221 protein-coding genes (1 of these 221 running past the window's edge) are annotated in these 223,526 nt (G+C 72.6%); 138 read left to right on the top strand and 83 right to left on the bottom strand.

The genetic code is table 11. The annotated features are described in order from the left end of the window. The 4 genes from ACFY60_RS10455 to ACFY60_RS10440 all read right to left on the bottom strand — a co-directional run. Positions 1-441 carry the start of a tape-measure protein gene (locus ACFY60_RS10455; RefSeq protein ID WP_388610735.1) on the bottom strand. It extends 867 nt beyond the left edge of the window, so 441 of the gene's 1,308 nt are visible here — the first part of the coding sequence; its start codon is at positions 439-441; its stop codon lies beyond the left edge, outside the window. Further along, entirely contained in the window at positions 438-1,646 is a 1,209-nt protein-coding gene (locus tag ACFY60_RS10450) for a phage tail protein (protein WP_388610737.1), read from the bottom strand. Before ACFY60_RS10450 ends, ACFY60_RS10455 begins: the two co-directional genes overlap by 4 nt. A gap of 28 nt (positions 1,647-1,674) precedes the next feature. Further along, the gene (locus ACFY60_RS10445) at positions 1,675-2,556 is read right to left on the bottom strand and encodes a hypothetical protein (protein WP_388610739.1); all 882 of its coding nucleotides are present in this window, start codon (positions 2,554-2,556) and stop codon (positions 1,675-1,677) included. Between the two features lie 97 nt (positions 2,557-2,653). Continuing rightward, the gene (locus ACFY60_RS10440; RefSeq protein ID WP_388610741.1) at positions 2,654-2,869 is read right to left on the bottom strand and encodes a hypothetical protein; all 216 of its coding nucleotides are present in this window, start codon (positions 2,867-2,869) and stop codon (positions 2,654-2,656) included. A 301-nt stretch (positions 2,870-3,170) separates the two neighbouring features. Here ACFY60_RS10440 and ACFY60_RS10435 point away from each other — a divergent pair, with 301 nt between their 5' ends. Then, on the top strand, positions 3,171-4,079 hold the full coding sequence (locus tag ACFY60_RS10435; protein ID WP_388610742.1) for a hypothetical protein: 909 nt from the start codon (positions 3,171-3,173) through the stop codon (positions 4,077-4,079). Between the two features lie 51 nt (positions 4,080-4,130). Here the strand turns inward: ACFY60_RS10435 and ACFY60_RS10430 are convergent, their stop codons facing one another. From ACFY60_RS10430 to ACFY60_RS10415, 4 genes are all read right to left on the bottom strand, one after another. Next, positions 4,131-4,430 carry a hypothetical protein gene (locus ACFY60_RS10430; protein WP_388610744.1) on the bottom strand — a complete coding sequence of 100 codons (300 nt, stop codon included), beginning with the start codon at positions 4,428-4,430 and terminating at the stop codon, positions 4,131-4,133. A gap of 116 nt (positions 4,431-4,546) precedes the next feature. After that, complete coding sequence (locus ACFY60_RS10425; RefSeq protein WP_388610746.1) at positions 4,547-4,837, bottom strand: hypothetical protein; 291 nt, start codon at positions 4,835-4,837, stop codon at positions 4,547-4,549. 98 nt (positions 4,838-4,935) lie between these two features. Continuing rightward, a complete protein-coding gene (locus tag ACFY60_RS10420) occupies positions 4,936-5,535 on the bottom strand; it encodes a phage tail protein (protein WP_352059604.1) in 600 nt (199 codons plus the stop codon). Positions 5,536-5,651: 116 nt separating this feature from the next. After that, positions 5,652-6,059, bottom strand: coding sequence for a hypothetical protein (locus ACFY60_RS10415; RefSeq protein ID WP_388610748.1), 408 nt, complete (start codon positions 6,057-6,059; stop codon positions 5,652-5,654). 334 nt (positions 6,060-6,393) lie between these two features. Between ACFY60_RS10415 and ACFY60_RS10410 the strand changes: the two genes are divergently transcribed. Then, entirely contained in the window at positions 6,394-7,287 is an 894-nt protein-coding gene (locus ACFY60_RS10410; protein ID WP_388610750.1) for a hypothetical protein, read from the top strand. Between the two features lie 58 nt (positions 7,288-7,345). On the opposite strand, the gene ACFY60_RS10405 is transcribed toward ACFY60_RS10410, so the two are convergent. The 3 genes from ACFY60_RS10405 to ACFY60_RS10395 are packed head-to-tail and all read right to left on the bottom strand — an operon-like array spanning position 7,346 to position 8,635. Continuing rightward, a complete protein-coding gene (locus ACFY60_RS10405) occupies positions 7,346-7,558 on the bottom strand; it encodes a hypothetical protein (protein WP_309055025.1) in 213 nt (70 codons plus the stop codon). Further along, positions 7,552-8,361 (bottom strand): hypothetical protein, encoded by an 810-nt coding sequence (locus ACFY60_RS10400; RefSeq protein WP_388610752.1) that lies wholly within the window; start codon positions 8,359-8,361, stop codon positions 7,552-7,554. Before ACFY60_RS10400 ends, ACFY60_RS10405 begins: the two co-directional genes overlap by 7 nt. Continuing rightward, entirely contained in the window at positions 8,354-8,635 is a 282-nt protein-coding gene (locus tag ACFY60_RS10395) for a WhiB family transcriptional regulator (protein ID WP_388610753.1), read from the bottom strand. Before ACFY60_RS10395 ends, ACFY60_RS10400 begins: the two co-directional genes overlap by 8 nt. Positions 8,636-8,877: 242 nt before the next feature. Between ACFY60_RS10395 and ACFY60_RS10390 the strand changes: the two genes are divergently transcribed. From ACFY60_RS10390 to tuf, 5 genes are all read left to right on the top strand, one after another. Then, on the top strand, positions 8,878-9,327 hold the full coding sequence (locus tag ACFY60_RS10390; RefSeq protein ID WP_388610755.1) for a helix-turn-helix domain-containing protein: 450 nt from the start codon (positions 8,878-8,880) through the stop codon (positions 9,325-9,327). Positions 9,328-9,859: 532 nt separating this feature from the next. Next, positions 9,860-10,231 carry a 30S ribosomal protein S12 gene (gene rpsL, locus ACFY60_RS10385; RefSeq protein WP_003948652.1) on the top strand — a complete coding sequence of 124 codons (372 nt, stop codon included), beginning with the start codon at positions 9,860-9,862 and terminating at the stop codon, positions 10,229-10,231. A 2-nt stretch (positions 10,232-10,233) separates the two neighbouring features. Then, the gene (gene rpsG / locus ACFY60_RS10380) at positions 10,234-10,704 is read left to right on the top strand and encodes a 30S ribosomal protein S7 (RefSeq protein ID WP_309056232.1); all 471 of its coding nucleotides are present in this window, start codon (positions 10,234-10,236) and stop codon (positions 10,702-10,704) included. A 39-nt stretch (positions 10,705-10,743) separates the two neighbouring features. Next, positions 10,744-12,870, top strand: a complete 2,127-nt coding sequence (gene fusA, locus ACFY60_RS10375; RefSeq protein ID WP_309056231.1) for an elongation factor G — start codon at positions 10,744-10,746, stop codon at positions 12,868-12,870. Between the two features lie 149 nt (positions 12,871-13,019). Further along, positions 13,020-14,213 carry an elongation factor Tu gene (tuf, locus tag ACFY60_RS10370; protein ID WP_345278549.1) on the top strand — a complete coding sequence of 398 codons (1,194 nt, stop codon included), beginning with the start codon at positions 13,020-13,022 and terminating at the stop codon, positions 14,211-14,213. Between the two features lie 103 nt (positions 14,214-14,316). Here the strand turns inward: tuf and ACFY60_RS10365 are convergent, their stop codons facing one another. Further along, a complete protein-coding gene (locus ACFY60_RS10365; RefSeq protein ID WP_388610757.1) occupies positions 14,317-16,317 on the bottom strand; it encodes a PIG-L family deacetylase in 2,001 nt (666 codons plus the stop codon). Positions 16,318-16,530: 213 nt separating this feature from the next. On the opposite strand from ACFY60_RS10365, the gene ACFY60_RS10360 reads away from it, so the two are divergent. The 33 genes from ACFY60_RS10360 to truA all read left to right on the top strand — a co-directional run bounded on the left by ACFY60_RS10360 (position 16,531) and on the right by truA (position 36,074). Then, entirely contained in the window at positions 16,531-16,893 is a 363-nt protein-coding gene (locus ACFY60_RS10360) for a YciI family protein (RefSeq protein WP_388610759.1), read from the top strand. Then, positions 16,890-18,134 (top strand): RNA polymerase sigma factor, encoded by a 1,245-nt coding sequence (locus ACFY60_RS10355; RefSeq protein WP_388610761.1) that lies wholly within the window; start codon positions 16,890-16,892, stop codon positions 18,132-18,134. Before ACFY60_RS10360 ends, ACFY60_RS10355 begins: the two co-directional genes overlap by 4 nt. Positions 18,135-18,579: 445 nt before the next feature. After that, positions 18,580-18,888, top strand: coding sequence for a 30S ribosomal protein S10 (gene rpsJ, locus ACFY60_RS10350; RefSeq protein ID WP_003948644.1), 309 nt, complete (start codon positions 18,580-18,582; stop codon positions 18,886-18,888). A 13-nt stretch (positions 18,889-18,901) separates the two neighbouring features. Continuing rightward, the gene (gene rplC, locus ACFY60_RS10345; protein WP_309056773.1) at positions 18,902-19,546 is read left to right on the top strand and encodes a 50S ribosomal protein L3; all 645 of its coding nucleotides are present in this window, start codon (positions 18,902-18,904) and stop codon (positions 19,544-19,546) included. A 4-nt stretch (positions 19,547-19,550) separates the two neighbouring features. After that, a complete protein-coding gene (gene rplD / locus ACFY60_RS10340) occupies positions 19,551-20,210 on the top strand; it encodes a 50S ribosomal protein L4 (RefSeq protein ID WP_309056774.1) in 660 nt (219 codons plus the stop codon). Then, a complete protein-coding gene (gene rplW, locus ACFY60_RS10335; RefSeq protein ID WP_309056775.1) occupies positions 20,210-20,533 on the top strand; it encodes a 50S ribosomal protein L23 in 324 nt (107 codons plus the stop codon). The genes rplD and rplW overlap by 1 nt, the downstream gene beginning before the upstream one ends. Before the next feature lie 39 nt (positions 20,534-20,572). Next, complete coding sequence (rplB, locus tag ACFY60_RS10330; RefSeq protein WP_137993935.1) at positions 20,573-21,409, top strand: 50S ribosomal protein L2; 837 nt, start codon at positions 20,573-20,575, stop codon at positions 21,407-21,409. Between the two features lie 12 nt (positions 21,410-21,421). Then, complete coding sequence (gene rpsS / locus ACFY60_RS10325) at positions 21,422-21,703, top strand: 30S ribosomal protein S19 (protein ID WP_023547380.1); 282 nt, start codon at positions 21,422-21,424, stop codon at positions 21,701-21,703. A gap of 43 nt (positions 21,704-21,746) precedes the next feature. Further along, positions 21,747-22,094: a 50S ribosomal protein L22 gene (gene rplV, locus ACFY60_RS10320; protein ID WP_009327087.1), complete on the top strand. Its 348-nt coding sequence runs from the start codon at positions 21,747-21,749 to the stop codon at positions 22,092-22,094. Continuing rightward, entirely contained in the window at positions 22,094-22,924 is an 831-nt protein-coding gene (rpsC, locus tag ACFY60_RS10315) for a 30S ribosomal protein S3 (protein ID WP_019888753.1), read from the top strand. Before rplV ends, rpsC begins: the two co-directional genes overlap by 1 nt. A 5-nt stretch (positions 22,925-22,929) precedes the next feature. Then, positions 22,930-23,349, top strand: a complete 420-nt coding sequence (gene rplP / locus ACFY60_RS10310; protein ID WP_015035580.1) for a 50S ribosomal protein L16 — start codon at positions 22,930-22,932, stop codon at positions 23,347-23,349. Further along, positions 23,349-23,573, top strand: a complete 225-nt coding sequence (gene rpmC / locus ACFY60_RS10305) for a 50S ribosomal protein L29 (protein ID WP_128985131.1) — start codon at positions 23,349-23,351, stop codon at positions 23,571-23,573. The genes rplP and rpmC overlap by 1 nt, the downstream gene beginning before the upstream one ends. Further along, complete coding sequence (gene rpsQ, locus ACFY60_RS10300) at positions 23,573-23,878, top strand: 30S ribosomal protein S17 (protein WP_388610765.1); 306 nt, start codon at positions 23,573-23,575, stop codon at positions 23,876-23,878. The genes rpmC and rpsQ overlap by 1 nt, the downstream gene beginning before the upstream one ends. Before the next feature lie 107 nt (positions 23,879-23,985). Beyond that, positions 23,986-24,354 carry a 50S ribosomal protein L14 gene (gene rplN, locus ACFY60_RS10295; RefSeq protein ID WP_003956455.1) on the top strand — a complete coding sequence of 123 codons (369 nt, stop codon included), beginning with the start codon at positions 23,986-23,988 and terminating at the stop codon, positions 24,352-24,354. Between the two features lie 2 nt (positions 24,355-24,356). Then, entirely contained in the window at positions 24,357-24,668 is a 312-nt protein-coding gene (gene rplX, locus ACFY60_RS10290) for a 50S ribosomal protein L24 (RefSeq protein WP_128985129.1), read from the top strand. After that, positions 24,665-25,222 carry a 50S ribosomal protein L5 gene (rplE, locus tag ACFY60_RS10285; RefSeq protein WP_345279013.1) on the top strand — a complete coding sequence of 186 codons (558 nt, stop codon included), beginning with the start codon at positions 24,665-24,667 and terminating at the stop codon, positions 25,220-25,222. The genes rplX and rplE overlap by 4 nt, the downstream gene beginning before the upstream one ends. 5 nt (positions 25,223-25,227) lie before the next feature. Next, complete coding sequence (locus tag ACFY60_RS10280; protein WP_003956452.1) at positions 25,228-25,413, top strand: type Z 30S ribosomal protein S14; 186 nt, start codon at positions 25,228-25,230, stop codon at positions 25,411-25,413. Between the two features lie 206 nt (positions 25,414-25,619). Then, positions 25,620-26,018: a 30S ribosomal protein S8 gene (gene rpsH, locus ACFY60_RS10275; RefSeq protein ID WP_006347222.1), complete on the top strand. Its 399-nt coding sequence runs from the start codon at positions 25,620-25,622 to the stop codon at positions 26,016-26,018. 21 nt (positions 26,019-26,039) lie between these two features. After that, the gene (gene rplF / locus ACFY60_RS10270) at positions 26,040-26,579 is read left to right on the top strand and encodes a 50S ribosomal protein L6 (protein WP_031076678.1); all 540 of its coding nucleotides are present in this window, start codon (positions 26,040-26,042) and stop codon (positions 26,577-26,579) included. Between the two features lie 3 nt (positions 26,580-26,582). Then, positions 26,583-26,966: a 50S ribosomal protein L18 gene (gene rplR, locus ACFY60_RS10265; RefSeq protein WP_352059610.1), complete on the top strand. Its 384-nt coding sequence runs from the start codon at positions 26,583-26,585 to the stop codon at positions 26,964-26,966. 69 nt (positions 26,967-27,035) lie between these two features. Further along, positions 27,036-27,641 (top strand): 30S ribosomal protein S5, encoded by a 606-nt coding sequence (gene rpsE, locus ACFY60_RS10260; protein WP_030201551.1) that lies wholly within the window; start codon positions 27,036-27,038, stop codon positions 27,639-27,641. Continuing rightward, positions 27,641-27,823, top strand: coding sequence for a 50S ribosomal protein L30 (gene rpmD / locus ACFY60_RS10255; protein ID WP_388610768.1), 183 nt, complete (start codon positions 27,641-27,643; stop codon positions 27,821-27,823). Before rpsE ends, rpmD begins: the two co-directional genes overlap by 1 nt. A 1-nt stretch (position 27,824) precedes the next feature. Continuing rightward, positions 27,825-28,280, top strand: a complete 456-nt coding sequence (gene rplO, locus ACFY60_RS10250; protein ID WP_352059611.1) for a 50S ribosomal protein L15 — start codon at positions 27,825-27,827, stop codon at positions 28,278-28,280. Positions 28,281-28,779: 499 nt separating this feature from the next. After that, entirely contained in the window at positions 28,780-30,099 is a 1,320-nt protein-coding gene (gene secY, locus ACFY60_RS10245; RefSeq protein WP_345278541.1) for a preprotein translocase subunit SecY, read from the top strand. After that, a complete protein-coding gene (locus ACFY60_RS10240) occupies positions 30,099-30,746 on the top strand; it encodes an adenylate kinase (RefSeq protein WP_388610771.1) in 648 nt (215 codons plus the stop codon). The genes secY and ACFY60_RS10240 overlap by 1 nt, the downstream gene beginning before the upstream one ends. Positions 30,747-30,842: 96 nt before the next feature. Continuing rightward, entirely contained in the window at positions 30,843-31,694 is an 852-nt protein-coding gene (map, locus tag ACFY60_RS10235; RefSeq protein WP_388610773.1) for a type I methionyl aminopeptidase, read from the top strand. A 172-nt stretch (positions 31,695-31,866) separates the two neighbouring features. Next, positions 31,867-32,088 carry a translation initiation factor IF-1 gene (gene infA / locus ACFY60_RS10230; RefSeq protein ID WP_003956442.1) on the top strand — a complete coding sequence of 74 codons (222 nt, stop codon included), beginning with the start codon at positions 31,867-31,869 and terminating at the stop codon, positions 32,086-32,088. A 62-nt stretch (positions 32,089-32,150) separates the two neighbouring features. Next, positions 32,151-32,264: a 50S ribosomal protein L36 gene (rpmJ, locus tag ACFY60_RS10225; protein WP_003956441.1), complete on the top strand. Its 114-nt coding sequence runs from the start codon at positions 32,151-32,153 to the stop codon at positions 32,262-32,264. A 187-nt stretch (positions 32,265-32,451) separates the two neighbouring features. Further along, a complete protein-coding gene (gene rpsM, locus ACFY60_RS10220) occupies positions 32,452-32,832 on the top strand; it encodes a 30S ribosomal protein S13 (protein WP_015035595.1) in 381 nt (126 codons plus the stop codon). A gap of 62 nt (positions 32,833-32,894) precedes the next feature. After that, the gene (gene rpsK / locus ACFY60_RS10215; RefSeq protein WP_003956432.1) at positions 32,895-33,299 is read left to right on the top strand and encodes a 30S ribosomal protein S11; all 405 of its coding nucleotides are present in this window, start codon (positions 32,895-32,897) and stop codon (positions 33,297-33,299) included. 156 nt (positions 33,300-33,455) lie between these two features. Next, positions 33,456-34,478, top strand: coding sequence for a DNA-directed RNA polymerase subunit alpha (locus tag ACFY60_RS10210; protein WP_003966937.1), 1,023 nt, complete (start codon positions 33,456-33,458; stop codon positions 34,476-34,478). Positions 34,479-34,637: 159 nt separating this feature from the next. Beyond that, complete coding sequence (gene rplQ / locus ACFY60_RS10205) at positions 34,638-35,135, top strand: 50S ribosomal protein L17 (RefSeq protein ID WP_309053760.1); 498 nt, start codon at positions 34,638-34,640, stop codon at positions 35,133-35,135. 81 nt (positions 35,136-35,216) lie between these two features. Next, positions 35,217-36,074, top strand: a complete 858-nt coding sequence (truA, locus tag ACFY60_RS10200) for a tRNA pseudouridine(38-40) synthase TruA (RefSeq protein ID WP_388610775.1) — start codon at positions 35,217-35,219, stop codon at positions 36,072-36,074. Here truA and ACFY60_RS10195 read toward each other — a convergent pair. Then, positions 36,045-37,022, bottom strand: coding sequence for a hypothetical protein (locus ACFY60_RS10195; protein WP_388610777.1), 978 nt, complete (start codon positions 37,020-37,022; stop codon positions 36,045-36,047). The genes truA and ACFY60_RS10195 overlap by 30 nt on opposite strands. Positions 37,023-37,078: 56 nt before the next feature. Here ACFY60_RS10195 and ACFY60_RS10190 point away from each other — a divergent pair, with 56 nt between their 5' ends. The 4 genes from ACFY60_RS10190 (at position 37,079) to glmM (ending at position 41,419) form a co-directional block, all read left to right on the top strand. Continuing rightward, entirely contained in the window at positions 37,079-38,701 is a 1,623-nt protein-coding gene (locus tag ACFY60_RS10190) for an ATP-binding cassette domain-containing protein (RefSeq protein WP_309053763.1), read from the top strand. Positions 38,702-38,935: 234 nt separating this feature from the next. Further along, positions 38,936-39,379, top strand: coding sequence for a 50S ribosomal protein L13 (rplM, locus tag ACFY60_RS10185; RefSeq protein ID WP_031076703.1), 444 nt, complete (start codon positions 38,936-38,938; stop codon positions 39,377-39,379). 42 nt (positions 39,380-39,421) lie between these two features. Then, entirely contained in the window at positions 39,422-39,934 is a 513-nt protein-coding gene (rpsI, locus tag ACFY60_RS10180; protein WP_030687788.1) for a 30S ribosomal protein S9, read from the top strand. 126 nt (positions 39,935-40,060) lie between these two features. Further along, the gene (gene glmM, locus ACFY60_RS10175) at positions 40,061-41,419 is read left to right on the top strand and encodes a phosphoglucosamine mutase (protein ID WP_388610779.1); all 1,359 of its coding nucleotides are present in this window, start codon (positions 40,061-40,063) and stop codon (positions 41,417-41,419) included. A 77-nt stretch (positions 41,420-41,496) separates the two neighbouring features. Here the strand turns inward: glmM and ACFY60_RS10170 are convergent, their stop codons facing one another. Both ACFY60_RS10170 and coaA read right to left on the bottom strand, forming a co-directional pair. Next, on the bottom strand, positions 41,497-42,477 hold the full coding sequence (locus ACFY60_RS10170; RefSeq protein ID WP_388610781.1) for a DUF389 domain-containing protein: 981 nt from the start codon (positions 42,475-42,477) through the stop codon (positions 41,497-41,499). A gap of 18 nt (positions 42,478-42,495) precedes the next feature. Further along, the gene (gene coaA / locus ACFY60_RS10165; protein WP_388610783.1) at positions 42,496-43,494 is read right to left on the bottom strand and encodes a type I pantothenate kinase; all 999 of its coding nucleotides are present in this window, start codon (positions 43,492-43,494) and stop codon (positions 42,496-42,498) included. 170 nt (positions 43,495-43,664) lie between these two features. Here coaA and ACFY60_RS10160 point away from each other — a divergent pair, with 170 nt between their 5' ends. The 4 genes from ACFY60_RS10160 (at position 43,665) to ACFY60_RS10145 (ending at position 48,250) form a co-directional block, all read left to right on the top strand. After that, the gene (locus tag ACFY60_RS10160) at positions 43,665-44,399 is read left to right on the top strand and encodes a hypothetical protein (RefSeq protein WP_388610785.1); all 735 of its coding nucleotides are present in this window, start codon (positions 43,665-43,667) and stop codon (positions 44,397-44,399) included. A 39-nt stretch (positions 44,400-44,438) separates the two neighbouring features. Next, the gene (gene glmS, locus ACFY60_RS10155; RefSeq protein WP_388610787.1) at positions 44,439-46,286 is read left to right on the top strand and encodes a glutamine--fructose-6-phosphate transaminase (isomerizing); all 1,848 of its coding nucleotides are present in this window, start codon (positions 44,439-44,441) and stop codon (positions 46,284-46,286) included. 13 nt (positions 46,287-46,299) lie between these two features. Continuing rightward, positions 46,300-46,668, top strand: coding sequence for a holo-ACP synthase (locus tag ACFY60_RS10150; protein WP_345278529.1), 369 nt, complete (start codon positions 46,300-46,302; stop codon positions 46,666-46,668). Between the two features lie 127 nt (positions 46,669-46,795). Then, positions 46,796-48,250 carry an NAD(P)H-hydrate dehydratase gene (locus ACFY60_RS10145; RefSeq protein WP_388610788.1) on the top strand — a complete coding sequence of 485 codons (1,455 nt, stop codon included), beginning with the start codon at positions 46,796-46,798 and terminating at the stop codon, positions 48,248-48,250. A 41-nt stretch (positions 48,251-48,291) separates the two neighbouring features. On the opposite strand, the gene ACFY60_RS10140 is transcribed toward ACFY60_RS10145, so the two are convergent. Beyond that, complete coding sequence (locus ACFY60_RS10140) at positions 48,292-48,627, bottom strand: YnfA family protein (RefSeq protein WP_309053859.1); 336 nt, start codon at positions 48,625-48,627, stop codon at positions 48,292-48,294. A gap of 341 nt (positions 48,628-48,968) precedes the next feature. Between ACFY60_RS10140 and alr the strand changes: the two genes are divergently transcribed. The 4 genes from alr to ACFY60_RS10120 all read left to right on the top strand — a co-directional run bounded on the left by alr (position 48,969) and on the right by ACFY60_RS10120 (position 52,373). Then, positions 48,969-50,117, top strand: coding sequence for an alanine racemase (gene alr, locus ACFY60_RS10135; protein ID WP_388610790.1), 1,149 nt, complete (start codon positions 48,969-48,971; stop codon positions 50,115-50,117). A 13-nt stretch (positions 50,118-50,130) separates the two neighbouring features. Beyond that, entirely contained in the window at positions 50,131-51,348 is a 1,218-nt protein-coding gene (locus tag ACFY60_RS10130) for an alpha/beta fold hydrolase (RefSeq protein WP_388610792.1), read from the top strand. Positions 51,349-51,505: 157 nt separating this feature from the next. Beyond that, positions 51,506-52,006, top strand: coding sequence for a tRNA (adenosine(37)-N6)-threonylcarbamoyltransferase complex ATPase subunit type 1 TsaE (gene tsaE, locus ACFY60_RS10125; RefSeq protein ID WP_388610794.1), 501 nt, complete (start codon positions 51,506-51,508; stop codon positions 52,004-52,006). A 127-nt stretch (positions 52,007-52,133) separates the two neighbouring features. After that, positions 52,134-52,373, top strand: a complete 240-nt coding sequence (locus tag ACFY60_RS10120) for a hypothetical protein (RefSeq protein WP_388610796.1) — start codon at positions 52,134-52,136, stop codon at positions 52,371-52,373. A 32-nt stretch (positions 52,374-52,405) separates the two neighbouring features. On the opposite strand, the gene ACFY60_RS10115 is transcribed toward ACFY60_RS10120, so the two are convergent. Next, positions 52,406-52,948: a hypothetical protein gene (locus ACFY60_RS10115; protein ID WP_388611039.1), complete on the bottom strand. Its 543-nt coding sequence runs from the start codon at positions 52,946-52,948 to the stop codon at positions 52,406-52,408. A 128-nt stretch (positions 52,949-53,076) separates the two neighbouring features. Here ACFY60_RS10115 and tsaB point away from each other — a divergent pair, with 128 nt between their 5' ends. From tsaB to ACFY60_RS10080, 7 genes are all read left to right on the top strand, one after another. Continuing rightward, on the top strand, positions 53,077-53,733 hold the full coding sequence (gene tsaB / locus ACFY60_RS10110) for a tRNA (adenosine(37)-N6)-threonylcarbamoyltransferase complex dimerization subunit type 1 TsaB (protein WP_388610798.1): 657 nt from the start codon (positions 53,077-53,079) through the stop codon (positions 53,731-53,733). 29 nt (positions 53,734-53,762) lie between these two features. Continuing rightward, positions 53,763-54,233: a ribosomal protein S18-alanine N-acetyltransferase gene (gene rimI, locus ACFY60_RS10105; protein WP_388611041.1), complete on the top strand. Its 471-nt coding sequence runs from the start codon at positions 53,763-53,765 to the stop codon at positions 54,231-54,233. Continuing rightward, complete coding sequence (gene tsaD, locus ACFY60_RS10100; protein WP_309056676.1) at positions 54,223-55,323, top strand: tRNA (adenosine(37)-N6)-threonylcarbamoyltransferase complex transferase subunit TsaD; 1,101 nt, start codon at positions 54,223-54,225, stop codon at positions 55,321-55,323. Before rimI ends, tsaD begins: the two co-directional genes overlap by 11 nt. Continuing rightward, positions 55,320-55,574, top strand: a complete 255-nt coding sequence (locus ACFY60_RS10095) for a hypothetical protein (protein ID WP_388610800.1) — start codon at positions 55,320-55,322, stop codon at positions 55,572-55,574. Before tsaD ends, ACFY60_RS10095 begins: the two co-directional genes overlap by 4 nt. Positions 55,575-55,706: 132 nt before the next feature. After that, the gene (locus tag ACFY60_RS10090; protein WP_388610802.1) at positions 55,707-56,072 is read left to right on the top strand and encodes a YciI family protein; all 366 of its coding nucleotides are present in this window, start codon (positions 55,707-55,709) and stop codon (positions 56,070-56,072) included. 58 nt (positions 56,073-56,130) lie between these two features. Then, positions 56,131-57,435, top strand: coding sequence for an RNA polymerase sigma factor (locus tag ACFY60_RS10085; RefSeq protein ID WP_388610804.1), 1,305 nt, complete (start codon positions 56,131-56,133; stop codon positions 57,433-57,435). Between the two features lie 10 nt (positions 57,436-57,445). Beyond that, the gene (locus tag ACFY60_RS10080) at positions 57,446-58,168 is read left to right on the top strand and encodes a hypothetical protein (protein ID WP_388610805.1); all 723 of its coding nucleotides are present in this window, start codon (positions 57,446-57,448) and stop codon (positions 58,166-58,168) included. Here ACFY60_RS10080 and ACFY60_RS10075 read toward each other — a convergent pair. Beyond that, positions 58,104-59,288 carry a methyltransferase domain-containing protein gene (locus ACFY60_RS10075; protein WP_388610807.1) on the bottom strand — a complete coding sequence of 395 codons (1,185 nt, stop codon included), beginning with the start codon at positions 59,286-59,288 and terminating at the stop codon, positions 58,104-58,106. The two genes, ACFY60_RS10080 and ACFY60_RS10075, sit on opposite strands and share 65 nt — an antisense overlap. Before the next feature lie 148 nt (positions 59,289-59,436). On the opposite strand from ACFY60_RS10075, the gene ACFY60_RS10070 reads away from it, so the two are divergent. From ACFY60_RS10070 to groL, 4 genes are all read left to right on the top strand, one after another. Then, positions 59,437-60,375: a polysaccharide deacetylase family protein gene (locus ACFY60_RS10070; RefSeq protein ID WP_388610808.1), complete on the top strand. Its 939-nt coding sequence runs from the start codon at positions 59,437-59,439 to the stop codon at positions 60,373-60,375. Beyond that, positions 60,372-60,569 carry a hypothetical protein gene (locus ACFY60_RS10065; protein WP_388610810.1) on the top strand — a complete coding sequence of 66 codons (198 nt, stop codon included), beginning with the start codon at positions 60,372-60,374 and terminating at the stop codon, positions 60,567-60,569. The genes ACFY60_RS10070 and ACFY60_RS10065 overlap by 4 nt, the downstream gene beginning before the upstream one ends. 158 nt (positions 60,570-60,727) lie before the next feature. Then, a complete protein-coding gene (groES, locus tag ACFY60_RS10060; RefSeq protein WP_309053476.1) occupies positions 60,728-61,036 on the top strand; it encodes a co-chaperone GroES in 309 nt (102 codons plus the stop codon). A 118-nt stretch (positions 61,037-61,154) separates the two neighbouring features. Beyond that, a complete protein-coding gene (gene groL, locus ACFY60_RS10055; RefSeq protein WP_388610812.1) occupies positions 61,155-62,783 on the top strand; it encodes a chaperonin GroEL in 1,629 nt (542 codons plus the stop codon). Between the two features lie 100 nt (positions 62,784-62,883). Here groL and ACFY60_RS10050 read toward each other — a convergent pair whose 3' ends face one another. From ACFY60_RS10050 to ACFY60_RS10025, 6 genes are all read right to left on the bottom strand, one after another. Continuing rightward, positions 62,884-63,582: an ester cyclase gene (locus ACFY60_RS10050; protein ID WP_388610813.1), complete on the bottom strand. Its 699-nt coding sequence runs from the start codon at positions 63,580-63,582 to the stop codon at positions 62,884-62,886. A gap of 63 nt (positions 63,583-63,645) precedes the next feature. Then, positions 63,646-64,665, bottom strand: coding sequence for a hydroxyacid dehydrogenase (locus tag ACFY60_RS10045; RefSeq protein ID WP_388610815.1), 1,020 nt, complete (start codon positions 64,663-64,665; stop codon positions 63,646-63,648). Positions 64,666-64,682: 17 nt separating this feature from the next. After that, positions 64,683-65,537 carry a carbohydrate ABC transporter permease gene (locus ACFY60_RS10040; protein ID WP_388610817.1) on the bottom strand — a complete coding sequence of 285 codons (855 nt, stop codon included), beginning with the start codon at positions 65,535-65,537 and terminating at the stop codon, positions 64,683-64,685. Further along, on the bottom strand, positions 65,534-66,427 hold the full coding sequence (locus ACFY60_RS10035; protein ID WP_388610819.1) for a carbohydrate ABC transporter permease: 894 nt from the start codon (positions 66,425-66,427) through the stop codon (positions 65,534-65,536). Before ACFY60_RS10035 ends, ACFY60_RS10040 begins: the two co-directional genes overlap by 4 nt. Before the next feature lie 4 nt (positions 66,428-66,431). Further along, positions 66,432-67,745 carry an ABC transporter substrate-binding protein gene (locus ACFY60_RS10030; RefSeq protein ID WP_388610820.1) on the bottom strand — a complete coding sequence of 438 codons (1,314 nt, stop codon included), beginning with the start codon at positions 67,743-67,745 and terminating at the stop codon, positions 66,432-66,434. Between the two features lie 108 nt (positions 67,746-67,853). Then, positions 67,854-68,954 carry a substrate-binding domain-containing protein gene (locus tag ACFY60_RS10025; RefSeq protein WP_388610822.1) on the bottom strand — a complete coding sequence of 367 codons (1,101 nt, stop codon included), beginning with the start codon at positions 68,952-68,954 and terminating at the stop codon, positions 67,854-67,856. A gap of 168 nt (positions 68,955-69,122) precedes the next feature. Between ACFY60_RS10025 and ACFY60_RS10020 the strand changes: the two genes are divergently transcribed. Next, complete coding sequence (locus tag ACFY60_RS10020) at positions 69,123-71,015, top strand: DUF2264 domain-containing protein (protein WP_388610824.1); 1,893 nt, start codon at positions 69,123-69,125, stop codon at positions 71,013-71,015. Positions 71,016-71,089: 74 nt separating this feature from the next. Here the strand turns inward: ACFY60_RS10020 and ACFY60_RS10015 are convergent, their stop codons facing one another. After that, a complete protein-coding gene (locus ACFY60_RS10015; protein ID WP_388610826.1) occupies positions 71,090-71,863 on the bottom strand; it encodes an SDR family NAD(P)-dependent oxidoreductase in 774 nt (257 codons plus the stop codon). Positions 71,864-71,890: 27 nt separating this feature from the next. Beyond that, entirely contained in the window at positions 71,891-72,607 is a 717-nt protein-coding gene (locus ACFY60_RS10010) for an MOSC domain-containing protein (protein ID WP_388610828.1), read from the bottom strand. Positions 72,608-72,698: 91 nt separating this feature from the next. Between ACFY60_RS10010 and ACFY60_RS10005 the strand changes: the two genes are divergently transcribed. Then, the gene (locus ACFY60_RS10005; RefSeq protein WP_388610830.1) at positions 72,699-73,592 is read left to right on the top strand and encodes a LysR family transcriptional regulator; all 894 of its coding nucleotides are present in this window, start codon (positions 72,699-72,701) and stop codon (positions 73,590-73,592) included. Between the two features lie 247 nt (positions 73,593-73,839). Here ACFY60_RS10005 and ACFY60_RS10000 read toward each other — a convergent pair whose 3' ends face one another. Continuing rightward, on the bottom strand, positions 73,840-74,229 hold the full coding sequence (locus ACFY60_RS10000; RefSeq protein ID WP_388610832.1) for a WhiB family transcriptional regulator: 390 nt from the start codon (positions 74,227-74,229) through the stop codon (positions 73,840-73,842). 442 nt (positions 74,230-74,671) lie between these two features. Here ACFY60_RS10000 and ACFY60_RS09995 point away from each other — a divergent pair, with 442 nt between their 5' ends. The 4 genes from ACFY60_RS09995 (at position 74,672) to ACFY60_RS09980 (ending at position 79,059) form a co-directional block, all read left to right on the top strand. Further along, positions 74,672-75,283, top strand: coding sequence for a response regulator transcription factor (locus ACFY60_RS09995; protein ID WP_003948568.1), 612 nt, complete (start codon positions 74,672-74,674; stop codon positions 75,281-75,283). Between the two features lie 243 nt (positions 75,284-75,526). Next, positions 75,527-76,129, top strand: coding sequence for a sigma-70 family RNA polymerase sigma factor (locus ACFY60_RS09990; protein ID WP_309056054.1), 603 nt, complete (start codon positions 75,527-75,529; stop codon positions 76,127-76,129). 198 nt (positions 76,130-76,327) lie between these two features. Next, positions 76,328-77,827: an IMP dehydrogenase gene (gene guaB, locus ACFY60_RS09985; RefSeq protein ID WP_388610834.1), complete on the top strand. Its 1,500-nt coding sequence runs from the start codon at positions 76,328-76,330 to the stop codon at positions 77,825-77,827. Positions 77,828-77,934: 107 nt separating this feature from the next. Then, the gene (locus tag ACFY60_RS09980) at positions 77,935-79,059 is read left to right on the top strand and encodes a GuaB3 family IMP dehydrogenase-related protein (RefSeq protein ID WP_309054002.1); all 1,125 of its coding nucleotides are present in this window, start codon (positions 77,935-77,937) and stop codon (positions 79,057-79,059) included. Between the two features lie 59 nt (positions 79,060-79,118). Here ACFY60_RS09980 and ACFY60_RS09975 read toward each other — a convergent pair whose 3' ends face one another. Then, the gene (locus ACFY60_RS09975; RefSeq protein ID WP_388610836.1) at positions 79,119-80,360 is read right to left on the bottom strand and encodes a nucleotide sugar dehydrogenase; all 1,242 of its coding nucleotides are present in this window, start codon (positions 80,358-80,360) and stop codon (positions 79,119-79,121) included. Positions 80,361-80,658: 298 nt separating this feature from the next. Between ACFY60_RS09975 and ACFY60_RS09970 the strand changes: the two genes are divergently transcribed. The 6 genes from ACFY60_RS09970 to ACFY60_RS09945 all read left to right on the top strand — a co-directional run bounded on the left by ACFY60_RS09970 (position 80,659) and on the right by ACFY60_RS09945 (position 94,299). Continuing rightward, positions 80,659-82,365 (top strand): glycerol-3-phosphate dehydrogenase/oxidase, encoded by a 1,707-nt coding sequence (locus ACFY60_RS09970; RefSeq protein ID WP_388610838.1) that lies wholly within the window; start codon positions 80,659-80,661, stop codon positions 82,363-82,365. A gap of 267 nt (positions 82,366-82,632) precedes the next feature. Beyond that, positions 82,633-85,200: a serine/threonine-protein kinase gene (locus ACFY60_RS09965; RefSeq protein WP_388610840.1), complete on the top strand. Its 2,568-nt coding sequence runs from the start codon at positions 82,633-82,635 to the stop codon at positions 85,198-85,200. 69 nt (positions 85,201-85,269) lie between these two features. Then, on the top strand, positions 85,270-88,491 hold the full coding sequence (locus tag ACFY60_RS09960) for a protein kinase (RefSeq protein ID WP_388610842.1): 3,222 nt from the start codon (positions 85,270-85,272) through the stop codon (positions 88,489-88,491). Positions 88,492-88,723: 232 nt separating this feature from the next. Continuing rightward, positions 88,724-90,526 carry a protein kinase gene (locus tag ACFY60_RS09955; protein ID WP_388610843.1) on the top strand — a complete coding sequence of 601 codons (1,803 nt, stop codon included), beginning with the start codon at positions 88,724-88,726 and terminating at the stop codon, positions 90,524-90,526. Positions 90,527-90,689: 163 nt separating this feature from the next. Then, entirely contained in the window at positions 90,690-92,372 is a 1,683-nt protein-coding gene (locus ACFY60_RS09950) for a succinic semialdehyde dehydrogenase (RefSeq protein ID WP_388610845.1), read from the top strand. Between the two features lie 106 nt (positions 92,373-92,478). Beyond that, the gene (locus ACFY60_RS09945) at positions 92,479-94,299 is read left to right on the top strand and encodes a GMC oxidoreductase (protein ID WP_388610847.1); all 1,821 of its coding nucleotides are present in this window, start codon (positions 92,479-92,481) and stop codon (positions 94,297-94,299) included. A gap of 650 nt (positions 94,300-94,949) precedes the next feature. Here the strand turns inward: ACFY60_RS09945 and ACFY60_RS09940 are convergent. Beyond that, the gene (locus ACFY60_RS09940) at positions 94,950-95,285 is read right to left on the bottom strand and encodes a chorismate mutase (RefSeq protein WP_388610849.1); all 336 of its coding nucleotides are present in this window, start codon (positions 95,283-95,285) and stop codon (positions 94,950-94,952) included. A 326-nt stretch (positions 95,286-95,611) separates the two neighbouring features. Between ACFY60_RS09940 and guaA the strand changes: the two genes are divergently transcribed. The 3 genes from guaA to ACFY60_RS09925 all read left to right on the top strand — a co-directional run bounded on the left by guaA (position 95,612) and on the right by ACFY60_RS09925 (position 99,678). Continuing rightward, positions 95,612-97,213, top strand: a complete 1,602-nt coding sequence (gene guaA / locus ACFY60_RS09935; protein ID WP_309053568.1) for a glutamine-hydrolyzing GMP synthase — start codon at positions 95,612-95,614, stop codon at positions 97,211-97,213. A 366-nt stretch (positions 97,214-97,579) separates the two neighbouring features. Beyond that, a complete protein-coding gene (locus tag ACFY60_RS09930; RefSeq protein ID WP_388610851.1) occupies positions 97,580-98,824 on the top strand; it encodes a hypothetical protein in 1,245 nt (414 codons plus the stop codon). Positions 98,825-99,171: 347 nt separating this feature from the next. After that, complete coding sequence (locus tag ACFY60_RS09925) at positions 99,172-99,678, top strand: DoxX family protein (RefSeq protein WP_388611043.1); 507 nt, start codon at positions 99,172-99,174, stop codon at positions 99,676-99,678. A 156-nt stretch (positions 99,679-99,834) separates the two neighbouring features. On the opposite strand, the gene ACFY60_RS09920 is transcribed toward ACFY60_RS09925, so the two are convergent. Next, positions 99,835-101,178, bottom strand: a complete 1,344-nt coding sequence (locus tag ACFY60_RS09920; protein WP_388610853.1) for a PspC domain-containing protein — start codon at positions 101,176-101,178, stop codon at positions 99,835-99,837. 156 nt (positions 101,179-101,334) lie between these two features. Here ACFY60_RS09920 and ACFY60_RS09915 point away from each other — a divergent pair, with 156 nt between their 5' ends. Both ACFY60_RS09915 and ACFY60_RS09910 read left to right on the top strand, forming a co-directional pair. Beyond that, the gene (locus ACFY60_RS09915; RefSeq protein ID WP_388610855.1) at positions 101,335-102,603 is read left to right on the top strand and encodes a PspC domain-containing protein; all 1,269 of its coding nucleotides are present in this window, start codon (positions 101,335-101,337) and stop codon (positions 102,601-102,603) included. Next, the gene (locus tag ACFY60_RS09910) at positions 102,600-103,310 is read left to right on the top strand and encodes a LuxR C-terminal-related transcriptional regulator (protein WP_388610857.1); all 711 of its coding nucleotides are present in this window, start codon (positions 102,600-102,602) and stop codon (positions 103,308-103,310) included. Before ACFY60_RS09915 ends, ACFY60_RS09910 begins: the two co-directional genes overlap by 4 nt. A gap of 382 nt (positions 103,311-103,692) precedes the next feature. Here ACFY60_RS09910 and ACFY60_RS09905 read toward each other — a convergent pair whose 3' ends face one another. Next, a complete protein-coding gene (locus ACFY60_RS09905) occupies positions 103,693-104,835 on the bottom strand; it encodes an NlpC/P60 family protein (RefSeq protein ID WP_388610858.1) in 1,143 nt (380 codons plus the stop codon). A gap of 345 nt (positions 104,836-105,180) precedes the next feature. On the opposite strand from ACFY60_RS09905, the gene ACFY60_RS09900 reads away from it, so the two are divergent. Continuing rightward, entirely contained in the window at positions 105,181-105,534 is a 354-nt protein-coding gene (locus ACFY60_RS09900; protein ID WP_388610860.1) for a hypothetical protein, read from the top strand. A 125-nt stretch (positions 105,535-105,659) separates the two neighbouring features. Further along, positions 105,660-108,113 (top strand): DNA helicase PcrA, encoded by a 2,454-nt coding sequence (gene pcrA / locus ACFY60_RS09895; RefSeq protein ID WP_388610862.1) that lies wholly within the window; start codon positions 105,660-105,662, stop codon positions 108,111-108,113. Positions 108,114-108,228: 115 nt separating this feature from the next. On the opposite strand, the gene ACFY60_RS09890 is transcribed toward pcrA, so the two are convergent. Together ACFY60_RS09890 and ACFY60_RS09885 are read right to left on the bottom strand one after the other, a co-directional pair. Continuing rightward, positions 108,229-109,791 (bottom strand): peptidoglycan DD-metalloendopeptidase family protein, encoded by a 1,563-nt coding sequence (locus tag ACFY60_RS09890; protein ID WP_388610863.1) that lies wholly within the window; start codon positions 109,789-109,791, stop codon positions 108,229-108,231. 439 nt (positions 109,792-110,230) lie between these two features. After that, positions 110,231-111,067 (bottom strand): esterase/lipase family protein, encoded by an 837-nt coding sequence (locus ACFY60_RS09885; protein WP_388610864.1) that lies wholly within the window; start codon positions 111,065-111,067, stop codon positions 110,231-110,233. 305 nt (positions 111,068-111,372) lie between these two features. Between ACFY60_RS09885 and ACFY60_RS09880 the strand changes: the two genes are divergently transcribed. Beyond that, a complete protein-coding gene (locus ACFY60_RS09880) occupies positions 111,373-111,780 on the top strand; it encodes a cobalamin B12-binding domain-containing protein (RefSeq protein ID WP_309052690.1) in 408 nt (135 codons plus the stop codon). Positions 111,781-112,052: 272 nt separating this feature from the next. On the opposite strand, the gene ACFY60_RS09875 is transcribed toward ACFY60_RS09880, so the two are convergent. Both ACFY60_RS09875 and ACFY60_RS09870 read right to left on the bottom strand, forming a co-directional pair. Continuing rightward, a complete protein-coding gene (locus ACFY60_RS09875) occupies positions 112,053-113,804 on the bottom strand; it encodes a DUF5691 domain-containing protein (protein WP_388610866.1) in 1,752 nt (583 codons plus the stop codon). Positions 113,805-113,841: 37 nt separating this feature from the next. Then, on the bottom strand, positions 113,842-115,188 hold the full coding sequence (locus ACFY60_RS09870; protein ID WP_388610868.1) for an SWIM zinc finger family protein: 1,347 nt from the start codon (positions 115,186-115,188) through the stop codon (positions 113,842-113,844). A 152-nt stretch (positions 115,189-115,340) separates the two neighbouring features. Here ACFY60_RS09870 and ACFY60_RS09865 point away from each other — a divergent pair, with 152 nt between their 5' ends. From ACFY60_RS09865 to sucD, 5 genes are all read left to right on the top strand, one after another. Then, the gene (locus tag ACFY60_RS09865) at positions 115,341-116,498 is read left to right on the top strand and encodes an AAA family ATPase (protein WP_388610869.1); all 1,158 of its coding nucleotides are present in this window, start codon (positions 115,341-115,343) and stop codon (positions 116,496-116,498) included. After that, entirely contained in the window at positions 116,495-118,813 is a 2,319-nt protein-coding gene (locus ACFY60_RS09860) for a DUF5682 family protein (protein ID WP_388610871.1), read from the top strand. Before ACFY60_RS09865 ends, ACFY60_RS09860 begins: the two co-directional genes overlap by 4 nt. Beyond that, a complete protein-coding gene (locus ACFY60_RS09855) occupies positions 118,810-119,967 on the top strand; it encodes a VWA domain-containing protein (RefSeq protein WP_388610873.1) in 1,158 nt (385 codons plus the stop codon). The genes ACFY60_RS09860 and ACFY60_RS09855 overlap by 4 nt, the downstream gene beginning before the upstream one ends. 530 nt (positions 119,968-120,497) lie before the next feature. Further along, positions 120,498-121,676, top strand: a complete 1,179-nt coding sequence (gene sucC / locus ACFY60_RS09850) for an ADP-forming succinate--CoA ligase subunit beta (RefSeq protein ID WP_309050365.1) — start codon at positions 120,498-120,500, stop codon at positions 121,674-121,676. Positions 121,677-121,697: 21 nt separating this feature from the next. Next, positions 121,698-122,582 (top strand): succinate--CoA ligase subunit alpha, encoded by an 885-nt coding sequence (sucD, locus tag ACFY60_RS09845; RefSeq protein WP_309050366.1) that lies wholly within the window; start codon positions 121,698-121,700, stop codon positions 122,580-122,582. 112 nt (positions 122,583-122,694) lie between these two features. On the opposite strand, the gene ACFY60_RS09840 is transcribed toward sucD, so the two are convergent. Then, complete coding sequence (locus tag ACFY60_RS09840; protein ID WP_388610876.1) at positions 122,695-124,041, bottom strand: sigma factor-like helix-turn-helix DNA-binding protein; 1,347 nt, start codon at positions 124,039-124,041, stop codon at positions 122,695-122,697. Positions 124,042-124,161: 120 nt separating this feature from the next. On the opposite strand from ACFY60_RS09840, the gene ACFY60_RS09835 reads away from it, so the two are divergent. Then, positions 124,162-125,619, top strand: a complete 1,458-nt coding sequence (locus tag ACFY60_RS09835; protein WP_388610877.1) for a DUF6350 family protein — start codon at positions 124,162-124,164, stop codon at positions 125,617-125,619. A gap of 189 nt (positions 125,620-125,808) precedes the next feature. Here ACFY60_RS09835 and ACFY60_RS09830 read toward each other — a convergent pair whose 3' ends face one another. Then, positions 125,809-126,546 (bottom strand): hypothetical protein, encoded by a 738-nt coding sequence (locus ACFY60_RS09830; protein WP_388610879.1) that lies wholly within the window; start codon positions 126,544-126,546, stop codon positions 125,809-125,811. A 241-nt stretch (positions 126,547-126,787) separates the two neighbouring features. On the opposite strand from ACFY60_RS09830, the gene purN reads away from it, so the two are divergent. From purN to ACFY60_RS09815, 3 genes are all read left to right on the top strand, one after another. Next, positions 126,788-127,417, top strand: coding sequence for a phosphoribosylglycinamide formyltransferase (purN, locus tag ACFY60_RS09825; RefSeq protein ID WP_309050370.1), 630 nt, complete (start codon positions 126,788-126,790; stop codon positions 127,415-127,417). After that, the gene (purH, locus tag ACFY60_RS09820) at positions 127,392-128,978 is read left to right on the top strand and encodes a bifunctional phosphoribosylaminoimidazolecarboxamide formyltransferase/IMP cyclohydrolase (protein WP_388610881.1); all 1,587 of its coding nucleotides are present in this window, start codon (positions 127,392-127,394) and stop codon (positions 128,976-128,978) included. Before purN ends, purH begins: the two co-directional genes overlap by 26 nt. A gap of 111 nt (positions 128,979-129,089) precedes the next feature. After that, the gene (locus ACFY60_RS09815; protein WP_388610883.1) at positions 129,090-130,562 is read left to right on the top strand and encodes a DUF2079 domain-containing protein; all 1,473 of its coding nucleotides are present in this window, start codon (positions 129,090-129,092) and stop codon (positions 130,560-130,562) included. 97 nt (positions 130,563-130,659) lie between these two features. Here the strand turns inward: ACFY60_RS09815 and ACFY60_RS09810 are convergent, their stop codons facing one another. Then, positions 130,660-131,262, bottom strand: coding sequence for a hypothetical protein (locus ACFY60_RS09810; protein ID WP_388610885.1), 603 nt, complete (start codon positions 131,260-131,262; stop codon positions 130,660-130,662). A gap of 262 nt (positions 131,263-131,524) precedes the next feature. Here ACFY60_RS09810 and ACFY60_RS09805 point away from each other — a divergent pair, with 262 nt between their 5' ends. From ACFY60_RS09805 to ACFY60_RS09775, 7 genes are all read left to right on the top strand, one after another. Continuing rightward, on the top strand, positions 131,525-132,385 hold the full coding sequence (locus tag ACFY60_RS09805; RefSeq protein ID WP_388610887.1) for a bifunctional methylenetetrahydrofolate dehydrogenase/methenyltetrahydrofolate cyclohydrolase: 861 nt from the start codon (positions 131,525-131,527) through the stop codon (positions 132,383-132,385). A gap of 67 nt (positions 132,386-132,452) precedes the next feature. Then, on the top strand, positions 132,453-132,926 hold the full coding sequence (locus tag ACFY60_RS09800; RefSeq protein WP_388610889.1) for a DUF3017 domain-containing protein: 474 nt from the start codon (positions 132,453-132,455) through the stop codon (positions 132,924-132,926). 235 nt (positions 132,927-133,161) lie between these two features. Next, positions 133,162-134,310: a DUF2690 domain-containing protein gene (locus ACFY60_RS09795; RefSeq protein ID WP_388610890.1), complete on the top strand. Its 1,149-nt coding sequence runs from the start codon at positions 133,162-133,164 to the stop codon at positions 134,308-134,310. Positions 134,311-134,518: 208 nt separating this feature from the next. Continuing rightward, on the top strand, positions 134,519-135,508 hold the full coding sequence (locus tag ACFY60_RS09790) for a malate dehydrogenase (RefSeq protein ID WP_388610892.1): 990 nt from the start codon (positions 134,519-134,521) through the stop codon (positions 135,506-135,508). A 147-nt stretch (positions 135,509-135,655) separates the two neighbouring features. Further along, a complete protein-coding gene (locus tag ACFY60_RS09785) occupies positions 135,656-137,479 on the top strand; it encodes a hypothetical protein (RefSeq protein WP_388610893.1) in 1,824 nt (607 codons plus the stop codon). After that, the gene (locus ACFY60_RS09780; RefSeq protein WP_388610895.1) at positions 137,472-137,855 is read left to right on the top strand and encodes a hypothetical protein; all 384 of its coding nucleotides are present in this window, start codon (positions 137,472-137,474) and stop codon (positions 137,853-137,855) included. Before ACFY60_RS09785 ends, ACFY60_RS09780 begins: the two co-directional genes overlap by 8 nt. A 7-nt stretch (positions 137,856-137,862) precedes the next feature. Further along, positions 137,863-138,804: a serine/arginine repetitive matrix protein 2 gene (locus ACFY60_RS09775; RefSeq protein ID WP_388610897.1), complete on the top strand. Its 942-nt coding sequence runs from the start codon at positions 137,863-137,865 to the stop codon at positions 138,802-138,804. Positions 138,805-138,822: 18 nt separating this feature from the next. Here the strand turns inward: ACFY60_RS09775 and ACFY60_RS09770 are convergent, their stop codons facing one another. Both ACFY60_RS09770 and ACFY60_RS09765 read right to left on the bottom strand, forming a co-directional pair. Further along, on the bottom strand, positions 138,823-139,617 hold the full coding sequence (locus ACFY60_RS09770; RefSeq protein WP_388610898.1) for an isocitrate lyase/phosphoenolpyruvate mutase family protein: 795 nt from the start codon (positions 139,615-139,617) through the stop codon (positions 138,823-138,825). Further along, positions 139,614-140,144, bottom strand: coding sequence for a carboxymuconolactone decarboxylase family protein (locus ACFY60_RS09765; protein ID WP_388610900.1), 531 nt, complete (start codon positions 140,142-140,144; stop codon positions 139,614-139,616). The genes ACFY60_RS09770 and ACFY60_RS09765 overlap by 4 nt, the downstream gene beginning before the upstream one ends. Before the next feature lie 47 nt (positions 140,145-140,191). Between ACFY60_RS09765 and ACFY60_RS09760 the strand changes: the two genes are divergently transcribed. Continuing rightward, complete coding sequence (locus tag ACFY60_RS09760) at positions 140,192-141,658, top strand: PLP-dependent aminotransferase family protein (protein ID WP_388610902.1); 1,467 nt, start codon at positions 140,192-140,194, stop codon at positions 141,656-141,658. A 116-nt stretch (positions 141,659-141,774) separates the two neighbouring features. Here the strand turns inward: ACFY60_RS09760 and ACFY60_RS09755 are convergent, their stop codons facing one another. The 3 genes from ACFY60_RS09755 to ACFY60_RS09745 form a co-directional block, all read right to left on the bottom strand. After that, positions 141,775-142,956 carry a methyltransferase domain-containing protein gene (locus ACFY60_RS09755; RefSeq protein ID WP_388610903.1) on the bottom strand — a complete coding sequence of 394 codons (1,182 nt, stop codon included), beginning with the start codon at positions 142,954-142,956 and terminating at the stop codon, positions 141,775-141,777. 4 nt (positions 142,957-142,960) lie between these two features. After that, complete coding sequence (locus ACFY60_RS09750) at positions 142,961-143,083, bottom strand: hypothetical protein (protein ID WP_388610905.1); 123 nt, start codon at positions 143,081-143,083, stop codon at positions 142,961-142,963. Positions 143,084-143,296: 213 nt separating this feature from the next. Beyond that, positions 143,297-143,488 (bottom strand): hypothetical protein, encoded by a 192-nt coding sequence (locus ACFY60_RS09745; protein ID WP_388610907.1) that lies wholly within the window; start codon positions 143,486-143,488, stop codon positions 143,297-143,299. Between the two features lie 211 nt (positions 143,489-143,699). On the opposite strand from ACFY60_RS09745, the gene ACFY60_RS09740 reads away from it, so the two are divergent. The 3 genes from ACFY60_RS09740 (at position 143,700) to ACFY60_RS09730 (ending at position 146,433) form a co-directional block, all read left to right on the top strand. Beyond that, positions 143,700-144,806, top strand: a complete 1,107-nt coding sequence (locus tag ACFY60_RS09740; RefSeq protein WP_388610908.1) for a helix-turn-helix domain-containing protein — start codon at positions 143,700-143,702, stop codon at positions 144,804-144,806. A 140-nt stretch (positions 144,807-144,946) separates the two neighbouring features. Then, positions 144,947-145,234, top strand: coding sequence for a hypothetical protein (locus ACFY60_RS09735; protein WP_388610910.1), 288 nt, complete (start codon positions 144,947-144,949; stop codon positions 145,232-145,234). A gap of 14 nt (positions 145,235-145,248) precedes the next feature. Continuing rightward, positions 145,249-146,433 carry a glutathionylspermidine synthase family protein gene (locus tag ACFY60_RS09730; protein WP_309051269.1) on the top strand — a complete coding sequence of 395 codons (1,185 nt, stop codon included), beginning with the start codon at positions 145,249-145,251 and terminating at the stop codon, positions 146,431-146,433. 81 nt (positions 146,434-146,514) lie between these two features. Here ACFY60_RS09730 and rocD read toward each other — a convergent pair whose 3' ends face one another. Further along, entirely contained in the window at positions 146,515-147,726 is a 1,212-nt protein-coding gene (gene rocD / locus ACFY60_RS09725) for an ornithine--oxo-acid transaminase (protein WP_388610912.1), read from the bottom strand. A gap of 273 nt (positions 147,727-147,999) precedes the next feature. Here rocD and trpS point away from each other — a divergent pair, with 273 nt between their 5' ends. Both trpS and ACFY60_RS09715 read left to right on the top strand, forming a co-directional pair. Next, the gene (gene trpS / locus ACFY60_RS09720) at positions 148,000-149,013 is read left to right on the top strand and encodes a tryptophan--tRNA ligase (RefSeq protein ID WP_388610914.1); all 1,014 of its coding nucleotides are present in this window, start codon (positions 148,000-148,002) and stop codon (positions 149,011-149,013) included. A gap of 94 nt (positions 149,014-149,107) precedes the next feature. After that, the gene (locus ACFY60_RS09715; RefSeq protein WP_388610916.1) at positions 149,108-149,701 is read left to right on the top strand and encodes a 2'-5' RNA ligase family protein; all 594 of its coding nucleotides are present in this window, start codon (positions 149,108-149,110) and stop codon (positions 149,699-149,701) included. Positions 149,702-149,711: 10 nt separating this feature from the next. Here ACFY60_RS09715 and ACFY60_RS09710 read toward each other — a convergent pair whose 3' ends face one another. Then, entirely contained in the window at positions 149,712-150,458 is a 747-nt protein-coding gene (locus tag ACFY60_RS09710; protein WP_388610917.1) for an SDR family NAD(P)-dependent oxidoreductase, read from the bottom strand. A gap of 9 nt (positions 150,459-150,467) precedes the next feature. Next, the gene (locus ACFY60_RS09705; protein WP_388610919.1) at positions 150,468-151,865 is read right to left on the bottom strand and encodes an FAD-dependent oxidoreductase; all 1,398 of its coding nucleotides are present in this window, start codon (positions 151,863-151,865) and stop codon (positions 150,468-150,470) included. 188 nt (positions 151,866-152,053) lie between these two features. Here ACFY60_RS09705 and ACFY60_RS09700 point away from each other — a divergent pair, with 188 nt between their 5' ends. Then, entirely contained in the window at positions 152,054-152,992 is a 939-nt protein-coding gene (locus ACFY60_RS09700) for a YihY/virulence factor BrkB family protein (RefSeq protein WP_388610921.1), read from the top strand. Here ACFY60_RS09700 and ACFY60_RS09695 read toward each other — a convergent pair. Beyond that, entirely contained in the window at positions 152,910-154,187 is a 1,278-nt protein-coding gene (locus ACFY60_RS09695; RefSeq protein WP_388610922.1) for a D-alanyl-D-alanine carboxypeptidase family protein, read from the bottom strand. The genes ACFY60_RS09700 and ACFY60_RS09695 overlap by 83 nt on opposite strands. 238 nt (positions 154,188-154,425) lie before the next feature. Here ACFY60_RS09695 and ACFY60_RS09690 point away from each other — a divergent pair, with 238 nt between their 5' ends. From ACFY60_RS09690 to ACFY60_RS09675, 4 genes are all read left to right on the top strand, one after another. Then, entirely contained in the window at positions 154,426-156,237 is a 1,812-nt protein-coding gene (locus ACFY60_RS09690) for a recombinase family protein (protein WP_388610924.1), read from the top strand. Between the two features lie 82 nt (positions 156,238-156,319). Beyond that, positions 156,320-156,586, top strand: a complete 267-nt coding sequence (locus tag ACFY60_RS09685; RefSeq protein ID WP_388610926.1) for an SCO4848 family membrane protein — start codon at positions 156,320-156,322, stop codon at positions 156,584-156,586. Positions 156,587-156,613: 27 nt separating this feature from the next. Beyond that, positions 156,614-157,888, top strand: a complete 1,275-nt coding sequence (locus tag ACFY60_RS09680; RefSeq protein WP_388610928.1) for a metallophosphoesterase — start codon at positions 156,614-156,616, stop codon at positions 157,886-157,888. Between the two features lie 216 nt (positions 157,889-158,104). After that, positions 158,105-159,658 (top strand): ABC transporter substrate-binding protein, encoded by a 1,554-nt coding sequence (locus ACFY60_RS09675; RefSeq protein WP_388610930.1) that lies wholly within the window; start codon positions 158,105-158,107, stop codon positions 159,656-159,658. A gap of 34 nt (positions 159,659-159,692) precedes the next feature. Here the strand turns inward: ACFY60_RS09675 and ACFY60_RS09670 are convergent, their stop codons facing one another. The 3 genes from ACFY60_RS09670 to ACFY60_RS09660 are packed head-to-tail and all read right to left on the bottom strand — an operon-like array spanning position 159,693 to position 161,404. Continuing rightward, complete coding sequence (locus ACFY60_RS09670) at positions 159,693-160,445, bottom strand: TetR/AcrR family transcriptional regulator (RefSeq protein WP_388610932.1); 753 nt, start codon at positions 160,443-160,445, stop codon at positions 159,693-159,695. Between the two features lie 10 nt (positions 160,446-160,455). Next, a complete protein-coding gene (locus ACFY60_RS09665; RefSeq protein WP_388610934.1) occupies positions 160,456-160,947 on the bottom strand; it encodes a thiol-disulfide oxidoreductase DCC family protein in 492 nt (163 codons plus the stop codon). Positions 160,948-160,960: 13 nt separating this feature from the next. Next, complete coding sequence (locus tag ACFY60_RS09660) at positions 160,961-161,404, bottom strand: hypothetical protein (protein WP_309051984.1); 444 nt, start codon at positions 161,402-161,404, stop codon at positions 160,961-160,963. A gap of 146 nt (positions 161,405-161,550) precedes the next feature. On the opposite strand from ACFY60_RS09660, the gene ACFY60_RS09655 reads away from it, so the two are divergent. After that, the gene (locus tag ACFY60_RS09655) at positions 161,551-162,336 is read left to right on the top strand and encodes an alpha/beta fold hydrolase (RefSeq protein WP_388610935.1); all 786 of its coding nucleotides are present in this window, start codon (positions 161,551-161,553) and stop codon (positions 162,334-162,336) included. 25 nt (positions 162,337-162,361) lie between these two features. Here ACFY60_RS09655 and ACFY60_RS09650 read toward each other — a convergent pair whose 3' ends face one another. Both ACFY60_RS09650 and ACFY60_RS09645 read right to left on the bottom strand, forming a co-directional pair. Beyond that, a complete protein-coding gene (locus ACFY60_RS09650) occupies positions 162,362-163,108 on the bottom strand; it encodes a dienelactone hydrolase family protein (RefSeq protein WP_388610937.1) in 747 nt (248 codons plus the stop codon). A 268-nt stretch (positions 163,109-163,376) separates the two neighbouring features. Next, positions 163,377-164,597, bottom strand: coding sequence for an MFS transporter (locus tag ACFY60_RS09645; protein WP_388610938.1), 1,221 nt, complete (start codon positions 164,595-164,597; stop codon positions 163,377-163,379). Positions 164,598-164,711: 114 nt separating this feature from the next. Here ACFY60_RS09645 and ACFY60_RS09640 point away from each other — a divergent pair, with 114 nt between their 5' ends. Continuing rightward, the gene (locus tag ACFY60_RS09640; RefSeq protein ID WP_388610940.1) at positions 164,712-165,266 is read left to right on the top strand and encodes a MarR family winged helix-turn-helix transcriptional regulator; all 555 of its coding nucleotides are present in this window, start codon (positions 164,712-164,714) and stop codon (positions 165,264-165,266) included. Positions 165,267-165,305: 39 nt separating this feature from the next. On the opposite strand, the gene ACFY60_RS09635 is transcribed toward ACFY60_RS09640, so the two are convergent. The 6 genes from ACFY60_RS09635 to ACFY60_RS09610 all read right to left on the bottom strand — a co-directional run bounded on the left by ACFY60_RS09635 (position 165,306) and on the right by ACFY60_RS09610 (position 170,123). Beyond that, positions 165,306-165,833: a hypothetical protein gene (locus ACFY60_RS09635; protein WP_388610941.1), complete on the bottom strand. Its 528-nt coding sequence runs from the start codon at positions 165,831-165,833 to the stop codon at positions 165,306-165,308. A 106-nt stretch (positions 165,834-165,939) separates the two neighbouring features. Next, entirely contained in the window at positions 165,940-166,698 is a 759-nt protein-coding gene (locus ACFY60_RS09630; protein ID WP_309051978.1) for a succinate dehydrogenase iron-sulfur subunit, read from the bottom strand. Next, positions 166,698-168,452, bottom strand: a complete 1,755-nt coding sequence (sdhA, locus tag ACFY60_RS09625; protein WP_388610943.1) for a succinate dehydrogenase flavoprotein subunit — start codon at positions 168,450-168,452, stop codon at positions 166,698-166,700. The genes ACFY60_RS09630 and sdhA overlap by 1 nt, the downstream gene beginning before the upstream one ends. A gap of 25 nt (positions 168,453-168,477) precedes the next feature. Further along, the gene (locus ACFY60_RS09620) at positions 168,478-168,954 is read right to left on the bottom strand and encodes a succinate dehydrogenase hydrophobic membrane anchor subunit (protein ID WP_309052056.1); all 477 of its coding nucleotides are present in this window, start codon (positions 168,952-168,954) and stop codon (positions 168,478-168,480) included. A gap of 8 nt (positions 168,955-168,962) precedes the next feature. Then, positions 168,963-169,343, bottom strand: a complete 381-nt coding sequence (gene sdhC / locus ACFY60_RS09615) for a succinate dehydrogenase, cytochrome b556 subunit (protein ID WP_309052057.1) — start codon at positions 169,341-169,343, stop codon at positions 168,963-168,965. Between the two features lie 192 nt (positions 169,344-169,535). Next, a complete protein-coding gene (locus tag ACFY60_RS09610; protein ID WP_388611045.1) occupies positions 169,536-170,123 on the bottom strand; it encodes a 2-oxo-4-hydroxy-4-carboxy-5-ureidoimidazoline decarboxylase in 588 nt (195 codons plus the stop codon). A gap of 385 nt (positions 170,124-170,508) precedes the next feature. Here ACFY60_RS09610 and ACFY60_RS09605 point away from each other — a divergent pair, with 385 nt between their 5' ends. Together ACFY60_RS09605 and ACFY60_RS09600 are read left to right on the top strand one after the other, a co-directional pair. Then, positions 170,509-172,170, top strand: a complete 1,662-nt coding sequence (locus tag ACFY60_RS09605; protein WP_388610945.1) for a family 20 glycosylhydrolase — start codon at positions 170,509-170,511, stop codon at positions 172,168-172,170. A gap of 218 nt (positions 172,171-172,388) precedes the next feature. Further along, the gene (locus ACFY60_RS09600; RefSeq protein ID WP_388610947.1) at positions 172,389-172,976 is read left to right on the top strand and encodes a hypothetical protein; all 588 of its coding nucleotides are present in this window, start codon (positions 172,389-172,391) and stop codon (positions 172,974-172,976) included. A gap of 60 nt (positions 172,977-173,036) precedes the next feature. On the opposite strand, the gene ACFY60_RS09595 is transcribed toward ACFY60_RS09600, so the two are convergent. Continuing rightward, positions 173,037-173,783, bottom strand: a complete 747-nt coding sequence (locus ACFY60_RS09595) for a Clp protease N-terminal domain-containing protein (RefSeq protein ID WP_388610949.1) — start codon at positions 173,781-173,783, stop codon at positions 173,037-173,039. 431 nt (positions 173,784-174,214) lie between these two features. Between ACFY60_RS09595 and ACFY60_RS09590 the strand changes: the two genes are divergently transcribed. Together ACFY60_RS09590 and ACFY60_RS09585 are read left to right on the top strand one after the other, a co-directional pair. Continuing rightward, entirely contained in the window at positions 174,215-174,901 is a 687-nt protein-coding gene (locus ACFY60_RS09590; protein WP_388610950.1) for an RNA polymerase sigma factor, read from the top strand. Further along, complete coding sequence (locus ACFY60_RS09585) at positions 174,901-176,067, top strand: hypothetical protein (protein WP_388610952.1); 1,167 nt, start codon at positions 174,901-174,903, stop codon at positions 176,065-176,067. The genes ACFY60_RS09590 and ACFY60_RS09585 overlap by 1 nt, the downstream gene beginning before the upstream one ends. A 199-nt stretch (positions 176,068-176,266) precedes the next feature. On the opposite strand, the gene ACFY60_RS09580 is transcribed toward ACFY60_RS09585, so the two are convergent. Further along, a complete protein-coding gene (locus tag ACFY60_RS09580; protein ID WP_388610954.1) occupies positions 176,267-177,109 on the bottom strand; it encodes a L,D-transpeptidase family protein in 843 nt (280 codons plus the stop codon). 226 nt (positions 177,110-177,335) lie between these two features. Here ACFY60_RS09580 and ACFY60_RS09575 point away from each other — a divergent pair, with 226 nt between their 5' ends. From ACFY60_RS09575 to ACFY60_RS09565, 3 genes are read left to right on the top strand one after another with little or no spacing between them, the layout of a single operon-like run. Further along, positions 177,336-178,925, top strand: coding sequence for a methylmalonyl-CoA mutase (locus tag ACFY60_RS09575; RefSeq protein ID WP_388610956.1), 1,590 nt, complete (start codon positions 177,336-177,338; stop codon positions 178,923-178,925). A gap of 47 nt (positions 178,926-178,972) precedes the next feature. Next, the gene (leuE, locus tag ACFY60_RS09570) at positions 178,973-179,632 is read left to right on the top strand and encodes a leucine efflux protein LeuE (protein WP_388610958.1); all 660 of its coding nucleotides are present in this window, start codon (positions 178,973-178,975) and stop codon (positions 179,630-179,632) included. Positions 179,633-179,689: 57 nt separating this feature from the next. Beyond that, positions 179,690-180,511, top strand: a complete 822-nt coding sequence (locus tag ACFY60_RS09565; protein WP_388610959.1) for a MerR family transcriptional regulator — start codon at positions 179,690-179,692, stop codon at positions 180,509-180,511. A 62-nt stretch (positions 180,512-180,573) separates the two neighbouring features. Here ACFY60_RS09565 and ACFY60_RS09560 read toward each other — a convergent pair whose 3' ends face one another. Together ACFY60_RS09560 and ACFY60_RS09555 are read right to left on the bottom strand one after the other, a co-directional pair. Continuing rightward, entirely contained in the window at positions 180,574-181,890 is a 1,317-nt protein-coding gene (locus ACFY60_RS09560; protein WP_388611047.1) for a polysialyltransferase family glycosyltransferase, read from the bottom strand. Positions 181,891-181,991: 101 nt separating this feature from the next. Then, entirely contained in the window at positions 181,992-183,035 is a 1,044-nt protein-coding gene (locus tag ACFY60_RS09555; protein WP_388610961.1) for a glycosyltransferase family 2 protein, read from the bottom strand. A 220-nt stretch (positions 183,036-183,255) separates the two neighbouring features. On the opposite strand from ACFY60_RS09555, the gene ACFY60_RS09550 reads away from it, so the two are divergent. The 5 genes from ACFY60_RS09550 (at position 183,256) to ACFY60_RS09530 (ending at position 189,153) form a co-directional block, all read left to right on the top strand. Beyond that, on the top strand, positions 183,256-184,554 hold the full coding sequence (locus tag ACFY60_RS09550) for a DUF6716 putative glycosyltransferase (RefSeq protein WP_388610963.1): 1,299 nt from the start codon (positions 183,256-183,258) through the stop codon (positions 184,552-184,554). Next, complete coding sequence (locus ACFY60_RS09545; RefSeq protein ID WP_388610964.1) at positions 184,554-185,765, top strand: cytidylyltransferase domain-containing protein; 1,212 nt, start codon at positions 184,554-184,556, stop codon at positions 185,763-185,765. The genes ACFY60_RS09550 and ACFY60_RS09545 overlap by 1 nt, the downstream gene beginning before the upstream one ends. A gap of 9 nt (positions 185,766-185,774) precedes the next feature. Beyond that, on the top strand, positions 185,775-186,668 hold the full coding sequence (locus tag ACFY60_RS09540) for an N-acetylneuraminate synthase family protein (RefSeq protein ID WP_388610966.1): 894 nt from the start codon (positions 185,775-185,777) through the stop codon (positions 186,666-186,668). Beyond that, the gene (locus tag ACFY60_RS09535; RefSeq protein WP_388610968.1) at positions 186,665-187,822 is read left to right on the top strand and encodes a hypothetical protein; all 1,158 of its coding nucleotides are present in this window, start codon (positions 186,665-186,667) and stop codon (positions 187,820-187,822) included. The genes ACFY60_RS09540 and ACFY60_RS09535 overlap by 4 nt, the downstream gene beginning before the upstream one ends. Before the next feature lie 116 nt (positions 187,823-187,938). Further along, positions 187,939-189,153, top strand: coding sequence for an amidohydrolase (locus ACFY60_RS09530; protein ID WP_388610970.1), 1,215 nt, complete (start codon positions 187,939-187,941; stop codon positions 189,151-189,153). 421 nt (positions 189,154-189,574) lie between these two features. Here ACFY60_RS09530 and ACFY60_RS09525 read toward each other — a convergent pair whose 3' ends face one another. Continuing rightward, positions 189,575-189,916, bottom strand: a complete 342-nt coding sequence (locus ACFY60_RS09525) for a hypothetical protein (protein ID WP_388610971.1) — start codon at positions 189,914-189,916, stop codon at positions 189,575-189,577. Positions 189,917-189,981: 65 nt separating this feature from the next. Beyond that, the gene (locus ACFY60_RS09520; protein ID WP_388610973.1) at positions 189,982-190,302 is read right to left on the bottom strand and encodes a hypothetical protein; all 321 of its coding nucleotides are present in this window, start codon (positions 190,300-190,302) and stop codon (positions 189,982-189,984) included. Positions 190,303-190,617: 315 nt separating this feature from the next. Between ACFY60_RS09520 and ACFY60_RS09515 the strand changes: the two genes are divergently transcribed. The 6 genes from ACFY60_RS09515 to ACFY60_RS09490 all read left to right on the top strand — a co-directional run bounded on the left by ACFY60_RS09515 (position 190,618) and on the right by ACFY60_RS09490 (position 197,602). Then, positions 190,618-191,655, top strand: a complete 1,038-nt coding sequence (locus tag ACFY60_RS09515) for a BMP family protein (RefSeq protein WP_388610975.1) — start codon at positions 190,618-190,620, stop codon at positions 191,653-191,655. Between the two features lie 194 nt (positions 191,656-191,849). Next, positions 191,850-193,460 carry an ABC transporter ATP-binding protein gene (locus ACFY60_RS09510; protein WP_388611048.1) on the top strand — a complete coding sequence of 537 codons (1,611 nt, stop codon included), beginning with the start codon at positions 191,850-191,852 and terminating at the stop codon, positions 193,458-193,460. Beyond that, complete coding sequence (locus ACFY60_RS09505; protein ID WP_388610976.1) at positions 193,457-194,569, top strand: ABC transporter permease; 1,113 nt, start codon at positions 193,457-193,459, stop codon at positions 194,567-194,569. The genes ACFY60_RS09510 and ACFY60_RS09505 overlap by 4 nt, the downstream gene beginning before the upstream one ends. After that, the gene (locus ACFY60_RS09500) at positions 194,566-195,855 is read left to right on the top strand and encodes an ABC transporter permease (protein ID WP_388610978.1); all 1,290 of its coding nucleotides are present in this window, start codon (positions 194,566-194,568) and stop codon (positions 195,853-195,855) included. Before ACFY60_RS09505 ends, ACFY60_RS09500 begins: the two co-directional genes overlap by 4 nt. Further along, positions 195,852-196,244, top strand: coding sequence for a cytidine deaminase (locus tag ACFY60_RS09495; RefSeq protein WP_388610979.1), 393 nt, complete (start codon positions 195,852-195,854; stop codon positions 196,242-196,244). Before ACFY60_RS09500 ends, ACFY60_RS09495 begins: the two co-directional genes overlap by 4 nt. An 80-nt stretch (positions 196,245-196,324) precedes the next feature. Further along, positions 196,325-197,602, top strand: coding sequence for a thymidine phosphorylase (locus ACFY60_RS09490; protein WP_388610981.1), 1,278 nt, complete (start codon positions 196,325-196,327; stop codon positions 197,600-197,602). Positions 197,603-197,686: 84 nt separating this feature from the next. On the opposite strand, the gene ACFY60_RS09485 is transcribed toward ACFY60_RS09490, so the two are convergent. Next, entirely contained in the window at positions 197,687-198,379 is a 693-nt protein-coding gene (locus tag ACFY60_RS09485) for an HAD family hydrolase (RefSeq protein WP_388610983.1), read from the bottom strand. Positions 198,380-198,440: 61 nt separating this feature from the next. Between ACFY60_RS09485 and ACFY60_RS09480 the strand changes: the two genes are divergently transcribed. After that, entirely contained in the window at positions 198,441-198,728 is a 288-nt protein-coding gene (locus ACFY60_RS09480) for an STAS domain-containing protein (protein WP_389457810.1), read from the top strand. A gap of 227 nt (positions 198,729-198,955) precedes the next feature. Here the strand turns inward: ACFY60_RS09480 and ACFY60_RS09475 are convergent, their stop codons facing one another. From ACFY60_RS09475 to ACFY60_RS09465, 3 genes are all read right to left on the bottom strand, one after another. After that, positions 198,956-199,924 (bottom strand): sigma-70 family RNA polymerase sigma factor, encoded by a 969-nt coding sequence (locus tag ACFY60_RS09475; RefSeq protein WP_388610986.1) that lies wholly within the window; start codon positions 199,922-199,924, stop codon positions 198,956-198,958. 84 nt (positions 199,925-200,008) lie between these two features. Further along, on the bottom strand, positions 200,009-200,713 hold the full coding sequence (locus ACFY60_RS09470) for a L,D-transpeptidase (protein ID WP_388611050.1): 705 nt from the start codon (positions 200,711-200,713) through the stop codon (positions 200,009-200,011). 81 nt (positions 200,714-200,794) lie between these two features. After that, positions 200,795-202,054: an MFS transporter gene (locus tag ACFY60_RS09465; RefSeq protein ID WP_388610987.1), complete on the bottom strand. Its 1,260-nt coding sequence runs from the start codon at positions 202,052-202,054 to the stop codon at positions 200,795-200,797. 62 nt (positions 202,055-202,116) lie between these two features. Here ACFY60_RS09465 and ACFY60_RS09460 point away from each other — a divergent pair, with 62 nt between their 5' ends. Further along, positions 202,117-203,094: a LysR family transcriptional regulator gene (locus ACFY60_RS09460; RefSeq protein ID WP_388610988.1), complete on the top strand. Its 978-nt coding sequence runs from the start codon at positions 202,117-202,119 to the stop codon at positions 203,092-203,094. Positions 203,095-203,104: 10 nt separating this feature from the next. Here the strand turns inward: ACFY60_RS09460 and ACFY60_RS09455 are convergent, their stop codons facing one another. Further along, positions 203,105-203,875 (bottom strand): alpha/beta hydrolase, encoded by a 771-nt coding sequence (locus ACFY60_RS09455; protein WP_388610989.1) that lies wholly within the window; start codon positions 203,873-203,875, stop codon positions 203,105-203,107. A 233-nt stretch (positions 203,876-204,108) separates the two neighbouring features. Here ACFY60_RS09455 and ACFY60_RS09450 point away from each other — a divergent pair, with 233 nt between their 5' ends. Together ACFY60_RS09450 and ACFY60_RS09445 are read left to right on the top strand one after the other, a co-directional pair. Further along, positions 204,109-205,263, top strand: coding sequence for an adenosine deaminase (locus ACFY60_RS09450; RefSeq protein ID WP_388610990.1), 1,155 nt, complete (start codon positions 204,109-204,111; stop codon positions 205,261-205,263). A gap of 187 nt (positions 205,264-205,450) precedes the next feature. Continuing rightward, positions 205,451-205,804: a hypothetical protein gene (locus ACFY60_RS09445; RefSeq protein ID WP_388610991.1), complete on the top strand. Its 354-nt coding sequence runs from the start codon at positions 205,451-205,453 to the stop codon at positions 205,802-205,804. A gap of 76 nt (positions 205,805-205,880) precedes the next feature. On the opposite strand, the gene ACFY60_RS09440 is transcribed toward ACFY60_RS09445, so the two are convergent. The 5 genes from ACFY60_RS09440 to afsQ1 all read right to left on the bottom strand — a co-directional run bounded on the left by ACFY60_RS09440 (position 205,881) and on the right by afsQ1 (position 209,746). Beyond that, positions 205,881-206,081: a PspC domain-containing protein gene (locus ACFY60_RS09440; RefSeq protein ID WP_388610992.1), complete on the bottom strand. Its 201-nt coding sequence runs from the start codon at positions 206,079-206,081 to the stop codon at positions 205,881-205,883. A gap of 90 nt (positions 206,082-206,171) precedes the next feature. Beyond that, the gene (locus ACFY60_RS09435) at positions 206,172-206,762 is read right to left on the bottom strand and encodes a VanZ family protein (protein WP_388610993.1); all 591 of its coding nucleotides are present in this window, start codon (positions 206,760-206,762) and stop codon (positions 206,172-206,174) included. Between the two features lie 124 nt (positions 206,763-206,886). Then, complete coding sequence (locus ACFY60_RS09430) at positions 206,887-207,549, bottom strand: hypothetical protein (RefSeq protein ID WP_388610995.1); 663 nt, start codon at positions 207,547-207,549, stop codon at positions 206,887-206,889. After that, positions 207,546-209,171: an ATP-binding protein gene (locus ACFY60_RS09425; protein WP_388610996.1), complete on the bottom strand. Its 1,626-nt coding sequence runs from the start codon at positions 209,169-209,171 to the stop codon at positions 207,546-207,548. Before ACFY60_RS09425 ends, ACFY60_RS09430 begins: the two co-directional genes overlap by 4 nt. Then, a complete protein-coding gene (gene afsQ1, locus ACFY60_RS09420) occupies positions 209,069-209,746 on the bottom strand; it encodes a two-component system response regulator AfsQ1 (RefSeq protein ID WP_388610998.1) in 678 nt (225 codons plus the stop codon). Before afsQ1 ends, ACFY60_RS09425 begins: the two co-directional genes overlap by 103 nt. Positions 209,747-209,915: 169 nt before the next feature. Here afsQ1 and ACFY60_RS09415 point away from each other — a divergent pair, with 169 nt between their 5' ends. Continuing rightward, positions 209,916-210,638 carry a SigE family RNA polymerase sigma factor gene (locus ACFY60_RS09415; RefSeq protein ID WP_388611000.1) on the top strand — a complete coding sequence of 241 codons (723 nt, stop codon included), beginning with the start codon at positions 209,916-209,918 and terminating at the stop codon, positions 210,636-210,638. 106 nt (positions 210,639-210,744) lie between these two features. Here the strand turns inward: ACFY60_RS09415 and ACFY60_RS09410 are convergent, their stop codons facing one another. From ACFY60_RS09410 to deoC, 4 genes are all read right to left on the bottom strand, one after another. Next, positions 210,745-211,374: a uridine kinase gene (locus ACFY60_RS09410; RefSeq protein WP_388611002.1), complete on the bottom strand. Its 630-nt coding sequence runs from the start codon at positions 211,372-211,374 to the stop codon at positions 210,745-210,747. Between the two features lie 202 nt (positions 211,375-211,576). After that, positions 211,577-212,473 carry an aldehyde dehydrogenase family protein gene (locus ACFY60_RS09405; RefSeq protein WP_309053488.1) on the bottom strand — a complete coding sequence of 299 codons (897 nt, stop codon included), beginning with the start codon at positions 212,471-212,473 and terminating at the stop codon, positions 211,577-211,579. Further along, the gene (locus ACFY60_RS09400; protein ID WP_388611003.1) at positions 212,466-213,902 is read right to left on the bottom strand and encodes an aldehyde dehydrogenase family protein; all 1,437 of its coding nucleotides are present in this window, start codon (positions 213,900-213,902) and stop codon (positions 212,466-212,468) included. The genes ACFY60_RS09405 and ACFY60_RS09400 overlap by 8 nt, the downstream gene beginning before the upstream one ends. A gap of 5 nt (positions 213,903-213,907) precedes the next feature. Then, positions 213,908-214,867, bottom strand: a complete 960-nt coding sequence (gene deoC / locus ACFY60_RS09395) for a deoxyribose-phosphate aldolase (protein ID WP_388611005.1) — start codon at positions 214,865-214,867, stop codon at positions 213,908-213,910. Between the two features lie 213 nt (positions 214,868-215,080). Between deoC and ACFY60_RS09390 the strand changes: the two genes are divergently transcribed. Then, positions 215,081-215,743 (top strand): PH domain-containing protein, encoded by a 663-nt coding sequence (locus ACFY60_RS09390; protein ID WP_388611007.1) that lies wholly within the window; start codon positions 215,081-215,083, stop codon positions 215,741-215,743. A 94-nt stretch (positions 215,744-215,837) separates the two neighbouring features. On the opposite strand, the gene ACFY60_RS09385 is transcribed toward ACFY60_RS09390, so the two are convergent. The 3 genes from ACFY60_RS09385 to ACFY60_RS09375 all read right to left on the bottom strand — a co-directional run bounded on the left by ACFY60_RS09385 (position 215,838) and on the right by ACFY60_RS09375 (position 219,338). Then, on the bottom strand, positions 215,838-217,490 hold the full coding sequence (locus ACFY60_RS09385) for a phospho-sugar mutase (protein ID WP_388611009.1): 1,653 nt from the start codon (positions 217,488-217,490) through the stop codon (positions 215,838-215,840). Positions 217,491-217,848: 358 nt separating this feature from the next. Next, a complete protein-coding gene (locus ACFY60_RS09380) occupies positions 217,849-218,652 on the bottom strand; it encodes a purine-nucleoside phosphorylase (protein ID WP_388611010.1) in 804 nt (267 codons plus the stop codon). A 248-nt stretch (positions 218,653-218,900) separates the two neighbouring features. Next, positions 218,901-219,338 carry a gamma-glutamylcyclotransferase gene (locus tag ACFY60_RS09375; protein ID WP_309053753.1) on the bottom strand — a complete coding sequence of 146 codons (438 nt, stop codon included), beginning with the start codon at positions 219,336-219,338 and terminating at the stop codon, positions 218,901-218,903. A 198-nt stretch (positions 219,339-219,536) separates the two neighbouring features. On the opposite strand from ACFY60_RS09375, the gene ACFY60_RS09370 reads away from it, so the two are divergent. Continuing rightward, positions 219,537-220,976, top strand: coding sequence for an NAD(P)H-quinone dehydrogenase (locus tag ACFY60_RS09370; RefSeq protein ID WP_388611012.1), 1,440 nt, complete (start codon positions 219,537-219,539; stop codon positions 220,974-220,976). Positions 220,977-221,201: 225 nt separating this feature from the next. Beyond that, entirely contained in the window at positions 221,202-222,128 is a 927-nt protein-coding gene (locus ACFY60_RS09365; RefSeq protein WP_375165189.1) for a DeoR/GlpR family DNA-binding transcription regulator, read from the top strand. Positions 222,129-222,245: 117 nt separating this feature from the next. On the opposite strand, the gene ACFY60_RS09360 is transcribed toward ACFY60_RS09365, so the two are convergent. Both ACFY60_RS09360 and ACFY60_RS09355 read right to left on the bottom strand, forming a co-directional pair. After that, positions 222,246-222,791 (bottom strand): TetR/AcrR family transcriptional regulator, encoded by a 546-nt coding sequence (locus tag ACFY60_RS09360; RefSeq protein WP_388611014.1) that lies wholly within the window; start codon positions 222,789-222,791, stop codon positions 222,246-222,248. A 91-nt stretch (positions 222,792-222,882) separates the two neighbouring features. Further along, on the bottom strand, positions 222,883-223,526 hold a 644-nt coding region (locus ACFY60_RS09355; protein WP_389457796.1), incomplete at its 5' end, for a biotin/lipoyl-containing protein.

Here is a 223,526-nt window from a genome sequence, read left to right as displayed (position 1 = left end):
GCCTGTCATGGCGACCGAGGCGACGGTCATGACGGTGCCGAAGGTGCCCATCATCCGGCTGATGACGTCGGTGACGGGCAGCAGCGGCAGCAGGATCCCGGCGACGACCCCGGCCCCGGTCCCGATCTTGCGGGCCGCGGTCCTGGCCTTGCCGGCGGCGGTGCCGATCCGCTTGATCCCCGCGGGGGCGGTGGACCGGCGGATTTTGGTGACGGCGGTGGCGGCGCCGGAGGCGTTTTGGCCGAGGGTACGGAGGGTGGAGCCGGCGGTACGGGCGGCGGTGGCGAAGGTGCCGACACCGCCGGCGGCCCGCTGGGCGTCCTGGGTGAAGCGGCGCAGTGAGCCGCCCGCGTCGGTGAGCCCCCGTTTCAGGGAGTTCATCGTCGGGGCCACCCCCCGGAAGGGGTTCGGTATGCCGGGCCCCAGGGCTATGGCACTCATGCGCGTGCTCCACGCGCCTTCACGAGGTACATGAGCGCGGCGGCGGTGGTGTGCGGGTCGCTGTTGCGGGCCGCGTGGTAGTGCTCGATGTGCAGCCCGCCGCCCGCGCCGGCGACCGCCTGGCCCTGGGCCGCGCGGGCCCGGCGGGCGGTGAGGGCGAGCAGCCGGTCCAGCTTGGAGAGCGGGAGGACGGCCTCGGCCTCGCCGGCCTCGGCGAGGATCGCCGGGACACCGCCGGTGCGGGGCATGACGACACCACCGGTGGCGAGCATGGGGATGGTCGGCAGGTTGACGCCGAAGGTCTTGCCGCCGACGATCGGGACCCAGCCCGGGACGCTGACCTTGACGCGGTTGAGGGCGCCGATCATCCGGTTGATCAGGGAGATGACCGCGTTGATCGGCGTCTTCACGCCGCTCTTGATGCCGTCGAACGCCCGGGACGCGATGTCCTTGAGGCCGTTCCAGATGGACGACATCTTCTCTTTGACGGCGCTGAACGCCTTCGGGATCGCGCTCTTGATCCAGTTGACCACCGGAGTGATGACGCGCTTGATGCCGTTCCAGACGGTGCTGATGACGGTTTTGATCGCCTTCATGACCGTGGTGATGACCGTCTTCCAGACCTTCACATAGGTCTTGATGACGGTCGCCACGGCCTTGACGACGGTGGAGACGGCCTTCTTGATGCCGTTCCAGACCGTCTTGATCAGCGATCCGGCCTTCTTCATGATCGGGCCGACGGCCTTCATGACCGAGCTGATCACGCTCTTGATGGCGCTGAAGGCCTTCTTCAGGACCGTCTGCATCGTCTTCGAGCGAAGCGCCATGTCGACGATCGCCTCGATGAGCGGCATGAAGAGTTCGAGCAGGCGGACCAGGAAGTTGCCCTTCATGGACCTGTTGAGCTTGTCCTGGCCCTTGGCGGCCTTGCCGGCCCCGGACTCGTACCTGGCGAGCTTGCCGCCGGCCGTCTGAGCGGTGTTGCCGGCCTTCTTCATGGCGCGCTCGGCCTGGTCCGAGGCGGTCTTCAGGTTCTTGAGCTGGGTGCTGGACCCCTGGGCGCCGCTCTTGAGGTTCTTCAGCTGCCCGTTGGCCGCGCGCCCGGCGTCGCCGACCTTCTTGACGGACGTACCGGCTCCGGATGCCTGCGTCTTGAGGGTGCGCAGGGAATCGGACGCCTTCTTCATGGAACTGACGAGAGACATGTTCTACCTCCTTTCGGGGTGGGAGGGGTCAGGTGGCGGCGATGACGCGCTCGGCGGACTGGGCGGCCGCCTTGAGGTTCTCGAACGCCAGCTTCACGGCGTCACCCGCCTTCGCGAGCCGCTCGGCCTCGGTCGCCGCGCTGGCCAGGCCACGGGCCTTGGGCAGCTTCCGCGGGTTGAAGTTCTCCTGCGAGACGGCGAGTTTGCCCACCGCCGTGGCGAGCTTGTCGACGTCGTCGGGCTTGACCTTCTCCACCGCGTCGGCCACCTTGCCGACGCCGGTGGCCGCCTTGGTCATCGCGCGCTCGGACGGGAGCTCGCGGAAATTGGTGACGAAGTCCGGCGCCAGCGCGTTGAACTTTTCGATCTTCGGGTTCAGCAGCCGGAGCTGTTTGCGCAGACCGTCGAAGTTGGCGTCCGCGGGGATGTCGGCGAGGCCGCCCGGGGGGACGCCGTTCCGCTCGTTCTGGATGTCCGTGAAGTCCCGTCGGCCGAAGCTGCCGTCCGGACGGGGACCGAACGTCTGGTTGTTGTTCCTGCCGGCATGCCATTTCTGAAGCTGGAAGACCAGGAACGCGCCGAGCGCGGTGAGGAGGATGGGGACGATGATGCTGCCGAGGGCGACGAGTGAAGCCCCGAGGGCGGCCACGAGCCCTTCCTCCTGGAACTTCTTGATCATCTCGGCCACGGAGCCGAGACCGAGCTCCTCCATGACCTTCTCCCAGGGAGCCTTGACGACTTCCTCGGCGACCTTCTCCTGTTGGGCCTTGAGCTCCTCGATCAGCTTGTTGACGGGCGCCAGCTGCTCCTTCATCCACGTCGTGGTGGGGAGCAGGCCCTCGTCGGACTTCGTCAGGTACTTCCGTAGATCGGTTATCTGGACCGAGAGGTCGTCGGTTTTCTCTGCCATGGTTCTGCTCCGCTTCCGGCCCGTACGGGCCAAGCGCCGAAAAGCCCCCGCCGGGATGACCTCGGCAGGGGCTCGTTCGTCTGGGGCAGCGCGGCGGCTACGCGTCCTCGTCCCGGCGGGCGCCGCTCCGCCCCGTCGTCGCGAGGGCGTCGTTCCAGCCGGCGGCGTACGCGAGGGTCTCGTAGCGGGAGACCTCGGCGTACAGCGTGCCGAGCAACGCTCTCTTGTCGAGGGCGACGGGTCCGTCGAGGAGCTGGCGGAGGCGGTCCTGGAGCGGGATGTGCGGTCGCGATGCCCCTGCCTGCTGAGTCATGGACGCCTGCCTTCCGTTGCTTGCCCGTGCGTGTGTGGCGGCGCCGCGGAGTGAGGAGCGGGGGCACCACGTTCGAACTACTGTGCGAACAGAGTGTGGAACACCTGTTCGGTGTTTGTCGAGCGGGAAAGGTCTGACGGCGTGTCTTCTGGCCGGTTCTCCGAAGGTGTTGGCGTCCGATCGGACCTTCTGTTCGACGGGGTACCCTGGACGGCGCGTTCCCTTGGCCTGACACAGTCAGGGGGCGAGGGGCGCGAGGGGCGCGTGGGGACCCCAGGGGGCTGGAAGGCAGCATCGACGCATGGACACGGAGCCGGGAGCGAACCGGCGGGAGCGAGTCATCGACTGGCTGGCGTCCCACCCCGACCTGCCCCACCTCTTCGCACGCCTCTCCGAGCTCGTGCACGTCCATGGGTACGATCCCGAGGACCTCGTCGTCCTGCCGCGGTCCGAGATCGACCGACGCGAGACCACCGCCTTCACCTCCGGCTGGGCCGAGGCCGTGTCCGACGAACTCCCCCGTATCCGCAGGGAGTACGAGAAGCGCGTCGCCGACGCCTACGCACAGGGCCAGGGTGACGCGCGTGGAATCCGCCGGCCGCCGCGCCGGAGTGCCGACGGCGGACAGGACGGCGCCCGGATCATCGCGCTGCCCTACGCCCGGCTCCTCGAACCGCCGGCCGCCGTCGTCGAGGCCGAGGAGCGCGTACGCAGGGAACGCGAGATGTTCGAACGGAGGGGCGAGCGGAACGAGTCGCCCGAGCCCTCCGAGCCGCCCCGGCCGCCCGATCGAACGGAACCGGCAGATTGGCCGGAAAAAGCCGGTCCGGCCGATCAAGAGGGTGGAGCGGACCGCGCCGAGCGCCCCGACCGGAGGGCCGACCGGCCCGAGCCCGAGCCCGAGCACGCCACCGGGCCCGAACACGACGCCGAACCGGACGTCCTGCTGACGGCTCAAGAGAGCCGGACCCGCAGGAACGTTCAGCCGGTTCGCAGGGTCGCCCGCCGCAAGGGTGGCCGCCCGATCGTCCCGCCGCTCGCCGGGGTGCCCGGACAGACGGGTTCCACCGGCGAGCGTCGTGCTTCCGAGCCGGGTGACCCGGAGGGGCGGGGCGGCAAGGGGCGGCGGTTGTCGGACCGGGCCAGGGCCCTGGAGGAGGACCTGGCCGCCCAGCGAGCACAGGAAGCGCCCCCGGAGCCCGCTCCCTGACGGGAACGGCCTCCGGGGGCCGTGGGGGAGGAAGCTCCTGGCCGGGCGGCGTCAGCCGAAGAACCGGGCGAGCTGATGAGGAGAGACCTCGGGGGCCTCGCCCGGCGGCGCGCCACCGTCCTGACCTTCGGTCTCCTCGTCCTCGGCGTCGATGCCCGGACGGGGCACCGGTTTCGGAGGATCGGGCTGGTCGCCGTCCTCCGCGCCGTTGACGCACTGGAACATCCAGTTGGCGACGGCCAGGTGGTCCACCGTCGCGGCGAGGAGGTGATCCGTGATCGACCACTCGGCCGACTCCCCGTGGAGCTCGCGGTGGAGCGCGCTCTCCCGCGGCAGGGCCTTGATCAGCACCAGGAGCCGGCGGCTGGAGAGCTCACCGCGGTGCCAGTCGAGGATGTCGGTGGCGTAATAGCGGAGGAGATCCGCCTCAAGGGCCTCGGCGTGTTCGTCGACGAACTCGACGAGGCTCAGTCTTCCCCCAGGCCGAGCCCGGTCTCCTTGCCGTAGGCCTCCAGGATGGCGGCGATGTCCTGCATCGTGACGTCGTGCTGTTCGAAACGGTTGAACTGCTCCTCACCCATCAGGAGTGCGAGCAGGCCGTCCACGTCGTTGTCGTCGAGCTTGCGCAGCGCCTTCGCGGTGCCGCGGCTCAGCTCGGTGGGAAGGGTGTAGGTCTCGCCGTCCAGCTCGAAGGACCACTTGCGGCCGTGGGCCTCCTGGCGCTGGGCGCGGGCTGCGTTGACGTCGAAACGGGCCATGGTGATGCGTACTCCTTGGTCGCGTGGTTCGCGTGGATGAATGAGGAGAGGGGGTGGGGCGGGACGGCGGGGTGCCGTCCCGCCCCGGTGGAGCCGGATCAGACGGCCGCGCCGTACTGGCTGTCCTTCATGAGGAAGGTGGCCAGCGGCTTGCCCGTGCCGGCGGACATGGCGGAGAAGGTGATGCCCAGGGTGGACGCCGCCTTCCGGGCCAGCTTGATGTCGTCCGAGGCGGTGACCTGGCCGCGCGGGATCACGAAGCGGTACGTGACCGCGGTGCCGCCGGCCTTGGTGTCGGTGAACTCCAGGCCGAGGGCGCGCACGTCCGCGAACGGACGCTCGGCGATCTCGTACTTGAAGACCTCCGTCGACGTGGCCGGCTCGGGCGCGACCTTGCCGCCGCCCATGAAGAACGGGAGCGTGTCCTCGTTGAACTGGAGCATGGCGAACTTCAGCGAGAGGTCACGGGCCGAGTAGATGTAGTGGACCGGGGAGACCGACTGCCAGGCGTCGATGGCCTCCAGCTTGTCCTTCTTGGAGAAGGTGACACCGTCACCGGTGGTGTAACCGAGGTCGGTCCAGTCCTTCCAGTCGGTCGCGGAGTCGGTGCCGAAGCTCGGGACGGCGGTGTCGGCCTTGGCGACGAAGAGCTTGCCGACGCCGGCGACGCGGATCTCGGCCGAGTTGTTTCCTGCCATGGTGGTTTTCTCCTTGGTGAGAGGGTGGGGGAGAGCACCGCACCGGGCGTCCTGCCCGGGTACGGCAAAGGCCCCGCCGAACGGCGAGGCCTGGTCTGTGGGGAGCGTCCGACGAGCTAGAAGACGCTCACGGAGAGGCGGATCACGCACAGGTAGCGGTTGGCGCCCCGGTAGACGTAGTCGGGCAGCCAGCGCGGCCCGTCCTGCTCCTCGACGTCGCTGATGAAGTTCACGCCGACCTTCTTGCCGATCGTGGCGAGCAGCGCGCGGCGGGCGCCGTTGGCGAGGACGTGGGCCGCGTTCTTGGTCGGCCCGTACACCTCGAACTCGATCAGCGGCATGTCGACGTGCTGGTCACCGATCCAGGCGCCGCCGCGGCGGTTCACCAGGACGGCGCTCTGCGTGCCGTCGAAGCCGGCCGGCGCCTGGACCGCGATGGTCGCGCCGGCCAGGGCCGGGTCGGCCTTGAGGACGTCGACGACCAGCTTCTCGACGTCCGGGAAAGCACTCGGGGGAGTGGTCATGACGGTTCTCCTCGGGAGGGGGAGGGCGGACGGGGTGGGGCGTGGTGCGCGGTGGTGCGAAGGGCCGCTCGCGCCCGTCCCCCGCGCCCGGTGGGCGGGGCGGGGAGGTGCGGTGCGGCGGCGCCGTCCGGGGCGCTCCGGCGGGAAGGGGGAGGGGCGCGGACGCGCTCCCGGACGGCGGGCGGCGGAGCCGCGGCCCGTCTCGCGGGCGCAGCTCCGCCGCTGCACCAACTGTGACAGAGAGCGTGCGCGCACGCAACTAGTTCGGTGAGGGTCCGTGAAATCGCACGTCAGCGGCCCGATAGGTTGCCGTCACCCGACCGAGGGAGACCCCATGACCGCCGATCCGCCCCCTTACGGCCCCGCGCCCGTTCCCGCCGCACGGCCCGCACCCGTCGGCTCCCACCGCCCCCGTCTCCTCTACGTCACCGACCTCGCCTACCCCGCCCGCGGCCGCCGCTACGGCGACGAGGACGTGGACCTCACCGCCCGCCTGCGCCGCGCCGGCTTCGACCTGGCCCTCTGCCACCCGCTCGACGCCGCCGCCCTCATGGACTCCTTCGACGCGGTCGTCGTCCGCAACAGCGGCCCCGTCCTCCACCACCAGCGGGAGTACGAGGCCTTCCGCGAGCGCGCCGCCGCCCTCGGCACCCGCGTCTACAACCCGCTCCACGGCCGCGGCGACATGGCGGGCAAGCAGTACCTCCTGGACCTCACCGCCTCCGGCCACCCCGTCATCCCCACCGTCGACCGCCCCGAGGACCTGCACCTGCTCCCCGCCGCCGGGCAGTACGTGGTCAAGCCGAAGGCCGGCGCCGACTCCCTGGGGCTGCGCTTCGTCCCGTACGAGGAGCTCCCCGCCCTCGCCGCCGCCGGGGACCTTCTCGTCCAGCCGCGCGTCGACTTCCGGCACGAGGTGTCCTTCTACTTCGTCGACGACCACTTCCAGTACGCGCTGTACGCCCCGGACCCCGAGCAGCGCTGGGTCCTGGAGCCGTACGAGCCCACCGCGGCCGACCTCGCCTTCGCCCGCCGCTTCATCGACTGGAACACCCTCCGCCACGGCGTCCAGCGGGTCGACGCCTGCCGGACCCGCGAGGGCGAGCTGCTCCTGGTCGAGCTGGAGGACCTCAACCCCTACCTCTCCCTCGACCGCGTCACCGAGCCGGTCCGCGCCCGCTTCGCCGAGACCCTGGCCCGCTCGCTCCACGCCTTCCTCCGGGCATGACGAAGCGCCCCGCACCTCCCGGAGGGGGAGGTGCGGGGCGCTTCGGCGGCGAGAGGGGTCAGGCGGTACGGCTCCGGCGGCGGGCCGCCCGCTCCGCCGCGAACACGTCCTCCAGGCGGAACAGCTGCGCCCGGCCGGCCTTGCCCGCGGCCCGCAGGTGGCCCAGCTGCACCCACTTGCGGATCGTCGCGGGGGCGACCCCCGCCTCCTCGGCGGCGAGCGGGCCCGGGATCAGTGCGGGGAGGGCGGGCAGGTGGGGCGAGCTCAGCATGAGGTCTCCTTCGTGTCGTCCATCGCCGCCGCGATCTCCTCGGGGCGGGCGCCCGAGGCCTCGGCGAGCTCCTGCCACCGGTCCTCCGGCCACAGGTGCCGGTACGCCGGGTCGTCCTGGCAGCCGCAGGCCGCGTCCGTGCACACGCACGCCGGGTTGACGCACAGCACCGCCCGCCGGTCCGGGAAGGCCCGCAGCGAGACCGAGTCGCACCAGGGGCAGCGGCCCCGGACCCGGACGATCGTCTCCGAGTCGCCGAGCGTACGGGCGCACCGGCGGGCCATCCGCCGGATCTCGTCCCGGACGTGCCGGGCGAGCACCGGGTGGGCGGCGATGTCGTCGAGCAGCCCCACGATCCGGCGCAGCCGCTCGATCACCCCGGCCCGGCGCGGGCGGGGCAGGGTGAGGCGCGCGCAGACCGCCTCCTCCAGCTCCACCACGCCGTCGGTGATGTCGCGGATGGCGTCCGAGACGTGCAGGCGGACGGGGGCGGCGCCGTGGCCGGGGACGACGAGCCCGTGCCGCTGTTCCAGGAGCAGCGCCTCGCGCCGCTCCTCGCGGATCAGCTCGTCGCGTCCGGGGTGCGGGGCGTGCCGCGGGGCGCCGCCGGGGCCCGGGCGGCCGGGCGCGAGCTCCTCGGCGAGCTCGGGGAACTGACGTACGAGCGAGGCGGTCCAGAGCGTGATGTCCCGCAGGACACCCTCGGCGGCGGACCCGTCCGGCGCGCCGGAGGCGGCACCGGAAGCCGCGCCGGGACGGGTGCCGGCGGCCGGGGAGGCGGCGGGGTCGGGGCGGTCAGCCACGGCGGCCTCCCCCCGGGAGGGCGAGCGCGACCGCCTTCGCCACGCGGTGCGCGTCCGCCGGGCGCCCGTTGCGCCAGAGGCGGCCGGCGCAGACGCCGTCGAAGTAGCTCTCGGCCGGGGCGACCGCGGCCTCGCACTCACGGCGGACCGGGCAGCCGGCGCAGGCGTGCAGGGCGGGGGCCGCCTCCTTGGCGCGGCGGGCGAAGACGACGGACGGGGAGAGGCCGGCGCACGCGGCGGAGGCCTGCCAGGGGGTTGGGTCGGGCTGGAACAAGACGGTTCTCCACGGTCCGAGGCCCACCGGAGCGTCCAGCGGGCCGGGTCGGCCTTCGGTCTCGGGGGCCGACGAGTGCGGCGGCGAGCCAGCGTGACATGTTGCGTGCGAGCTCGCAACTAGGTTTGTGGAGCGGTCTTCATCGAATTGCCACGATTGCGCGCACGAAAGCACTAATTCCGTGCGCGCAAGCACGCTAAAGTGAGGGGCCCGGAGGGTGGGGAGTGAGGGAGCGGTAGAACATGAGCACTCAAGGGCTCGACGAATTCGCAGGCTGGGTCGAAGGCCTGATGAGACAGCGCGGCTACGACATCGACAGCCCGCGCGGCGGCGGCAAGTCCCGGATCGCGGACGAGGCGGGGGTGCACCGCGCCGCCGTGACCCGGCTGCTGCAGCGCCAGAGCATGCCCGACCTGGAGACCATGCGGCGCATCGCGCCGCTGCTCGGCGTCTCCGTGCGCGACATGCTGATCCGGTCCGGACGCGTGACGCCCGAGGAGCTGCCGCTCGCCGCGGATCTCCTGCCGCCGAACGACTGGCAGCCGACCATGGAGGACTTCGCCCGCTGGCTGGGGGTGCCCGACGAGCGCCTCGGCGTCTTCGTCAAGGTCGTCAACCAGTTCCTGGAACCCGACGCCGAGGACGCGGAGGAGACCGCCGCCACGGAGGCGCGGCGCACCGCACGCGACTGACACCGGCCCGGACCGGCGCCCTCGGGGTCGGTCCGCCCGGACCACCCCCGGGGCCGTCCTCCGCCTCCCGCGTCCCACCCGCCGGACCGGCGTCGCGCGCCGCCGGCGGTCGATCCCGCGCATACGCGACCAGGTCCGTTGGAGCGGCCCGGCGTGGCGCCGGGCCGCTCGGACCAGTGGGTCGGCCGGTGCGCCGGAAAGGGCGCCGGGGGACTCCTCCGTACGTGTGAGGGCGGGCGTGGCGGTACGGCCGGGGGAGCGGCCGTCGGCGGGGTGGGCCCGCGGGCGGCCGGGCCTGGTGCATTTGTTTTGACCGGAGTCCGTGCGATAGGTACGCTCATGCCTTGTGCCTGGGGTGTGCCTGGGCTCGTGTGCGTGTCCTCAGCCGCACGGCGAGTCCGATACAGGGCCACCGCGATCCGCGCCTTTTCCGCCCCTGGCGGAGGTTCGCGTGATACGACACACCCGACCGCGTGGGTCGGTGACTGTTCCAGGTTAGTTTTACTTACGGCACACAGAAACCGGAGAAGTAGTGCCTACGATCCAGCAGCTGGTCCGGAAGGGCCGGCAGGACAAGGTCGAGAAGAACAAGACGCCCGCACTCGAGGGTTCCCCTCAGCGCCGCGGCGTCTGCACGCGTGTGTTCACGACCACCCCGAAGAAGCCGAACTCGGCGCTGCGGAAGGTCGCGCGTGTGCGTCTGACCTCCGGCATCGAGGTCACGGCCTACATCCCGGGTGAGGGACACAACCTGCAGGAGCACTCGATCGTGCTCGTGCGTGGTGGCCGTGTGAAGGACCTGCCGGGTGTTCGCTACAAGATCATCCGCGGCTCCCTTGACACCCAGGGCGTCAAGAACCGCAAGCAGGCCCGCAGCCGCTACGGCGCCAAGAAGGAGAAGTAAGAATGCCTCGTAAGGGCCCCGCCCCGAAGCGCCCGGTCATCATCGACCCGGTCTACAGCTCTCCTCTTGTCACCTCCCTGATCAACAAGATCCTGCTGGACGGCAAGCGCTCCACCGCCGAGCGCATCGTCTACGGCGCCATGGAGGGCCTCCGCGAGAAGACCGGCCAGGACCCGGTCATCACGCTGAAGCGCGCTCTTGAGAACGTCAAGCCGGCTCTCGAGGTCAAGTCCCGCCGTGTCGGTGGTGCCACCTACCAGGTGCCGATCGAGGTCAAGCCCGGTCGCGCCTCCACGCTCGCGCTGCGCTGGCTCGTCGGGTACTCCCGCGCCCGCCGCGAGAAGACCATGACCGAGCGCCTCATGAACGAGCTGCTGGACGCCTCGAACGGCCTCGGCGCTTCGGTCAAGAAGCGTGAGGACACGCACAAGATGGCCGAGTCCAACAAGGCCTTCGCGCACTACCGCTGGTAGTCGCAACCCACATCGAGACCGAGAGAAGACTGAAGCCTTATGGCTACCACTTCGCTTGACCTGGCCAAGGTGCGCAACATCGGCATCATGGCCCACATCGACGCGGGCAAGACGACCACCACCGAGCGGATCCTGTTCTACACCGGCGTTTCGTACAAGATCGGTGAGGTCCACGACGGCGCTGCCACGATGGACTGGATGGAGCAGGAGCAGGAGCGTGGCATCACGATCACGTCCGCTGCCACCACCTGCCACTGGCCGCTCGAGAACGTCGACCACACGATCAACATCATCGACACGCCGGGCCACGTCGACTTCACCGTCGAGGTGGAGCGTTCGCTGCGCGTGCTCGACGGTGCGGTCACCGTGTTCGACGGTGTGGCCGGTGTCGAGCCCCAGTCCGAGACCGTGTGGCGTCAGGCGGACCGTTACGGCGTTCCGCGCATCTGCTTCGTCAACAAGCTCGACCGGACCGGTGCCGAGTTCTTCCGCTGCGTCGACATGATCGTGGACCGCCTCGGCGCGACCCCGATCGTCATGCAGCTCCCCATCGGCGCCGAGGCCGACTTCCAGGGCGTCGTCGACCTCGTCCGCATGAAGGCTCTTGTCTGGTCCGCCGAGGCCACCAAGGGCGAGATGTACGACGTCGTCGACATCCCGGCCTCGCACACCGAGCTGGCCGAGGAGTGGCGCGGCAAGCTCGTCGAGGCCGTCGCCGAGAACGACGAAGAGGTCATGGAGCTCTTCCTCGAGGGCCAGGAGCCCACCGAGGAGCAGCTCTACGCCGCGATCCGCCGTATCACCATCGCCTCCGGCAAGGGCGGCGAGACCACGGTCACCCCCGTGTTCTGTGGCACCGCGTTCAAGAACAAGGGCGTCCAGCCCCTGCTCGACGCGGTCGTGCGCTACCTCCCCTCCCCTCTGGACGTCGAGGCCATCGAGGGCCACGACGTGAAGGACCCGGAGGAGGTCGTCCGCCGCAAGCCGTCCGACGAGGAGCCGCTGGCCGCTCTCGCGTTCAAGATCGCGAGCGACCCGCACCTCGGCAAGCTCACCTTCATCCGGGTCTACTCGGGTCGCCTGGACGCCGGCACCGCGGTGCTGAACTCCGTCAAGGGCAAGAAGGAGCGCATCGGCAAGATCTACCGCATGCACGCGAACAAGCGTGAGGAGATCGACTCGGTGGGCGCCGGCGACATCGTCGCCGTCATGGGCCTGAAGCAGACCACCACCGGTGAGACGCTGTGCGACGAGAAGGCCCCGGTCATCCTGGAGTCCATGGACTTCCCGGCCCCGGTCATCCAGGTCGCGATCGAGCCCAAGTCCAAGGGTGACCAGGAGAAGCTGGGTGTCGCCATCCAGCGTCTCGCGGAGGAGGACCCCTCCTTCCAGGTGCACTCGGACGAGGAGACCGGCCAGACCATCATCGGTGGTATGGGCGAGCTCCACCTCGACGTCCTCGTCGACCGCATGCGCCGCGAGTTCAAGGTCGAGGCGAACGTCGGCAAGCCGCAGGTCGCCTACCGCGAGACGATCCGCAAGGCCGTCGAGCGCGTGGACTTCACGCACAAGAAGCAGACCGGTGGTACGGGTCAGTTCGCCAAGGTCCAGATCGGCATCGAGCCGATCACCGAGGGCGACGCCTCGTACGAGTTCGTCAACAAGGTCACCGGTGGCCGCATCCCCAAGGAGTACATCCCCTCGGTGGACGCGGGTGCGCAGGAGGCCATGCAGTTCGGCATCCTCGCCGGTTACGAGATGACCGGTGTGCGTGTGATCCTGCACGACGGTGCCTACCACGAGGTCGACTCCTCTGAGCTCGCCTTCAAGATCGCCGGCTCGCAGGCCTTCAAGGAGGCCGCGCGCAAGGCTTCTCCCGTCATCCTTGAGCCGATGATGGCCGTCGAGGTCGTCACGCCCGAGGACTACATGGGTGAAGTCATCGGTGACATCAACTCCCGCCGTGGCCAGATCCAGGCCATGGAGGAGCGCAGCGGCGCTCGCGTCGTCAAGGGCCTCGTGCCGCTTTCGGAGATGTTCGGCTACGTCGGAGACCTCCGCAGCAAGACCTCGGGTCGCGCAAGCTACTCGATGCAGTTCGACTCCTACGCCGAGGTTCCGCGGAACGTCGCCGAGGAGATCATCGCGAAGGCCAAGGGCGAGTAACTCTCCCGAGTTCACGCTTTAGGCTTGACCCAGTCGCCGGGGCTCGACCCCCGTAACCCGAGGAATCGGGCCCCGGTCACTGGTATTCCAGCAAAGATCACCTGGCGCCGATGAAGCAAGGCGTTCAGAACCACTCCAGGAGGACCCCCGTGGCGAAGGCGAAGTTCGAGCGGACTAAGCCGCACGTCAACATCGGCACCATCGGTCACATCGACCACGGTAAGACGACCCTCACGGCCGCCATTACCAAGGTGCTGCACGACGCGTACCCGGACCTGAACGAGGCCTCGGCCTTCGACCAGATCGACAAGGCTCCCGAGGAGCGCCAGCGCGGTATCACCATCTCCATCGCGCACGTCGAGTACCAGACCGAGTCGCGTCACTACGCCCACGTCGACTGCCCCGGTCACGCGGACTACATCAAGAACATGATCACGGGTGCGGCGCAGATGGACGGCGCCATCCTCGTGGTCGCCGCCACCGACGGCCCGATGCCGCAGACCAAGGAGCACGTGCTCCTGGCCCGCCAGGTCGGCGTTCCCTACATCGTCGTCGCCCTGAACAAGGCCGACATGGTGGACGACGAGGAGATCCTGGAGCTCGTCGAGCTCGAGGTCCGTGAGCTCCTCACCGAGTACGAGTTCCCGGGCGACGACCTGCCGGTCGTCCGCGTCTCGGCGCTCAAGGCGCTCGAGGGCGACAAGGAGTGGGGCGAGAAGCTCCTCGGCCTCATGAAGGCCGTGGACGAGGCCATCCCGCAGCCCGAGCGTGACGTCGACAAGCCGTTCCTGATGCCGATCGAGGACGTCTTCACGATCACCGGTCGTGGCACCGTCGTCACCGGTCGTATCGAGCGTGGTGTCCTCAAGGTCAACGAGACCGTCGACATCATCGGCATCAAGACCGAGAAGACCACCACCACGGTCACCGGCATCGAGATGTTCCGCAAGCTGCTCGACGAGGGCCAGGCCGGTGAGAACGTCGGTCTGCTCCTCCGTGGCATCAAGCGCGAGGACGTCGAGCGCGGCCAGGTCATCATCAAGCCCGGTTCGGTCACGCCGCACACCGAGTTCGAGGCCCAGGCCTACATCCTGTCGAAGGACGAGGGTGGCCGTCACACCCCGTTCTTCAACAACTACCGCCCGCAGTTCTACTTCCGTACCACGGACGTGACCGGCGTCGTGACCCTCCCCGAGGGCACCGAGATGGTCATGCCGGGCGACAACACCTCCATGACCGTCGAGCTGATCCAGCCCGTCGCCATGGAGGAGGGCCTCAAGTTCGCCATCCGTGAGGGTGGCCGGACCGTCGGCGCCGGCCAGGTCACCAAGATCAACAAGTAATTGTCGATCTGACCTGGTAGCTCCCCGGAGCTGCTGAGCAGTGGAGAAGGCCCCGCACCGAAAGGTGCGGGGCCTTCTCGCATGTCCCGGTACGCGGCGGACCTCACGGCCCCCAGGGGGTCCAGGACCAGGGGCGGCCGTCCGCGCCCAGGCCCACCACCGTCAGCCCCCGCGCCCCGGCGTGCGCCGTCGCCGCCAGGGCCGCCGCCCGCTCCGTACGCACCCGGAACCGGTCCCCGGCCCGTACGGCCGTCCGGCCCTGGAGGTCCGTGCCCAGCAGCACCGTGCCGAGCGCCGGGGAGCGCACCGCCGCCACCGGCCCGTACCCGTCCAGGCCCACGTCACCGCCCGGCCCGAGCAGCGTCCCCGACGCCGGCGGCCGGTGGTACAGCTCGCCGGCCGCACTCGCCACCGTCGCCCCGGACAGCGGCAGCCGGCCCGCCGCCTCCCGGCCGTCCACCCAGTGACGTACCGACTCCCGCCCCGCCGCGTACACATGCGTCCGGCCCGCCGCGTCCACCGACACCGCGAAACCGTCCTGCACCTCCGCCCCGCCCGGCAGCACCCGCCACGGCCCCCAGGTGCCGCCGGGCTCCCGCACCCGCGTCGAGACGCCCTTGTCCGCGTTCCGTACGAAGAGGTGGACCCTTCCGTCCGGGGCCGCCACCGCCACCGGGGCGCCGATCCGCCGGCCCCGGTCGTCACCCCGCTCCGGATTGCCGAGCCCCCGCCACGCGAGGAACGGACCGCCCGGCGACCGCTGCTCCAGGAGCACCACCTCACGCCGGTTCGGCCGGCCCCGGCCCTCCAGGGCGGCGAACCGCACCGCGAACAGCAGCAGCCGGCCGTCGCCGAGCACCGCCGCGCCCGGGGCCGGAGCCAGTGGCCCGCCGCCCAGGTCCTCCGGGCCGCTCCACACGCCGGGCGCCGACTCCCGCCACCGGACCGCGCGCAGCCCCAGGACCCCGTACGCCTCCAGCCGCCCGCCCGGTCCCTCGGTGACCACCGGCCCGCGCAGCGGCCAGCGGTGGTGGGTGGAGCGCACCCAGCCCTTCCGGTTGGTCAGCGGACGGTCGCCGCCCACCCCGTAGTCGCCGCAGCCCGACGGGTTCCCGCACTGCCAGGACGGGTCCCCGCCGTACGGGACGAGCCGCGCGGCCTTCTCCGTGAGCACCGCGGGCGGCAGGTTCTTCGGCCAGTGCCGGTTGTAGTAGCCGCGGAACGCCATCACCGCGAACGCCGGGACCGGCTCCCCGTCCCGTACCGCCTCCGCCACCCACCGGCACAGCGCCGCCCAGGTGAAGCAGGCCACCGCCGTGTGGTCCCCGTGGTCCGAGTAGCCCGGCTGTTCGCTGTCGCGCCGCCGGGTCGCCTCGTCGCTGTGCTGCGTGTCCGGATCCGGGTCCAGGGTGTGCACCACCGTCGGCCGGTGGCGCCGCAGCAGGTCCACGAGCACACCGGTCAGCTGCTCGTGGTCGTACGTGTCCACGCGGGTGACCGGCGAGCCCGCCGACAGGTGCGTCCGCAGTTCCAGCGCCCGGTCCTCCCAGAGCGCGGGCACCGCCATGTACCGGCGGGCGGTGTGCATCGGCAGGTTCAGGAAGACCAGCTCCACCCGGCGCCCGCCGTGCGTCAGGACGTCCACCTCGGCCCGCCGCCCGCCGGTGAGCGGCAGCGCCCGGCGCCGCCAGGGCGTGAACCGGGGCAGGCCGAGCGCTTCCGCGTACGCCTGCCGCAGCCCCTGGTGCCGGGCCGAGGAGTACGCGGCCCGGTCCGGCGGGGTCTCCGGCATGCCCGCGATCCGGTTCCGGCCGGTGTGCTCGCCCGCCGTCACGTACACCGAGACCAGCGGCACGCCCGCGTCGAGCAGCCGCTGCGAGTCCGGGTTCATGAAGTACAGGTCGTCGTCGGGATGTGCGGCGAACTGCATGAGCAGTGCCCGTCCCGGCCCGTTCCGGCCGACCGGCTTTCCCGGGGCCGGATCGGCCGTCGGCACGGTCCTGCGCGGCTGGGGGACGGAGCACCCGGCGAGCGTCGCCGCGGTCCCCGCGCCGGCCGCCAGGGCGGCGGCCAGAACCGTCCGCCGGCGGGCTGATATGTGCACTCCACGACCCTTCGCTCGTCCGTTCCCCTGCAAGACGGCTGCGCGGGGAAGGGGGTTGTGCGCCCGGCGCCGTTGCGCGCAGGATCACAGGCCGGGAAGAAGATCGGAAAAAATATCCGGGAACCCGCGAGCGGATGTCGAGACGCCCGGACCGGCTCCGACCGAAGGGTGACAGCGCGCCACAGGGGCGGGCGGAGCGGGGAGGATCCCACCATGAAGTACGTCGCGATGATCTACGGCAACCAGGCCAAGTGGGACGCGTTCCCCGCCGAGGCCTGGCCCGAGGCGATCGCCCGGCAGGAGGCCTTCAACCGGAAGTACCGGGAGAGCGGCGAACTGATCGGCGCCTACGGGCTCGCCGACGCGGCGGCCGCGCGGCTCGTCCGCCGCGAGGGCGGGGCCCCGGTCGTCACCGACGGCCCCTACCTGGAGACCAAGGAGTACCTGGCCAGCTTCTACCTGCTGGACTGCGACAGCCTGGAGCGGGCGCAGCAGATCGCCGCCGACATGCCCTTCGCGGACGTCGACCCGGTCGAGCTGTGGCCCGTCCTGCACGAGTCGCCGGCGGACGTGTGACCGGGGGCCCGGTCCGCGTCGAGGACCTGCTGCGCGAGCTGGCGCCGCAGGTCCTCGGCCGGCTCGTCCGCCGGTACGGCACCTTCGACACCTGCGAGGACGCCGTCCAGGAGGCCCTGGTCGCCGCCGCCCTGCAGTGGCCCGCCGACGGGGTGCCGGACAACCCGCGCGGCTGGCTCGTGACCGTGGCCTCCCGCAAGCTCGTCGACCAGGTACGGAGCGAGGCGGCCCGGCGCCGCCGCGAGGACGCCCTGGCGCTGGCCACCCCCGCCGCCGAACTCCTCGCGCCCGCGGCCGACGACGATCCGGTCGCGGACCGGGACGACTCCCTGGCCCTGCTGTTCCTCTGCTGCCACCGGGACCTGACGCCGCCCAGCCGGATCGCGCTCACCCTGCGCGCGGTCGGCGGCCTCACGACGGCGCAGATCGCGGCCGCGTTCCTGGTGCCCGAGTCGACCATGGCGCAGCGGATCAGCCGCGCCAAGCAGGCGATCAGGGCCGCGGGGAGCCCGTTCGCGCTGCCGGAGGGCGAGGACCGCACGCAGCGGCTCGCCGAGGTCCGGCACGTGCTGTACCTCATCTTCAACGAGGGCTACACGAGCAGCGGAGGCGAGGAGCTGACCGCGCCCGGGCTGTCCACGGAGGCGATCCGGCTCACCCGGCTGCTGCACCGGCTGGTGCCCGAGGACACCGAGACGGCGGGTCTGCTGGCCCTCATGCTCCTCACCGACGCGCGCCGGCCGGCCCGGACGGGCCCGCACGGCGAACTGGTGCCGCTCGCGGAACAGGACCGCGGGGCGTGGGACGCGGGACTCGTCGCCGAGGGGGTGGAGCTGATCAGCCGGACGCTGCCCCGGGGCCGGGTCGGCCCGTACCAGCTCCAGGCGGCGATCGCGGCCGTCCACGACGAGGCGCCCACCGCCGGGGAGACGGACTGGCCCCAGATCCTCGCCCTGTACGACCTCCTGGAGCGGACCGGGCAGGGCCCCGTGGTCACGCTCAACCGGGCGGTCGCGGTCGCCATGGTGCACGGCCCCGAAGGGGGCCTCGCCGTCCTGGACACCCTCGCCGCGGACAAGCGCCTGGCCCACCACCACCGCCTGCTCGCCACCCGGGCCCACCTGCTGGAGCTCCTCGGGGACCGGGCGGCCGCCGCCACCGCCTACCGCGAGGCCGCCCGGCACACCCTCAGCGCCCCGGAACGCCGCCACCTCACGGCGAGGGCGCGGCGACTGGCGTGAGGCGGAAGCGGGGCGGGACCGGCGCCCGTGCCCCGCTCGCGCCACCCTGCGTGTAGCCGTACGTGACGTGGGGTACAGTCTTGGGCCCCGATTGGCGGCGGGACGGCCGTGTGTGGCAGACTGTCGGGGTTGCTCGGTTGAGTGCCGATGCTGCGCGCCTCCCGCCGGGAGGACCGGAAGCGAGTCCCACAGTACTCGTCGTCCCTTCTCAGGGACGGACGTACGGGAATCTTCCGGGAAGCGTCAGCGGGGCGCCGACCAGGCACCCGGTGGGTGTTCCGCCCCCGGCTTCGCGGGTTTTTGGGCCCGTACCCCCTTGGTTGGGAGATCCCTAGGGATTTCTTCGTAGAGGGAGTGCGACACGCCCGACCGCGTGGGTCGGAGGAGGGGTCTTGAGATCCCCCGGGTTCCAGAGCGTTACGAGACAAAGGACTACTGAGTAGCCATGGCGGGACAGAAGATCCGCATCCGGCTCAAGGCCTACGACCACGAGGTCATCGACTCCTCGGCGAAGAAGATCGTCGAGACGGTGACGCGCACTGGTGCGTCGGTCGCGGGCCCGGTGCCGCTGCCCACTGAGAAGAACGTGTACTGCGTCATCAAGTCGCCGCACAAGTACAAGGACTCGCGCGAGCACTTCGAGATGCGCACGCACAAGCGCCTCATCGACATCCTCGACCCCACGCCGAAGACCGTCGACTCGCTCATGCGTCTCGACCTGCCGGCTGGCGTCGACATCGAGATCAAGCTCTGAGGTGACGCGCGAGATGGCTAAGAACATCAAGGGCATCCTGGGCGAGAAGCTCGGCATGACGCAGGTCTGGGACGAGAACAACCGGGTCGTCCCGGTGACCGTCGTCAAGGCCGGCCCGAATGTCGTGACCCAGGTGCGTACGAACGACACCGACGGCTACGAGTCGGTCCAGATCGCCTTCGGCGAGATCGACCCGCGCAAGGTGAACAAGCCCCTCAAGGGCCACTTCGCCAAGGCGGACGTCACCCCGCGCCGTCACCTCGTCGAGATCCGTACCGCTGACGCCAGCGAGTACACCCTCGGCCAGGAGATCACCGCCGAGGTCTTCGAGGCGGGCATCAAGGTCGACGTGACCGGCAAGAGCAAGGGCAAGGGCTTCGCCGGTGCCATGAAGCGGCACAACTTCCGCGGTGGCAAGGCCTCCCACGGTGCCCACCGCGTGCACCGCAAGCCCGGTTCGATCGGTGGCTGCGCCACCCCGGGCCGCGTCTTCAAGGGCATGCGCATGGCCGGCCGCATGGGCAACGAGCGCGTGACCACCCAGAACCTGACCGTTCACGCCGTTGACGCGGAGAAGGGCCTGCTGCTCATCAAGGGCGCGGTTCCTGGTCCGAACGGCGGCCTCGTCCTGGTCCGCACCGCGGCCAAGGGGGCCTGAGGATATGAGCACCATTGACATTCTGTCGCCCTCCGGCGACAAGACCGGGACCGTCGAGCTCCCGGCCGAGATCTTCGAGGCCAAGGTCAGCATCCCGCTGATCCACCAGGTCGTCGTCGCGCAGCTGGCCGCCGCCCGTCAGGGCACGCACAAGGTCAAGACGCGTGGCGAGGTCCGCGGTGGTGGCAAGAAGCCGTACCGCCAGAAGGGCACCGGCCGCGCCCGTCAGGGTTCGACCCGCGCCCCGCAGTTCGCCGGTGGTGGCGTCGTGCACGGTCCCGTGCCGCGTGACTACTCGCAGCGGACCCCCAAGAAGATGAAGGCCGCCGCCCTCCGCGGTGCCCTCTCCGACCGGGCGAACCACTCCCGCATCCACGTCGTCTCCGGCGTGGTCGAGGGTGGCGTCTCCACCAAGGCCGCCAAGACGCTGTTCGGCAAGATCTCGGAGCGCAAGAACCTGCTCCTGGTCGCCGAGCGCTCCGACGAGGCCGCGTGGCTGTCCGCCCGCAACCTGCCCCAGGTCCACATCCTGGAGCCGGGCCAGCTGAACACGTACGACGTGATGCGATCCGACGACGTGGTCTTCACCCAGGCCGCCCTCGAGTCCTTCGTGTCTGGCGCCCCGAAGTCGCAGGCTGCTGACACCGAAGGGAGCGAGGCCTGATGTCCGAGGCCACGATCACCAGCAAGACCTTCACGGACCCGCGTGACGTCCTCGTCAAGCCGGTTGTCTCCGAGAAGAGCTACGCGCTGCTCGACGAGAACAAGTACACGTTCATCGTCGCGCCCGGCGCCAACAAGACCCAGATCAAGCAGGCCGTCGAGGCGGTCTTCTCGGTCAAGGTCACCTCGGTCAACACGATCAACCGTCAGGGCAAGCGCAAGCGCACCCGCACCGGTTTCGGCAAGCGCGCCAACACCAAGCGCGCCATCGTGACCCTTGCCGAGGGCAACCGTATCGACATCTTCGGCGGCCCGACCGCCTGACGGCGGTCGAGTCGTCCGGAATCGGACGAGGACTGAGAAATGGGAATCCGCAAGTACAAGCCGACTACGCCGGGCCGCCGTGGCTCCTCCGTAGCCGACTTCGTCGAGATCACGCGGTCCACGCCGGAGAAGTCGCTGGTCCGCCCCCTGCACAGCAAGGGCGGCCGTAACAACACCGGTCGTGTGACCGTCCGTCACCAGGGCGGTGGCCACAAGCGCGCCTACCGCGTGATCGACTTCCGTCGTCACGACAAGGACGGCGTGCCGGCCAAGGTCGCTCACATCGAGTACGACCCGAACCGCACCGCGCGCATCGCTCTGCTGCACTACGCGGACGGCGAGAAGCGCTACATCATCGCCCCGCGTGGCCTCGCGCAGGGTGACCGGGTGGAGAACGGCCCTGGCGCCGACATCAAGCCCGGCAACAACCTGGCCCTCCGCAACATCCCGGTCGGTACCACGATCCACGCGATCGAGCTCCGTCCCGGCGGTGGCGCCAAGTTCGCCCGCTCCGCGGGTGCCTCCGTGCAGCTGCTGGCGAAGGAGGGCACCATGGCCCACCTCCGCATGCCCTCCGGTGAGATCCGTCTCGTCGACGCCCGCTGCCGCGCCACCATCGGCGAGGTCGGCAACGCCGAGCAGTCGAACATCAACTGGGGCAAGGCCGGCCGCAAGCGCTGGCTGGGCGTTCGCCCGACCGTTCGCGGTGTGGCGATGAACCCGGTCGACCACCCGCACGGTGGTGGTGAGGGCAAGACCTCCGGTGGTCGCCACCCGGTCTCCCCGTGGGGTCAGAAGGAGGGTCGTACTCGTTCGCCGAAGAAGGCTTCGAACAAGTACATCGTCCGCCGCCGCAAGACGAACAAGAAGCGCTAGGAGCGGGTTTAGATGCCGCGCAGTCTCAAGAAGGGACCCTTCGTCGACGACCACCTCATCAAGAAGGTGGACGCTCAGAACGAAGCCGGAACCAAGAACGTCATCAAGACCTGGTCCCGTCGCTCCATGATCGTGCCGGCCATGCTGGGCCACACGCTCGCGGTGCACAACGGCAAGACCCACATCCCGGTGTTCGTCACCGAGTCGATGGTCGGCCACAAGCTCGGCGAGTTCTCGCCGACGCGCACCTTCCGGGGCCACGTCAAGGAAGACCGGAAGTCGAAGCGCCGCTAGTAGCGGATCGCATTCAGACACGTAAGTAACTGAAGGGACAACCATGGAAGCCAGGGCCCAGGCGCGGTACATCCGCGTCACGCCCATGAAGGCCCGCCGCGTGGTGGACCTCATCCGTGGCATGGACGCCACGGAGGCCCAGGCGGTCCTGCGATTCGCTCCGCAGGCCGCCTCCGTGCCGGTCGGCAAGGTGCTCGACAGCGCCATTGCCAACGCCGCGCACAACTACGACCACACGGACGCCTCTTCGCTGTTCATCAGCGAGGCGTACGTCGACGAGGGCCCGACCCTGAAGCGGTTCCGGCCGCGTGCCCAGGGCCGTGCCTACCGGATCCGCAAGCGGACCAGCCACATCACCGTGGTCGTCAGCAGCAAGGAAGGAACCCGGTAATGGGCCAGAAGGTTAACCCGCATGGGTTCCGGCTCGGCATCACCACGGACTTCAAGTCCCGCTGGTACGCCGACAAGCTGTACAAGGACTACGTCAAGGAAGACGTCGCCATCCGTCGGATGATGACGTCCGGCATGGAGCGCGCCGGCATCTCCAAGGTGGAGATCGAGCGCACCCGTGACCGCGTCCGCGTGGACATCCACACCGCCCGTCCGGGCATCGTGATCGGCCGCCGTGGCGCCGAGGCCGACCGCATCCGCGGTGACCTCGAGAAGCTCACGGGCAAGCAGGTCCAGCTGAACATCCTCGAGGTCAAGAACCCCGAGGTCGACGCTCAGCTCGTGGCCCAGGCCGTGGCCGAGCAGCTGTCCTCCCGCGTCTCCTTCCGTCGGGCCATGCGCAAGAGCATGCAGTCCGCCATGAAGGCCGGCGCCAAGGGCATCAAGATCCAGTGCGGTGGCCGTCTCGGCGGCGCCGAGATGTCCCGCTCGGAGTTCTACCGCGAGGGCCGTGTGCCGCTGCACACGCTCCGCGCGAACGTCGAGTACGGCTTCTTCGAGGCCAAGACGACCTTCGGCCGCATCGGCGTGAAGGTCTGGATCTACAAGGGCGACGTCAAGAACATCGCCGAGGTCCGCGCCGAGAACGCCGCTGCCCGCGCCGGCAACCGCCCGGCCCGTGGTGGCGCTGACCGCCCGGCCGGCCGTGGTGGCCGCGGTGGCGAGCGTGGCGGTCGCGGTCGCAAGCCGCAGCAGGCTGCTGCTGCCGAGGCCCCCAAGGCCGAGGCCGCCGCCGCCGCTCCGGCTGAGAGCACCGGAACGGAGGCCTGACCGAAATGCTGATCCCCCGTAGGGTCAAGCACCGCAAGCAGCACCACCCGAAGCGCAGCGGTATGTCCAAGGGTGGTACGCAGGTTGCGTTCGGCGAGTACGGCATTCAGGCCCTCACTCCGGCGTACGTGACCAACCGCCAGATCGAGGCGGCTCGTATCGCGATGACCCGCCACATCAAGCGTGGCGGCAAGGTCTGGATCAACATCTACCCGGACCGCCCGCTCACGAAGAAGCCTGCCGAGACCCGCATGGGTTCCGGTAAGGGTTCGCCGGAGTGGTGGATCGCGAACGTCAAGCCCGGTCGGGTGATGTTCGAGCTGTCGTACCCGAACGAGAAGATCGCGCGCGAGGCCCTGACCCGTGCGGCCCACAAGCTGCCGATGAAGTGCAAGATCGTTAAGCGCGAGGCAGGTGAGCTGTGATGTCGGCCGGTACCAAGGCGTCCGAGCTGCGCGAGCTGGGCAACGAGGAGCTTGTTGCCAAGCTTCGCGAGGCCAAGGAAGAGCTGTTCAACCTCCGCTTCCAGGCGGCGACCGGGCAGCTCGAGAACCACGGTCGGCTCAAGTCCGTCCGTAAGGACATCGCCCGGATCTACACCCTGATGCGCGAGCGCGAGCTGGGCATCGAGACGGTGGAGAACGCCTGATGAGCGAGAACAACGTGACTGAGACTGACAACAACAGCGGCTCCGCCGCGGGCTCGCGCAACGCCCGCAAGGTCCGTGAGGGCCTCGTCGTCAGCGACAAGATGGACAAGACCGTCGTCGTCGCTGTCGAGGACCGCGTCAAGCACGCGCTGTACGGCAAGGTCATCCGCCGTACGAACAAGCTCAAGGCTCACGACGAGCAGAACCAGGCCGGCATCGGCGACCGCGTCCTCCTCATGGAGACCCGGAAGCTGTCTGCCACGAAGCACTGGCGCGTCGTCGAGATCCTCGAGAAGGCCAAGTAATCCCTCCTAGGGGGATTCCCTAGGAATCGTTCCGCCAGGCTCGGCAGGGGCACGACCTCCCCGGAGGCTGCCCCTGCCGGGAACCGGCAGACAATCAGGAGATAGACGTGATCCAGCAGGAGTCGCGACTTCGCGTCGCCGACAACACTGGTGCCAAGGAGATCCTTTGCATCCGTGTTCTCGGTGGCTCGGGTCGCCGCTACGCGGGCATCGGTGACGTCATTGTCGCCACCGTCAAGGACGCGATCCCCGGTGGCAACGTGAAGAAGGGTGACGTCGTCAAGGCGGTCATCGTTCGCACCGTCAAGGAGCGCCGCCGCCAGGACGGCTCGTACATCCGCTTCGACGAGAACGCCGCCGTCATTCTGAAGAACGACGGCGACCCTCGCGGCACCCGTATCTTCGGCCCCGTCGGCCGTGAGCTGCGCGAGAAGAAGTTCATGAAGATCATCTCGCTCGCGCCGGAGGTGCTGTAAGCATGAAGATCAAGAAGGGCGACCTGGTCCAGGTCATCACCGGTAAGGACAAGGGCAAGCAGGGCAAGGTCATCGCGGCCTTCCCCGCCGAGTCCCGCGTCCTCGTCGAGGGTGTCAACCGGGTCAAGAAGCACACCAAGGCCGGCCCGAACCAGGCCGGCGGCATCGTGACGACCGAGGCTCCGGTCCACGTCTCCAACGTCCAGCTGGTCGTGGAGAAGGACGGCAAGAAGGTCGTCACGCGTGTCGGTTACCGCTTCGACGACGAGGGCAACAAGATCCGCGTTGCCAAGCGGACGGGTGAGGACATCTGATGGCTACCACCACTCCGCGTCTCAAGACGAAGTACCGCGAGGAGATCGCGGGCAAGCTGCGTGAGGAGTTCTCGTACGAGAACGTCATGCAGATCCCCGGCCTCGTGAAGATCGTGGTCAACATGGGTGTCGGCGACGCCGCCCGTGACTCGAAGCTGATCGAGGGCGCCATCCGCGACCTCACCACGATCACCGGTCAGAAGCCGGCCGTCACCAAGGCCCGCAAGTCCATCGCGCAGTTCAAGCTGCGCGAGGGTCAGCCGATCGGTGCGCACGTCACCCTCCGTGGCGACCGCATGTGGGAGTTCCTGGACCGCACCCTGTCGCTCGCGCTTCCGCGCATCCGCGACTTCCGTGGTCTGTCCCCCAAGCAGTTCGACGGCCGGGGCAACTACACCTTCGGTCTCACGGAGCAGGTCATGTTCCACGAGATCGACCAGGACAAGATCGACCGTGTCCGGGGTATGGACATCACCGTGGTCACCACGGCGACCAATGACGACGAGGGCCGTGCCCTTCTGCGTCACCTCGGCTTCCCGTTCAAGGAGGCGTAAGCGAGATGGCGAAGAAGGCTCTCATCGCGAAGGCTGCCCGCAAGCCCAAGTTCGGTGTGCGTGCGTACACCCGCTGCCAGCGCTGCGGACGTCCCCACTCCGTGTACCGCAAGTTCGGCCTGTGCCGCGTGTGCCTTCGTGAGATGGCTCACCGTGGCGAGCTGCCGGGCGTGACCAAGAGCTCCTGGTAATCCCCTACTTGGGATAACCGGAGTCTCTCGGTAAGGATTGGGTCGGCGGAGGCCCACCCCCTGATGGCTTAGGCTAGTGGGGTTGGGCGTCCGCCGCCCGTACGACTTACTACGCCGTAGGTCCCCGCGCCGCACCCGTCCCGCCCCTGTGTGGGGAGAGGGATGGCGCACTGGAAACCCCGGCGAGAGAGGCCGAAGGCCAATTCATGACCATGACTGATCCGATCGCAGACATGCTCACGCGTCTGCGTAACGCGAACTCGGCGTACCACGACTCCGTGACGATGCCGCACAGCAAGATCAAGTCTCACATCGCGGAAATCCTCCAGCAGGAGGGCTTCATCACGGGCTGGAAGGTCGAGGACGCCGAGGTCGGCAAGAACCTCGTTCTCGAGCTCAAGTTCGGTCCGAACCGTGAGCGCTCCATCGCGGGCATCAAGCGGATCTCGAAGCCGGGCCTCCGGGTTTACGCGAAGTCCACCAACCTGCCGAAGGTCCTCGGCGGCCTGGGCGTGGCGATCATCTCCACGTCCCACGGTCTCCTGACCGGCCAGCAGGCGCAGAAGAAGGGCGTGGGTGGGGAAGTCCTCGCCTACGTCTGGTAGTCGGGAACGGAGGAAAAGCCAATGTCGCGTATCGGCAAGCTCCCCATCACGGTTCCCGCCGGCGTGGACGTCACCATCGAGGGCCGCACGGTCACGGTCAAGGGTTCCAAGGGCACCCTGACCCACACCGTCGCCGCGCCGATCGAGATCGTGAAGGGTGAGGACGGCGTTCTCAACGTCACCCGCCCCAACGACGAGCGTCAGAACAAGGCCCTGCACGGCCTGTCCCGCACGCTGGTGGCCAACATGATCACCGGTGTGACCCAGGGGTACACGAAGGCGCTCGAGATCAGCGGTGTCGGTTACCGCGTCGCCGCGAAGGGCTCCAACCTGGAGTTCCAGCTCGGTTACAGCCACCCGATCCTGGTGGAGGCCCCCGAGGGCATCTCCTTCAAGGTCGAGTCGCCGACCAAGTTCTCGGTCGAGGGCATCGACAAGCAGAAGGTCGGCGAGGTCGCCGCGAACATCCGCAAGCTTCGTAAGCCCGACCCGTACAAGGCCAAGGGCGTGAAGTACGCGGGCGAGGTCATCCGCCGCAAGGTCGGAAAGGCTGGTAAGTAAGCCATGGCATACGGCGTGAAGATTGCCAAGGGCAAGGCCTACAAGGGCGCTGCTCTGAAGCGTCGCCACATCCGCATCCGCAAGAAGGTCTCGGGAACGGCGGAGCGTCCGCGCCTCGTCGTCACCCGGTCCAACCGCGGCATCACCGCTCAGGTCATCGACGACCTCAAGGGTCACACCCTGGCGTCGGCGTCCACCCTGGACGCGTCCATCCGCGGCGGCGAAGGCGACAAGTCGGCGAAGGCGAAGCAGGTCGGCCAGCTCGTGGCCGAGCGTGCCAAGGCCGCCGGCGTCGAGGCTGTCGTGTTCGACCGTGGCGGCAACCAGTACGCCGGGCGCATCGCCGCCCTGGCGGACGCCGCCCGCGAAGCCGGCCTGAAGTTCTAAGCCGCCCGTCGCGGTAGCGACTGTGTCGCTACCGCGTAGCTCAGCGGAAAACGAAGAGAGGTAATTCCAATGGCTGGACCCCAGCGCCGCGGAAGCGGTGCCGGTGGCGGCGAGCGGCGGGACCGGAAGGGCCGTGACGGCGGCGCAGCTGCCGCCGAGAAGACCGCTTACGTTGAGCGCGTTGTCGCGATCAACCGTGTCGCCAAGGTTGTGAAGGGTGGTCGTCGCTTCAGCTTCACCGCGCTGGTCGTGGTGGGCGACGGTGACGGCACCGTGGGTGTCGGTTACGGCAAGGCGAAGGAGGTGCCGGCCGCCATCGCCAAGGGTGTGGAGGAGGCCAAGAAGCACTTCTTCAAGGTCCCCCGTATCCAGGGCACCATCCCGCACCCCATCCAGGGTGAGAAGGCCGCGGGCGTCGTCCTGCTGAAGCCTGCTTCCCCCGGTACCGGTGTGATCGCCGGTGGCCCGGTGCGCGCCGTCCTGGAGTGCGCCGGCGTTCACGACATCCTGTCGAAGTCGCTCGGCTCCGACAACGCGATCAACATCGTGCACGCGACCGTGGAGGCCCTCAAGGGTCTGCAGCGTCCCGAGGAGATCGCGGCCCGCCGTGGTCTGCCGCTCGAGGACGTCGCCCCCGCGGCTCTGCTCCGTGCGCGTGCTGGGGCGGGTGCGTAATGGCCCGCCTCCAGATCACGCAGACGAAGTCGTACATCGGCAGCAAGCAGAACCACCGCGACACCCTGCGTTCCCTTGGTCTCAAGGGCATCAACACGCAGGTCGTCAAGGAGGACCGCCCCGAGTTCCGCGGCATGGTGCACACCGTCCGCCACCTCGTGACGGTCGAGGAGGTCGACTGACATGGCGGAGAACAACCCGCTGAAGGTCCACAACCTCCGTCCCGCCCCGGGCGCCAAGACCGCCAAGACCCGTGTGGGTCGTGGTGAGGCGTCGAAGGGTAAGACGGCCGGTCGTGGTACGAAGGGCACGAAGGCCCGCTACCAGGTTCCGGAGCGCTTCGAGGGTGGGCAGATGCCCCTCCACATGCGTCTCCCGAAGCTGAAGGGCTTCAAGAACCCCTTCCGCACCGAGTACCAGGTCGTGAACCTGGACAAGCTGGCTTCGCTCTACCCGCAGGGTGGCGAGGTCACGGTGGCCGACCTGGTCGCCAAGGGTGCCGTGCGCAAGAACCAGCTCGTCAAGGTCCTGGGCCAGGGCGAGGTCTCCGTGGCGCTGCAGGTGACGGTCGACGCCGTCTCCGGCTCCGCCAAGGAGAAGATCACCGCCGCCGGCGGCACGGTCACCGAGCTCGTCTGAGACGACTCGAGGGCCTGAGCAGAACAAAAGCCTGGCCGCTACTCCCTCGGAGTGGCGGCCAGGCTTTTCTGCGTTCCCGGGCGCTGCCGGGACCAGGCCGGCCGAGGAGATGAGCCCGGCCTTGAGGCCGGCTCTCCGTCCCGAGCGGGAGAGCACCCGGGGGCGCGTGCTGCGAAGGCGCAGGCCGAGGCGCCTCGATCTCCACGACGGCGGCTCCTGCGACGGGCGGCCCGTGCGGTGGAATCGGTGGCCGGAGCCACGGCCGACGGCGCCGGCGGGAGAGCCGCGGCACAGCGGAAGCCGCGGCCGTCGCCCCGCGTGCGGCTCTGCGACCTGATGGAGACATTTCCGCTGGACTCAGCAGCCGGGTATGGTATCCGCTGTTAGCGTTCCGGGCAGTCTGTGGTAGGTGCACAGAACTGCCTTCTTGTGTACCTGCTCATCATCCATAACTGACCGTTGCCCTCACGCGCGCTACGCGGGGGTCGCAGGAGGCACCGTGCTCACCGCGTTCGCCCGGGCGTTCAAGACGCCCGACCTGCGCAAGAAGCTGCTCTTCACGCTCGGCATCATCGTCCTGTACCGCCTCGGGGCCCACATCCCGGTGCCCGGCGTCAGCTACGAGGCCGTCCAGCAGTGCGTCAAGCAGGCCAGCGAGGGCGACAGCAGCCTGTTCGGCCTGATGCAGATGTTCAGCGGCGGCGCGCTGCTGCAGATCACCATCTTCGCGCTCGGCATCATGCCGTACATCACGGCGAGCATCATCTTGCAGCTGCTGACCGTCGTCATCCCGCGACTCGAAGCCCTCAAGAAGGAGGGACAGTCCGGTACCGCCAAGATCACGCAGTACACCCGGTACCTGACGATCGCCCTCGCGGTGCTTCAGGGCACCGGCCTCGTCGCCACCGCCAAGAGCGGTGCGCTGTTCAGCGGCTGCGCCGTGGCCGACCAGGTCGTGCCGAATCCGTCGATCTTCACGATCACGACCATGGTCATCACCATGACCGCCGGTACCGCACTCGTCATGTGGCTCGGTGAGCTGATCACCGACCGTGGCGTCGGCAACGGCATGTCGATCCTGATGTTCATCTCGATCGCCGCCGGCTTCCCCGGGGCCCTGTGGGCCATCAAGGAGAGCGGCGACATGGCCAACGGCTGGATCGAGTTCGGCATCGTGATCCTCGTGGGCTTCGTGATGGTGGCCCTCGTGGTCTTCGTCGAGCAGGCCCAGCGGCGCATCCCGGTCCAGTACGCGAAGCGCATGATCGGCCGGCGCTCCTACGGCGGTACGTCCACGTACATCCCGCTGAAGGTGAACCAGGCCGGTGTGATTCCTGTCATCTTCGCGTCGTCGCTGCTCTACATCCCGGCCCTGATCGCGCAGTTCTCCAACTCCACCGCGGGCTGGAAGACCTGGATCGAAGCCCACTTCGTCAAGGGTGACCACCCCTACTACATCGCCACGTACTTCCTCCTGATCGTGTTCTTCGCCTTCTTCTACGTGGCGATCTCGTTCAACCCCGAAGAAGTCGCCGACAACATGAAGAAGTATGGTGGCTTCATCCCGGGTATCCGGGCTGGTCGACCTACTGCCGAGTACCTGAGCTACGTGCTCAACCGGATCACTTGGCCGGGCTCGCTGTACTTGGGTCTGATCGCTCTTGTGCCGACGATGGCGTTGGCAGGCTTCGGTGGCGCCAATGCCAACTTCCCCTTCGGTGGGACGAGCATCCTCATCATCGTGGGTGTGGGGCTGGAGACCGTGAAGCAGATCGAGAGCCAGCTCCAGCAGCGCAATTACGAAGGGTTCCTCCGCTGATGCGAATCGTCCTCGTCGGACCGCCCGGTGCGGGCAAGGGCACGCAGGCTGCGTACCTCGCCAAGAACCTGGGCATCCCGCACATCTCTACGGGCGACCTGTTCCGTGCCAACATCTCGCAGGGCACGCCGCTGGGCGTAGAGGCGCAGTCGTACATGAAGGCCGGCCAGCTCGTGCCGGACTCCGTGACGATCGGGATGGCCGAGGACCGCATGCGCCAGGCGGACGCCGCGGGCGGCTTCCTGCTCGACGGGTTCCCGCGGAACGTGGCCCAGGCCGAGGCCCTGGACGCGTTCCTCAAGGACACCGGCATCGCGCTGGACGCGGTCCTGGACCTCGAGGTCCCCGAGGACGAGGTCGTGAAGCGGATCGCGGGTCGCCGCATCTGCCGCAAGGACTCCGCGCACGTCTTCCACGTGACGTACAACGCTCCGAAGAGCGAGGGCGTCTGCGACGTCTGCGGCGGCGAGCTGTACCAGCGCGACGACGACACGGAGGAGACCGTCCGCAAGCGCCTGTCGGTCTACCACACGGAGACCGAGCCGATCATCGACTACTACCGGGCGCAGGACCTGGTCGAGACGATCTCGGCGCTCGGCAAGGTGGACGAGGTCACCACCAAGGCGATGGCCGCGCTCGAGAAGTAACCCTGGTTCGTTCGATACGGCCGCGGTGCCCGGGAGGGCACCGCGGCCGTATCGTTGTTTCCGACCCCGTACGCGCAAGGAAAGGCCCCCGCCACGATGGTGCAGATCAAGACCCCCGAGCAGATCGCGAAGATGCGCGAGGCGGGGCTGGTCGTCGCGGCCATCCACGCGGCGACGCGCGAGGCGGCGGTGCCGGGCGCCACCACCCGGGACCTGGACGAGGTCGCGCGGAAGGTGATCGCCGACCACGGGGCGAAGTCGAACTTCCTCGGGTACGGCGGGTTCCCCGCGACGATCTGCACCTCGGTGAACGAGGTCGTCGTCCACGGCATCCCGGACGAGAAGACCGTCCTGAAGGACGGCGACATCATCTCCATCGACTGCGGCGCGATCGTCGACGGCTGGCACGGCGACGCCGCGTACACGGCCTTCGTCGGCACCGGCCACGCGCCGGAGCTGATCGAGCTGTCGCGGGTGACCGAGGAGTCGATGTGGGCCGGCATCGCGGCCATGAAGCTCGGCAATCGCCTGGTCGACATCTCGAAGGCGATCGAGACGTACATCAAGCGCCAGCCGCGCCCGGCGGTCGGTGACCACAGCCTGGGCCGCTACGGGATCATCGAGGACTACGGCGGCCACGGCATCGGCACCGAGATGCACATGGACCCGCACCTGCTGAACTACGTCTCGCGCAAGCGCGGCAAGGGCCCGAAGCTGGTCCCCGGCTTCTGCCTGGCGATCGAGCCGATGGTCTCCCTGGGCACCCCGCGCACGGAGGTCCTGGAGGACGACTGGACGGTCATCACGACCGACGGCACCTGGTCCTCGCACTGGGAGCACAGCGTCGCCCTCACCGAGGAGGGGCCGCTGGTCCTCACCGCGGTCGACGGCGGCAAGGCGAAGCTGGCCGAGCTGGGCGTGACGGCGGCACCGGACCCGCTCGGCTAGACGCCTCAGGTCCGGCGTGGCTCCTTGCGTAAGGATCTTCCGGGGTGGGCAAACTTCCCGGATTCGTCTTTTCCGAAGCGCTGACGTAGACTGATGCGTCGGCTCTCGTGTACCCGTGTGTCCGCACCGGGGATCGGGAGTCGATCAAGGTAGCCGATTCGAAAGGCGAAGCGTGGCCAAGAAGCAAGGTGCCATCGAGATCGAGGGCACCGTGATCGAGTCCCTGCCGAACGCGATGTTCAAGGTGGAGCTCCAGAACGGTCACAAGGTCCTCGCGCACATCTCCGGCAAGATGCGCATGCACTACATCCGTATCCTGCCGGACGACCGGGTCGTCGTGGAGCTGTCTCCCTACGACCTGACGCGTGGCCGGATCGTCTACCGCTACAAGTAGATCTTGCCCGCACCCCGCCTCCGGCGCGGGTGGTGGCACTGACCCGGAGAACCTCACATCCCATGAAGGTCAAGCCGAGCGTCAAGAAGATCTGCGACAAGTGCAAGGTGATCCGCCGTCACGGCCGGGTCATGGTCATCTGCGACAACCTGCGCCACAAGCAGCGCCAGGGCTGACGCACGCCGACCGACCTGCCTTCCGCAGTTCTTCGCGCGACGCGAGCAAACGTACATACGCAGAGCCCGTCCGGCCGTGAACCACGGCTGACGGCACCTCCGGCGGGGGCCGGGGACCCGACCTGTACCTCATACGGCAGTCGGGAGCGGTTCTGCGGCAGACCCCCGAGAACACAGGAGCCATTGAATGGCACGCGTTTCCGGTGTTGACATCCCGCGCGAAAAGCGTGTGGTGGTCGCACTCACCTACGTCTTCGGTATCGGGCGCACCCGGTCCGAGGAGATCCTCGCCGCCACCGGCGTGAACCCGTCCACCCGTGTCCGCGACCTTGCCGAGGAAGACCTCGTCAAGATCCGCGAGTACGTGGACGCCAACCTCCAGACCGAGGGTGACCTCCGCCGTGAGATCGCGGCCGACATCCGCCGCAAGGTCGAGATCGGCTGCTACCAGGGTCTGCGCCACCGTCGTGGCCTGCCCGTCCGCGGTCAGCGCACCAGCACGAACGCTCGTACCCGCAAGGGCCCGCGTCGCGCCATCGCCGGTAAGAAGAAGCCGGGCAAGAAGTAGTCCTCAGCGGACTTGACCACGGTCTTCGCTGTAGGACCGACCACCTCCCGTAGGAGTTATAGATGCCCCCCAAGGGTCGTCAGGGCGCTGCCAAGAAGGTGCGCCGCAAGGAAAAGAAGAACGTCGCTCACGGCCACGCGCACATCAAGAGCACGTTCAACAACACGATCGTCTCCATCACGGACCCCTCGGGCAACGTGATCTCCTGGGCCTCCGCCGGCCACGTCGGCTTCAAGGGCTCGCGCAAGTCCACCCCCTTCGCCGCGCAGATGGCCGCCGAGTCGGCCGCCCGCCGCGCGCAGGAGCACGGCATGCGCAAGGTCGACGTCTTCGTCAAGGGTCCCGGCTCCGGCCGTGAGACCGCGATCCGCTCCCTCCAGGCCACCGGCCTCGAGGTCGGCTCGATCCAGGACGTCACCCCCACGCCGCACAACGGCTGCCGTCCCCCCAAGCGCCGCCGCGTCTGACGCGCCGCCTGCTTGACCTGGGGTTCCGGGCGGTGCGCCCCCTTTCGGGGCGTGCCGCCCGTACCCTTGCAGTACGCAGTACCGCAGCGCCGCGGCCGTACCTGCCGCACCCCGTCGGGCGTCAAATAGTGGGCGTCCACGACTGAAGGAACACACATGCTTATCGCTCAGCGTCCGTCGCTGACCGAAGAGGTCGTCGACGAGTTCCGCTCCCGGTTCGTGATCGAGCCGCTGGAGCCGGGCTTCGGTTACACCCTCGGCAACAGCCTCCGCCGTACCCTCCTCTCCTCGATCCCGGGTGCCGCTGTCACCAGCATCCGCATCGACGGTGTCCTGCACGAGTTCACCACCGTGCCGGGCGTCAAGGAGGACGTCACCGACCTCATCCTCAACATCAAGCAGCTGGTCGTCTCCTCGGAGCACGACGAGCCGGTCGTGATGTACCTGCGCAAGCAGGGCCCCGGTCTGGTGACCGCCGCCGACATCGCGCCCCCGGCCGGTGTCGAGGTGCACAACCCGGACCTCGTCCTCGCCACGCTCAACGGCAAGGGCAAGCTGGAGATGGAGCTGACCGTCGAGCGCGGCCGCGGCTACGTCTCCGCCGTCCAGAACAAGCAGGTGGGCCAGGAGATCGGCCGTATCCCGGTCGACTCGATCTACTCGCCCGTCCTCAAGGTCACCTACAAGGTCGAGGCGACCCGAGTCGAGCAGCGCACCGACTTCGACAAGCTCATCGTCGACGTCGAGACCAAGCAGGCCATGCGCCCGCGCGACGCCATGGCGTCCGCCGGCAAGACCCTGGTCGAGCTGTTCGGTCTCGCCCGCGAGCTGAACATCGACGCCGAGGGCATCGACATGGGTCCGTCCCCGACGGACGCCGCCCTCGCCGCCGACCTGGCGCTGCCGATCGAGGAGCTCGAGCTCACGGTCCGCTCCTACAACTGCCTCAAGCGTGAGGGCATCCACTCCGTGGGTGAGCTCGTGGCGCGCTCCGAGGCCGACCTGCTCGACATCCGCAACTTTGGTGCGAAGTCGATCGACGAGGTCAAGGCGAAGCTGGCCGGCATGGGCCTGGCCCTCAAGGACAGCCCGCCCGGATTCGACCCGACCGCCGCCGCCGACGCCTTCGGTGCCGACGACGACGCGGACGCCGGGTTCGTCGAGACCGAGCAGTACTGAGCTCGGACCGACGGTCCAGATGTGACTGCCGACCGGTTCCGGCCGGTCGTGCGGTTCCCCCGCGCCCCTGAGGGGCGCGGGTCTCCGACGGGCGACCGCCCGCTCGGATACTGACTCCGGTACCTGACACGGCCGGGGCAGACACCAAGGAGAAACACCATGCCGCGTCCCGCCAAGGGTGCCCGTCTCGGCGGCTCCGCCGCGCACGAGAAGCTGCTCCTCGCCAACCTGGCGAAGTCGCTCTTCGAGCACGGCCGCATCACGACGACCGAGGCCAAGGCCCGCCGCCTGCGTCCGGTCGCCGAGCGCCTGATCACCAAGGCGAAGAAGGGCGACATCCACAACCGTCGCCTGGTGCTGCAGACGATCACCGACAAGGGCATCGTCCACACCCTCTTCACCGAGATCGCGCCGCGCTACGCGGAGCGTCCGGGTGGCTACACCCGCATCACCAAGATCGGCAACCGTCGTGGCGACAACGCCCCGATGGCCGTGATCGAGCTGGTCGAGGGCGAGATCGCCAAGAAGGCCACCGTCGCCGAGGCCGAGGCCGCCACCAAGCGCGCCGTCAAGGAGGCCGACGAGGCCCCCAAGGCCGAGGAGACCAAGGCCGACGACGCCGCCGAGGCGCCGGCCGAGGAGTCGAAGGACGCCTGAGCGTCCTGAGAGCCTTCGCGAGCGGGCCCGTACCCCTGAGGGGTGCGGGCCCGCTCCCGTGCGTCTGAGAGGATTTACGGCGTGAGTGATGACGTGCAGCCCGGGTTCGTACGGGTACGGCTGGACCTTTCGTACGACGGCCGGGAGTTCTCCGGCTGGGCCAAGCAGGCCCGCGGGCAGCGGACCGTACAGGGCGAGATCGAGGACGCCCTGCGGACGGTGACCCGGGCCAGGGAGACGTACGAGCTGACCGTCGCCGGCCGGACCGACGCGGGGGTGCACGCCCGCGGGCAGGTCGCCCACGTCGACCTCCCCGCCGAGCTGTGGGAGGAGCACCGGGAGAAGCTGCTGCGGCGGCTCGCCGGACGCCTCTCGCACGATGTGCGGATCTGGTCCGTGGCCGAGGCCCCGGAGGGCTTCAACGCCCGGTTCTCCGCGATCTGGCGCCGCTACGCCTACCGCGTCACCGACAACCCCGGCGGCGTCGACCCGCTGCTGCGCGGGCACGTCCTGTGGCACGACTGGGCGCTCGACATGGACGCCATGAACGAGGCCGCCACGGCCCTCGTCGGTGAGCACGACTTCGCCGCGTACTGCAAGAAGCGCGAGGGCGCCACCACCATCCGCACCCTCCAGGAACTGCGCTGGGAGCGGCGTCCCGACGGCATCCTCGAAGCGACCGTGAAGGCCGACGCCTTCTGCCACAACATGGTCCGCTCGCTCGTCGGCGCGCTCCTCTTCGTCGGCGACGGGCACCGGCCGGTGGAATGGCCGGGCAAGGTGCTGGCCGCCGGTGTGCGGGACTCGGCCGTGCACGTCGTCCGGCCGCACGGACTCACCCTCGAAGAGGTCGGCTACCCGGCGGACGACCAGCTCGCCGCCCGGAACAAGGAGGCCCGCAACAAGCGGTCACTCCCCGGGAGCGTTGGCTGCTGCTGAGGCCTGCGCCCGGCCGCGGGCGTAGATCTGGTTGAAGGCGAAGGTGCCCAGGTCGATGCTGACCCGGTAGATCGGCTGGTCGGCCGGGGTGACCTTCTTGCCGTTCGTGAAGCCGGCCTGGGTGAAGTACGCGTAGCGGCCCACCGAGTTCGAGCGGCGCAGGCAGACCGTGGCGCGGCAGAACTCCTTCACGCCCGCGCCCGCCAGCGGGGCGATGCCGCCCTTGGCCTGCTTCACCTTGAGGGCCGCGGCCTCCGAGGGGAGGACGGCCACGCCGACGGTCACCGCCACGCCGTCCTGGACGTAGGTGGCGCGCAGGACGCGCAGGCAGCCGTTGTCCTTGAGGGATGCGGCGAGCGCGCCCTGGGCGACCGTCGCGCAGTTCGTCGTGGAGGCGGTCGCGCCCTTGGTGTAGGGCCGGCCGTTCATGGTGAGCTTCTTGCCCGGGAAGAGGCCCTCGGCGCTGAGCGGGGCCGTGTCCTTCTTCGGGTCGGTGATGTAGTCCTTCGGGTTCGGCGGGGGCGGCGGCGCCACCGAGGAGAAGGTCGGCTCCGGCGTGGGCGAGCCGGTGGGGGGCACGGAGACGGTCGGGACGCCGCCGTTCTTGGCCTCGTCGTTCTTCTTGTTCGTGGTGACGACGGCGGTCGCGACGATCGCGCCGACGGCCAGCGTGGCCACGATCCCGCCGCCGATCATCAGCCGCCGCCTGCGCCGGCCGCGGGCGGCCGAGGCCTCGGCGAGCGCGCTCCAGTCGGGGGCGTCACCGCCCTGCGCGCCCGGGAAGGGGTTCGGCGGCTGCTGCTCCCAGGGCGGCCGCTGGTGCCCGTAGCCGCCCTGCTGCCCGTACCCCTGCGCCGGCGGCTGCCCGTACCCCTGCTGACCCGGTTGCGGCGGCTGCTGACCCGGCTGCTGCGGCTCGTGCGGCCACTGCGGTCCCCCAAAGCTCATGCCGCGCATCCTAAACCGGTTGGGGAAGGCGGCGGCGGGCGGCGACAATGCACCTCATGGGACATGTCGAGGCCGCGCATCTTGAGTACTACCTTCCGGACGGGAGGGTGCTGCTCGGGGACGCCTCCTTCCGCGTCGGCGAGGGCGCCGTCGTCGCCCTCGTCGGGGCCAACGGCGCCGGCAAGACGACCCTGCTCCGGATGATCTCCGGGGAGCTGAAGCCGCACGGCGGCACCGTCACCGTCAGCGGCGGGCTCGGCGTGATGCCGCAGTTCGTCGGCTCCGTGCGGGACGAGTCCACCGTCCGTGACCTGCTGGTCTCCGTGGCCGACCCGCGCATCCGGGAGGCCGCGAAGGCCGTGGACGAGGCCGAGCACCTGATCATGACCGTCGACGACGAGGCCGCCCAGATGCGGTACGCGCAGGCGCTCAGCGACTGGGCCGAGGTCCAGGGGTACGAGGCCGAGACCCACTGGGACGTCTGCACCATGGCGGCGCTCGGCGTGCCGTACGAGAAGGCGCAGTTCCGGCAGGTACGGACGCTCAGCGGCGGTGAGCAGAAGCGGCTGGTCCTGGAGTCGCTGCTGCGCGGCCCCGACGAGGTGCTGCTCCTGGACGAGCCGGACAACTACCTGGACGTCCCCGGCAAGCGGTGGCTGGAGGAGCGGCTGCGGGAGACCCGCAAGACCGTGCTGTTCATCTCGCACGACCGGGAACTGCTGTCCCGGGCCGCGCAGAAGATCGTCGCCGTCGAGCCCGGCCCGGCCGGTTCGGACGTGTGGGTGCACGGCGGCGGCTTCGACACCTTCCACGAGGCGCGCCGCGAGCGGTTCGCGCGCTTCGAGGAGCTGAAGCGGCGCTGGGAGGAGAAGCACGCCCAGCTGAAGAAGCTGGTCGTCACCCTGCGGCAGGCGGCCGCCGTCAGCCACGAGATGGCCTCCCGGTACGCGGCGGCGCAGACCCGGCTGCGGAAGTTCGAGGAGGCCGGCCCGCCGCCGGAGCCGCCGCGCGAGCAGGACATCCGGATGCGGCTGCGCGGCGGCCGGACCGGAGTACGGGCCGTGACCTGCGAGAACCTTGAGCTGACCGGGCTGATGAAGCCGTTCTCGCTGGAGGTCTTCTACGGGGAGCGGGTCGCCGTCCTCGGCTCGAACGGCTCGGGCAAGTCGCACTTCCTGCGGCTGCTCGCGGGCGACCCGACGGTGGCGCACACGGGCACGTGGAAGCTCGGCGCCCGGGTGGTGCCGGGGCACTTCGCGCAGACCCACGCCCACCCGGAGCTGGAGGGCCGCTCCCTGGTCGACATCCTGTGGACGGAGCACGCCAAGGACCGGGGCGGGGCGATGTCCGTGCTGCGCCGGTACGAGCTGGAGCGGCAGGGCGACCAGCCCTTCGACAAGCTCTCCGGCGGGCAGCAGGCCCGGTTCCAGATCCTGCTCCTGGAGCTCGCCGGCACCACGGCGCTGCTCCTGGACGAGCCGACGGACAACCTGGACCTGGAGTCGGCCGAGGCCCTCCAGGACGGCCTGGAGGCGTACGAGGGCACGGTCCTCGCGGTCACCCACGACCGCTGGTTCGCGCGCTCCTTCGACCGCTATCTGGTCTTCGGCTCCGACGGGGTCGTCCGGGAGACGAGCGAGCCGGTGTGGGACGAGCGGCGGGTGGAGCGGGCGCGGTGACGGTGCCGGGCGCCGGCCCGGGGCATTTTGACCCGCCGGGGGTGGCGCGGGTACCGTAGCGGTTTGTTATGCGTATCGGCTTCGTCGTTCTCACGCGAAGGGGCCCTACGCAGGTTCCCTGGAGCAGTTACCAGTGGCTCGCATACGGGCGGTGTCCCGGCAGTGTGGGCCCCAGCTGCATGATCGCTTCAGGTGTGTCTGGACTCCATCCACTGAAGAAGCGAAGGCTACGAAGTGCGTACGTACAGCCCCAAGCCTGGCGATGTGACTCGCCAGTGGCACATCATCGACGCGCAGGACGTCGTCCTGGGCCGTCTGGCGACGACGGCTGCGAACCTCCTGCGAGGCAAGCACAAGCCCGTCTACGCGCCGCACATGGACATGGGCGACTTCGTCATCATCATCAACGCTGACAAGGTCCACCTGTCCGGCAACAAGAAGACCCAGAAGATGGCCTACCGCCACTCCGGCTACCCGGGCGGTCTGCGCTCCGTCCGTTACGACGAGCTGCTGGACAAGAACCCCGAGAAGGCCGTCGAGAAGGCCATCAAGGGCATGATCCCCAAGAACTCCCTGGGCCGTCAGATGCTCTCGAAGCTGAAGGTCTACGCGGGTGAGAACCACCCGCACGCTGCTCAGCAGCCGGTCCCGTTCGAGATCACCCAGGTCGCGCAGTAGTTCCGGCCACCCCCTAAGAACGAAAGAAATCTGAGGAGCATCGTGGCCGAGACCACCCCCGAGACCCCCGTCGACGAGTTCGAGGGCGTCGAGGAGTACACCACCGAGACCGAGAACGTCGAGGGTGACTACACCTCCGAGTCCCTCGCGTCCCGCTTCGGCGACCCGCAGCCGGCCGCCGGCCTGGGCCGTCGCAAGAACGCCATCGCCCGCGTCCGGATCGTTCCGGGCACCGGCAAGTGGAAGATCAACGGTCGCACCCTTGAGGACTACTTCCCCAACAAGGTGCACCAGCAGGAAGTCAACGAGCCCTTCAAGGTGCTCGAGCTCGACAACCGCTACGACGTGATCGCCCGCATCGCGGGTGGCGGCGTCTCCGGCCAGGCCGGCGCCCTGCGCCTCGGCGTGGCCCGCGCCCTCAACGAGGCGGACGTCGAGAACAACCGCCCGGCGCTGAAGAAGGCCGGCTTCCTCTCCCGTGACGACCGTGCGGTCGAGCGGAAGAAGGCCGGTCTCAAGAAGGCCCGTAAGGCTCCGCAGTACAGCAAGCGTTAATCGCCTGCTCGGTCTGCTCGTAAGGTACGCCCCGGCGGCACATTCTGTGCCGCCGGGGCGCGCCCCTTTCAGGGGCCAGTTCCGGGCGTCGCTGGGGACGTCCGTGGATCGCAATGGAGGACAGCTGTGGGACGACTCTTCGGCACGGACGGCGTGCGCGGTGTCGCCAACGCCGATCTGACGGCGGAGCTGGCGCTCGGCCTGTCGGTCGCCGCCGCGCACGTGCTCGCCGAGGCGGGGACCTTCGAGGGCCATCGGCCGACCGCCGTGGTCGGACGGGACCCGCGCGCGTCGGGAGAGTTCCTGGAGGCGGCCGTCGTGGCCGGCCTCGCCAGTGCCGGAGTCGACGTGCTGCGCGTCGGCGTGCTGCCCACCCCGGCCGTGGCGTACCTGACCGGCGTCCTCGGCGCCGACCTCGGCGTGATGCTGTCCGCCTCCCACAACGCCATGCCCGACAACGGCATCAAGTTCTTCGCCCGCGGCGGCCACAAGCTCGCCGACGAGCTGGAGGACCGCATCGAGGCCGTGTACGAGGAGCACCGCACCGGCGCCCCCTGGGACCGTCCGACCGGTGCCGGCGTCGGCCGCGTCCGCGACTACGACGAGGGCTTCGACAAGTACGTCGCCCACCTGATCGGCGTCCTGCCCAACCGCCTCGACGGCCTGAAGATCGTCCTGGACGAGGCCCACGGCGCCGCCTCCCGCGTCTCGCCCGAGGCCTTCTCCCGGGCCGGCGCCGAGGTGATCACCATCGGCGCCGAGCCGGACGGCCTCAACATCAACGACGGCTGCGGCTCCACGCACCTGGAGATGCTCAAGGCCGCCGTCGTCGAGCACGGCGCGGACCTCGGCATCGCCCACGACGGCGACGCCGACCGCTGCCTCGCGGTCGACCACACGGGCGCCGAGGTCGACGGTGACCAGATCCTCGCCGTCCTCGCCCTCGCCATGCGCGAGGCGGGCACCCTGCGCGGCGAGACCGTCGTCGCCACCGTCATGTCGAACCTGGGCTTCAAGCTCGCCATGGAGCGCGAGGGCCTGACCCTCGTCCAGACCGCGGTCGGCGACCGCTACGTCCTGGAGTCCATGAAGGAGAACGGCTTCGCGCTCGGCGGCGAGCAGTCCGGGCACGTCATCGTGCTCGACCACGCCACCACCGGCGACGGCACCCTCACCGGCCTGATGCTCGCCGCCCGGGTCGCCGCCACCGGCAAGTCCCTCGCCGAGCTGGCCGCCGTCATGGAGCGGCTCCCGCAGATCCTCATCAACGTCAAGGACGTCGACAAGTCCCGGGTCGCCACCTCCGGCGAGCTGGCCGCCGCCGTCACCGAGGCCGAGCGCGAGCTGGGCTCCACCGGTCGCGTCCTGCTGCGCTCCTCCGGTACGGAGCCGCTCGTCCGCGTCATGGTCGAGGCCGCCGACATCGAGCAGGCCCGGTCCGTCGCGCAGCGCCTGGCGGACGTCGTGAAGTCGGCGCTCGGCTAGGACGACGGGCCCGTACACGGGAGGGCCCCGCCGCACTCAGGTGCGGCGGGGCCCTCGCGCGTACGGCGCCGGGGCCGTCAGGAGCGGGGCTTCGGGCGGACGGACGCCGCGCCGGGCCTCGCGCGGCGGGTCCACCGGCCGCGCTGCGTCCGCCACAGGAGCTTCTGCGTGTACAGGGTCAGCGTCCCGGCCAGCATGATGCCGAGGAGGTTGAGCAGCAGCTGCTCCACCGAGCCCCACATCTGGCCGAGCTCTCCGTAGCCGAGGGCCACCGCCGCGTTCGCCGCCGCGGGAACGGTCGTCACCGAGATCGCCACCCCCACCAGGGCACCCGACTTCGCCGAGGTCAGCGACAGCGTGCCGGCCGCACCCGCGAGGACCGCCACCACGAAGGAGAACGGGTCCGGCTGCCAGATGAAACTGGTGTTGGGCCGGGTCCCGTCCAGCTGCTCCCGGGTGAACAGGCCGGCCGCGTCCATGCCCAGGCTGAACAGGGTCGTCACGGCGATCGCCGCCGCGAAACCGGCCAGGAGCGCGATCAGCGAGCGCGCCGCGAGCCTCGGAGCGCGCCGTACCACCGCCGTACAGACCCCGGCCAGCGGGCCGAACTCGGGGCCGACCGCCATCGCGCCCACGATCAGGATCGCGTTGTCGAGGACGACACCGCAGGCGGCGATCATCGTCGCCAGGATCATGAAAGCGGCGTAGGTGACGGAGAGCGTCGACTCCTCGTGGGTCGCGCCGGTGAGCTGTTCCCAGATCACCGCGTCGGCGGACTCGCCGGGGGCCTCCTCCTCGGCCGCGTCGGCCCGCTTCGACAGCGACAGGCCGACGTCGTCGACGGAGATCGACCCGTCCTCGTCGATCCGCAGCCCGCGCAGTCCGGCGAGGAGCTCGTCGCACGCCTCACGGGCCACGTCGCACGTCACCACGTCCCCGGAGGGATCCCGCGCGGCGCCCGGCAGCACCACCAGATGGGTGGTGCCGACGGTCGACTCGATCAGTTTGACGGCGTCCGGCGTCCGGCCGGGCGGCACGATCATCCGCAGATGCAGCATGCGCCGAGCTTACGGACGTCAGAGCTTGCGCAGGCTCAGACGCTGCACCTTGTGGTCCGCCCCCTTGCGGACGACGAGGGTCGCCCGGCCGCGGGTCGGGGCCACGTTCTCCAGGAGGTTGACCTTGTTGATGGTCCGCCACATCGTGCGCGCGTAGTCCAGGGCCTCCTCCTCGGAGACCTGGGTGTAGCGCTGGAAGTACGAGTCCGGGTTCTGGAAGGCCGTCTCCCGCAGCTTGCGGAAACGATTCAGGTACCAGCTCTCGATGTCCTCGGCCCGCGCGTCCACGTACACCGAGAAGTCGAAGTAGTCGGCCAGGCCCACCCGGGTCCTGCCGTCCTTGCCGGGCAGCGCCGGCTGGAGGACGTTCAGCCCCTCCACGATCAGGATGTCCGGGCGGCGCACCACCAGCCGCTCGCCTGGCACGATGTCGTAGATCAGGTGCGAGTAGACCGGGGCGGTGACCTCCTCCTTGCCCGCCTTGACGTCCGCCACGAACCGGGTGAGCGCCCGCCGGTCGTACGACTCGGGGAAACCCTTCCGGGACATCAGGCCGCGCGCCTGGAGCTCCGCCATCGGGTACAGGAAGCCGTCGGTGGTGATCCGCTCCACCCGCGGGTGCTCCGGCCAGCGGGCCAGCAGGGCCTGCAGCAGCCGGGCGACGGTCGACTTGCCGACCGCGACGGACCCGGCGACCCCTATGACGAACGGGGTGCCGCGCTGCTCCGCGTTCTCCCCGAGAAACGTGTTGAGCGCCCCCCGCAGCCCGCTCGTGGCCTGCACGTACAGGTTCAGCAGCCGGGAGAGCGGCAGATAGATGTCGCGCACCTCGTCCAGGTCGATGACGTCCCCGAGCCCGCGCAGCCGCTCGACCTCCTCGGCGGTGAGCGGCAGTGGTGTCTTGTCCCGCAGGGCACTCCACTCGGCCCGGGTGAGGTCGACGTAGGGGGTCGGCTCGGAGGACCGGCGGGGGGAGGCGCCGTTGCCGTGGGGGCTTCGTGGCGGCGAAGTGATCACCCCGCCATTGTCCCGGCTCCCGCCGGACCGTGGGTGGTGGGGTCGGTCACGTGGCGGAAGGGATTGCCCCGGGCCCCGGCGGGGGCGATCATGTGGGGCCGCGTGCGCCGGAGCCGTACGCGGGGGAGCCGTCGTCCGGCGGCGTGGAGAGAAGCAGAGAGTCACCGCACATGCGTACGCCCGTCAGAGCCGTCACCGCCGTCTCCCTCGCCCTCCTCGTCACCGCGTGCGGTGGCGGCCAGGGGGGCGGTGATCAGGCGAAGGGACGCTCCGGCGAGAGCACTGCCGGCGTCTCGGCCACGCCGTCCGCGCCCCCGCGGAAGGCCCTGACCCTGGCCGAGCTGGAGGAGGCGATCGTCGGCCAGGGGGACCTCAAGGGATACGCGGTGGAGGAGAGGAAGGGACCCGGGATCGGTTCGCCTTCCGTGACGGTCGACAAGGAGGCGTGCAAGCCCCTCGCCGACGCGCTGTACTCCATTCCGCACCACCTCGCCTTCGCCACCGCGGAGACGACGATGGCGGAGACACCGAAGGCGGGTGGCGTCACGGCTCCGGGAAACGCCGCCACCGATCTGTCGCTCTCCTCGTACGAGGCGGACGGAGCGCAGGAGGCACTGGCGGCGGTGAAGACCTCGGCATCGGCGTGCCGAAAGGGTTTCACCTTCACGGTCGTCGACGAGACGACGAGGGTGCGCTCGGTCGCGCCCCTGCCGGTGGCCGTCGGCGACGAGGCACTGGCCTGGAAGATCGCGTTCCACACGGGCGGTGCCCCCCACCACGCCACGGTCGCCGTCTTCCGCAAGGGCGGCACGGTGGCGGTCGCCTCCACCGCGAGCGGTGCCCCCGGCGGCATCGCGGCTCCGCCGAAGGCCCTGCTCGACGCGCAGGCCGCCAAGCTGTCCTGAGTCCACGATGGTGGGCGGCATCCGCCGTAGGCTGCCGCCATGTGCGGAATCGTGGGATACGTCGGCGGTCAGTCGGCGCTTGATGTAGTGGTCGCGGGCCTCAAGCGGCTCGAATACCGGGGCTACGACTCGGCCGGTGTCGCCGTGCTCTCCGACGGCGGGCTCGCCGCGGCGAAGAAGGCCGGGAAGCTCGTCAACCTGGAGAAGGAGCTGGTCGACCGGCCGCTGCCCGGCGGGTCCGTGGGGATCGGGCACACCCGCTGGGCCACGCACGGCGGGCCGACCGACGCCAACGCGCATCCGCACCTCGACAACGCGGGGCGGGTGGCCGTCGTGCACAACGGGATCATCGAGAACTTCGCCGCCCTGCGCGAGGAGCTGGCCGAGCGCGGGCACGACCTGCTGTCCGAGACGGACACCGAGGTCGTCGCGCACCTCCTCGCCGAGGAGTTCTCCTCCGTCGGCGACCTGGCCGAGTCGATGCGGCTGGTGTGCCGGCGGCTCGACGGCGCCTTCACCCTGGTCGCCGTCCACGCCGACCAGCCCGACGTGGTCGTCGGCGCCCGCCGCAACTCGCCCCTGGTCGTCGGGGTCGGCGAGGGCGAGAACTTCCTCGCCTCCGACGTGTCGGCCTTCATCGCCCACACCCGCTCCGCCATCGAACTCGGCCAGGACCAGGTCGTGGAGCTGACCCGCGAGGGCGTCACCGTCACGGACTTCGACGGCGCCCCCGCCGACGTCCGCGCCTACCACGTCGACTGGGACGCCTCCGCCGCCGAGAAGGGCGGCTACGCCTCCTTCATGCTCAAGGAGATCGCCGAGCAGCCCAAGGCCGTCGCCGACACCCTCCTCGGCCGGATCGACGCGGCCGGCCGGCTCACCCTGGACGAGGTACGCATCCCGGCGGCCGTCCTGCGGGAGGCCGACAAGGTCGTCGTCATCGCCTGCGGCACGGCCTTCCACGCCGGGCTCATCGCCAAGTACGCCATCGAGCACTGGACGCGCATCCCCTGCGAGGTCGAACTCGCCAGCGAGTTCCGCTACCGGGACCCCATCCTCGACCGGCGCACCCTGGTCATCGCCATCTCCCAGTCCGGCGAGACCATGGACACGCTCATGGCGCTGCGGCACGCCCGCGAGCAGGGCGCCAAGGTCCTCGCCATCTGCAACACCAACGGGTCCACGATCCCGCGCGAGTCGGACGCCGTCCTCTACACCCACGCCGGGCCCGAGGTCGCCGTCGCCTCCACCAAGGCCTTCCTCACCCAGCTCGTCGCCTGCTACCTCCTCGCCCTCTACCTGGGCCAGGTGCGCGGCACCAAGTGGGGGGACGAGATCCAGGCCGTCGTCCGGGAGCTCGCGCGCATCGGTGACGAGGTCGAGCGGGTCCTGGAGACCATGGAGCCCGTCCGGGCCCTGGCCCGTTCGCTCGCGCACAAGGACACCGTCCTGTTCCTCGGCCGGCACGTCGGCTACCCGGTGGCCCTGGAGGGCGCGCTGAAGTTGAAGGAACTCGCGTACATGCACGCCGAGGGCTTCGCCGCGGGCGAGCTGAAGCACGGGCCGATCGCGCTCATCGAGGACGACCTGCCGGTCGTCGTCGTGGTGCCCTCGCCGCGCGGCCGGTCCGTCCTCCACGACAAGATCGTCTCCAACATCCAGGAGATCCGGGCGCGCGGCGCGCGGACCATCGTCATCGCCGAGGAGGGCGACGAGAGCGTCGCCCCCTACGCCGACCACCTCATCCGCGTCCCGGCCACCCCCACGCTGCTCCAGCCGCTCGTCGCCACGGTGCCGCTCCAGGTCTTCGCCTGCGAGCTGGCCACCGCCCGCGGCAACGAGGTGGACCAGCCGCGGAACCTGGCCAAGTCCGTGACGGTGGAGTGAGGAACGACAACGCATGATCATCGGGGTGGGGATCGACGTGGCCGAGATCGACCGGTTCGCCGCGTCGGTCGAGCGCACACCGGGGCTGCTCCAGCGCCTCTTCGTCGAGCGGGAACTGCTGCTGCCGAGCGGCGACCGGCGGGGCATCGCCTCGCTGGCCGTCCGGTTCGCGGCGAAGGAGGCCGTGGCGAAGGCGCTCGGGGCGCCCGCCGGGCTGCACTGGACGGACGCCGAGGTGTACGTCGAGGACACCGGGCAGCCGCGCCTGCGGGTCCGGGGCACGGTCGCGGCACGGGCGGCCGAGCTGGGCGTGAAGCACTGGCACGTGTCGCTCAGCCATGACGCGGGGGTCGCGTCGGCGGTGGTGATCGCGGAGGGGTGAGGGGGCCGGACCGGTCCGCGCCCGTGCGGCGCCGGGCCGCACGGGGCTTCCCGCCGGTGCGGTCCGCCCCCGGGCCGCACGGGCCCGATCCGGGTGAGCCGGGAGGCCCTGGGGCAGACTGCTGACCATGCGAACCGCTTACCGTGTGGAGACCGTCCGGGCCGCAGAGGCCGACCTCATGGCGCGGCTGCCCGAAGGGGCGCTCATGCAGCGGGCCGCCGCAGGACTCGCCGCCGCCTGCTGCTCGCTGCTGGGCAAGGGGCGGGTGTACGGGGCCCGGGTCGTGCTCCTCGTCGGCAGCGGCGACAACGGCGGCGACGCCCTGTACGCCGGGGCCCGGCTCGCCCGGCGCGGGGCGGGCGTGAGCGCCGTCCTGCTCGGCACGCGGGCCCACGAGGGCGGCCTCGCGGCGCTCCGGGCGGCCGGGGGTCGCGTGATCGGGGGCCCCGAGGACGACCCGTACGCGGTGCTCGCCGCCGCCGACCTCGTCCTCGACGGCATCACCGGCATCGGCGGGCGGGGCGGGCTCCGCCCCGGCGCCGTCCCCCTCGCGCGGGCCGCGCGCGGCTCCGGCGCCGTCGTCGTCGCCGTCGACCTGCCCAGCGGCGTCGACGCCGACACGGGCGAGGTCGCGGGGGAGGCGCTGCGGGCCGACGCGACGGTCACCTTCGGTACGTACAAGCCCGGTCTGCTCGTCGACCCGGCCCGCGAGTACGCCGGGGCCGTACGGCTCGTCGGCATCGGCCTCGACCTGCCGTCGGTCCCCGACCTGGAGGCGCTCCAGCACCGGGACGTGGCCCGGCTGCTGCCCCGGCCGGGAGCCGAGAGCGACAAGTACCGGCGCGGTGTCGTCGGCGTCGTCGCCGGCTCCGCCCGCTACCCCGGCGCGGCGGTCCTCGCCGTCTCCGGAGCGCTGCGGGGCGGGGCGGGCGCGGTGCGGTACGTGGGGCCCGCGGGCGACGCGGTGATCGCCGCGCACCCGGAGACCCTGGTGCACGCGGGGCCCCCGGAGAAGGCCGGACGGGTGCAGGCCTGGGTCGTCGGACCCGGGCTCGGTGACGGGCCCGGCGCGGGCGCCGCCGTCGCGGAGGTGCTCGACTCCAGCGTGCCGGTGCTCGTGGACGCCGACGGGCTGCGCGGCCTGGACCCCGCCGCCGTACGGGCCCGCCGGGCGCCGACCGTCCTCACCCCGCACGCCGGCGAGGCCGCCGCCCTGCTCGGCGTCCCGCGCGCGTCCGTGGAGGCGGGCCGGCTGGCGGCGGTACGGGAACTGGCGGGCCGCTTCGGCGCGACGGTCCTGCTCAAGGGCTCGACGACCCTGGTGTGCGGGCCGGGCGCCAAGCCCGTACGGGTGAACCCGACCGGTACCTCCTGGCTGGCCACCGCCGGCAGCGGCGACGTCCTCTCCGGCCTCGCCGGCTCCCTCTTGGCGGCGGGGCTCGAACCCCGGGACGCGGCCTCCTGCGCCGCCTACCTGCACGGCCTGGCCGCCCGTCACGCGACGGGCCCGGGGGCGCCGCTGACGGCGGCGGACGTGGCGGCGGCCCTGCCGGCGGCGTGGCGGGACGTGACCGCGCCGTAGAAGGGGGCGCGGGCGGCCGGGCGGTCCCCCGCCCGGACGTGTCAGTGGCCGCGCGGCGCGTACATGATCACGGCCATGCCGGCGAGGCACACCAGCGCGCCGATGACGTCGAAGCGGTCCGGGCGGTAGCCGTCGGCCACCATGCCCCAGGCGATCGACCCGGCGACGAAGACACCGCCGTACGCGGCCAGGATGCGGCCGAAGTCGCCGTCGGACTGCAGGGTGGCGACCACCCCGTACAGGCCCAGCGCCACGACGCCCGCACCGATCCAGACCCAGCCCCGGTGCTCGCGGACGCCCTGCCACACCAGCCAGGCCCCTCCGATCTCGAAGAGGGCGGCGACGGCGAAGAGGGCGACGGAACGGGCGACGGTCACGGTGCGGGGTCCTTCGGCGGGGCGGGTTCGGAAGGGAGAGGGGCGCGCGACCGCCGGGCGGTCCGCGTCGCGCGCATCCCGACCGTAGCCGGTGGTGCGCGGCCCGGGGCGGGACCGCTCCGGAAGGGCGGCGGAGGTCACGTATCCCACCGTCAACTTCCGTGATCGACAAGCCCGTTCGGGCCACCGGGGAAAGTGGCCCGGTGCCGGGCGCCCGCCGGAGCCCCGCAGGTCCGCCGGGGGTGCGGGGGCCGGACGGCCGGGGACCGCGCGCGGGAGCGTGATCGGGGCGACAGACGGGGTACGCGGCCGGGGAGCCGGCACCTGAGAGACTGGGCGCGATGACTGAGACACCGCCGCCCCGACGAGCCCGCGCCGAGATCGACCTCGGCGCGCTGCGTGCGAACGTCCGCACGCTGCGCGCCCGCGTCGCCCCCCACGTCCGGATCATGGGCGTGGTCAAGGCCGACGCGTACGGACACGGCGCCGTCCGCTGCGCCCGCGCCGCCCTGGAGGCCGGTGCGGACTGGCTCGGGACGGCCACCCCGCACGAGGCCCTTGCGCTGCGGGCCGCCGGCATCACCGACGTGCCGGTCATGTGCTGGCTCTGGACGCCCGGCGACCCGTGGGACGAGGGGATCGAGGCGGGCCTGGACATGTCGGTCAGCGGCCTGTGGGCGCTGGAGGAGGTCCGCGCCGCCGCCCGCCGCACCGGCCGTACGGCCAGGGTGCAGCTGAAGGCCGACACCGGTCTCGGCCGCAACGGCTGCCAGCCCGCCGACTGGCCCCAGCTCGTCGGCGAGGCCCTGCGCGCGCAGGAGGAGGGCCTGGTCCGGGTCACCGGCCTCTGGTCGCACTTCGCCTGCGCCGACGAGCCCGGGCACCCGTCCGTCGCCGCGCAGCTCGACACCTTCCGTTCGATGCTCGACCACGCCGAGAAGGCGGGCGTGGAGCCCGAGGTCCGGCACATCGCCAACTCGCCGGCCACCCTCACCCTCCCCGAGACCCACTTCGACCTGGTCCGGCCGGGCATCGCGCTGTACGGCGTCTCGCCGAGCCCCGAGCTCGGCACCTCCGCCGAACTGGGCCTGCGGCCCGTCATGACGCTCAAGGCGAGCGTCGCCCTGGTGAAGCAGGTGCCCGCCGGGCACGGCGTGTCGTACGGGCACCACTACGTCACCGGCGGCGAGACCACCCTCGGCCTGATCCCGCTCGGGTACGCCGACGGCGTCCCCCGGCACGCCTCGGGCCGTGGCCCGGTCCTGGTCGGGGACCGGGTGCGCACCGTCGCCGGGCGGGTCGCCATGGACCAGTTCGTGGTCGACCTGGCCGGCGACACGCCCGCCCCGGGCACGGAAGCGGTGCTGTTCGGGCCGGGCGACCGGGGCGAACCGACCGCCGAGGACTGGGCGGTGGCCGCCGACACCATCGCGTACGAGATCGTCACCCGGATCGGCGCGCGCGTGCCGCGCGTCTACGTGGGGGAGTAGGGGAGGGGCCGGCGTGGGCGAGGCAGGCAACTGGCGGCGTGCCGGGTTCGCCGGCGCCGCGATCGGTGTCATCGCGGCGGGCGCGGCGGCCGGGGTGGCCGTCGAGCGGCTCACCGTCGGCCGTTCCGTACGGCAGAAGGCGCGGCTCGCCCTCGACGCCACCGGCCCCTACGGGACCCTGCGGGGCACCCCGGGGCGGGCCCACGCCGACGACTCCACGGCGCTCTACTACGAGGTCGACGAGGTCACGGCGACCGGCGGGCCCGGCGGGACGGCGGACGCGGCCGCCCGGCGCCGCCGCCTCTTCGGGCGGAAGCGGCCCGCCCCCGTCACCGTCGTCTTCAGCCACGGCTACTGCCTCAACCAGGACTCCTGGCACTTCCAGCGGGCGGCGCTGCGCGGCCTGGTCCGGGCCGTGTACTGGGACCAGCGCAGCCACGGCCGCTCGGAGCGCGGCGTCGACCAGTCCGGGCCGGACCCCGTGCCCGTCTCCATCGACCGGCTCGGCCGGGACCTGAAGGCCGTCATCGACGCCGCCGCCCCACAGGGCCCGCTCGTCCTGGTCGGCCACTCGATGGGCGGGATGACGGTGATGGCGCTCGCCGACCAGTACCCCGAGCTGATCCGCGACCGGGTCGTGGGCGTCGCCCTGATCGGTACGTCGGCGGGGAAGCTGGCCGAGGTGACGTACGGGCTGCCGCAGGCGGGGGTGCGGGCCGTGCGGCGGGTACTGCCCGGGGTGCTGCGGGCGCTGGTCGCGCAGGCGGACCTGGTGGAGCGGGGCCGCCGGGTCACCGCCGACCTCTTCGCCGGTGCGTTCAAGCGGTACTCGTTCGCGTCCAGGGACGTCGATCCGGCCGTGGCCCGCTTCGCCGAGCGCATGATCGAGTCCACTCCCATCGACGTGGTCGCGGAGTTCTACCCGGCCTTCGCGGAGCACGACAAGACGGGGGCGCTCGCCACGTTCCTCGACCTGCCGGTGCTGGCGCTCGCCGGGGACGAGGACCTGGTGACACCGGCCTCCCACACGGAGGCCATCGCCGCGCTGCTGCCCGACGCCGAGATGGTGGTCGTGCCCGACGCCGGGCACCTGGTCATGCTGGAGCACCCGGAGGTCGTGAACGACCGTCTCGCGGACCTGCTCGTACGGGCCGGGTCCCTCACCGGGCCGGTGGCGGACCCGGTGGACCCGGTGACGGGCGCCGGGAGCCGGACCGGTCACGACGGCTGAGCCACGGCCGGACGACGGCCGGGCGGAGTGACCCGGCCCGGGCGCGGCAGGGCCCGGGCCGCCGCGAACGGGCCCGTACCGCCGCTCCCGGCCGACCCCGTCCGCCGTCGTGGCCGCCGTGACGAGGCCGCCGGCCGCAGCCGTTAAGTTGGCGGGTATGGAAGCAGCACACCCGCCCGTCTCCGGGGCCACCCTCGCCGTCGACTCTCCCGAGCGGATGCAGGAGCTGGGCCGCCGGCTCGCGAAACTCCTCCGCCCCGGTGACCTCGTCATGCTCACCGGCGAGCTGGGGGCCGGGAAGACCACGATGACCCGCGGCCTCGGCGAGGGCCTGGGCGTCCGGGGCGCCGTCACCTCGCCGACCTTCGTCATCGCCCGCGTCCACCCGTCCCTGGTCGGCGGGCCCGCCCTCGTGCACGTCGACGCCTACCGGCTCGGCGGCGGGCTCGACGAGATGGAGGACCTGGACCTGGACGTCTCGCTCCCGGAGTCCGTGGTGGTCGTCGAATGGGGTGACGGCAAGGTCGAGGAGTTGACCGACGACCGGCTGCACGTCCTCATCCACCGCGTCACCGGCGACACCGACGACGACCGGCGGACCGTCGTGCTGCGCGGCATCGGGGACCGCTGGGCGGAGGAGGACCTCGCCCTCTTCTGACACTCTTCCCGGCCATGCCTTCCGTAGATTCCGACAACCTGTCGGGAAGATGTTGCGCCGGTCGTACGTGCCGTGGTGACATGGGGGTACGAGCTGGTTAGGTCTACCTAACCTACGGGAGGCATGCATGGCGACGCGAGCGCGCGTGGAACACACCCGGGACCACGTCTCGATGAGCGACCTGCTGGCGTCCTGCGCCGCCGCGAGCGCCCTGTCCACCCCGCCCGAGCGCCCCGCGCCGGCCGGGGACGCGGACGGGCACGGCGAGTACGCGCACGGGCGGGAGCCGCTGGCGGACGGCCAGGAGTACGCCGACGAGCACACCGACCACGGGCGCAGACGCCGGGTGCGCGGCACCGCCGCCTAGGAGGAAAGGCCCCCGTGGGCCCCCGAGCGGGCCTACGGGACGACGACGATCTTCGCGCCGATCACCGCGAAGGCCCACAGCGCGTCGCCGTCCTCGCGCTTCATCCGGACACCGCCGGTCCGCTTCGACGGGTCGGGTGACGGCGTCGAGCCGTCCACCGCCGCGCTGAAGCCGACCGACACGTCCTCCACGGTCGCGAACCGCACCACGTGCTCGATCTGCACCCCGTCGGAGCCCCGCACCGAACCGGAACGCGAGGTCACCGCGTACGCCCCGGGCGGCGGGCTGACCGTGCTCGGCATCACCGAGAAGGTGCGCAGGGCCTTGTTCCTGGCGTCCACCAGCCACACCCGGCGGTCGCGGAGCGCGTACACCACCCGCTCGCCCGTGCCCGAGTTCGCCGGTACGGCCAGCGGGTTCCGGGCCGGCTGCTTCGGGCGGTCGGCCGCCGGGGCGGACGGGGCGGCACTGCTCGGCGCCGGCGGCTTCACCGACAGGTCGGCGGGAACGTTCGCCGAGGCCTGGTAGGCGAGGAAGGCGACCGCGGCGACGGCAGCCGCGGTGAGCCCGGCCACGAATCCCGAGCTGCTCCTTGCCACCGTGCCCACCTCTCCGTACGTACGTTTCGAAGGGTGACGGTAGCAGCAGGGCGGCCGGGGGGCGGGGCGCCGTGCCCGGCGTCCGGGAGCCGTAGGCTGTTCGCGTGCTGTTGCTCGCCATGGATACCGCCACCCCCGCCGTCACCGTCGCCCTCCACGACGGCGCGACCGTCGTCGCGCAGTCGGGTCAGGTCGACGCCCGCCGCCACGGGGAGCTGTTGCTGCCCGCCGTCGACCGGGTCCTGGACGAGGCCGGACTGAAGCTCGACGCGGTCACCGGGATCGTGGTCGGCGTCGGCCCCGGCCCGTACACCGGGCTGCGCGTCGGGCTCGTCACCGCCGCCACCTTCTCCTCCGTGCTCGGGGTGCCCGTGCACGGCCTGTGCACCCTGGACGGCCTCGCGTACGCCTCCGGGATCGAGGAGCCCTTCGCGGTCGCCACGGACGCCCGCCGCAAGGAGGTGTACTGGGCGCGGTACGAGAACTTCCGTACCCGTGTCACCGACGCCTCCGTCGACCGGCCGGCCGACATCGCGGAGTCCCTCGCCGGGCTCCCCGTCGTCGGCGCGGGCGCCCGCCTCTACCCCGAGGCCTTCCCCGACGCGCGCGACCCCGAGCACCAGTCGGCCGCCGCGCTGGCCGCGCTCGCCGCGGAGAAGCTGGCCGCCGGCGGTGACGGGTTCCTCGACCCGCTGCCGATGTACCTCCGCCGCCCCGACGCGCAGGTGCCGAAGAACTACAAGGTGGTCACCCCCAAGTGAGCACCCCCGCCCAGGCCGTGCTGCGCGAGATGCGCTGGTGGGACATCGAGCCGGTGCTGGCGCTGGAAGCCGAGCTGTTCCCCGAGGACGCCTGGTCGGAGGGGATGTTCTGGTCCGAGCTCGCGCACGCCCGCGGGCCCGGCGCCACCCGCCGGTACGTGGTCGCCGAGGACCAGGACGGCCGGATCGTCGGCTACGCGGGGCTGGCCGCGGCCGGCGGCCTCGGGGACGTGCAGACCATCGCCGTCGCCCGCGACCAGTGGGGTACGGGACTCGGCGCCCGGCTCCTCACCGACCTGCTCCAGCACGCCACCGCCTTCGAGTGCGACGAGGTCCTCCTCGAGGTGCGCGTGGACAACACAAGGGCCCAGAAGCTGTACGAGCGCTTCGGCTTCGAGCCCATCGGCTTCCGGCGCGGCTACTACCAGCCCGGAAACGTGGACGCGCTCGTGATGCGACTGACCGTTCAAGGAACAGAGACTGATTCTGATGGCTGCTGACGAACCGCTCGTACTCGGCATCGAGACCTCCTGCGACGAGACCGGTGTCGGCATCGTGCGCGGGACGACCCTCCTCGCCGACGCCGTCGCGTCGAGCGTCGACACCCACGCCCGCTTCGGCGGCGTCGTCCCCGAGATCGCCTCCCGCGCGCACCTGGAGGCGATGGTCCCGACGATCGAGCGCGCGCTGAAGACGGCGGGGATCTCCGCCCGGGACCTCGACGGCATCGCCGTCACCGCCGGCCCGGGCCTGGCGGGCGCGCTGCTCGTCGGCGTCTCCGCCGCCAAGGCGTACGCCTACGCCCTCGGCAAGCCGCTCTACGGCGTCAACCACCTGGCCTCGCACATCTGCGTCGACCAGCTGGAGCACGGCAAGCTGCCCGAGCCGACGATGGCCCTGCTGGTCTCCGGCGGGCACTCCTCGCTGCTGCTGTCCTCCGACATCACCTCCGACGTGCGGCCGATGGGCGCCACGATCGACGACGCCGCGGGTGAGGCCTTCGACAAGATCGCCCGCGTCCTCGACCTCGGCTTCCCGGGCGGGCCGGTCATCGACCGGCTCGCGAAGGAGGGCGACCCGGCGGCCATCGCGTTCCCGCGCGGTCTGACGGGCGCCAAGGACCCGGCGTACGACTTCTCCTTCTCCGGTCTCAAGACCGCCGTGGCCCGCTGGATCGAGGCCAAGCGGGCGGCCGGCGAGGAGGTGCCGGTGCGGGACGTGGCCGCGTCCTTCCAGGAGGCCGTGGTGGACGTGCTCACCCGCAAGGCCGTCCGGGCCTGCAAGGACGAGGGCGTCGACCACCTCATGATCGGCGGCGGCGTCGCCGCGAACTCGCGCCTGCGGGCCCTGGCCGAGGAGCGCTGCGAGCGGGCCGGCATCCGGCTCCGCGTGCCCCGGCCCGGCCTGTGCACCGACAACGGGGCCATGGTCGCCGCCCTCGGCGCGGAGATGGTCGCCCGCAACCGGGCCGCCTCCGACCTCGAACTGTCGGCGGACTCCTCGCTGCCGGTGACCGACCCGCACGTGCCGGGCCACTCCCACTCCCACGATCACGTGCACGAGGTCAGCAAGGAGAACCTCTACTCATGAGGGTCGCCCTGATGTGGGAGGCGCGGGCCGCACAGGGCCGGGGGGCCGAGCTCCTGGAGTGGGCGCGGTCGCAGGTCCTGGCGTACGACCCGGAGCGCCGGGAGACCTTCCGCGCCCCCCAGGACCGGGTCCTCGTCCTCACCTGGTGGGAGGCCGACACCCTCGACGCCGAGCTGCCGGAGCTGCCGGAACCGGACCCGGACCTCATCACCCGTCCGGTCCACCGCTGGCGCTTCGAGGCGGTCGAATAGGCGAACCGGCGCCCGTCTCCGCGCGGCTCCCGGAAAAACTTCCGGCGGGGTGTCGATGCGGGCCGGGCCCGTTCGACGTAGGAGTGGACGGCGGGGAGAGGCCCCGCCACCGCACCACCCCGAGGAGTCGTCATGCCCCGCTTCCTGTCCCTCGTCCGCATCGAGGAGAACACCATCGACATGGAGAGCGCCGACCCCGGCTTCGAGCAGCGGATGGGCGCGCTGTTCGAGGAGATCACCAAGGCCGGCGTCATGCTGGACACGGCCGGCCTCCGGCCCACCGCCGAGTCCACCCGCCTCACCTGGTCGGACGGGAAGGTGTCGTACACCGACGGCCCCTTCACCGAGACCAAGGAGGTCATCGGCGGTTACGCGATGATGCAGTGCAAGGACATGGCCGAGGCGCTCGAGTGGGGGAAGCGCTTCCTCGCGGTGCACCCGCCGCAGTGGAAGGTCGGCCTGGAGGTGCGCGAGGTGGAGGAGCAGCCCGAGGGCTGAACCGCCGCGGGGCGCCCGGGGCCCCGGTCCCGGCCCGTTGTCGGTGGGCCGTGCTGTCATGGAGGACGTGACGGAACACGCGGCGCGGCCCCCGGCCCGCCCCTCGGTGCGGGACACCCTCGACACGGTCTTCCGCCTGGAGTCGGCGCGGATCGTCGCCACGGCGGCCCGCGTCCTCGGGGACCTCGGCCTCGCCGAGGAGATCGCCCAGGACGTGCTCCTCGCCGCCCTGGAGCAGTGGCCCGCGACCGGCGTCCCGGACCGGCCGGGCGCCTGGCTGACCGCCGCCGCCAGGAACCGGGCCGTGGACCTGGTGCGGCGGCGCGAGACGTACGCGCGCAAGCTCGCCGAGGTGGGCCGGACGCTCGGCACGGAGACGTACGACCCCGAGCCGTCCGGCCCCGGCGACATCGACGACGACGTCCTGCGGCTCGTCTTCACCGCCTGCCACCCGGTGCTCCCCGCCGCCGCCCGCGCGGCGCTCACCCTCCGGCTCGTCGGCGGACTCCGCACGGACGAGATCGCCCGGGCCTTCCTGGTGCCGGAGGCGACGGTGGCCCAGCGGATCGTGCGGGCGAAGCGGACCCTGGCGAAGGCGGGCGTACGGTTCGAGGTGCCGTACGGCGAGGAGCGGGCCGCGCGGCTCGGCCCGGTCCTGGAGGTCGTCTACCTGATCTTCAACGAGGGGTACGCGGCCACCGCGGGCGACGACCTGCTGCGGCCGGGCCTGTGCGAGGACGCGCTGCGGCTCGCCCGGGGCCTGGCCGTGCTCATGCCCGGCGAGAGCGAGGTCCACGGGCTCGCCGCCCTGCTGGAGCTCCAGTCCTCCCGCGCCCCGGCCAGGACCGGGCCGGGCGGGCGGCCGGTCCTCCTCGCCGACCAGGACCGGCGGCGCTGGAACCGGCTGCTGGTGCGGCGCGGCTTCGAGGCGCTCGCGCGGGCCGGCGACGGCCGCTCCTACGGTCCGTACGCCCTCCAGGCCGCCATCGCCGCCTGCCACGCGCGGGCGGGCTCGTACGAGGAGACGGACTGGCGGACGATCGCCGGGCTCTACGGGCGGCTCGCCGCCCTGGCGCCCTCTCCGGTCGTGGAACTCAACCGGGCGGTCGCCGTCTCGATGACCGAGGGCCCCGCCGCGGCGCTGACGCTGGTCGACGCCCTCGCCGCCGAACCGGCCCTGGCGGGCTACCACCTGCTGCCGAGCGTGCGCGGGGACCTGCTGGCCCGGCTCGGCCGGCACGCGGAGGCCCGGGAGGCGTTCGAGCGGGCCGCCTCCCTCACCCGTAACGAGAGCGAGCGCTCCCTGCTGCGCGCCCGGGCCGCCGCCCTCCCCGTCCCCGGGGCTCCGGGGGGCGCGCACTAAGGTTTTTGGCATGTCCCCGCGTGTTCCGCTGCCGCCGCCACCCCCGCCCGCCGAGATCCGCAGCTGGCCCGACCGGGAGGCGCGGCTCGTCGACCGGGCGCTGGCCATGGACGAGCTCGGCCGGCGGCTGCTCGGCGGAGGGCGGCTCGCGCTGTTCCTGCTCTGGTTCGTGCTGCTCGAGTTCGGCTGGTCCCTCGTCGGGCTCCTGCTCATCGCCCTGGGCCACGACCAGGACGTCCTCACGATCATGATCATGCTGTTCGCCGCGGTCCTCGGCCTCGGCGTCATGGGCCCGGCCCTGTGGATGACCGTGCGCGGTGTGCGCCAGGACCGGACGGTCCGGGTCCGCCTCGCCCAGTGGGCGGCCCTCGACCGCCACGGGCCCACGGACGCCCGGCTGCGCGCCCCGGTCCTGAGCCTGGCCTGGCTGCTGCTCTCCTGCGCGCTGTGCGCGGGCGGCCTGTGGGTGGCCTTCGCCGTCCCGGCCGGGGCCACCCGGGAGGACGGCGGCTACGGCCTCATCGCCTACGGGATGGGCGCCTCCCTGATCCTGTGGATCACCGGCCTCATCGGCCTGACGAAGATCGTGGGCCACTACCGCATGGCGAACCGCCTCACCGGCCCGAACCGCTTCACCGGCCCGAACCACGTGACCGCCAGCAGCCGCGTCAGCGGCCCGGGCCGCCCGCGGGCCGGCCGATCAGCATCGTCGGAGCCCCCGCGACCCGAGTGAGCAGCACGGTGGCCGCGTTCGGGCCCTTGGGCTTCACCTTCCGCCGGATCTCCTCCGGTTCGACCGCCGAGCCGCGCTTCTTCACGGTCAGCGTGCCGACCTCCCGCTCCCGCAGCAGGGCCTTCAACTTCTTCAGGTTGAAGGGGAGTGCGTCGGTGATCTCGTACGCGGCGGCGTACGGGGTCGGGACGAGCGCGTCGGCCGTCACGTAGGCGATGGTCGCGTCGATCAGCCCGCCGCCCACCTCCGCCGCCACCTCGGCGACGAGGTGGGCGCGGATGACGGCGCCGTCGGGCTCGTACAGGTAGCGGCCGACGGGCCGGACCTCCGGGTCGGGCAGGCCCCGGCCGGTGAGGCTCACCCCGGAGGGCAGCAGCGTGGCGCGGCGGGCACCCGGTTCCGTGCCGAACCAGAGCACGGCCTCCTTCACGTCCCCGCCGTCCGAGATCCACTCCGCCTCGGCCTCCTCGGGCACCGTCTCGTGCGGGATGCCGGGCGCGATCTTCAGCGCCGCGTGCGGGGCCGTGCGGGCCGCCCGGACCGCCCAGGAGAGCGGCGGGGAGTACGCCTCGGGGTCGAAGATCCGGCCCCGGCCGCCGCGCCGCGCCGGGTCGACGAAGACCGCGTCGTACCCGGTGGTGTCGATCTCGGTGACATCGGCGCAGCGCACCTCGATCAGGTCCGCGAGGCCGAGCGCCTCGGCGTTGGCGCGGGCGGTCGCGGCGGTGACGGGATCGCGGTCGACGGCGAGGACGGAGATCCCGGCGCGGGCGAGGGCGATCGCGTCGCCGCCGATCCCGGAGCAGAGGTCGGCGACGCTGCCGACGCCGAGGGCCCGCAGCCGGGCGGCCCGGTGGGCGCCGACGGAGGCGCGGGTGGACTGCTCGACGCCGTTGGCCGTGAAGTACATCCGGTACGCGTCATCGGCGCCGAACTTCGCCACCGCCCGCTGCCGCAGCCGGGCCTGCCCGAGGGCCGCCGTGACCAGGTCGGCGGGGTGGTCGCGGCGCAGCCGGGAGGCGACGGCGAGTTCCCGGGCGGGGTCGTAGTCGCGCAGGGCGGCGAGGAGCGTCCGCCCTTCGGGGGTGAGCAGGGCGGTGAGGGCGGCGAGGTCGTTCACCCGCCCATTGTGGTGCCTCGCGTGTCGTGCGTCGGGTGTGGGCCGCCCGGGGGACCGTGGGGGAGGTACGGCGGTGTCGCGGCCGGGAGGGGCCCGCGCGCTGACAGGATGCGGCGCGATACACCTCGTACGACAAAAGGAAAAGATGATGGCAAAGGGTGGGTCGTCCTCCCGTCGGGTCTTCGCCGCGCTCCTCGTCGCCGCCCTCACCTCCACGGCCGCCTGCTCCGACTCCGGGGCCGGGCCGGAAGCCGGCGCCGGCGGTGCGCCCGCTCCCGCCGCCGGACAGGAGGCGGCGGCGAAGGCACGGCCCCTGACCGCCTCCGCCGCGCTCAACGAGCACCTCAGGAAGGTCCGCGAACAGCGCGCGGCCCGCGTCCTCGCCGCCCGGAAGTGGGGGCTGAAGCAGACCCCGCTCGAAGCCCCCGCCCCGCCCGCGAAGAAGCCGGTGATCACCACCCGCAAGGGCTTCGAGACCGACGGAACCGGCCTGCCGCCCGTCTTCACCACCGTGCCCACCAAGGAGAAGATCGTCTTCCTGACGATCGACGACGGCGCGGAGAAGGACCCCGAGCTGATCCGGATGATGACCGAGCTCGACATCCCCTACAGCGCCTTCCTCAGCGACTACGTCGTCAAGGACGACTACGGCTACTTCGCGAAGATGCAGCGCTCGCAGGCGCGCGGGGTCGCCCTGCACAACCACACCCTCAACCACCGCTACATGCCGGCCCTCTCCTACGAGCGGCAGAAGCGCGAGATCTGCGGCATGCAGGACGTCATCGAGAAGCGGTACGGCACCCGGCCCCCGCTGTTCCGCCCGCCGTACGGCAACTACAACGAGGACACCCTGCGCGCCGCCAAGGCCTGCGGGGTCAGGGCCGTGCCGCTCTGGGCCTCCGAGGCCTTCCCCGACCGCATGGAGTGGCGCGAGTGGGACCGCGACCTGCACCCCGGCGACATCGTGCTCACCCACTTCCGGGGGAAGGGCGACTGGAAGGGCAGCATGCCGGACATGATCCGCAGGGTGATGAACGTGATCACGGCGAAGGGGTACGCGGTCGCCAAGCTGGAGGACTACGTATGACCCGGGCCCGCTCCCGCCTCACGGGCCTCTCGCTCGCCGCCCTCCTCGGCCTCACGGGCTGTGCCCCGGCGGTCGACCCGATCGAGCGGCTGGGGCGGAAAGCGGCGCAGCGGGTGGCGGCGGCGGAGCCGGCGGCGGGTGTTCCGGACCCCCGCGCGATGCGCCACATGGCGTGGAATTGGCACTCCGCTTGACCGAGTGCTAATCGCGGTCATAGTCTCGCCTCTGGCACTCCCCACCGGAGAGTGCCAAAGAAGCGACGGGCAGGTCCGGCACCCGCGACGACGGATCCACCTGGTCGCCACACTCAGACAGTTAACCCCGCGAGATCTCCGAAGGGGGAGGTCGGATCGTGACGACCGTCAGCTCCAAGGTTGCCATCAAGCCGCTCGAGGACCGCATCGTGGTCCAGCCGCTCGACGCCGAGCAGACCACGGCCTCTGGCCTGGTCATCCCGGACACCGCGAAGGAGAAGCCCCAGGAGGGTGCCGTCCTCGCCGTGGGCCCGGGCCGTTTCGAGAACGGCGAGCGCCTTCCGCTCGACGTGAAGGTCGGCGACGTCGTGCTCTACAGCAAGTACGGCGGCACCGAGGTCAAGTACAACGGTGACGAGTACCTCGTCCTCTCGGCCCGCGACGTGCTCGCGATCATCGAGAAGTAAGCCGAAGTACCTTCCGAGGCACCTGAAAAAGATGCTGTGAGCTGCGCCCCGAGGCCCCGTTCCGGGGCCCGGGGCGCCGCTCGTTCCACCCGATTTCCGAGAGGGCTGAATCGCTCCCATGGCGAAGATCCTGAAGTTCGACGAGGACGCCCGTCGCGCCCTTGAGCGCGGCGTCAACAAGCTTGCCGACACGGTGAAGGTGACGATCGGCCCGAAGGGTCGCAACGTCGTCATCGACAAGAAGTTCGGCGCCCCCACCATCACCAACGACGGTGTCACGATCGCCCGCGAGGTCGAGATCGAGGACCCGTACGAGAACCTCGGCGCCCAGCTGGTGAAGGAGGTGGCGACCAAGACCAACGACATCGCGGGTGACGGCACCACCACCGCCACCGTCCTCGCCCAGGCGCTCGTCCGCGAGGGCCTGCGCAACGTCGCCGCCGGCGCCTCCCCGGCCGCCCTGAAGAAGGGCATCGACGCCGCCGTCAAGGCCGTCTCCGACGAGCTCCTCGCGACCGCCCGTCCGATCGACGACAAGTCGGACATCGCCGCCGTCGCCGCGCTCTCCGCGCAGGACCAGCAGGTCGGCGAGCTCATCGCCGAGGCGATGGACAAGGTCGGCAAGGACGGTGTCATCACCGTCGAGGAGTCCAACACCTTCGGCCTGGAGCTCGACTTCACCGAGGGCATGGCCTTCGACAAGGGCTACCTGTCCCCGTACATGGTGACCGACCAGGAGCGCATGGAGGCCGTCCTCGACGACCCCTACATCCTGATCAACCAGGGCAAGATCTCGTCCATCCAGGACCTGCTGCCGCTGCTGGAGAAGGTCATCCAGGCCGGCTCCTCCAAGCCGCTGCTGATCATCGCCGAGGACGTCGAGGGCGAGGCGCTCTCCACCCTCGTCGTCAACAAGATCCGTGGCACCTTCAACGCCGTCGCCGTCAAGGCGCCCGGCTTCGGTGACCGCCGCAAGGCGATGCTCCAGGACATGGCCACCCTCACCGGTGCCACCGTCATCGCCGAGGAGGTCGGCCTCAAGCTCGACCAGGCCGGCCTGGACGTGCTCGGCACCGCCCGCCGCGTGACCGTCACCAAGGACGACACCACCATCGTCGACGGTGGCGGCAAGTCCGAGGACGTCGCGGGCCGCGTCGCCCAGATCAAGGCCGAGATCGAGACCACGGACTCCGACTGGGACCGCGAGAAGCTCCAGGAGCGCCTCGCGAAGCTGGCCGGCGGCGTGTGCGTGATCAAGGTCGGCGCCGCCACCGAGGTGGAGCTGAAGGAGAAGAAGCACCGTCTGGAGGACGCCATCTCCGCGACCCGCGCCGCGGTCGAGGAGGGCATCGTCTCCGGTGGTGGCTCCGCTCTGGTCCACGCCGTCAAGGTCCTCGAGGGCAACCTCGGCAAGGAGGGTGACGAGGCCACCGGTGTCGCCGTCGTCCGCCGCGCCGCCGTCGAGCCGCTGCGCTGGATCGCCGAGAACGCCGGCCTCGAGGGCTACGTCATCACCTCGAAGGTGTCGGAGCTCGACAAGGGCCAGGGCTTCAACGCCGCGACCGGCGAGTACGGCGACCTGATCAAGGCCGGCGTCATCGACCCGGTCAAGGTGACGCGCTCCGCCCTGGAGAACGCCGCCTCGATCGCCTCCCTGCTTCTCACCACCGAGACCCTCGTGGTGGAGAAGAAGGAGGAGGAGTCGGCGGACGCGGGCCACGGCCACGGTCACGGCCACTCCCACTGAGGCACCTGACTGATCACTGAGGCCCGGGGCCCCCGAGAGGGGGCACCGGGCCCCGGTGTTTCCACGCCGCGCGCCGACGGCCGGGGGCGTACGGGGCGGCTCAGGCCTCCACCGCGCCGATCCGGCCCATCAGGCCCAGCAGGTCGTACTGCCACCAGCCCTCGACGATCTTCCCGTCCTCCCGGAAGCGGTGGATCAGGGTCCCCGTCATGGACACCTCGATGCCGGTGGGCTGGAGCCCCATGAAGTCGCCCGTGTGGGTCCCCTGCCAGGTCCAGCGGCTGCAGACCCGGTCGCCCTCCGCGATCTGGTCCTCCACGGTGAAGGCGAAGTCGAAGCCCTCGCGCCACATCGCCACCTCGCGGCGGACCGCGTCCATCCCGATGGCGTCCTGCGCGTTCGTCGGATCGTGGTCGTGATACCCCTCCGCGAGCACCTCGTCCAGGAGCGCCAGCTCCGGCTCGGTGGCGATCATCTCCAGGAGCCGCCGCGCGGCGGCCTTGTAGAGGGCCTCGTCCCGCACGACGTCCAGGTCGGTGAAGGTCGGCATCTCGTCGCAGAGCGCCACCATCTCGCGGAAGATCCGGTCCGTCTCGGGCAGCTGCGAGTTGTGCATCGCCACCTCGTACGAGGGGAACTCCACGATCTCCACGACGTGCGAGGCGTCGGACCGGTCCGTCCCGACGATGCTGTGGGTGGCGGTGCGTTTGCCCCGGGTCCGCTCGACCCACTGGTCCATGAGCCGGTTCAGATCCTCGACCCGACTGGTCTTGCAGTCGATTATCTGTACGAATGTCATGACGCCTCCCGACCGGGGTGGGGGTCCTCTCCAGTCTAGGACCGGAGGGCCCCGGCGACGCGTCTACGCCGAGCGCCCCAGGTCCGCGGCCCGTACCTCCTCCGCGAACGGTTCCCCCCTGCCGTAACGCGCCACCTCTTCCAGGGCCTGGTCGGCCATCCGGTGCAGTTCGTTGCCGAGCGAGCCCGCCACGTGGGGGGTGAGGAGGACGTTCGGGAGGGTGTAGAGCGGGGAGCCGGGGGGCGGCGGCTCCGGGTCGGTGACGTCGAGGACCGCGTCGAGGCGGCCCGCGACGAGGTGGGGGAGGAGCGTCGGTTCGTCGATGAGGGAGCCGCGCGAGGTGTTGATCAGGGTGGTGCCGTCGCGCATCGCGGCGAGCTGCGCGGCGCCGATCAGCCGGTACGTGGACGGCAGTTGGGGCGCGTGGACCGAGACGACGCTGCTGCGGGCGCAGAGTTCGTCCAGGCCGGTGAGCTCCACCCCGGGCGGAGGGGCCGTCACGTACGGGTCGTGGAGCAGGATCTCGAAGTCGAAGGGGCGCAGCAGTTCGATGACCCGGCGGCCGATGCGGGAGGCGCCGACGATGCCGACCGTGCGGCGGTGGTTGCCCCAGTCGGCGGACTCGGTCGGCCAGGCGTGGTCGGCGCGGAGTTCGGCGTACCGGCGGGCGGAGCGCAGGACCCGCTTCCCGGCGAAGAGGATCGCGGCGAGGGTGTACTCGGCGACCGGCAGCGCGTTGGCGGCGGCGGCCGAGGTGACGCGCAGGCCCCGGTCCCAGCAGGCGTCGGTGACGTGGTGCTTGACGGACCCGGCCGCGTGCACGACGGCCCGCAGGCGCGGCGCGCGGGAGAGCACCTCGGCGGTGAGCGGCGTGGCGCCCCAGCAGGTGAGGAGGAGTTCCGCCTCGGCGAGGGCCGCGGCGGCGCGCGCGTCCGGGGCGGTCAGGTCGTGGGCGACGAGGTGCGGGTCGGTGCGGGCCAGGGCCGCGAGGCGGGCGCGGTGGTCCTCGGTGAACAGGCGGGAGTCGACGCCCGGGCCCATCGCGAGCAGCAGGGCGGGGCGGTTGTCAGTGGTCGGGTGCATGCTGGGACCTGGGCTCCTCACTTGACGCTGCCGGCGGTCAGACCCGCCTTCCAGTGGCGCTGGAGGGAGACGAAGGCGATGACGAGGGGGACCACGGCGAGCAGGGATCCGGTGACGACGAGGGGGTAGTGGCCGGGTTCGGCGTGGGCGTTGCTGTTCCACGCGTACAGGCCGAGGCTCAGCGGGAAGAGCTTCTGGTCCGAGAGCATCACCAGGGGGAGGAAGAAGTTGTTCCAGATGGCGGTGAACTGGAAGAGGAAGACCGTCACGAAGCCGGGCATGACCATGCGCAGACCGATGGACCAGAAGGCGCGCAGTTCGCCGGCGCCGTCGATACGGGCGGCCTCCAGGGCCTCGTCGGGGATGTAACCGGCGCAGAAGACCCGGGAGAGGTAGACGCCGAACGGGTTGACGAGGGCGGGGAGGAGCACCGCCGCGTAGGTGTTGACGATGCCGACCTCGCTGGCGAGCAGGTACATCGGCAGGGCGAGCGCGGTGGTGGGCACGAGCACGCCCATGAGGACGAGCCCGAACAGCTTCTCCTTGCCGCGGAAGTCGTGGACGTGGAAGGCGTATCCCGCGGCGATGCTGATGAGGGCGCAGGCGAGGGCGCCGGCGCCCGCGTAGAGCAGGCTGTTGGCGTACCAGTGGAAGTAGATGCCGTCGTGGTGGGCGGCGAGGCGGGAGAGGTTGCCGCCGAGGTCGAAGCCCTCGAAGGAGAAGGCGTCCCCTGCGAGGAGCCCGCCGGCGTCCTTGGTGGCGGCGGTCACCAGCCACACCAGGGGGAAGAGGGTGTAGACGACGGCCAGGAGGAGGGCGCCGTTGACGGCCGCCCGCGACAGCCAGACGGACGGGGTACGGGGGCCGTTCATGCCGTCCGGCCTCCCTTCCTGCGCCCGGTCAGCCGCGTCACCGCGAAGGAGAGCAGCGCCGCCGTCAGGGCGAGGAGCACGGAGGCCGCCGCGGCGAGTCCGTAGTCGTTGCGGTCGAAGGCCGCGGTGTAGGCGTACATGTTCGGCGTCCAGGTGGAGGTGACGGCGGAGCCGGTGCCCTTGTTGAGGATCAGCGGCTCGGTGAACAGCTGGAGGGAGCCGATGACCGTGAAGAGGCCGACCATCGCGAGCGAGGCCTTGATGAGCGGGACCTTGACGGAGAGGGCGACGCGCCAGGAGCCGGCCCCGTCGACGGTGGCCGCCTCGATGACGGACCGGTCGATGGCCTGGAGGGCCGCGTAGAAGATGACCATGTTGTAGCCGAGCCACTCCCACAGGGCGATGTTGACGACGGAGGGCAGGGCTCCTTCGGGGGAGAAGAAGTCGAAGCCGATCCCGCCGGCCTCCATCGCCTTCACGACCGGGCTGAGCTGGGGCGTGTAGAGGTAGACCCAGATGAGGGCGGCGATGATGCCGGGCACGGCGTGCGGCAGGAACAGGGCGAGCTGGAAGAAGCGGCGGGCGCGGGCGAGCGCCGAGTCGAGGAGGAGCGCGAGCGCCAGGGCCCCGGCGAGCAGCAGGGGGATGTAGAGCAGGCAGTAGCCGATGAGGACGAGGAAGCCTTCGCGGAAGGCCGGGTCACCCAGCGCCGCGCGGTAGTTGCCGAGACCGGTGAAGACGGTCTCGGCGCCGCCGAAGCCCAGCCCGGACTGCCTCTCGGTGAAGAGGCTGAGCCAGACCGCGTAGCCGATCGGCAGCACCGTCACCGCGGTGAACAGGAGGAAGAAGGGGGCGAGCAGGATCGCGGCGGCGCGGGTGCGGGCCCGCATCCGGTCAGCCCTCGACCTTCAGGCCGCGCCGGGTGAGTTCGGCGACGGTGGCGTCGTGGCCGGCCTTGACGGCGTCGGCGAGGGTCGGGCCGCCGGGGGCGACGCGGCCGAAGACGTCCTTGATGGCGGTGTTGGTGGTGCCGGTGGTGGGACCCCACGCCCAGTGCGGGTTGATGGAGGCGCCGGAGGCCTCGAAGAGGGCGTAGATGTCCTGGCCGCCGAAGAAGCCGGCGTCGAAGGCCTTCCTGGCGACCGGACGCAGGGCGGTGGCGGCGGGGAAGGCGCTGGAGGTGCCGGAGGAGATGCGGGCCGTGACGCCTTCCTCGGTGGTGGACATCCACTCGGCGAAGGCGACCGCGGCCGCCTTCCGCTCGCTGTCCTTGGTCACGGCGAAGGTGGAGCCGCCGAGCATGCCGCTGGCGGGCCGGCCGTCCCAGCTGGGCAGGGGGGCGACGGCCCACTTGCCGCTCTGCTCGGGCAGGGTGCCCTTGAGGACGCCCGCGCCCCAGGACGCGCCGAGGTAGCCGAAGGTGGTGCCGTTCTTGAGGGAGCCGGTCCACTCGGGGCTGAAGGAGGCGTTCTTGTGGACGAGGCCGTCGTCGACGAGGCCCTGCCAGTAGGCGGTGACCCTGGTGGTCGCCGGATCCGTGGTGTCGATCTTCCAGGTGTCGTTCTCGGCCTTGAACCACTGGGCGCCGGCCTGCCAGGCCATGGCCTCGAACGTGGTCGGGTCGTCGGGGAAGAAGGTGGCGATCCGGGCCTCGGGGTCGGCCTTCCTGACCTGCTCGGCGGCCTTCCGGAACGCGTCCCAGGTGGTGGGGACGGGGATCTTGTACCGGTCGAAGAGGTCCTTGCGGTAGTAGAAGGCCTGCGGTGCGGCGTCGAAGGGGACCGCCCAGGTCCTGCCGCCGAGGGTGGTCAGTTCGACGGCCTGGGGCAGCAGCTCGGCGCGGTCGGCCTCGGTGAACTCGTCGCCGATGTCCTGCAGGGCGCCGGAGCTCACGAACTCCGGGAGCGAGGGGTACTCGATGGAGACCAGGTCGGGGGCGTTGCCCGCCTTCACGGCGTTGGAGATCTTGGCGTAACCGCCGGCGGTGCCGGAGGGGATCTCCTCGAACCTCACCTGGATGTCGGTGTGGGAGGCGTTGAAGGCGGCCACCGCCTCCCGGGTGCCCTTGGCCCAGCCCCAGAAGGTCAGGGTCACGGGCCCGTTCGGTTTGTCCGCGGTGTCCGCACCGCCGCCGCAGGCCGTGAGGACGGCCAGGGCGGTGGCGGTGCCTGCGACGAGGCGGGTCGTTCTGCTCCAGCTGAGGCTCACGGCACGGCTCCTGATCGGCGGCGTGGACGGGGTTGGCCGTGATCCTGTGACCGTTCCTGAACGAAGTCAAGAGCGAAAGATTGATTGATCGAAAAAAGATCAGAACGATCAGGTTCCGGTGCTCCCGCACGAATCCCGGACGCGCAGCGCCGGCAGCAGGCTCACGTGGCGGCGCGCCGCGTCCTTGCCCGGGGCCTCGGTGAGCCGCTCCACCAGCAGCTGAGCCGCGAGCCGGCCGACCTGCCGCTTGGGCGGGGCGACCGCCGTGAGCGGGGTGTCCGCGAGGGCCGCGACCTCGTCGTCGTACGCGATCAGGGCCAGGTCCCGGGGCACCCGCACCCCCAGCTCCCCGAGCCGCCGGACGATCTCGATGGCGTCCACGTCGTTGTGCACCAGCGCCGCGCTCGCCAGGCCCGAACCGACCGCCTCGTGCAGCGCCCGCACCGCCCGTTCGAAGCCCTCCGGATCCGCCTGCGCGGGTACGGAGTCGATGACCGGCCGCGGCTCCGCCAGGCCCAGCGTGCCGAGCGCCTGCGCGTACCCGGCCCGCACCGCGAGGGCGGTGGGCGAGTCGCGGCGGGCCACCAGCAGGGGCGTGCCACGGCCGAGCCCGAGCAGGTGCCGCAGCGCGAGCAGCACCCCGTGCGCGTGGTCCGAGGCCACCCGGTCCAGGCCGTCGAGCGGGCTTCCCGGCTCGGCCCGCCGCTCCAGGAGCACCGCCGGTACGGGCAGGCCGGCCAGCCAGTCCCCGTAGGCGGGCCGGTCCTCGGGGCCGCGCCAGCCCGGCGCCACGAGGACACCCTCGGCGCCCGCCGCGAGCAGACCCTCGGTGCGCGCCCGGTCCTCCTCCGGCCGGTAGTCCGAGACGCGCAGCACCAGCCGGGCGCCGGCCCGCGCCGCCGCCTCGTGCGCCCCCCGGATCACCTCGGCGAAGTAGTACGTGGCGGAGGGCGCGAGCAGGCCCAGGACCAGGCCCTCGCCGCGCGGGCCCTCCTCCGCGCCGGGCGCCGCGCCCGGCGCGGAGGAGGGCCAGGAGACCTGGCCGTGCACCCGGTCGAGCAGGCCCTTCGCGGCGAGCGCCTCGACGTCCCGGCGGGCGGTGACGGGGGAAACGCCGAGCAGGGCGGCCAGGTCGGAGACGCGGGCGGTGCCGCGTTCGCGCACCAGGGCCAGCAGTCGGTCGTGTCGTTCGGCGGCACTCTCGCGCACGTGCGGTTCCCCCTCGCGGTGGTGGTGGTTCCCCGACTGTAGAGCACGATGATCGAACGGCAGGAATTTCGATCATTCGCTCCAGTTCTCTTGACGTTCGATCGGAGCGTCTTCAGGATGCCGGGCGACGCGGACGTCACCCCAGGGAGCCGAGCCTCAGGGAGCAGCATGCCCACCCCGCCCGAGCACCGTGAGCTCAGCCCGTACACCGGATGGACCCGTGCCCACTGGGAGACGGCCGCCGACCGGCTGCTGCTCGCCGTCCGGCCGTACGCCTCGCCCCGCAAGGCCCTCATCGGTCTGCCGGGCCCGCGCCCCAGCCGCTCCGGCGTCCGCTCCGACGGCCTGGAGGGCTACGCCCGCACGTTCCTCCTCGCCGCGCTCCGCGTCGCCGGCTCCCGTGGCCACGACCCCCACGGCCACCTCGACCGGTACGCCGAAGGCCTCGCCGCCGGAACCGCCGCACCCGGCACCGGCGGTCCCGACTCCTGGCCGCTCCTGGCCGGCACCCCCCAGGCCGTCGTGGAATCCGCCTCCGTCGCCCTCGCCCTGCGCCTCACCCGCCCCTGGCTCTGGGACCGGCTCGACGACGCCACCCGCCACCGCACCGCCGACTGGCTGCTCCCCGCCCTCGGCCCGTCCCCCGTCGACAACAACTGGTGGCTGTTCGGCCTCACCGTCGCCGGCTTCCTCCAGGACACCGGCATCGCCACCGACCGCGCCGCCGCGTGCGTCGACCGCTCCCTGGCCCGCATCGAGGACTGGTGGCGCGGCGACGGCTGGTACAGCGACGGCGACAACCGCGCCTTCGACCACTACAACGCCTGGGCCCTGCACCTCTACCCGGTCCTCCACGCGCACCTCGCGGGCGACCGTGCCCTTCTCGACCGGTACGGGCCCCGGCTGCGCGCCCACCTCGACGCCTACGTCCACCTCTTCGACGCCTGCGGCGCCCCCCTCCCGTACGGGCGTTCCCTGACCTACCGCTTCGCCGCGGCCGCCGCCCCCTGGCTCGGCACCCTCACCGGACACACCCCGCTCAGCCCCGGCGCCACCCGCCGGCTCGCCTCCGGAGCCCTGCGGTACTTCCACGAGCGCGGCGCCGCCGACGCGCGCGGCCTGCTCACGCTCGGCTGGCACGGCCCCCACCCGCCGCTGGTCCAGGACTACTCCGGCCCCGGCTCCCCCTACTGGGCGGCCAAGGGTTTCCTCGGACTGTTGCTCCCCCCGGACCATCCCGCCTGGACCGACCCCGAGGAAGCCCTGCCCGCCGAACGGGCCGACACGGTCCGCCCCCTCGCCCCCGCCGGGCTCCTCGTCCAGACCACCGCCGCCGACGGTCTCGTACGCCTCCACAACCACGGCAGCAACCACGTCCACGCCGTCCCGGGCGGCGAGGACGACCCCGGCTACGCCCGCCACGCCTACTCCACCCGTACGGGTCCCACCACCGCGCCCGCCCCCGCCGACAACCACTTCGCGCTGCTCGCGGACGGGAGGCCGACCACCCGTGGCCCCGCCACCCCCGCCGGTACCGGCCCCCGCTGGGCCGCCTCCTCGCACGTCCCGCTGCCGGGCGTGACCGTCCGCTCCGCGACCCTCGCCCACGGCCGCGCCGAGGTCCGCGCCCACCTCGTCCTCGGCGCCCCGGAAGGGACACCCGTACGGCAGACCGGCTGGGCCACCACCCCCGGCGGCCCCCGCGCCCAGCTCCACCCCGTCCACGGCTTCCCCGCCGGAAGCACGGCCACCGAACTCCCCACCGGGGAAACCCTTCAGGGTCCCGGCAGCCACACCCTCGCCCTGCACGGCACCACGAGCGGCCCCGCGAGCCTCTTCGTCGCCCTCGCCTCCCTCACCGCCACCCCCGACCCGGCCCCCGTCACGAGCCTCGCGCGCGTCCGGGTCACCGGCCACACGCTGCACGTGACCTGGCCCGACGCCACCACCGACCGACTGGACCTGGGCGCCCTCGGCGCGGCCACGGAGGCCCCGCGTGCCGCGCCGCCCGCCGCCGCCCCCACCCGCATCGCAGCCCATGAGGGCCCGCACACCGGGTGAGCGCCACCCGGCAGGCGACCCCGGCACCGGCGTGGGCCCGGCACCGGGCCGACCCCCCCGGCGCACGTACCGGCCTACCTCGGCCCGTACTTGCGCCCCGCCCGGGAGGAGACCCCGCCCAGCAGGCCGCGCGGTGCCAGCTTCACCACGCCCATGAGGGCCTTGTAGCGCGGGTCGGGGATCGAGAGCGTCTTCCCGCGCTCCAGGTCCGTGAGCGCCGCCGCCACCAGACGGTCGGCGTCCAGCCACATCCAGCCCGGGATGTTGTCCGTCCCCATCCCGGCCCGCTGGTGGAACTCCGTCCGCACGAAGCCGGGGCAGAGCGCCATCAGCCGCACCCCGCTCCCCGCGAGATCCCGGGCCGCGCCCTGGGTGAACTGCACGACCCACGCCTTGGACGCCCCGTAGGTGCCGCGCGGCACGAAGGCGGCGACCGAGGCCACGTTCACCACCCCGCCCCTGCGGCGCTCCTTCATCGAGGCCGAGGCGGCCGAGGTGAGGCGCAGCACCGCCTCGCAGTGGACCCGCAGCATCTTCAGCTCGTCGGCCATGGACACTTCGAGGAAGCGGCCCTTGTTGCCGAAGCCCGCGTTGTTCACCAGCAGGTCGACCGGCTGCCTGCGGTCGGAGAGCCGGGCCTCGACGGCCGCGATCCCCTCCTCCTCCGACAGGTCCGCCGCCAGGACCTCGGCCTCCACGCCGTGCCGGTCGTGCAGTTCGGTCGCCTGCTCGCGCAGCCGCTTCACGTCCCGGGCCACGAGCACGACGTCGTGGCCGTCCGCCGCCAGCCTGCGTGCGAAGGCGGCCCCGATGCCCGCGGTGGCGCCCGTAATCAGTGCAGTCGTCATGACGGAACCGTAGTGCCCGGCCCGCCGTCAGGCGCCCTCGCCCTCGGTCCCCTCCCCGGCGGCTCCGGCCCCTTCGGACGCGTACTTCTCCGCGTACTGCCGGGCCACGCCGAGGAGTCCGGACTCCATCCAGGGGGCGGCGGCCAGGGTGGCGGGCAGCAGGCTCCGCTCGGTGGTCACGGCCCGGTGCAGGAACGCGACCGTCACCTCGTGGGCGGGCCGGTGCACCACCGTCACGGGGTCCCCGGCCCGGATCTCGCCCGGCTCGATCACCCGCAGCAGCGCGCCGGGCCCCGCGTCCGACTGCGTGAACCGCTTCACCCAGCCCTTCTCCTGGAGGAAGCCGGCGAAGGTACGGCACGGGATGCGGCCGCCGGTGACCTCCAGGACCACCTGGTCACCGATCCGCCAGCGCTCTCCGACCAGGGCGCCGTTCACGTCGACGCCCCTCAGCGTGAGGTTCTCGCCGAAGGAGCCGTTGTCCAGCTCGCGGCCGAGCTCCCGCTCCCACCGGTCCAGGTCCTCACGGGCGAAGGCGTACACCGCCCGGTCGGCGCCCCCGTGGAACCGCAGGTCGCAGACGTCGTCCCCGGCGACCCCGCTCGCGCCCGCCCCGTCCGGGCCGGGCGACTGGATCCGTACGGGCCCTTCCACGGGCCGCTTGTCGATGCCCGTCCTCCCCGAAGGGGCGTCGGTGTAGTCGACGGTCTTCGCCCGGCCCGCGTTCACACTCAGCAAGAACATGACAGCACCCTAAGCGGCCCGGCCCCCGGCCCTTCTCAAAGTTTCTTGTGGAGAATCGGAGATCATCCCAAGCGTCACTTATGCTTGAGGCATGATCGAGGCCCGTCACCTCCGCGTCCTGCGCGCCGTCGCCGCGACCGGCTCCTTCTCCGCCGCGGCCCGTGAACTGGGGTGCACCCAGCCGGCCGTCAGCCAGCAGATGAAGGCCCTGGAGGCCTCGGCGGGAACGCCGCTGCTGGTCCGCACCGGCCGGGAGATGCGTCTCACCCAGGCCGGTCAGGTCCTCGTCCGCCACGCCTCCGGCATCCTCGCGGGACTGACCGCCGCCGAGGAGGAGGTCGCCGCCATCGCCGGTCTCCGCGCCGGCCGCGTCCGCCTCGTCTCCTTCCCCAGCGGCAGCTCCACGCTCGTCCCCACGGCGCTCGCCGCCCTCCGCGCGGAGCACCCCGGCACGCGCGTCTCGCTGGTCGAGGCCGAGCCGCCCCGCTCCGTCGAGATGCTGCGCGAGGGCGACTGCGACGTGGCCCTCGCCTTCCGTTACGGCCCCGGGCCTGCCGAATGGGACGACCTGGTGGTCCGCCCGCTCCTCACCGACCGGCTCGTGGGCCTGGTCCCCGAAGGACACCGGCTCGCCGGCGCCGGCGCGGTGGGCATCGGTGAACTGGCCGAGGAGTCGTGGATCGCGGGCTGCCCGCGCTGCCGCCGCCAGCTCGTGGACGTCTGCGAGCGCGCCGGCTTCACCCCCCGGATCGACTTCGCCACCGACGACTACCCGGCCGTGGTCGGCCTGGTCGGCGCGGGTCTGGGCGTCGCGGTCCTCCCGGAGCTCGCCATCGAGTCCGTACGGCCCAAGGGGGCGCGGACCGTCACGGTGGAGCCGGCCGTGGAGCGGGAGATCGTGGCGCTGACCCTGCCCGACCTCGCCCAGGTCCCGGCGGTCGCGGCCACCCTGGAACAGCTCACCCGCGCCGCCACGCGCGCGTAGGCACGGACGGGCGCGGGCGCGTCCCGGCGGGTGTACGGGGCAGGCGCGCGCGTCGTGCGGCGGGTGCGGGGACGCCGGGACGGCGCGGGGCACGGTGGCTCGCGCGCGTCGCCGAGGCGGTCCGGTGGGGCGTCCGGGTCCTGGGCGGGCCTCGGCGCGCTGCCACCCTGTACGACACGGTCCGGCCCTGCCCGGGCCGACCGGTTGCGGTCCCCCACGGGACCGGTTCCTCTGCTGAAACGTTCCTTCAGTTGTGACCGGTGTGGCCGGTGTGGCCGGTGTGCCCGGCGGTCGGCCGGCCCATGGCCGGCGAGGCCGTGGCGGACGCCGTGGTCGCGGAGCCCGCCGTCATCAGGCGGTTGCGCGCGCGTCCCATGAGCTCCTCGCGCTCGTCCTCGGTGAGGCCGCCCCACACGCCGTAGGGCTCCCGCACGGCGAGTGCGTGGGCCGCGCACTCCGCGCGCACCGGGCACCGCATGCAGACCTCTTTCGCCGAGTTCTCACGCGCACTCCGTGCCGCGCCGCGCTCTCCCTCGGGATGGAAGAACAAGGAGCTGTCGACCCCGCGGCAGGCCGCGAGGAGCTGCCAGTCCCACAGATCGGCGTTGGGTCCGGGAAGGCGGGAGAAATCTGCCATAGCGCTAGTCCCCTTGAAACCGTGTCGAACGGATAGACGGGCGGGTGAAGGCTCTGGAGGGGCTCCCCTCGGGCCCCGACGGGTCGGGCACTACAACTACTGTCTAAGTAGATGTAAATATGACTCATTGCGAATCTAGCCACAGACACCGCGAAAAGGGAAGAAAACCCGCTAAATGGTGCAAAGGCTGAGGTGTCAGGTCGAAAGTTTCGCGACACTCGCCTCCGCGTACGTGGCGCGCACGGCCCCTCACGTAGAGTGCCGAAGGCTGCTGTCCGACCCGTAACTCTTTCGAGTGACCGTCGTTGAGAGTGCGGAGGCGGTTGAAGGAAAAAGCGATCGGGCAGACGTCCGGGAGCGTCAACCGCACAGGTGACGATACGTACCAGCCCTGGAGGCTCAAGGTGACGCGCAACAGCTGCGAGAGCCGCGGAGGTCAGTCATGACGTCCGTTCTCGTCTGCGACGACTCCCCGCTTGCCCGAGAGGCGCTTCGCCGCGCGGTCGCGACCGTGCCCGGCGTCGAGCGCGTGACCACCGCGGCCAACGGCGAGGAAGTCCTCCGCCGCTGGGGCGCGGACCGCTCGGACCTCATCCTGATGGACGTGCGCATGCCCGGCCTCGGCGGTGTGGAAACCGTGCGCCGGCTTCTCTCCGCCGACCCCGGCGCCCGGATCATCATGCTCACCGTCGCGGAGGACCTCGACGGCGTCGCGCTCGCGGTGGCCGCGGGTGCCCGTGGCTACCTGCACAAGGACGCCTCGCGCGCCGAACTGCGGGCCACGGTCACGCAGGCCCTCGCCGACCCGACCTGGCGGCTCGCCCCGCGCCGCCTCCGCTCGGCCGAGATGGGCGCCGCGCCCACCCTCACCGCGCGCGAGATCCAGGTCCTCGAAGGCATGAGCCACGGCCGGTCCAACGCGGAGATCGGGCGCGAGCTCTTCCTCTCCGAGGACACGGTCAAGACCCACGCGCGCCGTCTCTTCAAGAAGCTGGGCGCCTCCGACCGGGCCCACGCCGTCGCGCTCGGCTTCCGTTGGGGTCTGGTCCGCTGAGCCGCAGGTCACCGGCCGCCTTACCGTCCGTACCCCGTCCGTCGTGGGGCGGACGGGGCGGGCTTGTGTCACTTCCCGGCCGAATGCCGCATCCTTGAGGGTGTGGAGTTCCTCGGGGACGAGTCGATCGAGCGGAAGGGGAGGGCGCCAGAGATGACTTCCGGCGCACCTGCTCATAACGCTTCGGTGCACAACTACGGACGCGGCGCCGCGAACGACGAGGCGTCAAGGCACCATGGAGCGATGCGCGACGACGAGACCATGGGATCCCCCATGCCTGCCGGGCAGGGGGAGATCGGTGCGCTCGTCTCGCGCGCGGTCGAGGGGGACGCGCAGGCCACCCACGACCTCCTCGCGCGCGTGCACCCGCTCGCGTTGCGCTACTGCCGCACCCGGTTGAACCGGCTGCCCGGTGACGCCCGCCACTTCGTGGAGGACCTCGCGCAGGAGGTCTGCGTCGCCGTCCTCATGGCCCTGCCCCGCTACAAGGACACCGGCAGGCCCTTCGAGGCCTTCGTCTTCGCCATCGCCGGACACAAGGTCGCGGACCTGCAGCGGGCCGCCATGCGGCACCCGGGTTCCACGGCCGTCCCCTCCGACGAGATGCCCGAGCGGCCCGACGACTCGCTCGGGCCCGAGGAGCGCGCCCTGCTCAGCGACGACGCCGAGTGGGCCAAGAAACTGCTCGCCAACCTGCCCGAGAACCAGCGCGAGCTGCTGGTGCTCCGGGTGGCCGTCGGCCTGACGGCCGAGGAGACCGGGCAGATGCTCGGCATGTCCCCGGGGGCGGTGCGCGTCGCCCAGCACCGGGCGCTCAGCCGGCTGCGCGCGCTGGCCGAGCAGTAGCCCCGTACCGCTGTCGGCCGTCGCCGGTCCGCGGCGGGCGGGTGGTGGCCGGACGGTAAGGGTCGTCGGACACCGGTGTCCCTCACGTACACGTAGAAACGTCCAAAGCTTCCCGCGGATCTTGATCGTGGAATGAGACACGGCCACGGCCCGTTAGCATGGACATCCGCACCGATCAAGGCCATTGGGGAAGGTGTCATGACCAACGTCGACGGAGTGCCCGAGAAATTCGCGACACTCGGGCTGACTTACGACGATGTACTGCTGCTGCCGGGTGCATCCGAGGTGCTCCCCAACGCGGTCGACACCTCGTCCCGCATCTCCCGGAACGTGCGGGTCAACATCCCGCTGCTCTCCGCGGCGATGGACAAGGTGACCGAATCCCGCATGGCGATCGCCATGGCCCGCCTGGGCGGCGTCGGCGTGCTGCACCGGAACCTCTCCATCGAGGACCAGGTCAACCAGGTCGACCTGGTCAAGCGCTCCGAGTCCGGCATGGTGACCGACCCGATCACCGTGCACCCGGAGGCGACCCTCGCCGAGGCGGACGCGCTCTGCGCCAAGTTCCGCATCAGCGGTGTCCCCGTCACGGACCCGGCCGGCAAGCTGCTGGGCATCGTGACCAACCGCGACATGGCCTTCGAGACCGACCGCGGCCGCCAGGTGCGCGAGGTCATGACCCCGATGCCGCTGGTCACCGGCAAGGTCGGCATCTCCGGCGTGGACGCCATGGAGCTGCTCCGCCGCCACAAGATCGAGAAGCTGCCCCTCGTCGACGACAAGGGCATCCTCAAGGGCCTCATCACCGTCAAGGACTTCGTCAAGGCGGAGAAGTACCCGAACGCCGCCAAGGACGCCGAGGGCCGCCTGCTCGTCGGTGCCGCCGTCGGCGCCAGCCCCGAGGCCCTCGAGCGCGCCCAGGCGCTCGCCGCCGCCGGCGCGGACTTCCTGATCGTCGACACCTCCCACGGGCACAACAGCAACGCCCTGAGCTGGATGGCGAAGATCAAGTCGAGCGTGAACGTCGACGTGATCGGCGGCAACGTCGCCACCCGCGACGGCGCGCAGGCGATGATCGACGCCGGTGTCGACGGCATCAAGGTGGGTGTGGGCCCCGGCTCCATCTGCACCACCCGCGTGGTCGCCGGCATCGGCGTCCCGCAGGTCACCGCCATCTACGAGGCGTCCCTCGCGGCCCGCGCCGCGGGCGTCCCGCTGATCGGCGACGGCGGCCTGCAGTACTCCGGTGACATCGGCAAGGCGCTGGCCGCCGGCGCCGACACGGTGATGCTCGGCAGCCTCCTGGCGGGCTGCGAGGAGTCCCCGGGCGAGCTCCTCTTCATCAACGGCAAGCAGTTCAAGTCGTACCGCGGCATGGGTTCGCTCGGCGCCATGCAGTCGCGCGGCCAGGGCCGCTCGTACTCGAAGGACCGCTACTTCCAGGCCGAGGTCTCCTCCGACGACAAGCTCGTGCCCGAGGGCGTCGAGGGCCAGGTGCCCTACCGCGGCCCCCTGGCCAACGTGCTGCACCAGCTCGTCGGCGGTCTGCGCCAGACCATGGGCTACGTCGGCGCGGCCACCATCGCCGAGATGGAGTCGAAGGGCCGTTTCGTCCGGATCACGTCGGCGGGCCTCAAGGAGAGCCACCCGCACGACATCCAGATGACGGTCGAGGCGCCGAACTACAGCAGGAAGTAACACTCCGCGACGCCCGGGGGGCGGTTCCGGCATGTGGCCGGAGCCGCCCCTTCCGCGTGCTTCAGGGATACTGGTAGGCGCAGACTCAGAGGGAAAGGCCACACAACGTGACTGAGATCGAGATCGGGCGCGGCAAGCGCGGCCGCAGGGCGTACGCGTTCGACGACATCGCCGTCGTACCGAGCCGGCGCACCCGGGACCCGAAGGAGGTCTCGATCGCCTGGCAGATCGACGCCTACCGTTTCGAGCTGCCCTTCCTGGCCGCCCCCATGGACTCGGTCGTCTCGCCGCAGACCGCCATCCGCATCGGCGAGCTGGGCGGCCTGGGCGTGCTGAACCTCGAGGGCCTGTGGACCCGGTACGAGGACCCGCAGCCGCTGCTCGACGAGATCGCGGAGCTGGACGAGGCCACCGCGACCCGCCGTCTGCAGGAGATCTACGCCGCCCCGATCAAGGAGGAACTGATCGGGCAGCGCATCAAGGAGGTGCGCGACTCGGGTGTGGTCACCGCCGCCGCGCTCTCCCCGCAGCGCACCGCCCAGTTCTCCAAGGCCGTCGTCGACGCCGGTGTGGACATCTTCGTCATCCGGGGCACCACCGTCTCCGCCGAGCACGTCTCCGGCGCCGCCGAGCCGCTGAACCTGAAGCAGTTCATCTACGAGCTCGACGTCCCGGTCATCGTCGGCGGCTGCGCCACCTACACGGCGGCCCTGCACCTGATGCGCACCGGCGCGGCGGGCGTCCTCGTCGGCTTCGGCGGCGGCGCGGCGCACACCACCCGCAACGTCCTCGGCATCCAGGTCCCGATGGCCACCGCCGTCGCCGACGTGGCCGCGGCCCGCCGCGACTACATGGACGAGTCCGGCGGCCGGTACGTGCACGTCATCGCGGACGGCGGCGTCGGCTGGTCCGGCGACCTGCCGAAGGCCATCGCGTGCGGCGCCGACGCGGTGATGATCGGCTCGCCGCTCGCCCGCGCCACGGACGCGCCCGGCAAGGGCCACCACTGGGGCATGGAGGCCGTCCACGAGGACGTGCCGCGCGGCAAGCTGGTCGACCTGGGCATCGTGGGCACCACCGAGGAGATCCTCGCGGGCCCGTCGCACACCCCGGACGGTTCGATGAACTTCTTCGGCGCCCTGCGCCGCGCGATGGCCACCACGGGCTACAGCGAGCTCAAGGAGTTCCAGCGCGTCGAGGTGACGGTCGCGGACGCCCAGCACAAGCGCTGACCGTACTGCTGTGACGGAGGGGCCCCGCACCGGGTGGTGCGGGGCCCCTCCCGTCGTTCTCAGAGGCGGTGTGCGGCCCCCGCCGGGGTGGCGCCGCGGGTGTCGAGGAGCAGCTGGGCCTTCACGGAGAGGCCTTGGAGGTCGTACGTGCGGTGGTGCTGGAGCAGGATCGTCAGGTCCGCGTGGGCGGCCGCCTCGTAGAGGGAGTCGGCGCGGGGCACCGGCAGATCGCGGACGCGCCAGTGGGGGACGTGCGGGTCGTGGTAGCTGACGGCCGCCCCCAGGTCCATCAGACGGCGGGCGATCTCGTCGGCGGGGGAGCCCTGCCGGTCGGCGAGATCGGGTTTGTACGTGATCCCGAGCAGAAGGACCCGGGCGCCGCGGGCCGACTTGCCGTGCTCGTTCAGGAGGGTGGTGGCGCGCCGGACGACGTACTGCGGCATGCGCTCGTTGACCTCGGCGGCGAGTTCCACGAGGCGCAGGGGGCGGTGGTCGCCGAGGCGTTCCACGGGGACGCCGTGGCCGCCGACGCCGGGGCCCGGGCGGAAGGCCTGGAAGCCGAAGGGTTTCGTCTCGGCGCAGCGGATGACGTCCCAGAGGTCGACGCCGAGGTCGTGGCAGAGGACCGCCATCTCGTTGACGAGGGCGATGTTGACGTGCCGGAAGTTGGTCTCCAGGAGCTTGACCGTCTCGGCCTCGCGCGGGCCACGCGCGCGTACCACCTTGTCGGTGAGGCGCCCGTAGAAGGCGGCGGCGGACTCGGTGCAGGCCGGGGTGAGGCCGCCGATGACCTTCGGGGTGCCGGCGAATCCGTGCGTACGGCTGCCGGGGTCGAGCCGGCCCGGTGAGTACGCGAGGTGGAAGTCACGGCCGGCGCGCAGCCCGGAACCCGCTTCGAGGAGGTCGCGCAGCAGGCCCTCGGTGGTGCCCGGCGGGACGGGTGATTCGAGCAGGACGGTGGTGTGGGGGCGCAGCCGGGCGGCGAGGGCGCGGGCGGCGTCCTCGACGGCGCTCAGGTCGAGGCCGCCGTCGGGGCCGGGGGGAGTGGGGGCGCAGAGCACGGCGGTGCGGACCCGGCCGAGTTCCGCGGGGTTGGTGGTGGGCCGGAAGCGCCCGGCGAGCATCCGGCGGATCTCGGGCGTGGAGAGGGAGCCGTCGACCGGGGGGCGGCCGGCGGCGAGTTCGGTGGCGGGGCGCGGATCGGTGTCGTAGCCGATGGTGTCGATGCCTGCGGCGACGGCGGCCCGGGCGAGGGGGAGTCCGTGGTGGCCGAGGCCGATGACGGCGAGATCAGCGGGCATGGGGGGTGGGCCGTCCTTCCCTGTAGCCGGAGGGGACGCGGTCCGCAAGCCCGGTGGACAGAACGGGGCGAACGCACTGTCAGACTAGGCGTAAATATGACCGATATGCGGCATTGTGGGGCCGCAGGTCGCCGAATGTTATCCACAGGCCGGGGGAGGGGCGGTGGCTGAAGTCACCGGGCCGGTCCAGAATCGAGCTGTGAGCCGGGCCACACGGGTCCGGTGCCGCCGCCGGTCCGCGTGAGCACGCGGCCGGCGGGTACGCGGGACCGACGGGGGACGACGGGAGGCAGCAGACGTGAGGACAGCGACACTGGGGCCCGCGGAGCGCGCCGAGGCGCTCGCGGCCATGGCCGAGCGCGAGCTGGACGTGCTGGTCGTCGGCGCCGGAGTGGTCGGTGCCGGGACGGCGCTGGACGCCGCCACCAGAGGCCTCTCCACCGGCCTCGTCGAGGCCCGTGACTGGGCCTCCGGTACCTCCAGCCGGTCCAGCAAGCTCATCCACGGCGGTCTGCGCTACCTGGAGATGCTGGACTTCGCCCTCGTCCGGGAGGCACTCAAGGAGCGCGGCCTGCTCCTGGAGCGGCTCGCCCCGCACCTGGTGAAACCCGTGCCCTTCCTCTACCCCCTCCAGCACAAGGGCTGGGAGCGGCTCTACGCGGGCTCCGGCGTCGCCCTGTACGACGCGATGTCCGTCTCCTCGGGCCACGGACGCGGCCTGCCCGTCCACCGGCACCTCTCCCGGCGCCACGCCCTGCGGGTCGCCCCCTGTCTGCGGAAGGACGCCCTGGTGGGCGCCCTCCAGTACTACGACGCCCAGATGGACGACGCCCGCTTCGTCACCACCCTCGTGCGTACCGCCGCCTCCTACGGGGCCCGGGTCGCGAGCCGGGCCCGGGTCGTCGGCTTCCTCCGCGAGGGCGAGCGCGTCGTCGGCGCGCGCGTCCAGGACGTCGAGGCGGGCGGCGAGTACGAGATCCGGGCCAAACAGATCGTCAACGCCACCGGAGTCTGGACCGACGACACCCAGGCCCTCATCGGCGAGCGGGGGCAGTTCCACGTCCGCGCCTCCAAGGGCATCCATCTGGTCGTGCCCAAGGACCGCATCCACTCGACCACCGGCCTCATCCTCCGCACGGAGAAGTCCGTGCTGTTCGTGATCCCCTGGGGCCGCCACTGGATCGTCGGCACCACCGACACCGACTGGGACCTGGACAAGGCCCACCCGGCGGCCTCCAGTGCCGACATCGACTACCTCCTCGACCATGTGAACAGCGTCCTCGCGACCCCGCTCACCCGGGACGACGTCGAGGGCGTCTACGCGGGGCTGCGGCCGCTGCTCGCCGGTGAGTCCGACGCCACCAGCAAACTCTCCCGCGAACACACCGTCGCCCACCCGGTGCCCGGCCTCGTCGTGGTGGCCGGCGGCAAGTACACGACCTACCGGATCATGGCCAAGGACGCCGTGGACGAGGCGATCCACGGCCTCGACCAGCGCGTCGCCCCCTGCGTCACCGAGGACACCCCGCTGATCGGCGCCGAGGGATACCGGGCCCTGTGGAACGCCCGGGCCCGGATCGCCGCCCGGCACGGCCTCCACGTCGTCCGGATCGAGCATCTCCTCAACCGCTTCGGGTCCCTGACGGAGGAACTGCTCGCCCTCGTCGACCGCGACCCGAGCCTCGGCGAACCCCTGGCGGGCGCCGAGGACTATCTGCGCGCCGAGATCGTGTACGCCGCCTCCCACGAGGGGGCCCGTCACCTCGACGACGTCCTCACCCGCCGGACCCGCATCTCGATCGAGACCTTCGACCGGGGCACGCGCAGCGCGCGGGAGTGCGCCACCCTCATGGCGCCCGTCCTGGGCTGGGACGACCACCAGGTCGAGAAGGAGGTCGAGCACTACGAGAAGCGGGTGGAGGCCGAGCGCGAGTCGCAGCGGCAGCCCGACGACCAGACGGCGGACGCCGCGCGGCTGGGGGCGCCCGACATCGTGCCGATCTGACGGGGCAAAGGGACAGGGTGCGGGAAGGGGGTACGGACGGGGTGTACGGCGGACGTGCGAACGGAGCCGGCGGGCGGCGGGGGTCTGCGACGGATGTGATTCCGGGGGAACCTGAGGGCCGTGCTCCGGCGTCGTCATCCCGGAGTACGGACCCGGGGACGTCACCCCTCCCGAGGTGAGGGACAATGGCCTCTCTTCCAGGGCGGGTTACCGCATCGCGCGGGAAGCGGCAGACGCGGCGGAGATCAGGGATCGCAGAGGGGACGCATGTCGGAGGCGGAGCAGTCGCGGGACACGGCGAAGGACCCCCGGCGGGACGCCGCCGCGGGGGCCGCGACCGACGGCGACCGGGGCACGGTGCCGGCCGCCCGCGAGGCGGAACGGGACGCGGGGGCCGGCCGGTCGGCGGAGTCCGCCGACATGGCGGAACCAGACGCTCCGGCCGGGTCCGGCGGTGCGTCGACCCCGGTGGAGGAAAAGCGGTCTGACGACCCGAAGGATGACGTGACGTCCGACGCCGGTTCCCCGCGCGCGGACGCGAGGACGAAGACCCTTCCCACCGGCGGGATCGACGGCGACGGTCCCGGTACGGGCGGTGCCTCCGGGACCGGCACCGCGGCCCCGGGCGCGGACGCGAGGACGAAGACCCTCCCCACCGGCGGGATCGACGGCGACGGGCCCGGCACGGGAACCGGCACCGGTACGGGTCATGGCTCCGGGACCGGCGCGGCGACGCCGGACACGGGTACGGAGGCGTCGGCCGGCGGCTCCGGCACGGCGTCGGGCACCGGTGCGGCGACCGCCGCCACGGGGCGGCTGCGGGGGACCGAGCCGTCCACCGGGTCGGCCGGTTTCGGCGCCGGGGACGGCGACGGGACCAGGGCGGGTCTCGGCAGCGACCGGTTCCGCAAGACGCCCGCCTCCGGCACCGCCGCGACCGGCGAGGGCCGCCTGCTCGCGGGCCGCTACCGCCTCGGCGTCGTCCTCGGGCGCGGCGGCATGGGCACCGTGTGGCGCGCGGTGGACGAGACCCTCGGCCGCACCGTGGCCGTCAAGGAGCTCCGCTTCCCCAACAGCATCGACGAGGACGAGAAGCGACGCCTCATCACCCGGACCCTGCGCGAGGCGAAGGCCATCGCCCGGATCCGTAACAACGGCGCCGTGACCGTCTACGACGTCGTCGACGAGGACGACCGCCCCTGGATCGTCATGGAGCTGATCGAGGGCAAGTCCCTCGCCGACGCCGTGCGCGAGGACGGCACGCTCAGCCCCCGCCGCGCCGCCGAGGTCGGTCTCGCCATCCTCGACGTCCTGCGTTCCGCGCACCGCGAGGGCATCCTGCACCGCGACGTGAAGCCCTCCAACGTGCTGATCGCCGACGACGGCCGGGTCGTCCTCACCGACTTCGGCATCGCCCAGGTCGAGGGCGATCCCTCCATCACCTCCACCGGCATGCTCGTCGGCGCCCCCTCGTACATCTCGCCCGAGCGCGCCCGCGGCCACAAGCCCGGCCCCGCCGCCGACCTGTGGTCGCTGGGCGGACTGCTGTACGCGGCGGTGGAGGGCAGCCCGCCGTACGACAAGGGTTCCGCCATCGCCACCCTCACCGCGGTGATGACCGAGCCCGTCGACCCGCCCAAGAACGCCGGCCCCGAGCTGGAGAAGGTCATCTACGGCCTGCTCGCCAAGGACCCGGCGCAGCGGCTCGACGACGCCGGTGCCCGCGTCCTGCTGAAGGCCGTCCTCGACGCGCCCGCCACTCCGGTGCCCGCGCCCGCGCCGGACGTCACCATGGCCATCCCGGTGCTGCCGCGGCCCCAGCGCGCGCCGAAGGCCCCCGTGGCTGCCCGCGAGAAGCCCGCCGACGCGGCCACCGACCGGGTGCGCGGCGCGCTGAAGTCCGTACGGAACGCGGCCGCCGCGACGAAGGCCGAGCCGGCCGCGGCGTCCCGGCCCGACCACTTCCGGGGCGGTGGCAGGACGGCTCCGGCGCGCGCGCCGCTGACCGATGTCGTACCGCGCCGCACCCTGGTGATCATCGCGGCGGTCGCCGTCCTCGCCGTGCTCGGCACGATCCTGGCCCTCACGTTCGGCGGCGGGGACAAGGAGCCGACCGGCCAGGACACGGCCGGCGGCACCGCGTCCGCCGGAGCCACGGCGGGCGGCGACGGCGGAGGACTGGGCGCCGACGGCGGCAGCGGGCAGACCTCGAGCGACCCCGGCCAGCAGGGCGGCACCGAGCCCGGCGACACCGGCACCTCGGGTCCGGCCGACGCGACCGGCTCCACCGGCCCGACGGGACAGACCCAGGGACAGACCGGCGGCCGGACCGGGGTGACCCCCTCGGGCAAGCCCGGCGGCGGCACCGGCGCCGCCCTGCCCGCCGGCTACACCCTCGTCACCAACGACCGCTTCCACTTCACCATGGCCCTGCCCGCCTCCTTCCGCCTCCGGCCGATCAAGGGGTACAGCGACGGCGGGGTCTTCAGCGAGAGCGGCGGTTTCCCGCGCATCCAGGTCGACTTCAACGCCAGCCCGAAGGACGACGCGAAGGCCGCCTGGGCGGCGGCCGTCTCCGGCGTCGCGGCCAGCAGCAACGGCTACCGCCACCTCGGCCTCGACACCGTCTCCTACAAGGGCTACCCGACCGTCGCCGACTGGAAGTTCGAGCGCACGCAGCAGGGCGTGCGCGTCCGCGTCCTCAACCGCGGCTTCAAGGTGGACGCCCGGCACGGCTACGCCCTCATGATCAGCTGCAAGGCGGACGAATGGGACGGGCCCGAGTGCCGGACCCTGCGGGAGACGGCGTTCGCCACGTTCACCCCCAAGGACTGAGCGGGGCCCCGTATCGTGAGAGGCCGGATCCGGGGAGCGCGAGGGAACCGCGGGTTCACGGGGGACAGCGTGCGCGCGTGGGGAGGCGTCGTGGACGAGTACGCGGGAAGGGTGCTCGCGGACCGCTACCGCCTGCCCTCACCGGCCCGGGCGGCCGGCGGCGAGGACACCGGCACCGACTCCTCCGAGCCGGCCGAGACCCGGGCGTTCGACACCTACAGCGGCCAGGAAGTGCTGATTCGTCAGGTGCCGCTGCCCGAGTTCGTCGACGCCGAAGTCCTCGACGGCGCGCCCGGCCCCGACACCGCCACCCCCTACGGGCGGCCCGGCCGGGCCACCCGCCGCCCCGCCGAACCGGTCGTGCGCCGGGCGATCGAGGCCGCTCAGGCCGCCGCCCAGATCCCCGATCACCCGCTGCTCGACCAGGTCTTCGACGTGTTCGCGGAGGCCGGCTCACTCTGGATAGTGAGCGAACTCGTGGGTGCCACCCCGCTGGCGGCGCTCCTCGCCGAGCGGCCCCTGAGCCCCTACCGCGCCGCGGAGATAGGCGCCGACGTCCTCACCGCCCTGCGCGCCCTCCACGCGCACGGCTGGGTCCATCGCAACATCACCCCTCGCACCGTCCTGGTGTGCGAGGACGGCCGCGTCGTCCTCACCGGCCTCGCCGTCGGCGCGGCGGAGGAGGCCCTCTGCGGGTACGCCCCCGTCCCGGAGCCCGACCACGGCTCGGGCCCCGACGACTTCGCCGCGCCCCCCTCCTACCGCCCGGCTCCGGCCCACGCCGACGAGGAGCCGCACGAGGCGGAGATCTACGAGGTTCCCGAGGGCGACGAGGACCAGGAGGACGCCGGGGGCGACGACGGCTACGCGTACGCCGGGGACCACGCCGAGTACGACGACTACGACGACCACGTCGAGTACGAGGACCACACCCCGTACGAGGACCACGCCGACGGGCAGGCCCGCGACGGGTACGAGGGCGACGGCGGGTACGAAGGCGACGACCGGGCGCGCGGGTACGGCGGGGAGCGCGCCTCCGACGCGTACGGCCTGCCGCCCGGCGGATCCCCGGACGAGTCCGGGAGCAGCGGTACGCACCCGGGGGCACGGGACCACGCCGGGTACGGCGACCCCGGTGTCCACGGCGGCCCGGCTTCCGGGGAGCACCCGGGGTCCGATGACGAAGGGCCGTACGCGGGGACGGACGAGCCCGGCGCCGGGGAGGAGACGGGCCACGGCCCCGCCCTGTACGGCAGCGCCCCCTACGGGACCGACCCGTACGGGCGGGGGACACCCCCGCGCCCGGAGCCCCGCCCCGCCCCGCCGTCCGCGCAGGCGGCGCCCACGGCCGACGCCCGGGCCGCCCGCGCCGGAGCCATCGCCGCCTACCGGGCGGGCGCCCGCGCCGCCGCGCGGCTCGGCGGGACGGGAGCCCTGCCGGTCCAGCGCCCCGCCCCCGTGGAACCGCCCGCCGCCCCCGAGTCCCCCGCGCTCCCCGCCCCGCCCGGTCCTCCCGTGCCGCCCCCGGGCGGACCGGCGCCCCAGTGGTGGGCCCGTACGGCCGCCGACGACGCGGAGGACGACGAGGACGAGGACGGTACGGACGAGGGCCGCGGCCCCCAGGCCGGTCCGCCCCGCCTGTTGCTGAAGGGCAACTGGAGCGACGGCCCGCACGCCGCGCGGGACGGGTCCGGCCCGATCCCCGCCGGTGGCGGCGGGCCCGCCGGTCCAGGCCGCGCACCGGTGCCGCCCGCATCGGGCCGCCCCGCCCTGCCCTCCCTCCCGTCCGGCTTCACCCCCGCCGCCCCCGACCCCGCCGCCGGCCGCGAGGACGTCACCGCCCCGGTTCCGGCCGGCGCTCCGGACCCGGAGCTCTACCGGGGCCCCACCACGCGGCTCGCCGCCGAACGCGCCCGGCAGACCCGGATCGCCGTCGTCGGCGCCGTCACCGAGCGCTGGGCCCCCGAGCAGGCCGGGCCGGTGTACGACAACTGGCGCCTCGCCCCGCCCATCGGCCCCGCCACCGACCTCTGGGCCCTCGGCGCGCTGCTCTACCGGGCCGTCCAGGGGCACGCCCCCTACCCGGAGGACAACGCGGCCGAACTGGTCCAGATGGTCTGCTCCGAGCCGCCCGCCTTCGCCGAGGAGTCCGGACCGCTGCGCCCGATCGTGGAGTCCCTGCTGCGCCAGGACCCCACCGAGCGCCCGGACGTCGAGGAGCTGCGCGGCTGGCTGCGCTCCCTCGTCCGGTCGGCTCCGGAACCGGAGGCGGGCGTCGGCGTCGTACCCCTGCCGTCCTTCGACGAGACCCGGCTGCCGATCGTCCGCCGGCGCGGTGAGCTGGTGCGCCGGCGGTGGCGTGGCAGGGCAGGGGCGGGGGCGGGCCGCGCCCGTCACAAGCGCGGCCCCGACCGCGCCCCGGGCGCTCACGGCGAACGGCCCACGGACCGGGGCCCCGCTCCGCGCCCGGCCGCGCGCGAGTACGTGGAGGTCCCGGCCCACGAGCTGTTCGCGGAGGAGCTGCCGCAGCGCGCCCCCCGCGGTGCCGGGGCGGCTCCCCGCGCGGACCGGGGGCGCTCCCCCCGCGCGCTCGGCCTGACGCTGCTGCTCCTCGTCCTGCTGCTGCTCGCCGGGGCCGTCGCGTACGCGGTCCTCGCACTGCCCGGAAAGGGCGAGGCGCCCGCCGGGTCGGCGTCCCCCACGGGATCCCCTACGGGGCCGGCGACGAGCGGGCCGTCCTCGGCCCCGCCCCCGTCCGGCACCGCGCCGTCGGACCCGGGCCGCCCCACCACGAGCGCCGCCCCGCCGCCCGCCGCCGACCCCTCGGCCCCCGCCCTGGCCGCCGGGTACGTACTGCGGCAGGACCCGGAAGGGTTCCGGGTCGGGGTGCCCCGGGACTGGCGGCGCAGTCCCGTCAACGACGCCGGGCAGGTCCGCTACACGGGCGGTGACTTCACGATGATCGTGGTCCCCGGCCGGGACTCCGTGCGCGACCACGGTTCGGACCCGCTGGAATACCAGAACGTCAGGGAGCGCGAGCTGGAGCCGTGGCGGGCCTCCAGCTGGTCGGGCGCGGAGCAGACCCGCCGGGTCGACATCGGCAGGACCGCGACGGCGACCGGCAGTTACTGGTGGCTGGACAGCACCGGCCGTGAGGTGTTCGTCCGCAACCTCGCCCTCGTCGACGGGGGCAGGTACTACGTCGTCCAGGTCATCGGCCCCTACGGGGAACGGGACAAGGTCACCGAGATCCACGACGAGGCCGTGAAGGGCTTCCGCGCCAGCCGGTGACGCGCAGGCTTCCCGTCACCGCCGAGGCCGCCGCGCCGGCATCCCGGGGCCCTGCCACCGGCCCCCCCCCGCCCCCGGCACCGCCTCCGCCACCGGCCCCGCCCGTCACCGGCGCGGAACCGTCGCTCCCTCAGGGGCCCCTGGTCACAGTGCTGTTCCTTTGCCAGCCCCGAGGTTCCGCCCCGTGTACCTCCCTCCGTAACCTGGCATCCGAAGGAACGGGCGGGGGCAAGTGGAACATTCTCAGAGCACAGGGGCGGGGCTGCTGCTCCACGGTCGGTACCGGCTGGCCGAGTCCATAGGACGCGGCGGCATGGGCAAGGTCTGGCGCGCGCACGACGAGGTGCTGCACCGGGTGGTGGCGGTCAAGGAGCTGACGGCCGGCCGGTTCGTGGCCGAGGCCGACCGGCTCGTCCTGCACGCGCGTACGCAGAAGGAGGCGCGGGCCGCCGCCCGCATCACCCACCCCGGCGTGGTGACCGTCCACGACGTGCTCGAACACGACGACCGGCCGTGGATCGTCATGCAGTACGTCGACGGCCCGTCCCTCGCCGACGCCACCAAGGAGTCCGGGGCGATCGAGCCCCGCGAGGCGGCCCGGATCGGACTCCACGTCCTCGGCGCCCTGCGCGCCGCGCACGCCGCGGGCGTGCTGCACCGGGACGTCAAGCCGGGCAACGTCCTGCTGGCCAGGGACGGGCGCGTCCTGATCACCGACTTCGGCATCGCGGCGATCGAGGGGGACTCCTCGATCACCCGCACCGGTGAACTCGTCGGTTCCATCGACTACCTGGCGCCCGAGCGGGTACGGGGCGGCGATCCCGGACCCGCCTCCGACCTGTGGTCCCTGGGGGCCACCCTGTACGCCGCGGTGGAGGGCGCCTCGCCCTTCCGCCGCACCTCGCCCATCAGCACCATGCAGGCCGTCGTGACGGAGGAGCCGCCGCACCCGGAGAACGCCGGGCCCCTCGCCCCCGTCATCGTCGCGCTGCTCCGCAAGGACCCGGAGCAGCGCCCGCGCGCCGACGAGGCCGAACGGATGCTGCTCGACGCCATGGAGGGCCGGACGCCGCGGACCGCCCAGGCGTACGTGCCGACCCAGCGGGTGCGGCGCGCCGACCTCGCCCCGGTCACCGGCCCCGGCCCGTCGTCCGCGGACCCGGACGGCGACGCCCCGGGCCGGGACCCCGGCCGCGGCGGTTCCGGGGCGGGGACCGGCGCCGAAGGCCGTACGACGGCCCCTCCGACCACCGGGCCCTCCACCACCGCCCGCCTGCCGCAGGTGCCGGGAATGCACGGCACGGGTCCGCGCCCCGCGGACACGGGCGGGCCTGTGGCCGGGCGCCCTCCCACCACCCCGGCCGTCCGCGGCCCCGGTCTCCCGCGGTCCGGCGACCCCTCCTCGGCCCGTGGCCGGTGGCGTACCGCCGCCCTGGCCGCCCTGCTCGCGGGGCTCGTCGCGGGCGGCGCGGTCTTCGCCGCCATGCAGTACGCGGGCCGCGACCAGGGAGCGGGGCCCCACCCCACCGCGACCGGCACGGCCCCCGCCACCAGCCCGGCGGGCGCCGTCCCGGCCGGCTGGCACCGCGTCGAGGACCCGGCGGGTTTCGGCCTCCTCGTACCGGACGGCTGGAAGCGGCAGAAGGACGGCGACAACATCGACTACACGCCCGACAACGGCCGCCACCGCATCCGGATCAGCGTCGACCGCGACCCCGACTTCGAGAACCCGTACCTGCACGCCCTCGACCTGGAGGACACCGTGCGGACGCGGCTGCCGGGGTACGCGCGCGTGAAGCTGCACCAGAACACCTACCGCGACCAGGTCCACTCGGCCCTGTGGGAGTTCACCTGGACCGAGAAGAAGACCTTCCCCGGCCCCCGGCACGCCATCGACCAGATCTACTACGGCGACGACGGTACGGAGTATGCCGTGTACATGTCGTCACCGGAGTCGAGCTGGGCCACCACCCGCGAGCAGTTCGACATCGTGCTCCAGCACTGGCGCGCGCCGGGTTCCCGACCGGCCTCCTGAGGCAGCCGCCGGAGTCGCGAAAATCTCCGTGTGGGGCCGTCGGCGGCCGTAAGCCCCTGATCAGGGCTTATGTGCCAGTGATCGCTGGCGCGATGTGTGCGCGGGGTGAAAACGCGTTACCGACGGGTACCCAAAGCCCCCGGGGCGGCTTACTCTCGCCCTCATGACGGACTCGCAGGCCCCCGCCGCCCTCCCGGTTCCCGCCGAAGACGCCGACGCCGCCACCGTGGCGCGGCCGGCCCGCCCCGCGGCCCCCGCCGGCGCGACCAACCCGGTCGCCCCCGCGCCCGCCGGCGCCCGGACGGCCGCCGACGTCGTGACGCCCGAGGTGGTCGCCCGCCTCGTCCGCGGCGTCGTCGGCTCGGGCCGCACGGCCAACCACACCCCCTTCACCGGGGAGAAACTGACGGACCTGCCCGAGTCCACCCCCGAGGACGTGGCCGAGGCCTTCCGCAGGGCCCGCGCCGCCCAGTCCGTCTGGGCCGCGACCCCGGTCCGCGCCCGCGCGGCCGTCCTCCTGCGCTTCCACGACCTCGTCCTCCAGCGGCAGGGCGAGATCCTCGACCTCATCCAGCTGGAGACCGGCAAGGCGCGCCTGCACGCCCACGAGGAGGTCCAGGCCGTCGCCGTCGCCGCCCGCCACTACGGACGCAGGGCCTCCGCCTACCTGCGCCCCCGGCGTCACACCGGTGTCGTACCGACCCTCACCAAGGTCACCGAGCTGCGCCAGCCGCGCGGGGTCGTCGGCCAGATCGCGCCCTGGAACTACCCGCTGGAGCTCTCCGTCGGCGACGCGCTCCCCGCCTTCGTCTCCGGCAACGCCGTCGTCATGAAGCCCGACACCGAGACCGCGCTCACCGCCCTGTGGGCCCGCGACCTGCTGATCGAGGCCGGTCTGCCCGCCGAGGTCTTCCAGGTCGTCCTCGGCGAGGGTCCGGTCGTCGGCCCCGAGGTCGTCCGGCACGCCGACTACGTCTCCTTCACCGGCTCCACCCGCACCGGCCGCGAGGTCGCCCAGGGTGCCGCCGCCCGGCTCGTCGGCGTCTCCCTCGAACTCGGCGGCAAGAACGCCATGCTCGTCCTCGAGGACGCCGACGTCGAGAAGGCCGCCGCCGGAGCCGTCCGCGCCTGCTTCTCCTCCGCCGGCCAGCTCTGCATCTCCATCGAGCGGCTGTACGTGCACGAGTCCGTCGCCGACGAGTTCGTGGCCCGCTTCGCCGCCCGTACGAAGGCGATGCGGCTCGGCAACTCCCTCGCGTACGGGGCCGACATGGGCTCCCTCGTCGGCGAGCGGCAGCTGGAGACGGTCAGCCGCCACGTCGAGGAGGCCGTCGCCAAGGGCGCCACGCTCGTCGCCGGCGGCGTCGCCCGCCCCGACATCGGCCCCCTCTTCTACGAGCCGACCATCCTCGACGGCGTCGAGGCCCCGATGGCCGTCTGCGCCGAGGAGACCTTCGGCCCCGTGGTCTCGATCTACCGCTTCCGCGACGAGGACGAGGCCGTCGAGCTCGCCAACGCCACGCCCTACGGGCTCAACTCCTCCGTCTGGACGAAGGACTCGCGCCGCGGCCACGCCGTCGCCGCCCGCCTGCGCACCGGCACCGTCAACATCAACGAGGGATACGCCCCCGCCTACGGCAGCGTGCAGTCCCCGATGGGCGGCATGAAGGACTCCGGCCTCGGCCGCCGCCACGGCTCGGAGGGCATCCTCAAGTACACCGAGGCCCAGACCGTCGCCCAGCAGCGGCTGCTCCCGCTCGCGCCGTCCTTCGGGATGGACGACGAGAAGTACGCCGCGTTCATGACCGCGTCGCTGAAGGCGATGAAGGCCCTGCGCCTGCGCTGAGCCCGGCCGCCCGCGCCCGTACGCCCGTCCCGGGGCCGACCGCCGGCTCCGGCGTCGCGCGCTCCGCTCGTCTGTCCGTTCCGCACCTTTTCGTACGAGGAGAGTCATGACCGCGGTTCCCCCTGCCCGAAATCAGGACGAGGACGGCTCGTACGACTACGACGTCATCGTCGTCGGCTCCGGCTTCGGCGGCTCGGTCACGGCCCTGCGGCTGACCGAGAAGGGTTACCGGGTCGGCGTCCTGGAAGCCGGCCGCCGCTTCGCGCGGCACGAACTGCCCAAGAACTCCTGGGACCTGAAGAACTTCCTGTGGGCACCCGCGCTCGGCCTCTACGGCATCCAGCGCATCCACCTGCTCGGCAACGTGATGGTCCTCGCGGGCGCCGGGGTCGGCGGCGGCTCGCTCAACTACGCCAACACGCTCTACGAACCGCTCGCGCCGTTCTTCGACGACCCGCAGTGGAAGGACATCACCGACTGGCGCTCCGAACTGGCCCCGTACTACGACCAGGCCAAGCGGATGCTGGGCGTCCGGCTCAACCCGACGACGACCCCCTCCGACGTGCACCTGAAGGCCGCCGCCCAGGCCATGGGCATCGGCGACACCTTCCACATGGCACCGGTCGGCGTCTTCTTCGGCGACGGCAAGGACGCGGTGAGCGGGGACGGCACGAGTGCGGCGACGGCGAAGCCGGGCGGGGAGGTGCCCGACCCGTTCTTCGGCGGCGCGGGCCCCTCGCGCCGCGCCTGCATCGAGTGCGGCGAGTGCATGACCGGCTGCCGCCACGGTGCCAAGAACACCCTCAACGAGAACTACCTCCACCTCGCCGAACGGGCCGGTGCCGAGGTCCACCCCATGACCTCCGTGGTCGCCGTCACCGAGGACTCGCGGGGCGGCTTCGCCGTCCGGACACTGCCCACCGACGACCGGAAGAAGGGCCGGGGACGGACCTTCACCGCCCGCCGGGTGGTCATCGCGGCCGGCACGTACGGCACCCAGACCCTCCTGCACCGGATGAAGGACACCGGTCTGCTGCCCCGCATCTCGGACCGGCTCGGCGAACTGACCCGTACCAACTCCGAGGGCCTGGTCGGCGCCCAGACCACGGACCGCCGCTACCGGAAGAAGCACGGCAAGGAGCGGGCCGACTTCACCCGCGGGGTCGCCATCACCTCCTCGGTCCACCCCGACGCCCACACCCACATCGAACCCGTGCGGTACGGCAGGGGCTCCAACTCCATGGGCAGCCTCACCGTCCTCCAGGTGCCCTACGGCGCCCACCGGGTGCGGAACTGGTTCCTCAACCTCCTCAAGCACCCCACCCAGGCCGCCCGCTCCCTCTCCAACCGGCGCTGGTCGGAGCGGACCATCATCGGCCTCGTCATGCAGTCCCTGGACAACTCGCTGACCACCTACCGCAAGCCCGACGGCATCGGGAAGGGGCTGCTCACCGCCCGCCAGGGGCACGGGGCGCCGAACCCCACCCAGATCCGGGCCGCGACCCAGGCCGCCACCCTCCTCGCCGAGGAGATCAACGGCTTCCCCGGCTCCAACATCGGCGAACTCATGGGGACCCCGCTCACCGCGCACTTCCTGGGCGGCTGCCCCATCGGCGCCGACGCCGGCTCCGGGGTCATCGACCCGTACCACCGGCTCTACGGCCACCCCGGCATCTCGGTGGTCGACGGGGCGGCCGTCTCCGCCAACCTGGGAGTCAACCCCTCCCTGACCATCACCGCGCAGGCCGAGCGGGCGATGTCCTTCTGGCCGAACAAGGGCGAGGAGGACCCGCGTCCGCCGCAGGGACAGGGGTACGTGCGGCTGGCACCGGTCGAGCCGAAGTCCCCCGCCGTCCCGGCCGAGGCCTTCGGCGCCCTGCGGCTGCCGTTCCTCGGCATCCCGGCGGTCCCCCCGAAGAAGCCCTGAGACGAAGGGGCGGGACACGACGAAGGGGCGCTGCACCCCCCTCCGAGTGCAGCGCCCCTCCAGCTTTGGTGTTGCTGCATAGATGACCCGCGATCGGAGCGATTGGTTGTAGCGGTTGCGCGGGATCTTCATGTGACGCGCGTCACGTTCCGGGGCGTGCCTGGTTCCGGGCACCGGCGAGGGCCCCGCGCCGCGATTCCGGTCGCGGTACGGGGCCCTCGGGATCGGCACCGGTGTCAGGGCAGCGGCGGTGCCGAGCAGGGCGGCGCCGGGGGCTGCGCCGCGGTGGGGGAGGGGAGCGGGGTGCGCGGTCGACGGACCGCGCCTTCCGTGAGGGGCGAGCTGCGAGTGGTGCTGGCGGTCGCGGGGGCGGGCGACCGGCGGATCCGGTTGCGGCCGGCCCCGGGCGTCCCCGGGACCGACCGCTCTTTCTGGGTGACCGGGCTGCTGTCCCCTGCCGTCCGGTCACGCGCGCTGGGGCGAGGTCCCACGACGTACCGGAGGTACGTCACACGCCCCAGCGAAGCCACGCGTGGTTTCTACGGGCCCGCCCCTGGCTGGCACGGACACCCGGACCAACGAAGCCGGCTCCGCGCCGGTCACGCGCCGTACGGGTGAGAGCGGGCCCGAACTCAGATCCGGGACCTCCCTCAGATGCGCCCCCGGCACAGCTCCAGCATCGTCATGGCCAGCGCCGTACCCGGCTTGCCCAGCGCGTCCCGGTAGTGGCCGAGGACCTCCATCTCGCGCGCCAGATTCACCCTGCGGCCGCCGGAGGAGATCCGCGCCTCCTGGATCACGGCCGAGACGGCCATCCGCTCCTGGATGAGGCCGATGATCCGGTCGTCGAGGGCGTCGATGCGTTCGCGGGCGTCACCGATCAGCGCCGCCGCCTCGTCGGTGCGGGCACCGGTCCTCTCGGCCGGGGTGACGGCGGAAGCGGGCGTGACGGCGGGGGCGGGGGCGGCGGCGGTCGCGGCGTTCATGGTGGGGCTCCTCACGGAATCGGGCCGGGAGCCCCGGGGCGGCACGGCCCGGGAACGGCGAAGCGCCCCGGGCCTTGTCGGCCCGGGGCGCCTCGGAAGTCGCTTGTCAGTTGCTCAAGCAGCACGACCATGGCATCCGGACCGGCCGGTGCCATAGGTAAAGACGAAGGTCGAGAGCTTGCGCATGCGCCCAGTATGGACCGCCGCCCGGCCGCCGGGCCAACCCCGGTTCGGATGGTGAGACGAAAAGATTCACGGCCGCGCCGGTAGAATCGACAAATAGCCCCCTCTCGGGGAACCCCTCCTACCGCCGGAAGGCCGCCGTAGTGTCATCAGCGCCCCCCGCTGCCGCGCCCGACGTCACCAACCCGGACGTAGTCCTCGTTGTCGACTTCGGCGCCCAGTACGCCCAGCTCATCGCCCGCCGTGTCCGTGAGGCCCGGGTCTACAGCGAGATCGTCCCGTCCACCATGCCGGTGGCCGAGATGCTGGCCAAGAACCCGAAGGCGATCATCCTCTCCGGCGGCCCGTCCTCCGTGTACGCGGAGGGCGCCCCCCGCCTCGACCGCGCGATCTTCGAGGCGGGCGTCCCCGTCTTCGGCATGTGCTACGGCTTCCAGCTGATGGCGACCACCCTCGGTGGCACCGTCGACAACACCGGAGCCCGCGAGTACGGCCGTACCCCGCTGCACGTCACCAAGGCCGGCTCCACCCTCTTCGAGGGCACCCCGGTCGAGCAGTCCGTGTGGATGTCGCACGGCGACGCCTGCTCCGCCGCCCCCGAGGGCTTCTCCGTCACCGCCTCCACCGACGTGGTGCCGGTCGCCGCCTTCGAGAACGACGAGAAGAAGCTGTACGGCGTCCAGTACCACCCCGAGGTGCTGCACTCCACGCACGGCCAGCAGATCCTGGAGCACTTCCTCTACCGCGGCGCCGGCATCGAGCCCACCTGGACGACCGGCAACGTCATCGAGGAGCAGGTCGCGGCCATCCGCGCCCAGGTCGGCACCAAGCGCGCCATCTGCGGTCTCTCCGGCGGCGTCGACTCCGCCGTGGCCGCCGCCCTGGTGCAGAAGGCCATCGGCTCCCAGCTCACCTGCGTGTACGTCGACCACGGTCTGATGCGCAAGGGCGAGACCGAGCAGGTCGAGAAGGACTTCGTGGCCGCCACCGGCGTCCAGCTGAAGGTCGTCGACGCCCAGGAGCGCTTCCTCACCGCCCTCGCCGGCGTCTCCGACCCGGAGACCAAGCGCAAGATCATCGGCCGTGAGTTCATCCGCGTCTTCGAGCAGGCGCAGGCCGAGATCGTCGCCGAGGGCGCCGCCGACGGCGAGGAGGTCGCCTTCCTCGTCCAGGGCACGCTCTACCCGGACATCGTCGAGTCCGGCGGCGGCACCGGCACGGCCAACATCAAGTCCCACCACAACGTCGGCGGCCTCCCCGAGGACCTGGAGTTCGAGCTCGTCGAGCCGCTGCGCCAGCTGTTCAAGGACGAGGTCCGGATGGTCGGCCAGGAGCTCGGCCTGCCCGAGGAGATCGTCCAGCGCCAGCCCTTCCCCGGCCCCGGCCTCGGCATCCGCATCGTCGGCGAGGTCACCAAGGAGCGCCTGGACCTGCTGCGCGAGGCCGACGCCATCGCCCGCGAGGAGCTGACCGCGGCCGGTCTCGACCGCGAGATCTGGCAGTGCCCGGTCGTGCTGCTCGCCGACGTCCGCTCCGTGGGCGTCCAGGGTGACGGCCGCACCTACGGCCACCCGATCGTCCTCCGTCCCGTGTCCTCCGAGGACGCCATGACGGCCGACTGGTCGCGCCTGCCGTACGAGGTGCTCGCCCGGATCTCCACCCGGATCACCAACGAGGTCGCCGACGTCAACCGCGTCGTCCTCGACGTGACCAGCAAGCCCCCGGGCACCATCGAGTGGGAGTGACCTCTCCCGCCCGCCGCTGAAGCCGTCGTCCCCGCGCGCCCGCCGCCCGGGGACGGCGGCTTCTCCGCGTCCGGCCCGACGCTCGGGGGCGGCGGCCCGGGGCTCGTCCGGGGCCTCGTCCGGACGGGGGATCACCCGCACGGAGGCCGAACTCCTGTCGTCACACCATCGCTTCACCTTTCTGTACGTCAATGGGATGGAGCGGCAATCACCCTCCGGTGGGGCGCACGCGGCAGCGCCGGGAGCCTCGGGTGCGACACAATTCCGGGGAATCAGCGGCCGGTTGACCGATCGGGGCCACCTCGGACCCCCGGCACGTGCCGCGAGGTGAGCCCGGGCGGAAAACGGGCTCGGGAAGTGAGCACCGTGGCGGTTCAAGAAACGGGACAGTACGGCGTCCGGTCCGGCGCGCACCCGGCGGCCTGCGCCGGCTGCGCACACTGCGGGCGAGCCGGCCACCGCGACGCCGTGGCCGCCTTCCTCGCACGCCGCGACGAACTCGCCGCCGGCCACGGCGTGCCCGCCGCCGTCGCCCACTCCCCGGTCGCCGCCCGTCAGTGGGTCTCCGACGAGCTGGCCCAGTCCGCCCGGGCCGTCACCGACCGGGGCCGCGAGGCCGGCGCGGCCTGGCTCGCCCGGGTCCGCCTCGGCAGCCTCGCCACGGCCTGGGGCGCCGTGCTCGTCCTGCTCCTCGGCCAGGCCCTCACCGCCGCCGGAACCGGCTGGACCACCGCCCGCACCGCCGGCCTCTGCACCGCCCTCATCCTGGCCGCCCTGCTCAGTGGTGCCGCGCACCTCCACCGGGTCCGCGGCGGACTGCTCGCACCGCTCGTCGGCGAGGACAACCGGCTCTCCACCACGCGGGGCGTCGCCGCCACCTGGCTCCTGTTCCTCGTCTACACCCTCCTCTTCCTGGCCCTCCGTTCCCCCGGAGCCTCCGCCTTCGCCCCTGCCCGGGGCGCGGCTCTGCTCACCGTCTTCGCCCTCGTCGCGGCCCTCACCGTCGCCTCCCGTGTCGTCGTCTCCGCCCGGATCGCGGCGCGGCGCCTCCAGAAGGTGCCCGCCGACCGCCCGAGCGCCGCCGATCTCGTCTGCGACGACAGCGGCCGCGCCAGCCTCGCCGACATCCAGTACCTCCTCGTCTCCGGCACCGTCCTCGTCCTCGCGGGTGCCCGTCTCGCCGCGGCACCGACCGGCCTCCCCGAGCTGCCCTGGGCGCTCGTGCTCCTCCTCGCCGTCTCCGCCGCCTGGCATCTCGCCGCCACCGGCACCGAGGGCGTCCGCCCCGCCATCCACGCCGTTGTCCGGTCCCGGGAGGCCGGCGACCTGGACGCCCCGATCCGCACGGGCGACGACATCGAGATCCGCGGCTGCGGCTTCGTCCCGCCGGGCGCCGCCACCCCGGAACCCCTCACCCGGCTCGTCGTCCGCATCGGCGCCGTCCACGCCCATGTCCCCCTGGTCCCGGTCCCGGGTGGCTTCGCCAACCCCACGGACACCGCGCTCACCGTCCCGCTCCCGGCCGACGTCGAGCCCGGACGGGTGGAGGTGTCGGTCGTGACGGCGGCGGGCATCGAGACCAACCGGGTCACCATCGACGTCCTCGACTGAACCCGCCACCACGCCCGTCCGTCCGACTGCCTGATCGCGTGCCGCGTGCCGCGTGCGCGACGGGGGACCGGAGCCGTGGGGCGCGGGGCCTCCCGTGTGCTCTCCCGGCCCGGTTGCGGAGAGAATCGTTCCGCGAGGAGCCGTTCGGCTATGTGGAGAGGTGACCGGCGATGACAGGACAGGCCGACCGGCAGAACGACGGAGCGGGCGGCGGGAAGCCCCCCGGGGCTCCGGCCACGAGCCCCGGCTCGGCAGGTGGTCCCCCGACCGGCTCGGTGGGTGGTTCCCCGACCGGCTCGGCAGGTGGTCCCCCGACCGGCTCGGTGGGTGGTTCCGCGTCCGGCTCGGTGGGTGGTTCCGCGTCCGGCTCGACTCGCCGGGACACGCTCGCCCGGTGGAAGGCAACCGCCTCCCGCTACGCCCTCCTTCCCCTCCGCATCTTCCTCGGCGTCACCTTCGTGTACGCGGGTCTCGACAAGCTGACCGACGCCTCCTTCCTCGCCGACACCGGCACCGGATCCATCGGCGAGACCATGCGCGGGGTCCGCGACAGCTCCGCCGTGCCCGCCCTGGTCGACCTCGCCCTCCACAGTCCTGCCGGCTTCGGACACGCCCTCGCCCTCGGCGAGCTCGCCGTCGGGATCGGGACCCTCCTCGGACTCTTCGCCCGGATGGCGGCGCTCGGCGGCGCGCTGATCTCACTGAGCCTGTGGCTGACCGTGAGCTGGCAGGTGGCTCCCTACTACCTGGGCAACGACCTCGCCTATCTGATGGCCTGGCTGCCGTTGCTGCTGGCCGGCGCCCCGGTGCTCTCGCTCGACCGGCTCCTCGCCGTACGGCGTCGTATTCGATAGGCCACCCACGTCACCAGGCCGGCCAGTCCCAGGCCGCCGCAGAGCACCGGCACCACCCCGTACCAGGGCGTGGCCCAGGCCTCCACGGCGTCACCCCCGTAGACCACGGCGAGGGTGAGGGCCGTCAGGCCGAGGACGAGCCTGCCCGGGCGGAACTCATGAAGCAGCACGGATGACCTCCACCTGTCCCAGTCCGACCTCCAGTGAGAGGTCCAGCGTGCCCGCCGGGGCGGTCCCGGCCGGCGGCGCGAGCGTCCGGGTCTCGTCCCGGTCCGGTGCGATGTCGATGTCGTCGGGCGGCTGCCCGGGCAGTTGCAGGTCACCGAGCCCCACCTCGGCGCGGAGCTTCACCACCACGTCCTTCGGGACGACCACCTCGACCTTCCCGGCGCCGACGTTCACCCGGGTCCCGACGGTGGTGCCCGCCGGTACCGCGAGGCGCGAGAGGTCGAGTGTGCCGACCCCGGTACCCACCTCGTAGTCCGCGCGCACCGCGCTCACCGTGGCGGGCTGCCACGTCTCCCGCACCCATTCGGTCGTGATCCGCTGCGGCAGGGCCACCGCCACGGCGAGGAGCAGGGCCGTGGACACGGTCTGGAAGACGGTGCCGAAACCGGTCCGGCCGAGGAAGCTGCTGACGACGAGGCCCAGGCCGAACACCGCGAGAGCGGCGACCAGACCCGTCTGCAGGCTCCGTCCCAGCGGCTCGGTCTCCCACGTCAGGGCCGTGCCCAGCACGGCGGCGAGGCAGGCGAACAGGTGGATCAGGCCACCGATGGAGTACGGGGTGCGGCGTATGGAACGGGCCGGACGCTCGGCCGCGGAGCCGTCCGGGCCCCACTGCCCTCCCGGCTTCGGCACTTCGCCGTTCACCCGGCCTTCCGCGTCCACGACGCCGTGCGGGCCCCAGAGGTAACCGATGGCGATCCTGCCCGTCGAACCGTCTTTCACGATGGGGTCCTTCCACCAGGACGGGAACTCGACCAGCGGGGGCGCCTTCGTCTCCGGCGGGGCCTCGGCGACGGCCATGGCCGCCGCCACGTCCCTCCGCAGCTCGGCCTCCCCGCTCGCCGTCCTGCGCCGCTGCGACCACACCGCCGCCCCGCACACCGCCAGGGTGAGGGTCATGGCGAAGCCCAGGATCGAACCGCTGCGCAGCATCGACAGGAAGACCCCGCAGCCCACCAGCGCCAGGAGCACCGCCGCCAGCGACGCCCCGGACACACGGCCGGTCAGGAGTCTGCGGCCCTCGTTCTCCTCGTCTCCCGCGAGCGGGAGGAGGAGCCACGCGAAGCCGTAGAAGATCAGCCCGATGCCGCCGGTCACCGACAGCACACCGACCACCACACGGAAGATCACCGGGTCGAGGTCGAAGTGCCGGCCGAGACCGCCGCAGACCCCGCCCACGACCTTGCTCGCACGCGAGCGCCGAAGCGGCGGGGCGGACGGGGCCTCCGCCGTCGGCGGGGCCTCGTGAAGCGGAGGCGTCGAACTCGTCATGCGTCCATGGTGACCGCCCGTGACCTGCCGCGGCACCGGGGACGACCCTGGCCCGACCCTGATATTCGGGACCCCCGCTCCCCTGAGGCCGTACCAGGGACGAACTCAGGGCCGCCCCTGATGTCCGCGGGGGACCCCACGTGTGACGATCGGGTCATGTCCGCAGCCGCTCGTGTCACCGAGACCGACGAACCGCCCGCGCGCAGGCTCTACAGGAGCGCCGACGGGCGATGGCTCGGCGGTGTCGCGCGCGGCCTCGCCGGGCATCTGGGGCTGCCCGTCGCGTGGGTCCGGGCCGTCTTCACGGTGCTGCTGCTCACCGACGGCCTCGGCGTCCTGCTGTACGCGGTCTTCTGGATCGTCGTCCCGCTCGGCGTCGGCGGCCGGGCAGCCCCGCGCCCCGTCTTCGAGACGATGCCCGACGGCAGACGCCGGCTCCGCAAACCGGACCGGGGGCAGGTCTTCGCCCTGGTCGCGCTCGCCCTCGGCGCGGCCGTGTTCATCGGCAACATCAACCTCGACAAGGAGACCGGACGCTACGTCTGGCCGACGCTCCTCATCGGGGTCGGTGTGGTCCTCGTCTGGCGCCAGGCGGACAACGCCCGCCGCGCCAGCTGGACCGACCCCGGACGCCGCAGACGCGCCCTCCAGCTCACCCGGGGCCTGGTCGGTGTGGCTCTGGTGGGCACGGGACTCGCCGTGTTCGTCGTGGTGCGCGGCTCCGTCGCCCAGCTCGGCACGGCCCTCACCGCCGCGGTCGCCGTCCTCACCGGCATAGCCCTGCTGGCCGGCCCGTGGCTGGTCCGCATGTCCCAGGACCTCTCCGAGGAGCGCACCATGCGCATCCGCGCCCAGGAGCGGGCCGAGGTCGCCGCCCACGTCCACGACTCCGTCCTGCACACCCTCACCCTGATCCAGCGCAACGCCGAGGACCCGGGAGAGGTCCGCAGGCTCGCCCGCGCTCAGGAGCGGGAGCTGCGGAACTGGCTCTACCGACCGGAGGGCACCGGTAAGGACAAGGACGAGGAGCCCGAGACCCTCGCCGAGGCGGTGAAGCGGGCCGCCGCCGAGGTCGAGGACAAGCACGGCGTCCCGCTGGAGGTGGTGGTCGTCGGCGACTGCCCGCTCGACGAGAAACTGACCGCACAGATACAGGCCGCGCGCGAGGCGATGGTCAACGCCGCCAAGTACGGTGGCGAGGGAGGCGCGGTCCAGGTCTACGCCGAGGTGGAGGGCCGGAAGGTCTTCGTGTCCGTCAAGGACAGGGGGCCGGGCTTCGACCTCGACGCCGTTCCCGAGGACCGGATGGGCGTACGAGAATCGATCGTCGGCCGGATGCAGCGCAACGGGGGCTCGGCCCGGCTCAGATCCGCGCCGGACGGCGGCACGGAAGTGGAGCTTGAGATGGAGAGGGCGGACGGATGAGCGACGGGACCGGGACAGCGACCGGGGCGGGGGCGGCGGGCGCGGACCGCCGGGTGCGGGTGGTCCTCGTCGACGACCACCGCATGTTCCGCACCGGCGTGCAGGCGGAGATCGGGCGGACCGAGATCACCGGCGTCGAGGTGGTCGGCGAGGCGGCCGACGTCGACCAGGCGGTCACCGTGATCACGGCGACCCGGCCCGAGGTCGTCCTGCTCGACGTCCATCTGCCGGGCGGGGGAGGCGTCGAGGTGCTGCGCCGCTGCGCCGGGCTGATGGCAGCGGCGGAGGACCCGGTGCGGTTCCTCGCCCTGTCCGTCTCGGACGCGGCCGAGGACGTGATCGGCGTCATCCGGGGCGGGGCCCGGGGCTACGTCACCAAGACGATCACCGGCACCGACCTGGTCGACTCGATCTTCCGGGTACAGGAGGGCGACGCGGTCTTCTCGCCGCGGCTCGCCGGCTTCGTCCTCGACGCCTTCGCCTCGACCGACGCGCCGCCCGTCGACGAGGACATGGACCGGCTCACCCAGCGCGAGCGGGAGGTGCTGCGCCTCATCGCCCGGGGCTACGCCTACAAGGAGATCGCCAAGCAGCTGTACATCTCGGTGAAGACGGTCGAGTCGCACGTGTCGGCGGTGCTGCGCAAGCTCCAGCTCTCCAATCGGCACGAGCTCACCCGTTGGGCGACGGCCCGCCGCCTGGTCTGACCCTCCCGGCCGCGCCGTACCACGGCCCACGGTCCGGGTGTGGCGGCGCCGGGTCCCCACCCTGCGCCCCGGGCCCGGCCGCCCGGAGGGGCCCCGGCGGTCGGCACCTGCCGGGCCCGCCCACCGCCAGGGCCCCGGCGCGCAGGGCGCCCCCCGGGCCCGACCCCTGGGCCCGGCCGCGCCGAGGCCCCCGGTCGCCCGCACCTGCCCTGGCCGCACCTCCCCGCCCGGCACCTGCCCCGGCCGTGTCCGGCCCCACCGATCGCGGCCCCCCCGACCGCCGAACGTCCGACCGCCCTCCCCGACCCCCCTCCCCGGCCACTGCCCTCACTCCTGAGCCGACCTCGGCAGTGCCCCCGCGCCGGCCCCGGCAGCCGGGGGCTCAGCCGACGCGGGTGGCTCCCGCGAAGGGCATCTCGTCGATCGGGGCCACCCGGATCGGGGCGCCCGGGCGGGGTGCGTGGATCATCTGGCCGCCCCCGATGTACAGCCCCACGTGGCTGATGCCCGAGTAGAAGAAGACCAGGTCACCGGGGGCGAGCTGGGAGCGGGGGACGCGCCGGCCGGCGTTGATCTGGGTGTAGGTGGTGCGGGGCAGTGCCACACCGGCGGCGCGCCAGGCCGCCTGGGTCAGCCCGGAGCAGTCGTACCCCGAGGGGCCCGTCGCCCCCCACACGTACGGCTTGCCGAGCTGGGCGCGGGCGAACGAGATGGCCTGCGCGGCCCGGTGGGTGGGCGCGGTCACGGAACCGCGGTCGCCCCCGGAGGAACGATCCGCCCGCTCCCGGGACGCGCTGTCGGACGCTCCTTCGGACGACGACGGGAACGCACCGGCGGCCGGGCCGCCGGAGACGGCCGACCGGGACACGGCCGAGTGGTCGCGGGCCGCCTGTGCGGCGTCGTAACGGGCGCGTTCCTCCGCGGTCAGGCGGGCGAGCAGGTGCCGAGCCTCCGTGAGCTTCTCCAGGACCGCCGCCTTCTGCCGCCGCAGGTCCTCCTCGTGCCCGCGCAGAGCCGCGAGCCGGTCCACCGACTCGGCCCGCAGCTGCCGGAGTGCGCCCAGCTCACGGCGCACCGAGGCGATGGCGGCCGCCTGACGGGCGCCGGCCTTCTCCGCGAGGGCGGCCCGCTCCAGGTACTGCTCCGGATCGGAGGTGAGCGCGAGCTGGACGGCGGGATCGAGCCCGCCGGACCGGTACTGGGCGGCGGCGATCTTCCCGAGTCCGGCCCGGGCCGTGTTCAGCCGCTCCGTCCTGCGGGCGGCCTCGTCACGCAGCCGGTCGAAGGCCGCGCGCGCCGCGTCCGCCTTCTCCTTCGCCCCGTTGTACCGCTCGGTCGCGACCTCGGCCTCCTGGTGGAGCCGGTCGACCTTCGCCTTGACCTGGGCCGCGGAGGGCCGGGGGTCGGCGTGTCCCGATCCTTCGAGGAGGGCAGTGGTCGCCGCCGACGCGAGGGCGAGCGTGGCGGCGGTGCGGACCGCCTGGCCACCGAAGGGGGACGAGCGGGGTTTTCGGTGCGCTGCCACGAGGGCGGGTCACATCCTCTTCCTGACCGGGGACGGTGCCCACCGGGCCGGCGGCGGCCCGCACAGGGGAGACGGACCGCCGCCGGTTCTTTCGGCGGGGGCGACCGACAGCCGCCGGGTGACCGGCGGTGGTGGGGAGCCGGCCACCTGCCGCAGGACGCTAGAGGGGCCGGTTGCGTCCAGGCGGGGAGTTGACGTCAATTGACGGGACTTGGCCTTCCTCGACCGATCATTTTCGCTTCGGGCAGTGCAGTGTGCTCCCTTACAGCACGTCACCGACCGAAGCGCCGGAGACGGTGGACCCGCCCGCCGAGCGGTGCTACGACCCCGGCTAGGCTCCGCCCCATGGACGTCCTCATCAATGTCTTCGTCGCCCTGCACATCATCGGTATCGCCTCCCTCCTGGGCGGATTCCTCACCCAGATGAAGGCGATGGGAGCAGGTACGGCCCGCTTCACCCCCGCCATGCTGCACGGCGCGCTCACCATGCTGATCACCGGCATCGCGCTCGTCGGCCTCAACCAGGCCGACGACCAGACCGTGAACAACGTCAAGATCGGCATCAAGCTGGCCGTCCTCGTCGTCATCCTGGCCCTCGTCTACGTCAAGCGGGACGAGGAGCGTGTCGACAAGGGACTCTTCGGCGCCGTCGGTGGCCTGACCGTGGTGAACATCTTCATCGCGACCCTCTGGGTCTGACGCGTCCGGCGCCGCTCCGCCGGCCGGTGCGCCCGTCCCGTGTGACACGTCTCGCGCCGCCGAAAGCACCGGCCTTGCCGAAGCCGGGACCGGATGTCGGTGGAGCGTCCTAGACTCGTGAGGCGATGAGCAGCCTCTTTGACGACAGCTTCCTGGCCGGCCTCCAGAACCACTCCTCCGAGGAGGCCCCGCCCCCGCCCGAGGACGACGACCACGGCGCCCCGGCCGCGGAGGAGGTCCCGCACGACCTCTTCGGGGAGCACTTCGACACGCCCCCGCCCCGGGACGCGCACTACCGCGACGGCGCCTCCCGGCCCGTCGTGGACGCAGCCGCGCTCCTGGAAGGGCTGAACGAGCAGCAGCGCGCCGCCGTCGTCCACACCGGCTCCCCCCTGCTCATCGTCGCGGGCGCCGGCTCCGGCAAGACGCGGGTGCTCACCCACCGCATCGCCCATCTCCTGGCCACCTGGCACGTCCACCCCGGCCAGATACTGGCGATCACCTTCACCAACAAGGCCGCCGGCGAGATGAAGGAGCGCGTCGAGCAGCTCGTCGGCCCCCGGGCCAACGCGATGTGGGTCATGACCTTCCACAGCGCCTGCGTCCGCATCCTGCGCCGCGAGTCGAAGAAGCTCGGCTTCACCTCCTCCTTCTCGATCTACGACGCGGCCGACTCCAAGCGGCTGATGTCCCTGGTCTGCCGCGACCTGGACCTCGATCCGAAGAAGTTCCCGCCGAAGTCCTTCAGCGCCAAGATCTCGAACCTCAAGAACGAGCTGATCGACGAGGAGGCCTTCGCCGACCAGGCCGCCGACGGCTTCGAGAAGACGCTCGCCGAGGCCTACCGGATGTACCAGTCCCGGCTGCGCGAGGCCAACGCCCTCGACTTCGACGACATCATCATGACGACGGTCCACCTGCTCCAGGCGTTCCCGGACGTCGCCGAGCACTACCGCCGCCGTTTCCGGCACGTCCTCGTCGACGAGTACCAGGACACCAACCACGCCCAGTACACGCTGGTGCGCGAGCTGGTCGGCACGGGCTACGAGGACCTCGGCCCGGCCGAGCTCTGTGTCGTCGGTGACGCCGACCAGTCGATCTACGCCTTCCGCGGCGCCACCATCCGCAACATCCTCCAGTTCGAGGAGGACTACCCGGACGCGACGACGATCCTCCTGGAGCAGAACTACCGCTCCACGCAGACGATCCTCTCCGCCGCCAACGCCGTCATCGAGCGCAACGAGTCCCGCCGCCCCAAGAACCTCTGGACGAACGCGGGGGCGGGCGCGCGGATCACCGGGTACGTCGCGGACACCGAGCACGACGAGGCACAGTTCGTCGCCGACGAGATCGACCGGCTCACCGACGCCGGTGAGGCCAAGGCCGGTGACGTCGCCGTCTTCTACCGGACCAACGCCCAGTCCCGCGTCTTCGAAGAGATCTTCATCCGCGTCGGTCTGCCCTACAAGGTCGTCGGCGGTGTGCGCTTCTACGAGCGCAAGGAGGTCCGGGACGTCCTCGCGTACCTGCGCGTCCTCGCCAACCCCGAGGACACCGTCCCGCTCCGCCGCATCCTCAACGTGCCGAAGCGGGGGATCGGTGAGCGCGCCGAAGCCATGATCGACGCCCTCTCCCTCCGCGAGAAGACCACCTTCCCGCAGGCGCTCAAGCGGGTCGACGAGGCGTACGGCATGGCCGCGCGCTCCGCGAACGCCGTCAAGCGCTTCAACGCGCTGATGGACGAGCTGCGCACCATCGCCGAGTCCGGCGCGGGCCCCGCCGTCGTCCTGGAGGCCGTCCTGGAGCGGACCGGCTACCTGGCCGAGCTCCAGGCCTCCACCGACCCGCAGGACGAGACCCGCATCGAGAACCTTCAGGAGCTGGCCTCCGTGGCCCTGGAGTTCGAGCAGGAGCGCGGCGAGGGCGAGGGCACGGGCACGCTGGCCGAGTTCCTGGAGCAGGTCGCGCTCGTCGCGGACTCCGACCAGATCCCCGACGAGGACGGGGAGGGCTCGGGCGTCATCACCCTGATGACCCTGCACACCGCCAAGGGCCTGGAGTTCCCGGTGGTCTTCCTCACCGGCATGGAGGACGGCGTCTTCCCGCACATGCGCGCCCTGGGCCAGACGAAGGAGCTGGAGGAGGAGCGGCGCCTCGCCTACGTGGGCATCACGCGCGCGCGGGAGCGGCTCTACCTCACCCGTTCCTCGATGCGCAGCGCCTGGGGCCAGCCGTCGTACAACCCGGCCTCGCGCTTCCTGGAGGAGATCCCGCCCGCGTACCTGGAGTGGAAGCGGACCGGGCCGATGGTGAAGCCCGCCGGTCCGACCTCGGGCATCACCTCGTCCCTCTCCTCCTCGCGCTCCCGCTCGGGCCCGTCGGGCTTCGCGACGAGCCGGGCCGGTGACAAGCCGGTGGTCGCGCTCAAGGTCGGTGACCGGGTCACGCACGACCAGTTCGGTCTGGGCACGGTGATGGCGGTGGGCGGCGCCGGTCCGAACGCCGAGGCCACGATCGACTTCGGCGGCGAGAAGCCGAAGCGACTGCTGCTGCGGTACGCCCCGGTCGAGAAGTTGTAGCGCGGGCGCCGGTCGCGCGGCCGGGGCGGGACGCGGCTCCGCACGGCGAAGGCCCCGGCGAAAGCCGGGGCCTGGTCGCACGCCGTACGGCGCTGCCGTACGGAGGCGGGTCGGATCAGCTCGTCGGGTCGAGGCCGTGGCTGCGGAGCCAGGCCAGCGGGTCGATCGCCGAGCCGCCGCCGGGCCGGACCTCGAAGTGGAGGTGGGGGCCGGTGGAGTTGCCCGAGTTGCCGGAGTACGCGATGACGTCACCGGCCTTGACCTCGCCGGAGCGGATCTTGGTGCTGCTGAGGTGGCAGTACCAGGTCTCCGTGCCGTCCTTCGCCGTCACGATCGCCATGTTGCCGTAGGCGCTGTTCCACTGGGTGCGGACGGTGCCGTCGGTCGCGGCCATCACCTTCGTGCCGTACTGGACGGGGAAGTCGATGCCGGTGTGGACGGACATCCAGTTGACGCCGGACTGGCCGTAGCGCGCGCTGAGCTGGTGCAGCTTCACCGGCAGCATGAACTTGGGGCGCATCGCCTCGCGGAGGGCCGCCTCCTCCGCGCGCTTCTTCCGCTCCGCCTCCTGGCGGACGCGGAGGTCGATCCGCTCCTGGGTGCGGCTGGCGCGGTCGCCGAAGTCACGGGCGCCGTTGTCGAGCGCGACGAGCTGGGTGTCGAAGCGGTTGTTGGCGGCGTTCTGCTGCACGGCCGCCGGGTCGGCCGCGGCGAGGGTGGTCGTGTCGTCCTTCTTGGCCGCCGTGTTCTGCGGCGTGGTGAGCCCGCTGACGGAGGCGGCGGCGATGCCGGCGACGCCCATGACACAGGCGGAGGGAACGGCGACGGTCAGCAGGGCGGAGCGCTTGGCGGGGGTACGGCGCCGGCCGCGGCCGCCGGAGGTGCGGCGCGCGGAGCGGCCGGCCGCAGCGGGCTCGTCGGTGCGGACCTCGACGGCCGGCCGGTGGACGGTGTCCGGGTCGTGGTCCGTGTCGCCCTCGTACGCGTACTCCGGAAGGTCCCCGTCGCCTGCGGTGTCACCGTCGTCCGCGGCAGCCGCCGGCTCGGGCACGAAGGCGAACTCGGCGGTGTGGTCGGCGGCCGGCGCGTCGGCCGTGGAGTGGGTCGCGGTGCCGGCGTCGGTGTCGCCGTGTTCCGGGTCGGCGTCGTACAGCGCCTCGGGGGTGTACTGCTGGGGGACGAGCGGCTCGGCGTCGGCCGGGGCCTGGTTCCAGGCGGTCGCGTCGTAGGCGCCGGTGTCGGTCGCGAAGACGGGCGCGGCCCACTGGCCGGTCGCGTCGTACGCCTCGTAGCCGTAGGTGCCCTGGGGGGCGTACGCGCCGGAGTGGACGGTCTCGTACGCGCCGGTCGCCTGCGCGTCGGTCCAGGCGGAGGCGTCCCACTGGCCGGTGGTGTCGTACGTGGTGGCGGCGTCGTACGGGGCGGTGCCGGGGTAGGCGGTGCTCCACCGGCCGGTGGTGTCCCACTGCCCGGTCGTGTCGCCGTACGTCTCGTACGCACCCGTGGCGTCGGACGTGGCGTGGGCGGGGGTGCCGGTGTCGTACTGCCCCAGATCCCATGAGCCGCTGTGGTCGGCCTGACCACCGGGATAAGCGCCGAACAGCGGGTCGATGGCGAAACTGCCGGTGGAGTGGGCGTCACCTTCGACGTACCCGGCGTAGGGGTGCTGGTCGTTCACCAACTTCTCTCTCGCCTCGGCAGCAGAACCAGTCCGGGGCGGGCCCGACGAGGGGTGTCCCGGGGGGAAGCAGTGGGCGCGACTGTACCCGGCGGTATGCGGGGCGGACAATCTTCGGCGGGGTTTGAGGCCGCAGGAAACGGGCAATCGGCCGTGTTTCGCCAGCTCATGGAGAGAGCTTTGGCCTTGTGTTCGAGAAACGTTCGAGGCGCCGTGTCGCCGCAGGGTCATCCTCCGCCCACCGGGCACTCGCCGAGCCTCCTCGAAGGAAGCGCCGACCGGTCCACGGGCAGTCACGAGCCGGTCGGCGGACAGTCACCGACGGAGCACGCGTACGGCTCCCCGGGCGGTCTCCGCAGGGCGGTCGTCGCAGGTCCGGAGCGTTCGTGGGCGGGGCCCCGCCCGTGCCTCGGGCCGTTGCACGTGGCCGGCGCGGCGGTCAGGCAACGGACGCGGTCCCCGTGCCGTCGTCCCGCGCGCCCGGCGCGGCGGGTCCGTCGGCGTCCAGGGCCTCCAGGACCCCGGCGGCCACCGTGGGGTGGACCGGCAGCGCGAGATGGCCGATTCCGCTCACGCGCACGTCGTGCACCACGAGGTCGGCGTGCCGCAGCCGGGCCGTCTCCACCGGCACCATCACCCGGTCCAGGTCGCTCCAGAAGCTCACGAACCGCGTCCGGCAGCCGGGCGCCGGCTCCGCGAGCTCCCGCAACACCTCGGAACCGGGCCGCATCTGCCGTACCAGCGGATGCGCGTCGGCGAGCGGTGCCACGGTGGTGCCCGCGTGGGGCGTGCCGAGCGTGACCAGGGTCCTGACCCGTGCGTCACCGCCCAGGCGCTGGACGTAGTAGCGGGCGATCAGCCCGCCGAGGCTGTGCCCGACCACATCCACCTCGTCGTGGCCGGTCCGCTCCCGGATCGCCTCCACCCGGCGGCCCAGGACTTCCGCCGCGGTGCGCAGATCGCAGGTGAGCGGCGAGTAGTTGAGCGACTCGACGCAGTCACGACCACCCCGCAGCAGGGCGCGCCGGAGCAGGACGAAGACCGAGCGGTTGTCGACGAAGCCGTGGAGCAGCACCACCGGCCGCCGGCCCGAGGCGCGCACCCGGCGCACCTCGCCGTCCGGGCGGGGATCCCCGGCGGCGTCGGTGTCCGGGGCCCGGTCGGCGGAGAGCCGCTCGGCCACGATGCCCGAGGGGTACAGGACGAGATGCCCGGTGAGGATGGCGAGCTCGAGAGCGGTGGCTTTCATCAGGGCGGTGACCTTGGTGAACTCCATCGCCGGCCTCCCTCCCGAACGGCGCGAGGGGCCGGGCCGTACGGCGGTGCGCCGTACCTCCGCGCCGCGTGGACGGCGACGCGGAGGCACGGCGACACGCTGCGGCTCCCTTGCGGCCGGCCCCCGCTTGTGGCTGTGGGGCCCAGGAGGAGGGCCCGGAAGCGGGGAACGGCGCAGAGCGAACATGTCCCACGTGTGATTTCCCCCTCGCTGCCCACCGTGAAACGGCCGCTTGCGGGATGCTGTCGATAACGTTCGTTCACCTCCCCGGCAATCAGGCGCGGGGGTCGCATGTGGAGGCAGTGATGGGTGTGACCGGTCCGATCCGCGTGGTGGTAGCCAAGCCGGGTCTCGACGGCCACGATCGCGGGGCCAAGGTGATCGCGCGGGCGCTGCGCGACGCCGGTATGGAGGTCATCTACACGGGCCTCCACCAGACGCCCGAGCAGATCGTCGACACCGCGATCCAGGAGGACGCCGACGCGATCGGCCTCTCGATCCTCTCGGGCGCGCACAACACGCTGTTCGTGAAGGTCCTCGAACTTCTCAAGGAGCGCGACGCGGAGGACATCAAGGTCTTCGGCGGCGGCATCATCCCCGACGCCGACATCGCGCCGCTCAAGGAGAAGGGCGTGGCGGAGATCTTCACGCCGGGCGCCACCACGGCGTCCATCGTCGACTGGGTCAACGCCAACGTGCGCGTGGCGGTCTGACGCGCCGACGGACCCGAAGGGCTCTCCCGTGCCGGGAGGGCCCTTCACGCATACGGCCCGGCGTTCTCCGGGTAGTGCGGCGGACGGGGACGGCCCGAACCGGGCGGGATCCCGGCCCGTGACCTGGCATTTCCGCCCCACGGGCCGGTGGTGATCGCCTTCGGGCCGCCCCGGTCCCGTCCAGGTGCGCTCCGTCACGACGACATCGACTTCGGACGACTTCGGCTTCGGCACCGACGGCACCCCCGCGGCCCTCCGACCCGAGAGCCGGGTCATGCCGCGCCCGGGTCACCCTGCGTCCGGGTGTCCGTGCGCTCCTGGCCCAGGAGTTCGGCCCGCATCGCCGCCCGCAGCCGGAGGGTGGCCACCAGACGCTGGAACGCCTCCGACCAGTAACCGCCCGCCCCGGGCGAGAGGTCGTCGGACTCGGCGGGCAGCGCGGTCAGTGCCTCCAGCCGGCGCGCCGCGTCCGGCGCGAGACACCGCTCCGCCAGCCCCATCACTCCGCTGAAGCTCCACGGGTAACTCCCCGCCTCCCGGGCGCTGTCGAGCGCGTCGACCACCGCTCGGCCCAGCGGCTCCGCCCACGGCACGGCACAGACACCCAGCAGCTGGAACGCCTCCGACAGGCCGTGGGCCGCGACGAACGCGGCCACCCACTCCGCCCGCTCGGCCGCCGGCAGCGTCGCCAGGAGCTGTGCCCGCTCGGCCAGCGACGCGATGCCGGGACCCGTCGCCGGCGGGGCCGCCGGAGGGCCGAGGAGCGCGCGCGACCAGGCGGCGTCCCGCTGGCGCACGGCCGCCCTGCACCAGGCGGCGTGCAGTTCGGGCTGCCAGTCGTCGGCGACGGGCAGCGCCACGATCTCCTCGGGGGACCGCCCGCCGAACCGGGCCCGCCAGGTGTCCAGCGGGGCGGCTTCGACGAGCTGCCCCAGCCACCAGGACCGCTCGCCCCGCCCGGACGGCGGATGCGGTACGACCCCGTCCCTGCGCATGCCCTCGTCGCACTCGTGCGGGGCCTCCACCACGACCGTCGGCGCGTCGGCCGTCCGGTCGAGGACGACACAGCTCGCCGCCCGGCCGGCCATCCGGCCCGCGAGTGCCGAACGGGGCAGGGCCGACAGCAGCTCGGCGGCGGTGGCCCGCACGTTACGGCTCCGGTCGGCGAGGGCGGCCTCCAGGAACTCCTCGTCCGCGTCGGACAGTCCCGCCCGCAGCGAGTCCAGGAACATCAGGCGGTCCTCCGCCCGCTCGGTGGCCCAGGTGGAGGCGAGGAGCGCGCGCCCGGCCGCCGCGTCGGCCGCCCGTACGGCTCCGAGGAGGGCGACCCGCTCCGCGAACAGGCCCTCCTCCCACAGGGCCAGGACGGCCTCCCGGTCCGCCGGGTCCGGCAGGCTCCCGCCCGCCCCCGCGCCCCGGAGGGCGAACCGCCAGTCCGGGTTGAGGCGCGCCAGCCACAGTCCGCGGGGCCCGGCGAGGGCGAGCGCCTGCGGCCGCAGGTCGGTCCGCGCCCGCGCCGCGTCCAGCAGCGCCGGCAGGGCGGCCGGCGGTGCCTTGTAGCCGCGTTCCACGGCCAGAGCCAGCCACTGCGGGAGCAGTTCGGCGAGGTCGGGGGCAGTGCCGCGGCGCCCCCCGGCGGGCGAGGGCGCCACCCGGCCCGCGAGCAACTGCTCCAGCCGGCGGCGGGCCGCCCCGGGCAGGGCCGGGCGCCCGTCCTCCGGAGCGGCTTGCGGACGCGGAGCGGCCGGCCCGGGCAACAGCCCCGCCCTGCGCCGCACGGTGTGCAGCGCGGCGGTGTCGAGCAGCGCGGCGGCGTCGGACCCGGCCCCCGACGGTGCCCCCGCCGCCGCACCGCCCGCACGTCCCGGGGACCGCCGGTCCGTCCCCAGCAGCGCGGAGGCGACCAGCGCCTCCCACACCTCCGCCTCGGAGGGACGGGGCGAGCCACCGGGCTGGGACCGGGACCCGTAAGGGGCCGTCCCCGCCGGCTCCGCCGTCACGGTCGTCGGTGCGGTCGTGTCCATCGGGCTCCTCCGGGCGGTCGGGGATCGGTGCGGGGGGTCATACGAGCGGGACCGTTTCGTGAGGGGACTCCGGGGACCAGGCGGCCAGGGGGGAGAAGCCCCGGTGGCCGCATTCGCCGAAGACGGTCACGGGGGCTCCGCCGGACAGGGCGACGAGGCGCCACAGGCCGGCGCGGAAACGGGCGGCGGCGGTCAGGGGGAGGGCCTCGCGGCCGTCGGCGTCGGCCAGCTGCCAGCCGTACTCCGCCTGCGCCGGCACCACCTGGCCGAGGGTCACAGGCCAGGACTCGAGCCACGGGTCCTCGGCCAGCATCCGGCCGTACGTGTCGAGGGCCCGGCCCACCGGCACGCCGGGCGGCGCCGCGGCCGGCACGTCCACCGGTTCGAACCGCTCGCCCGGCTCGGCCCGCAGTCCGCCCGAACCCGCGTACGGGGTGAGCTCCCCGGCCAGCACCCCGCCCACCGGGAACGCCAGGCGCGGCGCCCGCCCGGCCGCGCCGTACGACAGCAGCAGCGCCGTCCGGCCGGTCCCCGTGCCGTACAGCCAGATGCGACGGGTGGTCAGCCGGCCGTCGGCCGTGTCGTACTGGGCGAGGACGAGCCACCGGTCCCGCACCGGAACTCCGTCGGCGGGCGCGGTGAGGCCCACCCGGGTCCGTACCGTCGCCGCGAGCGGGGCGGGCAGCCGGTCCGACGACAGCCAGGCCCGGTCGAGAAGATGGGTCAGGGCGCACTCCTCCAGGAGCCGCACCGGCCAGCCGGGTCCGGAGCCCGGTATCGCGGCCAGCTCGCGGACCCGGCCCGCCAGGCCCGGCGCCTGGGCGTCGACCATCCGTGCCGCGGTCTCCTCCCACAGGCCGTACCCCGCCTGCCCGGCCGCCGCGAGACCACCCCGCAGCAGGTCCGCGAGGCGCCGCTCCAACTCCTCGGCGCCCGCGGTGATCCGGGCCGCCCTGCGCTCCGCGCGCCGGCGTGCCGCGCCGGGGTCGGCCGGGCCGTCCGGCGCGTCCCCCGCGGCCCGCCGGGCGGCCGGCTCGGCACGGTCGCGCCGCCCCGCGAGCCACTCCCCGGCCCAGTCGGGCGCCGCCCCCTCCGGCACCGCGGCCCCGTCCGAAGCCGCGAGCAGCAGCAGGCCCAGCGCGTGCTTGCACGGGAACTTGCGGCTCGGACAACTGCACCGGTAGGCGGGCCCCGTGCCGTCCACGACCGTCCGGTAGGGCGTCCTGCCGCTGCCCGCGCACAGACCCCACACCGCCCCCTCGCCGCGGCCCGTCCCGGACCACGACGCGGCCGTGGCCAGCTTGCTCCCCGCCCGGCGTGAGGCCTCGTCAGGAGCCAGCGCCAGCACCTGCCCGGCCGTCCCGAGCACCCCCATGGCATTCATGTCACCGACCGTAGAGGCCGCCACTGACAACGCCCCCGCGCCGCACCCCCGCACATCTGGAAAACCGGCTCTGACCTGCGGAGACGGTGGATTGTCAGTGGCATGGTGCACCGTGGATCGCACAGCAGGTCGAACGATCTGGAGGGGGACCCATGACCGTGCCCGAAACCATCCCGCAGCCCCTGAGCGGCGCCGCGCAGGACACCGCTCCGGCCGCCCCGGGGCCCGTCACGGAAGCCCTGCGGCCCCACGCGGAACACGCCTTCGCCCACGAACTCACCGCGCTCGCCGCCGCCGACGACCGGCCCCGGCCCGCCCGCTGGCGCCTCTCGCCCTGGGCCGTCGCCACCTACCTCCTCGGCGGCACGCTCCCCGACGGCACCGTGATCACCCCCAAGTACGTGGGACCGCGCCGCATCGTCGAGGTCGCCGTCACCACCCTCGCCACCGACCGGGCGCTCCTCCTGCTCGGCGTCCCCGGCACCGCCAAGACGTGGGTCTCCGAGCACCTCGCCGCCGCCGTCAGCGGCGACTCCACCCTCCTCGTCCAAGGCACCGCCGGCACCCCCGAGGAGGCCATCCGTTACGGCTGGAACTACGCCCGGCTCCTCGCCGAGGGCCCCAGCCGCGCCGCCCTCGTGGCCGGCCCGGTCATGCGCGCCATGGCCCAGGGCATGACGGCCCGCGTGGAGGAGCTCACCCGCATCCCCGCGGACGTCCAGGACACCCTCATCACGATCCTGTCCGAGAAGACGCTGCCCGTTCCCGAACTCGGCGAGGAGGTCCAGGCCGTCCCCGGGTTCAACCTGATCGCCACCGCCAACGACCGCGACCGGGGAGTCAACGAACTCTCCAGCGCGCTGCGCCGCCGCTTCAACACGGTGGTGCTGCCGCTGCCCGCCACCGCCGACGCCGAGGTCGACATCGTCACGCGGCGCGTCGCACAGCTCGGCCGCTCCCTGAAGCTCCCCGCCGTCCCGGAGGGCGTGGAGGAGATCCGCCGGGTCGTCACGGTCTTCCGCGAACTGCGCGACGGCGTCACCACCGACGGGCGCACCAGGCTCAAGTCCCCCTCGGGCACCCTCTCCACCGCCGAGGCCATCTCCGTCGTCACCGGCGGCCTCGCCCTCGCCGCCCACTTCGGCGACGGCGTGCTGCGCCCCGGTGACGTCGCCGCCGGCATCCTCGGCGCGGTGGTCCGTGACCCCGCCGCCGACCAGGTCATCTGGCAGGAGTACCTGGAGACGGTGGTCAGGGAACGGGACGGCTGGAAGGACTTCTACCGCGCCTGCCGTGAGGTGAGCGCATGACGCCCTCCACCCTCGCCGCACCCGCCGGCCCCCCGCCCACCGCCACGGCCACGGGCGAACGGGACGGCCGACCGCTGCTGCTCGGCGTGCGGCACCACGGACCCGGCTCCGCCCGGGGCGTACGGGCCGCGCTCGACGCCGCCCGGCCCGAGGCCGTCCTCATCGAGGGGCCCGCCGAGGCGGACGCGCTCGTCGCCCTCGCCGCCGACCCCGCGATGCGGCCCCCTGTCGCCCTGCTCGCCCACGCCGTCGACGACCCGGGGCGCGCCGCCTTCTGGCCGCTGGCCGCGTTCTCGCCCGAGTGGGTCGCGATCCGCTGGGCGCTCGACCGGGGGGCCGAGGTCCGGTTCATCGACCTGCCCGCCGCCCACACCCTCGCCGCCTCCGACCCCACCTGGCGCGACGACGAGGAGTCCGCCGACGGCGGCGTCCGCGTCGACCCGCTCGCCGAACTCGCCCGCGCCGCCGGACACGAGGACGCCGAGCGCTGGTGGGAGGACACCGTGGAACTCCGGGGCGGCGGCGACCCGCTCGCCCCCTTCGCGGCGCTCGCCGAGGCCATGGGCGCGGTCCGCGAGGCGCACGGCGACGGCGGCCACCCCCGCGACCCGGTCCGCGAGGCCCACATGCGGCTGCGGCTGCGCGAGGCCCGCAAGGAGTTCGGGGAGGCCGTCGCCGTCGTCTGCGGCGCCTGGCACGTCCCCGCCCTCGCCCGGCGGACCACCGCCACCGCCGACCGGGCCCTGCTCAAGGGCCTGCCCAAGGTGAAGACCGAGCTGACCTGGGTCCCCTGGACCCACCGCAGGCTCGCCCGCCGCTCCGGTTACGGCGCCGGCATCGAGGCGCCCGGCTGGTACGGGCACCTCTTCGCCGCCCCCGACCGCCCGGTCGAACGGTGGATGACCAAGGTCGCCGGCCTCCTCAGGGCCGAGGACCACCCCGTCTCCACCGCCCACGTCATCGAGGCCGTCCGCCTCGCCGAGACCCTCGCGGCCCTGCGCGGCCGGCCGCTCCCCGGGCTCGAGGAGACCACCGACGCCGTCCGCGCCGTCCTCTGCGAGGGCTCCGACGTGCCCCTCGCCCTCGTCCGTGACCGGCTCGTCGTCGGCGACGACCTCGGCGAGGTCCCGGCCGCCGCCCCCGCCGTCCCCCTCCAGCGCGACCTCACCCGCCACCAGCGCGGCCTGCGCCTCAAACCGGAGGCGCAGGAACGCATCCTCGAACTCGACCTGCGCAAGGACACCGACGCCGCCCGCAGCCGCCTGCTGCACCGGCTGCGGCTCCTCGGCGTCGACTGGGGCGAACCGGCCGCCGGCCGGGCCGGCACCGGCACCTTCCGGGAGACCTGGCACCTGCGCTGGGAACCGGAACTCCACGTCAAGGTCGCGGAGGCGGGTGTCTGGGGCACCACCGTCGAAGCCGCCGCCTCCGCCAAGGCCCGCTCCCGGGCCCTCGCCGCCACCGCCCTCGCCGACGTCACCGCCCTCGCCGAGCACTGCCTCCTCGCCGGACTGACCCGGGCGCTGCCCGTCGTGATCCGGGCGCTCGCCGACCGGGCGGCGCTCGACACCGACGTCGCCCACCTCGCCGACGCCCTCCCCGCCCTCGCCCGCTCCCTGCGCTACGGAGACGTCCGCGCCACCGACACCGGCGCCCTCGCCGGGGTGGCCACCGGCCTCGCCGAGCGGATCTGCGTCGGCCTGCCACCGGCCTGCGCCGGGCTCGACGGAGACGCCGCCACCGCCATGCGCGAGCGGATCGACGCCGTCCACCGGGCGGTCGGCCTGCTGCCCGACGCCGCCGGCACGGCCGCCCGCTGGACCGCCGCACTCCACCGCCTCACCGGACGCGACCGGGTGCCCGGCCTCCTGCGCGGACGCGCCGCCCGCCTCCTCCTCGACGAGGGCGGCATCGCCGAGGAGGAGGCGGCCCTCCTCATGAGCCGCGCCCTCTCACCCGGTGTCCCGCCCGCCGACGCCGCCGCCTGGATCGAGGGCTTCGCCGGCGGCGCCTCCGGAGGCGGACTGCTCCTCGTCCACGACGAACGGCTCCTGGGCCTTGTGGACGCCTGGCTCACCGGCGTACCGGCGGAGGCGTTCACCGCCGTCCTGCCACTGCTGCGCCGCACCTTCTCGGCGTACGAGCCGGGCGTCCGCCGCAGCCTGGGGGAACTGGCCGCCCGCGGCCCCCGGGCCGGCGGGAGCGGCCGGTCCTCGCCGGTCACCCCCGGCTACGCCGACACCACCGACCCGGGACGGGCGGACGGCGTGCTGCCCCTCCTCCACCTCATCCTCGGCAGGGAGGCCCGCCCATGACCCCGACCACCGCCGACGAGCGGCTCCGGCGCTGGCGCCTCGTCCTCGGTGGCGGCGACGCCGACGGCACCGGCCACGGCCTCACCGGCACGGACGCCGCCATGGACGGTGCCCTCACCGCCCTCTACGGCCGCCCGGCCGCGGGTGACCGGGCCACCGGCCGCGACCGTTCCGGAGGACTCGGCGCCTCCGCGCCCTCCGTCGCCCGCTGGCTCGGCGACATCCGCGCGTACTTCCCCGCCCCCGTCGTCCAGGTCATGCAGCGCGACGCCATCGACCGGCTCGGCCTGGCCGCCCTCCTCCTGGAACCCGAGATGCTGGCCGTCGTCGAGCCCGACGTCCACCTCGTCGGCACCCTCCTCTCGCTCAGCAAGGCCCTGCCCGAGACGACCCGGGAGACCGCCCGGGCCGTCGTCCGCACGGTCGTGGAGGACCTGGAGAAACGGCTCGCGGCCCGCACCCGCGCCACCCTCACCGGCGCCCTCGACCGCTCCACCCGGGTCAGCCGCCCCCGCCACCGGGACATCGACTGGGACCGCACCCTCCGCGCCAACCTCAAGCACTACCTGCCCGAGTACGGCACGGTCGTCCCCGAGCGGCTCGTCGGCCACGGGCGCGCCTCCCGGGCGGTGAAGAAGGAGGTGGTGCTCTGCATCGACCAGTCCGGTTCCATGGCCGCCTCCGTCGTGTACGCCTCCGTGTTCGGCGCGGTCCTCGCCTCCCTCCGCTCGCTCGCCACCCGGCTCGTCGTCTTCGACACCGCCGTCGCCGACCTCACGGAGCAGCTCGACGACCCGGTCGACGTCCTCTTCGGCACCCGCCTCGGCGGCGGCACCGACATCAACCGGGCACTCGCCTACTGCCAGTCCCGCATCACCCGTCCGGCCGAGACCGTCCTCGTCCTCATCAGTGATCTGTACGAGGGAGGCATCCGCGACGAGATGCTCAAGCGGGTCGCCGCGATGAAGGCCTCCGGGGTGGAGCTCGTGGCCCTGCTCGCGCTCTCCGACGAGGGCGCACCGGCGTACGACCGGGAGCACGCGGCGGCGCTCGCGGCCCTGGGCGTTCCCGCCTTCGCCTGCACCCCCGACCTGTTCCCCGACGTCATGGCCGCCGCCCTGGAGAAGCGCCCCCTGCCGATACCCGCGCCCTGACGGCGCCGCCCGGGCCCGCCGGAGCCGCGCCCCGCCGTCGGGGGCACCGGAGCCGGGCCACCGGAACCCGGCCCCGTCGGGCCGGGCCCACGGGCCCCCGGACTTCCGGAACCCCGGGGGTCGACCCGCTCCGCTCCGGTGCGGAATCCGTCGCCGCCGCGCCACCCGCACGGACGCCCGCCACCCCACTGAGGCCCATATCACAGCCGTACCCCACAGGGCCTCACCCCGCCGCCGGGCGGGTCGTGAGCCCCGTACAGCCCAGGCCCCGCCTGCCACCGGCACCTCCCGGCCCACCCCGGCCACCCCTACGGACAGCCCCTCCGCCCCTACGATCTGTGACCCGTATCACCGCTCCGTTGTGATCTGCGATTTAGGGACCCACGTCCCACGGGGATAACCTGCGAGACGGACATGCCGCGTCCACGGACTCCGTGCACGCCTCCCTTGTGACAGCGCAGTCACGTTGCCCTTCGCGGCACGCCCACGCAGACAACGAACCGCGATCATCAGAAAAGGGACGGACGCGCGTGGACCTGTTCGAGTACCAGGCGAGGGACCTCTTCGCCAAGCACGGTGTACCGGTGCTGGCCGGTGAAGTCATCGACACGCCTGAGGCGGCGCGCGAGGCCACCGAGCGTCTTGGCGGCAAGTCGGTCGTCAAGGCGCAGGTGAAGGTCGGCGGCCGCGGCAAGGCCGGTGGCGTCAAGCTGGCCGCCACCCCGGACGAGGCCGTCGCCCGCGCGACGGACATCCTCGGGATGGACATCAAGGGCCACACGGTCCACAAGGTGATGATCGCGGAGACCGCTCCGGAAATCCTCGAGGAGTACTACGTCTCGTACCTCCTCGACCGCACCAACCGCACCTTCCTGGCCATGGCCTCGGTCGCCGGTGGCATGGACATCGAGGAGGTCGCCGCGACGACCCCCGAGAAGCTCGCCAAGGTCCCGGTGGACGCCAACAACGGCGTCGACATCGAGAAGGCCCGCGAGATCGTCGCCCAGGCCAAGTTCCCGGCCGACGTCGCCGAGAAGGTCGCCGAGGTCCTCGTGACCCTCTGGAAGACCTTCGTCGCCGAGGACGCGCTCCTCGTCGAGGTCAACCCGCTGGCCAAGGTCGCCTCCGGCGACATCATCGCCCTCGACGGCAAGGTGTCCCTGGACGCCAACGCCGACTTCCGCCAGCCGGAGCACGAGGCGCTCGAGGACAAGGCCGCAGCCAACCCGCTCGAGGCTGCCGCCAAGGCCAAGGGCCTCAACTACGTCAAGCTCGACGGCGAGGTCGGCATCATCGGCAACGGCGCCGGCCTGGTCATGTCGACCCTGGACGTCGTCGCGTACGCCGGTGAGAACCACGGCGGCGTGAAGCCGGCCAACTTCCTCGACATCGGTGGCGGCGCCTCCGCCGAGGTCATGGCGAACGGCCTGGAGATCATCCTGGGCGACCCGGACGTCAAGTCCGTCTTCGTCAACGTCTTCGGTGGCATCACCGCCTGTGACGAGGTCGCCAACGGCATCGTCCAGGCCCTGGAGCTCCTCGCCTCCAAGGGCGAGGAGGTCACCAAGCCGCTGGTCGTGCGCCTCGACGGCAACAACGCGGAGCTGGGTCGCAAGATCCTGTCCGACGCCAACCACCCGCTCGTGCAGCGCGTGGACACCATGGACGGCGCGGCCGACAAGGCCGCCGAGCTCGCGGCTGCGAAGTAAGGGACAGGGGAAACCACAGCCATGGCTATCTTCCTCAACAAGGACAGCAAGGTCATCGTCCAGGGCATGACCGGTGCCACGGGCATGAAGCACACCAAGCTCATGCTCGGTGACGGGACCAACATCGTCGGCGGCGTGAACCCGCGCAAGGCCGGCACCAAGGTCGACTTCGACGGCACGGAGGTCCCGGTCTTCGGGTCCGTCGCCGAGGCCATGAAGGAGACCGGCGCCAACGTGTCCGTCCTCTTCGTGCCGCCGGCCTTCGCCAAGGCCGCCGTCGTCGAGGCGATCGACGCCGAGATCCCGCTCGCCGTCGTCATCACCGAGGGCATCGCGGTCCACGACTCCGCCGCGTTCTACGCGTACGCCGTGGAGAAGGGCAACAAGACCCGGATCATCGGCCCGAACTGCCCCGGTCTCATCACCCCGGGCCAGTCCAACGCCGGCATCATCCCGGGCGACATCACGAAGCCGGGCCGCATCGGCCTGGTCTCGAAGTCCGGCACGCTGACGTACCAGATGATGTACGAGCTCCGTGACATCGGCTTCTCGTCCGCCGTCGGCATCGGTGGCGACCCGGTCATCGGCACCACGCACATCGACGCCCTGGCGGCCTTCGAGGCCGACCCGGACACCGACCTGATCGTCATGATCGGTGAGATCGGCGGCGACGCCGAGGAGCGTGCGGCCGACTTCATCAAGGCCAACGTCACCAAGCCGGTCGTCGGCTACGTCGCGGGCTTCACCGCGCCCGAGGGCAAGACCATGGGCCACGCCGGCGCCATCGTCTCCGGCTCCTCCGGCACCGCCCAGGCGAAGAAGGAGGCCCTGGAGGCCGCGGGCGTCAAGGTCGGCAAGACCCCGACCGAGACGGCCAAGCTGGCGCGCGCGATTCTCGCCGGCTGAGCTTCCACCGCCGCACAGTGAGAGGGCCCCGCGCCCACCCGGAGACGGGTGGGGGCGGGGCCCTCTCGCACGTGGGGCGCGAGGCCACTCGGCCCACGGGACGAACCGTGGTCTACCCGGCGTACGGGACGAGCCGCTCGGGACCCGGATGCGGCTGGGACCTGAGCATGTCGCGCAGCACGACGTCCTCCGCGTCCAGCTGCTGCGGGCCGCCCCGCAGCGGCACCCCTCCGACGGACTGGCCGGGCGCGTTGACGGGGATGTACCGGGTCGGCGCGGTCGCCGCGGTGACGGCCGTGACGCCGATGAGCACCGCCGTCATCCCGATCACCGCCCGCGTCCAGCGCCGGATCCGCCGTTCGCCGCCCGTGCGGACCGCGCGGGCCGCCGGGAGGGTCGCCGTCGGCGCCTCCGCGACCAGGGTGCCCAGGCGTTCCTGCAGCGCCTCCGGTTCGGCCAGCTCCGGCACCCGGTCGGCGATGACGGCGCGGGCGTGCAGCAGCCGGTTGGCGGCGGCCGGGGTGCTCGCCTCGGTCTCGGCCGCCGTGTCCGGCAGGTCGAGGCCGAGCCCGTCGTAGAGCAGGACGGTCCGGCGGTACGGCGGCGGCAGCTCCAGCAGCGCCGCGAGCAGGGCCCGCCGCCTCGCCTCGGTCGGCGGGGCGTCGGGGTGCTTGTGGGCGCGGCGCAGCCGGTGCCAGGGGGAGAGCGCGTACTCGTGGGCCGCCGCCCGCACCCAGCCGACCGGGTCGGCGTCGACGGCCACCTCGGGCCACCGCTCCCAGGCCTGGCGGAAGGCGTGCTCGACGGCCTCGCGGGACAGTTCCCGCCGCCCGGTGAGCAGATAGGCCTGGTGGACGAGGCCGGGCGCGGCGTAGGCGTACAGCGCGTCGAAGGCCTCCTCGGGTGTGAGGGCGGGGGCCGTCGCCGGTGCGGACCGCGGTGCTCCGTCCGGTCCGGGGACCTCGGGTACGGGCTCGGTGGCGCGCTCGCCGGGTTCCGCCGGGGCGGCGGTGCGTTTCAGGCGCTCCTGCTCCTGGGGCCGCCAGGCGCCGGGCCGGCGGGCCGGTCCCTGGGCGATGGCGGGGGAGGGCGAGGGGGCCTTCGGCGGCTTGGCGGCCCGCTTGGCGGTGGCCCGGGGCCGGACGCCGGCGGCGGGCGTGGGTGTGCTCGGGGGCGGGGCGCCGTCGGCGGACGTCTCCGCGACGGACGCGCCGTCGGCCGGGAGGTCGGCCGGGAGGTCCGCGTGCTCCGCCGTGGCGAGCAGTTTCGCGTACGCCTCGCGCTTGCGGCCCCGCGGTGCGGAACGCCCGGTCTCCCACGCCTTCACCGTGGCCTTGGTGACGCCCACGGCTTCGGCGACCTGCTCCTCGCTCAGTGCGAGGGCCTCACGGAGCCGGCGCCGCTCCTTGGGGGTCGGAAGACTGACGGCGGATGCGGACTCGGTGGTGCTCCGGCTCATCGGCGTCGACCTCCCGCAGAGCTCCTCTGGGCGGAAAAGTACATAAACGTATATTGAGCGACACAACCGATGTTTGCCTGTTACGCCGCAAAAGCGCGTGTCGTTGGCAGCATGGCCCCCGTGACCCACGTGACCGAGCACCCCCTGGTCCAGGGCGGCCGTTCCACCGCGTTCGCCACCGCCTGCGTCCGTGGCGCCGTCGCCGCGGGCCTCGGCCTCGGCGCCCTCGCCGTCCTCGTGATCGCGGCCTGGATCAGCTCCCCCTTCCCCGACAGCGGAGCCGGCGGCGCGTTCCACGTCGCCGCCGGTCTGTGGCTGCTCGCCCACGGCGTCGAGCTGATCCGTACGGACACGCTGTCCGGCCTGCCCGCCCCTCTCGGCACCGTTCCGCTGCTCCTCGTCGCCCTTCCCGCCTGGCTGGTCCACCGGACCGCTCGCGACACCCTGGACCCGGCCGACCCGACCCGGCCCCGCCCCACCCCCGGCGGCGCGGTGGGCGCCGTCAGCGGCGGCTACCTCCTCGTCGGCGCCGCCGTCGTGGTCTACAGCGCCAGCGGGCCGCTGCCGGCCGACCTGGTCGCGGCCGGACTGTGGCTGCCGGCCGTCGTCGTGGCCGCGGCGGGCGCGGGTGCCTGGACGGCGCTCGGCCGCCCCCTGCCCGGGCGGCGTGAGGCGGCGGACGCCCTGCGGGCCGCCGGGCTCGGGCTCACCACCCTCCTCGGCGGCGGGGCGGTGCTCGTGGGCGTGTCCCTGGTCTGGCACGCGGGCGCGGCCCGCGCCGCGTACCTCGCCCTCGCGGGCGAGTGGTCGGGCCGGGCGGCGGTGCTGCTGCTCGTCCTGGCGCTGCTGCCGAACGCGGCGGTGTGGGGTGCGGCGTACGGGCTCGGGCCCGGCTTCGCGCTCGGCACGGGCGCCCTCGCCACGCCCCTCGGGCTCGCCGGGGACCCCGCCCTGCCGCCCTTCCCGCTCCTCGCGGCCCTGCCGGCGGACGCGCGCGGGACGTGGCCGCACTGGTCCGCCGCCGCGGTGCCGTTCGCCGCGGCGGCGGTCCAGGGCTGGTACGCCGGCCGGGCCGGGCGGGAGCGGGCGGCCCGCGAGACCGTCCTGACGGCCCTCGGCGCGGCCTGGGTCACGGGCACGGCGCTGACCGTCCTCGCCGCCGCCTCCGGGGGCCCGATCGGCTCCGGCCGCCTCGCCGACTTCGGCCCCGTGGGGTGGCAGACGGGAGCGGCGGCGGTGCTGTGGGGCGCGGTCGTCGGGGTGCCGGTGGCGTGCGGGGTACGGGCCTGGGGGCGGCGGGGCCTGCGGGATGCGGGGCCGGGGCCGGTCGTGCCCGCCCCGCCGGCCGTACCGGCCGTACCCGTGGTGGCACCGGTCGCCGGGGTGTCCACGGGCTTCGAGGACCTCGACGAGCTGGACGGCGCACTGGGTGGGCCGGACGACGCGGGCTACGAGCCGTACGACTTCCTGCCGGCGGCCTGGGAATCCCCGGCACCCGACCCCGCCCCTGCCCCCGGCCTGGGCGAAGGACCCGGACCTGGCGCGGGTCCGGCGCCGGGGGACGGGACGCCGGCGTAGCGGACGGGGCGCGGTCCCGGTGGGACGGGGGCTCCGGGGGGACGGGCGCCGTCCCGGGGGTGTGGTGCCCACCCGTTCCGCCCTTGGCGGACGTATGCCCACCGACGGCGCCGGGCGTGGCGGCGTCCCGGCGGGCGTCTCCGCCCCCGGGCGTCGTGTCGCGGGGCGGCCCGGGCCCGCCCCGCGGGGTTACTCGCGGACGCCGAAGCCGTCGCGGAGGGGCTTCGGGAGGTGGTTGTTGCAGGAGAGCCGGCCCGCGTGGGTCAGGGCGTCGTCGCGGCACTCGTAGAAGTCGCGGTAGACGAGCTGCATGGTGAAGCCGACCGCGACGATCATCAGGGCGACGCTCGCGGCCACCAGGCCGCTGATCGCCGCCGTGCGCAGGGAGCGGAGCGGCGTCGCGGGGGCGGCCGGTCCCGAGGGCGGGGACGGGGGCTGTGACGTCGGCGACACCTCCGCCTCCGGCGCCGCGGGCGCCGCGGGCTTCGCCGGCTTCGCGCGCAGCGCGCTGACCGCCCAGTAGACCCCGAGCGCGCCGAGCAGCAGCGCCAGTTCCCGGATGTCGAAGATCGCGAAGAAGAAGGCCCACATGCCCGCGAGAACCGCGTACCGCGCACGCCGCTGGGCCGGGTCCGTGGGGTCCCAGCGCAGGGCCGGCCGCCCCGGCTCCTGGCCCTGCCCACCGCCGCCCTGGCGGTCCGGCCTCCGGCCGAAGCCGTCCGTCGAACGGCCCGGCTGACGCGGGCTCCAGCGCCCGTCGGCCGAGCCCTGGGGGCCCTGCGGGCCCTGCGCGTCCGACGACCCCGAGGCCCCGGACGCGTCGTCGCCCGAGCCCTCCGGTCGCCGCGGCTGCCACGGCTGATCCGGCCGGCCCTCGGGCGGCGGCGCGAACGGGTTGTTGTCGTTCGTGGACTGGCGATCCGGCATGTGCTGGACGTCTTCCCTCTGTCGTCGTGACCGTCGTCGTGACCGCGGCCGCACCCGCGGTCGGCCCGCCTGACTGCTGGCGTGGACCCTGACGCTACCGCCCTGCTCCGCCCCCGTCCCGTGGGGGCCGTCCGGTGTGCCGGTATCGTTGCTGACGGTCGAGCCATTCGTAGGGTTCCCCGTATCGAGGGGCACGATTCGTTCGTACGACCGCACAAACACCACGGAAAGAGTGTCTCCTGTGGCTGCCGCCCGTCTCGTCGTCCTGGTCTCCGGCTCCGGCACGAACCTCCAGGCCCTGCTCGACGCCATCGCCGCCGACCCCGAGGGGTACGGCGCGGAGGTCGTCGCCGTGGGCGCCGACCGCGACTCCATCGCCGGTCTGGAGCGGGCCGAGCGCGCCGGGCTGCCCACCTTCGTCTGCCGGGTGAGGGACCACGCGACCCGCGAGGAGTGGGACCACGCCCTGGCCGAGGCCACCGCCGCGTACGAGCCGGACCTCGTCGTCTCGGCCGGCTTCATGAAGATCGTCGGCAAGGAGTTCCTCGCCCGCTTCGGCGGCCGGTTCGTCAACACGCACCCGGCCCTGCTCCCCAGTTTTCCCGGTGCCCACGGGGTGCGTGACGCCCTCGCCTACGGGGCGAAGGTCACCGGATGCACCGTCCACTTCGTCGACGACGGTGTCGACACCGGCCCGATCATCGCCCAGGGCGTGGTCGAGGTGCGGGACGAGGACGATGAAGCCGCTCTCCACGAGCGCATCAAGGAAGTCGAGCGCTCGCTGCTCGTCGACGTCGTGGGGCGTCTCGCCCGGCACGGCTACCGCATTGAGGGACGAAAGGTTCATGTCGGTGAACACGGACACCGTTAAGCCCATCCGCCGCGCGCTGGTCAGCGTCTACGACAAGACGGGGCTGGAGGAGCTGGCCCGGGGCCTGCACGAGGCCGGTGTCGAGCTCGTCTCCACGGGTTCCACCGCCGGGAGGATCGCCGCCGCCGGCGTCCCGGTCACCAAGGTCGAGGAGCTCACCGGTTTCCCCGAGTGCCTCGACGGCCGCGTCAAGACCCTCCACCCGCGCGTGCACGCCGGCATCCTCGCCGACCTGCGCCTGGAGTCGCACCGCGAGCAGCTCGCCGAGCTCGGCGTCGAGCCCTTCGACCTGGTCGTCGTGAACCTCTACCCGTTCCGTGAGACGGTCGCCTCCGGCGCCACCCCGGACGAGTGCGTGGAGCAGATCGACATCGGCGGCCCGTCGATGGTCCGCGCCGCCGCCAAGAACCACCCGTCGGTGGCCATCGTCACCAGCCCCGAGCGGTACGGCGACGTCCTCGCCGCCGTCCGGACGGGCGGCTTCGACCTGACCGCCCGCAAGCGGCTCGCCGCCGAGGCCTTCCAGCACACGGCCGCCTACGACGTCGCCGTCGCCTCCTGGTTCGCCGACACGGAGTCCAACGGCGGTTACACCGAGGGCGCCGCCGACGACTCGGGCTTCCCCGACTTCCTGGGCGCCACCTTCGTCCGGAAGAACGTCCTGCGCTACGGCGAGAACCCGCACCAGGGCGCCGCGCTCTACGTCGACGGCACGGGCGGCCTCGCCGAGGCCGAGCAGCTGCACGGCAAGGAGATGTCGTACAACAACTTCACGGACACCGACGCCGCGCGCCGGGCCGCGTACGACCACGCCGAGCCCTGTGTCGCGATCATCAAGCACGCGAACCCGTGCGGCATCGCGATCGGCGCCGACGTCGCCGAGGCCCACCGCAAGGCCCACGCCTGCGACCCGCTGTCCGCCTTCGGCGGCGTCATCGCCGTCAACCGTCCCGTCTCGGTCGAGATGGCCGAGCAGGTGGCCGAGATCTTCACCGAGGTCATCGTCGCCCCCGGCTACGAGGACGGCGCCGTCGAGATCCTCGCCAAGAAGAAGAACATCCGCGTGCTGCGGGCCGAGGGCGCCCCGGCCAACCCGGTCGAGGTCAAGCCGATCGACGGCGGCGCGCTCCTCCAGGTGACCGACCGCCTCCAGGCCGAGGGCGACGACCCGGCCCACTGGACCCTCGCCACCGGAGACGCGCTCTCCGCCGACGAGCTGGCCGAGCTCGCCTTCGCCTGGAAGGCCTGCCGCGCGGTGAAGTCCAACGCGATCCTGCTCGCCAAGGACGGCGCCTCGGTCGGCGTCGGCATGGGGCAGGTCAACCGCGTCGACTCGGCGAAGCTCGCGGTCGAGCGGGCGGGTGAGGAGCGGGCGCGCGGCTCGTACGCCGCCTCCGACGCCTTCTTCCCCTTCCCCGACGGCCTGGAGATCCTCACCGCCGCCGGTGTGAAGGCGGTCGTGCAGCCCGGCGGCTCGGTCCGTGACGAGCTGGTCGTCGAGGCCGCGAAGAAGGCCGGGGTGACCATGTACTTCACCGGCGCCCGCCACTTCTTCCACTGAGCGCCCACCGGCCGCGGGCCGGACGACCGCGCGCCGGCCGTGGGGCCCTCCCGACCCGGGAGGGCCCCACCGGGCCGGAACGGCCCGGCAGGCGGATTCTGGTCTAATGGGATGCTCTTTCGTCGGCCGCCGGTACTGGGGGACGTGGTGTTGGACGTACTGAACAGGCCCGCTGCGGACACCGCCGACGCGCGCCCCCCGGACGCGGAGCCGTCCCCGGCGCCGCTCCGCCCGTACCTGATCGTCGCCGCCGTGCTCTGCGGCCTGTACTTCCTCTACTCCTGGGTGCAGTACAGCCACTTCCGCACCCCCTCCTGGGACCTCGGCATCTTCGGGCAGTCCGTCCGCGCCTACGCCGAGTTCCGCGCCCCGGTCGTCGACATCAAGGGCCCCGGCTTCCACATACTCGGCGACCACTTCAGTCCGGTGACGGCGCTCCTCGCGCCGCTGTACTGGGTCTGGCCCTCGCCGGTCTCGCTCCTCTTCGCGCAGGCCGCGCTGTTCGCCGCCTCCGCCGTCGTCGTGGGCCGCACCGCGCAGCAGGTCCTCGGCAGCCGGACCGCCGGCCTCGCCCTCACCGTCGCCTACGGGCTCTCCTGGGGCCTGCAGGAGGCGGTCAAGTCCGACTTCCACGAGATCGCCTTCGCGGTCCCGATGCTGGCCCTCACCTGCCGCGCCCTCATCCTGGGGCGGTGGACCGCGGCCGTCGCCTGGTCGCTGCCCCTCGTCCTCGTCAAGGAGGACATGGGCCTGACCGTCTCCATGGTCGGCGTCGTCCTCTTCGTGAAGGGCCACAAGCGGCTCGGGGCGGCCGTGGCGGCCTTCGGCGCGGCGGCCTTCGCGCTGACCGTCCTCGTCCTGATCCCGGCGGCGAGCCGGGCCGGACAGTACGACTACTGGGCGAAGATCGAGAAGACCGGGCAGGGCACGGAGACCTCCTTCGGGCAGGTCGTCGTGGACGCGCTGACCTCCGGCGAGCGCTGGGAGATGCTCGTCTTCCTGCTCGGGATCACCGGTTTCCTCGCCCTGCGCTCCCCGCTGATCCTGCTCGTCCTGCCCACCCTCGGCTGGCGCTTCCTCTCCCAGGACGCCAACCACTGGGGCATGCACTGGCACTACAGCGCCATCCTCATGCCGATCGTCTTCCTGGCCCTCGTGGACGCCGCCCGCGCGGTCCGCACCTCGCCGCGCGCCTGGCTCGTCTCGTACGGGAAGGTCGTCGTCCCGGTGGCCACGGCGGCCGCGCTCGTGCTGGCCGCGGACCTGCCGCTGCGGGAGCTGCTGCGCTCCGAGACGTACCGTACGGACGCCCGGGTCGCCCAGGCGCGGGCCGCGGTGGCGGCGGTGCCGGAAGGGGCGAGCGTGGAGGCCGACGTCCCCCTCCTCGCCCACCTCACGGCGGACCACCGCGTCTACTGGGTGGGTACGTCCAAGGGCGCCACGCCCGACTACCTCGCCCTGGACCTGCGGGGCTGGTCACAGCCGGTCTCCGACCCGGTGGCACTGGCTTCGCAACTGCATCCGGAGGCGCGGTACGCGGTCGTGCACCGCTCGGAGGGCTTCGTGGTGCTCAGGCGGGGCTGACCGGCCGCCCCGCGACGGAAACGACAGGGGGCCGGGTCCCCCGCGTACCCGAGGTACGCGGGGGACCCGGCCCCGCCGCTGTCCGGATCGGTACGGATCAGTACTGGTGCCGGTTGCGGTTGAAGTAGGCCGAGGCGTCGGACTTCGCGAAGAAGACGATGACCAGGATGCCCAGGACCAGGCCGACCAGCGCGAAGACGTTGCCGCCGAACAGGTTGACGACACAGCCGAGGGTCACGAGGGAGCCGTAGACGATCGCGGCGATGCGCAGACCGTTGCCGCCCTTGGCCGTCTTCGCCGCCATGACGATCGCCCAGATGCCGAAGGCCAGGCCGATGATGCCGAAGACGACGAACACGCCCGTGACGGCGGCGGCCGCGCCGTCCGTGTTGTTGAACTCGGACGAGGTGTCCGCGAGCCGGTCGGCGAACCAGCCGCCGAACGCCATGATGGCGATGCTGCCGAGTATCTGGATGACGCCGAGGATCCACAGCATCACGCGCGCGGCCTTGACGGTGCCCGGCATCTCCATCACCGCGCCCGGGTAACCGCCGCCGTACGGCGCGGCCGGCGGGGCGGCCGGGTAGCCGTAACCCTGCTGGGGCGGGACGCCCTGGGGGGTCTGCTGGGGGTAGCCGTAGCCGGGCTGCTGTCCCTGCGGCGGCTGGCCGTAGGGGTTGTTCGGTTCGCCGAAGCTCATCGCGGGGTTCCTCCGTGAGGTTTTCTTGCGGGGACGTACGCGGCCCGCGCGGAGGACATTCACGGCAATATGAGCGGTTTCCCCCCGGCACTTTCCGCGGCACTGCGCGGATCATCGTCGTCGTAACGTCGCTTTTTTGTCCAGTCGACAGGCGGCGGAGTTGTGCAAGTGCAACGGAAGCGCAACCTGCCGCGGCGGGGCCAGGGCGCCGGGCGGTGGGCGAATTGGAAGTGGGCGGGGTTCATCCGGGAGGATGGGCCCCATGAGCGCCCAGATTCTCGATGGCAAGGCCACCGCAGCCGCGATCAAGTCCGATCTGACCGTCCGTGTGGCGGCCCTGAAGGAGAAGGGCATCACGCCCGGTCTCGGCACGGTCCTGGTCGGCGACGACCCGGCCAGCCAGAAGTACGTGGCCGGAAAGCACCGTGACTGCGCGCAGGTCGGCCTGGCCTCGATCCAGCGGCAGCTGCCCGCCACCGCCACCCAGGAGGAGATCGAGGCGGTCGTACGGGAGCTCAACGAGGACCCCGCCTGCACCGGTTACATCGTCCAGCTCCCCCTCCCCAAGGGCATCGACGAGAACCGCATCCTGGAGCTGATGGACCCGGCCAAGGACGCGGACGGTCTGCACCCGACCAACCTCGGCCGGCTCGTCCTCAACGAGCCCGCGCCGCTGCCCTGCACGCCGAACGGTGTCATCACCCTGCTGCGGGCCCACGGCGTCGAGATCAACGGCGCGGAGGTCGTGGTCGTCGGCCGCGGCGTCACCATCGGGCGCCCGATGCCGCTGCTCCTCACCCGCCGCTCCGAGAACGCCACGGTGACCCAGTGCCACACCGGCACCCGGGACCTCGCGGCGCACCTGCGCAACGCGGACATCATCGTCGCGGCGGCGGGCGTGCCGCACCTGATCAAGCCCGAGGACGTGAAGCCGGGCGCGGCCGTCCTCGACGTCGGCGTCTCCCGCAACGCCGAGGGCAGGATCATGGGCGACGTGCACCCCGGTGTCGCCGAGGTGGCCGGCTGGATCTCCCCGAACCCGGGCGGCGTGGGCCCGATGACCCGCGCGCAGCTCCTCGTCAACGTCGTCGAGGCCGCCGAGCGCGCGGCCGCGGCGCTCTGACGTGACCTCCGGGACCCCGGGATCCCCCGGGACCCCGGACGGGCCGCCGGAGGGAACGGCGGACCCGGTGAAGGGCTCCCCGGCGCCCGCCGCCCCCGCGGGATCCTCCGGTCCTGCCGCCACCGGCGGCTCCCGGGGCGGCTTCACGCGGCCGAAGCCGACCGTCGTCACCGAGGGCACCTCGCGGCCGGAGGGCGGCGGACGGGCGGCCTCGGGCGACGCGCCGGCGCCGGCCCGGCAGTGGCCGCTGCTCACCGTCCTCGGCCTGACGGCGCTCGGGCTTCTCGTGGTGGGGACCGACCCCTTCCCGCACTCCTTCCGGGTGGGAGCGATCCTCGTGGGAGGCGCGCTCCTCACCGGCGCCGGGCTGCGCAGGGCGCTGCCCTCGGTCGGGATGCTGGCCGTCCGGTCGCGCTTCACCGACATGTTCACGTACGGGGTGCTCGGCACCCTGATCGTGCTGCTCGCGCTGATGGTGCAGCCGGAGCCCTGGCTGCGGATCCCGTTCCTGGAGGACGTCCTCCATCTGACGGTGACGTAGAGCGCCGTACGCGGACCGTGCCCGCCCTCTCCCCCGTGGGAGGGCGGGCACGGCTGTGATCAAGGGTCATGTACTCGCCAAGCGGCTTCAAGCTCCGTCGGCGCGCTGTGGCACGGAAGTGACCATTCCGCTATTTTCCGAGCCGCCGGGACCGCCGGGCGGCTCCTCCGTACCGGCCGCGCCGCGCCCCCGGACCTGCCATCCTGCGGGGAGGCAGGCGACGAGGGGAGCACCCATGCCCGGCTGGAAGCCGCTTCCGGAGGAACTGGCCCCGGAGATCCGCGCGTTCACGGAGCGGATGCGGCGGCTGATCGACCGCAGCGGCCTCGGGGTCCTCGCCGTCGCCGAACGGACCGGCCACGACCGGGCCACCTGGGAGGCGTACCTCCGCGCCGACCGCCCGGTGCCCCGGAGCGCCGTCCTGGCCCTCGCCGACGTGACCGGCGCGGACGCGGGCTCCCTCGCGGCGGACGCCGAACACGCCGAGCGCGCCTGGCGGCGCGCGGGAACCGGCACCGCCCCGGGCCCCGGCCCGCACGCGGAGAACGACGGGGGTACGCGCCAGGCGGCGGGAGACCACGGGGGTACGCGCCCGGCGGCGGCCCCCGTTGCGTACCCGCCGGGACCCCCGGCCCCGGCGGCACCTGACGGAGCCCCGGCCTTCCGTGACGGCGACGGCGGCGCCGACCTCGGCGGGGACGGCCAGGACCGCACCCTGCGGATCCGCCGCGTCGACGGTGACCTCCCGCTCGCCCCGGCCCCCGGCAGCGGCGGCGGCACCGCCCGCCCGGCCGGCGGCCCGCCCCGTACCCCCGTCACCGGCGCCGTGCCCCCGCCCCGGGACCGGCCCCCCGCCCGTACCCCCCTCACCCGCTCCCGCGCAGTGCTCCTCCACGCCGCCGCGATCGTCGGCGCGGGACTCGTCGTCACCGCCGCGCTGCTCCTCGTCGACCTCGGCGGCGGGGGCACCGACGACGGACGGGCGGCCCCCGCGCCGCCCACCCGCGCCACCACCCCGCCCCCCACCGCCGTCACCCCGCTCCCCGCCGGAGCCACCTGCGCGGGACCGAGCTGCTCCGGGCAGGACCCGGAGGCCCTGGGCTGCGGCGGCCCCCTCGCCACCACCGTCGCGCGCACCACGGTCGGCGGCGCTCAGGTCGAGGTCCGGCACAGCCCCGCCTGCCGGGCCGCCTGGGCCCGCATCAGCGGCGCCGCGCCGGGGGACACCGTCACCGTCGAGGCCGCCGGCGTCACCCGGCGCGCCACGCTCCCGGCGGGCACCGACACCGACGCCTACACCCCGATGGTTCCGGTCGCCGCGGGCGGGGAGGCCCGCGCCTGCGCCGCGCTCGCCGACGGGCGTGCCGGCTGCACCCCCGGCTGACGGCCCGGCCCGGCCCGGGGCCTGACGCGCCGACACCACGCGGAAGGGTGGCAGTGAGCCGCACCACAAGGGGGTGGGGGTTCGGGAGGGCCCGGGTCGGATAGCCTGACCGCTGGATATCTCTTCACATCGAGACACCGATCGATCAGAGAGCCGTCCGACACCAGGGGCAGGGACCCCCACCGCCAGCTGTCTTACGGAGATCGCCATGACCCGCACTCCCGTGAATGTCACCGTGACCGGCGCGGCCGGCCAGATCGGCTACGCGCTGCTGTTCCGCATCGCCTCCGGCCACCTGCTCGGCGCGGACGTGCCGGTCAAGCTGCGCCTCCTCGAGATCCCGCAGGGCGTGAAGGCCGCCGAGGGCACCGCCATGGAGCTCGACGACTGCGCGTTCCCGCTGCTCAAGGGCATCGACATCTTCGACGACCCGAACCAGGGCTTCGAGGGCGCCAACATCGCGCTGCTCGTCGGCGCCCGCCCCCGTACCAAGGGCATGGAGCGCGGCGACCTGCTCTCCGCCAACGGCGGCATCTTCAAGCCGCAGGGCAAGGCCATCAACGACCACGCCGCGGACGACATCAAGGTCCTCGTCGTCGGCAACCCGGCCAACACCAACGCCCTGATCGCCCAGGCCGCCGCCCCGGACGTCCCGGCCGAGCGCTTCACCGCCATGACGCGCCTGGACCACAACCGCGCGATCTCGCAGCTGGCCGCCAAGACCGGCGCCTCCGTCGAGGACATCAAGCGCCTCACCATCTGGGGCAACCACTCCGCCACCCAGTACCCGGACATCTTCCACGCGGAGATCGCCGGCAAGAACGCCGCCGAGGTCGTGGGCGACCAGGCGTGGGTGGCCGACACCTTCATCCCGACCGTCGCCAAGCGCGGCGCCGCGATCATCGAGGCCCGGGGCGCGTCCTCCGCCGCCTCCGCCGCCAACGCCGCCATCGACCACGTCCACACGTGGGTCAACGGCACCGCCGAGGGCGACTGGACCTCCATGGGCATCCCGTCGGACGGCTCCTACGGTGTCCCCGAGGGCCTCATCTCCTCCTTCCCCGTCACCTGCAAGGACGGCAGGTACGAGATCGTCCAGGGCCTGGAGATCAACGACTTCTCCCGCGAGCGCATCGACGCCTCCGTCGCCGAGCTGGCCGAGGAGCGCGACGCCGTGCGCGAGCTGGGTCTCCTCTGACCCTCACGCTCTTCCCGGCACCCCCGGCCATCCGGCCGGGGGTGCTTTTTTTCGGGCCGACACCGGGCACCGGCCTCCCCTATGCTGTCCCCTCCGGTCCGGCCAACACCGGCCGGGAACCAGACCGTTCACGACATCGGGGGAGTCTTGACGCAGGCCTCCGTTCCCCATCAGCCGCCCGGTCCGCCCGGGCCCTCCGCACCACCGCCCGCACCGCCCCCCGGGCCCGGCACCGCCCCGCCCGCCGCCGACGCGCGGCGGTCGCCCTCCACCAGCGAGGCGACCCGGCTGCTCTGCGCCGGCACCTACCTCGACGACGGCTTCCGGGACGCCGTCATCGACCAGCTGTACGTCCACGAGGAGCGCTTCGCCGCGCCCTCCCTCGGCTACGACGCGAGCCGCGTCCTCGCCCACGCCCTGCGCGCCCGGCGCGTCGAACTCGCGTGGGCCGCCGGCATCCTCGCCCTCTGGATCGTCGCCTTCCCGCTCACCAAGGGCCTGGTGCTGCTCCTCGTCCTGCCCCTCCTGCTCCTCGGCCTCGCCCGCTGGATCCGCGGCCGGGCCGCCCAGGCGCCCGTCGTCCGCGCCCTCCCCGCCCTCGTCCTGCGCTGGTACGCGCGGCTGGCGCTCGCCCAGTCCGCCGTCCTCCTCCTCGTCCTCGCCCTCACCGGCGACGAGGGCCGCTACGAGTTCTTCGACGCGACCGAGGAACTCTGGGAATTCCTCGGCTCCCTCGGCCTCGGACTCGGCGCCGCCTTCGGCGCGGCCCCCGCGGAGCTGTGGAGCATCGGCAGGCTGGAGGTGTGGATCACCCTCGCCCTGCCGTTCCTCGTCGCCTGGGCGGTGGCCACCCAGCGCGGCCAGTTCGCCCGCGCGCTCACCGAGGAGCTCTCCCGGGACCGGTTCGCCGACCTGCGCTCCGACCCGGCCGAGCAGGCCGAGGGAGCCCGCTTCCGCCGCCTGCGGGACCGGATCCGCGTCGAACAGCACGCCCCCCTCGTCCTGTACGACACCGAGTGGCCGTTCCGCGGCGCCGGCCAGGCGTACGAGCCGTGGTCGCTCTCCATCGAACTGCGCCCCCGCGAGGACCTCGGCGACACGCCGCCCGAACCACTCGACAACAGCGCGGTGCTGCGCCACGTCGTCCCGTACGTCGCCGCCCTGCGCGAACCGTCCCCGCACGGCTCGCCGGTGGCCCGGGCGGCCTCCCGGGACCGGCTGCGCGACCTGGAGATCGACGAGGTCGTCTTCCTGCCCGCCGACGGGCTGCCGGACCGGGCCACCGCCCCGTACACCGCCGCCGCCTTCGAGGCGCACCGCGCGGGCGCCGTCGAGGAGGGCGGCGAGGCGCGCCGCCACTTCCTGCGCGTCCGCGTCGGCGGCTGGGGCGAAGAGGTCGTCACGACCGTCTTCGTCCGCGTCCACACCCAGGGCGGCATGCTGATGCTGGAGGTCGCCCCGCACGTCCTGCGGCCGGTGAAGTCCCTCTACCGGGACGCCGACCGGATCGCCCACCGTTACCGGCACAACCACCGATTCGGCAGGGCCGTCTGGGCGCTCGGGCAGACCCCGCGCTCGGCCGGGCAGGCGCTCGTCACCCTCGGCCGCGCGCTCGGACACCTGTGGCGGGTCGCCACGGCCGGGCACGCGCAGGCGCTGCCCGAGGGCCCGTACGCCTCGGTGCGCGAGCTCGGCTCGGACGACCGGGCCTCCCTCTTCCAGGAGATGGACGTCAGCCGCTACCTGAAGAGCATCCAGGACCGGGTGGCGAACGGCGTGACCGCCGCACTGCGCGAGGCGGGGTACGAGACGGCCGAGTTCGAGCAGAAGATCATCCAGGTCGCGGAGGGCGGCACCTTCATCGAGAACACGAGGGGGAACGTGACCATCGGCGACCGCAACACCGTCACCAACAAGACCTTCACCACCACGACCACCCACACGACGAGGACCGGAGGCGACCGTGGCTGACCAGGACAGGCCCGCGGCCGGCGGCATCAACATCAGCAACGCCCACGGCAACGTCAGCGTCGGCGACAACAACCAGGTCTCCTACACCGTGCACGGAGCGGAGGCCGCCGCCCCCCGCGACCCGCTCCAGGAGGAGCTGCTCACGGCGATCCGCGCGCTCCGCGCCGACCTCGGCCGTCTCGTCGCCACCGACGGGACCACCGCCCTCGACGCCGAACTGGCGGACGCCGAGGACGAGATCGAGGGCACCGGCGCCGCCGGCCGGCCACGGCTCGCCCGGCTCCGCCTCGCCCTGACCGACGCCGGGGCCGTGACCGGCATCCTCGCCTCCGGCGTGGCCGTCGGCCAGGCGGTCGGCGCCCTGCTCGGCGGGTGAGCCCGCCATGACGGCCCGCTGGAACGACGAGACACAGCGCTGGGAGAACCCCGGCGACGCGCCGGGGCGGTCCACGGAACCGGCGTGGAACCCCGCGCCCCTTCCCGTGCTTCCGCCGCCGCCCCCGCCCGGCCCGGGACCGGTGGCCGGCCCCGTACCCCCGCCCGACACCCCGGAGGGGCCCCCGGGCTCGCCCGTGTTCGATCCGGTGAGCGGGCGGTGGGAGCACGCCGCGGCGCCCGCGTGGACGGCCTCGCGGCTGCTCGGGCGGGTGCCCCGGCGCGCGGTGGCCGTGGCCGGAGCCGTCGCCGCGGTCCTGGTGGCGGGCGTCGTCGGGAGCCGGCTGTTCCTCGGCGGTGACGGCGCGGAACCCGTGGCCGGCGAGCCGCCGGCCTCCGTCTCCGCACCGGTGACGGCCGAGCCGGAACCGTCCACGGACCCGCCCCTGGAGCCGTCCTCGGCCCCCGCGCCGACGACGGCCCCGACCGGGACCGCGCCCCCGGCCGGCTACCGGACCGTCGACGACACCGTCGGCTTCACGATCGCGGTCCCCGAGGGCTGGGACCGCACCGAGTCCGATCAGGGCGTCTTCTACAACGCCCCCGACGGACGCAGCCTCCTGCAGGTCTTCGTGATCCGGGAGCCCGGCCTGACGCCGTACGAGGCCCTGAGCGGGGTGTCCGCCGACGGCCGCGCCAACAAGCCGGGCTACGAGGAGATCGGGCTCCGCGGGGTCGGCGGCGAACCGGACGCCCCGGCGGACGCCGCCGAGCTGGTGTACGCCTACGACCGCGAGGACGGCACCCGCCGCAAGGTCGTCGACCGGGCCTTCACGGCCCCGGACGGCACCCACTACGCGGTCCTGGCCGCGGGACCCGACACCGACTGGCCCCGGCAGCGCGAGCACCTGCGCGTCGCCCTGGAGTTCTTCCGGCCCGGCACGTCCTGACCCGGCGCCGGGGCTTCCTCAGCCCGTGAGGTGCCCCGCCCGGAGTTCCGCCGCCAGGTCCGCGAGACCGCCGACCGCGCGGCGCAGCAGGGCGCCGCCGAAGGTGACGCGGTCGGCGCCGAGGCGGCCGAGTTCGGCGAAGGGCGGGCCGCCCGGGACGGCCAGGGCGTTGAGGGACAGGTTCCCGACGGTGCCGCGCAGGGCCGGCAGGTCGGCGGGCGGGGCCCCGATGGGGTACACGCCGTCGGCGCCCGCCGCCGCGTAGAGGTGGGCACGGACGAGGGCTTCCCCGGCCGGGTCCGGGCCTCCCCGGAGGTAGGCGTCGACCCGCGCGTTGAGGAACAGGTCCGGGCCCGCCGCGTCCCGCACCCGTGCCAGCCACTCCGCGTGCGCCCCCGCGTCCTTGAGGCCGCCGGTCGCCCGGTCGGTGTCCTCCAGGTTGACGCCGACGGCACCGGACTCCCGTACCCGCTCGACCAGTTCGGCCGCCGGGAGGCCGTACCCGCCCTCCAGGTCCGCCGTGACGGGTACGGAGACGGAGCGGACGATCCGGGCCACGGCCGCGAACATCTCACCGGGTGGCGTCGCCCCGTCCTCGTACCCGAGGGAGGCGGCGATCCCGGCGCTCGGCGTGGCCAGGGCCGGGAAGCCCGCCGCCTCGAAGGCGCGGGCGCTCGCCGCGTCCCACGGGCCCGGCAGGACGAGGGGGTCGTGCGCGCGCCGGCCCCGGTGCAGGTCCCGCAGGCGCCGCGCCCGCTCCGCCGCTCCGGCCCCGGCTCCGGTTCCCGCCCCGGCGGCGGTCGCCGGCGTCATGAGGCGGCGCGCGGGGTGTAGTGGCCGGCGACCATGCGGGTGGTGACGCCGATCCGGTTCCAGGCGTTGATGGCGATGATGCCGGCGAGGAGCCGCGCCAGCTCCGTCTCCTCGAAGTGCCGCGCCGCCTCCTCGTACACCGCGTCCGGCACGAACCCCTCGGTGAGGACGGTGACGGCCTCGGTCAGGGCGAGGGCGGCGAGTTCCCGCTCGGTGTAGAAGTGCCGGGACTCCTCCCAGGCGGAGAGCTGGACGATCCGCTCGACGGTCTCGCCCTGCGCGAGCGCGTCCTTGCTGTGCATGTCGACGCAGAAGGCGCAGCGGTTGATCTGCGAGGCCCGGATCTTGACCAGGTGGTGGAGGGTGGGGTCGAGGTCCTTCGCGGCCGCCGCCTCCAGGCGGAGCATCGCCCGGTAGAAGTCCGGGACGAGCTCGGCGAAGGCCATCCGGGGCGTGTGTTCGTGGACGTGCCCGGTCGCCGTGGTCGGGCCGCCGGGCCGCTGCCGTGTGTCCGTCGTGGTCGTCATGCCCTTCACCGTACGGGCGGGATGGCGCAGGGGTATGGTCCATTTCCATGGCGAACGACCGGGCCACTTTCGGGGCCGACCTCCACCTCGAACTGCGCGGCACCCGGCTGCGGGCCGGCCTCATGGACGCGCTGCGGGAGGCGGTCCGCAGCGGTCGCCTGGAGGCGGGCACCCGGCTGCCGTCCTCCCGGTCCCTCGCCGCCGATCTCGGCATCGCCCGGAACACCGTCGCCGACGCGTACGCCGAACTGGTCGCCGAGGGCTGGCTCACCGCCCGGCAGGGCTCCGGCACCCGCGTCGCCCCCCGCACCGCGCCCCGCCCCCCGGCCCCGCCCTCCACCGCCCCGGCCGCCCGGCCGGCGCGGCACCCCGCCCGCCCCGACCGGCCCCTGCACAACCTCAAGGCCGGCACCCCCGACCTCGCCTCCTTCCCCCGCTCCGAGTGGCTCAAGGCCTACCGGCGCGCCCTGACCGCCGCCCCCAACGAGGCCTTCGGGTACGGGGATCCGCGCGGGCGCGCCGAGCTGCGCACCGTCCTCGCCGAGTACCTCGCCCGCGCCCGGGGCGTGCACGCCCGCCCCGAACGGATCGTGATCTGCGCCGGGTTCGTCCACGGGCTGACCCTCATCGGCCAGGTGCTGCGGGCCGGGGGCGTACGGGCGGCGGCGGTGGAGTCGTACGGGCTCGGGCTCCACGCCGACCTCCTCGCGCGCGCCGGCCTCGCGACCCCAGCGCTGCCCCACGACGCGCGCGGCACGCGCGTGGAGTCGCTGACGGACGACCCGGCCTTCCGCGCGGCCGGCGCCGTCCTGATGACGGCCGCCCACCAGTTCCCGCTGGGCGGGGCGCTGCCGCCCGACCGGCGGGCCGCCGTCGTCGACTGGGCGCGCGCCACGGGCGGCGTCGTCCTGGAGGACGACTACGACGGCGAGTTCCGCTACGACCGCCAGCCCGTGGGCGCCCTCCAGCAGCTCGACCCCGAACGGGTCGTCTACCTGGGCACCGCCAGCAAGTCCCTGGCGCCGGGGCTGCGGCTGGCGTGGATGGTGCTGCCCGAGCGGCTCCTCGACGCCGTGGTGGCCGAGAAGGGAGCGGTGGACTGGGTGTCCAGCGCGACCGACCAGCTCGCCTTCGCGGAGTTCCTGCGCTCGGGGGCGTACGACCGGCACGTGCGGGCCATGCGGCTGCGCTACCGGCGGCGCCGGGACCAGCTCGTGGAGGCGGTCGCGGCCCACGCGCCGCACACCCGGGTCGGGGGCATCGCGGCCGGCCTGCACGCCGTCCTCGCCCTGCCGCCGGGCACCGAACAGGAGGTGCTGCGCGCCGCCGCCTGGCAGGGGCTGGCCGTCCAGGGGCTCAGCCACTTCCGCCACCCGGACGCCCGGGGCCCCCGCCGGGACGCTCTGGTGATCGGTTACGGCACTCCGCCGGACAGCGCGTGGTCGGGGGCGCTCGATGCGCTGATGCGGGCGCTGCCGGAGGCACGACACGAACGAGCCCCGCTCGGCGAGTGACCGAACGGGGCTTCCGGGGGTGACGGTGAGGCGGCCGGAGAGGCGGGGTCCGGCGCATCACGGGCGGCTCGTCCCCTGCGCCACGGGCCAGCGCACGGGCGGGGCGGTCCTACCGATCAGTACCGCGTGGGAACGGGCTGCTCAGGGTGGTCCAGCCACGGGACCTCACCCGTGACGGTGACGGTCAGGCCGAACCGCTCGGGGCCCGGACGGTCGTGCGGCAGCCACCATGCGTGCGCCGCTTCCACCTGGTCCCACAGTCGGCGTGGTCCGTGCTGCCACACCGTGAACCGGTCGTCCGACTTCCCGTCCCAGTCCACGGCGGCCCACGACGTGGCGTCCGTGGTCGCGACCCACAGCCGGGACGCGACCCCTTCCACGCCGGGGTTGTCGTGCCACGTCCACCACACGTCACGGAGCTGTAGCCCCATGGCGAACTGCGCGGCCAGGTCGTCACCGGCCACCCGCCACGGCGGAAGGGCGGTGCTCGACTCGTCCGGCTGGTGGTCGTCGCGCACCACGTCCCGGAAGATCCGCAGGTCTGTGCGCTGGTTCCGCATGAGCATGAACGCGGAATGCGGCGAGAACGGGCCCGACGCGGTTCCGTTGTCGTCCACGGTCATGCGCAGCAGTCCGTAGCAGACCCACGGGCTCTCCCACGGTGTGAGGATGACACCCCCGGGCTTCACCTGGTCGACCCACGGGCGCGGGACGGACCGAACGGAGCACGTCGCCACGAGCCGGTCGTACGGCCCGTGCTCCGCGTACCCCTCGGCACCGTCCCCGGTGATCACGTCCGTGGGCATGTCCTTCTTACGGAACCGTTCCCGCGCTTCGGACGCCAGCGCGGGGTCGACTTCCACGGTCGTCACGTTCCCCGGGCCGGCGACCTGGGCCAGCAGACCCGCGTTCCACCCGGTTCCGGTGCCGATCTCCAGGACCCTGTGTCCGTCGCGCACGTCGAGCATGTGCAGCATCCGGAACACGATGCCCGGGGCGCTCGCGGACGAAGACGCCCACCGTTCCCCGCCCCCGGGGTCCTCGCCGTCGTTGATCTGCGTCACCACGGAGTCGTTCGCGTAGACCGCCCGCAGCCACGTTTCCGGGGCGCCGGCGCGGTCGCACGGCTCCAGCCCGTCACCCAGGTAGATGCGCTCGGGGACGAACGCGGAGCGGGGCACGGCCCATGCCGCGCGCTCCCATTCGGACGCCATGGGCGAGCCCATCTCGTCGTTCACCGCGCCGAGCAGATCGCGGAGGGCGATGCGCTCGGACGCGGCGAGGTCCGTTGTCGTCACGGCACTAGTCCTTCTTGTGCTTCGGCGGGTCCTTCGGCTTGGCAGTGTCGGACGACGGCTTGGACGTGCCCGGGTCCTTGCCCCCGGAGTGCTGCCCGCTGCCGCCCGTGCCCGTTCCCCATCCCATGCTGTTCTCCTCTTGTCGGTCGTGGACTTCCGCGGAACCCGCCCGGCGGTCTTCCGTCCCCACGGAGGGACCACCGGGCGGGCGTGCTGCCCCCGGACGCCTCGGCGTAGGTCGGACACGGTGCGCCCGGGGTGTTCAGTTCGGAGACCCGGCGGGACGCCGGTCTCTCTTAGTCGCGTCCCGCCACCAGGACGGGCAGCGGAGCCGAGCCGGTCACCGTTTCGCCGCCGATACCCGCGTGGTCAGGACGCGGATACGGGCGTGCTCCTCCTCGGTCGGTCGGCGCAGCTCGTCCGGCGCAGCCGTCCACGTGGTACCACCACCGGGGGGCGCGAGGTGGACCAGCTCGCCGTCCCATGCGGCCACCCTGCCGAGCCGGGGCCCCGCACGGGTGTCATGCGCCATGAACGTTCCGAGTTCGGGGACCGTCGCCGGCCCCGGGCTCGGGCGAGCGTGGTGTTCGGGCACGACCGCTCCTCTCCGTATCGCGCTCATTACCAACAGTCACATCGTCCTGGGAGGGATGCCGGACAGGTAGGGGCATGGCTAGGGGCAAGTGCGCGCCAACCGACCAGCTTTGACGCCCTGGTGGCAGAACTGTGGGCAAGATGGGGCCATGAGCGTTGGGGCCTTGATCAGAGATCTGCGGAAGGCCCGAGGGTGGTCGCAAGGACGACTCGCGGATGAGCTGAACGAGACGTTCGGAACGAACATCGATCGGGAGTACGTGAGCCGCTGGGAGCGTTCGAAGGTGGAGCCGGGCAAGTTCTACCTTCGGTGTCTGTCCGCCGTCCTTGACGTGCCCCTAGCTGTCCTTGAGAGCGAAATGAAGCGTCGTACGTTTCTGTCCGATGTCGCCGCCACGGCCATAGCCCCCATCGTCGCGTCAGACTTGTTGGCCGCCGGCTTCGGTGCCCGATTGCGCGGTGGGCCGACAGTCGAGGACTGGGAGGGCAAGCTGGCGACCTACGGCACCGAGTACATGAGTACGGGTGCGGCTGACATCCAGCGCCGAGTGTCGGGCGAACTGGTCGTCGTGCAACAGCAGCTCGAACGACCGCAGCTCTGGTCCGTGGGCTCTCGGTTGATGACGCTCTATGCGAAGACGTTTCCGGGCGCGGACGGAAGCCGGGCGGTGAACTGGTACAGGCTTGCGGCCGAAGCGGCTGACCGATCCGGTGACGATCGGACGCGCGTGTGGGTACGCGGCCGCGCCGCCATTGCACTGGGGTACGAGGGGGCGTCCCTTGGCGTGGCGGACCTCTTCGCCGATCAGGCCATGGCGATCAGTGACAAGCCGTCGCTCGGGCTCTTGAACGCTGTGATGGGCAAGGCACATGCGGCGGTGTTGCGCGGAGACCACGCGACCGCCCGGCGTCTCATGGATGAGGGACGGCGCATCTTCGACGCCGCGGGTTCGCATGAGCAGACTTCGGACTACGCCGTTCCGTGGTGGCGCATGAACGTTTTCGTCTCCCTTCTCGCGGCTCGTCTGGGAGACGAAGGTACAGCCGTGGAAGCGCAAGAAGCGGCCCGCCGAGAGCTTCCCGAGTCGCTGCCCCGGTTCGCCACGCACCTGGAGATGCACCGGAGGCTGATGCTCGCTCGGTCGGGCGATCGGACCGGCGGTGTCGCGTATGCCCGCGCGGCACTCGATGCCCTACCGCCCGACAAGCACTCGCTCACTCTGCGGCTTCTGATGGCAGAAGTGGAAGCCGCGTAGAACGCCAAACGCCCGACCCCACCCGCCCGGACCGAACCATGCCGTTCGGGACGGAGCGACTCCGTGGCGTGCGGCCGGAAAGCACCGGCCTACACTGTGCGGTCGCGACGGTCGCGACCGCGAAGGGGAGGGCGACGGACATGCGGAGGCTGAGGTCGAGCACGGTGGTGCTCGGCGGGATGGGTGTGCTCGCGGCGACGATCACCGCGTGCGGTTCCGAACCGGACCGGCGGTGCGTGGACCCGCTGACGCGCGAGGAACTGCCCTCGTACGAGTGCCGGAGCGGCAAGGACGGCGACGGCAGCACCGCCCGCGGCCAGTACTACTACGGCGGCTCCGTCCGCGACCGCACCGTGAGCGGGGGCAGCTTCGACAAGAAGGCCGTCGACACCGGCGGTTTCGGCTGCTCGGGCTCCGGCGGCGGCTGAGGAGGGCCCGGCCCATGGAACGGCACACCATCGACCCCCGGCCCGACTGGCAGCGGATCGTGGAGGAGCAGGGGGTCGTCTACCCCCTGACCCGCTACCCGGACGGTTCGCTGCGCCCCTACTGGGACGAGAGCGCCTACTACAGCTTCTCCCTGCCCGAGGTGGAGGCGCTGGAGGAGGTCGTCGAGGAACTGCACGCGCTCTGCCTGGAGGCGGCGGCGCACATCGTCGAGAAGGACCGTTTCGCCGAGCTCGGCATCACCGATCCCCGGGTCGCGTCCCGCGTCGCCGAGTCCTGGCGCCGCCGGTCCGAACTGCCGTCCCTGTACGGCCGGTTCGACCTGCGCTACGACGGCAGGGGCGGCCCGGCGAAAATGCTGGAGTACAACGCCGACACCCCCACCTCCCTGGTGGAGGCGGCCAGCCCGCAGTGGTTCTGGATGGAGGAGCGGTTCCCCGGCGCCGACCAGTGGAACTCGCTCCACGAGCGGCTCGTCGACGCCTGGAAGCGGCAGGCGCACCTGCTGCCGCCCGGCCCCGTGCACTTCGCCCACTCCGACGGCGACGAGCTCGGCGAGGACCTGATGACGGTCGCGTACCTGCGCGAGACCGCCCAGCAGGCCGGGCTCGCCACCGAGGCGCTCTCCGTCGAGCGGATCGGCTGGGACCGGCTCTCCCGCCGCTTCGTGGACGACCGGCTGCGGTTCATCCGCAGCTGCTTCAAGCTCTACCCGTGGGAGTGGCTGACCACCGACCGCTTCGGCCCGTACGTCCTCGACACCCTCGACAACGGCGGCGGCACCGGCACCACCTGCTGGATCGAGCCCGCGTGGAAGATGCTCCTCTCCAACAAGGCGCTCCTCGCGATCCTGTGGGAGCTCAACCCGGGCCACCCGAACCTGCTGGCCGCCTACCTCGACGGTCCGCGCGAGCTCGCCGCGACCACCGGCTGGGCCGCCAAGCCGCTCCTCGGCCGTGAGGGCGCGGGCGTCACCCTGCACGAGGCCGGCGCCGAGCCCGTCGTACGCGACGAGCCGTGCTGCTACCAGGAGCTGGCCCCGCTGCCCGACTTCGACGGCAACCGGGTGGTGCTCGGCGCGTGGGTGGTCGAGAACGAGGCGGCGGGACTCGGCATCCGCGAGTCGGCGGGGCTCGTCACCGACGAGTACGCCCGCTTCCTGCCGCACGTCATCCTCTGACGGGGGGCGGACGGAAACCGGCCGCTCCCCGCCCAGGCCGTTCGCGAACGGTCAGAAGCGGTCAGGAGCGGCCGGGTACGGTCACGAACCGCCGGCCAGCACCGCGCGCAGCTGCTCCAGGCCCCAGTCCAGGTCCTCCTTCGAGATCACCAGCGGGGGCGCGAGACGGATCGTCGAACCGTGCGTGTCCTTCACGAGCACGCCCCGCTCCCTCAGCCGCTCGGAGATCTCCCGGCCCGTGCCCCGGGACGGCACGACGTCCACCCCGGCCCACAGACCCCGCCCGCGCACCGCCTGGACGGCGCCACCGCCCACGAGCAGCCCCAGCTCCGCGTGGAGGTGCTCGCCCAGCTCGGCCGCCCGCTCCTGGTACTCGCCCGTCCGCAGCAGGGCGATCACCTCCAGGGCCACCGCGCAGGCCAGCGGGTTCCCGCCGAAGGTCGACCCGTGCTCACCCGGCCGGAACACGCCCAGCACCGAACGGTCCGCGACCACCGCCGACACCGGCACCACACCGCCGCCCAGCGCCTTCCCCAGGATGTACACGTCCGGCACCACGCCCTCGTGCTCGCAGGCGAACGTCCTCCCGGTGCGGCCCAGACCCGACTGGATCTCGTCCGCCATGAACAGCACGTTCCGCCGCGCGGTCAGCTCGCGCACCCCGCGCAGATAGCCCGCCGGCGGCACCAGCACCCCGGCCTCGCCCTGGATCGGCTCCAGGAGCACCGCCACCGTGTTCTCGGTGACCGCCGCCTCCAGCGCCGTCAGGTCCCCGTACGGCACGATCTCGAAGCCCGGCGTGTACGGGCCGAAGTGGTCCCGTGCCTCGTGGTCCGTCGAGAAGCTGACGATCGTCGTCGTCCGGCCGTGGAAGTTGTTCGCCGCCACGACGATCTTCGCGTGCCCGTCCGGCACGCCCTTCACCTCGTACCCCCACTTGCGCGCGGTCTTCACGGCCGTCTCGACCGCCTCCGCGCCCGTGTTCATCGGCAGCACCGCCTCCTTGCCGCACAGCTCGGCCAGGCTCGCGCAGAACTCCGCGAACCGGTCGTGGTGGAAGGCCCGCGAGGTGAGCGTCACCCGGTCCAGCTGCGCCTTCGCCGCCCCGATCAGCCGGGGGTTGCCGTGCCCGAAGTTCAGCGCCGAGTAACCGGCGAGCATGTCGAGGTAGCGGCGGCCCTCGACATCGGTCATCCAGGCGCCGTCCGCCGAGGCGACGACGACCGGAAGGGGGTGGTAGTTGTGAGCGCTGTGCGCCTCCGCGGAAGCGATCGCGTTCTGCGTCCTCGACACGGGATCTCCGTTCGTCCTGCGGCACGGGGAATGGTGTGGCCCCCTTCATATCGTCGGTCGCGCGCCGGACGAAGAAACCTCCGGTGACGGCGCGCCCGCTCCCCGGCGAACACGCGTCGCCGCCGGCGCACGGGCGTACGGCGCCGAGGGAGCCGTACGCGCCCGTTCCCGGACTGTGTTCCTCGTCTCATCCCGCGCCGTCGCCGCCGGGATGACAGGCCGCACCGCACCGGCCGAACGGGACCGGGTCCCACACCTGAGAGAATGATGTGCATGGCCTCTGACAGTCCCCGTGTGCTCTCCGGAATCCAGCCCACCGCAGGCTCGTTCCACCTCGGCAACTACCTCGGCGCCGTCCGCCAGTGGGTCGCCCTCCAGGAGACCCACGACGCCTTCTACATGGTCGTCGACCTCCACGCGATCACGGTTCCGCAGGACCCCGCCGAGCTCCGCGCCAACACCCGGCTCGCCGTCGCCCAGCTCCTCGCCGCCGGCCTCGACCCGGAGCGCTGCACCCTCTTCGTCCAGAGCCACGTCCCCGAGCACGCCCAGCTCGGCTGGGTCATGAACTGCCTCACCGGCTTCGGCGAGGCCTCCCGCATGACCCAGTTCAAGGACAAGTCCGCCAAGCAGGGCGCCGACCGCGCCACCGTCGGCCTCTTCACCTACCCGATCCTCCAGGTCGCGGACATCCTCCTCTACCAGGCCCACCAGGTCCCGGTCGGCGAGGACCAGCGCCAGCACATCGAGCTCACCCGCGACCTCGCCGAGCGCTTCAACGGCCGCTTCGGCGAGACCTTCACGATCCCGCGGCCGTACATCCTCAAGGAGACGGCGAAGATCTACGACCTCCAGGACCCGGCGGTCAAGATGAGCAAGTCGGCCTCCACGCCCAAGGGCCTCATCAACCTCCTGGACGACCCGAAGGTCACCGCGAAGAAGGTCAAGAGCGCCGTCACCGACACCGACACGGTCATCCGCTTCGACCCGGAGAACAAGGCCGGCGTCTCCAACCTCCTCGGCATCATGTCCACCCTCACCGGGACGTCGATCGCCGACCTGGAGAAGAGCTACGAGGGCAAGATGTACGGCGCGCTGAAGACCGACCTCGCCGAGGTGATGGTGGACTTCGTCACGCCCTTCCGGTCCCGCACCCAGGAATACCTGGACGACCCCGAGACGCTGGACTCGGTCCTGGCCAAGGGCGCGGAGAAGGCGCGCGCCGTCGCCGCGGAGACGCTGGCCCAGGCCTACGACCGGCTGGGCTTCCTGCCCGCCAAGCACTGAGTCCGGGGACCCTGGCCACAAGGGTGGTGGAGGCCGCACACTGGCGGCGGCACCACCACCGCACACGACGCGACGGATGACGGAGGAGAACGACGTGGGGACCGTAACGCTCGGCGTTTCGATCGCGGTCCCGGAGCCCTACGGCAGCCTGCTCCAGGAGCGGCGCGCGGGCTTCGGGGATCCCGCCGCGCACGCCATCCCCACCCACGTCACGCTCGTCCCGCCCACGGAGGTCACGCAGGACCGGCTGCCGGAGATCGGGGCGCACCTCGCGGGCGTCGCCGCCGGCTGCCGGCCGTTCACCGTGCGCCTCGGGGGCACCGGCACCTTCCGCCCGCTCTCCCCGGTCGTCTTCGTCCGGCTCGTCGAGGGCGCCGGCGCCTGCGACCAGCTCCAGCAGCTGATCCGGGACGAGACCGGGCCGCTCGTCCGCGAGCTCCAGTTCCCGTACCACCCGCACGTCACCGTCGCCCACGGCATCTCCGAGGCGGGGATGGACCGGGCGTACGAGGAGCTCGCCGGGTACGAGGCCGCCTGGACCTGCCGTTCCTTCGCCCTGTACGAGCAGGGCACGGACGGCGTGTGGCGCAAGCTGCACGACTACGAGTTCGGCAACGGCCGCCCCGCCCCCGCCGTCCCGGCCCAGGGCGGCAGCCCGCTCGACTCCCCGGCGCCCACCCACACCTAGGCCGCGCCCCTCACACCGGCAGGCGCCGGAACAGCGGCCGCGGCACGTGCCGCAGCGCCGAGCCCACCATCCGCAGCGCCCCCGGCACCCACACCGTCTCCGAGCGCCGCCGCAGACCCAGCTCGATCGCCCCCGCGACCGCCTCCGGCGTGGTCGCGAACGGCTCCGCCGGCCGCCCGCCCCGCCGCACGGGCCCCGGCCGCACCACCATCACGTGCACCCCCGTCCCGTACAGCGCGTCCCCCAGCCCCTGCGCGAACACGTCGAGCCCCGCCTTCGACGAGCCGTAGATGAAATCGGCCCGGCGCGCCCGTTCCGCCGCCACCGAGGACAGCACCACCAGCGAACCGTGCCCCTGCGCCTGCAGCGCGCCCGCGCACACCAGGCCGGCCGACACGGCGCCCGTGTAGTTCGTCTGCGCCACCCGCACCGCGGCCCCCGGATCGGACTCGTCCCGCGCCTGGTCACCGAGGACCCCGAAGGCCAGCAGCACCAGGTCCACGTCCCCCGCCGCGAAGACCGCCCCCAGCCGCTCCTCGTGCGAGGCGGTGTCGAGCGCGTCGAACGGCACGGTCCGCACCTCCGCGCCCAGCGGCCGCAGCGAAGCGGCCGCCGCCGACAGCGCGGGCGAGGGGCGGCCCGCGAGCAGGACCGTACGGGTCCTGCGGGCGATCAGCCGCCGGGCCGTCGCGAGCCCGATCGCGGACGTGCCGCCGAGCACGAGCAGGGACTGCGGAGCGCCGAAGGCGTCCTTCACGGTGAACTCCTAGAGGGCGAGACGGCGGGACAGGTCGGAGCGGAGGACGGACCCGGGATCGAGCGTGGCGCGCAGGGCGCGGAAGTCGGCGAGCCGCGGGTACATGGCCGCCACCGCCTCCGGCCGTACCCGCGAGTCGGCGGCGAGCTGCACCCGGCCGCCCGCGCCGAGGACCTCCTCGTCGAGCGCGTCGAGGAAGGCCGCGAGCCCCGGGAGGCCGGTCGGCAGGTCCAGCCCCAGCGACCAGCCCGGCAGCGGGTAGGAGAGCCAGCCGGGCCCGGCCTCCCCGAACCGGGTCAGGACGGCCGGGAGCGCGGGGAACCGGCGGGCCGCGATCCGCCGCACGATCCGGCACAGGGTCTCCTCCTGCCCGTACGGGACGGCGCAGCGGTACGGGACGAAGCCCTCGGGCCCGTGCAGCCGGTTCCCGTGCGGCAGCGCGTCGAACGGGTGCAGGACGGCGGACAGCGGCCGGAGGCGGCCGGTGGAGCGGCGGGGCCCGGCGCGGTGCCGGAATTCGCCCACGAGCCCCAGGGCCGTCCGGCCGAGCAGGCCGCCGGGGACGTACGGCGGCGGCGCGGGCAGCCGTACGGGCCGGAAGGCGAGGGGGGCGCGGCGGGCCCGGTGCCGGCGGGGCAGCGCCTCGTACGGGGCGTGCCGGGCGCGGACCAGGACGGACCGGCCCGTGGCGGCGCCCCGGGCGAGCGGGTCGATGCGGGCGATCTCGTACGGGGGCGGGGCGCCGTCGGCGTCCCGGCGTGCCGGCGGTCCGGCGAGCCGGGCCATCAGTTCGTCCAGGTCGCGGACGCGCTCGGTGTCCACGCTCAGCAGCGAGGTCTCGACGCGGAGGAGGCGCAGGGTGACCGTGAGGACGATCCCGGTCAGCCCGAGGCCCCCGGTGGTCGCGTCGAAGAGGGGCGTGCCGGGCACCGCCGTCCGGACCTCCCCGTCGGGCGTGAGCAGGTCGAGCGCGACGACGTGCCGGGCGAAGGACCCCGCCCCCGGATGGTTGGCGCCGTGGACGTCGGTGGCGACGGCCCCGCCGGCGGTGACGTACCGGGTGGCCGGGGTGACGGGCAGGAAGAAACCGCGTGGCAGGAGGGCCGTCATCAGCCGGTGCAGGCTGACCCCGGCCTCGCACACGACGAGCCCGGCGGCGGGGTCGAAGGCGAGGATCCGGGTGAGGCCGGTCATGTCCAGGACGGTGCCGCCCGCGTTCTGGGCGGCGTCGCCGTACGCCCGGCCGAGCCCCCGGGCGAGCGCGCCGCACGGATCCCCGGCGCGCAGGGCGTCCGCCACCTCGGCCGAGCCGCGGGGCCGCCGCACGCGCGCGAGGGTGGGGGAGGTGCGGGCCCACCCGCTGATCGGTACGCAGTCGTCGTCCAGGACGCGGGTCTCCACAGCCATGGAGGTGACCGTATAGCCGGATCTCTCACTTATGCCGGTATTGCACCCCGGGTGGGCGGGATGTCGGCCGGGCCGCCGTGACCCACCCCACGGCCCCCGCCGCAGCCACGCCGGTCCGGGTCCGTGAGCGGTGGCGGGGAAGTCTCGTACCGTCGTCCCACCGACGGAACGAGGAGCGCGCGTACGACATGGACTGGCTGACCGGACTCCCCGTCATCGGCCCCTGGATCACCCGCCTCATGCGGACCCACGCCTGGCGCTCGTACGAGACCCTCGACCGGGCCCACTGGACGCGGCTGGCCGCCGCGATCACCTTCCTCTCCTTCCTCGCCCTCTTCCCGCTGATCACCGTCGGCGCCGCGATCGGCGCCTCGCTCCTCACCGACGACCAGCTCGACCGCATCCAGCGGAAGATCGCCGAGCAGGTCCCCGGCATCTCCGACCAGCTCGACATCGAGGCGCTCGTCGCCAACGCCGGCACCGTCGGCATCGTCGCCGGTGCCCTCCTCCTCTTCACCGGCATCGGCTGGATCGGCTCCATGCGGGACTGCCTGCGCGCCGTCTGGGGCCTCGACGACGTCGACGAGGGCAACCCGATCGTCCGCAAGGGCAAGGACACGGTCACCCTCCTCGGCCTCGGCGGCGTCGTCCTCGGCTCGCTCGCCGCCTCCTGGCTCGGCTCCGCCGCCGTCGGCTGGACCGCGGACCGGCTCGGCGTCCCCGAGGGCGGCGCCGGTGGCGTCCTCCTGCACACCGCCGCCGTGCTCGTCGCCGTGGTCGCGAACTTCCTGATCCTGCTCTACGTCCTGACCCTGCTGCCCGGCGTGGAGCCCGACCGCCGTGACCTCGTCGTCGCCGCGCTCATCGGCGCCGTCGGCTTCGAACTCCTGAAGCTGCTGCTCGGCGGCTACATGAGGGGGGTCGCGGCGAAGTCCATGTACGGGGCCTTCGGTGTCCCGGTCGCCCTGATGCTCTGGATGAACTTCACCGCGAAACTCCTGCTGTTCTGCGCGGCCTGGACGGCCGCGGACACGCGCGCCACCGCTACGGATTCACATCCGGACCGGGAGGAGCCGTCCGGGGACGGCGCCGCGCCCCCGAAGCCGCCGTCGGCCAGCGGCGATTGACCAGGAAGACGGCCCCGGCGATCAGCATGAGCACCCCGCCCGCCACCGCGAGCGCGATTCCCGCCCCGCCCGTCCTGCCCTCCGTCGCGGCGGCGACGGCGGGCTTCGCCGCCGGGACGTCCTCGCCGGGCGCCGCCGTCACCTCCCTCGTGTCGCCGGTACGCGCCGACAGCGGCGGCACCAGCTCACCCACCGGCCGCACCTTGCCCGCCGCCGCGAAGCCCCAGTCGAGCAGTCGCGCGGCCTCCTTGTAGACCGCGTGCTGCTCCTTGGACGAGGGGTTCATGACGGTGACGAGCAGCACCCGGCCGTTGCGCTCGGCGACCCCGGTGAACGTGGCGCCCGCGTGCGTGGTGCTGCCGTTCTTGACCCCCGCGATGCCCTGGTACGGCGCGACGCCGAAGTCACCGGTCAGCAGCCGGTTGGTGTTCTGGATCTCGAAGGACTCGCGCTTCTTGCCCGGCTTCTGCTCACCGGGGAACGCCGCCCGGGGCGTCGCCGCGTACGCGCGGAAGTCCGCGTTCTGCATGCCGCTGCGCGCGATGAGGGTCAGGTCGTACGCGGACGACACCTGCCCGTGGGCGTCGTAGCCGTCCGGGGTGACGACCTGCGTGTCGAGGGCCTGGAGCTCGACCGCGCGGGCGTTCATCTCCGCCACGGTCTTGCGCACCCCGCCGTTCATCTCGGCGAGGACGTGCACGGCGTCGTTCCCCGAGCGCAGGAACACGCCCAGCCACAGGTCGTGCACCGAGTAGTTCTGCTTCTCCTTCAGCCCGACCAGGCTGGAACCGGCGCCGACACCGGACAGCTCCGTGCTGGTCACCAGATGGGTCCGGCTCTTCGGGATCTTCGGCAGCAGCGTGTCCGCGAACAGCATCTTCAGGGTGGACGCCGGCGCCAGCCGCCAGTGGGCGTTGTGCGCGGCGAGCACCTGCCCGTTCTCCGCGTCCGCCACGATCCACGACCGCCCCGACAACTCCTTCGGCAGCACCGGCGCCCCGGCCCCCAGCCGCACCTGCGTCCCCGGCTTCCCGAGCAGCTCACCGCCGACCGTGGACATCGCGGCGGGCGGCTTGGGCTGCTTGTCCTTCTCGTCCTTGCCGGGCTTCCCGTCCGCGTGGGCGGCCGGGGCGGTGACGAGGGGCAGCAGCAGGGCGGCGCCGGCCACCCAGACGAACTTTTTCGATGCAGACACGATCGAGAACGTACCGCCCCGGACCACCGATCCGAACCGCGCGGGCCGCTTCCCCCACCCTCCTCCACCCGGACGCGGGGCGGGCGGGGCGGGCGGTGATACCGAGAACATGAAGCTCAGCTTCCACGTCTCCTGGTTCCTGCTCGCGTTCGGGGTGTGGAGCTGGTTCATCTGGATCACTTTCTCGATGTAACTAACCATGAGAGCTGCAATGACGGAGAAGAGCAGGTGAGAGGCCTTGACCCCCTTCGTTTCGCCCGTGGGAGCCGAGCGGCTGGACACGGTGCGGGTGGCCGTCTATGCCCGGCAGTCCAAGGCGCGCCCCGATTCCTCCGAGGCGTCGCCGGAAGCCCAGGTGGCAGCCGGCGAGGCGCTGGCGGCGAGCCGGGGGTGGGAGGTCGTTCACACGTTCAAAGACGTCGGTAGGTCGGGTTGGGATCCCCACACCATGCGCCCGGCTTTCGCAGACCTGATGTCCGCGGTGCGGGCGGGTGAGGTGGACGTGGTGGTGGTCAATGAGCTGTCCCGGCTGACCCGTAAGGGCGCACACGACGCCCTGGAGATCGACAGTGAGTTGAAGAAGTACGGAGTCCGCTTCGTCTCGGTCCTCGAACCGTTCCTCGACACGTCGAACGCGATCGGGGTCGCGATCTTCGCGCTCATCGCAGCCCTCGCGAAGCAGGACAGCGACATCAAGGCGGAGCGGCTGCGCGGGGCCAAGGACGAGATCAGGGCGGTCGGCGGCCGGCACTCCAGCTCCGCCCCGTACGGCATGCGGGCCGTGCGCGAGAAGATCGGCAATCTCGCCGTCTCCGTCCTGGAGCCGGACGAGAACAACCCGGATCACGTCGCGATCGTCGAGCGCATGGTGGAGATGTCGTTCGCCGGAATCTCCGACAACAAGATCGCGACGACGCTGGAGTCGGAGGAGGTGCCGGCGCCCGGCGAGGCCGAGCGGCGTGCCACCGGGAAGCGGATGGAGTCCATCAAGAAGCGCCGCGTGTCGAAGGAGGACCGCCCGATCCGGTGGCGTGCGCAGACAGTGCGCTGGATCCTCTCCCATCCCGCCATCGGCGGCTTCGCCAGCGAGCGCGTGAAGCGCGGCAAGGCGTACGTGAACGTGATCGCCCGGGATGAGGGTGGGGCGCCCCTGACGCCCCACCGGGGCGTCGTCCCGGGAGCCAAGTGGTTGGAACTCCAGGAGCAGCGCAGCAAGCGCAACAAGACCGACCGGCAGCCCGGCGGAGAGGCCACACCCACACTTCTGAGCGGGTGGCGCTTCACCACCTGTGGAATCTGCACGGGGTCAGTGGGGCAGAGCAGGAACAACGGCGGGCAGGACTACTACATGTGCGCCAATCCCAAGGGCCACGGCGGGTTGAGCATCAAGCGCAAGGATGCCGACGACTACGTGGCCCGGCGCGTCTGGGCACGTCTTGCCGCTGCCGACGTCGACGACCGCGAGGACAGGGAATGGCTGGCGGAGGCGGCACTCCGATTCGCGCTTCAGCGCGATCTGTCCGGAGTCCGGGAGGAGCGAAACGAGACGGCGGCGCACCTTGAACACGTCCGGAACTCCATCGCCGAACTTCAGGCCGACCGCAAGGCGGGGCTCTACCGGGGGCGGGACGAGCTGGCCGTGTGGCGCGCGACGATGACGCAGTACCGGACTTTCGAGGACCAGTGCACGGCCAGGCTGGAAGAACTGGACGAGAAGACCACGGCAGCGATCCAGGTGCCCTCGGACTGGTTCGAGCCGGGCGAGGATCCCTTGGGTGCCGGCTCCCTTTGGGCGGCGTGGGACGTGTTCGAGCGACGCGCGTTCCTGGACCTCTTCCTCTCCGGCGTCTCCATCGGCCCGGGCCGGGACCCGGAGACCCGCAAGTACATCGCGATCGAGGAACGAGTGACGCTCCACTGGCGGCACCCTGAGACGGATGAGGACCACGAAGACGACGAAGAGAAACCGGCCGCTCTCGGCTCGTCCGAGAGTCGCCGCAAGGGGTTGGGCACTCGAACGCTTGACGAAAGACAGGCAGCTCACCGCTGACGTACGGAGACCCGACCGCAAGATCGCGGCAGGTCCGTTCGATACTGGCAGGGCACGGTCACCCCATTCCGAAGGGCACCCCATGAAGCTCAGTCGCCGCGTCTCCTGGTTCCTGCTCGCGTTCGGGGTCTGGTCTTGGGTGATCTGGGTGACCTTCGCGAAGAACCTCTGGAAGGACGGGAGCGGTCTCGCCTTCGACGACGCGGGCGAGCCGACGGCCTACTTCTGGGTTCACCTGCTGCTCGCCGTGACGTCCTTTGTCTTGGGGACGGTGATCGGAGTGATCGGGTTGCGTGGGGTGCGCGCCGCGCGGCGTGAGGGCGGGGCGCCGTCCGCGAGCGGCCGGTAGCGGGCCGGGGGAGAGGGGGGTTCGGGCATGGGTCTCTTCGTGCTGGTCCTGATCGTGGTCCTGGCGCTGCTCGGGGCGGTGCACGGGTACGTGTGGCGGCGTCTCGTCCGGGACATCACGGCGCCCGGCGGGGTGGTACGGCGGATCGGGACGGTCCTCGTCGTCGTACTGCCGCTGCTGTCGCTCGGGGCGCTGGTGTCGGCGCGGGCGGGTGCGCCCTTCTGGGTGCAGCGGGCCGTCGCCTGGCCGGGCTTCCTGTGGCTCGCCCTGCTGCTGTACGTGGTCCTCGCCCTGGCCGTCGGCGAGGCCGTGCGGCCGGTGCTGCGCGCCTGGCTCGCGCGCCGGGCCGCCGCCGCGCCCCGAGCCGTACCGGAGCCGGAGCCCGCCCTCGTACCGGCACACGCGCCCGGGCCGGAGCCGGCGGAGCCCGAGGCGCCGGCCGGGCCGGCCGGGCCGGGGCAGGACGCGGCCGAGGTGTCCCGGCGGCTGTTCGTGTCGCGGGTGGTCGGCGGGGCCGCCGCCGCCGTGGCCGCGGGGACGGTCGGGTACGGCACCTACGGCGTACTGCGCGGGCCCCGGGTCAAGCGCGTCACCGTGCCGCTCGCCAAGGTGCCGCGCGCCGCGCACGGGTACCGGATCGCCGTCGTCTCCGACGTCCACCTCGGCCCGATCCTCGGCCGCGCCCACACCCAGCGCATCGTGGACGCCGTCAACGCCACCCAGCCCGACCTGATCGCCGTCGTCGGTGACCTCGTGGACGGCACCGTGGAGAACCTCGGCTCCGCCGCCGAACCGCTCGCCCGGCTCCGCGCCCGGCACGGCTCCTTCTTCGTGACCGGCAACCACGAGTACTTCTCCGGCGCCGACGCCTGGGTCGACCACGTCCGCGACCTCGGCCTGCGCCCGCTGCGCAACGAGCGCGTGGAGATCGCCGCCGGCTTCGACCTGGCCGGCGTCGACGACGTGGCCGGCGAGAGCGAGGGCCGCGGCCCCGACTTCGTACGGGCCCTCGGCGACCGCGACCGGGCACGGGCCGCCGTGCTCCTCGCCCATCAGCCGATCGTCGTGCACGACGCCGTACGCCACGGCGTGGACCTCCAGCTCTCGGGCCACACGCACGGCGGACAGCTGTGGCCCGGCAACTATCTGGCCGAGCTCGCCAACCCGACCGTCGCCGGCCTGGAGCGCTACGGCGACACCCAGCTGTACGTCTCGCGGGGCGCCGGTGCCTGGGGGCCGCCGGTCCGGGTCGGCGCGCCGTCCGACATCACGATCGTCGAAATCGCCTCGAAACAGGCCTGAAGCGGACGAGGGGGAGGCCGAAGCGGTACCGGTCACTCCTCGTTCAGGACCCTTGACGTGCTGCTCATCGGCCCGAATCCGCCCATCCCGGACGTATCCACGGACTGTGAAGCTTTCCTCTTCCACTTGTGAAAAGCGTGTGATTGGGTGACGCCATTGCGGCGTGCCGGGGGGCCGCCGCGTTTGGGGTGGGTCGAAGAAAAAGGAAGCACGGCAATGCGGTCGACGGTCCGTCTGCGGATCCTCATCACGTGTGGAGTTCTGGTGGCCGCCGGGGTGGGTGGCTGGCAACTCCTCCCGTCCGACGAAGCGCGGACGGACGCCATCTCCGTCGGTACGACGGACGAAGTGACCTCGCTCGACCCGGCCGGCGCCTACGACGCCGGTTCCTGGGCGATGTACAGCAACGTCTTCCAGTCCCTGCTGACCTTCAAGCCGGGCATCCCGACGCCCGTCCCGGACGCCGCAGAGAGCTGCGCCTTCGTGGGCTCGCGGCTCACCACGTACCGCTGCACGCTCCGCGACGACCTGACCTTCTCCAGCGGGCGCAAGGTGACCGCCGAGGACGTCAAGTACTCCTTCGAGCGGATGCTCCGGATCAAGGCCGACGTCGGCCCGAAGCCGCTGTTCCCGACACTGCGGACCATCGTGGCCGAGGGCCGCACCGTCACCTTCCACCTGAGCGGCCGGGACGCCACCTTCCCGCTGAAGGTGGCCACCGGCGCCGGCGCCATCGTCGACCGCGAGCGCTACCCGGCCGACCGGCTGCGGGCGGACCACGCGGTCGACGGCTCCGGCCCGTACGTCCTCAAGGAGTACAAGCCCGGCGAGTCCGCCCGACTGGAGCCCAACAAGGCCTACCGGGGCGCCCTCACCAAGACCGGCAGCACGGTCCTCGTCCGCTACTTCCGCACCTCGGAGCAGCTCGCCGAGGCCTGGACGGCCAAGCAGGTCCAGGTGACGCACCGACAGCTGCCGCCGGACTTCATCTCCGACCTCGACACCAAGGACGGCACGCGGGTCACCGAGGCGGAGAGCCCCGAGACCCGCAACCTCAACTTCAACGTCCGGCCCGGCCGCCCGATGGCGGACAAGGCGGTGCGGCAGGCGATCGCCGCCGTCATCGACCGCCCGGAGCTCGCCACCGGCACGTACAAGGACACGGTCGAGCCGCTGTACTCCCTCATTCCGCAGGGCTTCCTCGGCCACAACACCGCCTTCTACGACGCCAACCCCGAGCCCAGCGCGGACAAGGCGAGGAAGATCCTGCGGGACGCCGGGGTCGAGACGCCGGTGACGTTCACCTTCGGCTACCGCGAGGGCACTCCGTACGACAAGGAGACCGCCGCGATAAAGGAGCAGCTGGAGGAGACCGGCCTCTTCAGGGTCAAGCTGGTCGAGGCGGACTGGCAGAGCTTCCAGAAGGCGTACGCGCGGGGCGCCTACGACGTCTACACGGTCGGCTGGCTGCCCGACTTCCCCGACTCCGACAGCTTCACCGCGCCGCTCGTCGGCACGGCGAACACCCTGCACAACGGCTTCTCCAGCAAGCGGATCGACGCGCTGATCGCCTCGACGCAGCAGTACGGCGACCGGGCCCGGGCGACCGGTGACTTCAAGGCCATCCAGACGGAGGTCGCCGCCGAGGTCCCGCTCGTCCCGCTGTGGCAGAAGAGGGACTACGTGCTCTCCACGGAAGAGGTCGCCGGTTCCCAGCTCCTGTCGGACGGCACGGGCATCTGGCGCCTGTGGGAGCTGAAGTGGATCTGACGGGCTGACCCGCCCCGGGCCTCCGGGCCCCGCCTCAGCGTGCCTGTTCCCGCTGTTTCGCCGTGGTGCGCTTCGGCTTGCCGGAGGCCGCCATGCCGGCCGCCGTCGGCAGGAAGTCGGAGAGCAGTTCGTGGGTCTCCTTGACCAGCGGCCGCAGTACGCGGAAGCGGGAGAGCGAGATGGCGCGGGCGGTGACGGGCGCGAGCCGTTCGACCAGGCGCCGGCTGTTGGCCGCGCCCTCCGAGCGGTCGTACACCCAGAACAGCACCAGGCCCATCTGCTGGAGCCACAGCAACCGGGGGAGCGCCTCGGCCAGTTCGGGATCCGGCTTGACGGAGGCGCCGGAGATCACCCGCCGGTGCACGTCGATCGCCGCCTCGCGCGGGCCCTCCGACTCGGGCGAGAACGGGCTCAGCGGGCTCTGCGGGTCGGCGGCGTTCTTGAAGAACTGGGCCGCGAACTCGTGGTACGGCTCCGCGATGTCGAGCCAGCCGAGCAGAACCCCCCGGATGCGTGCGGTGAGGTCCTTCTCGGGGCCGCTCAGGAGGGGTTCCACGGCCGCCTGGTGCTCCTCGGCGATCCGGTCGTAGAACCCCTGGACGAGGTGTTCCTTGGAGGAGAAGTAGTAGTAGGCGTTGCCCACGGAGACCCCGGCCTCCTGGGCGACGGCCCGCATCGTCGTCTTGTCGTAGCCGCGCTCCTGGAACAGCCGGAGCGCGGTTTCGAGGATGAGCGTGCGGGTCTGCTCGCTCTTGGGGGCCTTCTTCTCTTCCTTCGCGTCCTTCACGGTGCCGAGCCTAGCCGGGCGGCGCGGGCGCCTCGCAGCGCCCGGTTCCGCAGCCGTCCCCGGCGGGGGCGTTCCGGGTGGGGTCCGCTTCCCGTGGCGCCGGCCCTCCGGCGCTCCCGGCCGGTCCCTTGAGGGCCTCCCGCCACCGGGCGGCGGTGAGGACGGCGGCCCGGGCGAAGGGCTGCCCGGCCGGGGTGGCGAGCCAGTGGGCCTTCGGGCGGTGCTCGGCCAGGGCCCAGAGGCAGACGATCCAGGCGGCCGACTCGCGGTAGACCTGCCCCCGGTCCCCGACCACCGTGATCTCCCGGAGGGTCGCGGTGTGGTCGAGGGCCGGGAACATGCGCCGCGCCTGCTCGGAGCCGGCCGGGACCAGGTCGAGCGGGACGAGCTGCCGCTGGCGCAGCAGCCAGTGCCGGAGGTGCACGCAGAGCGGGCAGTCGGCGTCGTACAGGACGGTGAGCCGGCCGACCGGGGTGACCGGGCGGGTGACGGGGATCGTCATGGCGCGGCTCCGGTCAGGCGCGGGGCGCGTGCGGGGCGGGCGGGTTCCAGGGGCCGCCCCTGCCGGGGGCCGTCCAGCCCTGGGGGGCGACGGGCGGCACCTGCTCGCGTTCCATGACGCCCCGGCGGCGGATCTTGTTGAGGACGTAGACGTTGCCGAGGTGCATCACACCGAGGACGAGGAGGACGACTCCGAGCTTCACGGAGAGGGCCTCGAAGAGGGCCCGGGCGTCGAGGACGGCGGCCTCCTGGCTGAGGTGGAGCGCGACGAAGCCGAAGTTGACGAGGTAGAAGCCGACGACGAGGAGGTGGTTGACCGCCTCCGCGAGCTTCTCGTTCCCGTGCAGCACGTCGGCGAGGAAGACCCTTCCGTTGCGGCTGAGGGTGCGGGCGACCCAGATGGTCAGGGCCACGCTGATCAGCAGGTAGACGATGTACGCGACGACAGTGAGGTCCATGCCCCACGCTCCCTTGAACGCGTTCAAATGCTGGCAGGCATGACTGTAGACCTCCTCTTGAACGTGTTCAAGTCCGGGGTCGCCGGGGCGGGACCGCGGTGGAGAAAGGGGTGGTCAAGCGCTCCGCCCGCCCCTAGGGTCACGGGGTGACGCTCATTCATGACCTGGCCGGCGAAGGCCCCTCCACCGTCCTCCTGCTGCACTCCGGGGTCTGCGACCGCCGGATGTGGGACGGACAGTTCCACGCGCTGGCCGAAGCCGGACACCGCGTCGTCCGCTGCGACCTGCGCGGCTACGGCGACACCCCCATCGACGCCCCGCACACCCACGCCGAGGACGTCCGCGCCCTCCTCGACGAGATCGGCGCCGACCGCGCCGCCGTCGTCGGCTCCTCCTTCGGCGGCGAGGTCGCCCTGGAGCTCGCCGCCCTCCACCCGGAGCGGGTCTCCGCCCTCGCCCTGCTCTGCTCCGGTGCCCCCGGCCACGAGCCGAGCGAGGAGCTGCGCGCCTGGGGCGCCCGCGAGAGGGACCTGCTCATCGCCGGCGACATCGACGCCGCCGTCGAACTCAACGTCGACACCTGGCTCGGCCCCTGCGCCGGCCCCGAGGTGCGCGCGCTCGTCCGCGCCATGCAGCGGCACATCTTCGACGTCCAGCTGCCGGTGCCGGAGGAGCACGCCCCCGTCGACGCGGGCGTCACGGCCGAGGACCTCGCCCGTGTCGGGGCACCCGCGCTCGTCGTCTCCGGCGCCCATGACGTGCCCGACTTCCGGGCCCTGGCCGAGGACCTCGCCCGCCTCCTGCCGGCCGCCCGCCACGAGCGCCTCGACTGGGCCGGTCACCTCCCCGCCCTGGAGCGTCCGGAGGAGACGGCCGCCCTGCTCACCGCCTTTCTGACCGAGGTCGGCGCCCCCGCCGCGGCGGTGCGCTGACCGCCACGCCGGACCACTCCGTTCCTCACGGCCGGCCCAGGGCCCCGGCGAGCAGCGGGAGCAGACGGTCCCAGTGGCGCCGCAGCCCGGCCGGGTCGAAGGCGTCGGTGTCGGCCATGGTGAAGCCGTGGGCGGTCCCGGGATAGATCTCGGAGGTGTGGTCCACCCCGGCGGCGTCCAGCGCCGCGTTGAGGTCGCCCAGGGCCTCGGGCGTCAGATCGCCCGCGGCGTGGCCGAGATGGACCCGGGCGGTGACGCGGGAGAGGAAGCCGGGCAGCCCGCCCGGCTCGTCCGCGACCACCGGGCCGTGGAAACCGGCGACGGCGGCCACCCGGTCCGGATGCGCCGCGGCGGTCCGCAGCGCCAGGAGGCCGCCGATGCAGTAGCCCGTCACCGCGACCGGTCCTCCGGCGACCTCCGGCCGGGCCGCGAGGAAGCGGAGGTAGGCGTCCGCGTCCCGCAGCACCCGGGCGGAGGTGTGCGCCTCGATCAGGGGCATCAGCCGTGCGAACAGCGCGGGCCGGGCCTCCTCGCCGATGTACGCGGGGAGTTCGATCACCGGCGCGGGGCCGTGCCGGTAGAAGGGGTTCGGTACGAGGACGTAGTAGCCGTGGCCGGCCAGCTCGCGGGCCATCTCCCGCAGGACGGGCCGGAGGCCGAAACCGTCCGGGTACATCAGCACCCCCGGGTGCCGCCCCCCACCGCCGGGGAAGGCGGCGAAGGCGTCGGCGCGGCCGTCGGGGGTGGGGATCTCCAGGGTCTTCGTGTGCAAGGGGTCGTCTCCTGTCGTGGCCGATACGTGAAGCGCGTGATCGACACGACGGAGGCGGGGCCCGCGCGGAGGCACGGCGGCCCCGGCCGGCCCGCGCGGAGCTCAGGAGAGCACCGGGTCACCGATCCGTGTGTGGCGCGAGGCCGTCCCGGTCGTCATCCCCCCACCGTAGTGGCCGCACGGCGCGGGCCGCGCGCCCGATCCGGCCAAGAGCCGGGCGGTGACCGGACATCGACACCCCGCCCCCCTGCCGCCAGGGCCGGCCGGTTCAGCGGAAGCGGCGGACGCCGGGCACGAGCGCCGTCGCCAGGCAGCAGCCGCCGACGGCCACGGCGGCCGCCACCAGCGGCACGCCGGCGCCCCAGGCGGAGGCGGCGAGCGGCGCGAGCGCGTAACCGAGCGGCATGGCGGCGAGGGAGAGCAGCCAGTCGTACGAGGTGACGCGGGCCAGGGCGTGGGTGGGCACCGCGCGCTGGACGGCGGTCTCCCAGACGGGGGAGAGGAAGCCGAGGCCCGCCTGCGCGAGGCCGTACGCGGCGATCGTCAGCGGCGCGGGGGCGGCCACGGCGAGCAGGACCAGCGGCAGGGCGTACGTCGCGAGGCCGAGGTTGGCGGCGAGGACCGGGCGGCGGGGGCGGACGCGGTCGGCGAGCAGCGCCCCGAGGAGGAAGCCGACGGCGCCGGTCTGGAGCAGGACGACCCAGGTCGCCGCGCCGCCGAGCCGCTGGACGGCGATCGCGGGGCCGAGGGTCATCAGGACGGCGGCGGCGCCGTTCCAGGCGCTGTGGGCGACCAGGCTCGTCCAGTACCAGTCCCGGGAGCGGACCTCGTGCCAGCCCTCCGCCAGGTCGGCGCGGAACGAGCGGCGCGGTATCGGCACGCGCTCGACGCGGACGGCCGTCAGGAGGAGGGCGCTGACGGCGAAGGTCGCCGCGTCCAGCACGAACGCCCAACCGGGACCGACGGTGAGGACGAGGGCGCCGGCGAGCGCGGGGCCGCCGAGGCGGGTGGCGCTGACGGCGACGCCCATGGCGGCGTTCGCCCGGTGCAGGGACTCCGCCGGGACCGTGCCCTTGACCAGGGGGGAGACGGTCGGCATGGCGAAGGCGCCGGCCGCGCCGCCGACGGCCTCCGCGGCCGCGATGACGGCGAGCGTCGGGGCGCCGCCGAGGAGCTGCACGCCGACGACGAGCTGGGTGGCGCAGCGGACCAGATCGGTGCCGAGGGCGACCGTACGGGCGTCGAAGCGGTCGCCCACGACGCCGCCGAGCGGCAGCAGGAGCAGCTTGGGCACCATGGCGCAGCCGAGGACGAGGGCCAGGGCGGCGGTGGAACCGGTGGCGGCGAGAACGGCGAGGGTGAGGGCGGCGGGGATGGCGGCGTCACCGAGGAGGGAGAGGGCGCGGCCGGTGAAGAGGAGACGGAAGGGGCGGGTGCGGAGGGGGTGGGGGAGGGGTGGGGACGTGGTGAGGGGCGGTGTGGCGGGCATGCCGCCGAATGTATTTCGGTACCGAATAATTCGTCAACGAAATATCTGACTCCGAAGGGTTCGGGTGCGGGGTGTGTCCGGGGAACGCGCCGGCCCGCGACGTACGATCGGCGCATGGAGCCGACGGAAGCGACCGACCCCGCGGGCGCGACGCCCGCCCCGCGCGACTGGACCGACGGGCACGTCGAGCGCTGGCAGCCCGTCCTGCCCGGTCTCGACCCCGTGGTCGAGGGCGCCGTCACCCGCATGAAGAAGCTCTCCGTGCACCTGCGCCGGGTCCGCGAACAGTCCCTCGCCGACTTCGACCTCGAACGCCACGAGTTCGACACCCTCCACAAGCTCGCGGGCCGCGGCGGCAGCGCCGCCCCCTCCGACCTCGCCCAGGACCTCGACCTCGCCCCCGCCTCGGTCACCGGCCGCCTCGACGCCCTGGAGAAACGCGGCCTCGTCCGCCGCACCCCCTCCACCACCGACCGCCGCCGCGTCGTCGTGGAACTCACCCCCACCGGCCGCGAGATCTGGCACGGCGCCATGGACGTCCTCGGCCACGAGGAGTACCGCCTCCTCGGCGTCCTCTCCCCCGAGGAACGCGCCCAGCTCAACGACCTCCTCCGCCGCATCATGCTGGTCGCCGAGAAGAACCCCACCACCCGCCCCTGGCACGGCTGACCCGAGCAGGCCCGGTACCCGGGCCGGGCCCCGGCGCCCTCAGAAGCTCAGCTGGCGCGCGTACGCGATCTGGCTCATCACCCAGTGGATCGTGTCCGGGCGGGTCGCCGGGATCATCGTGGCGTGGTGGCGGCCGCCGCTGGTGACCGTGACCTGGACGAAGCCCGAGGTCGTCTTCTCCTTCATCAGGAGGAACAGCAGGCCCAGACCGCAGGCGGCGACGAAGAGGCAGGCCAGCACGATGCCGACCGTGGAGATCTTCTCCTCGGTGCGCGACAGGTCCGTCGCGTTCCACACCGCCCCCTTGAGCGGCATCGACCCGGCCGGGGTGAGGATCTGGTCGCCCACCACCGTGATGTCACCGAGGGAGAACGACGGCGCCCCGCCCGTCGCGTACTGCGGCGGCACCGGCACGCCGCCCGGCAGCGTCGGCTGGTACGCCGGCGACACCGGATGGGCCCCGCCCGCCGGCGCCGCGTCGTGCGGGTACCCGTACGCCGGCGTGCCGGCCCCGTGGCCCGGCCCCCACGTGTAGTCCCCGTCCGCGTAAGGGTTCGGCTCGCTCATCGGTGTCCCCGTCCTCCAGGCCCCGCGGCTGCCCGCCGCGGGGAAGAAAAAGCCCGCTCCTGCACGCCGCAGCGTACAGAAGCGGGCTCGGGGAGCCGAGAAGGTGTCAGAAGCGACGCGTGATCAGCGCGCGCTTCACTTCCTGGATCGCCTTGGTGACCTCGATGCCACGCGGGCACGCGTCGGTGCAGTTGAACGTGGTGCGGCAGCGCCACACACCGTCCTTGTCGTTCAGGATCTCCAGGCGCTGCTCGCCCGCCTCGTCACGCGAGTCGAAGATGAAGCGGTGCGCGTTGACGATCGCGGCCGGACCGAAGTACTGGCCGTCGTTCCAGAAGACCGGGCAGGACGAGGTGCACGCGGCGCACAGGATGCACTTGGTGGTGTCGTCGAAGCGCTCGCGGTCCTCGGCCGACTGCAGACGCTCGCGCGTCGGCTCGTTGCCCTTGGTGACCAGGAACGGCATGACGTCCCGGTACGCCTGGAAGAAGGGCTCCATGTCGACCACGAGGTCCTTCATCACCGTCAGGCCCTTTATGGCCTCGACGGTGATCGGCTTCTCGGGGTTGATGTCCTTGATCAGCGTCTTGCAGGCGAGCCTGTTCTTGCCGTTGATCCGCATCGCGTCCGAGCCGCAGATGCCGTGCGCGCACGAGCGACGGAAGGTCAGCGTGCCGTCCAGGTCCCACTTGATCTTGTGGAGACCGTCGAGCACGCGCTCCTTCGGGTCGATCTCGATCTGGAAGTCCTCCCAGACCGCCGCGTCCGACAGCTCGGGGTTGAACCGGCGGATGCGGAAGGTGACCGTGATGTAGGGGGACGCGGCGGAGTCCTTCTCCACCTTGTCCAGAACGGGGGTAGCCATCAGTACTTACGCTCCATCGGCTGGTAGCGGGTCTGGACGACCGGCTTGTAGTCGAGACGGACGGTCTCGGAGCCGTCCTCGCCGACCTCGCGGTACGCCATGGTGTGGCGCATGAAGTTGACGTCGTCGCGGTTCGGGTAGTCCTCGCGGTAGTGACCGCCGCGGGACTCCTTGCGCGCCAGGGCCGAGACGGCCATGACCTCGGCCAGGTCGAGCAGGTTGCCCAGCTCGATGGCCTCCAGGAGGTCGGTGTTGAAGCGCTTGCCCTTGTCCTGGATGGACACGTTCCGGTAGCGCTCGCGCAGCTCGGCGATCTTCTCGACGGCCGTCTTGATGGTCTGCTCCGTACGGAACACCATCACGTTCGCGTCCATCGTCTCCTGGAGCTCACGGCGCAGGTCGGCGACCCGCTCGTTGCCGGTGGACTCGCGGAGCCGCTCGATCTGCTCCTGGACGAAGGAGGCGGGGTTCTCCGGCAGCTCGACGTAGTCGGCCTTCGCCGAGTACTCCGCCGCCGCGATGCCCGACCGCTTGCCGAACACGTTGATGTCCAGCAGCGAGTTGGTGCCGAGGCGGTTGGCGCCGTGCACCGACACGCAGGCGACCTCGCCGGCCGCGTACAGGCCCGGGACGACCGTGGTGTTGTCCGCGAGCACCTCGCCCTGGACGTTGGTCGGGATGCCGCCCATGGCGTAGTGCGCGGTGGGCTGGATCGGGATCGGGTCCGTGTACGGCTCGATGCCGAGGTACGTACGGGCGAACTCGGTGATGTCCGGCAGCTTGGCGTCCAGCTGCTCCGGCGGGAGGTGCGTCAGGTCCAGGTAGACGTGGTCGCCCTCGGGACCGCAGCCGCGGCCCTCGCGGATCTCCGTGTAGATGGAGCGGGAGACGACGTCACGGGACGCGAGGTCCTTCATGACCGGCGCGTACTTCTCCATGAAGCGCTCGCCGTCCTTGTTGCGGAGGATGCCGCCCTCACCGCGGGCGCCCTCCGTCAGCAGGATGCCCATGCGCCAGATGCCCGTCGGGTGGAACTGGAAGAACTCCATGTCCTCCAGCGGGATGCCACGGCGGTAGCAGGCGGCCTGGCCGTCACCGGTCAGGGTGTGGGCGTTCGAGGTCACCTTGAAGAACTTGCCGGTGCCGCCGGACGCGTAGATCACGGCCTTCGCCTGGAAGACGTGGATCTCGCCGGTGGCCAGCTCGTACGCGACCACACCGGCCGACTTCTTGACGCCGTCGACCTCGGTGATCAGCTGGTCCAGGACGTAGAACTCGTTGAAGAACTCCACGCCCTCCTTGACGCAGTTCTGGTACAGCGTCTGGAGGATCATGTGACCCGTGCGGTCCGCGGCGTAGCAGGACCGGCGGACCGGGGCCTCGCCGTGGTTGCGGGAGTGACCGCCGAAGCGGCGCTGGTCGATGGTGCCGCCCGGGGTCCGGTTGAACGGCAGGCCCATCTTCTCCAGGTCGAGGACGGCGTCGATGGCCTCCTTCGCCAGGATCTCGGCGGCGTCCTGGTCGACCAGGTAGTCACCGCCCTTGACCGTGTCGAAGGTGTGCCACTCCCAGTTGTCCTCCTCCACGTTTGCCAGCGCGGCGGCCATGCCGCCCTGCGCGGCGCCCGTGTGGGAGCGGGTCGGGTACAGCTTGGTCAGCACGGCGGTGCGGCTGCGCTTCGTCGCCTCGATGGCGGCGCGCATGCCGGCGCCACCGGCGCCGACGATGACGGTGTCGTACTTGTGGAACTTCATGACGTGGATTACCTCAGCCCCGTGCCTAGCGGATGTTCGGGTCGAAGGTGAAGATCACCAGCGTGCCCAGAAGGATGGTGAACACCGTGGCGGTGTACAGCAGGCCCTTGAGCCACAGGCGCGTGTTGGCCCGCTCCGCGTAGTCGTTGATGACGGTACGGAGGCCGTTGGCGCCGTGCAGCATGGCGAGCCACAGCATCAGGAGGTCCCAGACCTGCCAGAACGGGGACGCCCAGCGGCCCGCCACGAAGGCGAAGCCGATCTTGGAGACGCCGCCGTCCAGGAACAGCTGGATCAGCAGGTGGCCGAGGACCAGCACGACGAGGACCACGCCGGAGAGGCGCATGAACAGCCACGCGGCCATCTCGAAGTTGCCGCGGGTCGCGCGCGGGGTCTTGCCGGTGCGCTTGCGGGGGGCCTCGATGTACGGGGCCGGGTTGTCCACGTCGTAGCGGGCGCCGCCCTCGACGGGACCGATCGCGGTGGAGGTCTCAGTGGACATGTCTGGCGTCAGCTCCCGAACAGTTCACGTGCGGCGTGGCCGAGGACGGGGTAGATCGAGCCCGCCATCAGCACGAGCCAGATGCCCACGACGGTCCAGAGCATCTGCTTCTGGTAGCGCGGGCCCTTGGACCAGAAGTCCACGGCGATGACACGGAGACCGTTCAGCGCGTGGAAGAGGATGGCGGCGACGAGGCCGTACTCGAGCAGCGCGACGATCGGCGTCTTGTAGGTCGCGACGACCTCGTCGTACGCCTCGGGGGAGACACGGACGAGAGCGGTGTCCAGTACGTGTACGAACAGGAAGAAGAAGATGAGGACGCCGGTGACTCGATGAGCCACCCAGGACCACATTCCTTCCCGGCCGCGGTACAGCGTTCCAGCCGGCACGGAAAAACCCTCCGGGAGCGGGGATCAGGGCCGGCCGGCTTCTCTGTCGGTCAGGCCCGGCCGGGTACGGTCCACCGGCCCCGGTCATCGTAGCGACGAGTTGTCGGTTCGCTCGCGCGGGGTCCATAGGTGTGATCAAACAGGCACGGACGGACTATCCCCGGGGCCGGTATCGGCGCGTTCCGGACGGAATCACGCGCCGGCGGGGTGAGGCGTGAGGTCCCGGGCGAGTCGGAAGGCGAGCCGGGCCCGGGCCAGCCGGCGCAGTTCGTCCGCCGCGACGGCCCGTTCCTCCTCCGGTTCGTTGCCGAGACGTGACCGGATCCCGGCCAGGACCTGGTCCAGCCGCTCCCCGGGCCGCACACCGTCGAGGCTGATCACGAAGGCGTGCCCGAAGCTGCTCTCGTACGCGGCGTGGGCGGCCCGCAGCGCGGTGCGCGCGGCGGGCGGGGCGTCCGGGTGCGGCAGGACCGGGCATTCGGCGGCGAGCGCCTCGTCCAGATCGCGTCCTGCCAGGTCGTAGCCCGCTTCGTCGGCCGCGGCGAGCAGTGCGTCCACGGTCGGGTACGGACGGTGAGAGGCCACCCGTTCGGCCCAGTGGCGGCTGTGGCAGCAGGAGAGGAGCAGCTCCTCGGCCTCGGCCGCGGAGGCCGCGTTGAAGCGGTCCAGGGCGGCGTCCCGTGAGGTGGCCGGCCCCGGCAGGCCGGTCCGGCGAACGGCCGCCGCGGGCACGTCCGGGGGGCCCGGTGTCCGGCAGGGGGCGTGGGTGTCGCTGGTCAGCGTGGTCTCCGGGACGGGAGGGCGGGGCGGGGAGGGTGTGACGCAACGTTATCGACGGGACGGGGGAAGTGTCCGACGGATGCGCGAATGTCACCCGGAAGGGAGAGTTTCGGTACAGGAGATGGACTTCGGGGTTCCCGAGGTTGCCTCCGGAGTTCGGGAAGTCGGGGCCGGGTGGGTCCGGGGCGCGGGGCGGGGTCGCCGTCGGGCGCGGGCCGGGCGGGTCAGTGGCGCGGAGCGCGCGCCGCCGGGTTCGCGGGCACGGGCCGGCGGGACCCTCGTGGATCCGGCGGGTGGACGGGTAGGGGTCCGGAGGTTCGGGAAGTCGCCGGACGGCCGTCCCCCGATTGGCCGCACCGTCCTCCGTACGGAAGGATTCCGATCGATGCGGTACTCCATACGAGGACCCCGCCGGGGTCCCGCTCTGCTCGCGACCACGGTGGCCCTGGCCACCCTGGCGGCCTGTTCCGGCGGCTCCCCGTCCGGCGCGGGAGCCCCCACCTCCGGAACGTCCGGTACGGCGGCGGGCACCGCGCCCACGGGGACGAGCCCGGCCGCGCAGCCCAGCCCCAGCCCCACCCGGACGACGCCGAGCCCCGCGCCGACCCCGTCCCGCGCGTACCCGCTCTCGTCGGCGCCGCGCGTGATCCCGGCCGTCCGCGACCACGCGCCGGCCCGCGGGCCGGGCTGGAAGCCGGCCGCACCGGCCGGTGTCGTCGTCGCCGCGAACAGCGCGCGCCTCGCCGACGAGGGCAAGCTCCTCGCGGGCGAGCTGGGCATCCCCTACCGGGGCGCCGTCGCCGCGGGCCCCGGGGACGTCGAGCTGGCCCTCGGCGGCTCGGGCGGCGCGCCCGAGTCGTACACGCTCGTCGTGCGCGACAACCGGGTGCGGATCAGCGGGCCGGACGAGGCCGGGGTCTTCTACGGGACGCGGACGCTCAAGCAGTCGGTGAAGGCGACCGGTGCCGTGCCGGAGGGGACGGTCACCGACCGGCCCGCGAAGCCGCAGCGCGGGCTCATGGTCGACATCGCCCGCAAGCACTTCACGGCCGCCTGGCTGGAGGACCGCATCCGCGAGATGGGCGACCTCAAGCTCAACCAGCTCGGCCTGCACTTCTCCGACGACCAGGGCTTCCGGATCGAGTCCGACTCCCACCCGGAGGTCGTCTCGGCCCAGCACCTCACCAAGGCGGAGGTCCGGCGCATCCTGGCGCTCGCGGCGAGCCGCCACATCACCGTGATCCCCGAGATCGACTCGCCCGGGCACCTGGGCGCGGTGATCGCCGCCCACCCCGACCTCCAGCTGCGCAGCGCGGCCGGCCGGGCCCCGCGCGGCGCCGTCGACATCGCGAACCCGCGCGCGGCCCGGATCGTCGACGACCTGCTGCGCGAGTACACGGCCCTCTTCCCCGGCCGCTACTGGCACCTCGGCGCCGACGAGTACGTCGCCCTCCTGGTCCGGGACCCGGAGGCCACCTATCCGAAGCTCGCGCAGGCCGCGCGGGCGAAGTACGGGCCGTCCGCCCGGGTCCAGGACCTGGCCACCGGCTGGCTCAACGACCGGGCCGCCGTCGTCCGGCCCACCGGCAAGACCCTGAAGGCGTGGAACGACGGCTTCTTCACGGGCGGGGTGGTGAAGGCCGCCCGGGACATCGAGGTCGAGTACTGGACCGGCAAGGAGATCGGGGCGAGGCCGCCCGTCCCGTACCTCGGCGAGGGCCGCAAGCTGGTCAACCTCAACGACGAGTACCTCTACTACGTGCTCGGTGAGCCCAACGACTTCACCTATCCGACGGGGCGCCGCATCTACGAGCAGTGGACCCCGCTGGTCGTGCGCGGCACGACGCCCGTGCCGTCGCGGTACGACCCCCAGATCCTCGGCGCCCGCTTCGCCGTCTGGTGCGACCTGTCCCGGGCGCAGACGCAGGCTCAGGTGGCGGAGGGGATCCGGATGCCGCTGACGGCCCTCGCGCAGAAGGTGTGGGACGCGCGGAAACCGGCGGTGAGCTGGGCGGAGTTCCGCACCCTGGCGAACCGGGTCCGCTGAGGCACCCATCGCGTACGTTCCCCCGGCGGTGGCCGCGGGCCGGCGCCCGGGCTCCGGGGAGGGCCGCCGCCCTGCTCGCGATCCTCTGCGTGCGGCGTCCGGCCTCTAGGCAGCACGCCGAGGCAACCGGCATGATTTCGGCCGCGCAGTGACGAAAACGCGCCAGTCGGCGCAGTAGGGGAAGTACTGCGTCCGTATCGGGTGGCGAGGAGGCGTCCATGACGTCGGCGATGTCGGTGACGGGCCGGAGCCTGCGGGAACTGATCGACGGCGCCGGGGAGCGGAGCCTGGCCGCGGCCGGTCTCGCCTGCCTCGACCGCTGCCTGCCGCTGCTCGGCCCGGACCTGGGTGATCTCCTGCGGCCCGTCTGGGCGGCGGTCGCCCGTGGCGACGGCCCCGCCTGGGGCGAGTCGCTGGCCGGCGCACGCGCGGAACTGGACGGCCTGGAGGCGGCGGGTGCCGGGGACGGCGACCCGGCACAGGCCGTACGCGGGATGCTGGCCGCGGCCCCGGCCGCCTGGGCCGCCGACGGGCTGCGCGCCTGGGCGCACGCCTGCTCGGCCACCGCCCTCGCCCTGCACGGCCGCCACGACCCGGCCGGCGTGCCGGACGGTCTGATCGAGCGTTGCGGGGCCGGGGACGCGGAGGGGGCCGGTCCGCTGCTGGCGGGGGAGCTCCGCCGCCAGCACGCCGTCCTCGAAGCCGTCGCCCACGGCCCGACCGGACTGCGCCGGGCCCGCGAGCTCTCCGTCGAGGGCGGCCGGGTGCTGCGGGCCGTCGTCTCCCGCCGGGCCCGCACGGCCTGAGGGACGGTACGGGCCCGGGGGCGTACGGCGCGCGGGGTGGTGCGGGCGCGGGCCGGCCCGTCAGGCCTCCTCGCCCTCCCCGGCCAGGAACGTCACCGAGGCGATCATCTCCGTGATGTCCCGCTCCGCCGTCGCCTTGGACAGGCCGAGACCGCTCAGCACGCCCTTGCCGTCCTCGTGCTCCAGGAGCGCGAGCAGGATGTGCTCGGTGCCGACGTAGTTGTGGCCCAGGCGCAGGGCCTCGCGGAACGTGAGTTCCAGGACCTTCTTCGCCGCCGCGTCGTACGGGATGAGCGGGGGCACCTCCTCGGAGGCCGGCGGCAGGGCCGGGGCGACGGCCTCGCGGAGCCGCTCGGGCGTGACGCCCTGCGCGGTGATCCAGCGCACCGCGATGCCCTCCGGCTCGGCCAGCAGGCCGAGGGCGAGGTGGGCGGGGGTGGTCTCGGTGTTGCCGGCGGACGTGGCCTCGTTCTGGGCGGCCACGACCACGTTCCGCGCCCGGGGCGTGAAGCGGCTGAACCCGGCGTTCGGGTCCATCTTCTCCGCGTCCGGCTCTTTGGGGACGAAGCGCTTCTGCGCCGCCTGGCGCGTGACGCCCATGCTGCGGCCGATGTCGGTCCAGGAGGCACCGGAGCGCCGGGCCTGGTCCACGAAGTGGCCGATGAGGTGGTCGGCGACGTCGCCGAGGTGATCGGCCGCGAGGACCGCTCCGGAGAGCTGGTCCAGCGGGCTGCCGGGGATCTTCTTGACGGCTTCGATGAGGTCGTCGAGACGGACGGGGACGTTCAGACCGACTGGATTCGTCATGAGGCAACCATAGGTTGACACCCCTGCACTGTCAACCAACGGTTGACAGTGCAGGGGTAGGTGTCGACCCGGGGCTGTGACCTGCCGGGACGCGGGCAGGGCAGGACGGAGGAGGAAGAGGAAGAGGGGCTGTATCGCCGGGGAAAAGGGAGACGACCGGGGCCGCCACCCCCCACAGGAGAGGCCCCGGTCGTCATCCACGGAGCCGCAGCACGGCTCCGTACTCCATACAGCGCCGGGCGTGCGGTTTGTGTCACACCCGCCTGCCGGCCGCCCGGGGTGGCGGAAAGGTTGCGATATGGGCGAAGAGCACGGACCGCGTGGACGCGACGCGGATCCACGACGTAGCGTGCAGGGTGCGCGAGCCAGCGTGGTGGTGATGACCAGCCGCGATGACGCGACCGACGCGACCGACGAACAGGGTTTGGGGAGTGCTGGGGGACGACGCGGAGCTGACGGCCGCGGTGCTCGCTGCGCAGGACGGGGACGAGAACGCCTTCCGTACTGTGTATCGCGCCGTGCACCCCAGGCTGCTCGGCTACATACGCACACTGGTCGGCGAGGCCGACGCCGAGGACGTCGCCTCGGAGTCCTGGCTCCAGATAGCCCGTGATCTCGACCGCTTCAGCGGGGACGCGGACCGCTTCCGCGGCTGGGCCGCCCGGATCGCCCGCAACCGCGCGCTCGACCACATCCGCATGCGCGGCCGCCGCCCCGCCGTGGGCGGCGACGAGACCGAGCTCGCCGAGAAGCCGGCCGACTCCGACACCGTGGGAGAGGCCCTGGAAGCCCTGTCCACCTCCGACACCATGCACCTGATCGCCCGTCTCCCCCAGGACCAGGCCGAGGCCGTCGTCCTCCGCGTCGTCGTCGGACTCGACGCCAAGAGCGCCGCCGAGACCCTCGGCAAGCGCCCCGGCGCGGTCCGAACCGCCGCCCACCGGGGCCTGAAGAAGCTCGCCGAACTCCTCGGGGTCGACGGCGAGGCGGCGGGCGACGGGGACGACGGGGACGGCCCGTCGCTGGAAGGAGTGCCTCCGCAGCGCGGCCGAGGCACCGGCACCGTGGCGCCCGGCGGTGTGACGCAATCACGTCCCCGTACGCAGAAGGACATGTGATGGCCGACGAGCGGTACCAGTGGCTCGACCAGGAGGCCGCGGAGCGGCTGCTCCGCGGCGAGCCGGTCGACGCCGTCGACGACCGGGCGCGGTCCCAGGCGCAGCGCCTCGCCGAGGCCCTCGGCACGGCCCGTACCCCTTCCGCCGCCGTCCCCGCGGACGCCGAACTGCCCGGCGAGGCCGCCGCACTGGCCGCCTTCCGCGAGGCCGTGGCCGAGCGCGCCGCCCTCACCGGGGCCGCCGCCGGCCGCGACACCCCGCCCGCCCCCGCCGGTCCCGTGGACCTCGGCCGGGTACGGATCGCGCCGCCCGCCGCCCCGGCCCGCCGCTGGGGCCGTTCCATGCGGTACGGACTGGCCGCCGCGGTCGCCGCCGTCACGGTCGGCGGGGTCGCCGTCGCCGCCGGCACCGGGGTGCTGCCCCTGGTCGGTCCCTCGCCCGCGAGCTCCGTCACCGCGGCGGAGAGCCCCGAGCCGGTCGTGACCGAGACGCCCGGCGTCCGCCAGGACCCCGGGACGCCCCCGACGCCGACCCCGGACCGCGACCCGCGCACCCCCGGCACGCCGGCCACCCACACCCCCGGCGCCTCGCCGTCGGCCGGCGGCGGGCACCCGGACGGCGGGAGCGGCGCGGCCTCCGGCGGCCCGGCGCCCGGCCGGACCACCGGCGCCCCGGACGGCACGGACGACACCACGGACCCCGGCACCGGCACCGGCACGGGGACCGCGCCGGGCTCCGGGTCCACCGGCTCCACCGGCGGCGCCGTGCTCCCCGACACGGCGGTCAAGGCCTGCCGTGACTTCCGCGCGGGCCGCCTCGACGAGGCCGGCCGCCGCCAGCTCGCCGGCAGGCTCCGCACCGGCGAGACCCTGCGCCGCTACTGCGACCGCGTCCTGCCCGCCGACACCGGCACGGGGGGCGGCGGCTCCGGCGACGCCGGAGGGTCCGCCGGCACGGGCGGTTCCGGGGACACGAAGGACGACGGGGCGGGCGACGGCAAGGACGACGGGGCCGGCGACGCCGACGAGCACCGCTCCGGCCACGGCGGCGGCAAGGGCACGGGCAGCGGCCCGCGCCCCGGCACCGACCGGGGCTCGGACGGGCACGACTCCACCGGAGGCGGGTCCGGGGGCCGGGCCGGAAGCGCCCCGAAGAACCGTTCCTGACACTCTTCCGGGCCGGGTGTAACACTTCGCGGCCCGTCGGCGCAGTAATGAGTGAGCCGACTGGTCATCGGCGGCGCGGCGAGCCGGGGTTCCCCCCGTACCTACGGCTCCGCGCACCCGGCGCGGGTGGGGCACGTTCCCCCGGTCCCACCCGCGCCCTCTCCTTTCCCGGGCTCCTCCGGTCCCCGCTCCGGGGACGTCACCAGTGGACGACGACCTTGTCGCCGACCTTCACCTGGTCGAAGAGGGCCGCCAGCTTCGCCCGGTCCCGGACGTTCACGCAGCCGTGCGAGGCCCCGCCGTAGCCGCGGGCGGCGAAGTCCGACGAGTAGTGCACCGCCTGGCCGCCGCTGAAGAACATCGCGTACGGCATGGGCGTGTGGTAGATCGTCGACGTCCATTCCCTGGCCTTCCAGCCCACGCTGAACGTGCCCTCGCGGGTCGGGGTGTTCTCCGAGCCGAAGCGGACGTCCATGGACGACACGACCCGGCCGTCGATCATCCAGGCCAGCGTCCGGCTCTCCTTGCTGATGCACAGCACCCGGCCCGTCATGCAGCGCGCGTCGGGAGTGTCCAGCTCGTTGGTCGTGGAGGGCTTCAGCTCGTCGGCCGTCGGCTCCTTCGACACGGCGAGCAGCCGGTCCCAGGTCGCCGTGTCCACCGTGCCCGTCGACGGCAGCCCGCGCTTCTTCTGGAAGGCCTTCACGGAGCCGGCGGTCATCGTCCCGTAGAAGCCCGTGGGCGCCCGGTCGAAGTGGTCGAGCTGCCGCAGCCGCGCCTGCAGCTCACGGACCTGCTCGCTCTCGTCCCCGTCGTCCATCAGGACCTTCGCGGCGGTGCCGGGCGTCGCGCCGGAGGACGAGGCGCCGGACGAAGGGGCCGCGGGCGCAGAGGTTCCCGCCGACGGGGCCGTCGACGGGCCCTCGGTGCCGCGCCCGGCGCCCCCCGCGCCGGGGCCCGCCGCCTGCGCCGTACAGCCGGCCGCCAGAACCACGGCCGAGGCCGCCAGGACCACTCTGCGTATGACGGAAGAACGCCTCATGAAAGCCCCCCGGGGAAAAACGAATGTCGTGTGTACGGAGGGATGTTCCCGGCAACCGCGCGGTTGCGCGCGTGACCGAAACGAGACGGGCATGCTGTGAGGAAGGTCCCAGCGTGCTGCTCTCCACCCGGCCGCACGCCCACGGCTACAGTCCGTCGCGAGGGTCGGTACCGCTCAGTAGTGGCTGAGGCGGCAGCATTCGCAGGTCTATCGGGAGGCACAGCACATGGCGCGCGAGTCGGAGTCGGGACTGCCCATCGAACCGGTCTACGGACCGGAAGCCCTGGAGGGCTGGGACCCCGCCGAGAAGCTGGGCGAGCCGGGCTCGTACCCCTTCACCCGCGGCGTCTACCCGAGCATGTACACGGGCCGCCCGTGGACCATGCGCCAGTACGCCGGTTTCGGCACCGCGGTGGAGTCCAACGCCCGCTACAAGCAGCTCATCGAGAACGGCACGATGGGCCTGTCCGTCGCCTTCGACCTGCCCACCCAGATGGGCCACGACTCCGACGCGCCCATCGCCCACGGCGAGGTCGGCAAGGTCGGCGTCGCCATCGACTCGATCGACGACATGCGCGTGCTGTTCGACGGGATCCCGCTGGACAAGGTCTCCACCTCGATGACCATCAACGCCCCCGCCGCCCTCCTGCTGGTCCTCTACCAACTCGTCGGCGAGGAGCAGGGCGTCCCGGCCGACCAGCTCACCGGCACCATCCAGAACGACGTGCTGAAGGAGTACATCGCCCGCGGCACGTACATCTTCCCGCCCAAGCCGTCCCTGCGGCTGATCGCCGACATCTTCAAGTACTGCAAGGCCGAGATCCCGAAGTGGAACACCATCTCGATCTCCGGCTACCACATGGCGGAGGCCGGCGCCTCGCCCGCGCAGGAGATCGCGTTCACCCTCGCCGACGGCATCGAGTACGTCAGGACCGCCGTCGCCGCCGGCATGGACGTGGACGACTTCGCGCCCCGCCTCTCCTTCTTCTTCGTCGCCCGTACGACGATCCTGGAGGAGGTCGCCAAGTTCCGCGCCGCCCGCCGGATCTGGGCCCGGGTCATGAAGGAGGAGTTCGGCGCCAAGAACCCCAAGTCGCTGATGCTCCGCTTCCACACCCAGACCGCCGGCGTGCAGCTCACCGCCCAGCAGCCCGAGGTCAACCTGGTGCGGGTCGCCGTGCAGGGTCTCGCGGCCGTCCTCGGCGGCACGCAGTCGCTGCACACCAACTCCTTCGACGAGGCCATCGCCCTCCCGACGGACAAGTCCGCCCGGCTCGCGCTGCGCACCCAGCAGGTCCTGGCCTACGAGACCGACGTCACCGCCACCGTCGACCCCTTCGCCGGCAGCTACGTGGTCGAGAAGATGACCGACGACGTCGAGGCCGCCGCCCTGGAGCTGATGCAGAAGGTCGAGGAGCTCGGCGGCGCGGTCAACGCCATCGAGCGCGGCTTCCAGAAGAGCGAGATCGAGCGCTCCGCCTACCGCATCGCCCAGGAGACCGACAGCGGCGAGCGGGTCGTCGTCGGCGTCAACCGCTACACCATCGACGTCGAGGAGCCCTACGAGCCGCTCCGCGTCGACCCGGCGATCGAGGCCCAGCAGGCCGAGCGGCTCGCGAAGCTGCGCGCGGAGCGCGACCAGGCGGCCGTGGACGCGGCCCTCGCCGAACTGAAGAAGGCCGCGGAGAGCGACGCGGGCACGGCCAACGTCCTCTACCCGATGAAGGACGCCCTCAGGGCCCGCGCCACGGTCGGCGAGGTCTGCAACGCCCTGCGCGAGGTCTGGGGCACCTACGTCCCGACCGACGCCTTCTAGACGCACGTCACAGCGGAGTGTCGTACCCCCGTGCGACACTCCGCCCCATGCTGGGTGTCACCGATCTGCCGACCTATCTCGCCGGGCTCGTCCTCATCATCCTCCTGCCGGGGCCGAACTCGCTGTACGTGCTCTCCGTCGCCGCCCGCAGGGGCACCCGGACCGGGTACAAGGCCGCGGCCGGAGTGTTCACCGGGGACACCGTCCTCATGACGCTGGCCGCGCTCGGCGCGGCCTCGCTGCTGCGGACCACGCCGCTCCTCTTCCTGATCGTGCAGTACGCGGGCGCCGGCTATCTGGCGTGGATGGCGTACGGGATGCTGCGGGCCGCGTGGGCGATGTGGCGGTCCCGCGGGGAGGCGGACCCGCAGGGCGCGGTGGGCGCGGAGGCGGCGGGGCCGGGGGAGCGGCCGTACCGCAGGGCGCTGATCATCAGCCTCTTCAACCCCAAGGCGATCCTCTTCCTCATCTCCTTCTTCGTCCAGTTCGTGGACCCCTCCTACGCCTACCCGGCGCTGTCCTTCCTGGTCCTCGGCACGCTCCTCCAGCTCGGCAGTTTCCTGTACCTGACGACGCTCATCTTCGGCGGGACGCGCCTGGCCGCGGCCTTCCGCAGCCGCAAACGGCTCTCGGCCGGGGCGACCTCCGCCGCCGGAGCCCTCTTCCTCGGCTTCGCCGTGAAGCTCTCGCTCAGCAGCGCCGCCTGACGCCGGGACGGCGGCGCTTGACCTTCACACCGTGTGAGGCCGTTCCGTAGGGGCGTCATGTTCACCATCGGAGACTTCGCCCGCCACGGGCGGGTGTCGGTCCGCATGCTGCGTCACTACGACGCCATCGGACTGCTGCGCCCGGCCCGCGTCGACCCGCACACCGGCTACCGCTTCTACACGGCGGACCAGCTGGCCCGGCTCAACCGCGTCATCGCGCTCAAGGACCTCGGCTTCACCCTGGGCCAGGTGGCGGCGATCCTCGGGGACGAGATCGGCGCCGAGGAGCTGCGCGGGATGCTGCGGCTGCGCCACGCCGAGCTGGAGGCGGCCGTCGAGGCGGCGCGGGCCCGGCTCGCCCAGGTCGGTGCGAGGCTCCGAGCCATCGAGAGCGAGGGACGCATGTCCACGCAGGACGTCGTCGTCAAGAAGATCCCCGCCGTCCGGACCGCCGAGCTGAGCGCCGTGGCCGCGAGCTTCGGCCCGCAGGACATCGGCCCGGTGATCGGACCGCTGTACGAGGAGCTGTGCGCCCGCCTGGAGGCCGCCGGAGTCACCGGCTTCGGGCCGGCGATCGCCTCGTACGAGGACTCGGGCCGCGGGGACGGCTCGGTCCTCGTCCACGCCGGGATGACCGTCCCCGAGGGGACGGCCGTCGAGGGCGTGGCGGTGCGGGTGCTGCCCGGCATCGAGGAGGCCGCCACCGTCATCCACCGGGGCGCCATGGACGACATCCTCCCGACCGCCCAGAACTTGGCCGCCTGGATCGGCACCAACGGCTACCGGTCGGCCGGCTACGCCCGGGAGCTGTACCTGGAGGTCCCCCGGGACAAGGGCGCCTGGGTCACCGAACTCCAGGAACCGGTCACCCGCGCCTGACCGCCGGCGCGGGTCGGGCCCTCCGCACGGCCCCGGGCGGAGGGGCTCCGGCGTCCCCCCCGCTACTTCCGCAAGGCCTTCCGCAGCCGCAGCGCGCGGCGCGCCAGGCGGCGGATCTTCGGGTGGCGGGGGACCGGGAGGCCGCCCGGCAGGTCCAGGACCGTCAGGCGGCGCAGGCCGAAGTGGTGGCGGGTGCGGTCCGCGAGGGGGCCCGAGAGGTGCCGTACCGCCGCCTCGCGCAGGTCCGGGCGGATCTTCGGCTGCATCGCGAAGCCGACCGCGCCCACCAGGTCGTTGAGAGCCGGCACGCTCTCCACCGGCTCCCGCACCCCTCCGGCGCCCTCCGCGTCCTCCAGCGGCGGGACGACCGCGTCCACGACGGTGAGCGGGATCCGGTTGCTGTTCTGGTACGGGGTGAGCCGTGCGAGCAGGGTCTCCGTGCCGACCCGGGCGACCGGCAGCCCGTAGAAGGTGCGCGCGGTGAGCAGCGCCGTGGAGAAACAGCCCACCACCAGCACCGGCCGCAGCTCGCGGAAGAGGACCTCGGCGAGAACCGGCCGGTGCTCCACGGTCAGTGTGGCGCCGAGCCGTTCCGCCTCCTGGGCCAGGGCCCGGGACCAGGCGTCCGGTGCCGTCGGGTGCGGCTTGAAGACGAGCCGCCGGTGGCCGCGGGCGACGGCACCGCGCACCATCCACAGGTGCAGTTCCTCCTCCTCGGCGGGCGTCATCAGGTTCAGCGCCGCCAGGTACTGGCCGAGCAGCAGCGCGGCGCCCCCTTCCGGGGCCGGGGCGGCCGGCCCGCCGTCGCCGGCCAGCTCCTCCACGACCGAGGTGAACGCCTCGGACGGCACCGTCTCCGGCACCGCCCCGAACTCCGCCAGCAGCAGCGGTGACAGGCCGGGCACCAGGTCGAGGTGGAGCAGCCGGCGCACCCGGCCGCCGATGAGCGGGTCGATCTTGTTGCGGGTGGGCCCGTAGCTCATCAGCCCGTCGGCGTAGACGGTGATCGAGGCGTCGGGGAGCAGCTGGGCGACGGCGAGCGCCGGGGTGACCTGGATCGACTCCACGGCGAGTTCGATCCGGTCGTCGCCCAGCCGCCACAACTTGCGCAGATGCCGCTGGAGCAGCGGCAGGTCGCTCGCCCGCGGCGTCCAGCCGGCCGGGTGGAGCGGGGAGATGGTCTCGTTCCACGAGAGCACGGCGTCGAAGCGGTCGCGCAGGCGGGCGAAGCCCTCGGCCTCGTCGAGCGCCGGGGTGGTCTCGGGCACGGCCGCGTTGTTGGTGACGAGCAGCAGGCGCCGGTCGGCGGGGCCGAAGCGGCCGCTGTCGATCGCGGCGGCCAGGGTCACCGCGCCGTAGAGGGTGGAGGCGCAGAAGATCTGCGTCGTCCGGGGAGCGGGGGCCGGGGTCGTGGGCCGGTCGGCGTGCGAGGCGGTGTCCGGGGTCGCGGGGCGGCCGGGGCGGTCGGTGCGGGAGGTGCTCACGCCGCCACCTCCGCCGAGCCCGCGCCGCGTCCGGCCGTCGTCGCCGTCCCGGGCGGCGCCGGCGGTCCGGCGGGCGGGGCCAGCGGGCGCCGCCGGCGCAGCTTGCGCAACAGCGCCGCCCGGTCCCCGCCCATCGCCTTCAGCGCCTCGTCGAGGACGTCCTGCGGCATGCGCCGCAGCGCGCCCGCGCTCATGCCGGTCAGCTGCCGGGCCACGTCCGGCTCGAATCGTCCGATCGAACCGATGTGATGGGAAATCACCGCGCAATAGGTGCGCACGGCTTTGGGGAGAAGCCGGTCGGCCTCCGGATCCCCCGCCGTTTCCTCGATCACCTGGTCGAATGCGCGAATGAAATCCAATTGCCGCACGTCACCGATCTGCGTGAGGGAGGTCGCCACCCCGCGCCGGTAGAAGACGCCGAGCTCATCGAGGGCGGCGAAGGATTCCGCCTCGCGGTGCAGCCGCCAGATCCACGGCCGGTCCTCGGCCGTGCGCAGCCCGTACGGAAAGTGCAGCAGGCCCCGGTCCAGGAGCCGCCGGTGGTAGATCCCGGCCCAGGCGTACGGGTAGTCGACCGAGGTCGTCCGGTGCGCCGGCAGGATCGCGTCGCGGGGCCGCAGCACCTCACGGCGGCGGGGGACCGGCACCCGGCGCACGCCCCGGTTCCGGCCGGTGACGGAGACGTGGTCGGTGCGCACGAAGTCGCAGCCCAGTTCCTCGGCGGCGGCGACCAGGCGGGCGTAGTAGCCGTGGGCGAGCCAGTCGTCCCCGTCGAGGAAGGTCACGTACTCGCCCCGGGCGGCGTCCAGGCCGGTGTTGCGGGCGGTGGCGAGGCCCTCGTTGCGCTCGTGCCGGATCAGGACCGCGCCCGGGAGCTCGCGCGCGGCCCGTTCGAGGAGCTCCGGCGTTCCGTCGGACGAGCAGTCGTCGACGAGCAGGAACTCGAAGTCCTCACGGGCGTTCGCGCGCAGGGAGGCGAGGGTGTCGGGGGCGTATGTCTGCACGTTGAAGAACGGCACGACGACGGAGAGCTTGACCACGCGGCCGACGCTAGGCGCCGCATCCGGCATTCCCGCCGACCGGTGGGCGGATATTCGGTGAACACCAAGAGGCGGGCGCCTTAACCGCCTTTCCGGGTAAGGAAATCCGTTGCCCGGGGCCCCTGGTCACGGGCCGCTTCAGAAGTCGGAGAGGCGCTGTTCACCCTTTGTTGTGGCCCAGTTGGGCCGAAAAGCGGAATGCCCTTCTAGCGTCCTCGGCGTGCCAGCAAGTACCAGAGAAGCGGTACGGGTCGCCGTGCTCGCCGACTCCGACACCCGGTGGAAATGGGGTGCGCTCACCGCGCGCCGCCTCGCCGGGACGACGGTGGAGCCCGCCGAACCCGCCGGATTCGTCCTGCGCGGCCGCGCCACCCCCACCGCCCGCCAGCTCGCCGAGACCGGGGCGGCCACGACCGCCCCGCGCGAGGTGACGGGAGCGGAGTTCCTGCGCGCCGTACGGGACGCCGAGACGCGCGGCGAGGGCTACGACGTCCTCGTCCTCGCCCTGGTCGGCGGCACCGTCCGGGCCGTCCTCCAGGGCCTGGCCGACCTGGCCCTCACGCGCCGCCCGGTGATCGTCACCGGCTACGTCGGCGTCGTCTACGAGAAGCTGACCGACGGCCTGCTGCTGCGCCACGGCGCCGATGTCGTCCTCGCCAACTCCCGCCACGACGCCGAGCGTTTCCGCGCCGTGTACGAGGGCGTCGGCGCCGCCGCCGACGCGGTCGTCGAGGCCGCCCTGCCCTTCCTCGGCGGCGCCCCCTACACGCCCCTGGCCGGCCGGGACACCCTGGTCTTCGCCGCGCAGCCCTCCGTGCCCGCCACCCGCGCCGAACGCGCCTACGTGCTGCGCCGGCTGATCGGGCACGCCCGGCTCCACCCGGGCCGCGAGGTGCTGCTCAAGCTGCGCTCCAAGCCCGGCGAGCACACCACGCACCTGGAGGAGTACCCGTACCAGAAGCTGGTGCGCGATCTCGCCCCGCCACGCAACTTCCGCCTGGTGTACGGACACATGGGCGAGATCCTGGACCGCACCGACCTGCTGGTCACCGTCTCCTCCACGGCCGCCCTCGAAGCCCTCCACCGGCGCGTCCCCACCGCGATCCTCACCGACCTCGGGGTCCGCGAGGCCCTCGGCAACCACCACTTCGTCGGCTCCGGCCTGCTCACCTCCTTCGACCGGCTCGACAAGGGCGCCGTCCCCGAGCCCGACGGGACGTGGCTCGCCCGTCAGGGCGTCGCCTCCGACAGCCCGTACGAGGCCGCCTTCGACGCCGCCCGCGAGCGGGTCGCGGAGCTCCTCGCCCGGCCCTCGCTGCCCCCGATCACCCCCTACTACACCGCGGAGACGGCCCCCGGCTACCTGCCGGGCATCCTCGCCCGCCACCGCCTCGACGTCACCGCGCCCGAGCCCCGCGACAGCGGGCTGCGCCGGATCGTCCGGGAGGCGGCGCGCGGCGCGTACCGCCACGGCGTGCAGCGCGTGGCCCCCGTCGTCCGCCGCCTGGGAGAGCTCTGATGACGACCACCCCCGCCGTTCTCGCCGTGATCCCGGCCCGGGGCGGCTCCAAGGGCGTCCCCGCCAAGAACCTGGCCGCCGTGGCCGGGGTCCCGCTGGTGGCCCGGGCCGTCCGCGCCTGCCTCGGTGCCCCGCCGGTCACGCACGTCGTGGTCTCCACCGACGACGCCGCCATCGCCGCCGCCGCCCGGACCGCCGGGGCCGAGGCCGTCCAGCGGCCCGCCGGGCTCTCGGGAGACACCGCCACCAGCGAGTCCGCCGTCCTGCACGCCCTGGACGCCTTCGAGGCCACCCACGGCCGCACCGCCGACGTGGTCCTCCTCGTCCAGTGCACGAGCCCCTTCCTCACCTCCGCCGAGATCGCCGAGGCCGCCGGCCGGATCCTCTCCGGCGCCGCCGACACCGCCTTCACGGCCGCCCCCTCGCACGGCTTCCTCTGGCGCGCGACCGACGGCGGCGCCGAGGGCGTCAACCACGACAAGGCCCACCGCCCGCGCCGCCAGGACCGCGAACCCGAGTACCTGGAGACCGGCGCCGTGTACGCCATGGACGCGGCCGGCTTCCGTACCCACGAGCACCGCTTCTTCGGCCGCACCGCCCTCGTCGTCACCGACCCGGCCCGCGTCCTGGAGATCGACGACCCGCACGACCTGGCCCGCGCCCGGGCGCTCGCGCCCCTCCTCGACGAGCCGGTCACCCCGCGCTTCGACGACATCGACGCCGTCGTCCTCGACTTCGACGGCACCCAGACCGACGACCGGGTCCACCTCGACGCCGAAGGCCGCGAGTTCGTCTCCGCGCACCGCGGCGACGGCCTCGGCATCGCCGCCCTGCGCCGCGCCGGGCTGCCCGTCCTCATCCTCTCCACCGAGCAGAACGCCGTCGTCGCGGCCCGCGCCCGCAAGCTCAGGATCCCCGTCCTGCACGGCATCGACCGCAAGGACCTCGCCCTCAAGGAGTGGTGCGAGGCCGAGGGCATCGACCCGCAGCGCGTGCTCTACGCCGGCAACGACGTCAACGACCTGCCCTGCTTCCACCTCGTCGGCTGGCCCGTCGCGGTCAGCAGCGCCCACGACTCCGTACGGGCCGCCGCCCGCGCGGTCACCGTCACCCCGGGCGGCTCCGGCGCGATCCGCGAGATCGCCGGCTGGCTCCTCGGACCCGACCTCCACGTCCCCGCCGCTTCCCCCGGCGCCGTCCCCAACGCGTAAGGAACCCCCATGAACACCCGTCTGCGCACCCTCGGCAGCAAGACCGCCGGCCCCGGCCGGCCCGTCTACATCACCGGCGAGATCGGCATCAACCACAACGGCGACCTCGACAACGCCTTCGCCCTCATCGACGTGGCCGCCGAGGCCGGCTGCGACGCCGTCAAGTTCCAGAAGCGCACCCCGGAGATCTGCACCCCGCGCGACCAGTGGGACATCGAGCGCGACACCCCCTGGGGCCGCATGACCTACATCGACTACCGCCACCGCGTGGAGTTCGGCGAGGACGAGTACCGCGCCATCGACGAGCACTGCCGCAAGCGCGGCATCGACTGGTTCGCCTCCCCCTGGGACACCGAGGCCGTCGCCTTCCTGGAGAAGTTCGACGTCCCCGCCCACAAGGTGGCCTCCGCCTCGCTCACCGACGACGAGCTGCTGCGCGAACTGCGCGGCACCGGCCGCACGGTCATCCTCTCCACCGGCATGTCGACCCCCAAGCAGATCCGGCACGCGGTCGAGGTCCTGGGCAGCGACAACATCCTGCTCTGCCACGCCACCTCCACCTACCCGGCCAAGGCCGAGGAGCTGAACCTGCGCGTGATCCAGACGCTCCAGGAGGAGTACCCGAACGTCCCGATCGGCTACTCCGGCCACGAGACCGGCCTCCAGACCACCCTCGCCGCCGTCGCCCTCGGCGCCACCTTCGTCGAGCGCCACATCACCCTCGACCGGGCGATGTGGGGCTCGGACCAGGCCGCCTCCGTCGAGCCGCAGGGCCTCCAGCGCCTCGTCCGCGACATCCGCACCATCGAGACCGCCCTCGGCGACGGGATCAAGAAGGTGTACGAGTCGGAGCTCGGCCCGATGAAGAAGCTCCGCCGGGTCCAGGGGCTCGACGCCGCATGACCGCGCGGCTGGCGTTCGTCGAGAGCCCGGTCCAGCTCCTGAACGTCCTGGAGTGGGCCCACGCCCGGGCGGCCACCACCGCCCCGGCCCCCGGACCGGCCCCGGCCGGCCCCGCCCAGGAAACCCCAGCCCCCACCACCGCCACCACGGGGCCCGGCCCGTCGCCGGGCGCCGACGGGCTCACCGTCGTCGTCCTGTCACCGACCGACCCCATGTCCCGGGGCCAGCTGCGCCGCATGGCGCAACTGGCCCGGGACGAGGGGTTCACCGTGCACTGGCAGGAGGCCCGCGGCGGGCGCGGCGCGCTCGTGCGCACCCTGAGGCGGCTCGCCGGACCGCTCCGGGCGGCCGAGCGGGTGATCATCGGGGACCCGTTCTCCCGCTACGTCCAGCTGCTCCTGACCCTGTTCGGCCCCCGGCACCTCACCGTCGTCGACGACGGCACCGCCACCATGGAGTTCGCCGCCCAGCTCGGCGCCGGCGAACGCCTGGTCCGCTGGCACCGCAGGGGCCGGCTCGGGCCCCGCGAACTCGCCCTGGCCCCCGTCACCTCGATGGCCCGGCGGCGCCTCGCCCCCGGCAGGGCCCGTACCGTCGAGATCTTCACCTCGCTGCCGGTGGAGGCCTCGCCCGGCACCACCGTCACCGAGAACCACTACACCTGGACCCGCGCCCGCTTCGGGCCCCCGGCGCTGACCGGCGGAGCCGACCTGGTGGGGACCTCCCTGGTCGAGACGGGCGTCGTCGACGCCGACCAGTACCTGCGGGTGGTCACCCGCCTCGCCCGGACCCACGGCGCCACCCGCTACTTCGCCCACCGCCGTGAGAGCGCCGAGAAGCTCCACCGGATCGCCGTCGAGACCGGCCTGCAGGTGGTGCGGCCCGAACTTCCCCTGGAGCTGATCGCCCGGCGCGGCCCGATCGGCCGTACGATCGTGAGCTTTCCCTCAACGGTCGTCCACACCCTGCCGCTCGCCCTCTCGGGGACGGGGGTCAGGGTCGCCGTCTGCGCGATCGAGCCCGAGTGGCTCCGGGCCACCGCCTCACCCCGCGCCCAGGGCTTCCTTGCGGGCGTGGCGGGCACCGCCGCCCACGAGGTCGACCGGCTCACGGCCCGCGCGACCTCCCGAACCGACCGGCTCGAATTCGGGTGAGCTTACCCACAGGGAGCCCCCGTCATACCTGATGAACCGAGATTTTTTCCCCTAACGGGTTGAACTTTTCGTGATCGACAGGCAGTTGATCACCACGTGGGCATACCCTTCAAAAGGTGAACCAGTTGACGTCCCGTGAGCCCGGCTCCGCCACCCTGCCCGGAACACTGTCCGCACCCCTGCGCGCCGAACTGATCGCGTTCCGCAGGGACGTGCACATGCACCCCGAGCTCGGGAACCAGGAGTTCCGTACGACCGCCGCGCTCAAGGCCCGCCTGGAGGCGGCCGGCCTCGCGCCGAAGGTTCTCCCAGCCGGCACCGGCCTCATCTGTGACATCGGCACCTGGGACGGGCGCCGCCCCATGCTGGCCCTCCGCGCCGACCTCGACGCGCTGCCCATCCCTGACGTCAAGACCGTCGCCTACCGGTCCACCGTGCCGAACCGCGCCCACGCCTGCGGCCACGACGTCCACACCACCACCGTCCTCGGCGCCGGCCTGGTCCTCGCCGAGCTCGACCGCGAGGGCCTGCTGCCCAACGCCGTACGGCTCCTCTTCCAGCCCGCCGAGGAGGTGCTGCCCGGCGGCGCCGCCGAGGCCGTGGCCGCCGGCGTCCTGGACGGCGTCGGCCGGATCGTCGCCCTCCACTGCGACCCGCGGGTGGACGCCGGGAAGATCGGCCTGCGCGCCGGCCCCATCACCTCCGCCTGCGACCGCCTGGAGATCACCCTCGACGGGCCCGGCGGCCACACCGCCCGCCCGCACCTCACCACCGACCTGGTCACCGCCGCCGCCCGGGTCGCCACCGACGTCCCGGCCGTCCTCGCCCGCCGCGTCGACGCCCGTTCCGGCCTCTCGGTCACCTGGGGCCGCATCGAATCCGGCCACGCGCCGAACGTCATCCCGCAGCACGCCGAGCTCTCCGGCACCGTCCGCTGCCTCGACCTGCGCACCTGGCGCGAGGCGCCCGACCTCGTGCACGCGGCCGTGGACGAGATCGCGACCCTGCACCGGGCGAAGTCGACCGTCAACTACGTCCGGGGCGTCCCGCCGGTCGTCAACGACCCGGTCGTCACCGAGCTGCTCCGCGACGCCATGACCGCCCGCCTCGGCCCGCTCGCCATCGAGGACACCGAGCAGAGCCTCGGCGGCGAGGACTTCTCCTGGTACCTGGAGCACGTCCCCGGCGCCATGGCCCGCCTCGGCGTCCGCACCCCGGGCGACACGCGCGTCCGCGACCTCCACGCCGGCGACTTCGACGTGGACGAGCGCTGCATCGAGACCGCCGTCGAACTGTTCACGGCCGCGGCCCTCATCGACGCCGACTCGTAGGACCGGGAGCCGACCCGCCACGCCGAGGCCGGCCGCCCCTTGCGGACGGCCGACCCGTGTGGCTCAGCGGCTTTTCGGCCTCACAGATTCACGGGCTGCGCCCGCACGCGAACGATGCCGACGTTCGGGCTGTCGGAGCACTTCTGGCGCGACACACCGCCCGTGCGCACCACTGGGCCGTAGCGCTGGAAAGGGCCGCCGCTCGGACCCTGGCAGGTGACCACGACGCGCCACTTGTATGCCGGTGCGAAGCCCGTGCACTTCGCAGACCCGTAATACGGCGCTGTGCTCGAGACGCTCGTCACGCATCGTGACGAGGTGTCCGCGGCGTGCGCCGCGGGGTTCACGCCGGTCAGGCCGGCGGCCAGGGACAGGGCGGCCGTGGCGAGAGCCGCCCGTCGCCGGGCGGGGAGCAGCGCCATCAGAGGCGCACCCGCTCGACGCCGATCTTGTAGATACCCACGTTGGGGTTGTCGGAGCACTTGGCCTTCGACTCCTTGCCGTTGCCGACGGCCGGACCGTAGACGACCCACTTCGTCCCCCGGGGGTCGATGCAGGTGATCTTGACCTTCGCGCCCTCGAGCGGGTACGGCAGCATGCCGGTGCACTTGGCCGAGCCCGTGTAGGGCGCCCGGCTCGACTTCCACGTCTCGCAGTCGACGCTTCGCAGGCCCGTCTGGGCGGCGGACGCGGTCGGTGCGGTGATCAGCGACCCGGCCGCGACGGCGAGGCCGAGCGCGGTGACCACGGTCTTCTTCTTCACAGGTTCCCCCTGAGATCTTGTACGGGTGCGGCGATGGAACGGACAGCGTTCCCGACCGGTCGAGGTCAGGCGCTGAAGGAGACGCCGACGCGCAGGACGCCGACGTTCGGGCTGTCCGAGCACTTGGCCGTGGACGTTTCGGTGTTGCGCTTCCACGGGCCGTAGATCACCCACTGGGCGCCCTGCGGATTGATGCAGGTCACCTTGACCCGGAACTTGTCGCCCCAGGCGATCTTGCTGCAGTAGGCCGAGCCGGTGTAAGGCGCCCGGCTGGACGTCCACGTGTTGCAGTCGCCGACGGTGCCCGCGGACGCCGCGGGCGCCAGAGCGGCCGAGCCCCCGAGCAGAGCTGCCGCGAGGCCGAGAGCGGCGAAGGCGCGTTTCATGTATCCCCCTGTTTCATCGACGGAGGGGCCGTCCACCTGGTCCTGGTGACGTCCCCACCGCCTGTCGTGCGGTCGGGCTGAGAACTACCACCGGGTACGAGGGGAGGCGAGCGGCCGCCGGGGACTCTGTCAGGTGATCGCCACCGTCGCGCCCCCGCGCGGCCACGCGAGTCCCGCCGTACGCTGGGAACAACTCGTGAGCGTCGATCCGGTAACGACTCATGAACGGGTCTTTAACTGACATCTACGCGCGTTACGATCCACCGGAACCAGCGCCGCAAGGGGCGCTTTCGGTCAGTCTTGAAGGGACCTCTCGTGCGCCGGGTATCCAAGATCACCGCCGCGTGTGCTGTCACAGCGGCTCTCGCTTTCACCGCCGCATGCGGTGAGTCGTCCACCGGGGGCAGCGGCTCCGACAAGGGCACCGTCAAGGTCGGCATGGCCTACGACGTGGGTGGCCGCGGCGACAACTCCTTCAACGACTCCGCCGCGCGCGGCCTGGACAAGGCCAAGGCCGACCTCGGCGTCGAGACCAAGGAACTGACCGCCAAGACCGGTGAGACCCCGGCCGACCGCGAGCAGCGCCTCGCCTCGCTGGCCGAGGGCGGCTACAACCCGGTCATCGGTGTCGGCTTCGCCTACAAGGACGCCATCGACAAGGTCGCGGGCAAGTTCCCGAAGACCACGTTCGGCCTCATCGACTCGGTCTCCGACAAGAAGAACGTCGACTCGATCGTCTTCACGGAGGAGCAGGGCTCCTACCTCGCCGGCGTCGCCGCGGCGCTGAAGTCGAAGGACGGCAAGATCGGCTTCATCGGCGGTGTGGACCTCCCGCTGATCAAGAAGTTCGCCGCCGGCTTCCAGCAGGGCGTCAAGGACACCAAGCCGGGCGCCAGCGTCCAGATCCAGTACCTCTCCACCGGTACGGACCTCTCCGGCTTCGGTGCTCCGGACAAGGGCAAGGCCGCCGCGAAGGGCATGCTCGACAAGGGCATCGACGTCGTCTTCGCCGCCGCGGGCGGCTCGGGCGCCGGCGCCATCGAGGCCGTCGCCGCCAAGCCGGGCACCTGGGCCATCGGCGTCGACTCGGACCAGGCCAAGGACCCGGCGCTGTCGAAGTACGCCGGCTCGATCATGACCTCGGTCGTCAAGAACGTCGACACCGGTGTCTTCGAGCTGATCAAGTCCGTCAAGGACGGCAAGTCGATGACCGGCACGCACTCCTACTCGCTGGCCGAGAACGGTGTCTCCCTGACGACCACGGGTGACCACCTGAAGGACATCCAGGCCAAGCTGGACGAGGCCAAGAAGAAGATCGTCGACGGCAAGATCAAGGTTGCCACGACCCTCTGACGCGCGTCGGAGGGGGCCCGGAGAGCGGCTTCGGCCGACACTCCGGGCCCCCTTCACACGTATGCCCACGGGCAGTTGAAGTTTTCCCCTGACGCTACGCGCGTAGCTCCCGAGGTACGCGGTATTTTTCGCCCCCGACAGCGCCTGCGTCCCCGTCTCATCCTCTTCACGCTCCCTGCCTAGGAGAGTGCGCCATCAAAGCCTCCAGCTCCAGCAGTCCCCACGCCGTAGAACTCCGCGGCATCACCAAGCGTTTCCCCGGCGTCGTGGCCAATCACGACATCGACATCACCGTGCGCCGCGGCACCGTGCACGCCCTCGTGGGCGAGAACGGAGCGGGCAAGTCGACCCTGATGAAGATCCTCTACGGCATGCAGAAGCCGGACGAGGGCACCATCGCGATCGACGGCGAGCAGGTGTCGTTCAACAACCCGGGCGACGCCATCGCCCGCGGTGTCGGCATGGTCCACCAGCACTTCATGCTCGCGGACAACCTCACCGTCCTCGAGAACGTCGTCCTCGGTTCCGAAAAGCTGTACGGCATCGGTGACCAGGCCCGCGCCCGGATCAAGGAGATCTCCGACGCCTACGGTCTCGGCATCCGCCCCGACGTCCTCGTCGAGGACCTGGGCGTCGCCGACCGTCAGCGCGTGGAGATCCTCAAGGTCCTCTACCGCGGCGCGCGCACGCTGATCCTCGACGAGCCGACCGCGGTCCTGGTGCCGCAGGAGGTCGACGCGCTCTTCGACAACCTCCGTGAGCTCAAGGCCGAGGGCCTGACCGTCATCTTCATCTCGCACAAGCTGGGTGAGGTCCTCTCGGTCGCGGACGACATCACCGTCATCCGCCGGGGCACCACGGTGGGTACCGCCGACCCCGCCGGCACCACGGCCAAGCAGCTCGCGGAGCTGATGGTCGGCAGCGAGCTCCCCTCGCCGGAGACCCGCGAGTCGACGGTGACGGACGTGCCGATGCTCACCGTCGAGAACCTCTCGCTGAGCGCCGTGGACCCCGACGGCGCCGTCCGCGCCGTCCTGGACGGCATCACCTTCACCATCCACAAGGGTGAGGTGCTCGGCATCGCCGGTGTCGAGGGCAACGGCCAGTCCGAGCTCGTCGACGCGATCATGGGCATGCGCCACCCCGACCACGGTGTCCTCACCCTCGACGGCACCGACATCTCCTCCGCGCCGACCCGCAAGCGGCGCGAGGACGGCATCGGTTGCATCCCCGAGGACCGCCACCGGCACGGTCTCCTCCTGGAGGCGCCCCTGTGGGAGAACCGCATCCTCGGTCACGTCACCGAGAAGCCGAACTCCAAGGGGGCCATCCTCGATCTGAAGGCGGCCCGCAGGGACACCGAGCGCATCGTCCGCGAGTACGACGTCCGTACCCCCGGCATCGACGTCACCGCGGCCTCCCTCTCCGGCGGCAACCAGCAGAAGCTGATCGTCGGCCGGGAGATGAGCCACGACCCCAAGCTGCTGATCGCCGCGCACCCCACGCGCGGTGTGGACGTGGGCGCCCAGGCGCAGATCTGGGACCAGATCCGCGAGGCCCGCCGGGAGGGCCTGGCCGTGCTGCTGATCTCCGCCGACCTCGACGAGCTGATCGGACTCTCCGACACGCTGCGTGTGATGTACCGGGGGCGCCTCGTCGCCGACGCCGACCCGGCCACGATCACCCCCGAGGAGCTGGGCTCGGCCATGACCGGTGCGGTCACGGGTCACCTTGAGCACGAAGAGAACGTCGAGGGCTCCGTGAGCCCCGAGCGCAACGACGGCCCGGAGGACGAGGCCCGATGAAGAAGATCGACAAGGAGCGCTTGCTCCTGGGCATCGCGGCGCCGCTTCTCGCGGTCGTGGCGGCCTTCCTGATCACCGCACTGGTCCTGGCGGCCACCGGCAAGGAGCCGTTCAGCGCCTTCGGGATCATGTTCGACTACGGCATCAAGTCGGACAGTCAGGTCGCCATCATCAACAAGGCGACGACGTACTACCTGGCGGGTCTCGCGGTGGCCATCGGCTTCCGCATGAACCTGTTCAACATCGGTGTCGACGGGCAGTACCGTCTCGCGGCCTTCTTCGCGGCCGCCGTCGGTGGCGCCCTGACCCTGCCCGGCATCCTCCAGATCCCGCTGATCATCGTCACCGCGATGATCGTCGGTGCGATGTGGGCGGGCATCGCCGGTCTCCTGAAGGTCACCCGCGGTGTCAGCGAGGTCGTCTCCACGATCATGCTGAACTTCATCGCCACGGCGATCATCGGCTACCTGCTCCAGCCCGGCCGCCTCGGCCACCTCGACGAGGCGGGGACGAAGGTCTCCACCAACCCGCTCCCCGAGTCCTCGCACTTCTTCACGTTCCCGACCACCCCGAGCCCGATCTGGGGCTTCCTGGTCGTCGCGGTCCTCGCGGGCGTCGCGTACTGGTTCACGCTCTCCCGCACGCGCTTCGGCTTCGACCTGCGCACCGTCGGCCAGTCCGAGACGGCCGCCTCGGCCAGCGGCGTCGACGTCAAGAAGATGATCGTCACCTCCATGGTGATCTCCGGCGCCGCCGCCGGCCTGATCGGCATGCCGACGCTGCTCAACGACTCGTACGAGTACAGCGGTGACTTCCCGGTCGGCATCGGCTTCACCGGTATCGCCATCGCGCTCCTCGGCCGCAACCACCCGGTCGGCATCGCGCTCGCCGCGGTCCTCTGGTCCTTCCTGGAGCGCGGTGGCCAGCAGCTGGAGTTCGAGGGCTACGACAGGGAGATCGTCGGCGTCATGCAGGGCGTCATCGTCCTCTGCGTCGTCATCGCCTACGAGGTCGTGCGCCGCTACGGCCTCAAGCGTCAGCAGCGCCAGGTCGGAGAGAAGCTCGCGGCCCAGGCCCGTTCCAACGACACGACGGAGGTGTCGGCGTGAGCGCCACGGCGACTTCCACCCCGCCGCCCGCGGCCCCCAAGGCGGCCGGCGGCAAGGGCGGCCGTACCCGCCTTTCCCTCCCCTGGATCCTGCTGCTCGTGGCGGGCGGGCTCATCGCCCTCTCCGCCGTCCGCGCCGTCACCGGCGCGCAGGACCTCACCTCGGCCGGCCAGATCAGCGCCGCGCTCTCCCTCGCCGTGCCGATCGGCCTCGCCGGTCTGGGCGGTCTGTGGGCCGAGCGCGCGGGCGTGGTCAACATCGGCCTCGAAGGCATGATGATCCTGGGCACCTTCTTCGGTGCCTGGGCCGGCTGGCAGACCGACCCGTGGCTCGGTGTCCTCGCCGGTGTCGTCGGCGGCATGTTCGGCGGCCTGCTGCACGCGGTCGCCACCGTCACCTTCGGTGTCGACCACATCATCTCCGGCATCGCGATCAACATCCTCGCCCTCGGCGTCACCACCTACTTCGCGAAGCTCTGGTTCAACTCGGGCGAGGCGGCGGCCAAGGGCGGCAGCCCCAAGCAGTCCCCGCCCGCGGAGGACATCACCTCGATCACCGTTCCGGGCCTGTCCGACTGGCTGGCCGATGTCGAGAAGCACCACTGGTTCCTGATCTCGGACATCGCCGGCATCCTCGGCGGCCTCGTCACCAACCTCTCCCTGGTCACGATCCTCGCCGTCCTGCTGGTGATCGGCACGTACTTCGTCCTGTGGAGGACCGCGTTCGGTCTGCGGCTGCGCTCCTGCGGTGAGAACCCGGTCGCCGCGGAGTCGCTGGGCGTCAACGTCTACAAGTACAAGTACATCGCCGTGATCGTCTCGGGCGGCCTGGCCGGCCTCGGTGGCGCGTTCCTGTCGCTGGTCACCTCGCACATCTACAACGAGGGCCAGACCGGCGGCCGCGGCTACATCGGCCTCGCGGCGATGATCTTCGGCAACTGGCGGCCCGGCGGCCTGGCCATGGGTGCCGGCCTGTTCGGCTTCGCCGACGCGCTCCAGCTGCGCAGCGGTGGCGAGTCCGTGCACGCCCTCCTTCTGCTGCTCGTCGCGGTCCTCGTCGGCATCGCCCTGTGGAAGGCCTACCGGAAACGCTGGATCACCGCCGTGGTCAGTGCCGTCATGGCGGCCGTCATGCTCGTCTGGTACCTGGGCACCGACACCGTCCCGGTCGAGTTCGTCAGCGCCACCCCGTACGTGGTGACCCTGCTGGTGCTCTCCCTCTCCGCGCAGCGCCTGCGGATGCCCAAGGCGGACGGCATGCGCTACCGCAAGGGCGAAGGCAAGTGACGCCCCCCGACTGGGACGTGCTGCGCACGGCCGCCCGCGAGGCGATGGCCCGCGCCTACGCCCCGTACTCCGGTTACCCGGTCGGCGCGGCGGCCCTCGTCGACGACGGGCGGGTGGTCTCCGGCTGCAACGTGGAGAACGCCTCCTTCGGTCTCGGGCTGTGCGCCGAGTGCGGGCTCGTCTCCCAGCTCCAGGCGACCGGCGGCGGCCGGCTCACCCACTTCGTGTGCGTGGACGGCCGCGGCGAGTCCCTGGTGCCCTGCGGCCGGTGCCGGCAGCTGCTGTACGAGTTCGGCGGCCCCGAGCTCGTCCTGGAGACCCCGGCCGGGTTCCTGACCCTGGCCGAGATGCTGCCGCAGGCCTTCGGCCCGGACCACCTCGGCAAGTAGCACCGCGGAGCGGCCCTTCCGGCACGATGGGAAGGGCCGCTCCTCTCTTCCCCCTCTATGCGCGTAGAAAGAGGCACCACATGGACGTCATCTCCGTCATCCGCACCAAGCGGGACAAGGGCGAGCTGAGTCCCGAGCAGATCGACTGGGTCATCGACGCCTACACCCGCGGGGTCGTCGCCGACGAGCAGATGTCCGCCCTGGCCATGGCCATCCTGCTCAACGGCATGAACCGCGCGGAGATCGCCCGCTGGACGGCGGCGATGATCGCCTCCGGCGAGCGCATGAACTTCGACTCGCTCTCCCGCCCGACCGCCGACAAGCACTCCACCGGCGGCGTCGGCGACAAGATCACCCTGCCGCTCGCGCCGCTCGTCGCCGCCTGCGGCGCGGCCGTCCCGCAGCTGTCGGGCCGCGGCCTCGGCCACACCGGCGGCACCCTCGACAAGCTGGAGTCCATCCCCGGCTGGCGCGCGCTGCTCTCCAACGAGGAGATGCTGCACGTCCTCGACACCACCGGCGCCGTGATCTGCGCGGCCGGCGACGGCCTGGCCCCCGCCGACAAGAAGCTCTACGCCCTGCGGGACGTCACCGGCACCGTCGAGGCCATTCCGCTGATCGCGTCCTCGATCATGTCGAAGAAGATCGCCGAGGGCACCGGCTCGCTCGTCCTGGACGTGAAGGTCGGCACCGGCGCCTTCATGAAGACCATCGAGGACGCCCGCGAGCTCGCCTCCACCATGGTCGCCCTCGGCACCGACAGCGGTGTGAAGACGGTCGCGCTCCTCACCGACATGTCGACCCCGCTCGGTCTCACCGCGGGCAACGCGCTGGAGGTCCGCGAGTCCGTCGAGGTCCTCGCCGGCGGCGGCCCGGCCGACGTCGTCGAGCTGACGATCGCGCTGGCCCGCGAGATGCTCGACGCGGCCGGCATCAAGGACGCCGACCCGGAGAAGGCCCTCAGGGACGGCTCGGCCATGGACGTCTGGCGCCGGATGATCGCCGCGCAGGGCGGCGACCCGGACGCCACCCTCCCGGTCGCCCGCGAGCAGCACGTCGTCACCGCTCCCGCCTCCGGCGTCCTGACCCGCCTCGACGCCTACGACATCGGCATCGCCGCCTGGCGCCTCGGCGCCGGCCGCGCCCGCAAGGAGGACCCGGTGCAGGCCGGCGCGGGCGTCGAGCTCCACGCCAAGCCGGGCGACACCGTGACGGCGGGCCAGCCCCTGCTGACCCTCCACACGGACACCCCGGAGAAGTTCGACTACGCGCTGAAGTCGCTGGACGCGTCCTGGGACATCGCCCCCGAGGGCACGGCGTTCACCCCGACGCCGATCGTCCTGGACCGCATCGCGTAATTCCCGGAGGCTCCGCCCCGGGCCGGTGCCCCGCACCGGTCCGGGGCGGCGGTGGCCTGCCGGGCGCCCGGGGCGGTGGGTGTTTCAGCCCAGTGCCCGCGCCGCTTGCCGGTCGTCCGGCGCTCCGGGCCCCCGCAGCAGCGCCGGGAGCTCCCGCATGTCGGCGAAGACGACCGTCCCCGGGCCCGCGAGGCGGTCCGCCGCGGTCAGGCCGCCGGTGTAGCCGAAGGCGCGCATGCCCGCCGCGCGGGCGGCCCGGACGCCGTACGGGCTGTCCTCGACGACCGCGCAGCGCTCCGGCGGGACGCCCGTCACGGCGGCGGCGTGGAGGAAGAGGTCCGGGGCCGGCTTGCCGCGGGAGACGTCGTGGGCGCTGAACATCCGGCCCTCGAAGCGCTCCAGAAGTCCCGTGCGGCCGAGGTTCCGCCGGATCGAGGCGTGGCTGCCGTTGGAGGCGAGGCAGTACGGCACGTCCAGGGCGTCCAGCACGTCCGCCACGCCTTCCACCGCCGTCAGCTCGGCGTCGAGCGCGTCCTCGTACCGCTGCCGGAAGGGGAGGTGCCAGTCCGGCTCCAGAGGACGGCCCCGGCGTTCCTCCACGAGGGCGGTGAGCAGCTCGTGGGACGAGCCGACGAAACGCTCGGCCACCTCCGCTTCGGTGAACTCCGCTCCGAGGCTCGCGAACACCTCCCGGTCCACCCGGCAGTAGATCCGCTCGCTGTCCACCAGAACACCGTCACAGTCGAAGATCACCAGTTCGACAGGCTCGTGAGTCATGATCGGGACCCTATCGGGCCGGTCCGCGATGAGTTCCGGCCACGGGGGCGGTCTGCCTGGTGTGGACACCAGTCAGCCCCTTGTCGTGACCCTGCCCGCCCGGCCCGGTCGCGAGGACGTCGCCCGCCTCTGCGCCGCACTGGACGCGGCCCCGCCCGGCACCGTCGTCTGCGAGGTCGGCGCCCTCGGACAGGCCGACCTCGCGGCCGTCGACGCCCTCGCCCGGCTGAGACTCGCCGCAAGGCGCCGGGGCCACCGCCTCCGCCTCCACGGAGCAGGACCCGACCTGCGGGCCCTGCTCCGGCTGACCGGACTCGACACCGTCCTGGAGGACGACTCCCCGCCGTGACGCACCCGCGAACGGGGGCGGCGTCGCGACCCGGCGGGGTCCGGAACGACCTAGGTCGTGTCCGGAAAGTAGCGGCGTCTGCCCGCAGGGCAGGGCCCGCGGCGTCTGGTGCGTGCGATCGCAAGGCGGAGGGTCGCCCTCGTACTGGGCGTACTTGGGTGATCCCGACAACGCAGCGAGCGTGCGTGCCAGGCGTCGCGGGCCAGGCGCGACTTTCCGGACACGACCTACGCCTCCAGCCGCTCCGGCAGGTCGAAGAGGGGGAACCAGCGCGGGGTGTCCAGGAAGAAGTCCATCCCGGCGACCTTGCCGTCCCGCAGCTCCAGGACGATGAGCGCCCACGGGCTGTAACCGCCCTCGGGGTCCGGGTGGTAGTGGGCGAAGGCCGGCTGGCCGTTCGCCACGGTCGGCACCAGCTTGGACCCGCGGCAGACGTCGCCGACGCCCAGCATCCAGCCGACGATGTCCTCGTGGCCCCGCAGCCACAGGTCGTACGGCGGCATGGACATGGTCGCGTCCTCGTGGAGGAGCGCGGTCAGCGCCTTCATGTCGTAGCCCTCGAACGCGGCCACGTACCGCTCCAGGAGCTCCTTCTGCTCCTCGTCCAGCGGGTTCGCCGCGTCGGACTCGGCCGGCGCCTGCTCGGCCAGGGTCGCCCGGGCACGCTGGAGCGCGCTGTTCACCGAGGCGACGGAGGTGTCGAGGAGCTCCGCGACCTCGCTTGCCTTCCACGCGAGCACCTCACGCAGGATGAGCACCGCGCGCTGCTTCGGCGGCAGGTGCTGGAGCGCGGCCACGAACGCCAGCCGCACCGTCTCCCGGGAGACCGCCGTCTCCGCCGGGTCCGCCACCGAGGGGAGCACCCGCCCGTCCGGCACCGGCTCCAGCCAGGTGATCTCCGGCTGCTTGACGAGCTGCGCCTGCGCCACCGGCGTCGGCCCGCTGAGGTCCATCGGCCGCGCCCGCCGGTTCCCCGCGTTCAGCGCGTCCAGGCACACGTTGGTCGCGATCCGGTAGAGCCAGGACCGCAGGGAGGAGCGGCCCTCGAAGGAGTCCATGGCCTTCCAGGCCCGCACCATCGTGTCCTGCACCGCGTCCTCCGCCTCGAAGGACGAACCGAGCATCCGGTAGCAGTAACCGGTCAGCTCCCTGCGGTACTTGTCGAGTTCGTCGGTCTTCACCGCTACGTCACTCATCGGGTCCACACCCCACTCACCCCTCACCGGCACCCGTTCGGTGCCGATGGGAGCGAAGCTACCGCAGGGGACCGACAGCCGGGGTCAGGTTCCGGGCTTGCGTCCGTACACGAAGACGTCGTCGCCGTTCCGCAGGAGATTCCAGTACGCCTTGGCGTCGGCCGGCCGCATGTTGACGCAGCCGCCGGAGCCCGGCGGGTTCCACATGGACTTGGTGGTCGAGTGGAAGGCCTGGCCGCCGTCGAAGAACTGCGCGTACGGCATCGAGACGTTGTAGAGCGTCGACCAGTGGTTGATGTTCCGCCAGTAGACCTTCTTGGAGCCGGTACGGGTCTCCGTGCCGTCCTTGCCGGTCCGCACCGGCACCGGGCCGTACTTCAGGCGCGAGCCGTCCTGGATCCAGCTGAGCTGCCGCGTCAGGTCGACGCAGGCGATCCGGCCCCGGTTCGTCGGACACGTGCCGTCCCTGTTCGGGTTGGTGCCCGCCGCCCTCTGCTGGAGCATCGTGTTCATGGTCCGCCAGGTGAGCGGACCGGCGTACCCCGCGGCCGGGGTGATCCCGTGCGTGCGCTGGAAGGCCTGGGTGGCCTGGCAGTCGGCGAGCGACTGGCGCCCGTCGACCGGCCGGCCCAGGAACTTCTCCACCTGCTTCTGGTACGGCCCCGTCGTCACGTTGCAGGACGCCGCCTGCGCCGGGGTGGCGCCGAGCGCGACCGTCAGCGGAAGCACCAGCGACGCGAGCCCCGCGGCCGTTCCCGCTCTCTTCCCCACCCGCATGATCCGGTTCATCTTCGTCAACTCCCCCTTGAGTCCTGACATGTGGGACGCGCGGGGGAGTCTCTCAGTTGCAGCCCGGAGCGGGAAGAGGGCTCAGGCCGCAGCGGGGCGGATCCGGCGCTCCGCCGCCCGCGCGCTGTGGGTGCCGTACAGCGTGATCGACACGACCCCGAGGACCGCGACCAGACCGAGCAGGACCGTGCCGGTCCAGCCGCCCGCGTGGAAGGCGACCGCGCCGAGCGTGCCGCCCGCGCTGCTGCCCAGGTAGTACGCGGACTGGTACAGCGCCGAGGCCTGCGCCCGGCCCGTCGTCGCCGTACGGCTCACCGCCGAGGAGGCGACCGCGTGGCCCGCGAAGAAGCCGGCGGTGATCAGCACCAGGCCCGCGACGACGGCCGCGAGCGCGTCGGAGAGCGAGAGCAGCAGGCCCGCCGCGGTGGTGGAGACCGCCAGGTAGAGCGCCCCGCGCCGGCCGAGCCGGCCGACCAGCCTTCCGGCGGCGGCCGAGGAGACCGTACCGACCAGGTAGATGAGGAAGATCGAGCCGATCACGCCCTGCGGGAGCGAGAACGGCGCCTCGACCAGGCGGTAGCCGATCACCGTGTAGACCGCGCCGAACACCGTCATGAACAGCGCGCCGATCGCGTAGAGCCGGCGCAGCAGCGGGTCCGCCAGGTGCGTGCGCACCGTGCCCGCGAGCGCCCTCGGGTCGAGCGAACCGGGGGTGAAGTGGCGGGCCCTCGGCAGCAGCGCCCGGAAGACGAGCAGGCACACCAGGGAGGTCAGGCCGACGGCGGCCAGACCCGCGCGCCAGCCCCACAGCTGCGCCGCCCAGCCGGTGACGATCCGGCCGCTCATGCCGCCGATCGAGTTGCCCGCCACGAACAGGCCGATCGCGCCGATCAGGGCCCGGGGGCGGATCTCCTCGGCCAGGTACGCCATGGCCGAGGCCGGCAGCCCGGCGAGGGCCGCGCCCTGCACCGCGCGCAGCGCGATCAGGGACTCCAGGTTCGGCGCGAAGGGCACGAGGAGGCCGACCGCGACCGCGACCGAGAGCGAGCCGATCATCATGGCCCGCCGGCCGAAACGCTCCGACAGGGCGCTGAGCGGCAGGACGCAGAGGGCCAGCGCGCCGGTCGCGGCGGAGACCGTCCAGGAGGCGGCGGAGGCGCCGGTGCCGAACGAGGCCGAGATGGCGGGCAGCAGTGCCTGCGTGGAGTAGAGGAGGGCGAAGGCGGCCAGTCCGGCGGCGAACAGAGCGAGGCTCGTACGGCGGTAGCCGGCGGTGCCGGGGGCGAGGCGGGTGTCGGCGGCCGCGAGGGTGGCGGCCGCCTTGGTACTGGCGGAAGGCATGCCCCGAACGTAGGCCGGTCCCTTTCATGCGTCCAATGCACGGAACTGCTGTAATCGTTCCCATGGCGCATGAGTACAGGTCACAGGCCCGGCTGTCACCGAACAGTAACGAAGAAGACATGGGACAGCTGCTCGCGCCGCGTCTCGCGTACTTCGCCGCGGTCGCCCGGCACGAGCACGTGACCCGGGCCGCGGCCGAGATGGGCGTCCCCCAGTCGACGCTCTCCCGCGCCATGGTCCGGCTCGAACAGGACCTCGGCGTCGCCCTCTTCGTCCGACGGGGCCGCACCGTCTCCCTGACCCCGGCCGGCCGCCGCTTCCTCACCGCCGCCGAGCGGGCGCTGGCGGAGGTGGAGCGGGCCGCCGACACCGTACGGGCCGACGCCGACCCGGCCGCCGGGCGGGTCGCCTTCGGTTTCCTCCACACCATGGGCTCCGAGACCGTCCCCGGGCTGCTGCGCGCCTTCCGCGTGGACCACCCGCGGGTGCGCTTCACCCTCGTCCAGAACTACGGCGAGGCGATGATCGAGCGGCTGCGGGCCGGCGAACTCGACCTGTGCCTCACCTCGCCGGTGCCGGACGCGCCCGACCTGGTCGCCCGCCGGCTCGACGAGCAGCGGCTGCGGCTGGTCGTCCCCGACGACCACCGCCTCGCGGGCCGCAAACGCATCCGCCTCGCCGAGGCCGCCGAGGAGGCCTTCGTGACCCTGGAACCGGGGTACGGGCTCCGCCGCATCACCGACGACCTGTGCGCCGAGGCCGGCTTCACACCGCGCGTGGCCTTCGAGGGCGAGGAGGCGGAGACGCTCCGCGGTCTGGTCGCGGCCGGCCTGGGCGTCGCGCTGCTGCCCCCGCCCGCCGTCGCGCGCCCCGGCGTCGTCGAGCTCACCGTGACCGCGCCGAGGGCGGTCCGCGAGATCGGCCTCGCCTGGCTGGACGGCCACCCGGACACCGCTCCGGTCGCCGCCTTCAAGAAGTTCCTCCTCAGCCGCCGGGGCCACCTCCTCCCGAAGGAGGCCCAGGCCCCCCAGGAGCCGTAGGAGGTGCGCCTCACCTCCGGCGGGCGCCTCCGAAACCCGCCGCCAGGGGCATGCGCAGACCCAGGGGCGGTGGGGCGGCCATCGCGTCCGTGAGGGGGCGGGAGACCGGGCGGGCGAAGAGGGCGCCGAGCACGAAGTCGGCGGCCAGCGCGCGTACTTCGTCGGCGTACTGCCGCAGCGCGTGGCCGTCCGTGTGCACCTCGAACCGGCAGGTGTCCCGGTTGGCCTTCTTGGCCCGGTCCGCGAAGCGGAAGGACAGCTCCGGGTCCGTCCGCGCGTCGTTCGTCCCGTGCACCACCAGCACGCGGCGCCCCACCAGCTGCCGCACCGGCTCCGGCTCCGCGGCCACGTCCTCCTCGGGGAGCCAGGGCGCCAGCGCGAGGACCGCGGCGACCGCCTCGTGTCCGCCCGCCCGCAGCGCCGCCCGCGCCCCCATCCCCAGGCCGGCCAGACACACGGGAACGTCGCCGTAGCGCCGTACCGCCTCCGACGCCGCCCAGGAGGCGTCCGCCGCGAGGTCCGCGTCCGGGCCGTTCCAGCCGCGGCCCCGGTAGCGCACCACGTGCGCCACGAGTCCGTCCGCGCGCCCGGCCCGGACGAGCGTGCGGGCCAGCGGCAGCGCCGCGGCGTGCGCCCGTACCGAGGGCCGCCGCCCGGACACCGGCTCGCCGTCGGGCAGGAGCAGCACCACGCCGCCCACCGCCGCCTGCGAAGCCCCGACCGCCCGACCGAGCCGGGGTCTCCGGCCGTCGGCGGTCCCCACGAGTGCGTAGTGCGCCATGGCAGAACAGTCTCAGAATCCGAGGTGTACGCCAGTGGTACGCGCGGTCTCTGTTACGTATCGCCGCCGACCGCCCTCCGCGCGAACGCCCCCGCCGCGCGGCGCCGTTCGAGCCGGTGCCCCTCCCGCGCCGGTGCCCCTCCCGCGCCGCACCGGCGCCGCGGAGGCGAAAAACCCGCACCGATACGGCGCCGGGACGCCCGCTCTACGCGCGTAGGGGCTACAGTGCGGAAATGACGAGCCAGACCCCCAACGTCCCCACCGCGGACCAGATCCGCCGTGCCCCGAAGGTGCTGCTCCACGACCACCTCGACGGCGGACTGCGCCCCGGCACGATCATCGAACTCGCCCGCGAGCAGGGCTACACGCGGCTCCCGGAGACGGAACCGGAGAGGCTCGGCCTCTGGTTCCGCGAGGCCGCCGACTCCGGGTCCCTGGAGCGCTACCTGGAGACCTTCGCGCACACCTGCGCCGTCATGCAGACCCGCGAGGCCCTCGTCCGGATCGCCGCCGAGTGCGCGGTCGACCTGGCCGAGGACGGCGTCGTGTACGCGGAGGTCCGCTACGCCCCCGAGCAGCACCTGGAGGCCGGTCTCACCCTCGAAGAGGTCGTGGAGGCCGTCAACGAGGGCTTCCGGGAGGGCGAGCGGCAGGCCAGGGCCGCCGGGCACCGCATCCGGGTCGGCGCCCTGCTGACCGCCATGCGCCACGCGGCCCGCGCCCTGGAGATCGCCGAACTCGCCAACCGCTACCGCGACGCGGGCGTCGTCGGCTTCGACATCGCGGGCGCCGAGGCCGGCTTCCCGCCCACCCGCCACCTCGACGCCTTCGAGTACCTCAAGCGGGAGAACAACCACTTCACCATCCACGCCGGCGAGGCCTTCGGGCTGCCCTCGATCTGGCAGGCGCTCCAGTGGTGCGGCGCCGACCGCCTCGGCCACGGCGTCCGGATCATCGACGACATCGAGGTCGCCGAGGACGGCACGGTCCGCCTCGGCCGGCTCGCCGCCTACGTCCGCGACAAGCGGATCCCGCTGGAGATGTGCCCCACCTCCAACCTCCAGACCGGCGCCGCCGACTCGTACGCCGAGCACCCCATCGGCCTGCTCCGCAAGCTCCACTTCCGTACGACGGTCAACACCGACAACCGGCTGATGAGCGGCACCAGCATGAGCCGGGAATTCGAGCTCCTGGTCGAAGCATTCGATTACACGCTCGATGACATGCAGTGGTTCACGGTCAATGCGATGAAATCAGCGTTCATTCCTTTCGATGAACGCCTCGCCATGATCAACGACGTGATCAAGCCGGGTTATGCGGAGCTGAAATCCGAATGGCTGTTCCGGCAGACCGCTGTCACCAGCGGGTCTTCCCCGAAGGCCGACTGACCGCGGCTTCAGGGAAGGACGGAAGGCGGCCGGGTGGACGACACCCGGCCGCCTTCCGGTGTTTGCGGTCGGGGTACCCGGACGGTTAGTTTGCGGAATCGCTCCGCAATGTCCGGATGCCCTTTTCCGGTTTCCGGTTCTCCCGACGCACCGGTCTCCCTTCCCCAAGCTCAAGGAAGATTTTCTGATGAAGCAGTCTGCCGCCAAGAAGCTCGGAGTCGCCGCCCTCGGCGCCGCTTTCGCCGCCGCCGCCGCGGGCACGGCCTCCGCCGCGCCCGAGCTCCCCGTCGGCGCCGACGCGCTGGGCTCGGTGACCTCGGCCCTCCCGCTGGGCGACGGCCTCGCCCAGCTGCCCGTCGGCGGGCAGGGCGCCCTCGGCCAGGTTCTCGACCACGGAGCGAAGACCCTCCCCGCCGCCGCCGCCCAGGCCACCCAGCACACCCCGCTGGCCCCCGTCGCGGGTCTCCTCGGCTCCGCGCCGGTCGGCCCCGTCACCGGTCTCCTCGGCGGTCTGCAGCCCGGCTCCCTCCCGATCGGCTGACCGGAGCCGTACGGCATCGCAGGGGCGCGCACCCGCAACCGGGTACGCGCCCCTGCGGCGTACGCGCGCCCCGGGCCTACCAGGCGGTGGTCGTGCGCTTCTCCTGCGGCAGCAGCACCCACAGCGCCAGGTAGAGCAGGAACTGCGGGCCCGGCAGCAGGCACGAGACCAGGAAGATCACGCGCATCGTCGTCGCGGAGGTGCCGAAGCGCCGGGCGAGCGCCGCGCACACTCCGCCGATCATGCGTCCGTCTCGGGGGCGGGCAAGTGCGGCCATGGTGGGCTCCTTCGGAGTCGGTCCGGGAACCGTTCCGTCGGGCTCCCGATGACTCCATGGTGCCGTCGCACCGGGGGACGAAGCGTCGGTCTACGGGGCGATCCGGACCCTGGGAATCCTCGGGGTCGGACCCTGAGCCTGCTCCTTCCGGGGCAGGGCCCCGCCCCGCCCCCGGCTCCCCCCGGCGGGGGACACGGCCGGAACGGAGCGCCCCGCGCCCGTCCGGCGCCGCAGCCGGGCCCGCCCGGCGGGCACCACGAGCAGATGGGTCAGCCCCACCCCGGCCGTGTTCAGCAGCACCGAGTCCACGTCCACGACCTGCCCGGGCACCGCCGTCTGCAACAGCTCCAGGGCCAGCGACACCAGGGCCCCCGCGGCCGTCGTCCGGACCAGTGAGGCCCAGGGCGAGACGTCGAGCCGCCCGTCGGCCATCGGAAGGAGCACCCCGAGCGGCGCCAGGAGCAGCAGCCCCTCCGCGAGGAGCCGTACCGCCCGGGTCCCACCGAGCGCGAGGTCGGCGCGGATGCCGTCGAGCGGGACCGTGTTCGGGGCGGTCACCCAGGCCACGTCCCGTGGGCGCAGGCCGACCCAGGCGACGAGCAGCAGATACGCGGCCAGGAGTACGAACCCGGCCACGCGGACGACCACGGCGGCACTGCCGCCCGAACCTTGACGCTGCACGCCCCCCTAGACGTGCCCGGCGGCGGAATCGGTTCCGCCGCCCGGCACGCGCGGGAGGACGTCACACCCACCGCCCCTCCCACCGGGGCCGGTCACTCCCGGCCGGACCCCCTGGGCGCCCCGGTCACTGCGCGGCCGGGGTCTCCGGGGCCGGGTCCGCGGAATCCGGCGGCCCCGGGACCGCCGCCGTCGGCACCGTACCCAGGGGCGGCGCCGACTCCGGACGCTCCCGCAGCTCCGGCGTGCACCGGTAGCGCTTCGGCGCGTACGCGCCCGGGCCGCCCAGCAGCACCGTGTGCTCGCCCGCGCCCGCCGCGCTCTCCGCGAAGGTGCAGACGATCTGCGACAGGGCCGTCGGCGCCAGGTCCTCCGGCTGACGGTTCAGCCGCAGGGTGCCCGCCGGATCACCGGCCCGCGCCCCCTTCACCGTCATCGGGCCGCGCACCGCCGTGGTGAACCCGGCCGCACGCTCCTCCTCCGACGGCCCGGCGACCAACAGCTCCAGCAGCTCCGACGCCGTCCGCAGCGGGGACCGGCCCGCCCTCTCCTCCGGCAGCGGGGCCCCGCGTTCCACCACTTCCAGCTGCGCCCCGCACACCAGGTGCACCCGCAGCGGCACGCCCTCCGCGGCCGCGGAGGAGGACTCCCCGGTCCGGCTGCACGGGACCCGGGTCGGGGCCGCGCCCGCGTCCACCGGGACCGAGGTGGTGCGGATCCCGCATCCGCTGACCAGCAGGGTGAGCGCGGTCGCCACCAGGGCGCCCGCGCCGGCCGTACGGCGACTCACTCTTCCTCCACCCGCGACTCGCGCGCGATCCCCGACGCGTCCCGGGGCAGCCGCAGCACGAACACCGCGCCGTCCGTCTTCCCGTCCTCGCCGACCGAGTTCGACGCGGAGATGGACCCCTGGTGGATCAGCGCGTTCTCCATGGCGATCGACAGGCCCAGACCGCTGCCGTCCGACCTCGGCCGGGACGCGCTCGCCTTGTAGAAACGGTCGAAGACGTGCGGCAGCACCTCCTCGGGGATGCCCGGACCGTGGTCGCGCACCGCGATCACCAGCTCCTCGCCCCCGTCCGTACCGGTCTCCTCCGTACGGACCGACACCCGCACCGGCGAACCGCCGTGCTTCAGCGCGTTCCCGATCAGATTGGCGAGGATCACGTCGAGCCGGCGCGGGTCGAGCCGCGCCACGATCCCGCGCTCCGCGTCCAGCTCCACCGCGTCCAGCCAGGCCCGCGCGTCGATGCAGGCGGTGATCTGGTCCGCGATGTCGACGTCGTCCAGGACGAGCCGGGCGGTGCCCGCGTCGAAGCGGGTCACCTCCATCAGGTTCTCCACCAGGTCGTTGAGCCGCCGGGTCTCGCTCACCACCAGCGCCACCGCCGGGGCGATCATCGGATCCAGGGAGTCCTGCTCGTCCTCCAGGACCTCCGTGACGGCCGTCAGCGCGGTCAGCGGCGTCCGCAGCTCGTGCGACATGTCGGCCACGAAGCGCCGGCTCGACTCCTCCCGGGCGCTCATGTCCGCGACCTGCTTCTGCAACGACTCGGCCGCGTCGTTGAACGTACGCGACAGATCGGCCAGTTCGTCCGCGCCCGACACCCGAAGGCGGGTGTCGAGCTTGCCCTCGCCGAGCTGCTTGGCCGCCTCCCCGACCCGGTGCACCGGCCGCAGCACGGTGGTCGCCGCCACCTGCGCGAGCAGCACCGACCCGGCCACGGCGAGCGCCGTGGCGATCCCCAGCGACCAGGCGAGCGAGTTCAGATCGGCCTTCTCCGCCGCCAGCGACTTGAACATGTACCCGGCGGGGCCCCCGCCGTCGATCCGCGTCCCGCCCACCAGATAGGGCGTCCCGCCCCGCTCCGTACGCTGCCAGAACAGGTGGTACGGGTAGGGGTTGGCGTCCGACACCGGGCGCCGGGTTTCCACCGCCTCCCGCAGCGCCCGCGGCACGTCCGCGAGCGTGAAGGTGTCCGGGTCCGAGGCGCCGACGATCGGCTTGCCCGCCTCCCGCTCACCGAGCAGCAGCACCTGGTAGCCGGCGCTGCCGCCGGCCATCTGCTCGGCGGTGCGGCGCAGTTCCTCCTGGTCGGGCCGGAGCGGCAGCGTCGCCGCCCGGTTCTGCATCTCCTGCCGGAAGTCGTTCAGCGCCCCGTCCTGGGTCCGGGTGAGCACCGCCTCCCGGTTGAGCCAGTACGCGATGCCCGAGGCGGCGACGGCCGCGGTCAGCGCGACGAGGGCGAAGACCACGACGAGCCGCAGCCGCAGGCTGGTGAGACCGAGCCGCGTGACGATCCCCCGGCTCACGCAGGAACGTCCAGTCGGTAGCCGACGCCCCGCACCGTACGGATCAGGGTCGGCGAGGACGGCACGTCCTCCACCTTGGCGCGCAGTCGCTGCACGCACGCGTCGACCAGCCGGGAGTCGCCCAGGTAGTCGTGCTCCCACACGAGCCGCAGCAACTGCTGGCGGGACAGCGCCTGTCCGGGCCGTCGGCTCAGCTCCAGGAGCAGCCGCAGCTCGGTCGGGGTGAGCTGGAGGTCCTCCCCGTTCTTCGTCACCGTCATCGCCGCCCGGTCGATCACGAGCGAACCGAAGGTGGCCGAATCGGTCGACTCCCGTTCGCCGCGCCGCAGGACGGCCCGGATACGGGCGTCGAGAACCCGCCCCTGCACCGGCTTGACCACGTAGTCGTCGGCGCCGGACTCCAGGCCGACGACCACGTCGATGTCGTCGCTGCGCGCGGTGAGCAGGATGATCGGCAGCTGGTCGGTGCGGCGGATGCGACGGCACACCTCGAAGCCGTCGATGCCGGGCAGCATGACGTCGAGCACGACCAGGTCGGGCCGCTGCTCACGGAGCAGGTGCAGCCCGTCCTCGCCCGTCGCGGCGGTGGCCACCCGGTGGCCCTGCCGGGACAGGGAGAGTTCGAGGGCCGTCCGGATGGCGTCGTCGTCCTCGATCAGCAACAGAAAAGGCACGGACGTCATTCTGTCGCATGCGGCCGTCCGAGTTCGACCGGGCGCAGGCGCGCGCACGCCCCGGCCCCTGTGACACGTCTGTGACAGTCGGCGGACACCGCCATGAAGTGTGCCGGGCAGGCTTCTTGTCACACGGACCGGCCACACTCCAACCGACGGGGGGCGCGAGATGAACGCACTGCACAGCACCACCTCAAGCGCAGTTGTCACGCGTCTCCACGACGTCGTGCGGAGCGAGGAGAAGTCCGGCGCGGTGAACGGGCGGGGGTGCGTTCGCGGCGTCGGGCGTCAGCGCAAGGCGCCGTACATGGTGGCCGTCGCTGACGGGGGAGCGGCGTACAGGGAGGTCACGGGGGAGCGTTCCACGTGTTCGGAGGCCGAGTTCACGGCCTACGTCCAGGAGCGCCGGGCCTCCCTGTACGCCACCGCCTACCACCTGACCGGTGACCGTTTCGAGGCCGAGGACCTGCTCCAGAGCGCGCTGTTCTCCACGTACCGCGCCTGGGACCGGATCAGCGACAAGGCGGCCGTCGGCGGATACCTCCGCCGCACCATGACGAACCTGCACATCAGCGCCTGGCGCCGGCGCAAGCTCAACGAGTACCCGACCGAGGAGCTGCCGGAGACGGTCGGCGAGACGGACGCCATGCGGGGCACGGAGCTGCGCGCGGTGCTGTGGCAGGCGCTGGCCCGGCTGCCCGAGCTGCAGCGGACCATGCTGGTGCTGCGCTACTACGAGGGCCGCACCGATCCGGAGATCGCGGAGATCCTGGACATCAGTGTCGGCACGGTGAAGTCGAGCATCTGGCGCTCGCTGCGGCGACTGCGCGAGGACCAGGTGCTGAGCTTCGGCCGTGACGAGGAGGAGTCCTTCGGCGAGCTGGTGGCCTGAGGGTACGGGGGGAACACGGGGGACCGTACGGGGGTACGGGGGAACGACGCGGGGCCGGACGAGAGGGGGGATCTCGTTCCGGCCCCGCGTCACGTCCGCGGTCGGTTCAGCGGGCGACGGGCGTCCGGTGCCGCCCGGCGGCGGCCGCCGCCAGCCGGCCGAGAGCCTCGGCCTTGGCGCACGGGTGCGCGCCGAGCGCGGTCTGGCGGGCGACGATGGAACGCTCGGCGCGCATCAGACGCCAGCCGCGGCGCAGCAGGAACGGCACCGACTTGCGGCCCTCCCGCAGGTCGCGCAGCAGACGGCGGCGGAAGGTCGTGGAGGGCCGGCCGCGCAGGCAGAGCGCGTCGGCGAGCACGCCGAGCTCCCGGCAGCGCTCCACGATGTCGGCGGCGAAGATGCCCTCCGCCACGAACAGCGGGGTGCGCCCGATGTCCAGGCGGTCGCGGTCGACCCGGGAGCTGGTGGCGATGTCGTACACCGGGACGTCGGTCCGGCCGGTACGGCACAGGTCGAGGATCGCGGCGACGGCGGCGTCCGCGTCCCAGGAGAGGGGCGAGTCCCAGTCGATGTCCGAGCTGCCGAGGACGAGCGGGAGGGTCGGGTCGTCGCCCTCCTTGTAGAAGTCGTCGAGGCGCAGCACGGGAAGTCCGGTGCGGGCGGCGAGAGAGGACTTGCCGGAGCCGGAGGGGCCCGCGAGCAGGACGACTCGGGTCGGTATCGGTTGGGAGGTCACGGGACACCAGTGTGAGGCATTCCCGCGTGCGGCGGACCCCCGGGAGCCCGGCTCGGTAGCGAGCGTCACACCCCGACCACGTGCCGTGCCCGCTCCATCACGCCGGGCGAGGCGGACCTCCCCCGCGCGGGCACGCCGGAAGGCCCCCCGGCCGGCAGGCGGGGCGCCCGCCGGCCCGGGGGCCGTCCCGCACGGCGTGCGCCTAGTACGAGGAGCCGGAGGCGCCCAGCGAACCCGTCGGGTGCCAGACCGTCTTCGTCTCCAGGAACGCGGTCATGCGGTCCGTGCCGGGGGACGCGGTGAAGTCCTCGGCACGGGGGCGCAGGACGCGCTTCAGGTTGTCGGCGGCGGCGATCTCCAGCTCACGGGCCAGAGCGGCGTCCGCGCCGGTGAGGTCGATCGCGTTGACGTCCTGGTGGGCCGCCAGGTGGGGACCCATCTCGGCCGCCTTGCCCGAGAGGATGTTCACGACACCGCCCGGCAGGTCGGAGGTGGCGAGCACCTCGCCCAGGGAGAGCGCCGGCAGCGGGGCCTTCTCGCTCGCCACCACGACCGCCGTGCTGCCGGTGGCGATCACCGGGGCGATCACCGACACCAGGCCCAGGAAGGACGACTCCTGCGGGGCGATGACGGCGACGACACCGGTCGGCTCCGGGGTGGACAGGTTGAAGAACGGGCCCGCGACCGGGTTCGCCCCGCCCACGACCTGAGCGATCTTGTCCGTCCAGCCCGCGTACCAGACCCAGCGGTCGATCGTGGCCTCGACGACCTCGGCCGCCTTGTTCTTGGACAGGCCCTCCGCGTGCGCGACCTCGTGCACGAACTGGCCCTTGCGGCCCTCCAGCATCTCGGCGACGCGATAGAGGATCTGGCCCCGGTTGTACGCGGTCGCGCCCGCCCAGCCGCCGAAGGCCTTGCGCGCGGCCACGACCGCGTCACGGGCGTCCTTGCGGGAGGAGAGCGGGGCGTTCGCCAGCCACTTGCCCTTCGAGTCCGTCACCTCGTACACCCGGCCGCTCTCGGAACGCGGGAACTTGCCCCCCACGTACAGCTTATAGGTCTTGAAGACGCTCAGGCGCTGCTCGGACTTCTCAGACATCGAGGTAGGCCTCCAGACCGTGACGGCCGCCCTCGCGGCCGAAGCCCGACTCCTTGTAACCGCCGAACGGCGAGGTCGGGTCGAACTTGTTGAACGTGTTGGCCCAGACGACACCGGCCCGGAGCTTGCCCGCCACGGCGAGGATCCGCGAGCCCTTCTCCGTCCAGATGCCGGCCGACAGGCCGTACTGGCTGTTGTTGGCCTTCGCGACGGCCTCGTCGGGGGTACGGAACGTCAGCACCGACAGGACCGGGCCGAAGATCTCGTCGCGCGCCACGGTGTGCGCCTGCGTCACGTTGGTGAACAGGGTCGGGGCGAACCAGTACCCGGCCGACGGGATCTCGCAGGCGGCCGACCAGCGCTCGGCGCCCTCGGCCTCGCCCTGCTCCACCAGCGCGGTGATGCGGGCCAGCTGTTCGGGCGAGTTGATGGCGCCGATGTCGGTGTTCTTGTCCAGCGGGTCGCCCAGGCGCAGGGTGCTCAGGCGGCGCTTCAGCGCGTCGAGCACCTCGTCGTGGACGGACTCCTGGACGAGGAGCCGCGAGCCCGCGCAGCAGACCTGGCCCTGGTTGAAGAAGATGCCGTTGACGATGCCCTCGACGGCCTGGTCGAGCGGGGCGTCGTCGAAGACGATGTTGGCGCCCTTGCCGCCCAGCTCCAGGGTGAGCTTCTTGTCCGTGCCGGCGACGGAACGCGCGATGGCCTTGCCGACGGCGGTCGAGCCGGTGAAGGCGACCTTGTTCACGTCCGGGTGCTCGACCAGCGCGGCGCCGGCGTCCCCGTACCCGGGCAGGATGTTGACGACGCCCTTCGGGAGCCCGGCCTGGCGGCAGATGTCCGCGAAGAACAGGGCGGAGAGCGGGGTCGTCTCGGCCGGCTTCAGGACGACCGTGTTGCCGGTCGCGAGCGCCGGGGCGATCTTCCAGGCCAGCATCAGCAGCGGGAAGTTCCACGGGATGACCTGGCCGGCCACGCCCAGCGGCTTCGGGTCGCGGCCGAAGCCGGCGTGGTCGAGCTTGTCGGCCCAGCCCGCGTAGTAGAAGAAGTGCGCCGCGACCAGGGGGAGGTCCGCGTCGCGGGTCTCCTTGATCGGCTTGCCGTTGTCGAGGGTCTCCAGGACGGCCAGCTCGCGGCTGCGCTCCTGGATGATGCGGGCGATCCGGAAGAGGTACTTGGCGCGCTCGGAACCGGGCAGCGCCGACCACGTCCCGAAGGCCCGCCGGGCCGCCTTCACCGCGCGGTCCACGTCCTCGGCGCCCGCCTGGGCGACCTCGGAGAGAACCTCCTCGGTGGAGGGGGAGACGCTCTTGAAGACCTTGCCGTCGGCCGCGTCCGTGAACTCGCCGTCGATGAACAGGCCGTAGGAGGGGGCGATGTCGACGACGGACCGGGACTCGGGCGCCGGTGCGTACTCGAATGCAGATGCCATGTTGATCAGTCCACCGTCACGTAATCGGGGCCGGAGTAGCGGCCGGTCGCCAGCTTCTGGCGCTGCATCAGCAGGTCGTTGAGCAGACTGGAGGCGCCGAAGCGGAACCAGTGGTTGTCCAGCCAGTCCTCGCCGACGGTCTCGTTGACCAGCACCAGGAACTTGATCGCTTCCTTGGTGTTGCGGATGCCGCCGGCCGGCTTCACGCCGATCTGCACGCCGGTCCGGTCGCGGAAGTCGCGCACCGCCTCCAGCATGAGCAGGGTGTTCGCGGGGGTGGCGTTCACCGCGACCTTGCCGGTCGACGTCTTGATGAAGTCCGCGCCGGCCATCATGCCGAGCCAGGAGGCGCGGCGGATGTTGTCGTACGTGGACAGCTCACCGGTCTCGAAGATCACCTTGAGGCGGGCGCGGTCGCCGCACTCCGCCTTGATCGCGGCGATCTGCTCGTAGACCTCCAGGTAGCGGCCGGCGAGGAAGGCGCCACGGTCGATGACCATGTCGATCTCGTCCGCGCCCGCGGCGATCGCGTCGGCGGTGTCGGCCAGCTTCACGGGGAGGGCGGCGCGGCCCGCCGGGAAGGCGGTGGCGACCGAGGCGATCTTGACGCCGGAGCCCGCGAGGGCGGCCTTGGCGGTGGCCACCATGTCGGGGTAGACGCAGACGGCGGCGGTCGTCGGGGTCGTGCGGTCGGTCGGATCGGGATGGACGGCCTTCGCGGCGAGGGCCCGGACCTTGCCCGGGGTGTCCGCGCCTTCGAGCGTCGTCAGGTCGATCATCGAGATGGCCAGGTCGATGGCGTACGCCTTGGCCGAGGTCTTGATCGAGCGGGTGCCGAGGGACGCGGCGCGCGCCTCCAGGCCGACGGCGTCGACGCCGGGCAGCCCGTGGAGGAAGCGGCGCAGCGCGCTGTCGGACGCGGTCACGTCGGCGAAGGCATTGGCTGCGGGTGCAGTGGTGGGCATGGTCACCAGTCGAGCATATCTACGCGCGTAGCGACCTGTACAGGGGAGGCCCCGCGCAGAGCCCGAGGTCACAGCCCCGCGTCCGGCGGGGTGAGACCTGTCACATGCCCGTGACGAGGAGCGGACGCCTGCCGCGCGCGGGAGCGCACCCCGGCTGTACGCCGCGCGGGCCGCCTGAGCCCCCACGCGGCCCGCTGAGGCACAATCTCCGGCATGACGACCCCCGAGCAGCCGTCCGAGCCGGGCCGCGAGCCGCGCCCCGGGCCGAGCCAGGACCGGCCGAGCGCCGAGCCGCAGTACGCCGACCGCGCCTACCGCTCCCCCCTGGGGATCGCGGGCGGGGTCTTCCTGCTGCTCCTCGCGTGCCTCTTCGCCGGGGACGCGGTGCTGCGCGGCGAGGGCCGCACGCCCTGGCTGGCGCTCGCCGGGCTCCTCCTGGCCGTGCCGCTGATCGTCGCCTTCACCATCCGGCCGGTGGTGTACGCCAACGCCGACCGGCTCCGGGTCCGCAACCCCTTCCGGACGATCACCCTGCCGTGGAGCGCCGTCGCCGACGTCCGCGCCGGCTACTCCAGCGAGGTGTTCACCCAGGAGGGCGCCAAGTACCAGCTGTGGGCCGTCCCCGTCTCGCTGCGCAAGCGCAAGAAGGCGGCCCGCCTCGGGGCCCGTGCCGCCGGGGAGGCCGCCGGGTCCTTCGACTCCGCCGGCCGGGCCGCCCCCACCGACCGGGCCATCGCCGAGCTGCGGGAGCTGGCCGAGGCCGGCACCGGCCGGCCGGGCGCGCAGGGCGGGCCCGAGGTGCGCTGGGCGTACGAGATCCTCGCCCCGGCCGTGGCCGGAGCGGTCCTCTTCGTCATCCTCAAGGCGACCGGCTGACCCGCCCCCGGCCGTGCTCACGCCGGAGGGCCGGTACGGCGATCGCTGCCGTACCGGCCCTCCGTGCCGTCCCGCGCCGGGCGGGGCGCGGCGGTCAGAGACCGGCCGCCTCCGCCAGGTCCCGCTTCAGCGCGGCGAGCACCTCGGCGCCCTTCGCCCGCGCCGCCGGGAGCCCGTCGGCATCCGCCACCGGGACGACGACCTCCAGGTAGCACTTCAGCTTGGGCTCCGTACCGGACGGGCGGACGATCACCCGGGCCTTGTGGTCGCCCTCCAGGTGGTAACGCAGCCCGTCCGTCGGCGGCAGCGACTCCGTGCCCTTGGTCAGGTCCTCCGCCGACACGACGGTCAGGCCCGCGAGGCGCACGGGGGGCCGCTCGCGCAGCGCCGCCATCGCGTTCGCGATGACGCTCAGGTCCTGGACGCGCACCGACAGCTGGTCGGTGGCGTGCAGGCCGTGCTCCACCGCCAGGTCGTCGAGGAGGTCGGTCAGCGTCCGGCCCCGCTCCTTCAGCTCGGAGGCCAGCTCGGCGACCGCCAGCGCCGCCGTGATGCCGTCCTTGTCGCGGACGCCCTCCGGGTCGACGCAGTAGCCGAGCGCCTCCTCGTAGCCGTACCGCAGCCCCTCGACGCGCGCGATCCACTTGAAGCCGGTCAGCGTCTCCTCGTACCCGACCCCGGCGGCCTCGGCGATCCGGCCGAGCAGCGAGGACGACACGATCGACTCGGCGAAGACACCCCGGGCGCCCTTGCCCACCAGGTGCGCGGCGAGCAGCGCGCCCACCTCGTCACCGCGGAGCATCCGCCAGCCGCCCTCGGCGTGCGCGTCGGGCACGGCCACCGCGCAGCGGTCCGCGTCCGGGTCGTTGGCGATCACGATGTCCGGGTCCACGGCCCGGGCCGCCTCGAAGGCCAGGTCCATGGCCCCCGGCTCCTCCGGGTTCGGGAAGGCGACCGTCGGGAACGCCGGGTCCGGCTCCGCCTGCTCGGCGACGAGCGCCGGCGGCGGGAAGCCGTGCCGGGCGAAGGCGGCCGTCAGGACCTCCTTGCCGACGCCGTGCATGGCCGTGTAGACGGTCCGCGCGGTCCGGGCCGAGCCCGGGGACAGGACGGCGTCCGTGCGCTCCAGGTAGGCCTCCAGGACCTCGTCGCCCAGCGTCTCCCAGCCCTCCGACGGACGGGGCACGTCCTCCAGCGAGCGCACGGCGGCGATCTCCGCGGCGATCTCCGCGTCCGCCGGCGGCACGATCTGCGAGCCGTCGCCCAGGTAGACCTTGTAGCCGTTGTCGCGCGGCGGGTTGTGGCTCGCGGTCACCTCGACGCCCGCGACGGCGCCCAGGTGCCTTATGGCGTACGCCAGGACGGGCGTCGGCAGCGGGCGGGGCAGCAGCGCGGCGCGCAGCCCGGCGCCCGTCATCACGGCGGCGGTGTCGCGGGCGAAGTCGGCCGACTTGTAGCGGGCGTCGTAGCCGATCACGACGAGGCCGTCCCCCTGGCCCTTGGCCTTCAGGTACGCGGCCAGGCCGGCGGCGGCCCGGATCACGACGGAGCGGTTCATGCGCATGGGACCGGCGCCCAGCTCGCCGCGGAGGCCGGCGGTGCCGAACTGCAGCGTGCCGCTGAAGCGCGCGGTCAGCTCCTCGTGCTCGCCGGCCTCGATGAGCCGGGCGAGTTCCTCGCGGGTCTCGCTGTCGGGGTCCTCTGCGAGCCAGGCCTGGGCCCGGGCGAGGAGGTCGTCCTGCGTCACGGTGATGTGCCTTTCGGATGTACGGACGTAAGCGGGCGGGCGTCTTCTTTTCCCCGCCCCGCGCCTTCCCGTAACCGGCGGGTCCACCCGGGACCTTGGTCCCGGCCGAAACCGGCCCCCGGAGAGCGGGGAACCGTTTCCTCGGCGGCCGCCGCCCCCGCCGCGCGGGTCGCGCGAGGCCGGGGGCGCGGTCCGGGTGACCGGGACCGGCCACCCGGACCGTGGCGCCGCGCCCCGCCCCGCGCACCACGCCCCGGAACCCCGGCCCGCGCCGGCCCGCACGGGGCCGGGGGCGGCAGGGAAGGGACCGTCCGGCGGGCGGACCCGCCCCGGGCGGGGCGGGTGGCGGGAAGGGGGATCAGATGCGGTCGAGCACCCGGGTGAGGAGCTCGCCCATGCGGGCGGCCGAGTCGCGGCCCGCCTGGAGGACCTCCTCGTGGTTCAGCGGCTCGCCCGAGAGGCCCGCCGCCAGGTTGGTGACCAGGGAGATGCCCAGGACCTCGGCGCCCGCCTCGCGGGCCGCGATGGCCTCCAGGACCGTGGACATGCCGACCAGGTCGCCGCCCAGGACGCGGACCATGTTGATCTCGGCCGGTGTCTCGTAGTGCGGCCCGGGGAACTGGACGTAGACGCCCTCCTCCAGGGTCTCGTCGACCTCCTTGCACAGCGCGCGCAGCCGCGGCGAGTAGAGGTCGGTGAGGTCCACGAAGTTCGCGCCGACGATCGGCGAGGCGGCCGTCAGGTTGATGTGGTCGCTGATCAGGACCGGCTGGCCGGGGCGCATGCCCTCGCGCAGGCCGCCGCAGCCGTTGGTCAGGACGACGGTCCCGACGCCGGCGGCGACGGCGGTGCGGACGCCGTGGGCGACGGAGGCGACGCCCCGGCCCTCGTAGAAGTGGGTGCGGCCGAGGAAGACGAGGGCGCGCTTCTCACCGATCTTGTACGAGCGGATCTTGCCGCCGTGGCCCTCGACGACCGGCGGCGGGAAACCGGGGAGCTCGGTCACCGGGAACTCGGCCTCGGGGGCACCGAGCGCGTCGACGGCGGGCGCCCAGCCGGAGCCCATGACCAGGGCGACGTCGTGGTTCTCGACTCCGGTCAGCTCGCGGAGACGCGCGGCAGCGGCCTCGGCGGCCTCGTACGGGGTGGCAGTTGCGTTCACTGACTCTCTCGCCTCGGGGAGGGGGGTCCGAGGGAAGACCCCGGACGGATTTGATACGCGCAGAAGCCTAGCCCGAGAAACCCTACGCGCGTAGATGACGCTGCGAACGGAGCTGCGATCGTTGTCTTGTCGTTTCCCACGAACGCGCCGGAACGCGAGGCGGGGGCGCCGGGGGAGGAGCGGCGCCGCGGCGAGCCTCCGGTACGCCCGGCAGGGGCGCGCGTCCGCACCCGTCCGTCCGGCGGCGCTCAGCAGGGTCGCTTGCGCAGTTCCATCACGTAGTCGTGGGGGGCTCCGGCCGACTCGGCCGCGTCGGCCACCTCGCCCAGGTACCGGGCGGAGGGCAGGCCGCCCTCGTACGCGTTGAGCACGTACACCCAGGCCGGCTCCTCGCCGTCCAGCGTGTGCACCCGCACCCGCATCCGGCGGTAGATGTCGAGGCCGACGCCCTCCCAGCGGTCCATCGAGTCCTCGTCCATCGGCGCGATGTCGTACAGCGCCACGAAGACCTGGGAGCGCGGGGCCTCCACGATGGTGGCGAGCGCTCCCTCCCAGCCCATCTGCTCGCCGCCGAAGGTCAGCCGCCAGCCGTTGAGCCAGCCGGTGCTGCGCAGCGGGGAGTGCGGTGCGCGGCGACTCATCAGCCGCGCGTCGAGGTTGCCGGCGTACGCGGCGTAGAGCGACATGGGACCGAGGGTACGGGAGGGTGTGGTCACTCCGCCGAACTCCGAGGTGAGGGCCGTATGGAGGCCCCGACGAGAGGAGCCCCCCGCCGTGCGGGAGAATGGGGTACGCACTTGAAGCGTGCGGGACAATGGCGTACGCACTGCAGCCCCAGCGGGGGGACCACCCCGGCAGAACGAGAGCGCGAGGCGTAGATCCCAGTGACCCGGATCGTGATCATCGGCGGCGGACCCGGCGGATACGAGGCGGCCCTGGTGGGCGCCCAACTCGGCGCGGAGGTGACCGTCGTCGACTGCGACGGCCTCGGCGGCGCGTCCGTCCTGACCGACTGCGTCCCCTCCAAGACCCTGATCGCCACCGCCGAGGTGATGACCACCTTCGACTCCTCCTACGAGGAGCTCGGCATCATCGTCGCGGACGACACCCCCCACCTGGAGCAGGCCGCCCGCGTCGTGGGCGTGGACCTCGGCAAGGTGAACCGCCGCGTGAAGCGGCTCGCGCTCGCCCAGTCGCACGACATCACCGCCTCCGTGACCCGGGCCGGCGCCCGGGTGCTGCGCGGCCGTGGCCGGCTCTCCGGCCGGCAGGCGGTGGACGGCTCCCGCCAGGTGATCGTGACCGCCGCCGACGGCAGCGAGGAGACGCTGACCGCCGACGCCGTCCTGATCGCCACCGGCGGTCACCCGCGCGAGCTGCCCGACGCCCGGCCGGACGGCGAGCGCATTCTGAACTGGACGCAGGTGTACGACCTCAAGGAGCTGCCCGAGGAGCTCATCGTGGTCGGCTCCGGCGTCACCGGCGCCGAGTTCGCGGGCGCCTACCAGGCGCTCGGCTCCCGGGTCACCCTGGTCTCCTCGCGCGACCGCGTGCTGCCGGGCGAGGACCCGGACGCGGCGGCCGTCCTGGAGGACGTCTTCCGCCGGCGCGGCATGAACGTGATGGCCCGCTCGCGCGCCGAGTCCGCCAAGCGGGTCGGCGACCGGGTGGAGGTCACCCTCGCCGACGGCCGGGTCATCACCGGCACCCACTGCCTGATGGCGGTCGGCGCGATCCCGAACACGGCCGGCATGGGCCTGGAGGAGGCGGGGGTCCGGCTGAAGGACTCCGGTCACATCCTGACCGACCGGGTCTCCCGTACGAGCGCCCCCGGCGTGTACGCGGCCGGTGACGTCACCGGCGTCTTCGCGCTCGCCTCGGTCGCCGCCATGCAGGGCCGGATCGCGATGTACCACTTCCTCGGCGACGCGGTGACCCCGCTGAACCTCAAGACGGTCTCCGCGAACGTCTTCACCGACCCGGAGATCGCCACCGTCGGTTACACGCAGGCGGACGTGGACGCGGGCAAGATCGACGCCCGGGTCGTCAAGCTCCCGCTGCTGCGCAACCCGCGCGCCAAGATGCAGGGCATCCGGGACGGCTTCGTGAAGATCTTCTGCCGTCCGGGCACCGGCATCGTGGTCGGCGGCTGCGTCGTCGCCCCCCGGGCGAGCGAGCTCATCCACCCCATCTCGATCGCGGTCGACAACAATCTGACGGTCGAACAGATCGCAAATGCTTTCACCGTGTACCCCTCCCTGTCGGGCTCGATCGCGGAAGTGGCACGGCAGTTGCACACCCGAAAGACGGCGGGCGAGGCCTGACCCCCGGGCCGGTCACCGCTCCCGCCTGCGGGAACGGTTCTCCGACTCGGACAACCCCCGGCAAGCCGGGGCATAGAACGATCAACGACGGGGTCCTCCATACCACTTGAGGGCCCCGCTCGTGCGCAACTTCGCCAATTCGGCGCATACTGCTGAAAACTATCGGGCGGTCACGTTACTGTCAGTTTCGTGTTCGCTGCAGAACGTCGCCAGTTGATCCTCGAAATGGTGCGTGCCAACGGAGCCGTGTCGCTCCGTGAGCTCGCCCGCGTCGTCCAGACCTCCGAAGTGACCGTACGAAGAGACGTACGGGCACTGGAGGCAGAAGGACTCCTCGACCGCCGGCACGGCGGTGCGGTGTTGCCGGGCGGATTCACGCGAGAATCCGGCTTCCCGCAGAAATCCCATCTCGCGACGGCGGAGAAGACGGCCATCGCCGATGTCGCGGCGAGCCTCGTCGAAGAGGGCGAGGCCATCGTCGTCGGCGCCGGGACGACCACGCAGGAGCTGGCCCGCCGGCTCGCCCGGGTGCCCGGACTGACCGTCGTCACCAACTCCCTGCTGGTCGCCCAGGCCCTCGCCCACGCCAACCGGGTCGAGGTCGTCATGACCGGCGGCACCCTGCGCGGCTCCAACTACGCCCTCGTCGGCAGCGGCGCCGAGCAGTCCCTCCAGGGGCTGCGGGTCTCCCGCGCCTTCCTCTCCGGCAGCGGACTGACCGCCGAGCGCGGCCTCTCCACCTCCAACATGCTCTCCGCGAGCGTGGACCGGGCGCTGGTGCAGGCGGCGGCCGAGGTCGTCGTCCTCGCCGACCACACCAAGCTCGGCACCGACACCATGTTCCAGACGGTGCCGACCGATGTGATCACCCGGCTGGTCACCGACGAGCCTCCGGCCCACGACGACCGGGCCGCCACCGAGCTCCAGGCCCTCGCCGACCAGGGCGTCCAGATCGCCGTCGCCGGCACCGGCCAGGGCACGGGTGCGGCCGAGCAGCTTCCGCCGCCACCCCGGGGCCGCCGCGACATGCCGCTGCCCGTCCAGCGGGGACGGATGCCGCAGACCGGCCAGTTCCGGGGACCGGGCGCGGGCGGCCTCGGAGCCGACCCGATGGAGCGCACCGCCCGCGTCGCGGACATGCGACGCCGCTGATTCCCGGCGCCGTACGAGACGGGGGTACGGCTCCGGTACGGGCGCGGCACGCGCCCCCGTACGTCCTGGTACGCGACCCGGGCGTGCGCCTCCCGTACGGCTCCGGCCCGGGTGGGCTCAGGACTTCAGGCCGCGCAGGGTCAGGGTGAGCAGACGGTCCGCCAACTCCGCGTCCTCCGGGCACTGTTCCGCCGCCAGCGCGATCGCCTTCGTGAGCTGCATCAGATCGCCGATCGACACATCGGCCCGCACCTGACCCGCCTCCTGAGCACGGGCCAGCAACTCCTCGCCCGCCGTCCGCAACGGCTCACTGCACCGGGCGAGCGCCGAACCCCGGTCGTACGAGGCCGACATGAGCGCGTGCGCCAGCCCCCGGTACTCACTCGCATGAGTGATGAGCGTGCGCAGCCACTCCACCAGCGCACCGCACGGCGCCTCCGCCCCGGCCAGCTCGCGCGAACGGCGCAGCAGCGTGGTGACGGCTTCCTGGAAGACCGCGTTCAGCAGGTCCGCCCGCGTCGGGAAATGGCGGTAGAGCGTGCCGATCCCCAGGCCGGCGCGGCGGGCGATCTCCTCCAGGGACGCGTCCGTGCCCTGCTCCGCGAAGGCGGCCCGGGCCTCCCTCACCAGCCGCTCGTGATTGCGGCGCGCGTCGGCTCGCATGACGTACGGACGGCCCTCCTTCGGCGAAGGGCCCGCAGGCGGATGCCTGCGGGCCCTGCACACGGTAACCGTGACGCGGGGTGTCCCGGTGTCAGTCCTTGATCTCGCAGATCGCGGCACCGGAGGTCACGGACGCGCCGATCGCCGCGCTCAGGCCCTGGATGGTGCCGGACTTGTGGGCGTTGAGGGGTTGTTCCATTTTCATGGCTTCGAGGACGACGACGAGGTCGCCTTCGTTGACTTCCTGGCCTTCTTCGACGGCGATTTTGACGATGGTGCCCTGCATGGGGGAGGCGAGGGTGTCGCCGGAGGCGGTGGGGCCGGTCTTCTTGGCGGCGCGTCGTTTGGGTTTGGCGCCGGCGGCCAGGCCGGTGCGGGCGAGGGTCATGCCGAGGCTGGAGGGCAGGGAGACTTCGAGTCGTTTGCCGCCGACCTCGACGACGATGGTCTCGCGGCCGGTGTCGTCCTCGTCGGTGTCGTCTCCGGCGGGGGCGAAGGGCTTGATGTCGTTGACGAACTCGGTCTCGATCCAGCGGGTGTGGATGCGGAAGGGGTCGGCGGTGAAGGCGGGGTCGGTGACGACGGCCTGGTGGAAGGGGATGGCGGTGGCCATGCCTTCGACCTTGAACTCCGCCAGTGCGCGGGCGGCGCGCTGGAGGGCTTGTTCGCGGGTGGCGCCGGTGATGACGAGTTTGGCCAGGAGGGAGTCCCAGGCGGGGCCGATGACGCTGCCGG

This window comes from Streptomyces sp. NPDC012827 (assembly GCF_042900905.1).
Lineage (GTDB): Bacteria > Actinomycetota > Actinomycetes > Streptomycetales > Streptomycetaceae > Streptomyces > Streptomyces gulbargensis.
This window is presented reverse-complemented; position numbering and strand designations above follow the sequence as displayed.

What these genes read in the sequence shown, in the direction of transcription:
- ACFY60_RS10095 (WP_388610800.1), top strand. Translation starts at nt 55,320, where the DNA reads ATGAGGGTCGCCCTGATGTGGGAGGCGCGGGCCGCACAGGGCCGGGGG.
- ACFY60_RS09995 (WP_003948568.1), top strand. Translation starts at nt 74,672, where the DNA reads ATGACGTCCGTTCTCGTCTGCGACGACTCCCCGCTTGCCCGAGAGGCG.
- ACFY60_RS09485 (WP_388610983.1), bottom strand. Translation starts at nt 198,379, where the DNA reads ATGACTCACGAGCCTGTCGAACTGGTGATCTTCGACTGTGACGGTGTT.
- ACFY60_RS09975 (WP_388610836.1), bottom strand. Translation starts at nt 80,360, where the DNA reads ATGCCCGCTGATCTCGCCGTCATCGGCCTCGGCCACCACGGACTCCCC.
- ACFY60_RS10065 (WP_388610810.1), top strand. Translation starts at nt 60,372, where the DNA reads ATGACCCGGGCCCGCTCCCGCCTCACGGGCCTCTCGCTCGCCGCCCTC.
- ACFY60_RS10005 (WP_388610830.1), top strand. Translation starts at nt 72,699, where the DNA reads ATGATCGAGGCCCGTCACCTCCGCGTCCTGCGCGCCGTCGCCGCGACC.
- ACFY60_RS09455 (WP_388610989.1), bottom strand. Translation starts at nt 203,875, where the DNA reads ATGGCGCACTACGCACTCGTGGGGACCGCCGACGGCCGGAGACCCCGG.
- rpsG (WP_309056232.1), top strand. Translation starts at nt 10,234, where the DNA reads ATGCCTCGTAAGGGCCCCGCCCCGAAGCGCCCGGTCATCATCGACCCG.
- rpsQ (WP_388610765.1), top strand. Translation starts at nt 23,573, where the DNA reads ATGAGCGAGAACAACGTGACTGAGACTGACAACAACAGCGGCTCCGCC.
- ACFY60_RS09405 (WP_309053488.1), bottom strand. Translation starts at nt 212,473, where the DNA reads ATGTCTGAGAAGTCCGAGCAGCGCCTGAGCGTCTTCAAGACCTATAAG.
- ACFY60_RS09765 (WP_388610900.1), bottom strand. Translation starts at nt 140,144, where the DNA reads ATGACGACCACGACGGACACACGGCAGCGGCCCGGCGGCCCGACCACG.
- ACFY60_RS09795 (WP_388610890.1), top strand. Translation starts at nt 133,162, where the DNA reads ATGCCCGGCTGGAAGCCGCTTCCGGAGGAACTGGCCCCGGAGATCCGC.
- ACFY60_RS09830 (WP_388610879.1), bottom strand. Translation starts at nt 126,546, where the DNA reads ATGCCGGATCGCCAGTCCACGAACGACAACAACCCGTTCGCGCCGCCG.
- ACFY60_RS09685 (WP_388610926.1), top strand. Translation starts at nt 156,320, where the DNA reads ATGAAGCTCAGTCGCCGCGTCTCCTGGTTCCTGCTCGCGTTCGGGGTC.
- ACFY60_RS10000 (WP_388610832.1), bottom strand. Translation starts at nt 74,229, where the DNA reads ATGGCAGATTTCTCCCGCCTTCCCGGACCCAACGCCGATCTGTGGGAC.
- rimI (WP_388611041.1), top strand. Translation starts at nt 53,763, where the DNA reads ATGCGCTGGTGGGACATCGAGCCGGTGCTGGCGCTGGAAGCCGAGCTG.
- ACFY60_RS09770 (WP_388610898.1), bottom strand. Translation starts at nt 139,617, where the DNA reads ATGACGCCGGCGACCGCCGCCGGGGCGGGAACCGGAGCCGGGGCCGGA.
- ACFY60_RS10195 (WP_388610777.1), bottom strand. Translation starts at nt 37,022, where the DNA reads ATGAGCTTTGGGGGACCGCAGTGGCCGCACGAGCCGCAGCAGCCGGGT.
- sucD (WP_309050366.1), top strand. Translation starts at nt 121,698, where the DNA reads ATGGCTATCTTCCTCAACAAGGACAGCAAGGTCATCGTCCAGGGCATG.
- rpsH (WP_006347222.1), top strand. Translation starts at nt 25,620, where the DNA reads ATGACCATGACTGATCCGATCGCAGACATGCTCACGCGTCTGCGTAAC.
- ACFY60_RS09465 (WP_388610987.1), bottom strand. Translation starts at nt 202,054, where the DNA reads ATGCCTTCCGCCAGTACCAAGGCGGCCGCCACCCTCGCGGCCGCCGAC.
- ACFY60_RS10150 (WP_345278529.1), top strand. Translation starts at nt 46,300, where the DNA reads ATGATCATCGGGGTGGGGATCGACGTGGCCGAGATCGACCGGTTCGCC.
- ACFY60_RS09940 (WP_388610849.1), bottom strand. Translation starts at nt 95,285, where the DNA reads ATGAACGCCGCGACCGCCGCCGCCCCCGCCCCCGCCGTCACGCCCGCT.
- ACFY60_RS10080 (WP_388610805.1), top strand. Translation starts at nt 57,446, where the DNA reads ATGTCCCCGCGTGTTCCGCTGCCGCCGCCACCCCCGCCCGCCGAGATC.
- guaB (WP_388610834.1), top strand. Translation starts at nt 76,328, where the DNA reads ATGACCAACGTCGACGGAGTGCCCGAGAAATTCGCGACACTCGGGCTG.
- ACFY60_RS09665 (WP_388610934.1), bottom strand. Translation starts at nt 160,947, where the DNA reads ATGACGATCCCCGTCACCCGCCCGGTCACCCCGGTCGGCCGGCTCACC.
- ACFY60_RS10120 (WP_388610796.1), top strand. Translation starts at nt 52,134, where the DNA reads ATGGCGACGCGAGCGCGCGTGGAACACACCCGGGACCACGTCTCGATG.
- rplC (WP_309056773.1), top strand. Translation starts at nt 18,902, where the DNA reads ATGGCTAAGAACATCAAGGGCATCCTGGGCGAGAAGCTCGGCATGACG.
- ACFY60_RS10045 (WP_388610815.1), bottom strand. Translation starts at nt 64,665, where the DNA reads ATGCACCCGACCACTGACAACCGCCCCGCCCTGCTGCTCGCGATGGGC.
- ACFY60_RS10420 (WP_352059604.1), bottom strand. Translation starts at nt 5,535, where the DNA reads ATGGCAGGAAACAACTCGGCCGAGATCCGCGTCGCCGGCGTCGGCAAG.
- ACFY60_RS09600 (WP_388610947.1), top strand. Translation starts at nt 172,389, where the DNA reads ATGACGTCGGCGATGTCGGTGACGGGCCGGAGCCTGCGGGAACTGATC.
- sdhA (WP_388610943.1), bottom strand. Translation starts at nt 168,452, where the DNA reads ATGAAGTTCCACAAGTACGACACCGTCATCGTCGGCGCCGGTGGCGCC.
- rplX (WP_128985129.1), top strand. Translation starts at nt 24,357, where the DNA reads ATGAAGATCAAGAAGGGCGACCTGGTCCAGGTCATCACCGGTAAGGAC.
- ACFY60_RS10050 (WP_388610813.1), bottom strand. Translation starts at nt 63,582, where the DNA reads ATGACATTCGTACAGATAATCGACTGCAAGACCAGTCGGGTCGAGGAT.
- ACFY60_RS09360 (WP_388611014.1), bottom strand. Translation starts at nt 222,791, where the DNA reads ATGCGAGCCGACGCGCGCCGCAATCACGAGCGGCTGGTGAGGGAGGCC.
- pcrA (WP_388610862.1), top strand. Translation starts at nt 105,660, where the DNA reads ATGAGCAGCCTCTTTGACGACAGCTTCCTGGCCGGCCTCCAGAACCAC.
- ACFY60_RS09745 (WP_388610907.1), bottom strand. Translation starts at nt 143,488, where the DNA reads ATGGCGCATGACACCCGTGCGGGGCCCCGGCTCGGCAGGGTGGCCGCA.
- ACFY60_RS09760 (WP_388610902.1), top strand. Translation starts at nt 140,192, where the DNA reads ATGGCGAACGACCGGGCCACTTTCGGGGCCGACCTCCACCTCGAACTG.
- ACFY60_RS10450 (WP_388610737.1), bottom strand. Translation starts at nt 1,646, where the DNA reads ATGTCTCTCGTCAGTTCCATGAAGAAGGCGTCCGATTCCCTGCGCACC.
- ACFY60_RS10390 (WP_388610755.1), top strand. Translation starts at nt 8,878, where the DNA reads ATGAGCACTCAAGGGCTCGACGAATTCGCAGGCTGGGTCGAAGGCCTG.
- ACFY60_RS10160 (WP_388610785.1), top strand. Translation starts at nt 43,665, where the DNA reads ATGCGTACGCCCGTCAGAGCCGTCACCGCCGTCTCCCTCGCCCTCCTC.
- ACFY60_RS10040 (WP_388610817.1), bottom strand. Translation starts at nt 65,537, where the DNA reads ATGAACGGCCCCCGTACCCCGTCCGTCTGGCTGTCGCGGGCGGCCGTC.
- ACFY60_RS09875 (WP_388610866.1), bottom strand. Translation starts at nt 113,804, where the DNA reads ATGGACACGACCGCACCGACGACCGTGACGGCGGAGCCGGCGGGGACG.
- glmS (WP_388610787.1), top strand. Translation starts at nt 44,439, where the DNA reads ATGTGCGGAATCGTGGGATACGTCGGCGGTCAGTCGGCGCTTGATGTA.
- deoC (WP_388611005.1), bottom strand. Translation starts at nt 214,867, where the DNA reads ATGCCCACCACTGCACCCGCAGCCAATGCCTTCGCCGACGTGACCGCG.
- rplF (WP_031076678.1), top strand. Translation starts at nt 26,040, where the DNA reads ATGTCGCGTATCGGCAAGCTCCCCATCACGGTTCCCGCCGGCGTGGAC.
- ACFY60_RS09870 (WP_388610868.1), bottom strand. Translation starts at nt 115,188, where the DNA reads ATGAATGCCATGGGGGTGCTCGGGACGGCCGGGCAGGTGCTGGCGCTG.
- ACFY60_RS09635 (WP_388610941.1), bottom strand. Translation starts at nt 165,833, where the DNA reads ATGAGCGAGCCGAACCCTTACGCGGACGGGGACTACACGTGGGGGCCG.
- ACFY60_RS09580 (WP_388610954.1), bottom strand. Translation starts at nt 177,109, where the DNA reads ATGAGGCGTTCTTCCGTCATACGCAGAGTGGTCCTGGCGGCCTCGGCC.
- ACFY60_RS09660 (WP_309051984.1), bottom strand. Translation starts at nt 161,404, where the DNA reads ATGGACCTCACTGTCGTCGCGTACATCGTCTACCTGCTGATCAGCGTG.
- ACFY60_RS09490 (WP_388610981.1), top strand. Translation starts at nt 196,325, where the DNA reads ATGGACGTCATCTCCGTCATCCGCACCAAGCGGGACAAGGGCGAGCTG.
- ACFY60_RS10015 (WP_388610826.1), bottom strand. Translation starts at nt 71,863, where the DNA reads ATGACGACTGCACTGATTACGGGCGCCACCGCGGGCATCGGGGCCGCC.
- ACFY60_RS09805 (WP_388610887.1), top strand. Translation starts at nt 131,525, where the DNA reads ATGAGCGCCCAGATTCTCGATGGCAAGGCCACCGCAGCCGCGATCAAG.
- ACFY60_RS09965 (WP_388610840.1), top strand. Translation starts at nt 82,633, where the DNA reads ATGTCGGAGGCGGAGCAGTCGCGGGACACGGCGAAGGACCCCCGGCGG.
- ACFY60_RS10085 (WP_388610804.1), top strand. Translation starts at nt 56,131, where the DNA reads ATGGAGGACGTGACGGAACACGCGGCGCGGCCCCCGGCCCGCCCCTCG.
- rplB (WP_137993935.1), top strand. Translation starts at nt 20,573, where the DNA reads ATGGGAATCCGCAAGTACAAGCCGACTACGCCGGGCCGCCGTGGCTCC.
- rpsC (WP_019888753.1), top strand. Translation starts at nt 22,094, where the DNA reads ATGGGCCAGAAGGTTAACCCGCATGGGTTCCGGCTCGGCATCACCACG.
- ACFY60_RS09620 (WP_309052056.1), bottom strand. Translation starts at nt 168,954, where the DNA reads ATGTCCACTGAGACCTCCACCGCGATCGGTCCCGTCGAGGGCGGCGCC.
- ACFY60_RS09630 (WP_309051978.1), bottom strand. Translation starts at nt 166,698, where the DNA reads ATGGCTACCCCCGTTCTGGACAAGGTGGAGAAGGACTCCGCCGCGTCC.
- ACFY60_RS09605 (WP_388610945.1), top strand. Translation starts at nt 170,509, where the DNA reads ATGCGGTACTCCATACGAGGACCCCGCCGGGGTCCCGCTCTGCTCGCG.
- ACFY60_RS09440 (WP_388610992.1), bottom strand. Translation starts at nt 206,081, where the DNA reads ATGGCCGCACTTGCCCGCCCCCGAGACGGACGCATGATCGGCGGAGTG.
- rplP (WP_015035580.1), top strand. Translation starts at nt 22,930, where the DNA reads ATGCTGATCCCCCGTAGGGTCAAGCACCGCAAGCAGCACCACCCGAAG.
- tsaD (WP_309056676.1), top strand. Translation starts at nt 54,223, where the DNA reads ATGGCTGCTGACGAACCGCTCGTACTCGGCATCGAGACCTCCTGCGAC.
- ACFY60_RS09885 (WP_388610864.1), bottom strand. Translation starts at nt 111,067, where the DNA reads ATGGAGTTCACCAAGGTCACCGCCCTGATGAAAGCCACCGCTCTCGAG.
- tsaE (WP_388610794.1), top strand. Translation starts at nt 51,506, where the DNA reads ATGGAAGCAGCACACCCGCCCGTCTCCGGGGCCACCCTCGCCGTCGAC.
- ACFY60_RS09400 (WP_388611003.1), bottom strand. Translation starts at nt 213,902, where the DNA reads ATGGCATCTGCATTCGAGTACGCACCGGCGCCCGAGTCCCGGTCCGTC.
- ACFY60_RS10415 (WP_388610748.1), bottom strand. Translation starts at nt 6,059, where the DNA reads ATGACCACTCCCCCGAGTGCTTTCCCGGACGTCGAGAAGCTGGTCGTC.
- ACFY60_RS10280 (WP_003956452.1), top strand. Translation starts at nt 25,228, where the DNA reads ATGGCGAAGAAGGCTCTCATCGCGAAGGCTGCCCGCAAGCCCAAGTTC.
- ACFY60_RS09700 (WP_388610921.1), top strand. Translation starts at nt 152,054, where the DNA reads ATGGACTGGCTGACCGGACTCCCCGTCATCGGCCCCTGGATCACCCGC.
- ACFY60_RS09575 (WP_388610956.1), top strand. Translation starts at nt 177,336, where the DNA reads ATGGCGCGCGAGTCGGAGTCGGGACTGCCCATCGAACCGGTCTACGGA.
- ACFY60_RS10010 (WP_388610828.1), bottom strand. Translation starts at nt 72,607, where the DNA reads ATGTTCTTGCTGAGTGTGAACGCGGGCCGGGCGAAGACCGTCGACTAC.
- ACFY60_RS10145 (WP_388610788.1), top strand. Translation starts at nt 46,796, where the DNA reads ATGCGAACCGCTTACCGTGTGGAGACCGTCCGGGCCGCAGAGGCCGAC.
- ACFY60_RS09540 (WP_388610966.1), top strand. Translation starts at nt 185,775, where the DNA reads ATGAACACCCGTCTGCGCACCCTCGGCAGCAAGACCGCCGGCCCCGGC.
- ACFY60_RS09470 (WP_388611050.1), bottom strand. Translation starts at nt 200,713, where the DNA reads ATGAACCGGATCATGCGGGTGGGGAAGAGAGCGGGAACGGCCGCGGGG.
- rpmC (WP_128985131.1), top strand. Translation starts at nt 23,349, where the DNA reads ATGTCGGCCGGTACCAAGGCGTCCGAGCTGCGCGAGCTGGGCAACGAG.
- ACFY60_RS09595 (WP_388610949.1), bottom strand. Translation starts at nt 173,783, where the DNA reads ATGACGAATCCAGTCGGTCTGAACGTCCCCGTCCGTCTCGACGACCTC.
- map (WP_388610773.1), top strand. Translation starts at nt 30,843, where the DNA reads ATGGTGCAGATCAAGACCCCCGAGCAGATCGCGAAGATGCGCGAGGCG.
- ACFY60_RS09860 (WP_388610871.1), top strand. Translation starts at nt 116,495, where the DNA reads ATGACGCCCTCCACCCTCGCCGCACCCGCCGGCCCCCCGCCCACCGCC.
- rpsJ (WP_003948644.1), top strand. Translation starts at nt 18,580, where the DNA reads ATGGCGGGACAGAAGATCCGCATCCGGCTCAAGGCCTACGACCACGAG.
- ACFY60_RS10240 (WP_388610771.1), top strand. Translation starts at nt 30,099, where the DNA reads ATGCGAATCGTCCTCGTCGGACCGCCCGGTGCGGGCAAGGGCACGCAG.
- ACFY60_RS09775 (WP_388610897.1), top strand. Translation starts at nt 137,863, where the DNA reads ATGACGGCCCGCTGGAACGACGAGACACAGCGCTGGGAGAACCCCGGC.
- ACFY60_RS09740 (WP_388610908.1), top strand. Translation starts at nt 143,700, where the DNA reads ATGAGCGTTGGGGCCTTGATCAGAGATCTGCGGAAGGCCCGAGGGTGG.
- ACFY60_RS09505 (WP_388610976.1), top strand. Translation starts at nt 193,457, where the DNA reads ATGAAGAAGATCGACAAGGAGCGCTTGCTCCTGGGCATCGCGGCGCCG.
- ACFY60_RS10405 (WP_309055025.1), bottom strand. Translation starts at nt 7,558, where the DNA reads ATGCTGAGCTCGCCCCACCTGCCCGCCCTCCCCGCACTGATCCCGGGC.
- ACFY60_RS09950 (WP_388610845.1), top strand. Translation starts at nt 90,690, where the DNA reads ATGACGGACTCGCAGGCCCCCGCCGCCCTCCCGGTTCCCGCCGAAGAC.
- ACFY60_RS09945 (WP_388610847.1), top strand. Translation starts at nt 92,479, where the DNA reads ATGACCGCGGTTCCCCCTGCCCGAAATCAGGACGAGGACGGCTCGTAC.
- rplR (WP_352059610.1), top strand. Translation starts at nt 26,583, where the DNA reads ATGGCATACGGCGTGAAGATTGCCAAGGGCAAGGCCTACAAGGGCGCT.
- fusA (WP_309056231.1), top strand. Translation starts at nt 10,744, where the DNA reads ATGGCTACCACTTCGCTTGACCTGGCCAAGGTGCGCAACATCGGCATC.
- ACFY60_RS09640 (WP_388610940.1), top strand. Translation starts at nt 164,712, where the DNA reads ATGGAGCCGACGGAAGCGACCGACCCCGCGGGCGCGACGCCCGCCCCG.
- ACFY60_RS10020 (WP_388610824.1), top strand. Translation starts at nt 69,123, where the DNA reads ATGCCCACCCCGCCCGAGCACCGTGAGCTCAGCCCGTACACCGGATGG.
- ACFY60_RS09990 (WP_309056054.1), top strand. Translation starts at nt 75,527, where the DNA reads ATGCGCGACGACGAGACCATGGGATCCCCCATGCCTGCCGGGCAGGGG.
- groL (WP_388610812.1), top strand. Translation starts at nt 61,155, where the DNA reads ATGGCGAAGATCCTGAAGTTCGACGAGGACGCCCGTCGCGCCCTTGAG.
- ACFY60_RS09680 (WP_388610928.1), top strand. Translation starts at nt 156,614, where the DNA reads ATGGGTCTCTTCGTGCTGGTCCTGATCGTGGTCCTGGCGCTGCTCGGG.
- rpsE (WP_030201551.1), top strand. Translation starts at nt 27,036, where the DNA reads ATGGCTGGACCCCAGCGCCGCGGAAGCGGTGCCGGTGGCGGCGAGCGG.
- ACFY60_RS10410 (WP_388610750.1), top strand. Translation starts at nt 6,394, where the DNA reads ATGACCGCCGATCCGCCCCCTTACGGCCCCGCGCCCGTTCCCGCCGCA.
- ACFY60_RS09675 (WP_388610930.1), top strand. Translation starts at nt 158,105, where the DNA reads ATGCGGTCGACGGTCCGTCTGCGGATCCTCATCACGTGTGGAGTTCTG.
- rplV (WP_009327087.1), top strand. Translation starts at nt 21,747, where the DNA reads ATGGAAGCCAGGGCCCAGGCGCGGTACATCCGCGTCACGCCCATGAAG.
- ACFY60_RS10190 (WP_309053763.1), top strand. Translation starts at nt 37,079, where the DNA reads ATGGGACATGTCGAGGCCGCGCATCTTGAGTACTACCTTCCGGACGGG.
- ACFY60_RS09730 (WP_309051269.1), top strand. Translation starts at nt 145,249, where the DNA reads ATGGAACGGCACACCATCGACCCCCGGCCCGACTGGCAGCGGATCGTG.
- rpsK (WP_003956432.1), top strand. Translation starts at nt 32,895, where the DNA reads ATGCCCCCCAAGGGTCGTCAGGGCGCTGCCAAGAAGGTGCGCCGCAAG.
- ACFY60_RS10170 (WP_388610781.1), bottom strand. Translation starts at nt 42,477, where the DNA reads ATGCTGCATCTGCGGATGATCGTGCCGCCCGGCCGGACGCCGGACGCC.
- ACFY60_RS09565 (WP_388610959.1), top strand. Translation starts at nt 179,690, where the DNA reads ATGTTCACCATCGGAGACTTCGCCCGCCACGGGCGGGTGTCGGTCCGC.
- ACFY60_RS09915 (WP_388610855.1), top strand. Translation starts at nt 101,335, where the DNA reads ATGTCCGCAGCCGCTCGTGTCACCGAGACCGACGAACCGCCCGCGCGC.
- ACFY60_RS09475 (WP_388610986.1), bottom strand. Translation starts at nt 199,924, where the DNA reads ATGAGTGACGTAGCGGTGAAGACCGACGAACTCGACAAGTACCGCAGG.
- ACFY60_RS09810 (WP_388610885.1), bottom strand. Translation starts at nt 131,262, where the DNA reads ATGAGCTTCGGCGAACCGAACAACCCCTACGGCCAGCCGCCGCAGGGA.
- ACFY60_RS10210 (WP_003966937.1), top strand. Translation starts at nt 33,456, where the DNA reads ATGCTTATCGCTCAGCGTCCGTCGCTGACCGAAGAGGTCGTCGACGAG.
- ACFY60_RS09880 (WP_309052690.1), top strand. Translation starts at nt 111,373, where the DNA reads ATGGGTGTGACCGGTCCGATCCGCGTGGTGGTAGCCAAGCCGGGTCTC.
- ACFY60_RS10360 (WP_388610759.1), top strand. Translation starts at nt 16,531, where the DNA reads ATGAAGTACGTCGCGATGATCTACGGCAACCAGGCCAAGTGGGACGCG.
- purH (WP_388610881.1), top strand. Translation starts at nt 127,392, where the DNA reads ATGTCGGTGAACACGGACACCGTTAAGCCCATCCGCCGCGCGCTGGTC.
- ACFY60_RS09645 (WP_388610938.1), bottom strand. Translation starts at nt 164,597, where the DNA reads ATGCCCGCCACACCGCCCCTCACCACGTCCCCACCCCTCCCCCACCCC.
- rplO (WP_352059611.1), top strand. Translation starts at nt 27,825, where the DNA reads ATGGCGGAGAACAACCCGCTGAAGGTCCACAACCTCCGTCCCGCCCCG.
- ACFY60_RS09840 (WP_388610876.1), bottom strand. Translation starts at nt 124,041, where the DNA reads ATGAGCCGGAGCACCACCGAGTCCGCATCCGCCGTCAGTCTTCCGACC.
- ACFY60_RS10445 (WP_388610739.1), bottom strand. Translation starts at nt 2,556, where the DNA reads ATGGCAGAGAAAACCGACGACCTCTCGGTCCAGATAACCGATCTACGG.
- leuE (WP_388610958.1), top strand. Translation starts at nt 178,973, where the DNA reads ATGCTGGGTGTCACCGATCTGCCGACCTATCTCGCCGGGCTCGTCCTC.
- ACFY60_RS09865 (WP_388610869.1), top strand. Translation starts at nt 115,341, where the DNA reads ATGACCGTGCCCGAAACCATCCCGCAGCCCCTGAGCGGCGCCGCGCAG.
- ACFY60_RS09415 (WP_388611000.1), top strand. Translation starts at nt 209,916, where the DNA reads ATGAACGCACTGCACAGCACCACCTCAAGCGCAGTTGTCACGCGTCTC.
- rpsM (WP_015035595.1), top strand. Translation starts at nt 32,452, where the DNA reads ATGGCACGCGTTTCCGGTGTTGACATCCCGCGCGAAAAGCGTGTGGTG.
- ACFY60_RS09910 (WP_388610857.1), top strand. Translation starts at nt 102,600, where the DNA reads ATGAGCGACGGGACCGGGACAGCGACCGGGGCGGGGGCGGCGGGCGCG.
- ACFY60_RS09375 (WP_309053753.1), bottom strand. Translation starts at nt 219,338, where the DNA reads ATGTCGCTCTACGCCGCGTACGCCGGCAACCTCGACGCGCGGCTGATG.
- ACFY60_RS09705 (WP_388610919.1), bottom strand. Translation starts at nt 151,865, where the DNA reads ATGGCTGTGGAGACCCGCGTCCTGGACGACGACTGCGTACCGATCAGC.
- ACFY60_RS09750 (WP_388610905.1), bottom strand. Translation starts at nt 143,083, where the DNA reads ATGGGATGGGGAACGGGCACGGGCGGCAGCGGGCAGCACTCCGGGGGC.
- alr (WP_388610790.1), top strand. Translation starts at nt 48,969, where the DNA reads ATGACTGAGACACCGCCGCCCCGACGAGCCCGCGCCGAGATCGACCTC.
- ACFY60_RS09735 (WP_388610910.1), top strand. Translation starts at nt 144,947, where the DNA reads ATGCGGAGGCTGAGGTCGAGCACGGTGGTGCTCGGCGGGATGGGTGTG.
- ACFY60_RS09585 (WP_388610952.1), top strand. Translation starts at nt 174,901, where the DNA reads ATGGCCGACGAGCGGTACCAGTGGCTCGACCAGGAGGCCGCGGAGCGG.
- rpmD (WP_388610768.1), top strand. Translation starts at nt 27,641, where the DNA reads ATGGCCCGCCTCCAGATCACGCAGACGAAGTCGTACATCGGCAGCAAG.
- ACFY60_RS09815 (WP_388610883.1), top strand. Translation starts at nt 129,090, where the DNA reads ATGCTCTTTCGTCGGCCGCCGGTACTGGGGGACGTGGTGTTGGACGTA.
- trpS (WP_388610914.1), top strand. Translation starts at nt 148,000, where the DNA reads ATGGCCTCTGACAGTCCCCGTGTGCTCTCCGGAATCCAGCCCACCGCA.
- ACFY60_RS10440 (WP_388610741.1), bottom strand. Translation starts at nt 2,869, where the DNA reads ATGACTCAGCAGGCAGGGGCATCGCGACCGCACATCCCGCTCCAGGAC.
- ACFY60_RS10425 (WP_388610746.1), bottom strand. Translation starts at nt 4,837, where the DNA reads ATGGCCCGTTTCGACGTCAACGCAGCCCGCGCCCAGCGCCAGGAGGCC.
- ACFY60_RS09445 (WP_388610991.1), top strand. Translation starts at nt 205,451, where the DNA reads ATGAAGCAGTCTGCCGCCAAGAAGCTCGGAGTCGCCGCCCTCGGCGCC.
- ACFY60_RS09450 (WP_388610990.1), top strand. Translation starts at nt 204,109, where the DNA reads ATGACGAGCCAGACCCCCAACGTCCCCACCGCGGACCAGATCCGCCGT.
- ACFY60_RS09900 (WP_388610860.1), top strand. Translation starts at nt 105,181, where the DNA reads ATGGACGTCCTCATCAATGTCTTCGTCGCCCTGCACATCATCGGTATC.
- rpmJ (WP_003956441.1), top strand. Translation starts at nt 32,151, where the DNA reads ATGAAGGTCAAGCCGAGCGTCAAGAAGATCTGCGACAAGTGCAAGGTG.
- ACFY60_RS10070 (WP_388610808.1), top strand. Translation starts at nt 59,437, where the DNA reads ATGGCAAAGGGTGGGTCGTCCTCCCGTCGGGTCTTCGCCGCGCTCCTC.
- ACFY60_RS09790 (WP_388610892.1), top strand. Translation starts at nt 134,519, where the DNA reads ATGACCCGCACTCCCGTGAATGTCACCGTGACCGGCGCGGCCGGCCAG.
- rplD (WP_309056774.1), top strand. Translation starts at nt 19,551, where the DNA reads ATGAGCACCATTGACATTCTGTCGCCCTCCGGCGACAAGACCGGGACC.
- rpsS (WP_023547380.1), top strand. Translation starts at nt 21,422, where the DNA reads ATGCCGCGCAGTCTCAAGAAGGGACCCTTCGTCGACGACCACCTCATC.
- ACFY60_RS09855 (WP_388610873.1), top strand. Translation starts at nt 118,810, where the DNA reads ATGACCCCGACCACCGCCGACGAGCGGCTCCGGCGCTGGCGCCTCGTC.
- ACFY60_RS09365 (WP_375165189.1), top strand. Translation starts at nt 221,202, where the DNA reads ATGGTGCGTGCCAACGGAGCCGTGTCGCTCCGTGAGCTCGCCCGCGTC.
- ACFY60_RS10090 (WP_388610802.1), top strand. Translation starts at nt 55,707, where the DNA reads ATGCCCCGCTTCCTGTCCCTCGTCCGCATCGAGGAGAACACCATCGAC.
- ACFY60_RS09390 (WP_388611007.1), top strand. Translation starts at nt 215,081, where the DNA reads ATGACGACCCCCGAGCAGCCGTCCGAGCCGGGCCGCGAGCCGCGCCCC.
- ACFY60_RS09535 (WP_388610968.1), top strand. Translation starts at nt 186,665, where the DNA reads ATGACCGCGCGGCTGGCGTTCGTCGAGAGCCCGGTCCAGCTCCTGAAC.
- ACFY60_RS10435 (WP_388610742.1), top strand. Translation starts at nt 3,171, where the DNA reads ATGGACACGGAGCCGGGAGCGAACCGGCGGGAGCGAGTCATCGACTGG.
- ACFY60_RS09545 (WP_388610964.1), top strand. Translation starts at nt 184,554, where the DNA reads ATGACGACCACCCCCGCCGTTCTCGCCGTGATCCCGGCCCGGGGCGGC.
- ACFY60_RS10035 (WP_388610819.1), bottom strand. Translation starts at nt 66,427, where the DNA reads ATGCGGGCCCGCACCCGCGCCGCCGCGATCCTGCTCGCCCCCTTCTTC.
- rplW (WP_309056775.1), top strand. Translation starts at nt 20,210, where the DNA reads ATGTCCGAGGCCACGATCACCAGCAAGACCTTCACGGACCCGCGTGAC.
- rplQ (WP_309053760.1), top strand. Translation starts at nt 34,638, where the DNA reads ATGCCGCGTCCCGCCAAGGGTGCCCGTCTCGGCGGCTCCGCCGCGCAC.
- ACFY60_RS09920 (WP_388610853.1), bottom strand. Translation starts at nt 101,178, where the DNA reads ATGACGAGTTCGACGCCTCCGCTTCACGAGGCCCCGCCGACGGCGGAG.
- ACFY60_RS09520 (WP_388610973.1), bottom strand. Translation starts at nt 190,302, where the DNA reads ATGAAACGCGCCTTCGCCGCTCTCGGCCTCGCGGCAGCTCTGCTCGGG.
- ACFY60_RS09460 (WP_388610988.1), top strand. Translation starts at nt 202,117, where the DNA reads ATGGCGCATGAGTACAGGTCACAGGCCCGGCTGTCACCGAACAGTAAC.